The sequence below is a fragment of the Brevibacillus sp. SIMBA_040 genome (assembly GCF_046535075.1).
GTDB lineage: Bacteria > Bacillota > Bacilli > Brevibacillales > Brevibacillaceae > Brevibacillus.
On record NZ_JAWRXI010000011.1, the window covers coordinates 1 to 199,267 of the forward strand.

Annotated in this window: 193 protein-coding genes, 4 pseudogenes and 2 riboswitches; of the genes and pseudogenes, 53 read left to right on the top strand and 144 right to left on the bottom strand. The window is 46.3% G+C overall.

Annotation, left to right across the window (positions count from 1 at the left end; all coding sequences use genetic code 11):
* Positions 1-112 precede the first annotated feature (112 nt).
* From SB752_RS19185 to SB752_RS19205, 5 genes and pseudogenes are all read right to left on the bottom strand, one after another.
* Positions 113-508, bottom strand: coding sequence for a YugN family protein (locus SB752_RS19185; protein WP_410717184.1), 396 nt, complete (start codon positions 506-508; stop codon positions 113-115).
* A 138-nt stretch (positions 509-646) separates the two neighbouring features.
* Complete coding sequence (locus tag SB752_RS19190) at positions 647-1,561, bottom strand: hypothetical protein (RefSeq protein WP_410717185.1); 915 nt, start codon at positions 1,559-1,561, stop codon at positions 647-649.
* Positions 1,562-1,697: 136 nt separating this feature from the next.
* Positions 1,698-2,804, bottom strand: a complete 1,107-nt coding sequence (gene thiO / locus SB752_RS19195; protein WP_410717186.1) for a glycine oxidase ThiO — start codon at positions 2,802-2,804, stop codon at positions 1,698-1,700.
* Between the two features lie 106 nt (positions 2,805-2,910).
* Positions 2,911-3,027, bottom strand: a riboswitch (TPP riboswitch).
* A gap of 85 nt (positions 3,028-3,112) precedes the next feature.
* A complete protein-coding gene (locus tag SB752_RS19200) occupies positions 3,113-3,358 on the bottom strand; it encodes an excisionase family DNA-binding protein (protein ID WP_306418822.1) in 246 nt (81 codons plus the stop codon).
* Positions 3,353-4,702, bottom strand: a pseudogene (locus SB752_RS19205) (glucose-6-phosphate isomerase); the annotation flags it as partial. The gene SB752_RS19200 and the pseudogene SB752_RS19205, both read right to left, overlap by 6 nt.
* Positions 4,703-4,920: 218 nt before the next feature.
* On the opposite strand from SB752_RS19205, the gene SB752_RS19210 reads away from it, so the two are divergent.
* The 3 genes from SB752_RS19210 to SB752_RS19220 are packed head-to-tail and all read left to right on the top strand — an operon-like array spanning position 4,921 to position 8,134.
* Entirely contained in the window at positions 4,921-6,195 is a 1,275-nt protein-coding gene (locus SB752_RS19210; RefSeq protein WP_410717187.1) for an efflux RND transporter periplasmic adaptor subunit, read from the top strand.
* Positions 6,196-6,227: 32 nt separating this feature from the next.
* Positions 6,228-6,947, top strand: coding sequence for an ABC transporter ATP-binding protein (locus tag SB752_RS19215; protein WP_410717188.1), 720 nt, complete (start codon positions 6,228-6,230; stop codon positions 6,945-6,947).
* On the top strand, positions 6,944-8,134 hold the full coding sequence (locus tag SB752_RS19220) for an ABC transporter permease (RefSeq protein WP_410717189.1): 1,191 nt from the start codon (positions 6,944-6,946) through the stop codon (positions 8,132-8,134). The genes SB752_RS19215 and SB752_RS19220 overlap by 4 nt, the downstream gene beginning before the upstream one ends.
* Before the next feature lie 54 nt (positions 8,135-8,188).
* Here the strand turns inward: SB752_RS19220 and SB752_RS19225 are convergent, their stop codons facing one another.
* From SB752_RS19225 to SB752_RS19235, 3 genes are read right to left on the bottom strand one after another with little or no spacing between them, the layout of a single operon-like run.
* Positions 8,189-8,365, bottom strand: a complete 177-nt coding sequence (locus SB752_RS19225; protein ID WP_410717190.1) for a hypothetical protein — start codon at positions 8,363-8,365, stop codon at positions 8,189-8,191.
* Positions 8,366-8,415: 50 nt separating this feature from the next.
* The gene (locus SB752_RS19230) at positions 8,416-8,562 is read right to left on the bottom strand and encodes a hypothetical protein (protein ID WP_410717191.1); all 147 of its coding nucleotides are present in this window, start codon (positions 8,560-8,562) and stop codon (positions 8,416-8,418) included.
* Entirely contained in the window at positions 8,562-8,828 is a 267-nt protein-coding gene (locus SB752_RS19235; protein ID WP_410717192.1) for a DUF3886 domain-containing protein, read from the bottom strand. Before SB752_RS19235 ends, SB752_RS19230 begins: the two co-directional genes overlap by 1 nt.
* Before the next feature lie 97 nt (positions 8,829-8,925).
* Here SB752_RS19235 and sspK point away from each other — a divergent pair, with 97 nt between their 5' ends.
* Positions 8,926-9,057 (top strand): small acid-soluble spore protein K, encoded by a 132-nt coding sequence (sspK, locus tag SB752_RS19240; protein WP_049736785.1) that lies wholly within the window; start codon positions 8,926-8,928, stop codon positions 9,055-9,057.
* Positions 9,058-9,079: 22 nt separating this feature from the next.
* Here sspK and SB752_RS19245 read toward each other — a convergent pair whose 3' ends face one another.
* Positions 9,080-9,940 (bottom strand): glycosyltransferase family A protein, encoded by an 861-nt coding sequence (locus SB752_RS19245; protein WP_410717193.1) that lies wholly within the window; start codon positions 9,938-9,940, stop codon positions 9,080-9,082.
* A 129-nt stretch (positions 9,941-10,069) separates the two neighbouring features.
* Here SB752_RS19245 and SB752_RS19250 point away from each other — a divergent pair, with 129 nt between their 5' ends.
* From SB752_RS19250 to SB752_RS19265, 4 genes are all read left to right on the top strand, one after another.
* Positions 10,070-10,420, top strand: coding sequence for a DUF3905 domain-containing protein (locus SB752_RS19250; protein ID WP_410717194.1), 351 nt, complete (start codon positions 10,070-10,072; stop codon positions 10,418-10,420).
* A 132-nt stretch (positions 10,421-10,552) separates the two neighbouring features.
* The gene (locus SB752_RS19255; RefSeq protein ID WP_410717195.1) at positions 10,553-10,852 is read left to right on the top strand and encodes an iron-sulfur cluster biosynthesis family protein; all 300 of its coding nucleotides are present in this window, start codon (positions 10,553-10,555) and stop codon (positions 10,850-10,852) included.
* An 87-nt stretch (positions 10,853-10,939) separates the two neighbouring features.
* Positions 10,940-12,055, top strand: a complete 1,116-nt coding sequence (locus tag SB752_RS19260) for a site-2 protease family protein (protein ID WP_410717196.1) — start codon at positions 10,940-10,942, stop codon at positions 12,053-12,055.
* Positions 12,056-12,281: 226 nt separating this feature from the next.
* Positions 12,282-13,622 (top strand): hemolysin family protein, encoded by a 1,341-nt coding sequence (locus tag SB752_RS19265; protein WP_410717197.1) that lies wholly within the window; start codon positions 12,282-12,284, stop codon positions 13,620-13,622.
* Positions 13,623-13,647: 25 nt separating this feature from the next.
* Here SB752_RS19265 and SB752_RS19270 read toward each other — a convergent pair whose 3' ends face one another.
* From SB752_RS19270 to SB752_RS19280, 3 genes are all read right to left on the bottom strand, one after another.
* Positions 13,648-14,652: a cation diffusion facilitator family transporter gene (locus tag SB752_RS19270; protein WP_410717198.1), complete on the bottom strand. Its 1,005-nt coding sequence runs from the start codon at positions 14,650-14,652 to the stop codon at positions 13,648-13,650.
* A gap of 162 nt (positions 14,653-14,814) precedes the next feature.
* Positions 14,815-15,129, bottom strand: a complete 315-nt coding sequence (locus SB752_RS19275) for a DMT family transporter (protein WP_289138585.1) — start codon at positions 15,127-15,129, stop codon at positions 14,815-14,817.
* Positions 15,126-15,479 carry a DMT family transporter gene (locus SB752_RS19280; protein ID WP_410717199.1) on the bottom strand — a complete coding sequence of 118 codons (354 nt, stop codon included), beginning with the start codon at positions 15,477-15,479 and terminating at the stop codon, positions 15,126-15,128. The genes SB752_RS19275 and SB752_RS19280 overlap by 4 nt, the downstream gene beginning before the upstream one ends.
* Before the next feature lie 116 nt (positions 15,480-15,595).
* Positions 15,596-15,700: riboswitch (guanidine-I (ykkC/yxkD leader) on the bottom strand.
* Positions 15,701-15,847: 147 nt separating this feature from the next.
* Here SB752_RS19280 and SB752_RS19285 point away from each other — a divergent pair.
* Positions 15,848-16,309, top strand: a complete 462-nt coding sequence (locus tag SB752_RS19285; RefSeq protein ID WP_410717200.1) for a low molecular weight protein-tyrosine-phosphatase — start codon at positions 15,848-15,850, stop codon at positions 16,307-16,309.
* 69 nt (positions 16,310-16,378) lie between these two features.
* Here the strand turns inward: SB752_RS19285 and SB752_RS19290 are convergent, their stop codons facing one another.
* The 3 genes from SB752_RS19290 to SB752_RS19300 form a co-directional block, all read right to left on the bottom strand.
* Positions 16,379-17,197: an alpha/beta hydrolase family protein gene (locus tag SB752_RS19290; protein WP_410717201.1), complete on the bottom strand. Its 819-nt coding sequence runs from the start codon at positions 17,195-17,197 to the stop codon at positions 16,379-16,381.
* Between the two features lie 104 nt (positions 17,198-17,301).
* Positions 17,302-17,727 (bottom strand): PaaI family thioesterase, encoded by a 426-nt coding sequence (locus SB752_RS19295; RefSeq protein ID WP_213024153.1) that lies wholly within the window; start codon positions 17,725-17,727, stop codon positions 17,302-17,304.
* 118 nt (positions 17,728-17,845) lie between these two features.
* Positions 17,846-18,406, bottom strand: a complete 561-nt coding sequence (locus SB752_RS19300) for a DJ-1/PfpI family protein (protein WP_410717202.1) — start codon at positions 18,404-18,406, stop codon at positions 17,846-17,848.
* A 148-nt stretch (positions 18,407-18,554) separates the two neighbouring features.
* Between SB752_RS19300 and SB752_RS19305 the strand changes: the two genes are divergently transcribed.
* Complete coding sequence (locus SB752_RS19305) at positions 18,555-18,941, top strand: winged helix-turn-helix transcriptional regulator (RefSeq protein ID WP_103107844.1); 387 nt, start codon at positions 18,555-18,557, stop codon at positions 18,939-18,941.
* Between the two features lie 272 nt (positions 18,942-19,213).
* A complete protein-coding gene (locus SB752_RS19310; RefSeq protein ID WP_410717203.1) occupies positions 19,214-19,822 on the top strand; it encodes a YqaA family protein in 609 nt (202 codons plus the stop codon).
* A 38-nt stretch (positions 19,823-19,860) separates the two neighbouring features.
* Here the strand turns inward: SB752_RS19310 and motB are convergent, their stop codons facing one another.
* The 5 genes from motB to SB752_RS19335 form a co-directional block, all read right to left on the bottom strand.
* Positions 19,861-20,685 carry a flagellar motor protein MotB gene (motB, locus tag SB752_RS19315; RefSeq protein ID WP_410717204.1) on the bottom strand — a complete coding sequence of 275 codons (825 nt, stop codon included), beginning with the start codon at positions 20,683-20,685 and terminating at the stop codon, positions 19,861-19,863.
* Positions 20,678-21,481, bottom strand: a complete 804-nt coding sequence (motA, locus tag SB752_RS19320) for a flagellar motor stator protein MotA (RefSeq protein ID WP_410717205.1) — start codon at positions 21,479-21,481, stop codon at positions 20,678-20,680. The genes motB and motA overlap by 8 nt, the downstream gene beginning before the upstream one ends.
* A gap of 112 nt (positions 21,482-21,593) precedes the next feature.
* The gene (locus SB752_RS19325; RefSeq protein WP_410717206.1) at positions 21,594-22,325 is read right to left on the bottom strand and encodes a ZIP family metal transporter; all 732 of its coding nucleotides are present in this window, start codon (positions 22,323-22,325) and stop codon (positions 21,594-21,596) included.
* 120 nt (positions 22,326-22,445) lie between these two features.
* The gene (locus tag SB752_RS19330) at positions 22,446-23,048 is read right to left on the bottom strand and encodes a flavin reductase family protein (RefSeq protein ID WP_410717207.1); all 603 of its coding nucleotides are present in this window, start codon (positions 23,046-23,048) and stop codon (positions 22,446-22,448) included.
* A 90-nt stretch (positions 23,049-23,138) separates the two neighbouring features.
* On the bottom strand, positions 23,139-24,866 hold the full coding sequence (locus SB752_RS19335) for a methyl-accepting chemotaxis protein (protein WP_410717208.1): 1,728 nt from the start codon (positions 24,864-24,866) through the stop codon (positions 23,139-23,141).
* 205 nt (positions 24,867-25,071) lie between these two features.
* Here SB752_RS19335 and solA point away from each other — a divergent pair, with 205 nt between their 5' ends.
* Positions 25,072-26,205 carry an N-methyl-L-tryptophan oxidase gene (gene solA, locus SB752_RS19340; protein WP_410717355.1) on the top strand — a complete coding sequence of 378 codons (1,134 nt, stop codon included), beginning with the start codon at positions 25,072-25,074 and terminating at the stop codon, positions 26,203-26,205.
* A gap of 116 nt (positions 26,206-26,321) precedes the next feature.
* On the opposite strand, the gene SB752_RS19345 is transcribed toward solA, so the two are convergent.
* The 9 genes and pseudogenes from SB752_RS19345 to SB752_RS19385 all read right to left on the bottom strand — a co-directional run bounded on the left by SB752_RS19345 (position 26,322) and on the right by SB752_RS19385 (position 34,136).
* Positions 26,322-27,152 carry a protein-glutamine gamma-glutamyltransferase gene (locus SB752_RS19345; RefSeq protein WP_410717209.1) on the bottom strand — a complete coding sequence of 277 codons (831 nt, stop codon included), beginning with the start codon at positions 27,150-27,152 and terminating at the stop codon, positions 26,322-26,324.
* 115 nt (positions 27,153-27,267) lie between these two features.
* Positions 27,268-27,399, bottom strand: a pseudogene (locus tag SB752_RS19350) (EamA family transporter); the annotation flags it as partial.
* 53 nt (positions 27,400-27,452) lie between these two features.
* On the bottom strand, positions 27,453-27,872 hold the full coding sequence (locus tag SB752_RS19355) for a GNAT family acetyltransferase (RefSeq protein ID WP_410717210.1): 420 nt from the start codon (positions 27,870-27,872) through the stop codon (positions 27,453-27,455).
* 129 nt (positions 27,873-28,001) lie between these two features.
* Entirely contained in the window at positions 28,002-28,703 is a 702-nt protein-coding gene (locus tag SB752_RS19360; protein ID WP_410717211.1) for an LrgB family protein, read from the bottom strand.
* Entirely contained in the window at positions 28,681-29,076 is a 396-nt protein-coding gene (locus tag SB752_RS19365) for a CidA/LrgA family protein (protein ID WP_410717212.1), read from the bottom strand. Before SB752_RS19365 ends, SB752_RS19360 begins: the two co-directional genes overlap by 23 nt.
* 98 nt (positions 29,077-29,174) lie before the next feature.
* Entirely contained in the window at positions 29,175-30,059 is an 885-nt protein-coding gene (locus SB752_RS19370; RefSeq protein ID WP_410717213.1) for a LysR family transcriptional regulator, read from the bottom strand.
* 24 nt (positions 30,060-30,083) lie between these two features.
* On the bottom strand, positions 30,084-31,262 hold the full coding sequence (locus SB752_RS19375; RefSeq protein ID WP_410717214.1) for an ROK family transcriptional regulator: 1,179 nt from the start codon (positions 31,260-31,262) through the stop codon (positions 30,084-30,086).
* Between the two features lie 171 nt (positions 31,263-31,433).
* Positions 31,434-32,351 carry a homoserine O-acetyltransferase MetA gene (gene metA, locus SB752_RS19380; protein WP_410717215.1) on the bottom strand — a complete coding sequence of 306 codons (918 nt, stop codon included), beginning with the start codon at positions 32,349-32,351 and terminating at the stop codon, positions 31,434-31,436.
* 336 nt (positions 32,352-32,687) lie between these two features.
* Entirely contained in the window at positions 32,688-34,136 is a 1,449-nt protein-coding gene (locus tag SB752_RS19385; RefSeq protein ID WP_410717216.1) for a nicotinate phosphoribosyltransferase, read from the bottom strand.
* A 142-nt stretch (positions 34,137-34,278) separates the two neighbouring features.
* On the opposite strand from SB752_RS19385, the gene SB752_RS19390 reads away from it, so the two are divergent.
* Positions 34,279-34,926, top strand: coding sequence for an MOSC domain-containing protein (locus SB752_RS19390; RefSeq protein ID WP_410717217.1), 648 nt, complete (start codon positions 34,279-34,281; stop codon positions 34,924-34,926).
* Between the two features lie 12 nt (positions 34,927-34,938).
* A complete protein-coding gene (gene rluF, locus SB752_RS19395; RefSeq protein WP_410717218.1) occupies positions 34,939-35,625 on the top strand; it encodes a 23S rRNA pseudouridine(2604) synthase RluF in 687 nt (228 codons plus the stop codon).
* 69 nt (positions 35,626-35,694) lie between these two features.
* Here rluF and SB752_RS19400 read toward each other — a convergent pair whose 3' ends face one another.
* Complete coding sequence (locus tag SB752_RS19400) at positions 35,695-36,330, bottom strand: GntR family transcriptional regulator (RefSeq protein WP_410717219.1); 636 nt, start codon at positions 36,328-36,330, stop codon at positions 35,695-35,697.
* 317 nt (positions 36,331-36,647) lie between these two features.
* Here SB752_RS19400 and SB752_RS19405 point away from each other — a divergent pair, with 317 nt between their 5' ends.
* The 3 genes from SB752_RS19405 (at position 36,648) to thrC (ending at position 40,589) form a co-directional block, all read left to right on the top strand.
* On the top strand, positions 36,648-38,114 hold the full coding sequence (locus tag SB752_RS19405) for an MFS transporter (protein WP_410717220.1): 1,467 nt from the start codon (positions 36,648-36,650) through the stop codon (positions 38,112-38,114).
* 86 nt (positions 38,115-38,200) lie between these two features.
* Complete coding sequence (locus SB752_RS19410; protein ID WP_410717221.1) at positions 38,201-39,115, top strand: ABC transporter substrate-binding protein; 915 nt, start codon at positions 38,201-38,203, stop codon at positions 39,113-39,115.
* Between the two features lie 208 nt (positions 39,116-39,323).
* Positions 39,324-40,589 carry a threonine synthase gene (thrC, locus tag SB752_RS19415; protein ID WP_410717356.1) on the top strand — a complete coding sequence of 422 codons (1,266 nt, stop codon included), beginning with the start codon at positions 39,324-39,326 and terminating at the stop codon, positions 40,587-40,589.
* Positions 40,590-40,693: 104 nt separating this feature from the next.
* On the opposite strand, the gene SB752_RS19420 is transcribed toward thrC, so the two are convergent.
* The 3 genes from SB752_RS19420 to SB752_RS19430 form a co-directional block, all read right to left on the bottom strand.
* The gene (locus tag SB752_RS19420; protein WP_410717222.1) at positions 40,694-41,680 is read right to left on the bottom strand and encodes a hypothetical protein; all 987 of its coding nucleotides are present in this window, start codon (positions 41,678-41,680) and stop codon (positions 40,694-40,696) included.
* Entirely contained in the window at positions 41,658-42,230 is a 573-nt protein-coding gene (locus SB752_RS19425) for an RNA polymerase sigma factor (protein WP_410717223.1), read from the bottom strand. The genes SB752_RS19420 and SB752_RS19425 overlap by 23 nt, the downstream gene beginning before the upstream one ends.
* 189 nt (positions 42,231-42,419) lie before the next feature.
* The gene (locus SB752_RS19430) at positions 42,420-42,746 is read right to left on the bottom strand and encodes a DUF1904 family protein (protein ID WP_410717224.1); all 327 of its coding nucleotides are present in this window, start codon (positions 42,744-42,746) and stop codon (positions 42,420-42,422) included.
* 215 nt (positions 42,747-42,961) lie between these two features.
* Between SB752_RS19430 and SB752_RS19435 the strand changes: the two genes are divergently transcribed.
* The 3 genes from SB752_RS19435 (at position 42,962) to SB752_RS19445 (ending at position 45,934) form a co-directional block, all read left to right on the top strand.
* Entirely contained in the window at positions 42,962-43,792 is an 831-nt protein-coding gene (locus SB752_RS19435) for an undecaprenyl-diphosphate phosphatase (RefSeq protein WP_213024131.1), read from the top strand.
* A gap of 222 nt (positions 43,793-44,014) precedes the next feature.
* The gene (locus SB752_RS19440) at positions 44,015-44,437 is read left to right on the top strand and encodes a CHRD domain-containing protein (protein ID WP_410717225.1); all 423 of its coding nucleotides are present in this window, start codon (positions 44,015-44,017) and stop codon (positions 44,435-44,437) included.
* A 138-nt stretch (positions 44,438-44,575) separates the two neighbouring features.
* Positions 44,576-45,934, top strand: a complete 1,359-nt coding sequence (locus tag SB752_RS19445) for a TrkH family potassium uptake protein (RefSeq protein ID WP_410717226.1) — start codon at positions 44,576-44,578, stop codon at positions 45,932-45,934.
* A 117-nt stretch (positions 45,935-46,051) separates the two neighbouring features.
* Here SB752_RS19445 and SB752_RS19450 read toward each other — a convergent pair whose 3' ends face one another.
* Both SB752_RS19450 and SB752_RS19455 read right to left on the bottom strand, forming a co-directional pair.
* The gene (locus SB752_RS19450) at positions 46,052-46,555 is read right to left on the bottom strand and encodes a GNAT family N-acetyltransferase (protein ID WP_410717227.1); all 504 of its coding nucleotides are present in this window, start codon (positions 46,553-46,555) and stop codon (positions 46,052-46,054) included.
* A gap of 93 nt (positions 46,556-46,648) precedes the next feature.
* Positions 46,649-47,521: an AraC family transcriptional regulator gene (locus tag SB752_RS19455; protein WP_410717228.1), complete on the bottom strand. Its 873-nt coding sequence runs from the start codon at positions 47,519-47,521 to the stop codon at positions 46,649-46,651.
* Positions 47,522-47,636: 115 nt separating this feature from the next.
* On the opposite strand from SB752_RS19455, the gene SB752_RS19460 reads away from it, so the two are divergent.
* The gene (locus tag SB752_RS19460) at positions 47,637-48,350 is read left to right on the top strand and encodes a hypothetical protein (RefSeq protein WP_410717229.1); all 714 of its coding nucleotides are present in this window, start codon (positions 47,637-47,639) and stop codon (positions 48,348-48,350) included.
* A 108-nt stretch (positions 48,351-48,458) separates the two neighbouring features.
* Here the strand turns inward: SB752_RS19460 and SB752_RS19465 are convergent, their stop codons facing one another.
* The 6 genes from SB752_RS19465 to SB752_RS19490 all read right to left on the bottom strand — a co-directional run bounded on the left by SB752_RS19465 (position 48,459) and on the right by SB752_RS19490 (position 56,012).
* Complete coding sequence (locus SB752_RS19465) at positions 48,459-49,862, bottom strand: M20 family metallopeptidase (protein WP_410717230.1); 1,404 nt, start codon at positions 49,860-49,862, stop codon at positions 48,459-48,461.
* A 64-nt stretch (positions 49,863-49,926) separates the two neighbouring features.
* Positions 49,927-51,186, bottom strand: coding sequence for an amidohydrolase (locus SB752_RS19470; RefSeq protein WP_410717357.1), 1,260 nt, complete (start codon positions 51,184-51,186; stop codon positions 49,927-49,929).
* A gap of 33 nt (positions 51,187-51,219) precedes the next feature.
* On the bottom strand, positions 51,220-52,710 hold the full coding sequence (locus tag SB752_RS19475; protein ID WP_410717358.1) for an AbgT family transporter: 1,491 nt from the start codon (positions 52,708-52,710) through the stop codon (positions 51,220-51,222).
* A gap of 537 nt (positions 52,711-53,247) precedes the next feature.
* Positions 53,248-54,552: an FNR family transcription factor gene (locus tag SB752_RS19480; protein WP_410717231.1), complete on the bottom strand. Its 1,305-nt coding sequence runs from the start codon at positions 54,550-54,552 to the stop codon at positions 53,248-53,250.
* A gap of 118 nt (positions 54,553-54,670) precedes the next feature.
* On the bottom strand, positions 54,671-55,492 hold the full coding sequence (locus SB752_RS19485; protein ID WP_410717232.1) for an NAD(P)H-binding protein: 822 nt from the start codon (positions 55,490-55,492) through the stop codon (positions 54,671-54,673).
* 64 nt (positions 55,493-55,556) lie between these two features.
* Positions 55,557-56,012: a MarR family winged helix-turn-helix transcriptional regulator gene (locus SB752_RS19490; protein ID WP_410717233.1), complete on the bottom strand. Its 456-nt coding sequence runs from the start codon at positions 56,010-56,012 to the stop codon at positions 55,557-55,559.
* Positions 56,013-56,217: 205 nt separating this feature from the next.
* On the opposite strand from SB752_RS19490, the gene SB752_RS19495 reads away from it, so the two are divergent.
* Positions 56,218-57,867 (top strand): peptide ABC transporter substrate-binding protein, encoded by a 1,650-nt coding sequence (locus SB752_RS19495; RefSeq protein WP_410717234.1) that lies wholly within the window; start codon positions 56,218-56,220, stop codon positions 57,865-57,867.
* A 78-nt stretch (positions 57,868-57,945) separates the two neighbouring features.
* On the opposite strand, the gene SB752_RS19500 is transcribed toward SB752_RS19495, so the two are convergent.
* The 3 genes from SB752_RS19500 to SB752_RS19510 all read right to left on the bottom strand — a co-directional run bounded on the left by SB752_RS19500 (position 57,946) and on the right by SB752_RS19510 (position 60,837).
* A complete protein-coding gene (locus SB752_RS19500) occupies positions 57,946-59,334 on the bottom strand; it encodes an L-cystine transporter (protein ID WP_410717235.1) in 1,389 nt (462 codons plus the stop codon).
* Positions 59,335-59,608: 274 nt separating this feature from the next.
* Positions 59,609-59,857: a hypothetical protein gene (locus tag SB752_RS19505; RefSeq protein ID WP_103107881.1), complete on the bottom strand. Its 249-nt coding sequence runs from the start codon at positions 59,855-59,857 to the stop codon at positions 59,609-59,611.
* A gap of 182 nt (positions 59,858-60,039) precedes the next feature.
* On the bottom strand, positions 60,040-60,837 hold the full coding sequence (locus SB752_RS19510) for a carbon-nitrogen hydrolase family protein (protein WP_410717236.1): 798 nt from the start codon (positions 60,835-60,837) through the stop codon (positions 60,040-60,042).
* Between the two features lie 154 nt (positions 60,838-60,991).
* Between SB752_RS19510 and SB752_RS19515 the strand changes: the two genes are divergently transcribed.
* The 5 genes from SB752_RS19515 to SB752_RS19535 all read left to right on the top strand — a co-directional run bounded on the left by SB752_RS19515 (position 60,992) and on the right by SB752_RS19535 (position 66,649).
* Positions 60,992-62,494 (top strand): sensor histidine kinase, encoded by a 1,503-nt coding sequence (locus SB752_RS19515; protein WP_410717237.1) that lies wholly within the window; start codon positions 60,992-60,994, stop codon positions 62,492-62,494.
* Entirely contained in the window at positions 62,469-63,164 is a 696-nt protein-coding gene (locus SB752_RS19520; RefSeq protein WP_410717238.1) for a response regulator transcription factor, read from the top strand. Before SB752_RS19515 ends, SB752_RS19520 begins: the two co-directional genes overlap by 26 nt.
* Before the next feature lie 137 nt (positions 63,165-63,301).
* Complete coding sequence (locus SB752_RS19525) at positions 63,302-64,783, top strand: S-layer homology domain-containing protein (RefSeq protein WP_410717239.1); 1,482 nt, start codon at positions 63,302-63,304, stop codon at positions 64,781-64,783.
* Between the two features lie 51 nt (positions 64,784-64,834).
* Positions 64,835-65,551, top strand: coding sequence for an ankyrin repeat domain-containing protein (locus tag SB752_RS19530; protein ID WP_410717240.1), 717 nt, complete (start codon positions 64,835-64,837; stop codon positions 65,549-65,551).
* Between the two features lie 228 nt (positions 65,552-65,779).
* Complete coding sequence (locus SB752_RS19535; protein ID WP_410717241.1) at positions 65,780-66,649, top strand: hypothetical protein; 870 nt, start codon at positions 65,780-65,782, stop codon at positions 66,647-66,649.
* Between the two features lie 91 nt (positions 66,650-66,740).
* Here SB752_RS19535 and SB752_RS19540 read toward each other — a convergent pair whose 3' ends face one another.
* The 27 genes from SB752_RS19540 to pdxR form a co-directional block, all read right to left on the bottom strand.
* Entirely contained in the window at positions 66,741-67,433 is a 693-nt protein-coding gene (locus SB752_RS19540; protein ID WP_410717242.1) for a hypothetical protein, read from the bottom strand.
* A gap of 140 nt (positions 67,434-67,573) precedes the next feature.
* Entirely contained in the window at positions 67,574-68,386 is an 813-nt protein-coding gene (gene speD / locus SB752_RS19545; protein ID WP_410717243.1) for an adenosylmethionine decarboxylase, read from the bottom strand.
* A 128-nt stretch (positions 68,387-68,514) separates the two neighbouring features.
* Positions 68,515-68,886 (bottom strand): hypothetical protein, encoded by a 372-nt coding sequence (locus tag SB752_RS19550; RefSeq protein ID WP_410717244.1) that lies wholly within the window; start codon positions 68,884-68,886, stop codon positions 68,515-68,517.
* Positions 68,887-68,998: 112 nt separating this feature from the next.
* Positions 68,999-70,204 carry an MFS transporter gene (locus SB752_RS19555; RefSeq protein WP_410717245.1) on the bottom strand — a complete coding sequence of 402 codons (1,206 nt, stop codon included), beginning with the start codon at positions 70,202-70,204 and terminating at the stop codon, positions 68,999-69,001.
* A 107-nt stretch (positions 70,205-70,311) separates the two neighbouring features.
* The gene (locus SB752_RS19560; protein WP_410717246.1) at positions 70,312-71,184 is read right to left on the bottom strand and encodes a sugar phosphate isomerase/epimerase family protein; all 873 of its coding nucleotides are present in this window, start codon (positions 71,182-71,184) and stop codon (positions 70,312-70,314) included.
* Between the two features lie 93 nt (positions 71,185-71,277).
* Complete coding sequence (locus tag SB752_RS19565) at positions 71,278-72,270, bottom strand: Gfo/Idh/MocA family protein (RefSeq protein WP_410717247.1); 993 nt, start codon at positions 72,268-72,270, stop codon at positions 71,278-71,280.
* Positions 72,267-73,211 (bottom strand): Gfo/Idh/MocA family protein, encoded by a 945-nt coding sequence (locus SB752_RS19570; protein ID WP_410717248.1) that lies wholly within the window; start codon positions 73,209-73,211, stop codon positions 72,267-72,269. Before SB752_RS19570 ends, SB752_RS19565 begins: the two co-directional genes overlap by 4 nt.
* A 56-nt stretch (positions 73,212-73,267) precedes the next feature.
* Positions 73,268-74,470: an ROK family transcriptional regulator gene (locus SB752_RS19575; RefSeq protein ID WP_410717249.1), complete on the bottom strand. Its 1,203-nt coding sequence runs from the start codon at positions 74,468-74,470 to the stop codon at positions 73,268-73,270.
* Positions 74,471-74,584: 114 nt separating this feature from the next.
* Positions 74,585-75,547, bottom strand: a complete 963-nt coding sequence (locus SB752_RS19580; protein WP_410717250.1) for an ABC transporter ATP-binding protein — start codon at positions 75,545-75,547, stop codon at positions 74,585-74,587.
* Positions 75,540-76,532 carry an ABC transporter ATP-binding protein gene (locus tag SB752_RS19585; protein WP_410717251.1) on the bottom strand — a complete coding sequence of 331 codons (993 nt, stop codon included), beginning with the start codon at positions 76,530-76,532 and terminating at the stop codon, positions 75,540-75,542. The genes SB752_RS19580 and SB752_RS19585 overlap by 8 nt, the downstream gene beginning before the upstream one ends.
* Positions 76,533-76,550: 18 nt before the next feature.
* Positions 76,551-77,444: an ABC transporter permease subunit gene (locus SB752_RS19590; protein WP_410717252.1), complete on the bottom strand. Its 894-nt coding sequence runs from the start codon at positions 77,442-77,444 to the stop codon at positions 76,551-76,553.
* Positions 77,445-77,462: 18 nt separating this feature from the next.
* Positions 77,463-78,386 (bottom strand): nickel ABC transporter permease, encoded by a 924-nt coding sequence (nikB, locus tag SB752_RS19595; protein ID WP_103107897.1) that lies wholly within the window; start codon positions 78,384-78,386, stop codon positions 77,463-77,465.
* Positions 78,387-78,463: 77 nt separating this feature from the next.
* A complete protein-coding gene (locus tag SB752_RS19600; protein WP_410717253.1) occupies positions 78,464-80,065 on the bottom strand; it encodes a glutathione ABC transporter substrate-binding protein in 1,602 nt (533 codons plus the stop codon).
* 73 nt (positions 80,066-80,138) lie between these two features.
* Positions 80,139-81,200, bottom strand: coding sequence for a Gfo/Idh/MocA family protein (locus SB752_RS19605; RefSeq protein WP_410717254.1), 1,062 nt, complete (start codon positions 81,198-81,200; stop codon positions 80,139-80,141).
* 103 nt (positions 81,201-81,303) lie between these two features.
* Positions 81,304-82,293, bottom strand: coding sequence for an ROK family protein (locus tag SB752_RS19610; RefSeq protein WP_410717255.1), 990 nt, complete (start codon positions 82,291-82,293; stop codon positions 81,304-81,306).
* Between the two features lie 205 nt (positions 82,294-82,498).
* A complete protein-coding gene (locus tag SB752_RS19615; RefSeq protein ID WP_049736718.1) occupies positions 82,499-83,098 on the bottom strand; it encodes a response regulator transcription factor in 600 nt (199 codons plus the stop codon).
* On the bottom strand, positions 83,095-84,234 hold the full coding sequence (locus tag SB752_RS19620) for a histidine kinase (RefSeq protein WP_410717256.1): 1,140 nt from the start codon (positions 84,232-84,234) through the stop codon (positions 83,095-83,097). The genes SB752_RS19615 and SB752_RS19620 overlap by 4 nt, the downstream gene beginning before the upstream one ends.
* A gap of 66 nt (positions 84,235-84,300) precedes the next feature.
* Entirely contained in the window at positions 84,301-85,356 is a 1,056-nt protein-coding gene (gene desA, locus SB752_RS19625) for a Delta(5) desaturase DesA (protein WP_410717257.1), read from the bottom strand.
* Positions 85,357-85,848: 492 nt separating this feature from the next.
* Positions 85,849-86,403, bottom strand: a complete 555-nt coding sequence (locus SB752_RS19630; protein ID WP_410717258.1) for a GNAT family N-acetyltransferase — start codon at positions 86,401-86,403, stop codon at positions 85,849-85,851.
* Positions 86,404-86,459: 56 nt separating this feature from the next.
* On the bottom strand, positions 86,460-86,867 hold the full coding sequence (locus SB752_RS19635) for a cytidine deaminase (protein WP_289138503.1): 408 nt from the start codon (positions 86,865-86,867) through the stop codon (positions 86,460-86,462).
* A 162-nt stretch (positions 86,868-87,029) separates the two neighbouring features.
* Positions 87,030-88,070 carry an ABC transporter substrate-binding protein gene (locus tag SB752_RS19640; protein ID WP_410717259.1) on the bottom strand — a complete coding sequence of 347 codons (1,041 nt, stop codon included), beginning with the start codon at positions 88,068-88,070 and terminating at the stop codon, positions 87,030-87,032.
* 120 nt (positions 88,071-88,190) lie between these two features.
* Positions 88,191-89,735 (bottom strand): helix-turn-helix domain-containing protein, encoded by a 1,545-nt coding sequence (locus SB752_RS19645; protein WP_410717260.1) that lies wholly within the window; start codon positions 89,733-89,735, stop codon positions 88,191-88,193.
* A 189-nt stretch (positions 89,736-89,924) separates the two neighbouring features.
* Complete coding sequence (gene fhuB / locus SB752_RS19650) at positions 89,925-91,991, bottom strand: Fe(3+)-hydroxamate ABC transporter permease FhuB (protein ID WP_410717359.1); 2,067 nt, start codon at positions 91,989-91,991, stop codon at positions 89,925-89,927.
* A gap of 17 nt (positions 91,992-92,008) precedes the next feature.
* The gene (locus SB752_RS19655) at positions 92,009-93,034 is read right to left on the bottom strand and encodes an ABC transporter substrate-binding protein (RefSeq protein ID WP_410717261.1); all 1,026 of its coding nucleotides are present in this window, start codon (positions 93,032-93,034) and stop codon (positions 92,009-92,011) included.
* Positions 93,035-93,204: 170 nt separating this feature from the next.
* Positions 93,205-95,085 (bottom strand): ABC transporter permease, encoded by a 1,881-nt coding sequence (locus tag SB752_RS19660; RefSeq protein ID WP_410717262.1) that lies wholly within the window; start codon positions 95,083-95,085, stop codon positions 93,205-93,207.
* 12 nt (positions 95,086-95,097) lie between these two features.
* Entirely contained in the window at positions 95,098-95,865 is a 768-nt protein-coding gene (locus SB752_RS19665) for an ABC transporter ATP-binding protein (RefSeq protein ID WP_410717263.1), read from the bottom strand.
* 272 nt (positions 95,866-96,137) lie between these two features.
* The gene (pdxR, locus tag SB752_RS19670; protein ID WP_410717264.1) at positions 96,138-97,520 is read right to left on the bottom strand and encodes a MocR-like pyridoxine biosynthesis transcription factor PdxR; all 1,383 of its coding nucleotides are present in this window, start codon (positions 97,518-97,520) and stop codon (positions 96,138-96,140) included.
* 111 nt (positions 97,521-97,631) lie between these two features.
* Here pdxR and SB752_RS19675 point away from each other — a divergent pair, with 111 nt between their 5' ends.
* Genes SB752_RS19675 through SB752_RS19685 form a run of 3 tightly spaced genes read left to right on the top strand, consistent with a single transcriptional unit; the run spans position 97,632 to position 99,676 of the window.
* Complete coding sequence (locus SB752_RS19675) at positions 97,632-98,255, top strand: FMN-binding negative transcriptional regulator (RefSeq protein ID WP_410717265.1); 624 nt, start codon at positions 97,632-97,634, stop codon at positions 98,253-98,255.
* A gap of 48 nt (positions 98,256-98,303) precedes the next feature.
* Positions 98,304-98,942 carry a LysE family translocator gene (locus SB752_RS19680; RefSeq protein WP_410717266.1) on the top strand — a complete coding sequence of 213 codons (639 nt, stop codon included), beginning with the start codon at positions 98,304-98,306 and terminating at the stop codon, positions 98,940-98,942.
* Positions 98,943-98,965: 23 nt separating this feature from the next.
* Positions 98,966-99,676, top strand: a complete 711-nt coding sequence (locus SB752_RS19685) for a B3/B4 domain-containing protein (RefSeq protein ID WP_410717267.1) — start codon at positions 98,966-98,968, stop codon at positions 99,674-99,676.
* A 428-nt stretch (positions 99,677-100,104) separates the two neighbouring features.
* Here SB752_RS19685 and SB752_RS19690 read toward each other — a convergent pair whose 3' ends face one another.
* From SB752_RS19690 to SB752_RS19710, 5 genes are all read right to left on the bottom strand, one after another.
* Complete coding sequence (locus SB752_RS19690; RefSeq protein WP_410717268.1) at positions 100,105-101,607, bottom strand: polysaccharide deacetylase family protein; 1,503 nt, start codon at positions 101,605-101,607, stop codon at positions 100,105-100,107.
* A 77-nt stretch (positions 101,608-101,684) separates the two neighbouring features.
* A complete protein-coding gene (locus SB752_RS19695) occupies positions 101,685-103,133 on the bottom strand; it encodes a polysaccharide deacetylase family protein (protein WP_410717269.1) in 1,449 nt (482 codons plus the stop codon).
* 117 nt (positions 103,134-103,250) lie between these two features.
* Positions 103,251-104,186: a serine hydrolase domain-containing protein gene (locus SB752_RS19700; RefSeq protein ID WP_410717270.1), complete on the bottom strand. Its 936-nt coding sequence runs from the start codon at positions 104,184-104,186 to the stop codon at positions 103,251-103,253.
* A 223-nt stretch (positions 104,187-104,409) separates the two neighbouring features.
* A complete protein-coding gene (locus SB752_RS19705; protein WP_410717271.1) occupies positions 104,410-105,087 on the bottom strand; it encodes an MBL fold metallo-hydrolase in 678 nt (225 codons plus the stop codon).
* Between the two features lie 156 nt (positions 105,088-105,243).
* Entirely contained in the window at positions 105,244-106,995 is a 1,752-nt protein-coding gene (locus SB752_RS19710) for an amidohydrolase (protein WP_410717272.1), read from the bottom strand.
* Positions 106,996-107,219: 224 nt separating this feature from the next.
* Here SB752_RS19710 and SB752_RS19715 point away from each other — a divergent pair, with 224 nt between their 5' ends.
* Together SB752_RS19715 and SB752_RS19720 are read left to right on the top strand one after the other, a co-directional pair.
* Positions 107,220-107,669, top strand: coding sequence for a MarR family winged helix-turn-helix transcriptional regulator (locus SB752_RS19715; protein WP_410717273.1), 450 nt, complete (start codon positions 107,220-107,222; stop codon positions 107,667-107,669).
* Positions 107,666-109,321 (top strand): MDR family MFS transporter, encoded by a 1,656-nt coding sequence (locus tag SB752_RS19720; RefSeq protein ID WP_410717274.1) that lies wholly within the window; start codon positions 107,666-107,668, stop codon positions 109,319-109,321. Before SB752_RS19715 ends, SB752_RS19720 begins: the two co-directional genes overlap by 4 nt.
* An 87-nt stretch (positions 109,322-109,408) precedes the next feature.
* Here the strand turns inward: SB752_RS19720 and SB752_RS19725 are convergent, their stop codons facing one another.
* The 4 genes from SB752_RS19725 to SB752_RS19740 form a co-directional block, all read right to left on the bottom strand.
* Positions 109,409-109,519 carry a hypothetical protein gene (locus tag SB752_RS19725; protein WP_410717360.1) on the bottom strand — a complete coding sequence of 37 codons (111 nt, stop codon included), beginning with the start codon at positions 109,517-109,519 and terminating at the stop codon, positions 109,409-109,411.
* Positions 109,477-110,067 carry a carboxymuconolactone decarboxylase family protein gene (locus SB752_RS19730; protein ID WP_410717275.1) on the bottom strand — a complete coding sequence of 197 codons (591 nt, stop codon included), beginning with the start codon at positions 110,065-110,067 and terminating at the stop codon, positions 109,477-109,479. Before SB752_RS19730 ends, SB752_RS19725 begins: the two co-directional genes overlap by 43 nt.
* Before the next feature lie 157 nt (positions 110,068-110,224).
* Positions 110,225-111,496: an amidohydrolase gene (locus SB752_RS19735; RefSeq protein ID WP_410717276.1), complete on the bottom strand. Its 1,272-nt coding sequence runs from the start codon at positions 111,494-111,496 to the stop codon at positions 110,225-110,227.
* A gap of 16 nt (positions 111,497-111,512) precedes the next feature.
* On the bottom strand, positions 111,513-112,703 hold the full coding sequence (locus SB752_RS19740; RefSeq protein WP_410717277.1) for a MalY/PatB family protein: 1,191 nt from the start codon (positions 112,701-112,703) through the stop codon (positions 111,513-111,515).
* A 255-nt stretch (positions 112,704-112,958) separates the two neighbouring features.
* On the opposite strand from SB752_RS19740, the gene SB752_RS19745 reads away from it, so the two are divergent.
* On the top strand, positions 112,959-113,417 hold the full coding sequence (locus SB752_RS19745) for a MarR family winged helix-turn-helix transcriptional regulator (protein WP_410717278.1): 459 nt from the start codon (positions 112,959-112,961) through the stop codon (positions 113,415-113,417).
* Positions 113,418-113,537: 120 nt separating this feature from the next.
* Here the strand turns inward: SB752_RS19745 and SB752_RS19750 are convergent, their stop codons facing one another.
* From SB752_RS19750 to SB752_RS19765, 4 genes are all read right to left on the bottom strand, one after another.
* Positions 113,538-114,395 (bottom strand): DUF2785 domain-containing protein, encoded by an 858-nt coding sequence (locus SB752_RS19750; protein ID WP_410717279.1) that lies wholly within the window; start codon positions 114,393-114,395, stop codon positions 113,538-113,540.
* Positions 114,392-114,685, bottom strand: coding sequence for a hypothetical protein (locus SB752_RS19755; RefSeq protein ID WP_410717280.1), 294 nt, complete (start codon positions 114,683-114,685; stop codon positions 114,392-114,394). Before SB752_RS19755 ends, SB752_RS19750 begins: the two co-directional genes overlap by 4 nt.
* A complete protein-coding gene (locus SB752_RS19760; protein ID WP_410717281.1) occupies positions 114,663-114,950 on the bottom strand; it encodes an alpha/beta fold hydrolase in 288 nt (95 codons plus the stop codon). The genes SB752_RS19755 and SB752_RS19760 overlap by 23 nt, the downstream gene beginning before the upstream one ends.
* 94 nt (positions 114,951-115,044) lie before the next feature.
* Positions 115,045-115,968, bottom strand: coding sequence for a helix-turn-helix transcriptional regulator (locus SB752_RS19765; RefSeq protein ID WP_410717282.1), 924 nt, complete (start codon positions 115,966-115,968; stop codon positions 115,045-115,047).
* Between the two features lie 170 nt (positions 115,969-116,138).
* On the opposite strand from SB752_RS19765, the gene SB752_RS19770 reads away from it, so the two are divergent.
* A complete protein-coding gene (locus tag SB752_RS19770) occupies positions 116,139-116,453 on the top strand; it encodes a metal-sulfur cluster assembly factor (RefSeq protein WP_410717283.1) in 315 nt (104 codons plus the stop codon).
* On the opposite strand, the gene SB752_RS19775 is transcribed toward SB752_RS19770, so the two are convergent.
* The 6 genes from SB752_RS19775 to SB752_RS19800 form a co-directional block, all read right to left on the bottom strand.
* Complete coding sequence (locus tag SB752_RS19775) at positions 116,454-116,978, bottom strand: DinB family protein (RefSeq protein ID WP_410717284.1); 525 nt, start codon at positions 116,976-116,978, stop codon at positions 116,454-116,456. It lies immediately after the preceding gene.
* Positions 116,979-117,150: 172 nt separating this feature from the next.
* Positions 117,151-117,909: an SDR family NAD(P)-dependent oxidoreductase gene (locus tag SB752_RS19780; RefSeq protein ID WP_410717285.1), complete on the bottom strand. Its 759-nt coding sequence runs from the start codon at positions 117,907-117,909 to the stop codon at positions 117,151-117,153.
* A gap of 390 nt (positions 117,910-118,299) precedes the next feature.
* Positions 118,300-118,449 (bottom strand): hypothetical protein, encoded by a 150-nt coding sequence (locus SB752_RS19785; RefSeq protein ID WP_410717286.1) that lies wholly within the window; start codon positions 118,447-118,449, stop codon positions 118,300-118,302.
* A 72-nt stretch (positions 118,450-118,521) separates the two neighbouring features.
* A complete protein-coding gene (locus tag SB752_RS19790) occupies positions 118,522-118,989 on the bottom strand; it encodes a GNAT family N-acetyltransferase (RefSeq protein ID WP_410717287.1) in 468 nt (155 codons plus the stop codon).
* Between the two features lie 41 nt (positions 118,990-119,030).
* Positions 119,031-119,333, bottom strand: coding sequence for a hypothetical protein (locus SB752_RS19795; RefSeq protein ID WP_410717288.1), 303 nt, complete (start codon positions 119,331-119,333; stop codon positions 119,031-119,033).
* 101 nt (positions 119,334-119,434) lie between these two features.
* Positions 119,435-120,187 carry a metallophosphoesterase family protein gene (locus SB752_RS19800; RefSeq protein ID WP_410717289.1) on the bottom strand — a complete coding sequence of 251 codons (753 nt, stop codon included), beginning with the start codon at positions 120,185-120,187 and terminating at the stop codon, positions 119,435-119,437.
* Between the two features lie 41 nt (positions 120,188-120,228).
* On the opposite strand from SB752_RS19800, the gene SB752_RS19805 reads away from it, so the two are divergent.
* The 3 genes from SB752_RS19805 (at position 120,229) to SB752_RS19815 (ending at position 123,873) form a co-directional block, all read left to right on the top strand.
* Positions 120,229-121,353, top strand: a complete 1,125-nt coding sequence (locus tag SB752_RS19805) for an SMI1/KNR4 family protein (RefSeq protein WP_410717290.1) — start codon at positions 120,229-120,231, stop codon at positions 121,351-121,353.
* Between the two features lie 199 nt (positions 121,354-121,552).
* The gene (locus tag SB752_RS19810; RefSeq protein ID WP_410717291.1) at positions 121,553-122,110 is read left to right on the top strand and encodes an RNA polymerase sigma factor; all 558 of its coding nucleotides are present in this window, start codon (positions 121,553-121,555) and stop codon (positions 122,108-122,110) included.
* A 284-nt stretch (positions 122,111-122,394) separates the two neighbouring features.
* Positions 122,395-123,873, top strand: coding sequence for a DUF4179 domain-containing protein (locus SB752_RS19815; RefSeq protein ID WP_410717292.1), 1,479 nt, complete (start codon positions 122,395-122,397; stop codon positions 123,871-123,873).
* Positions 123,874-124,025: 152 nt separating this feature from the next.
* Here the strand turns inward: SB752_RS19815 and SB752_RS19820 are convergent, their stop codons facing one another.
* The 3 genes from SB752_RS19820 to SB752_RS19830 all read right to left on the bottom strand — a co-directional run bounded on the left by SB752_RS19820 (position 124,026) and on the right by SB752_RS19830 (position 126,219).
* The gene (locus SB752_RS19820) at positions 124,026-124,580 is read right to left on the bottom strand and encodes a GNAT family N-acetyltransferase (RefSeq protein WP_410717293.1); all 555 of its coding nucleotides are present in this window, start codon (positions 124,578-124,580) and stop codon (positions 124,026-124,028) included.
* 28 nt (positions 124,581-124,608) lie between these two features.
* A complete protein-coding gene (locus SB752_RS19825) occupies positions 124,609-125,232 on the bottom strand; it encodes a TetR/AcrR family transcriptional regulator (RefSeq protein ID WP_410717294.1) in 624 nt (207 codons plus the stop codon).
* A gap of 222 nt (positions 125,233-125,454) precedes the next feature.
* The gene (locus SB752_RS19830; protein WP_410717295.1) at positions 125,455-126,219 is read right to left on the bottom strand and encodes an exodeoxyribonuclease III; all 765 of its coding nucleotides are present in this window, start codon (positions 126,217-126,219) and stop codon (positions 125,455-125,457) included.
* Positions 126,220-126,515: 296 nt separating this feature from the next.
* Here SB752_RS19830 and SB752_RS19835 point away from each other — a divergent pair, with 296 nt between their 5' ends.
* A complete protein-coding gene (locus tag SB752_RS19835; protein ID WP_410717296.1) occupies positions 126,516-127,433 on the top strand; it encodes a macrolide 2'-phosphotransferase in 918 nt (305 codons plus the stop codon).
* 77 nt (positions 127,434-127,510) lie between these two features.
* Here the strand turns inward: SB752_RS19835 and SB752_RS19840 are convergent, their stop codons facing one another.
* From SB752_RS19840 to SB752_RS19900, 13 genes and pseudogenes are all read right to left on the bottom strand, one after another.
* The gene (locus tag SB752_RS19840; RefSeq protein WP_103107947.1) at positions 127,511-128,035 is read right to left on the bottom strand and encodes a DUF420 domain-containing protein; all 525 of its coding nucleotides are present in this window, start codon (positions 128,033-128,035) and stop codon (positions 127,511-127,513) included.
* A 153-nt stretch (positions 128,036-128,188) separates the two neighbouring features.
* Positions 128,189-129,577, bottom strand: coding sequence for an amino acid permease (locus tag SB752_RS19845; protein ID WP_410717297.1), 1,389 nt, complete (start codon positions 129,575-129,577; stop codon positions 128,189-128,191).
* 387 nt (positions 129,578-129,964) lie between these two features.
* Complete coding sequence (locus SB752_RS19850) at positions 129,965-131,335, bottom strand: L-cystine transporter (RefSeq protein WP_410717361.1); 1,371 nt, start codon at positions 131,333-131,335, stop codon at positions 129,965-129,967.
* A gap of 55 nt (positions 131,336-131,390) precedes the next feature.
* Entirely contained in the window at positions 131,391-132,569 is a 1,179-nt protein-coding gene (locus tag SB752_RS19855) for a MalY/PatB family protein (RefSeq protein WP_410717298.1), read from the bottom strand.
* A 112-nt stretch (positions 132,570-132,681) separates the two neighbouring features.
* Positions 132,682-134,097 (bottom strand): MBL fold metallo-hydrolase, encoded by a 1,416-nt coding sequence (locus tag SB752_RS19860; RefSeq protein WP_410717299.1) that lies wholly within the window; start codon positions 134,095-134,097, stop codon positions 132,682-132,684.
* Between the two features lie 72 nt (positions 134,098-134,169).
* The gene (locus tag SB752_RS19865; protein ID WP_410717362.1) at positions 134,170-135,378 is read right to left on the bottom strand and encodes an NAD(P)/FAD-dependent oxidoreductase; all 1,209 of its coding nucleotides are present in this window, start codon (positions 135,376-135,378) and stop codon (positions 134,170-134,172) included.
* A gap of 33 nt (positions 135,379-135,411) precedes the next feature.
* Entirely contained in the window at positions 135,412-136,194 is a 783-nt protein-coding gene (locus SB752_RS19870) for a sulfite exporter TauE/SafE family protein (protein ID WP_410717300.1), read from the bottom strand.
* Positions 136,195-136,489: 295 nt separating this feature from the next.
* Positions 136,490-139,651, bottom strand: a pseudogene (locus SB752_RS19875) (hybrid sensor histidine kinase/response regulator).
* Positions 139,652-139,822: 171 nt separating this feature from the next.
* Complete coding sequence (locus tag SB752_RS19880; RefSeq protein ID WP_410717301.1) at positions 139,823-143,026, bottom strand: AAA family ATPase; 3,204 nt, start codon at positions 143,024-143,026, stop codon at positions 139,823-139,825.
* Positions 143,023-143,652: a hypothetical protein gene (locus SB752_RS19885; RefSeq protein ID WP_410717363.1), complete on the bottom strand. Its 630-nt coding sequence runs from the start codon at positions 143,650-143,652 to the stop codon at positions 143,023-143,025. The genes SB752_RS19880 and SB752_RS19885 overlap by 4 nt, the downstream gene beginning before the upstream one ends.
* Positions 143,653-143,677: 25 nt before the next feature.
* On the bottom strand, positions 143,678-145,084 hold the full coding sequence (locus tag SB752_RS19890) for a hypothetical protein (RefSeq protein WP_410717302.1): 1,407 nt from the start codon (positions 145,082-145,084) through the stop codon (positions 143,678-143,680).
* Positions 145,060-146,385: a DUF2399 domain-containing protein gene (locus SB752_RS19895; protein WP_410717303.1), complete on the bottom strand. Its 1,326-nt coding sequence runs from the start codon at positions 146,383-146,385 to the stop codon at positions 145,060-145,062. The genes SB752_RS19890 and SB752_RS19895 overlap by 25 nt, the downstream gene beginning before the upstream one ends.
* Positions 146,386-146,561: 176 nt before the next feature.
* A pseudogene (locus SB752_RS19900) lies at positions 146,562-146,747 on the bottom strand (ABC transporter permease); the annotation flags it as partial.
* A gap of 37 nt (positions 146,748-146,784) precedes the next feature.
* Between SB752_RS19900 and SB752_RS19905 the strand changes: the two are divergent.
* The 3 genes from SB752_RS19905 (at position 146,785) to SB752_RS19915 (ending at position 147,493) form a co-directional block, all read left to right on the top strand.
* Positions 146,785-147,000: a hypothetical protein gene (locus SB752_RS19905; RefSeq protein WP_410717364.1), complete on the top strand. Its 216-nt coding sequence runs from the start codon at positions 146,785-146,787 to the stop codon at positions 146,998-147,000.
* Positions 146,933-147,193: a LysR substrate-binding domain-containing protein gene (locus tag SB752_RS19910; protein ID WP_410717304.1), complete on the top strand. Its 261-nt coding sequence runs from the start codon at positions 146,933-146,935 to the stop codon at positions 147,191-147,193. The genes SB752_RS19905 and SB752_RS19910 overlap by 68 nt, the downstream gene beginning before the upstream one ends.
* A 138-nt stretch (positions 147,194-147,331) precedes the next feature.
* Positions 147,332-147,493: a hypothetical protein gene (locus tag SB752_RS19915; protein WP_410717305.1), complete on the top strand. Its 162-nt coding sequence runs from the start codon at positions 147,332-147,334 to the stop codon at positions 147,491-147,493.
* Positions 147,494-147,873: 380 nt separating this feature from the next.
* On the opposite strand, the gene SB752_RS19920 is transcribed toward SB752_RS19915, so the two are convergent.
* The 7 genes from SB752_RS19920 to SB752_RS19950 form a co-directional block, all read right to left on the bottom strand.
* Positions 147,874-148,758 carry an alpha/beta hydrolase family protein gene (locus tag SB752_RS19920; protein ID WP_410717306.1) on the bottom strand — a complete coding sequence of 295 codons (885 nt, stop codon included), beginning with the start codon at positions 148,756-148,758 and terminating at the stop codon, positions 147,874-147,876.
* Positions 148,759-148,823: 65 nt separating this feature from the next.
* Complete coding sequence (gene amrB, locus SB752_RS19925) at positions 148,824-150,011, bottom strand: AmmeMemoRadiSam system protein B (RefSeq protein WP_410717307.1); 1,188 nt, start codon at positions 150,009-150,011, stop codon at positions 148,824-148,826.
* Complete coding sequence (locus SB752_RS19930) at positions 150,011-150,805, bottom strand: hypothetical protein (RefSeq protein ID WP_410717308.1); 795 nt, start codon at positions 150,803-150,805, stop codon at positions 150,011-150,013. The genes amrB and SB752_RS19930 overlap by 1 nt, the downstream gene beginning before the upstream one ends.
* Before the next feature lie 27 nt (positions 150,806-150,832).
* Positions 150,833-151,636, bottom strand: a complete 804-nt coding sequence (locus tag SB752_RS19935) for an MbnB/TglH/ChrH family RiPP precursor modification enzyme (protein WP_410717309.1) — start codon at positions 151,634-151,636, stop codon at positions 150,833-150,835.
* Positions 151,637-151,640: 4 nt separating this feature from the next.
* Entirely contained in the window at positions 151,641-152,390 is a 750-nt protein-coding gene (locus SB752_RS19940; RefSeq protein ID WP_410717310.1) for an ABC transporter permease, read from the bottom strand.
* Positions 152,347-153,048 (bottom strand): ATP-binding cassette domain-containing protein, encoded by a 702-nt coding sequence (locus tag SB752_RS19945; protein ID WP_410717311.1) that lies wholly within the window; start codon positions 153,046-153,048, stop codon positions 152,347-152,349. Before SB752_RS19945 ends, SB752_RS19940 begins: the two co-directional genes overlap by 44 nt.
* An 88-nt stretch (positions 153,049-153,136) precedes the next feature.
* Positions 153,137-153,268 carry a hypothetical protein gene (locus SB752_RS19950; protein WP_410717312.1) on the bottom strand — a complete coding sequence of 44 codons (132 nt, stop codon included), beginning with the start codon at positions 153,266-153,268 and terminating at the stop codon, positions 153,137-153,139.
* 817 nt (positions 153,269-154,085) lie between these two features.
* Between SB752_RS19950 and SB752_RS19955 the strand changes: the two genes are divergently transcribed.
* From SB752_RS19955 to SB752_RS19980, 6 genes are all read left to right on the top strand, one after another.
* Positions 154,086-154,697, top strand: a complete 612-nt coding sequence (locus tag SB752_RS19955; protein ID WP_410717313.1) for a TetR/AcrR family transcriptional regulator — start codon at positions 154,086-154,088, stop codon at positions 154,695-154,697.
* Between the two features lie 45 nt (positions 154,698-154,742).
* Positions 154,743-156,041, top strand: a complete 1,299-nt coding sequence (locus tag SB752_RS19960; RefSeq protein ID WP_410717314.1) for an MFS transporter — start codon at positions 154,743-154,745, stop codon at positions 156,039-156,041.
* 168 nt (positions 156,042-156,209) lie between these two features.
* Positions 156,210-157,376 (top strand): threonine synthase, encoded by a 1,167-nt coding sequence (locus SB752_RS19965; RefSeq protein ID WP_410717315.1) that lies wholly within the window; start codon positions 156,210-156,212, stop codon positions 157,374-157,376.
* Positions 157,377-157,392: 16 nt separating this feature from the next.
* Positions 157,393-158,022: a GntR family transcriptional regulator gene (locus SB752_RS19970; RefSeq protein WP_410717316.1), complete on the top strand. Its 630-nt coding sequence runs from the start codon at positions 157,393-157,395 to the stop codon at positions 158,020-158,022.
* A gap of 74 nt (positions 158,023-158,096) precedes the next feature.
* Positions 158,097-158,552 carry a hypothetical protein gene (locus SB752_RS19975; protein WP_410717317.1) on the top strand — a complete coding sequence of 152 codons (456 nt, stop codon included), beginning with the start codon at positions 158,097-158,099 and terminating at the stop codon, positions 158,550-158,552.
* Between the two features lie 159 nt (positions 158,553-158,711).
* Complete coding sequence (locus SB752_RS19980) at positions 158,712-160,013, top strand: copper amine oxidase N-terminal domain-containing protein (RefSeq protein WP_410717318.1); 1,302 nt, start codon at positions 158,712-158,714, stop codon at positions 160,011-160,013.
* Between the two features lie 3 nt (positions 160,014-160,016).
* Here SB752_RS19980 and SB752_RS19985 read toward each other — a convergent pair whose 3' ends face one another.
* The 10 genes from SB752_RS19985 to SB752_RS20030 form a co-directional block, all read right to left on the bottom strand.
* Complete coding sequence (locus tag SB752_RS19985) at positions 160,017-161,417, bottom strand: sensor histidine kinase (protein ID WP_410717319.1); 1,401 nt, start codon at positions 161,415-161,417, stop codon at positions 160,017-160,019.
* Between the two features lie 104 nt (positions 161,418-161,521).
* Positions 161,522-162,415 carry a hypothetical protein gene (locus SB752_RS19990; protein WP_410717320.1) on the bottom strand — a complete coding sequence of 298 codons (894 nt, stop codon included), beginning with the start codon at positions 162,413-162,415 and terminating at the stop codon, positions 161,522-161,524.
* Between the two features lie 106 nt (positions 162,416-162,521).
* Positions 162,522-163,169: a response regulator transcription factor gene (locus tag SB752_RS19995; RefSeq protein WP_410717321.1), complete on the bottom strand. Its 648-nt coding sequence runs from the start codon at positions 163,167-163,169 to the stop codon at positions 162,522-162,524.
* A 179-nt stretch (positions 163,170-163,348) separates the two neighbouring features.
* Positions 163,349-163,783, bottom strand: coding sequence for a HEAT repeat domain-containing protein (locus SB752_RS20000; protein ID WP_410717322.1), 435 nt, complete (start codon positions 163,781-163,783; stop codon positions 163,349-163,351).
* Between the two features lie 79 nt (positions 163,784-163,862).
* On the bottom strand, positions 163,863-164,738 hold the full coding sequence (locus SB752_RS20005; RefSeq protein WP_410717323.1) for a radical SAM/SPASM domain-containing protein: 876 nt from the start codon (positions 164,736-164,738) through the stop codon (positions 163,863-163,865).
* A gap of 128 nt (positions 164,739-164,866) precedes the next feature.
* Positions 164,867-166,273, bottom strand: coding sequence for a sensor histidine kinase (locus tag SB752_RS20010; RefSeq protein ID WP_410717324.1), 1,407 nt, complete (start codon positions 166,271-166,273; stop codon positions 164,867-164,869).
* A gap of 3 nt (positions 166,274-166,276) precedes the next feature.
* On the bottom strand, positions 166,277-166,981 hold the full coding sequence (locus SB752_RS20015) for a response regulator transcription factor (protein WP_410717325.1): 705 nt from the start codon (positions 166,979-166,981) through the stop codon (positions 166,277-166,279).
* A gap of 145 nt (positions 166,982-167,126) precedes the next feature.
* Positions 167,127-168,167 carry a DUF418 domain-containing protein gene (locus tag SB752_RS20020; RefSeq protein ID WP_410717326.1) on the bottom strand — a complete coding sequence of 347 codons (1,041 nt, stop codon included), beginning with the start codon at positions 168,165-168,167 and terminating at the stop codon, positions 167,127-167,129.
* Between the two features lie 5 nt (positions 168,168-168,172).
* Positions 168,173-168,544, bottom strand: a complete 372-nt coding sequence (locus SB752_RS20025) for a YxeA family protein (RefSeq protein WP_410717327.1) — start codon at positions 168,542-168,544, stop codon at positions 168,173-168,175.
* Between the two features lie 170 nt (positions 168,545-168,714).
* A complete protein-coding gene (locus SB752_RS20030) occupies positions 168,715-170,100 on the bottom strand; it encodes an MFS transporter (protein ID WP_410717328.1) in 1,386 nt (461 codons plus the stop codon).
* Positions 170,101-170,213: 113 nt separating this feature from the next.
* Between SB752_RS20030 and SB752_RS20035 the strand changes: the two genes are divergently transcribed.
* Positions 170,214-171,119 carry a LysR family transcriptional regulator gene (locus tag SB752_RS20035; protein ID WP_410717329.1) on the top strand — a complete coding sequence of 302 codons (906 nt, stop codon included), beginning with the start codon at positions 170,214-170,216 and terminating at the stop codon, positions 171,117-171,119.
* 70 nt (positions 171,120-171,189) lie between these two features.
* On the opposite strand, the gene SB752_RS20040 is transcribed toward SB752_RS20035, so the two are convergent.
* From SB752_RS20040 to SB752_RS20055, 4 genes are all read right to left on the bottom strand, one after another.
* A complete protein-coding gene (locus SB752_RS20040; protein ID WP_410717330.1) occupies positions 171,190-171,732 on the bottom strand; it encodes a histidine phosphatase family protein in 543 nt (180 codons plus the stop codon).
* A 41-nt stretch (positions 171,733-171,773) separates the two neighbouring features.
* Complete coding sequence (locus SB752_RS20045) at positions 171,774-173,285, bottom strand: MFS transporter (protein ID WP_410717331.1); 1,512 nt, start codon at positions 173,283-173,285, stop codon at positions 171,774-171,776.
* A 222-nt stretch (positions 173,286-173,507) separates the two neighbouring features.
* Positions 173,508-175,832 (bottom strand): ABC transporter permease, encoded by a 2,325-nt coding sequence (locus SB752_RS20050; RefSeq protein WP_410717365.1) that lies wholly within the window; start codon positions 175,830-175,832, stop codon positions 173,508-173,510.
* A 2-nt stretch (positions 175,833-175,834) separates the two neighbouring features.
* A complete protein-coding gene (locus SB752_RS20055) occupies positions 175,835-176,539 on the bottom strand; it encodes an ABC transporter ATP-binding protein (protein WP_410717332.1) in 705 nt (234 codons plus the stop codon).
* A gap of 328 nt (positions 176,540-176,867) precedes the next feature.
* Between SB752_RS20055 and SB752_RS20060 the strand changes: the two genes are divergently transcribed.
* Entirely contained in the window at positions 176,868-177,494 is a 627-nt protein-coding gene (locus tag SB752_RS20060) for a spore coat protein (protein WP_410717333.1), read from the top strand.
* Positions 177,495-177,593: 99 nt separating this feature from the next.
* Here SB752_RS20060 and SB752_RS20065 read toward each other — a convergent pair whose 3' ends face one another.
* The 10 genes from SB752_RS20065 to SB752_RS20110 form a co-directional block, all read right to left on the bottom strand.
* Positions 177,594-178,397: an alpha/beta hydrolase gene (locus SB752_RS20065; RefSeq protein WP_410717334.1), complete on the bottom strand. Its 804-nt coding sequence runs from the start codon at positions 178,395-178,397 to the stop codon at positions 177,594-177,596.
* A complete protein-coding gene (locus tag SB752_RS20070) occupies positions 178,394-179,413 on the bottom strand; it encodes an ABC transporter substrate-binding protein (RefSeq protein WP_410717335.1) in 1,020 nt (339 codons plus the stop codon). The genes SB752_RS20065 and SB752_RS20070 overlap by 4 nt, the downstream gene beginning before the upstream one ends.
* Positions 179,414-179,456: 43 nt before the next feature.
* The gene (locus SB752_RS20075; RefSeq protein WP_410717336.1) at positions 179,457-180,665 is read right to left on the bottom strand and encodes an ABC transporter substrate-binding protein; all 1,209 of its coding nucleotides are present in this window, start codon (positions 180,663-180,665) and stop codon (positions 179,457-179,459) included.
* Positions 180,666-180,895: 230 nt separating this feature from the next.
* Positions 180,896-181,234: a hypothetical protein gene (locus SB752_RS20080; RefSeq protein ID WP_410717337.1), complete on the bottom strand. Its 339-nt coding sequence runs from the start codon at positions 181,232-181,234 to the stop codon at positions 180,896-180,898.
* Between the two features lie 21 nt (positions 181,235-181,255).
* Positions 181,256-182,680, bottom strand: a complete 1,425-nt coding sequence (locus tag SB752_RS20085) for an amidohydrolase family protein (protein WP_410717338.1) — start codon at positions 182,678-182,680, stop codon at positions 181,256-181,258.
* 37 nt (positions 182,681-182,717) lie between these two features.
* Positions 182,718-184,268: a Na+/H+ antiporter NhaC family protein gene (locus SB752_RS20090; RefSeq protein WP_410717339.1), complete on the bottom strand. Its 1,551-nt coding sequence runs from the start codon at positions 184,266-184,268 to the stop codon at positions 182,718-182,720.
* A gap of 351 nt (positions 184,269-184,619) precedes the next feature.
* Complete coding sequence (locus tag SB752_RS20095; RefSeq protein WP_410717340.1) at positions 184,620-185,207, bottom strand: helix-turn-helix domain-containing protein; 588 nt, start codon at positions 185,205-185,207, stop codon at positions 184,620-184,622.
* Positions 185,208-185,596: 389 nt separating this feature from the next.
* The gene (locus SB752_RS20100) at positions 185,597-186,304 is read right to left on the bottom strand and encodes a DNA alkylation repair protein (protein WP_410717341.1); all 708 of its coding nucleotides are present in this window, start codon (positions 186,302-186,304) and stop codon (positions 185,597-185,599) included.
* Positions 186,305-186,452: 148 nt separating this feature from the next.
* Positions 186,453-188,408 (bottom strand): GTP-binding protein, encoded by a 1,956-nt coding sequence (locus SB752_RS20105; protein WP_410717342.1) that lies wholly within the window; start codon positions 188,406-188,408, stop codon positions 186,453-186,455.
* 279 nt (positions 188,409-188,687) lie between these two features.
* A complete protein-coding gene (locus SB752_RS20110; protein ID WP_410717343.1) occupies positions 188,688-189,092 on the bottom strand; it encodes a VOC family protein in 405 nt (134 codons plus the stop codon).
* A gap of 261 nt (positions 189,093-189,353) precedes the next feature.
* Between SB752_RS20110 and SB752_RS20115 the strand changes: the two genes are divergently transcribed.
* Complete coding sequence (locus tag SB752_RS20115; protein ID WP_410717344.1) at positions 189,354-189,950, top strand: TetR/AcrR family transcriptional regulator; 597 nt, start codon at positions 189,354-189,356, stop codon at positions 189,948-189,950.
* Between the two features lie 301 nt (positions 189,951-190,251).
* Here SB752_RS20115 and SB752_RS20120 read toward each other — a convergent pair whose 3' ends face one another.
* From SB752_RS20120 to SB752_RS20140, 5 genes are all read right to left on the bottom strand, one after another.
* Positions 190,252-190,947, bottom strand: a complete 696-nt coding sequence (locus SB752_RS20120; protein WP_410717345.1) for a ferric iron reductase — start codon at positions 190,945-190,947, stop codon at positions 190,252-190,254.
* A gap of 57 nt (positions 190,948-191,004) precedes the next feature.
* Entirely contained in the window at positions 191,005-192,018 is a 1,014-nt protein-coding gene (locus SB752_RS20125; protein WP_410717346.1) for an ABC transporter substrate-binding protein, read from the bottom strand.
* Positions 192,019-192,219: 201 nt separating this feature from the next.
* Positions 192,220-192,798, bottom strand: a complete 579-nt coding sequence (locus tag SB752_RS20130) for a DUF4256 domain-containing protein (protein ID WP_410717347.1) — start codon at positions 192,796-192,798, stop codon at positions 192,220-192,222.
* 71 nt (positions 192,799-192,869) lie between these two features.
* Entirely contained in the window at positions 192,870-193,790 is a 921-nt protein-coding gene (locus tag SB752_RS20135) for a hypothetical protein (protein ID WP_410717348.1), read from the bottom strand.
* A gap of 19 nt (positions 193,791-193,809) precedes the next feature.
* Positions 193,810-194,169 carry a hypothetical protein gene (locus tag SB752_RS20140; protein WP_410717349.1) on the bottom strand — a complete coding sequence of 120 codons (360 nt, stop codon included), beginning with the start codon at positions 194,167-194,169 and terminating at the stop codon, positions 193,810-193,812.
* A gap of 413 nt (positions 194,170-194,582) precedes the next feature.
* On the opposite strand from SB752_RS20140, the gene SB752_RS20145 reads away from it, so the two are divergent.
* Genes SB752_RS20145 through SB752_RS20155 form a run of 3 tightly spaced genes read left to right on the top strand, consistent with a single transcriptional unit; the run spans position 194,583 to position 197,162 of the window.
* A complete protein-coding gene (locus SB752_RS20145; protein ID WP_410717350.1) occupies positions 194,583-194,966 on the top strand; it encodes a BlaI/MecI/CopY family transcriptional regulator in 384 nt (127 codons plus the stop codon).
* Positions 194,967-195,012: 46 nt separating this feature from the next.
* Positions 195,013-195,243 carry a M56 family metallopeptidase gene (locus SB752_RS20150; RefSeq protein WP_410717351.1) on the top strand — a complete coding sequence of 77 codons (231 nt, stop codon included), beginning with the start codon at positions 195,013-195,015 and terminating at the stop codon, positions 195,241-195,243.
* Positions 195,240-197,162 (top strand): M56 family metallopeptidase, encoded by a 1,923-nt coding sequence (locus tag SB752_RS20155; RefSeq protein WP_410717352.1) that lies wholly within the window; start codon positions 195,240-195,242, stop codon positions 197,160-197,162. The genes SB752_RS20150 and SB752_RS20155 overlap by 4 nt, the downstream gene beginning before the upstream one ends.
* 374 nt (positions 197,163-197,536) lie before the next feature.
* Here SB752_RS20155 and SB752_RS20160 read toward each other — a convergent pair whose 3' ends face one another.
* Positions 197,537-198,736 carry a TerB N-terminal domain-containing protein gene (locus SB752_RS20160; protein ID WP_410717353.1) on the bottom strand — a complete coding sequence of 400 codons (1,200 nt, stop codon included), beginning with the start codon at positions 198,734-198,736 and terminating at the stop codon, positions 197,537-197,539.
* Positions 198,737-198,837: 101 nt separating this feature from the next.
* Entirely contained in the window at positions 198,838-199,125 is a 288-nt protein-coding gene (locus SB752_RS20165) for a hypothetical protein (protein WP_410717354.1), read from the bottom strand.
* Positions 199,126-199,267: the final 142 nt, after the last annotated feature.

Sequence of the window (199,267 nt, forward strand, 5' to 3'; positions counted from 1 at the left end):
GTCTTAGGCTAATGGCTACTACTGCCTTCACCATTCGGGACTTTAACCCTAGAGATAACGCCCATGCTGGGCGCACATGACAAAAAACGGGCCTATCACTTAGGCCCGTTTTTCATGCAAGACGATTTTCCAATTCCCTTACGATCGCTTCTGCCTTGCGAATCCATCTCGAGTCAATCTGAGCATCCTTGTCAACTGGCTCCTGAAACTGATTCATCACACCTGAAACCATCGGCTCCATGTACCCGATATCTTCTTCGACACCTGTTTGATAGACGTGGCGCAGAACAAATGGCTCGCCAATTTCCAGCCACGCATCTTCACTGTCCAGCTCTCCGGTCACAACATTCACGGGCAAACGCAGAAAGACCATATTTCGGTCATCTAGTACACGGTCAAAAAAACCATGCTCATAATCCCAGTTAGCCAGAGTGAAGTTTGGTAATGCTTCTCGAAGATAACCGAATGTCCCTTTTGTACCCTGCAAGCTGCTTTTGATCGTTTTCATCGTCTATCCCTGCCTTTGTCTTTGAAACCGTTCTTCTATTAATGTGTGACAAAACAACTGGTTGTACTCCCCCAAAAAGAAAAAGACAACAAGCCTCTACGCCCAAGCTTGGCAAAAGACTTGTTGCTCATTTTCTTATTAAAGCAAGGCGATGGTAAGCAGCGTAAACAATGCAAGCGGGATGATTTTGCGACCGCCACAGCGACGTCGACGTCTTTTCGGAACAATAACAGGTGGTAATGGTTGCGGCGATATACCCATTGGTGGGCAAGGTGGCGGCGGTGGTGGAAACGGTGGTGGGAATGGTGGTGGAAACGCCGATACCGGCGGAAACGGCGGGAATGGATTGAAGCCCATATATGGACTTACTTGTGGATGAAAAGGATTCATTCCACTATATGGGCTCACCTGGCTGTAAGGATTTTCTCCATAAGGGCTGATCGGAACGCAGGGATTGCTGCTACTGCTATATGGGCTTACTTGTGGCGATGGTCTTTTACCACTGCTATACGGACTTACTTGTGGTGATGGCCTTTTGCCTCTACTGTACGGACTTACTTGTGGAAATGGGTTGTTGCTGCTGCTATACGGGCTTACTTGTGGAAATGGGTTGTTACTGCTGCTATACGGGCTTACTTGCGGAAATGGGTTGTTGCTGCTGCCATACGGGCCTACGTTTCCACCAGGATAAGGACTTATATCACCGTACGGATCGTAGCCTCCATAAGGGTAAGGATAATAAACATCATACGGTGAAACATAGGGATTTCCCCAGTCCGCATAGGTTTGATGACTTGCGACTTGCTCCACCTGATAGTAATCGTCCTCATCATCTACTTCTTCTTCCGCATCTGGATCCTCTACTTCGACATATACATTTTGATCGTCATAATCGACAATGACACCTTCAATGACCTGCCCATCAATGGCTTCGATGCGCACTTTTTGCTCCACGTAATCCTTGCAAATGTTGTGCACATTTTCACGCATATCCTTTAGCAGACTGACGGTCTGAATGTCAGCCTGGTATAGGTTTTTTTCATCAGACTGCATGGAAACTCCTCCCCTTCTGGTGTTTCTTTATTACCATATACAGGTGCCTATGGGGAGGTGTACCGTATTATAGGCTGGACTAGCCCAATTTCCACGAAGATGCTCACTCAAAACCAGGATAAGCATGAAACAGGCGCTATTCACCAATAAAACGCGATGGCAAAAATGGCTCCAGATGCTCTGTACTGCCCTGCTCCAGGTAATCTGCCATCCACTTTGCTGTGATTGGTGATAACAAAATACCGTTGCGGAAATGTCCTCCTGCAATAGAGAGCCCACTCCAGTCTGGGATCGGACCGAGTAGCGGCTTACCGTCTGCCGTCGCTGGGCGAAGTCCTCCCCATGCCTCCAGGAACGCAGCTGTGTGCAATGCTGGAACGTACGGCATGACACCATTTAAAATGCTAGCCAAGCCAGCCATTGTTACTTCGCGCTGAAAGCCACTTTCATCCTCTGTGGCGCCAATTACGATTTTTCCATCCTTTTTAGGCGTGATGTAGCCTGACGTCCCAAAAATGACTGTCCGAAGCGGTATACCCACGGAGGAGACAGCCGCAATCTGTCCGCGCACAGGCCGTACAGGCACAGAAACGTTCAGCATCTCCAGCATAATTCCTGCCCATGCACCGGAAGTGATCACGGTTTGCCCCGCGCGAAGCGGTCCCATGGAGCTTTCTACTCCGATGACCCTACCTGCTTTGACGGCAATTCCACTCACTACACATCCTGAGAGCAGCTTCACGCCTTGCAGTCGGCATGCTGTCACCAACGCCCTGAGCAGCAAGCGATTGTTGATGTGCCCTTCTCTTGGCGAATAGATGGCAGCCTGAGCACTGTCGGTCAGCATCGGCTCGACCTCGGTCAGCTCTTTTCCCGTGAGCCAGTGAACAGCGTATCCTTTTTCCTTTTGCCAACGATATTTGGCCAGCAGCTGCTCTTGTTCGTCATCATCCAGTGCGACCGTTAGCAGTCCCTCCAGACTTAACTGAACATCTCCTGCGGTGAATTCCTCCAGTGTTTGCGCCCATTGCGGGTACTGTCGCAGAGAAGCTACCCCCATATCGAGCATCGGTCCCGGAGCCGTAAATTCTTTCAAAGGGGCCAACATCCCTGCCGCTGCAGAAGACGCCTGCCCGCCCCACTCCCCTTGTTCAACTAGCGTAATCGACATGCCTCGGCGCGACAGCTCATACGCCAAACTAAGTCCAATGATACCTCCACCCACTACCAGACAATCACTCATGCTTCTCTCTCCTCACTGTGTTCGTCCGGGTCATACCAAAGGCAAAAAGCCCACCATCTCCTATGCAGGAAAAGGTGGGCTCATACGCATATAACCAATCAAGGCGCAGTTTTGCCGGCAACCATATCCCTGCGCCGGCATGATCCGGATCAGGTGCAATGGGTCGATGGTCTGTCGCTTCCATCCTCTCAGCCCTGCATGAAGGACTCCCCGAGTTGCTACTTCGTCTATGTTGTTTACATTTCCTTTTTCATTGACCAGTATAGTCCTGTTGGCAACCATCTGACAAGTCTAACAAAGGCAATGGCTTAGTCCTCATCTTTTACATCATAGCTTTCGGGAATCGTTTCGTGTCTGGCTGCTTCCTCGTACTCTCGTAGCTTGCGCATTTCCTCTAGATGATGCTTGAACTGATCCTTGTTGATCAAGTATTCATTGCCATCGTGAACCGCGCGAATCCGCCCTTGGCTAATTCTTTCCAAAATAAAGGTTTCCGGGAGCTCCAGATAGGCTGCTGTCTCCGCAACGGTCAAATACGTCTTATTCTCTTGCAATCTAGCCTCCAGTTCTGCTTTCTGCTCTTCGTAGCCAGGTTTGCCCAGAAGTGCAAACATATTGGCTTTATACGCCTCTACTCCTGGCTGATCAAACGGGTTTACGCCTAACAAATAGCCGCTTATCCCGCACGCCTTTTCAAAAAAGTAGATCAGGCCCCCCACATGATAAGCCGTGGCTTCCGGAATCTCTATGAGCAGATTAGGGACTCCGCCAGCTACGTGGGCAAGCACTGTTCCTTCGAAAGCTTTTTTATTGACAAACCCCATGCGCTTGCCTGTCAGGAAATTCAGACCGTCTACATCGTCCGGGTCCTCCTGTACAGTCATATCGATGGCAGGTTTAGATACCGAAACCGTCGTTTCAAACAAATGCCTCATACCGTCCTGTATGTATTGTCCCAAAGAATGCAAATCCGTCGAAAACTCGGCAGAGGCTGGAAAAATACCTTTTCCGTCCTTGCCCTCCGACTCACCGAATAGCTGCTTCCACCATTCAGCAAAAAAGCGAAATTGCGGTTCATAGCTGACCAACAGCTCTACCATCTTGCCTTTTCGATACAGCGCATTGCGTATCGCCGCATATTGGTAGCACGGATTTTCATGCAGATCCATGACCATGTACTGCTCTCTGGCATCTGCTGCTCCCTGCATCAGGGCATCCATATTCGCGCCACTCACCGCGATCGGTAAAAGCCCCACAGCGGTCAGGACTGAATAGCGTCCGCCGATATCATCGGGAATGACGAACGTTTCATAGCCCTCTTCGTCAGCTAGCTTTTTCAAGGCTCCACGTGCCTTGTCAGTCGTGATGTAGATTCGTTTTTTAGCTTTCTCTCGCCCGTACTTTTTCTCTAACCAGTTGCGAAAAAGCCGGAATGCAATCGCAGGCTCTGTCGTTGTCCCTGATTTCGAGATGACGTTGATCGACGCGTCTTTTCCTTCCAGCACGTCCATCAGATGCGAAATGTAGACGGGACTGATATTGTTGCCCACAAAATAAATCTCCGGGGAGCGCCGCTTGGACTTCGGCAGCAAATTGTAGAAGCTATGTCCCAGGATGTCTAGAACAGCCTTTGCCCCTAAATAAGAGCCTCCTATTCCAATGACCAGAAGCACATCGGAGTCAGAGGAAATACGTGCCGCTGCCTGTCGGATTCGTTCGTACTCAGCACGGTCGTACTGCTCGGGCCAATCTACCCACCCGAGATAATCTCTGCCTGGTCCCGTTCTTTTGTGCAGCATTTCATGCGCCTGACCAATCGCCGGAGCAAGCTGCTCCCATTCATGAGGTTTGACAAAAGCACGAGCGTTGGAGTAATCAAAACGAATCGCTTGGTTCATAGCTCCCCTCCAAAGGAACGTCATCTATTCCTTATCTTATCACGGGATTTGCCCGTAAAGTACTTTACGTCAAAACCTATCAAAAAGCGATGAAATCATAAATATTTCGCCACAGCTGTAACCCTTTTCCAATCATTTCGTATAACCTTTCGAGCAACGAAATGTTTTGGCATTACGCTTTATTTCATCACTTTAAGAAAAACAAGGGGAAATCAATCATGAAAAAACGCTGGTGGATCATTGGTTCCGTAGTTGTCCTCCTGGGCGTCGGTTATGTCGGATTAGGCATGACAGGATCACAACAAGCCATGGGTATGCCCGTAAACATCGGAACTACAACGAAGTCGACTCTGGAAAGCAAGATTCTCACTTCCGGGGTCGTTATTGTTGAGGACAAGCAAAAGCAGTACGCGAATGTAACCGGAACCTTGCGAGAGTTTGTCGTAAAGGAAGGAGACAAAGTCAAAAAGGGACAGGTCATTGCGAAAATTGATACATCTGACGTCGATAGCAAAATTCTCGATATCGAGGCTCAAATGGAGCTGGCGAGAGCCAATCTGGCAAAAGCTCAGGTAGGTAATGAGCCGGAGGAAGTTGCGCAGGAGAATGAGCGCGTTTTGCAAGCGCAGCGCGAGTACGATAACGCTAAAAAAGAATACGACCGGATGCATCAGCTTTTTACATCGGGTGCCTCTACACAGCAGGAGCTGGATAAAGCCAAATCTCAGGTAGACTCTACTCTTTCTACCCTGAATGTAGCCAAGCAGCAGCTCTCCCTCAAGAAAAAGGGGCCTCGCAAAGAAGAAATCGCTTCTCAGCAAGCCCAAATCAACAAGCTGCAAGTGGAACGAGGTCAGTTGGAAAAGGATCGCGTCCAAAGCGTTCTCGTTGCTCCAGCAGATGGAACCATCATCGGTGTTGCAGCCGACAACGGACAATACGTGAACAAGGGAACAGAGATTTTAACACTCGCAAATCTCGATAACCTGTTGATTCAGGCAGATATTAATGAATCAGATGTAAACAAAATGAAGGCGGGACAACCTGCAGTTATCGAAGGCACGACACTAGGAAAACAAAAGCTGAATGCAAAAGTCACGCGGATTGCACCAACGGCAACCACCACACAAAGCAGCTCGGGCCAAGGTGAAAAAACCCGTGTCAAAGTGACGTTAACGCCTGAAGGTGATTTGTCTGCCCTCAAGCCTGGCTTCCATGTCGACATCAATATTTCCGTCGAAAAAATTGATAATGCACTGCAAGTACCGATTGAAGCCGTGCAACAGGATGCTGACGGCAGCACGTTTGTCTGGGTCGCAGCCGACGGCGTAGCGAAAAAGCAAAAAATCGAGACGGGGACAGAAAACGAGCTGTTCTCTCATGTGAAATCCGGTTTGAATGGTGATGAACAAATTATTTTGAGCCCTGTTGATTCCTTGTCTGATGGAGCACCAATCATGCCGATGCCGGGCGGAGCAGGAATGGGTATGTAGCTCACTTAAGCAGGAAAGGAGGTCAGCCGACAATGCTTCACGTAGAAGGCTTGACGAAATCATATAAAACGGGCGACTCTACACTTCCTATCTTAAAAGGCGTCTCTCTCCTGGTGGAACAGGGCGAATTCGTAGCCATCATGGGACCATCAGGGTCAGGGAAATCGACATTTATGAACATGTTAGGTTGTCTGGATCGCCCGGATACGGGAATATATATGCTGGATGGAATCGAAGTGAGCAGTCTGAAGGACCAGCAGCTTGCCCATGTTCGCAATCAAAAAATCGGCTTTGTCTTTCAATCCTTTAATCTTTTGGCTCGTTCTACCTCTCTGCACAATGTAGAGCTGCCGATGATGTACGCCAATGTTAGCCGATCAGAACGCAGGAAGCGTGCAACCGAAGCACTCAAACGGGTAGGACTTGGTGAGCGAATGCACCACAAGCCGACACAGCTCTCCGGCGGACAAAAGCAGCGGGTAGCTATCGCCCGTGCACTGGTGAACCGCCCTGCCATTTTGCTGGCTGACGAACCAACAGGAAATCTCGACAGCCGCTCTGGTATCGAAATCATGGCGATGTTTCAGGAGCTGCATGCACAGGGTGTCACGATCATTCTGGTAACACATGAGCTGGACATCGCCCAGCACGCAGAACGAATCGTTACTTTTAAAGACGGTGTGATTATTCGGGATGAGCGGGTCACTGAGCGACTCTTTGCCACTCCGTCGGACGAGGTGATCGTCACATGAATTTTTTGGAGAGCTTCACTACCGCAGTAGAAGGTATTTGGGCAAACAAAATGCGCTCCAGTCTGACGATGCTCGGGATTATTATCGGGATTACCTCTGTCATTACGGTGACGACTCTTGGTGAGGGTGGACAAAATGCCATCAATCAGGAGATGGAGAAGTTTGGGCAAAACACCTTCAACGTCTATATTAACTGGGAAACCAAAGAAACGATGTCTAACGATGATTTGACGGTAGAGGATGCGGAGGTACTCAGCAAGATTAGTCCCGCAATCGAATACATCGTTCCTTACAACTCCGCGACCATCGAAATGAAAGGTCCAAAGAAGGAAGAACGGGTTAACCTCTCAGCTACTACATCTGATTACTTTGCCATGCAAAAGACAATGAAGGTAGCAAAAGGACGTCTTTTCAACAATACAGACGACAAGGAGCAGCGTGCTGTAGTCGTGCTCGAGGAAGCACTCGGGGAAAAACTATTTGGACAAATGAATCCGATCGGACAGCGCGTACGCTGGGGAAACAACTCGCTCGTTGTTATCGGGACATACACTGAGGAGAAATTCAAGTTTGATATGGGTGCGCAAACCTTTGGCGCCTTTGTTCCGATTCGCTTCCATCAAACCTTGCAGGAAGAGCCATCCGTCCAAATGTTTATGGGAAAAGCGATCGATAAAGCATCTGTAACTCCTGCCATGCAACAGGTGCAGCAATATTTGAGCCGCAAGCATCAAAAGAAAGATCATTACATGGCTCGCAGCATGCAGGAATCAGTCGACCAGTTCAATCAACTGACTGGCACACTGACTCTGATCTTTAGCGTCATTGCTGGTATCTCGCTAGTGGTTGGTGGCGTCGGGGTTATGAACATCATGCTCGTATCTGTCACCGAGCGTACGCGAGAGATCGGTATTCGCAAAGCGCTGGGTGCCAGACGCCGCGATATATTGGTCCAGTTCCTGATTGAGTCGGTAATTGTCTGCCTGATCGGTGGTCTGATCGGCGTCTTGTTCGGACTTGGCATCGCTGCTCTGATCTCCCACTTTGCCAATTTGCCGCCGACCCTATCCTGGAACAGCGTATTCATCGCTTTTGGTTTTTCCAGTGCAATCGGTATCTTCTTCGGCCTGTACCCGGCGAACAAAGCTGCCAAGCTGGACCCGATCGAAGCCCTGCGTTACGAATAAAATGAGGTAATAAAAAACATGCACCTGGCGTTGCTTGCGCTTTCGGTGCATGTTTTACGTTGGAAAGGTATCCGTCATGAGTTTCAAAAGAAAAAAAAGCGCAATTCCGACGCTCGCCACGGCCCACCAAATCGTTTTGTTGTCCGCCTTGTCTGCCTTGTAAATCCTGCTCAGCTTCCAGGTGCCTATAGCTACGCAGAGGAGACTGATCAGGAGCAGGATTGTCCCCATGATCTCCCTCCTTTCCCTTCCCTAGCTATATGGGATGGGACGGAAAAAAATCACTTTTTTGGCTCCTTTTTAACCAAACGATTGAGAACCTGGCGGCCTCGTTCCTTGATGGCCTCATCCTTTACATCCAATTGGCGCTTTTTCATCATGCCATTTTTCGAAGTGTCGGGGCGAGCCTTCTGCTGCTCATCACGCATTAGCTAAACTTGCCTCCACCCTTTTTCTCATAATCAGCCAAGAGCTCGCCAAAGCTTTTGTTTCGCTCGCGCTCTTCCTGCTCACGACGCTTTTGTTCCGCTGCTTCCTGTGCTTTTCGTTCGCTGTCTGCCTTCATTTCCTTTTCCAACAGCTTGAGCTTTCCGAGTGCATCAGCATTCAGCATATCCTTCAGACTGTTTAGTCCGTTTTTTGTTTCTTCCGCTTGCATTGCTGGACGCTGCGGCTTGCGCTGCTTCTTCGCCATTTTAACTTCCATCCTTTCTCTATCTCATTTCTGTCCTCATTCTCTGGCTCAAACCTGGTCATACTATGTCCATCTGGCATGAGGAGGAGGACAAGACATGGTGCGCAACAAAGCAAAAGACTTCGGGAAAACCGCAGAAATCAGAGGACCAAAATCCCAATCGGAAGCCGTTCGCTCTGACGGTTCCATTAATAGTGAACCACAAGAGCGGTTAAAAGAAAACCGTTAGCAAGCAAAAACCGCCGGGCTATTCACGCTCGGCGGTTCTTCTTGTTAAGCGGTGGGCGATCCAGCACTTTCCGTCTTACCCATTCCTGCCTCAGCAGTGTCAGCTTTTCGTCCAACTGGAATACAGCTCCTTTTTTCATCAGGCGTTTTGCCAGATCACGCTCCATCTCCACTCGCGGCAGTACTTTGAAAACACCCGCTGCGTCTAGAATGGCGCGGGAGACAGAGACGTGCCGAGTCGAAAATAGTGTCCACGGCCACCGATACCCAGATAAGCTCGCACCATATTTATGCCAGATGGTAAGGCGCTTTTCCGTTTCCGGACAGGGCAAGCTGATCGGGAATGCCTGACCATTCACAATCTGGCTCTCTTCAAGTAATCGGATCGTTTGCGCCTGCGAATGCGGACGCTTGATATACGGGTAATTCTCCAGCCATTCCCTGCACTCAGCATGCTGAATTGGACTGAAGAGTGGATCGTATACCGAATAGATACGCCTTGTATTCAGTCCCAGCAGGACGAGTCTCGGGTTCTTCTCGTGTGCATGCAGGTGCACACTGATGAACTCCCGCGGAACGATCATCGTCGGTGACAAGAAAATGATCAGTTCGCCACGTGCCTGCTTCATTCCCCGATTCAAAAGCTCTGCAAGCGGTAGCGTCCTCCGAAACCGCAGGCATTGCAGGGGATAATGGGCGGCAAACCCCGCTATTTTTTCAGTTACGCCATCTCGTGAGGCGTTATCCAATACGATGACTTCGAATTTTTCGAATCCAATAAACTGCAGATTAAAGCTGAACAAGGTATACAGGAGCTGATCGACTGTGTCTCTGACTGGAATGACGACACTGGTAAGCATCGGATCTCCCCCTTTTTGTAGCATATGCACCAGCATCCTAATTGGGCTGGGCGCATCCTTTTGCAGGGGAAATACAGGCAGCCTCTCGTATAAGAGGCGGGTCGTTGATGCATCTTAGTCAAGAGACATCTTCGTATGAAGGAGGTCCAGTGTATGGACAAGACCAACCAGGAAAACGAAATCAAAGATATCTCCCTTGATGGAACGCTGCCTCACCAAATCAGCGCACCTGATTTCAAAAACTCCTCGCGAGATGTTCAGAAGCCGTTTGTCAATGAATTCGGGGTTATCATCGGGGACAGTCTTTACGATTCGGAACATTCCCCGCTAAACAACTGGTCGACGGAGACAGATCCTGAAATTATGGCTGGCGACAGGTGGGTTCATCCAACCAACGATATCGGCTGGAACTCCAACGAGAACAAAGAGCTATTGGAAGACAAGGAAATAAAAGGGGCACGCTTCATGCACCCGACCTTTGATGTAAGCAAAGGCAAGGACTAGCCTCATCTTTCTACAGTCAGCCCATTCGGCAGAGCCATTCTGCACGGATGGGTATTTTTGTATGGGTACTTGGCTTATATGCTGATTTGATTATGTTACAATGGGCAGTAACAAATAGAGGGGGATTTGCCCATGAGCATCGAGCTTGTGATCGAGCCTGCGTTTTCCCAGGCTTATCAGCGCTACGCCGGCTTTGTGCCGGGAGATACGCTGCGCTTATACGTACGAACGAGCGGTCCAGGAACTGGCGGCTTGTTCTATGCCATTGAAAAGGATGAAGCTATGACTGATGATGCTGTCCTTGAAGTAGAAGGACTTATCTTTGTCATTCGGCCTACCGACTTTTGGTATTTTGATGGAGGCTTGCTTGGATACAATCCTACTTACGGCGAGTACGGCTTTACTTTTACCAATCCTCGCCTGGAAAGCTAGGCTGCGCACAAACTGTAAGCCCAAGAAACTTTCATGGGCTTACATCGTATACAATCATAACTGCCATGATGTTTGGGAGGAACCTTCATGAAAAAAAGCCGTTCGGTCCTCTTAGCCATTGGTGCCTTTTTACTGGCGAATCTAAAATGGTTATTGGGTATATTGAAGTTTTCCAAATTCGGCACAACCTTGGTGTCGATGGTTATCAGCTTATGGGCGTATGCCATGTTTTACGGATGGAAATTCGCTGTCGCTCTCGTCTATCTGATTTTTGTCCATGAGATGGGACACGTCATAGCGGCCAAGCGCAAAGGGATCGCTACCTCACCTGCCGTTTTCATCCCTTTTGCTGGAGCGTTGATATCCTTGAAGGACCTGCCTCGCGATGCCAGTACGGAGGCTTATCTTGCCTACGGTGGTCCGCTTGCAGGGATGATTGCCTTTTTACCCGCTCTCCCCCTTTACTGGTGGACCCAAGATCCGTTTTGGGCGTTGGTCATCTACCTTGGCGCTTTATTGAATCTGTTTAACCTGCTGCCCGTTTCTCCTCTGGACGGGGGACGCATTGTTTCTGTTTTGTCTACGAAAATCTGGTTTGTCGGCTTGGTGGGATTGGGAATCATGCTGTTCGCTTCGCCTGGACCGATCATGGTGATTATTTTCATCGTCGGTCTGATAACGTGGTGGAGTCGGCTGCGAGAAGGCTATCAGCATCAAGTGCTTCATTATGAACGCACAAAGCTGGAGGACTTCCTTCAGTTTTCCGCACAGCTGCCACAATTGGAATCAACGTGGGACAAACGCTTGCAGTTAAATGAAGAAGTGACTGCCCTAAACAGTAAAGAACTGCACAAAGGCTTTTTAATGCCGTTCATCCAGGATGAAAAGCGGCTGGATCGGGATAAATTGAAGCTGGATAAGCTGTTCATGCACCGAAAATGGGAGCTGTTCAAGCAATGGGAGCGTGAACCCGTTCAATTTATTGACTCTGATCCGTTCCGTCCAGCCCCCTCTGAGGTACTTATCGAAGGTGAACGCGTCGCCCGCCAACGTCTGACGGAAGTTGATGAACAGATGCATCGACTGACCACCTACTACGAAGCGCCTGCCAGTACGAAGTGGAAGGTATTGGTCGCTTATCTCGGCCTTGCCGCAGTCCTTTCCGCGTTTTTTGTCTATGGACAACAAGTGCTTCATCGCTAAAACCCAAGGGCGTTTCAAGCCTTTTGAACTGTCAGACCAACAGTTTGACTATCTATGACCTTCTCCGGGCGCAAAAACCTGCGCTACGGATATCTGAGAGTCTCTCTTCATGAGCAACAGGTCAGAAACGCCCTTTTCGGTTGTTTATCGCTTTTGTGAGATGTTACAAAACAAGATAAAATAGAACGTATACTTTCATAACATTCTAGAGAGGATGACTATTTACTTGGATAGCGTTCCGATAGTGCTCAACCTACTGCTTGTCATATTTCTTGTTTTTCTAAACGGCTTTTTCGTTGCCGCCGAGTTTGCTCTCGTCAAGGTACGGCAAACGCGCCTGACGCAGATGGTTAATGAAGGAAACAAACGAGCTATATACGCCCAAAAGGTAACGCAAAAGCTAGACAGTTACTTATCTGCCTGCCAGGTTGGTATTACACTAGCTTCACTGGGTCTTGGGTGGGTCGGGGAACCGGCTATCGCCCACATGATCGTAACGCCATTGCTCGGGTCTTCAGGATTACCTGATTATCTGATCTCCGCCATCTCGTTTGGTGTAGCATTTGCGATCATCACGTTCCTTCACATCGTATTAGGTGAACTGGCACCAAAATCTTTGGCCATTCAGAAAGCAGAAATTACCTCGCTGTGGGTTGCAGCACCATTGATGTTTTTCTATAAATTGCTCTACCCGGCTATTTGGTTCCTGAACGGAACAGCCAACGCCCTCATGAAACGAGTGGGCCTCGACCCCGTGTCGGAGCATGAAGCGGCGCATACAGAAGAGGAAATTCGTATTCTTGTGAATCAAAGTCACCAAAGCGGCCACATCGACCAGACCGAACTTTCGCTGGTGGAACACGTTTTTGACTTTTCCGAAACCTTGGCTCGGGAGACCATGATCCCGCGCATAGACATGGTTTGCTTATATGCAACGAATACGTTTGAGGAAAATCTGGAGATCATCCGTACCCAGCGTCACACGCGATTCCCGGTTGCGGATGAGGACAAAGACAACATCATTGGATTTGTCCATGCGACTGATTTTTACCTCGCAGCACTGCAGGATGGGCATGTGGAGCTGGACCAATTGCTTCGTCCGGTTCTGACTGTTCCAGAAACAATGGAAATTAGTACGGTTCTTCGTTTGATGCAGAAAAAACGCTCGCAGCTTGCCATCGTTATTGACGAGTACGGCGGTACAGCCGGACTGGTTACTATGGAAGACATCCTGGAAGAGATCGTTGGAGATATTCAGGACGAGTTTGACGAAGAAAGACCGGAGATCGAGAAAGTGGAAAATGGCTTATCTGTTTCCGGTATGCTCACCCTGACTGATCTGAACGACCATATCCCGTTTGAATTGGAGTCAGAGGACGTGGATACGATCGGTGGCTGGCTGTACAGTCAGCTGGAAGAAGAGATTGCCGTTGGCGCTACAGTCGAATGGGAAAACTACTTGTTCACCGTCAAGATGATGGATAATCACCGTGTGACACGGGTTTTGATTACACCACTTGCCGAGCAGGAAGCGGAACCAACTGATCAACTTGTATCTGTCTCCTAAACGAAAGCGATGCCCCACACCTCTCTCATGATGGTGTGGGGCGTTTTTCGTTTAAGGTCGCTTCGAGATTCTCGGGGCGTCTCCAGTCACTGATTCCGTTGTCCTCGAGAATTCCCATCGTCACATCGCTGATATCCGGGTCCGTGAGCAGACTATCCCGCACCCGATATTTGATATCATCCGCTACAGCAAGTGTCAGTCCCTCGCGCAGCTCTACATAACATTCCACATGGTAAAAACGGCCTTCCTGAACGATACGCAAGCGGTTAATATCCGTCACATCCGGGTCCTCAAATATGACCCGCGCGACTCGATCCTCTATTTCCTTTGGCGCAGCAACCCCGATTAATCCGACCATGTTATCGTAGCCTACCTTGAAAGCCACGCCGATCATCAAGATGCCAATCAGAATGGTTGCAATTCCGTCCAACAGGGCAAAGGAACTGAACGCAGTCACGATCACTGCAATAAGAGCGAGGAGCGCCCCTGTTGTTGCTACGATATCTTCGTAAAAAACAAGCCTTGTAGGCGGTGCAGCCCGTCCTACGTTGCGGAATGCAGCGGGTATGACTCCCCAGCCTTTTGCCTCGATGCGGGTCTCGTGGACAATCTCATTCATTGCTTTGACCAGCACATAGCCATCCACCACAATCGCCAGGACCAAAATAATAAAGTTGATCCAGAAATGGCTGGATGCAGCTGGCTCTTTTATTAGATGAATGCCTTCCATGATGGTCTCGTACGCCATAATCGTCACCACGATGACGGCGATCATGCAAAACAGGTTGATTACCCGACCGAATCCAGTCGGAAATCGCGGCGTCGGCTTTTTTTCAGCAAGCACACTGCCAAAAAACACAAAGCCTTGATTCACTGCATCCGCAATCGAGTGCATAGCCGAGGCGAACATAGCCCCGCTCCCGCTATAGGCTGCTGCAAGACCTTTGACGATAGCTAAGCCCGTATTGCCCAATGCTGCCGTAGCCGATGACATATTTCCTTTTTTCAATGCTGCCCAAAATGAGCTCATGCAGTTAAATGGCCTCCTCGCATGAAAAATATGTAAATATCCCAAGACCGTTTTATTATACTATGCCCCTGAAAAGTTCGATGTCGTTTTTTGCAGAATGGAAAATGATGTGAAAAAGACAGACATAGGGAATGTCTGTCTTAAAACAAAAGCACAAGCAGGTTAGGCAATTAATTTAAGTCCAGCCACGGAAACGATGACCAGTGCAATGCAAAGAATGCGCAGCTTATCTTTTGGCTCCCCGTAAAACAACATCCCGACAAGCGCGCTTCCGACTGTTCCGATCCCCGTCCACACTGCGTAAGCCGTCCCCATCGCAATCTCAGTCATGGCAAACGAGAGCAGGAAAAAGCTGAGGGCAAATCCGCCAATCAATACGAGAAAAGAACGTACAGAAGGCTTGCGATTGACCTGAGTAATCCCCATGACGCCAACGACCTCAAACAATCCGGCAAATACTAATGATACCCATGTCATGCTACATCACCTTCTTTTCTTTGCGGCTCTGTGCTTTCATGTGTTACCAGCTTCAAACCGAGAATACCTACCAAAAGCAGGGCGATCAGCCCAACCTTGGCCCAGCTGAATGGTTCTCCAAACACAGCCATCTCACTAATCACAGTACCCGCTGTCCCCAAGCCTACAAACACAGCATAGACCGTACTTGTAGGCAATTTTTTCCCTGAATAGACCAATACTCCAAAGCTAATGATGATGGCAATAACGGTTACCGTCCATGTCAAAAAGCTATCTGCGTGTTTCAGTCCGGCTACCCACATCACCTCAAAAACGGCAGCAAAGACAACTAGCAACCAGTTTTTTCCCATGATGACAAGCTCCCTCCCTTAGTTGTATATGGTTCCCCAAAAGATAAGCACAGCTTATGATGGCTGAGACTTTTTCACATGCAAAAAAAGCCTCGGGTGGAATACCATCACAGATATTCTCCCGGGCTTTTATCCCTCCGTGTACACGACCGCAGTCGTGGGTTTTCTCTCGGTCCAGACCGGCATTCAGACTCATCCGCGGAACCCTAGAAAACTCAAGTGTATGCAATTAATCGTTGGGGTAACTGACGCCCATTATAGCAAACTGCGCTTATTTTGGCAATGAAGATGCCACATCCACCACTTCCTCGGTGTGGTATCCTTACATACAGAGCCTGATATAAACGGTAAGAAGAGAGGAGTATCACATGACACACGTACTGTTCGTTTGTCTGGGGAATATTTGCCGCTCACCTATGGCTGAAGCTGTCTTTCGTCACCTCGTGGAAAAGGAAGGATTGGCTGATCAGATCTCGATTGATTCATGTGGGATTGGCGGCTGGCACGCTGGAGAGCGACCGCACAACGGCACCCAAAAAGTATTGACACAAAAGGGAATTTCGCACGACACACTACGCGCTCGTCAAATCAAGCGCCAAGACTTTTCCGAATACGATTACATCATCTGCATGGACGAAGAAAATCTGAGTGAGCTAAACCGCATGGCCCCATCAGGCAAAAAGGTCTACCGCCTACTCGATTTTGCTCCAGATGCTACGGAACAAAATGTAGAAGACCCTTATTACACTGGACGCTTTGAATACGTGTATGAGCTTGTCCATGCAGGCTGCCAAGGGCTGCTTGATGAAATCAAAGCGAAAAAAGGATAGTACCGTCCATCCAACCATCCACAACAAAAAACCGCGGGACGTATTACCCCGCGTTTTTCCCCATCATCCTTACACCGCGAACTTCTCCACTTCCATTTGTCTGCCCAGCCAGCTCACTGTGCTTGCAATCAGTCGATTGTAGCTATCAGCCGAGGAAAATGTATGATCTCCCCCAACCACAACCTCTGTCTCGCAACGTCCTCTCCTGCGCAAATGCAGCTCATGCTCATAGTGGAACATCGAGTCTACCGCTATGACCTCGTCCCGGTTTCCATGCAAAAGCAATGCATTTCCTTCAAATTGCTTGGCTTGGCGCAAAGGATGTGCCCCTTTTAACGAATGGAAAAAACGATCCTGTAACAAATAACCGCAGTGATCCGTATAACCTGTCGAGAGCGCATCCTCATATTCCTGAGTACCCACGATCCGCACGATATCGTCATAAGGGCGCGCGACTGCCGCCCAAGTAACGAGGGAATGAATGCGTCTATCCTGGCTTGCTGTCAATACGGCAACGGCTCCACCCAGACTGTGCCCTAAGAGACTCACACGCTCGTGGTCGATTTGCTCCTGAGCAAAAGCGTAATCAAGAACATCACGTGTTTGTTTCAGCAGCACATCAAACCCGCCTGCTCCATAGTCTCCATCGCTTTCACCGCAGCCGCCGTAATCAAAGCGCAATACAGCAAAGCCTTGGGAGGCGAGCTCTCTGGCGGATTTCACAAACAAACGGTTCACTCCGATACGGCTGCCGATAAAGCCGTGGCAAATGATCACCAAGGGTGACTTCACGTTCTTGTTCCCTATTAAAATATCAGGCTTGTGCCACGTAGCTGCTAACGAAATATCACCGCTTGGAATATGAATGGTCCGTTCCAAAAAGCTCACCTCTTTATTTTTAGTATTCCGAGTAGTTTACTGAGTTATTGCGTTCATTATCTCTTTTTCATGTTGAATTGTCAAGGATATGTACATCACAAACCACCAGCTCGCTATCCATTCATGATCATCACAGATGACACGCTAGAGGCAACCTTCTTACCGTCCTGGGTAAGCTCTGCTACCAGGTACGCAACGGATTTACCCAATCGCTCTACTTTGGCTTCGATCTCCACTACGCCCTCAAAAACAGGCCGGTGGAAAGTCGTTTGCAAATTGATAGATGCAAAGCTTTGTTGATCATTCAATAATGAGGCGATCGCATAAGCCATCATAATATCGGCTGCTGCGGATAAAAAACCGCCCATGGCTACTCCGTTCCCGTTGATAAACAAAGGTGCAACCTCCCACCGCCCTTTGGCTACACCGTCCTCGGCATAGTCAGCATACACCTGGAGCGTGGAATCACATGGCGGGGGAACGTCTCCTTTTCTGGCAACGTCGAGCAAATCGGAAATGGTATACTTTTTGGTTGTCATCAGTAACCTCCACGAATATTTTGAAAATTAATTTCTATTATAGCAAAAAGCAGCAGCCCTGAACTTTTTCAAGCTCTGGACTACTGCCTTCACACATTCGAATCTGTTTGTTTTTAACCTACGCTAGTGCGTTTACCTGCTTTACAAACTCTTTCATCAAAGACGGCAAGTCGTTCCACGCGTGACCAGAAATCAGGTTGCGATCTACATGGAAGCGCGTCTCGATGTACTTTGCACCTGCTGCTTCTACCTCTGGCCGACATGCGAAGTAAGCAGTCATTTCGCGCCCTTTGATCTCGTCTGCAATAACGGTAAGTGCTACACTCGCATGACAAAGGATCATGATAGGCTTATCCTGTTGAAAGAAATGGCTGGCGATCCGCGCAAAATCCTTGTGCAGTCGAATATGCTCAGGAGCACGTCCGCCCGGAATAATCAGAGCATCGTACTGTTCTGGATCGATCTGTTCAAAGGATGCATGGGCTTCTAGCTGATAGCCTCTTTTTTCTGTGAAGGTCTGCCAGTCTTCAAAATCATGGACAACAGTATGCAACACCTTGGTATCTGTTGGAGAAGCAATTACAGCCTCAAATCCTTCCTCCAGACACCGATAATATGGATAGTAGGCTTCCAAAGCTTCTACGGCATCGCCAGTTACGATCAATACTTTTTTCGACATTGCTATGACACTCCCCTGTAATAAAAGAATTCTCTCCACACGATTTATTATAGGAGACAGCAGCGAGCAACATAAGAATGCACTTTTTTGTGCGGAGGTTACAAAAAAGGTACTATTGAAGTAACGGCTGAAATAAGAGGAGAAATGAATGTCAGATTTACGAAAAGAAACACAAGAAAAAATCAGGAACGGAGACTTTACTTGCTCCAAGGAATTGACGTTGTCTATTTTTAGTGGAAAATGGAAAGTCGTAATCCTCTGGCATTTGGGCGTAGAAGGTCCTCACCGATTCAGTGAGCTTCAGCGTCTCTTCCCCAAGATCACACATAAAATGCTGACCAGTCAGCTAAAAGAGCTGATGGAGGACGGGATTGTGCATCGGGAAGTATTCCCTGAGGTGCCGCCACGAGTAGAATACTCTATGACCGAGCTGGGCATGAGCCTTTTGCCCATTATTGAGATGATGTACGAATGGGGCGAAAAGCGTATGGAGGAGTTAAAGCTGGAAATCGGAACGCCTCCGTCTCAGGTCTAATAAAAAATCCGCCGGTGGATCGTTTTGGGAAAGCCATTCCTTTTTCATAATAGAAAAAGTGGTCTTCCCGAAATGGTTCGGATGTGAAAGATGTGTTAAAGAATAAGAAACATGTTTACATTGTTCTTTCAGATACTGGTACAATATTTACGAGATTACTGTATATGAACAAGCAGGTGCCAAACTGGGCATAAATGTGCCGCTCTCACCACGCCAGCCGATTTGGAGCAGTCGGGTGAGCTGGAATTGATAGATAGAAAAAGGAGAAATAGATGGTTCAGAACACTTTGGATTTTTTAATGGAGTATGGCATTTGGGGAGTCGTCATCCATTCATTTGCTGACGCGGTCATCTTCCCCATTCCGGTTTTCTTTCTTCAGGTTTCACTAAGTATGATTGACCCGTCCCATGCTTTGTGGATTGCTACTGCCGGATATATCGCGTGTTTGATTGGTACTCCTGTCGGTTACTTCCTCGGGAAAGGACTCGGCCACTCCGTACTGTACAAGATCCTCAAGAAAGAATGGATTGATTCGGCAACTACGATGTTCCAAAAACGAGGCGAAATGGCGATTTTCATTGGTGCCTTTACCCCTATTCCTTTTAAAGTGTTTACCATCATGTCTGGCTGCCTGAACTTTCCGTTATGGAAGCTGATTGGATATGCCGCCATCGGACGGGCCGTGAAATTTTATCTGGTCGGATTTCTGTTTTACTTTTACGGGCGCATGGCAGAAAGTATGGTAGGAAATGCTTCTCTCTACGTCTTCCTGATTATGATTCCAATCTTACTGGTTGGATTATGGATAAAGAAACGCCGGAGAAAAAGACAAGAGTTGCTTATGATGAACAAACAAACGAGTGATGACTCCTCCAAATAACGAAAAGAGGGATAGCAATAAGCTACCCCTCTTTTTTATTATTGTTGGGACGAAACCTGCGCCATACTGTTTTTCGGAGGCGAAGCCAGGTCACGTAAAATCGCAACCTCTACCCGTCTGTTTTTGGCTCTTCCCTCTGTCGATGTATTAGGAGCTACCGGATGGTATTCTCCCATTCCTGTCGCACTAAACTTGGTTGGGTCCAAGTTACGATTTTCGAGCAGTACCTTCAGGAAATTGACTGAACGCTTGGCACTCAAATCCCAGTTGGAAGGAAACTCAGGTCGATGGATCGGAACATTATCTGTATGTCCGGTCACCGTGACCTTTTTTGGATGCGGAACGAGCATGGCCGCCATCTCTGCTGCCAGCTTTCTCGCTTCCGGCTTGAGAACCGCACTACCTGAGTCAAACAAGGCATTGTCCAAAATCGTGATGAGCAGTCCCTCTTCTGTCAGCTTCGTTTGCAGCTTGTCCTGCAGCTTGTTCTGCTGGATGTATCCTTCTAGCTGGGTCTGCAGTTTTTTCAGATCTTCCGTCTCTTTGCGGACTGCCTCTTCCAGCTTTTTCTCTTCCTCGGACTTCGCACGTTCCGCTTCTTGTCCACCTTTATGTATTGTTTGCTGCGCCAAGAGCGGGTCAAGTGGTACCGGGCTCGGTTGGTTGAGCACACCCACACCACCATTTAAGGCAACGTTAAAGGAGCGAACCATTTGATCGAACTTTTTCGCATCCATCTCACTGGACGCAAACAAAACGATAAATAAAGCGAGCAGGAGAGTGAGTAAGTCAGCGTAGGGAATCAGCCAGGACTCATCCATATGCTCTTCGTGTTGAGCATGTCTTTTTGGTCGCTTAGCCATTTACCGCCGCTCCTTCCTCCTTCTTCTCTTCCTTCAAATCAGCACGCTCTCGGAATGGAATGTAGACGACGAGCTTTTGCTCAATAGCCGCTGGGGATACCCCTGCCTGGATAGACAAAAGTCCCTCTACCATGATTTTCTTGATTTCAATTTCTTGCTTGGACTTGCGCTTCAGCTTGGTGGCAAATGGATGCCACAGTACATAACCCGTAAAAATACCGAGCAGGGTCGCAACGAACGCCGCCGCAATCGATAATCCGAGTGCATCGATATCGCTCAGGTTACCCAGAGCAGCGATCAAACCAACTACCGCACCCAATACCCCGAGTGTCGGTGCATAGCTACCAGCTTGGCTAAAAATGAGTGCTCCTGCCTGATGACGCTCTTCAATTGCATGAATCTCTTCATTCAAAACATCGCGGACGAAATCTGGTTCACCACCATCGATGATCATCTTCATCCCGTTTCTGAGGAATGGATCTTCGATTTCATCAGAGGTGTTTTCCAAAGCCAGCAAGCCTTCACGACGGGCAATCGACGCCCAGTTCATAAACTGACCAATCAGTTCCTTTTTGGCAGGGAGTTTTTCCTCTTTAAAAAGAACCTTGAAAAGGGCAGGAACCTTTTTGAGTTCAGACATAGGAAATGCGTTTAAAATAGCGGCAGCCGTACCTACCATGATAATCATGAACGCTGCTGGATTCAGCAGTGCGCTGGGACTGGCGTGCTTCAAAATCATCCCGACGACTACTGCAACAATACCTAGTACTATACCTATCAAGGTAGACTTTTCCATCGTGACACTCCCTACTTCCATAATCGAAATCTATCTATTTATGGTTTCGGTATTTTTGGCTTGTTTTGTGAGGGGAAGTTACATAAAAACGTGACTCTTTTCGAAAACAGGCTTATCCGAACCACTGAACCATCCCGATCATGACCAAAAGTCCTAGAATGAACGAAAAGGTCGCCGAGCGTGCATGACCGTCACCATGGCTTTCGGGAATCAGCTCTTTATAGACGATAAACAGCATGGCACCTGCCGCAAAGGACAAGCCGTATGGCACCAGCCCTTCTACAACTGCCGTGAGATAATACCCGACGATGGCAGACACGATCTCTACAGAGCCAGTCAGTGTTGCCAGCAGAAAAGCCTTGGGCTTGCTCACCTTTTGATTGATGAGAAAAAGGGCGACCAGAAATCCTTCAGGTGCGTTTTGAAGACCGATTGCAAAAGCGATCAGGCCTCCCAAGCCTGCCTGCTCGCTCGAGTAGCTCACCCCTACAGATAGCCCCTCTGGTATATTGTGCAAGGTGATGGCCGACAAAATCAACAAGGCTTGCGAATCCATCGAAATGTTCATTCTGGTATGCTCCAGATCGATATGCGGGATCATGCTCTCCAGAACGGTCAGTGCCAGCGTCCCAGTTATAACTCCCAGACAAACAATCAGAAAAGGCGCATTATTCATTGCCTGTGGGATCAAGCTGAATGTTGCCGCTGCCACCATGATTCCCGCAGTAAAGGCAAGCAAAATGTCGCGCCACCTATGCGTAACCGTTTTGAAAAAAAGTATGGGCAGAGCACCTGCTCCTGTTGCCATCGCGGACAAAAAGCTCCCCATCAAAAGTTGTTCCATTTGGTACCTCCACATCTAGATTACGCTCTACAAATGATACCACTTAGCTTAATCAGAAGGTAATGAAAATGGGCGATGAGCTGTCATCCGTGAAGAAAAAAACGCCATGTATCTGGCGTTTTATGTTTCGGAGCGGTAGGTCTTGCCCAGCTCGCTTCCCAGTCCGTAATAGTGACGGAAATTATAGATTAAAGGATTCCAGGCTCCCGGATTAATGTGATGCTCACCTTTTACCATCTGTTTGTCTGCGTGAACTCTTGTCACTTCTGTCTCTACAATGGCAAACATCTGCGCATATTCGGGAATACGGATATCGCGGACCATAGCCTCCAATTGAAGGGAGCATTCCCCGATTCGCTGCGGACGAACCGTCTCGGATGACACCCGAGTGAAATTCGCCGCCGTAAACTTGTCAGGTTCATAGCGAAAGCCCAGCTCTTCTTTATAGGCAGGCATGGGATCACGACCTGTTAACGGAGCAAGTGCCTCTACCTGCTGCCAAAGGCTTGCGTCTGCCAGATTGATTACGCATTCGGGTCTATGCCGAAGATTCTCCAAGCCCTGTGATCCGAGTCCCAGGCCTAGAATGATGTAGCTGCCTAATGCCCACGACGAAGAAATGGGACTGATATTGGTCGTGCCGTCCTCGTTTTCTGTAGTCAACAGAACGACGGGGGTACCGTAATACAATATTTTGGGCTGAATAGTTATATGGCTCGTCATAAGTGCAGCCTCCTTTAGCTAGAATAAATCTTTCTTGTTCATTCTAGCCGAAGGTCGTTTCCACCCTGATCGAAGTATGGATGTCTTTTTCTATACTTTAAAGCGTCCAATCATATACTGTAATTCCTCTGCCATATTGGATAGCGCCGTAGCTGAAGACGAGATTTCCTCCATCGCTGCGAGCTGTTCTTCTGTGGCTGCCGAAACATTTTGGGTTCCATCCGCTGTAACCGCCGACACCTCTGACACCTGTCTGATCGCAGCTACTACCTGTTCAGAGTGAGCCGATACCTCCTGGGCCGCCGCCGAAACATCGTGAACCTGATCGGATACCGTGCCGATCGACATCTCAATTTGACCAAATGTTTCTCCGGCGCGATGAACGACCAGAATCCCTTGCTGAACCTCACGCGTGCCCGCTTCCATCGAGCTCACCGCTTGCTTGGTATCTGTTTGAATCGTATGAATCAATTGACTGATTTGCTCTGCGGAGCGGGAAGATTGCTCCGCCAGCTTTCTCACTTCATCTGCAACGACAGCAAAGCCTCTGCCATGCTCTCCTGCTCTGGCTGCTTCAATCGCTGCATTCAGTGCCAACAGATTTGTCTGATCAGCAATTCCCGTTATGACCTCGATAATTTGTCCGATTGCCTGCGAGTGATTTCCCAGTCCCTCCACCACACTGGACAATTCCCGAATGGAGTCATGTATAGCATTCATTTGCAGGACAGCTGCCTGGATCGATTGATTTCCTTCGCCCGCCATAGACGCCACCTGAATAGCCAAGGTTGAGGCCGCTTGAGATTTCGTGGCGATGTGGGATATTCCATGTGAGATATCGTCAATGGATTTGGCTCCTCTCCCCACGCTATCCAGCTGTCGATCCGTCGCGGAAGCAACCTCTTGCACAGACACTGCAATCTGTTCAGTCGCCTGACTCGTCTGCTCTGCACTTGCATTCAGCTCTTCAGCCGATGCAGCAACCTGCTCTGATGTCGTTCCTACCTGACGGATCAGTGTTTGCAAGCTGCTCGTCATCTCGTTGAAGGAATTCGCCAGATCATGAACCTCATCACGGCTTTTTACCACGAGCGGCTCGACACACAAATTCCCTTCGGATACTTCCTTCATATTGAAAACCAATCGCTGAATTGGACCGCGAATGTTGACCGTCAGCCAAAAGGCAAGCAGCAGGCAAGCCACAATCGAGGTGATTCCAAGCGTGATGGTGTATAGCTTGCCCGTTTCATACAAACTCGCGCTTTCTTCCCCGGCTCTTTTCGCTCCTTCGCTGTTGTATGTAATGATTGCATCTACGTATTTCCAGCGCTCCGCAAACAGATCGGAGGATTTTTGCTGAAGCCGCTCTAGCTCCGCCAGCTCTTCTGGTGTCGCTTGGCGGTTGATATCGAGCTTTTTAGCGAATGCCATAAACTCTGGATTAAAGCTTTTGTAGCTCTCCATTTCTTTCACGAGTCCTTCAAAGTTTTTCCGGTCTTCCTCATCCACGATCGTTGCTTCGTATTCGGACAGTCTTTTATCAATATATGCAAAGCGCTCATCAATCTGGCTTGCAAATTTCTCTTTTTGTTCCGCGCGAGTCGAGTTGAGCATCCGTTGACTATATCCAAAGATACTTTCCAATGCCGTATTGATTTGTAGAATTTCTTCAAGACCTGGACGCCAAACTGTCGTTAGCTCTTCTACCTTTTGGTTCATATTATGCATTTTGTACATGCTGGTGGTTCCCATAACTACCATGAAAATCAAAATAAGAGCAAACGCACCACTCAGTTTTTTACCAATTGTCCATTTCATAGAAATCCCCCGTTTTCTACACATAGTAGACAGTGTACTCACCTATTCCCCAGCAATTTTGGGTATAAACATGTTTTTATTTACCATGTCTTCTGATTTGTAAAAAGGGATCCTCGATTTTTGAAAGTACCTGTAAGATAATAGAAGAAAATCATAGATGAACGTGTACGATCGACCAGAACGAACAAACGGGGGAGGATTGTTTATGCAGCATTTTGACGTCATTATTGTCGGAGTAGGTTCGATGGGGATGGCAGCCGGCTACTATGTTGCCAAGCAAGGAGTAAGCACGCTTTTAATTGATTCTCATGACCCTCCGCACACAATGGGAAGCCATCACGGCGACACCCGAATCATCAGGCATGCGTATGGAGAGGGCAAACAATATGTACCGCTCGCCTTGCGTTCACAGGAATTGTGGAGACAGCTGGAGGAAGCTTCTGGAGTCAAGCTTTTTGTACAGACAGGTGTGTTGACAGCAGGGCCACACGATCAACCGTTTTTACAAGAAGTAAAGGAGAGTGCTGAGCGCTACTCCCTGCCTCTCGAAGTGCTAAGTTCCAAAGAAGTACATGAGCGCTGGAGCGGCATCCAGCTACCTGACGATTTTTTTGCTTGTCTGGAGCCGACCTCAGGGGTTCTTTATCCTGAAAAATGCATCGACGCCTATCGCCAGCTGGCAATCTCCTCTGGCGCAACCTTGCTCACCGATACACATGTAATTGCTCTGGAGCCGGATGGTGATGGCGTCATCGTGCAAACAGCGAATGAACACTATCGCGCTGGTAAGGTTCTACTCTCTGCCGGAGCATGGAATCCTGCCCTGCTCACCTCTCTCGGCTTGTCCGTTCCCCTCGCACCTACGCGAAAAACAGTCGCCTGGTTCGGCGCTGATGAGGAATTGTACAGCTCTGATCGCTTCCCTGCCTTTATTTTCAATTTGGGAGATTCCTCGTATTATGGATTCCCAAGCTTTGACCAAACAGGCGTAAAAATAGGTCGACATGACGGTGGGCAGGTGATTGATCCCGATCGCCTGGAGCGCACCTTTGGCACGTATTTATCCGATGAAGGAGATGTCCGCTCCTTTTTGGAAACGTTTATGCCACAAGCAGCTGGCCCGCTTTGCGCTGGCAGAGTTTGCATTTACACGATGACACCTGACGAGCATTTCGTCGTTGACCGTCATCCTGACCATCCGCAAATTGTGATCGCAGCCGGCTTCTCGGGACATGGCTTTAAATTCGCAAGCGCAATTGGAGAGGCTACCAGTCAATGGCTAGTGGAGGGCGCCTCCACAATTGATCTCTCGATGTTTTCCCTCTCTCGGTTTTCGTAATAAAACCTCTATCGAGGACTTTTCAAGGAGGAGCGATCGCGTTTTACTGTCCGTATGCAGACATGATGCAAGCCTCTCGCCAGATGGCCAGAGGCTTTTTAATTGATACCCAATCTTCACCATTCCCATGAACGGGAACCGATTTGTACGGAAATGGGTCCTGCAGAATGCATGGATTGCTGTGAGATACCTACACCCGGCCGACTGTTATTGTAAGGGAATAAATAGGCAAAGCCAGGACGTGTCGCCTGATGTACCAGATAGGCGGAGCGCATGGCCCCCACTCTTCTTTCTTCATTTAAAAAATGGATGAGCGAGTCAGCTGTGCGTATTCCCGCACCATGCCCATAGTACAGCCCCCTGCCGAGATCGACTACATTCTCCCCTTGCCACTGTGGCGTCTCAGGATTGTAATCTGGATTGGCAAAATAAAGAATGTCACCAGGCAAAAACGTATTGGTTCGATTGGTTTGCAAATCCAGATCCTGATCGTATCGCCAGTCATAGAGAAGAATATCTGCAAACATTCGTTCAAAATCAGGTAAGCGGATCGATTGAAGAACAGCATGGTATAAAATAATGACCATCGCAGTGGCACACTCGGTCGCGTATTTTCTGCCCTCTTGAAAAATATTGATGATCCCCTGTGAAGGCGGAACTCCTTGTCTTAATCGAAACCCACCTAGCTCTGTCCGATTCCAATAGAGCTCGTTGCACCTGGAATTCTCAAACGTGGAAAAAGCCAATCCGCTACTGTTCAAAGCAAGTGCTGACCGTACCAAATGGTCCCTCATCTTCAACTCAAATTGCAGCAGCTCGGCAGACGGATATTCAAAAACCTCCTGACTAGCTGCCATGATTCGTACGGTTTCACGCTGCACGGCGTTCAATCCCCACTCTGCCACCAGCGCAGAAGGGTTGACCTGTCTTCCAGCTATCAAAATCATCGGATGGGTAACCTCCTTTACGCACGCCATCCTTGTTATGTGTATGCATAAGCCCATGTCCATGTGTTAAGAAATCTTTATTTACCCTTTGACCTGATTCATCATGGGGCTTTTCTTTTACTGAAACAGATTTGAGACGGGAAAACAAATAGCAGCCTACAATGACAATTACACTGCCCAGCAGCTGGATTAGGGTCATGCGCTCGCCGAGCAAGAGAAAGGCGAGAATGGCTGTAAAGACTGGATTGGCGAACCGTCTTCATCGCCTTTCTGAGCTATCATACACCTTCTTCTGCAGACCTACGCGGGCTTAATCCATTTTTCCATGAAAATAAGCTCGTCCGCTGTAAAGCCCAATCGTCCGTAAAATGCTTGTACACCGCTATTGGACGGTTCGATCAGCAGGTTGATTTTTTCGCAGCCGAGTGCAGCGAGTCTCATCTCCAGCTCTTGCATCAAACGGCTTCCCAAGTCTTGTCCCTGATAGCCTGGATCGACTGCCAAATGGTTTACCCAGCCGCGGCGACCGTCGTAGCTGCCCATGACAGCACCAACTATATTGCCTGCTTCAGCTATTGCGACCAAAAACAGCTCGGGATCACGCTCTAGCTTTTGGCGGAGTCCCTCGACGGTATCGGAACGTGATAATTGCAGACCTGCTCGTAGCCACAGATCGACGACTTCGGCGTATTGGTACAAAGAGAATGGGTGAATGCGCATGAATCTCTCACTCCAGATTCGTTGTATTTTTATTAATTATATTGTATTTTTATTCGTTTGTTTGTAAAGAAAAAAAAGAGGCTTTCTAGAAATTCTAGAAGCCCCTCATTTCTCAAGCCTGGCCGCTTGTTATACAGCAGCGAGCCACGTCGTTATGACTGGCATTAACGCAAACGCCCAAATCACAGTAATGATCGCACCCGCGATGACGGCGAGTGTTGAGCTGCTGCCTTCCAGCTCGCCTCTTTCAAATGACTTGACCATCCCCAAGGCATGAGCGCCCATGCCATACATTAAGCCGATGGAGACAGGCTGGTGCAGCTTGAGCCGTTTGATAATGGTTGGAGCCAAAAAGACACCCGCAAAGCTGGTGAGCATCCCAAATACAGCTGTCATGGTCGGCATCCCTCCAATCGCCTCGGACACGCTGACGGCGACGGGGAGTGTGATGGAGCGCGGAATTACACTAATCGCTGCCGCTTTTCCCAATCCGAGAAGCATGGTTGTGGAGACGCCAGCGACGATTGCAATTAACGAGCCTGTCGCTAGGCTATAAATTATCATTCTTCGGTGGGCCATCAAAACGGACCAATTCCGGTACAACGGCACCGCAAATGCTACAGTAACGACCCCCATCATTTCGCTAAGCGCGGTGGTTCCCTCGCTATAAGTCTGATAAGGAATATCTGTGAGAAGCAGCAGCAGAATCAATCCCGCTGGTGCCACAATCGCCGGGGAAAATAGCATTCCTGGCTTCTTTTTGTTCAGCTTTTTTGCCGCATAGAAAAAGACAATCGTCAGGAGAAAGCTACACGTTTTCAACAGGATCACGCTGCTTCACCTCGCCACGCTTGGAATTGAACACCCGCTCAGCAACAGCGCCTGTCGAAACCATCACAAGCGCAGAACCGCTTACGACGACGATGAGAACCAGCAAGCCTTTGATCCCGAACAACCACGGGTACTGCATGATGCCAACAAGCGATGGTACAAAAAATAAGATCATCTGGGAAAACAGAAGCGTTGCTCCAGCCTCTACCCACTGCAAGCGGACCCAGCCCATATGCAAGCATACAAACAGCAAAAGCAGTCCAAGCAAGCTTCCAGGGATCGGAAGGTGCAAAGCATAGGCTACGCCTTTTCCCAGCCAAGTAAACCCTAGCAGAAGTCCAATCTGCAAAAGAGCAGACAGCCATTTTTTCATCGAGACCACTCCGGTTCCTTCTAGTTGGTACCTTCATTCTAATCGGTCTCGTTTCCATTCGTAAAATACATAATCATCATAAATTCTATTCCATTTGGTTATGAAGAAAGCTGTTTATCGATAAAGGCAATAAAAGCTCGCACGGCATGCGAAAGATATCCCTCTTTGCGATAGATCAAGGCGTACTGCCAGTCGATGACGGGAGACGAAATGTTGACGATTCGCAGATTGCCATTATTCAATCGGCGAACAATCGAGCGCGGTACGAGGGATATCCCCTGCTGGGTCGCCACCATCTCTCCAACAAAATCCCATAGGGAGCTCATATACGCGACACGCGGTTCAAACCCGGAACGCATGCAAGCCTGCTTGACCACATCATGGATCGCGTATTCCTCCGTGAACAAAATGAACGCTTCATCCTTTAGTGCTTCCAGCCTTACCTCTTCTTGGCCTGCGAGCCAGTGCTCCTGATAGACGATAGCAACCAAGTCCTCTGCGACAAGCGGAACAGCAGTAAATTTCGTCGTATCCACAGGAAGAACTGTCAGTCCTACATCAATTTTGCCCTGCTCCACCTGAAGCTCCAGAGGCCTCGCACTGTATTCCTTCATCTCAATATCAATACCCGGATACTGCTTTTTGAACAAAGCAATGGCATTTGGCAGCAAGAAGGAGCCTACGGTAGGCATCATCCCCATCTTGACGCGTCCACGCTGCACATTCCTCATCTCCGCGATTGACGAAGACATGCTGTCCATCAGCTGCAGCACCTTTGTTGCATGCTCAAATACGAGCTCGCCTGCGTCCGTCAGATCCATTTTCCGCTCTGTCCGATCCAACAGAGTCACACCCAGCTCTTCTTCCAGCGCCTTGAGCATTTTGCTAATGGAAGGCTGAGAAACATGCAGAGTATGCGCGGCCTTCGTAAAGCTTTTTTGCTTCGCCACTTCTACAAAATAGTGCAGTTGCCGGATGTCCATTGAGATTTCCCCCGTTGCTTATTCTTACGTCCAGCTCCCTGCCAATGGAGCAAAATGCTGCATGGCCAATGCTCCCGCTCCCATCACAATCGCGTCTCCCCTCAGCTCGGAAGGAATGACCTTGAATTTGCCTTTGAACGGCTCCCAGATGACTTGCTCGCTATGCTGGTCGACCAAATCAACAATCTCCCGGTAATTTTCCACCAAATCGCCACTCAAGATGACCGTATCCGGATTGTACATGCAGACGATATTGTTAATCGTAATGCCGATGTAGAGCGCCGTACGAGAGACGATCTCTTTTGCCCAGCGTTCATCGTTTCTGGCTGCTGCGAATACTTGTCGTACATCCGAGATATCCGTCACCCGGCGTGCTTCCAAAATGAGTGAGTTTTCGTCTATGTATGTTTGCAGACAACCACGCTTGCCACATTCGCACAGATTTCCGTTTGGATCGAGTGTAGTATGTCCCAGCTCTCCCGCACTGTTGGAGCCGCCCCTAAAAACTTCTCCGTTAATGATGAGCGCTGAACCGATTCCTGTTCCGATTCCGATCAGAGCTGTCTTGTTTGAGCCTTTGGCCGAGCCGTACAAATACTCCGAGAGAATTTTCACTTTCAGATCATTGTCAATCACGGTTTTGATCCGCAGCTCCCGTTCGATCAAGTCAGCAAACGCAATACCCTTCCAGCCGAATGTGGTAGAAAGCTGGACGACTCCGTTCTCATAGTCAATGACCCCTGGCACACCAATGCCGACACCAATCACTTTTTCGTACGGAATTCCTTGTCTTTCAATCAGCCCGCGAATCTCCCGACAGATCCGGTCTGCCGTTTCTTCTGGATTCGCCTTTTGCGCCTGATAGTCGATCCTGTGGTACACAATTATGCTTTCACTAAAATCCATAATGCCAAAACTGATCCGCTTTTTCTCAATATCCACACCAATGGTATAGATCGCACCTGGCTCAATATCTAGCATGATCGCTTTTCTGCCTACCCCGGAAGAAGTAAGCTCCGTCTCGCGAATGACCCCTTCCTCGCATAGCTCACTGACGAATCTACCGATGGAAGTCGCACTCATTCCAGTAATTTTCGTAATTTCAGCGCGCGAAATAGGCCGCTGCTTTTTAATAATGTCGAGAATCATCAGCTTGTTGTGCTGCTTGATTACATCCTGATCCTGCTTCACAATTTTTTTCATGCAAATAACCCCTCTTACATTTATCTTTCTACGTACGCTCACTATCTATTTTATCCTCACACTACCTGCCAGCTCTCTTTTCGTCAACGGTAACCATACCAGCTTGGGTTCTTCCAAAGCTTTTTCAAAGAGAAAACCACCCGATCAGCTCGGATGGTTGCCAATTTGATGTTATTTTTTGTAGTTCAAATCGAACGGTGTCTCCTGGTAAACGTAATAGTTCAGCCAGTTGGAAAACATCAGATTGGCATGGGCACGCCATGTGACGATCGGCTGACGGTTCGGATCGTCCTTTGGATAGTAATTCCTTGGAACAGCAATATCCAAGCCCTTGTTCACGTCCCGCTGATATTCATCCTGCAACGTCGTCGGGTCGTATTCCGAATGACCGGTTACAAAAATTTGACGACCATCCCGAGTCGCTACAAGGTAAACCCCTGCCTCCTCAGACTCGGACAAAATCTCCAGCTCCGGCACCTTTTCGATGTCCTCCCGGCGATTTTCCGTATGGCGGGAATGCGGGATACAGAAGTAGTTGTCAAAACCGCGCAGCAGCTTGACGTTTTGCTTGTTCAAGGTGTGTGGGAAGATTCCGAACATCTTTTCTGGCAACGGATGCTTAGGAACGCCATAATGATGATAGAGTGCAGCTTGTGCCCCCCAACAGATGTGCAGCGTCGAGGTCACATTCTCCATTTTCCAATCGAGAATTTCCTGCAGCTCAGGCCAGTAATTGACCTCTGTGAAATCGAGCTGCTCCACAGGTGCCCCTGTGATAATCATGCCGTCGAACCGTTGATCCTTGATCTCATCAAACGTCTTGTAAAACATGGATAAGTGCTCTTCTGACGTATTCTTGGACGTGTGGCTGGACATATGCAACAGCACGATTTCCACCTGCAAAGGCGTATTCCCCAAGAGGCGAAGCAGCTGTGTTTCCGTCGTTTCTTTTACAGGCATGAGGTTGAGTATGACGATGCGCAGCGGCCGGATATCTTGTGTGAAGGCTCTGCTGTCCTTCATGACGAAGATGTTCTCCTGTGCTAATATTTCCGTTGCTGGCAACTCGTCTGGCAGTTTGATTGGCATGTGTATCCCCCTTTCCATCCTTTTGCAAGACAGGCAGAAAAACAATAATCCGACAAATTCGACAAAAATTCTTACCTTCCTGCTAGGGATTTAATTTGAATGATAAAATTATAGTGAATCTATTTCAATATTCTGCCTCTTATTTTCCATCCATTATACTCGTATTCTGTGAAAAACAGCAGGTCTTTTTCTTGATTGGAAATCTTTTTTCATTAGGCATGTTATCACTCCCTCCAACACTCACACCAAGATTACCACTTTTAACATTATTTGTAAGTGAAAAAAATAACAAAGACCCGATGCATCTCACAGACGCACCGGGTCATACTTCGTGCCCTACTTCTTCATATACGCTTTCATCAATTGCGTTTTTGTCTCCCACAGCTCTTCACTGATATACAGGCGATAGTGCTCCGGATTGAGCATACGCAAATATTCCGGCCAGAACAGCTTCAGTTGTTCCTTGTGGTAGTCGCGGATTTGCTCCAGCGTAGGCAGCTCATATACTTGCTCCCCGTCCACAAAGACTGGAATCAACAACGATTCAGCTTTGTATGTTTCCAGCTGCTTATTCAAATACGGATGGCTAGGATTGACCAAATGCACTGGTGCTCCTTCTACCACCTGCTGTTCTTCTGGGTAGCAGAGGTAATCCGCAATGGCTTTACCCGTATTCGGGTCGATCAGCCTGTACATATCCTTGATTCCAGGTGTCGTCACTTTTTCCGGATTGGCCGAAATCTTGATGGTTGGCTTGAACGTGCCATCGTCGCCTTCACGCGCTACCAGCTTGTAAACACCGCCGAGCGTTGGCTGGTCAGCTGCCGTAATCAGCTGTGTACCGACGCCCCAGCTATCGACACGTGCGCCCTGTACCTTGAGGTTCATGATGGTGTGTTCGTCAAGATCATTGGACGCCACTATTTTCACTTCTTGCATGCCAGCCAGGTCCAGCATCTCGCGCGTCTTACTGGACAAATACGCCAGGTCCCCGCTATCCAGTCGCACAGCAGATAGCTTGATTCCGTGTTCCTCAAGTCGTTTTCCTACTGAGATCGCATGCGGAACACCACTTTTCAGCGTATCGTACGTGTCTACCAACAGGGTTACCTGACCTGGCAGCGCTTCGGCAAAGCGTTCGAACGCTTCTTCCTCACTCTCAAAGCTCTGTACCCACGAGTGCGCATGTGTGCCCTTGGTCGGAATTCCAAACATTTTTCCGGCCAGCATGTTGGACGTCGCATCAAATCCAGCCAAATAAGCTGCACGAGTTCCCCACAAGGCCGCATCTGCTTCCTGTGCACGTCTTGTTCCAAACTCCATCAATATATCATTGCCCGCCACATTTTTAATGCGCGAGGCTTTTGTCGCAATCAGTGTCTGATAGTTCATGTAGTTCAACAACGCTGTCTCTACCAGCTGTGCTTCTATGACACGTCCCTCTACGCGAATCAGTGGTTCGTTCGGGAATACCAAAGTACCTTCTTTTACCGAATAGAGCGAGCCTGTAAACCGCAGCGTGCGCAGCTCCTCCAAGAAGGCTGGATCATAGTTCTCTTCCTGCTGCCGCAAATATTCCAGATCGCTTTCTTCAAAACGAAGGTTGTTTATATAAGCAATGATGCGTTCCAAGCCTGCTGAAACAGCGTACCCATTACCAAACGGGAGCTTGCGGAAGTATGCTTCAAAAACGACCTTCCGATTATGTGTCCCGTTTACCCAGTGGGCGTACATCATATTGATTTGATATTTATCCGTGTGTAAAACCACACCCGATGATTGCATGTCACATAAGCCTCCTGTGTCTTCCTTTCCATCATCATACCAGAACCATTCGAATCTGTCCCATCAGCGGTGTCTGAATAAAAGGGATATGCTATAGTATGTAGTAAATTGGAATGAAGCGCACACCGTGGGAGTGGATAAAATGCTGAATAGAAAAATTGCTTATATAAGTAAGGGATTACCGAAAAGCAGCCTTTATAACGGACAGGAATTCGTTTCCGGAATTTGGAAAGAACAAGTGGATACACTCGCTGTTCGCTCCATGAAAATTGATGAGGATGACGTCGCAAACCCAGCATACCATGGTGGCCCTGATCGCGTCGTTTGTGCATATCCTTATGAACACTATGCCCATTGGGAAAAGCAATTTGGACAGCCATTAACTGGGGCGGCTTTTGGAGAAAACCTGACCGTCCTGAACATGAGAGAGGATCAGGTATGCATCGGGGATGTTTATCAAATAGGAGAAACGATTCTCCAAGTGAGTCAGGGACGTTATCCCTGTGCAACCATTAACAAACGAAATAACAACAATCGGTTGCTCAAGGCAGTTGTCGAAATGGGCTATACCGGCTATTTTTTCCGCGTTTTGCAGGAAGGAACTATTTCGAGCGATTCTACCATTACGCAGCTATCAGCGCACCCCTCGCAAGTGACGGTCGCCCAGGTCCATCACCTGTATTTTCATGACAAATCACCTGATCCAAAAATGCTCGAACGGATGCTTGAGATAGAAGAGCTGGCTTTGCCATGGCGAAAAAAACTACTAGAAAAACAGCAGAAATTATGAAAGGAACCATCCATGCGAATCAATAAATTTATTAGTGAAACCGGCATTTGTTCACGCAGAGAAGCAGACAAGCTCATTGACGCAGGGCGTGTCACGATTAACGGAATGAAAGCGGAGCTGGGCAGCACGGTTCAAGACGGTGATGACGTGCGAATCGACGGAAAAGCGCTCGGTACGAAAAAAAAGGATGTTTATATCGCCTTGAACAAGCCGGTAGGTATTACGTGCACAACCGAATTGCATGTTAAAGGGAACATTATCGACTTTGTGAACCACTCGGAGCGTATTTTTCCGATTGGACGATTGGACAAGGATTCCCAAGGTCTTATTCTGCTTACCAACAACGGGGATATCGTGAACAAAATTTTACGTGCGGAGCACAACCACGAAAAAGAGTACATCGTCACTGTAGACAAGCCGATCACGGCAAACTTTTTGCACGGAATGGCAAACGGCGTGAGAATTCTCGGTACAGTCACCAAGCAATGCAAAGTGACCAAAGTCAGCGACCGTGTCTTCACGATCATTTTGACGCAGGGACTCAATCGCCAAATCAGACGCATGTGCCAAGCGTTTGGCTATCAAGTGCGACAGCTTCAGCGTGTGCGGATCATGAATATTACCTTGGGCAATCTGAAAATCGGACAATGGCGCAATCTTACCAGCAAAGAACTAAGCGACCTGGAAAAAAACTTTTAGTCCCCCATACCCATATGGAACACAAAAGGTACTCCACAGACATAAGTAGCTGGAGTACCCTTTTCGTAATCAAACACAGCTGAGCTCGATCTTTTTGCTGTTTTCCAAATGGGTTTCCATCGCCTCGATAGCAGCCTTCACATTATTGGCTTGGATTGCCTCTACAATTTTCCGATGCTCCTGCAGCGATTGGCGCAATAGATCAGGATTTTTCTTATAAACGAGACTGCCGTGATGAAACAATCTTTCCCTGATGTTTTTAAAAGCGGGATCAATAAATTGATTGTCCGCGAGCTGTATGAGGTAAGAATGAAAAGCAGCATCATTTTTCATGAACGCCATCGGATCTTGTTCATCAAGAGCCTTTTGCTGCTTGATCAGGTCCTGCTCCAGCTTCTCCAGCTGCCTCCGAGTAATGACTGGCAAAGCCTTTCGCAATGAAAACGTCTCGATCGCAATGCGCATGTCAAACAAATCATTCACTTGCTTGACCGACAAGTCTTGAAAGAAAACGCCCTGATTCGAATAAATTTTGACCAAGCCATCGTACTGAAGTCGTTGCAGCGCCTCTCTGATCGGAGTCCGGCTCATTTGCAGCTCTTTGACCAGCTCGTTCTCGGACGTGCTCCCTTCCTCATAATACCCCTGAAGGATGCGCTCTTTTATTTTTTCATATGCGATATCTTTTAAAAACTGTTTACTCACGATACATCACCTCAATTGTATACAACTCGTATTTTAATCCCGTTACCCCAGAATATCAACACAAATTAAATTATTCAAAAAATTCAGAATAGTACTTGACGAATGAAAAGCCGGCATACTAACATATCACTTGTATACAACTTGTGTTCAGGAGGTGATTTGCTATGCTCCACCATTTCCATAGCTCCACCCGCTTCCTACCCTACTCGCTATGTGAAAGCGCTATCACCACAGTTCCTCCGTAGCGATAGGCATACCCCGTCACTCGTTGCATGTCTCCTTGCCGAAATCATCGCAAAAAAGGGGGATGTACACAAATGCACGTAACTGAGGAAAGTATGTCGGGGGACAAAAATACAGGTCTAAATCGAAAACTGGCTGACTCACTAGACCGAATCGGGGTCACCCGCGCGCATCATTTGATCATCAGCCTGATTCTTTTGGGCGCCTTTTTCGATGTTCTTGAGCAGCACACGGTTTCACTTGCAGGTCCATCACTCAAGCAGCTTTGGAATTTGACCACTGCCGAGATGGCCATGCTGAACAGCGTCACCTTTGCCGCGATGGCACTCGGCAGGCTGCTCGCAGGAGTTATCGCCGACAAATATGGCCGCAAATTTGCCATCAGCTTTAATTTAGCGTTATTCACTTTTGGAGCCATCATCTGTGCTGTTGCTCCGAGCTATGCTGTACTTGCCATCGGGCGCATCATCGTCGGCTTCGGCCTGGGTGGTGAGCTGTCGAGCGCCATTACGATGCTCGCTGAGGTCAGCCCTACGAAATTTCGCGGTTCCGCAGTTGCTCTGTTGAACGTCGGAGCGGGCGGATTTGGGAATTTACTTGCTCCCGGTTTTGGTGTCCTTGTTTTCGCTCTGTTTGGAACTGATCCGGATGTCGGTTGGCGCTGGCTGTTTGGTCTACTCGTGCTGCCTGCTATATTGATTGTATTTTTCCGCCGCTACCTCCCGGAGTCGCCGCGTTACCTGCTCGCTCAAGGAAAAGTGGACGAAGCCAATCGGGTACTCTCGATTCTTGCCTCTGGTAAGCTAGCAACGAAAAATCTCACTGTAACGCCTTACCTCTCCGCAGATGATCGAGTAGAGCTCAAGCGAAAAAAGGTACCGTTTGGCGACATTTTCCGTGGCAAGCTGCTCCGTCCCACGCTCACAGTCGGTATTGCTGAGTGGATGACCGTCGGTGCTCAAATCTCGATCCTCGTGCTTATGCCAACGATTTTAGTAGAACAAGGCTTTTCCATCGTCAAAAGCTTGATGTTTACCATGGTGATGAACGTAGGCAGCTTGCTCGGTGCTCTCGCAGCATCCTGGTTTGGTTATCACGTTCGGCGCCGCAAGGTTCTCATTGTAGGGTCGATGCTCGCGTGTGGTGCTGGGCTTGCCTTTGGCCTTTTGTCCAAGAGCATTTTCCTCATCCTGTTACTCGGTGCCACATTCCAGTTTTTCGTCTTGCTCCTGAATACAACAATCTGGATTTATGCCCCTGAGCTTTATCCAACTCGCATTCGCGCTTTTGGCACGGCATTTATCACCGCGATCGGTACGGCTGCAGGTGCTGTCATGCCTTTGGTTGCCGGGTTCATGTTCGATCAATCGGGTATTGTAGGAGTCTTCTCCCTCGTCGCGGGGATGTACGCTCTGTTCGCCATCTCGATCTTGTTTGCTCCCGAGACGCATGGGCGCTCACTTGAAGAGCTGCATGAGGATGAAGATGAAAAAGATCAGGCAGCGGAGTCTTCAGGCTCAGGCTCGGTAACTGCCTCGTAGATTTTGCACCGTCGATATAGCTGCTCCCCCTCCATCGCTTGGTCAAGGAGAGATCACTATCCCAAAGGAAAAGGAGTCGATTTTACGTGGACAAATTTCATATTTCCTCGACAGGACATGCGGTCAATTACTTTCCAGAGTACCTGGCCAGAGAACTCGGATACTACGCGGATGTGAAGCTGGAGGTGACAGCTGACGTTCCGCAGATGTGGACACGCGTACTCGATGACGTGAATACAGGTACGGCTCAGGCTGCGCTTGGCGGCATTTGGGTACCGTCGATGTACCGCTCTCGTGTGCGGGATTACTACGCATTCGCGCAAATTTCCGCTCGCTGTCCTCTGGCTCTGATTACGCGTGATCCGGTAGAGTCGTTTGAATGGAGATGCTTGGAGGATAAAATTATTTTGGTACCCGGTGGCAATGGAGCAAGCCCGTTTCTGTTTTTCGATGGCCTGCTGAAGCGAGCCGGATTTGACGTAAGCCGGGTGAAATTCGTTCACGATCTCTCTTCTCCTATGCTGTCGGAGCTTTTTGCTGGAGGAATGGGGGATGCACTCGTCGCCGATCCGGTTACAGCTGCGCTTCTGGTTCGCAAAGGTGTCGGCTATTACGCCGCGAGCTTGGCTGAGATTGGTGGTGCTATCCCATGGAGCGTTTACTACACGCTGCCAGAGGTGATTGAACGAGATGACAATCTGGTAGGCCGATTCACATCAGCGATTCAACGTGCCACGACTTGGATTCGCGAACATAAAGCAGAAGACGCTCGCGAGGTTGTCCGCAAATACTGGCCGAATACAGACACTGATCTGGTCATCACGATCATCGATTTCTTCCGGGCAAACGGAATGTGGGCAGAGTCAGTCCAGATAGAGCCACAGCCGTTCAACGGTTGGCAGGAGATTATCGCGGATGCTGGCTTGGTTGACAGAGCGCTGCAATATGATGAAGTAATTGATACAAGGCCATACGATTTTGCGGCAACCGTTCTTCGTTAATAGCGGACCCCCACTCTTGTTCAAAGGAAGAGAGGGGGTTTTGTACATATGTTTTGTGAATATTTCGCATTTAGAGCAAAGTATGATTTACATCCCCCACTTCTCCCATTACTATAAAGGGCATAGTCGACTGCCAGACGGCAGACAAATATAGAGAAAAGAGGTGGAGAGATTCTCCTATGCTCTTTTTAGGGTGGATCTCATGGCAATGAAACTGGTTTGTGTAGACTGCAACAAAGAAGTATCGGCTGACCTGTTTGACTATCAATGTACGTGCGGGGGCTTGTTTGACATCGTTCACGACACCTCTCACGTTGATGCCGAGTTTTTAAAGCGAATCTTTCATGAACGTCTTTCGGAGCGCATGACCCCTTATGCCAGCGGTGTTTGGCGCTACAAGGAGCTCATTTTTCCTGAGCTTGCAGACGAGTACATCACTACCAAATACGAAGGAAATACTGGGCTCTATGCCTCCGAACAAATCCAAGCGTATACTGGCAGCAATCACAAGGTCTTGCTGAAAGCACAGAGTGAAAACCCTAGCGGCTCATTTAAAGACAACGGGATGACCGTAGCGGTATCACACGGTCGCTCTCTCGGTTATCAGCGCTTCACCTGCACGTCTACGGGGAACACTTCCTCGTCTCTAGCCATGTACGCCTCTTTGGCAAACCATGAATCATACGTATTTGTACCGAATAAAAATATTTCGTTAAATAAAGTGCTGCAAACCCTCGCCTACGGGGCAAACGTCATCAGCTTTGACGGCACCTACGACGACGGTATCCGCTTCTATGAGCAGCACAGCAAGGAGCTTGGTCTGTATATTTGCAATTCGATCAATCCATTCCGAATCGAAGGGCAAAAGAGTATCGTCTATGAAATTGCTCAGTACCTGAACTGGAATTTGCCTGATTGGGTCGTGATTCCTGGAGGCGCCCTTAGCAATGTAACAGCTTTGGGGAAAGGCTTGCAGGATTTGAAAAATCTCGGCTTCATCGACAAGCTGCCTCGCGTTGCGCTTGTACAGGCTGAGGGTGCCAGTCCGTTTCACCGCATGGTGGCAGAAGGACAAACAGAGCTTGTTCCAGAACCAAACCCGTACACCCGCGCCTCTGCTCTGAATATCGGCAATCCGCCAAGCTGGAAAAAAGCGCTTCGTACCTTGGAGGAAACAAACGGCGTCACTTGCTCCGTGAGCGATCAGGAGATTTTAGATGCCAAGGCTTGGGTTGACAAGAGCGGCATTGGTTGTGAACCTGCTTCGGCCGCTACTGTCGCAGGACTGCGCAAGCTGATCTCGCAGCAAGTGATCGACAAGGACGAGACAGCCGTGTGCATTCTAACCGGAAATATGCTGAAGGATACAGATGCGCTGCACGAGTATCATTTAGGCGAATCCACAACAGCCAACTTTAAAAATTCGATTCGACCAACAGAGCTGACGCTAGAAAGCATCCGAAATATTCTTTGATTCCGTCATGTAGACACTCCTCTTTATTTTGCCGATCGAATCGTATGACTGCAAAAGGACCAGACTTTTTTGTTCTGGTCCTTTTCTGATCATCTTTTTCCTGCTTATTTTGTCTCGTTGAGCTGTTTAGCCAGCTTGAGCAGCTCCTCTTTGGAGACGACCTTTTCCGATGCACGCAAAGAGTATTCCAGCTTCGAACCGTTTTTTATCCAGATCACCCAATTGAAAGCATCGCCATTTCCGGACTTATGTGTGGTTAGCACGGCTTCATTGCTTCCAACCATGACCTTTTCCATCAGCTGCGCATTTGTCCCTGTAAGCGCATTGCCCTCTTCGGCCACTCTCACTTCCGCTCTGACGCCACCTTTTTCAGAACGATAAGAAACGGTGGCGTACTCGAACTTGTCACTGGACGGAATTTCCTTTACAACGTATTCCTTTTTATCTCTTTCTGCTTCCGCCTTCATCGCTTCCGCATCATACTTATCGCTATCCTCGTAGTGCACATCTCCTTCATGGAACTTGAAGGTCCCACCCAGCTCAGTTGGGAGTGTAAACATCTTCCCCACAACCGGCTGCATATCTTTCCACGAGGTATACGTAATCGGGTTTGACACGACCGAAATATTCGGAGCATGCTTGGCCCAGACGATATTTTTGTTTTCCTCTTCATTTTTGGGCACCCAGTAGATCGCTGCTGTCGTTCCTGGTTTAAGACTATTCATGATGTTTGTCATGATCTCGCTTTTGCGCTCAAGCTCCTTTTCTTCTGCATCCAGTTTTACCTGCTCTTCCTGCGGCAGCTCCTGGACGACTTTTTGCTGCTCCTCATCCGTGTACTGGGACATCGTTAGTACGACTTCACCTTTTTCATTCTTTAATTCAATCATCTTCATCCCAGCCCAGACCGATGAAGCGCCAACCAGCATGCTTGCAATGAGTAGCAATCCGATTTTCTTTTTCATGATTTTTTTCTCCTCCTTTTTCTTTGCCATGATTGCTGCCATGACTTTTTCTTTCACATCGACTTTGGGGACTGGCTTTGCTATGAGCATCTCTTGTATGGGCTTAAACGGATTTGGGTCCATCATCAGCCATCCCTCCCATCGCTGGCAAATAACGCTTGCACTTTTTTAATGCTCTCTCAAATTGCTTCCGCAGTGCCGCAGGCTTTTTGTCCAGCAAAGCGGCGATTTCGTCGTATTCCTTTTCCTCCAGCACCCGTAAAATCATCAGCGTGCGTTCCTCAGCAGTCAGCCTCTTCCAAATACGGTCAAACGGTTCCCCCAAATAATTGCGGTCGATTTGCTCTTCTACGTAATTGCGCCCATCCTCATCACGATTGAATAAAAAGGGGAGAAAACGGGTTAATTTCCTGCGCTTCAGAACGTTGGCACAATGATTGAAAGCAATCCGGTAAATCCAGGCGGAAAATGACAGCGAGTACGAATATTGGTCGAGACGCTCGTAAGCACGGAACAACACTTCCTGAACAGCGTCCTCGGCATCCTGACGATGACCGAGCATGTGGTAGCAGTATGTAAAGATCGGTTGCTGATAGTGGTCAATAATGACTTCATATTGCTCCAGAGCGCCTGCTTTGATCTCGTCCAACAGCTGCTCGATTTCTATCTTATTCACGATGTTCCCCCTCTCACTATGAATAACAATCCATCCCCTCCCAATGTGACATTTTCAGGAAAAACGTCGAGACGTTTTTCACAGAAAAAAAGGACTTTCCCATTCCATCTCGAAAAAGACGGAGGGAAAGCCCCTTGTCGAATCTCATGTATCTTTTCCCGGGAAATCGACAGCACCTGTCACCTAGTTTTAGAAATGCTCTCCATTGGCATAGTAGCTTTCCTTTTGGTAGGCTATAAACGCCATTTCTACCTCCGGAATATCAAGAGAAAGTACGTGCTTGGTCACGATCTTTGCAAACTGGTCACGAGCCTCTTGACCGCGCTCGAACCAGGCTACCTCAATGAATGGAAAGGACTCCACAATCTTCCCTGCAAATACACCTGTCGTCTGCAAGCATTCGATTGTGAAATTATCTGTGCCGCAATTGCAAAGCGCAGCCAGCTCTGTGGCGAGCGGCTCGCTGATTGTTGCCATTTGTTCTGCTTTGATACCTCGAACGATGAGATGTGGCATGATTTTATCTCCTTTATGTGAAAAATCGGTTATTACCATCATACCGTCCAAGCGGGTATTCTGGGTAGGTCAAAATAGCTGATTACAAACTGGTAACAAAGATGTAAATGTTATATGAAGTGCTTACTATTTCCCGCTTTTTGTATTAAAGTGTATGAGGAACAAACTCTATTCAAACGGCCACTATAGCACGTTATTTGGAAAGGTGAGTACGCATGAACCTTTGGGAAATTTTCGTTGCATTCGTGCTAGGATTAGTAGAAGGACTTACCGAATTCGCTCCTGTCTCTTCTACCGGGCACATGATTATCGTCGACGATATGTGGTTACATTCAAAAGAATTGTTTACGCAGGAATTTGCAAATACCTTCAAGGTGGTTATTCAGCTCGGCTCGATTTTGGCTGCTGTGATCGTTTTTAAAGACCGCTTCCTCAGTTTACTTGGGCTAAAAAAGCTTTCACCTGATGGCAATGGTCCCGGACACAAGCTGCGTCTGACTCAGGTAATTGTAGGGCTTCTACCTGCCGCTGTATTGGGACTGCTGTTTAACGACTACATTGATGAGTATCTCTTTTCCATCAACACAGTGCTGATCGGGCTCGTTGCTGGTGCCCTTCTCATGATCGCTGCAGACTGGTTCAGGCCAGGACGCCCCAAAGTGGCCACTGTTGACCAAATTTCGTACAAGCAAGCACTTATTATCGGATTATTTCAATGTATCGCCCTATGGCCCGGCTTCTCCCGTTCTGGCTCAACCATCTCGGGTGGGGTATTGCTAGGATTGAGCCACAGAGCTGCATCAGACTTTACGTTTATCATGGCTGTTCCTGTCATGGCAGGTGCCAGCCTCCTGTCCTTATTGAAACACTGGCAGTATATCACCATCGAGTCTTTGCCCTTCTTTATCGTCGGGTTTATCAGTGCATTCGTCTTTGCTCTGTTGGCGATTCGCTTTTTCCTGAAGCTGATTAACAAAATCAAGTTGGTTCCGTTTGCCCTGTACCGAATCGCATTGGCTGCTATCATTTACTTCTTCATCATGTAAAAGACCGCCGTCATCCGCTCTATTAACCTAGATTTGCACAAAGCTGCCCTTCCTTTCATCCATGGAGGGCAGTTTTTCATTCTGATCAACCTACTTCCTTTTTCGCATATAGTGAAAATACCTTTTCTTTTCTACTTGGATTGCCCGAGTGGACAATCATACAAGCCACCAATCCCCCTCTCCAATAAAGTATGTAGTAACAATCTCGAGGGAGGTGTTACGATGGCAAGAAGATTCCAAGCTTTATTACGAGGTTCGGAAGAAGTACCTCCAGTCAGAACAAATGCCACCGGGAATATCCTGTTTCGATTAAGCGATGATGGGCAAAGACTTGAATTTCGCCTAGTTCTCAATCAATTACGTAATTTCACCCAAGCCCATATTCACATTGGAGCCAGAGGTGTGAATGGACCTGTAGTCGTATTCCTGTTTGGACCAATAATTCGCGGTATCAGTGTAAATCGCGGAGTGGTGACGGGAACGATCACGCGTAATGACTTGGTCGGCCCGCTTCAAGGAAGATCACTCGCAGAATTAGTTAGACTGATGAATAGCGGTATGACCTATGTAAACGCGCATACGACCCAAAATCCGGATGGAGAAATACGCGGTCAAATCAGACGAACGATTTCTCGCAGACGGTAATGGAAATACCTATAGCCTTGGACGCTGGTCTTTACCGCTGTCCAAGGTTATTTTTCTGGAATCAAGACTCTGCATTTTGCTAGCTAACTTTTTTTGGTATGATAACCCTTATGAAGTTTATTCAGGAGGCCATTTATTTTGTTAACGTCCAACCAGAAACGTCGTTTGACTTCTGTGCAAATCATTGTATTTTTTTACGTGGGACTGATTTTGATCTCATCGTTTCTATTGCTGTTGCCCTTTTTTCATAATCCGGGTGTGCATCTCACGTTCATCGACTCCTTGTTTACCGCTGCGAGTGCGATTAGCGTGACTGGACTGACCGTCATCACAATCCATGAGGTGTTCAACGAGTGGGGTATTCTTTTCTTGACCCTGCTTTTCCAGGTAGGCGGGATCGGTATCATGACGCTTGGAACCTTTTTCTGGCTCCTGATGGGACAAAAAATTGGGTTGGAGCACCGTATGTGGATTGCTACTGATCACAATCGTCCCACGTTGTCGGGACTAGTTGATTTGATGCGCAATATCCTCGTGATCGCCATCATGATTGAGCTGGTAGGAACCATTCTACTGGGAACTCATTTTATGCTTGCAGGGTATTATACAGAGTGGTATTCCGCTTATTATCACGGGTATTTTGCAGCTGTCAGTTCCTTTACGAATGCCGGATTCGACCTTTATGGAAACTCTATGATGGACTTTACCCATGACTACGTGTTTCAGTCAATCGTCATGCTCCTGATCATTTGCGGGGCCATCGGTTTTCCGGTTCTCGTGGAGCTGCGTACGTATTTATCGTATAAACGGGCCAAGATGCGCTTCACCTTTTCCTTGTTTACGAAGATTACGACCCTGACTTTCTTTTCGCTGATTGTCATAGGAGCTGTGCTTTTGTTTTTGTTCGAACACAACAAATCATTTGCAGGCCATTCTTGGATCGATACGTTATTTTTTTCCTTGTTTCACTCGGTATCTTCGCGAAGCGGCGGCTTGGCGACCATGGATATCAGCTTGCTCTCCACACCATCGCTTCTCATGCTCTCTGGCATGATGTTTATCGGAGCATCTCCGAGCAGCGTTGGGGGTGGTATACGGACGACGACATTCTTCGTTCTCGTCGCCACCGTTTTTGCCAACATGCGCGGATTTAAAGATGTAAAGGTATTTGGCCGTGAGCTTGTAGAAGATGACATCATGCGCTCGTTTGTCGTCTTTTTTATCGCCGTATTCATGGTTTTTATCGCCGTTATTCTGCTTGTTTGGCTGGAGGATTTGCCGTTTCAGCACATCTTGTTTGAGGTTTGTTCTGCCTTTGGTACGACAGGCTTATCGACGGGAATTACCGCCAATATGAGTGCGGCAGGAAAAATCATCCTGATCATTACGATGGTTATCGGACGGATTGGAATCATCAATCTGCTGCTCTTCTTGAAACGCAAGGACCGCATGATGCGCTACCGTCATCCAAAAGAACGGGTTATTATTGGACAGTAATGGAAAAAGCCTGTGCGACAGACATCGCGTCTGCACAGGCTTGTTTGTGTTGTTTTGTATACAAAAAGGCCGTTGTCTCCCTGCCTGGTCGGGTAGTTTACTTTTGAGTTCCTTTGTCTACAAAACAGGCTCGACGGGGATGTCAATCTGAGGGCATGCAGTAGTCGCCACACTCAGGATAGGCAATTCCATTACGTTCCGATGCTTTCCTGGTCCATAATAGTCTTGTTCCGCCTGTGCGAGACGGAATCCAAACGCCTCTAATGCACGAATAGACGGCAGGTTCGTTTCGCTCACCGTGACCCGAACCGTGCGAAGGGTCGGAAACTGGCGCAGTGCTTGCAGTCTTGCCTCAATAAATCGCTTGCCAATGCCTTTACCCTGAAACTCTTTACGTACGTTGCTAAACAACAGCCATCCTGTGGACTGGTACATGTCAATCCCGGCGCAGCTGAACCCGATGAGCAGATTGTTACACGTCGCCTTGAATATCAATTCGGGAAACAGCTCCATATACTTTTTCAACTCATGCAGGTTCATTCGATCCGGAAGCGTCATATCCGCAAGCGTTATCATTTCCGCAAAGTCATCTCGCTTGGCACGTTCAATTTGTACGTCCATCCTTTTTTCGCCTCCAAATTCAAATTCCCTACCCCTTTACTCTAACAAACAGGTTTAAAGAGAAGATGGATGGCGTATGAACGGATTGTAAAATTATGATTTCAGCGGGATGTAGATGCTCATTTTCATTTGATCGGGGTATCTGGAATTGCATACATCTGTTACCTCGAAATCTGGTCCTTCTCTGCGCTCGTAATTGGAGCTCGGCAGCCATGTACCATAAATGTATCTGCGTGTATTCTGGACTTGATCAACAGGACCATCCACTTTGAATTCTGCATATTTGCCTGCCGGGATCGTCAACGTCACGAAGCCTTCCGGGACAGCATCTGGAAACGAATTCACAGCCTCCCCTACGACAAAGGAAAAGCTCCCGTCATCTTCAAAATCACACGATATACCGTATGACATGTCTGGGGCAGCTTTATCAGGAATCCGCAGAAAATCTTGATTGCGGCCAAATGCCTGATAAAATCCCGGTATTTCCTCATAGTACTTTTCGTCACGCAGACTCGTCATGTGTGAACGTCCCATAATGAGAATCTCGTCTAGCATTATGATCGTCGGTTTGTTCATCTTCATCTCTCCCTTGTTTTTCAGGCGGAACGTCAAAAAGTCCATTTTCGTCTGGTAGACAAGCGGCAGGTCTGCCTTGCGAAACTTTCCTGGCGTCATTCCAAAATGCTTTTCAAATGCGCGCGTAAAAGCCTCCTGGGATTGATAGTGATACGTAATCGCTATGTCGAGGATGTTCATGCTAGTTTCTTTCAATAAGATTGCTGCTTCTGACAGTCTTCTTTTGCGGACGTATTCCTGCACGCCAATCCCGCAAATTGCTTGAAACAAGCGTTGAAAATGAAAAGCAGAAAAATGTGCCTGTGCTGCAATTTCAGTAATTGGCAATTCTTCTGTCAGATGCTGCTCCACATAGTTAATCGCCGCTTGAATACGCATGTAATGGTCCATGATCGCTTCCTTTTCCTGATATATTTTTCTTCATTATGTAGGAGATCGAGATTGTTTTTTTGATCATTCGTGCTATACAATGGGAAAATGTCCTAGTTTAGGAGGGTGACTGACAGTGAAACCAAGTAAAATCGTACTGCCGATGCTGTTATTGATCGGTATCTTCATATCGCTCTGGGGCTGCTCCGGGGCGCCAGCGCTTGTAAAAACAAGTGGATCTGGCTTTGCCCAAAGTGAATATCATCAGCTTTCTCGCGAAGTAAAAGAAGTGGTTCATTATCGCCCGATGGCTTTTCAGGAAATTAAACCGCTTTTACCGGAAGCATTGGCCAAGCGCTTTCACACGATCGACAAGAGCAAGCTCCCTTTTTCTGTAGACAGGGAAGCAGCAAATCTGGTTGCTTTTGCCTATGGCTCTGATCAAGAGCCACACCATCAATTGCAATTGTTGTACAAACAGGACCAGGATGACAACAACTTTTTCGTGATCCGCATGACGCAGACGGAAGAAAACCCACTACCACCGCTTGCTCCGTCTTCGGAGACGTTAGATACTTTCGGCAATATTGCCAAAGTCGAGCAGCTGCGTGAGGACGTGCCTATGATTCATCATATCATCCAGACAAACAGCTCCTATACGTACAGCTATTACGACTATAACGAAGAAAACCGTGTCGCTCATCTGGTAACGACAGCAGCAAATGAAATCGATTTTTATGAAGACGGCATTCTTTATCACATTGGCTATCATATCAACGGCAACAAGCCTGATGAGAATGTTCAGAAGCAGATGGTTGCTTTGGCGAAAGAGCTGGCGGGGCGTTCATAAAGAATGTATACCGTTCGAATGTTAGCTGAGCTTGGTTGTTAGCTTACGAATTCAAATAAAAGCCGACAATTCCACGATTCGGAACTGTCGGCTTTTTTTATTTCTTTGTTATTTTTTCACAGAAGGCATGACACCCTCAGGAATTGGGTTTACATAGGTGGTTTTACCCAGACGTTGTTTCAACTCAGCTTTCGCTTTTTCGATCAGCTCTGGGTTTTTCAGCATGTCAACTGCTGTGGAAGCCATGACTTTCCCTGCATGGAGCATTCCTTTGTGCGCCATGGAAGTGGCACCAAGTGTAACCCATTGCCAGGAGTGCAAGGTAGATCCATTGATGAAGCAAGCAGTCGTACATTGTGCTGTCGGTGTAATCCAGCTGACATCCCCTACATCAGTAGAACCATTGAGCGGGATTGTAGCACCTGTGTACGGATTGATCCAGGAAACCATGTCAGGATCAGGTGTATCCGCAGACAGTCTTTCTGCTGTTTGTCTCTCTTGTAAGGTCAATGTCTCACGTACGGCTTTGGCGAGTTTCAGCTCTTCCTCGTCATGTACAGGAACGCCCAGCTCCTGGAAGTTTTTATACATCACTTGTTCGATCGTTTCATTTTGCACCACATTGGAGCAAGCTTTGTCGAATACAATCTCTACCTCGGTTTCGGTCATGAGCGCGGCACCTTTGGCAATTTTGCATACGCGCTCGTAGATTTCCTGTACTTGATCGACCTTCGGCGCACGTACCAGGTAGAGTACCTCTGCATACGACTGCACGACGTTTGGAGACAAGCCGCCGGAGTTTGTGATGGCATAGTGCACACGGGCATCGGTAATGATATGCTCACGCAGGTAGTTGACCCCAACATTCATCAGCTCGACTGCATCCAGTGCGCTGCGACCCAAGTGCGGACTTGCTGCGGCATGGGCACTTTTGCCTCTGAACTTGAAGTATACTTGGTAGTTCGCGAGCGATTCGACCGCCATGATGCTGTTGTAGCCCATCGGATGCCAGCAAAGCGCGAAATCTACGTCGTCAAACAGACCTGCTCTCGCCATAAACGTTTTGCCAGAGCCGCCTTCTTCACCCGGGCATCCGTAATAGCGAACAGTACCCGACATGTTATTCTCTTCCATATATTGCTTCACTGCAACTGCTGCCGCCAGAGAAGCGGTACCGAGCAGGTTGTGGCCACATCCGTGTCCATTTGCCCCTGGCACCAATGGTTCTTCTTTTGCTTGTCCTTTTTTCTGGCTCATTCCGGAGAGAGCATCGAACTCACCCAAAATCGCCACTACCGGACTTCCACTACCAAAGCTCCCGATGAAGGCCGTTTGGATACCGCCTACACCTCTCTCAACCTGGAAGCCTTCGCTTTCCAATGTCCCGGCGAGCAATTCAGCCGATTGGTACTCTTCGAAACGCGTCTCCGCGAATTCCCAGATACGGTCGCTCACTTTGATAAACGAATCTCGTTTGTTCTCAATCATTTCTGCAATCTGTTTGGTATGCATGAAGAAACATCCTCTCTATGTCGTTGTTTGGCAGATTGGAGTTTGACCAATAGAAGGGGTTTCCCTAAGTCAGAAGCCGTCTTGCAATGCGATTCAAAAGCTCAACGCTGCGCGGAAGAATTTCCTCTTGAATATCAAATTTCGGATGATGGTGAGGCGCCGGAATATCAGTACCGATAGACATATAGGTTCCTTTTCCGCCGCGATCCTGCACGCGTTTGATCAAAAAGCTCGCGTCTTCGCTTCCCATCGCGTTGTACGCACCGTTCACAAAGGACGTAAAGCCCTCCACTTGCTTCGCTTCTTCGAGAGCAAGCTCAGCCATATCGACATCGTAGTTGATCGGAATAGCTCCGCCGACTACCTCGATCTCATGCTCCAGCTCATGCATTGCGGCACTGTGCGCGATAATCTTGCGTACACGCTGCTCCAGCTCTGCATTGACCACTTCTGATACGGAGCGGGTTTCCACCACCATTTTAGCGTATGCAGGAATGATGTTGGCTGCAGTACCGCCCTCCAGTACCCCTACGTTGATTCGAGTGGAACCAGTGCTAAAACGTGGAATCGCATGAATGTTCAATAAAGCAGTTGCTGCTCCGAGTAATGCGTTTTTCCCTTGCTCAGGCGATGCACCGGCATGGGAGGAAACACCGTGGAAATGCGCCAGCATTTTGGTTGTTGCCAAGAAGCCGTGAGAGCCGCCATGTATTTCACCGAGTGGTACACCGACACCTAGATGGTGGCAGAAAATGTAGTCCACGTCATCGACGATCCCTTTTTGCACGATCGAATACGCCCCGCGTACACCCTCTTCAGCCGGTTGAAAAATCAGCTTTACTGTTCCGGAAAAATCTCCATCTGCCAGTTTTTCTGCCAGTCCCAAACCAATCGTGGTATGACCGTCATGCGCACATGCGTGCATGTTTCCCTCGTAGTGAGAGCAGAAGCCATTCGCTTGTGGAAAATGGTCCCCATCCTTGCTTTCTAGGACTGGCAAGGCATCCATGTCAAAACGGAAAGCAACAGTAGGTCCCGCAGACTTTCCTTTTTTCACACCGATAACGGCTGTGTATCCGCCGCGCATTTTTTCTACAATCGCTGGGTTAGCGCCATCGCGCACCGCACGCTCGTAGGCAGCTTCCAATACCGCCTCGGAAGGCAACCCCCGACGGGAGTCGCCATCCATAGCATCTTGCCCATAAATTACGTCAAATCCGAGTGAAGTCAATATTTCAACTACCTTAGTAGCCGTACGAAACTCCGTAAAACCCACTTCAGGATGCATATGAAAATCTCTTCGCAGCGTAACCAGATCCAACATCATTAAGTCCTCCTGTTATCTCTGGAGCAATCACTATTTCAAAACTGGATATACTCCAGGACCAATTGGTAAGCCCAAGAAATACCATACCACAAGTAACAGTGTCCAAAGCACGAAGATCGCAATCGGATACGGCAAAATCAATGAATAGTACGTACCCAGCTTGGCATCCTTTTTATATTCCTGCAAAAAGTTCAGGAACAACGGGATAAATGGCGAGACAATCGCAAACGGAATCACGGACGAGTCAGCGACGCGGAATGCGACTTGCGCAAATGCCGGGTGGAAGCCAAGTGCCATGAACATCGGAACAAATACAGGTGCCAGGAGCGACCAGATTGCAGAGCCGCTGGCAATAAACATACAGAGAAACGCAGACAGGAACATCAAGCCGATAAAGACGGGTGCGCCAGTCATATTCATTTGTTCCAGCACATCTGTAATGGACAGCGCGAGGAAGCTTCCCATGTTGCTCCAGTTAAACATCGCTACAAATTGAGAAAGCGGGAAGATCATCACGATAAAGCCAGCCATACCTTTGATCGGATCAGTCAACAGCGCTGGAATGTCATTTTGCTTTTTGATCACCCCTACCTTGATCCCGTACGTAATCGCCACGGTAAAGAAGAAGATCAGGATGACAGGCACGATACCAGAAATGAATGGCGACGGTACGATAGTGCCCAGCTTAGGATCACGCAGGATACCGTTCGCAGGTACAACCAAAGCAGCCAGAACTGCGATGAAAACAAGTGCTGCAATACCTGCTGCACGCAGGCCCTTCTTTTGCGTATCGCTTAAATCTTCAAGCTTCTTGCCGTTATCACCTTTGTAGACACCCAGCTTCGGTTCTACGAACTTGTCAGTAATAAAACCGATGACAGCGGACAAAAGCAAAACAGATGCGGACATAAAGAACCAGTTGTCGAGAACGCTTACAGTAACATTCGGGTCAACCGACTTGGAGATTTCCGAGCTGATACCGGAAAGCAGTACATCTGTCGTTACAATCAGGATGTTGGCGGAAAAACCGGAACCAACACCAGCGATCGCAGCCAGCAAACCAGCAACCGGGTGACGTCCGACTGCCAAAAAGATCAAGGCTCCGAGTGGCGGCATGATTACAAAAGCCGCATCAGAGGATACGTGGCTGAAAAACGCGATAAATGCTACCAGGTAGCTGGCGTAACGCGCACTTACACGCAGAGACATTTTGCGAATAACCGCTTCCAAAAGTCCAACCTTTTCAGCCAGCCCTACACCAAGCATCAAAGTCAAGATTGAGCCCAAAGGCAAGAATCCTGAGAAGTTCTTGATGATGTTGGGCAAAAGCCATTGCAGACCTTCCTGACTAAGCAGGTTCTTCACTTGAATCTCTTCGTTTTTAATCGGATCGATTGCCGTTACATGAAAAATAGACAATATAGCAGTGATAATCATTAGAGCCGCGATCAGATAAAGGAAGAGCATGAACGGATTCGGCAGTTTGTTCCCGACCCGCTCGACCCACTTTACCAAGCCCATTCCTTGTGACGCTTGCTCATAATGGTCTGTGTTTGTTTGACGTGTACTCACCTGGCATCCCCCTTAGGCCGTATCTTTTTACGTTATAATCATCATTCCGAATGTTTCAGGATCGAAACAAAGGCGTTCTGAATGAGTGATCAGTCTGGTTGTTGGCATTAAAGTGAAAGCCCTTTCAATTTAACTTCAACGTTCACCAATCATTCAAAACCGAGATGTTGCTTCGTGATGAAATGAATACTCCTTTCGTTATATTCGGTCCAAGCTCTCAATTTAGCGAATACAAAAAGACAATTTCGTTTAAGTGAATTATATAGCTAGATTAACATTTTTTCAATAGAGTTGTTTGACTTCTTGCAAAATAAAAAAGCTTCCATTTTTAGTCCAAGTCGCATGAAACCTTGATACTCCTGCATTTTTATTAAGCTTGTCGCTCATAAAAATTGATTATAGTTTCCCCTTTTTCTGTCATTCCACCATAAAAAACACCCGACATCATCGGGTGCTTCGCTTTACTGCGTTATATTTATACGGTGTTCATTTTTTCAAAGCGTACATTTTCTTCGGTCTGCCGCGTACAGCTTGCTGTTCTTCGCCTTTTAGCTCAGCGAGGCCGTATTCGCAGAGGCTGCCTAAGATGCGCTGGGCATTGCGAACGGTCATGGACAAATACGAGGCAATATCTGTAGTAGTAAATGTACTCCAGCCCATGCGCTGCACGAGTGCCTTGATCTTGTGGTAGGTTTTGACGCTAATATTGGCTTGGTTAAGCAAATCCAGCAGCTCGCGGTCACTGGAGCGATACGAATACGTCAACTGCTCGCTCTCTCCTACCGACTCGATCATGACACCGTCATCTTGCACAATGACAATCCCGAACTCCGGTCTTTCCTTTGCGTGCTGGATCGCTTTTCTCGCATTGTTTTCAGCAGAAAAGGCGGTCTCGCCAAACCCGACCCCTACCGCAACGGGGACGTCAGCTTCCAATGACAGCTGTGCTACATTATGGCGCAGCATATCAATTTCGCGCTGAATCGCTCCGCGCGTACTGAAAATCTGGTAGCGTCCATTCCCGTTTGCCATAAGCGAGCCATCCAGTCTTTCACAGAGCTGCAGCAGAATCTGCCTGATTTTCAGCTCCAGCTGCTGTAGATGATAACGGGTTTGCGAGCGCTCTGGAATTTTGTCGAACTGCTCCAGCTCGATAAATTCAACACCGATCTGTGTGTCCTTGAAATACGTGCTTCTCGCTCTCTCGATGACGATTTTCATCGCTTGCCTGATTTCCATCTTGGTAATCAAGACGCGGTAAACAGGAATTCCTTCCTCCCTCAGCGAGCGCTCGACAGAAGACAGCGTCGTAAATGCTCCCTGAGTCTTGCCTTCCTTCCAAAGAGAAAGATGGTAGTCGGTTATGACCTCGGGATCGTAATTTTCGTCGTACGTATGCAAGTACATTTTTTCATCTGTGAGATCCAGCTCACTCATGGCTTCGCGCAAATTGGGGCCTTCTGTATCAATCATATCAACAGAGACACTTTTCACCACTTGATTATGATCAATCGACATCTGGATGAAGCAGCGGTACAAATTCGAGCCAGTCGGCGGGCAATACACAATATTGGCATCTGGTCCTACAGCATTTTTGGCAATCGTATACGGGATCGGTCCTGAACAAAACCAGCCGTTGCATTCGGCATTATGCTCTTGGACAATCTGACTCACTTCTCTTGCATCCTCATACGTGAATGGGACAAATTCGATTTCATGCTCAAACTCATTGGCAATCGCCAATATCCGCTCAACAGAAGGGGGCGGTCCCACAACACCAATTCTATACATGCGTATATTAACTCCTACCTGTTTTGATAGACACACTTGCTACATTTATATTATACGGAATCAGCGGCCTAATCCAGTTCATTTGCTACTCCCTGCCATTTACGATCATACTTGGCCGCTAGTCTGTTCTGTCAGCCAGGATTTGCTGGACTGCTTCGCGAAGCGGTGTAGCTGGCTTGCCGATGAGGCCCTCCAAATCTCCCGTCGTGCTTGTCGTATCGATCCGGCTCAAAAATCGGTATAGCCAGTTATCCGAGCTGGGGTCCTCACGATGAGTAACCGCTACGCCCGTGATCTCACTCAAAGCCTGAACAAGATCAGCAAAATACCAAGGGCGCGATGCCGTTAGCTCATAGGTTTGATTCTCGTGACCACGATTCGTGACGACACTCACTGCTGCCAAAGCCAGGTCTTGGCGAGTCACGCTATTGAAGCTGTCTACCCCAGGGTACGTGATTAATTCCCCAGTCCGAATAGCCTGCTCCAAACGAAGCTGAGCGATAAAATCAGTATAGAGAGCATTTCGCAGAAACGTATAGGCAATCCCTGTTGTACGAATCGCATGCTCTGTCGCCAAATGTAGATGGGTCAATGAAATGTCGCCTTTTTCGGGAAAGGCAAAGCTAGTATAAATAATTTGCTCTACTTTTGCCTTTTTTGCTGCTTCGATGACGTGACTATGCTGCCTCATCCGAACCGTATCATCCATGTGGGGACTGGAGATGAACAATAGCTTAGAGGTATCAGCAAATGCGTTTTGCAACGATTCGGGGCGATCGTAATCAATCAGGCGCAGCTCAACCCCCTGCTCTTTTTGTGACCATGCCCTTTGCGGATCACGCACACAGAGAGTGACTTTGCTGGCTTCGACCTTTTCCAAAAGCTGTTGGACGATAAGACCTCCTAATTTGCCAGTAGCGCCTGTAACAGTGATGGACATATGCTTGCACCCCTTCTAATTGGCATTTATTTAGTTAAGCACTTAACTATATGCACAAAAAAAATCATCCCTCTCTTCGTTTTATTTTTCCAAGCAAAAATAGCAATTGATGTAGCTCTTGCTCAGTTAAGCCCTCTAGCGCCTCAGCAATTACCTGACGATTATCAGGAAGATGCTTGAATAAAAGCTTTTGTCCCTCTGCTGTAAGCGATATGACGCTCTTTCTGCCGTCTTCCGGATGAGTGGCTCGACTAATCAAGCCGTCCTGCTCCAAAGGAGTTAACAAGAGACTAATATTTGCTTTGGTCACCCCGATGTTTTGAGCTAACAGAGAGGGGAGAATCCGCCCGCCTTCCTTGGCGATTTCCACCAAAATCCGAATGCGCGCACCGTTAATACCTTTCGACTGCCAATATTTTTCTGAGATGCCCACAAGCTCTGCCGTCGCATCCACTAAGGCAAAAAAAGCTTGTGTGGGCAAAGGCTGCTGCTTTACAAATGCTTCTATCCTATCTGCCATGCAATCACCTGCAAAAGTAGTTAAACACTTAATTACTTAGGATATTACATAGCTCTCTTGTTGTTGTCAATTTTATGTTCAGATCAATCGTCATATTTCGCTTATAAAGAAATTTTTTGTCGAGAAATTTAAAAATTCAATTGCGTTTAAAAACGTAAACGAATATTCTGAATATACGTGTTTACTATTTTCTAGGGGGATTTCAATGAAAAAGGGTCTTGCACTGGCGACCTGTTTTACCTTGCTGTTCGGGGTAATTACTGGCTGTTCCAGCTCTCAACCAGCACCTGCACAACCAGCGGGTCAAACATCCCAGCCCGCTACAACACCAGCAGAAGGTACAAAGGCAGAACCAATGGTGTTGCATTGGAGTATCAATAGCGAACCACCTTCCATGGACCCAGGAATCGCAGTCGACGCTGACTCATTCGACATGATTTACGCTGCTTTTGAAGGCTTGACTAACTACGATCTGAATGGACAGCTGACAAATGCGACCGCTGAGAGCTTTACCAACTCTCCAGACTACACCACCTATACGTTTAAAATTCGCAAGGACGCGAAATGGAGCAATGGCGATCCTGTTACCGCCCACGACTTCGTCTATGCGATCAAACGCAATCTCGATCCGAAAACAGCGTCCGAGTACGCCTATCAGCTTTACTACATTAAAGGCGGAGAGGAATACAATACAGGCAAAGGAAAGCCTGAAGACGTAGGCGTGAAAGCCCTTGATGACTATACAGTTGAATTCAACCTGAAGTCTCCTACGCCGTTTTTCCGTGAGCTGACCTTCTTCCCAACCCTTTTCCCGTTGCACCAAAAAACGGTTGAAGGCAACCCGAAATGGGCAAACGAAGCGAAAACCATCGTCGGTAACGGTCCGTTCATCATGGATACGTGGGAGCATAAAAGCAAAATCATCTTCACGAAAAACCCGAATTACTGGGACAAAGACAACGTCAAGCTGGACCGTCTTGAGATCGTCATGATTGAAGACAACAATACAGCGTTCTCCATGTTTGAAAACGGTGATATCGACTGGGGCGGATATCCAGCCTCCACGCTGCCGACCGATGCGATCCAATCTCTCAAGGACGCTGGCAAGCTGATGGTAGCTGACAACCCTGGTACGCAATCTGTCGTGTTCAATACGAACAAGCCGCCGTTTAATAACAAAAAGATCAGACAAGCCTTTGCTTATGCAATCGATCGTCAAGAGCTCATCGACAACATTTTGCAGACAGGTGTTCCTGCCGCATTTGGATGGGTACCGACCTCCATGGGGCTGAACAAAGACGGTTACTTTAAAGAGGATAAAGAAAAAGCGAAGCAATTGCTGCAAGAAGGTATGAAGGAGCTGGGTCTGACTACATTCCCAAGCGTTACGTACACTTTTGATACAACCGACACGAACAAAAAAGTAGCAGAAGCACTCCAAGACCAATGGAAAAAAGCACTGGGTGTTGATGTGAAGCTCTATACAGCAGAGCTAAAGGTATACCGCGACATGAGATCGCAAGCGAACTTTGACATGATCCGATTCCAGTGGGGCGCAGACTTCAACGATCCAATCAACTTCCTGGAAATGTTCCGCGACAAGACAGGTGGAAACAACCATCCTGACTGGGAAAATCCGAAATTCAAAGAGCTGATCGATCAGAGCTATCACGAGCCAGATCTGGACAAGCGCAAGCAAATCCTGCTGGATGCAGAAACCATCCTGATGGATGAAATGCCGCTTGCTCCGATCAACTTCCGTGGAAGCCCTTATGTGAAAAATGACAAAGTGAAGGATTTCATCATCTTCCCACTTGGCGGTGCTTACTTCAAGTTTACGTCTGTAACAAAATAAACGGTATGAAAAACCCGGCTGCACTTGTCATCTCGACAGTGCAGCCGGGTTCTTTATTTAGTCTCTAGTGAAGCTTGATTAAACTGTTACAGACTGCGGCTTTGCATCATTAAACGTATTAGTATCAAGGTCCTTTGTTGCTTTGCTCGTCAGAACGCCAGCCGTCATGCTTCCGCTCACATTGAGCGCTGTACGTCCCATATCAATCAATGGCTCTACAGAAATCAGCAAGCCCACGATTGCAATCGGCAGATTCATCGTAGACAGTACAAGCAGAGCTGCAAAGGTTGCTCCTCCCCCCACACCCGCTACCCCAAACGAGCTGAGCGCGACGACTGCGATCAGTGTCAGAATAAAGGAAGGAGACAGCGGATCGATCCCTGCGAGTGGTGCTACCATTACCGCAAGCATAGCTGGGTAAGTACCTGCGCATCCATTTTGACCAATCGAAAGACCGAATGAGCCAGCAAAGTTGGCAATTCCCTCAGGAACGCCCAAATCTTTTGTTTGTGTTTTGACATTCAGCGGCAATGCACCCGCACTCGTGCGAGAAGTGAACGCAAAGGTAAGTACAGGGAATGCTTTTTTCACGTACGTAATCGGATTCAGTCCTGCAAAAGCCAGGAGCAGCAAGTGAACAATAAACATGATCGCGAGTGCGACATACGAAGCAACCACAAATTTGCCCAGCTGCCAAATCGCATTGTAATCACTGGTTGCGGCAACTCTCGTCATAATTGCGAGTACCCCGTATGGAGTCAGGCGCAAAATAATCGTAACCACACGCATGATAATTGCGTGGAATGCATCTACGATTTTGGCAAACAGCTCAGCATGCTCTGGTGTTTTCTTTTTGACCCCCAGATACGCAATTCCGATAAAGGCTGCAAAAATAACAACGGCGATCGTTGATGTCGCGCGATCCCCTGTCAAATCGAGGAACGGATTCGCTGGCAGAAGCTCCAGCACTTTTTGTGGCAGGGTCATGCTCTGGATATCACCCAGACGCTGCTCCACCTGACCAATACGCGCTGTTTCTGCCTCTCCCTGCTGGAACTGTGCTCCATCCAGATTAAAGGCCAAGGTAGAAGCAATACCAATCGCCGCAGCTACTGCTGTTGTTCCCACCAGCAATCCGATAATCAACGTGCTGATTTTTCCGATGTTATTGGTTAGTTTCATTTTGGTAAACGCAGAGACAATCGAAATGAAAACCAATGGCATTACGATCATTTGTAGCAGCTTCACGTACCCTTTTCCGACGATATTGTACCAGTCGATGGTCGCTTTTAAGACGTCGGATTTGGTTCCGTAAATGTATTGCAGGACTAGACCAAGCAAAATCCCGACTCCTAGACCGACAAACACCCGTTTGGAAAACGAAATGTGTTTCTTCTGCATCGCGTACAATCCAATAATAATAGCAAGTAATACAACAATGTTAACAACCGTCAATAATGTCGACACTTGATTTCCCTCCGTTTCACAAAAGAAGTAACTTCGAATATGAGAATAAGCATACTATATTACCTACAATCCCTACTGGTCAAGTGCGAATTTATTAAAACTGCAACTGGATAAAAATAACCTTTTGTCTCCCAACTGGTTGGGGTGTTTTCCAGCAATCAAAACCAAGTAAATTGGTGCGAATAAAAATAAACTCGTACGAGAAAGAGCCCAATAAAAAACCAGGGTGCGTCAAAAAGGCGCTCCCTGGTGTCCCACTACTATATTCATATGCTTACTTCAATTGCTTGCTCATCAAATTCCACAGCCAGGTCAGCACAATGGCGCCGATTGCCCCGGCAAGAACGTTGAAGCCTGCCCACATCCACAGCCAATTGCCCAGGATGAGATCGCCCAGCCAGCTGCCCAAAAGCGCGACGATGAGCGAGGCCCACCAGCCAGTTCCACCCGCTTTTCCTGTCATCAGCATATTCATGGCCCACCAAACGACTACACCTACGATCGCCCATACAACCCAAAACATAAGGACACACTTCCCTTCGCATGATGGTGACGCTTTCATAAGGACCTTAATGAATTATATTTATCTGCTATCATCATATTGAAATCGGGTGAATGTGTGCCTGTGCCCCTGCCTGTTTCAACCAAAAAAAAGCGCCTGCTCCCCGTTTCTTACGCGAGGTACAGACGCTTCTACTTCCCCGTTTAATTCGTGTACATCTCTGGACGACGATTCGCTACACTTGGCAGCTTGCCGCGTACCCGCAAGATACGCTCCGGGTCCAGCTCGGCTACTACCAATGCCTCTTCCTCTCCAGCGCTTGCCATAACGACACCCATCGGGTCAACGATCATGCTGCGTCCCGTAAAAATGTTGCCCACCTGATCGGCCGCACAAATAAACATCGTATTCTCGATTGCGCGCGCCCGGACCAGTGTCTCCCAATGGTCTTCCTTCATCGCACCCGCTACCCAGCCTGCCGGCACGAACAAAATGTCCGCTCCTTGCAGTGCAAACTGTCTCGCGATTTCCGGGAATCTGACTTCATAGCAAACCATCAGCCCGATTTTGCCAAACTCGGTGTCCACCACTTGATACGGATTATCTCCTTGGGCGATATAGTCCGACTCTTTGTATGAAAAGGCATCATACAGATGTGTCTTGCGGTAGGCATGAATCAGCTCTCCCGCGCGATTGAGGAAAACAGTCGTATTATAGGCGCGGTTTTCGTCGCCCTCGATGCTCTCAAACACACCACATACAACGTAGACGCCATGCACCTTTGCTGCCTTCGCCAAGCCAGAAACAAACGGACCGTCCATTGGTTCTGCTACTTCCGCAGGCGTGACTCCTGACTTCGGTGTCGCCGGCGCACTGTACATTTCCGGTAAAATGACAAAATCAGCTCCTGCTGCTTTTGCTTTGGCAATATATTCTACTGCTTTTTGCAAATTGACTGCTTTATCCATCGTAGCGGTTAGCTGTGCGATTGCTACCTTCATGGCTCCTCCACCCTTCCCTTCTATTCCTGATTCATCTGCTTTCCGTACCACCCAGTATAACTGATTTTCTTTTGTCGATGATGATTTTGCTTGTATATAATGGACATGTCATACTATGGTATCCTTATTCCCCTTTTTGAAGTGAGGTGAGCGTATGTCCATCCGCATTAAACTACTGCTGTCCTACACGGGCATGCTTGTCATTAGCTTACTGGTATTTGTTTTGACCGCCAGCTTGTTCACGATTGCTGCTACCGGAGACATCCACAGCTTTCGCGATTTCTATAAGGTCCACTATCAGCTCAACCCGCTGACTGAACAAGAGGAATCCATCTTTCTTGAATTAAAGTATCTCGCCAAAAACGAACCGGATGAGCTGCAAAACCAGCAGCTATTGCTCGACTATGACTTCAAGCTGAAAACAGAACGGGCAGGTCTTTATGTCCGTCGTGAAAGCAATCAAGTATTTGAATCCCATACGTTTAATCAGCCCGAATTGGAGGCGAATTTGCCCCCTTACGATCTGAATAACAATCAAATACGCAATACGTTTAACATCGGCGAACGATTTTATGCCTACGCCAAATTCGATTTCCGGTTTTCCGATGGGGCAAAAGGCAGTGTCTTTGTCATTCGTGAACGCAGTCCTTTCGGTGAAGTCACCCGCAGACTGCTTCCGATCCTCGTCTTCATTCTCATCGGGGTCATCGTGATCGCGAATGTGCTGTTATACCGCTGGATCACCCGAAGTGTCGTCAAGCCGCTTGATTTGCTGCGCAATTCCGCTGAGCACATCAAGGAAGGCAATCTGCAATTTTCGCTTGATCTGCACTCCAAGGACGAAATCGGTCAATTAAACGAAGCATTCGAGAACATGCGCAAAAGATTGCACGAATCGGTACAGCTCCGCTTGCAGGACGAGGAAAACCGTAAAGAACTCATCTCGAACATCTCTCATGACTTGCGCACACCCATCACGAATATCAAAGGCTACATCGAAGGAATTCGTGACGGGGTCGCTGACACACCAGAAAAAATGGACAAGTACGTCAACATCATTTATTCCAAAGCCGTTGATCTGGATAATCTGGTAGACGAGCTGTTTCTTTATTCCAAGCTCGACTTGAAGCAGGTGCCATTCCAGTTTGAGCATGTAGATATCGTGCGTTTCCTCGATGATTGTATTGATGAGCTCCACTATGTACTGGAGGAAAAAGGCATTACACTAGAGTGGGAGAATCGGGCAAGCCAAAGCATTGAAGTCATTGCCGATCTGGAAAAATTAAAGCGAACCGTGCTGAATATCATAGGAAATGCCCAAAATTTTATGGACAAAGAAGAAAAAAACATCCGTGTCTCCGTGCAAGAATCACCGGAATGGGTTACAGTCGAAATCAGTGACAATGGAATGGGCATCGCTTCGGAAGCCATTCCGCATATTTTCGAGCGCTTTTATCGTGCGGAGCAGTCTCGCAATTCTTCTACGGGCGGCAGCGGACTGGGACTTTCCATCGCAAGTCAAATCATCGAAGGACACGGAGGCTCGATCTGGGTAAAGAGCGAGCAGGGTATCGGAACTAGCCTGTTCTTTACGCTAAAACGGACAACCAACCAAGGAGGGACAGATTCCCATGGCGACGCGCATCCTCATCATTGAGGACGAGACTACCATCGCTCAGCTGGAGCGGGACTATTTTGAGCTGAATGGATTTCTCGTTGATTTATGTCATACAGGCGATGAAGGCTTGCAGCTCGCCCTGCATGGGGACTACAGCCTGATTATTGTCGATTTGCAGCTTCCCGGTATGAACGGGTTTGATTTGTGCAGTCAAATTCGAAAGACCAAGGAGGTTCCGATCCTGATCGTCTCAGCCAAAAAGGAAGAAATTGATAAAATCCGCGCATTTAATCTCGGTGCCGACGATTATATTACCAAGCCATTCAGTCCGAGTGAATTGGTAGCAAGAGCCAAAGCTCACCTGACGAGATACGAACGGCTGCTGGGAAAAAAAGAGCCGGTTCAAAAGTCAGAGATTTCTATTCGCGGGCTGGTCATCGATAAGGTCGCCCACAGAGTTTATGTCCGTAATCAGGAAGTCATTTTCACGACACGCGAGTTTAGTCTGCTTGAATTTTTAGCAAGTCATCCGAATCGCGTCTTTAGCAAAAACGAGCTGTTTGAGCGAATTTGGGGGATGGATTCCAGCGGGGATATCGCAACCGTAACGGTTCATGTTCGCAAGCTGCGGGAAAAGATAGAAATCGATCCTTCTAACCCTCAATATATCGAGACAGTCTGGGGCGCCGGATACCGGTTTACGGTGTAATCCTTGTATTTAATAATTTGTTAATATCTACTTTAGAATCTTTTAAGCCCAGGTTTCTTGGGAGTTTAGCAGTCTCCTATATCATACAGGTAAGGCAAGCAACTACCATACCTGTTGATCACAAGGAGGCTTTTTTGATGAATAAGGTTTCAAATAAACTAGCTACGCTGATGCTCGCGACTGTACTGGGTACAGCATCCCTTCCATTGGCAGCCCAAAACGTATCCGCTGCAGCAGCTCCACTGACTGCACAAGAAATCCAGCAAGCCGTAAGCGAGCTTTCCCAGCTCCGCGTGCTGCAAGGCTATCAAGACCGCTCCATGGGAATTCACAATCAAATTACGCGTGCAGAGCTAGCCAAAATGGTCGTCCTGACATTCGGCTTGCAGGGCAAAGCAGAGAAGCTCCCTAGCTTTTCTGATGTAAACCAGAATGCATGGTACTACAAATATGCAGCTGAGCTGGTCGGACAAGACATCATGCAGGCTGATGGCGGGAACTTTGACCCTCGTGGAACTGTGACAGATGCAGAACTGGTTCAAATCATATCCAAAGCGTTGAAGCGTGATGCAAAATCCGTGAACTACTGGATGGAGCGCTTTTATGCAGCAGATAGCAACGCCACTCGCGGTGAGGTCGCATTCCTGTTGAAAACAGCTCACAAAGCAATCCCTTCCGCAAACGCAAAAATCACAAGCGTTCGTGCAATCAATGACATCACGTTGATCATGACATTCGATGCTCCATTGACAGCTGAAAATGAAGTGTTCGCCAAAGCAAAAGAGGACTTCGTGTTTACTGATGGACTGACATTGACCAACATGCCTCGCCTGAAAACAGGCTCGACCAATACGTACATCGTTCCTACCTCTGTCCAAAAACCGGGAACCACCTACACCCTGACCTATAAAGGTCAAAAAGCTGGTACGTTTGTAGGCAATGCAACCAAGCTAGACATGACAGAAGCTAGACAAGTCTCCTATGACACATTCGAGCTGGAATCGCTTAAAGAAAATGGCGTTGTGGACTATGGCTATATCATCGCGGCATACAGCGGTGGACGTGGAGCCAATGCATTTGTTCTCGACGATAACAACCGTGCGGACGGCAAGACCTATCAAATCATCTCTTCCGGCCAAGCACGTCAAGTAACGATCACACCCGCTGGCGGTCAGCCAATCATTGGTAAATACGTGCCGTTCACACAATCGACTGACGGCAAGCAAGAACCGAAATTCCGCCTGCCTGAGGGTCAAGTCCTGACACCAGGGGTTACGTACACTGTTACTTCCGATTGGGCAGAAATTGCAAATCCGACATTCGTAGCCGAGAAAATCGCTCCATTGGAATTGACCGAAGCAGAAGCGCTTAGTGAAACCTCCATCAGCGTGACTTTGTCTGAGGACCCGGGTGACGAGCTGTTCTCCGGCCGCAGTGTAGAATTGACTAGCGCAGACGGTCAGAAACTGATCGCTACCTATAAATTCTCCAGCCGCAAAGGTGCTGTAGGAGTGTTTGATCTGACTCAAGATGGTAAACTGACAGCAGGTACTACTTATACGGTAACTCCGGTTGGTGATTGGGCTGGCAAGTCCCAAACCGAGCTGACTGTAGAATAACCTCGTAAGTAGATGGGGCTTTTGAATCTACGAGAAAGGTGTTGGTTCGCTTTGCTGCGCGTTAGCCTTTTGGCCATCGCTATCGCTCTGGCTGGATGTGAGCCTAGTATGGATACTTTTCTATCAAACTCGGAGCAGCAAGCAACCCAAGCGGTGAACAAAGAAATGAATGAGATGAACCACGCTTTATTAACAGCTGCAGATCAGGGAGACAAGGAAGCGATCACCAAGCTACTCACAGATGGCGCTGATATTGATGCAACAGATGAAAGAGGCTGTACCTCTGCCATGATCGCTGTACACACGAACCAATTAGCGCTGTTTACGTTTCTGGCCCAGCACGGTGCGAATATCAACATCAGGGACAACCGCTTGGATAATCCACTACTCTACGCCGGAGCAGAAGGCAAGCTCGACTTTGTAAAAGCAGCGATTGCAGCAGGTGCCGATACGACCATTACGAATCGTTTTGGTGGAACCGCCCTCATCCCTGCCGCTGATCGCGGGCACGTGGAGATTGTCAGAGAGCTTCTAACCACCTCTGACGTAAATGTAAATCATGTAAACAACCTTGGCTGGACCGCATTACTTGAAGCCGTCATTTTGGGAGACGGAGGAAAAAATCATCAGGCTATCGTCAAGCTTTTGATCGAGCACGGAGCCGATGTGAATCTCGCTGATAACGACGGAGTCACCCCTCTGCAGCACGCCAAAAAACGCGGCTATCAGGAAATGATTGATGCTTTGACCAGTGCTGGCGGGAAATAATGATTGAAAAAGGATAAAGTCGTCAGATTATCTCTGCGGCTCTATCCTTTTTGTTTGTCAGGTGCTACATATGCAGCTAGAACGCTGGGGATTCTTCCCTCCACGGTCAGAGAACAAATCAGTCCACGGACCGATTTTGAGTTCAATCTTCTGCCTGTTTTTACCTATGTTTCCTCCCTGTAAAGTGAGAGTGGGAATACCAAAACTTTATAGAGAGGGGAAACTTACTTGAAGAATCAATCCTTGGCTGGGCATCCGCCCATCAAATTTTTTCAGGGTGAAAAATGGTTAGTGCTTACTGGACTTCTCGGCTTCTTGCTTGCAGGCGTATGCGCCATATGGGTTATGCTGTATGGAGGATTCGTAGCTCCAAAAGGCGATGTATCGAAAGCGTTTTCGTTCAATGCCGCTCTCGGCGTATTTCTACTGTCTACCGCTGCAATCATACCGTTTTCTTCACTAGGAACGAGAAGCAGGGCTTTCTTTCGCTGGTCTTATATTTTGCTTGCCCTTTACTCCTATGGAGCAGAGACGATGCAAAACTTTCGCGGAGTAGATCCGCGGTTCGTCAGAAATGGCACCCCTTTTGATGTAGCGGTCGGCTCCATTTTTACTTTTGTTGCCCTTCTTCTGGTCCTCTTTTATGGATTTCTCGCCGTTCAGTATTTCCGCAAAAAAGCTTATACACTACAGCCAAAGCTCGTGATGGGCATCCGCTATGCCATGATTGCAATCATGCTTTCATTTGCGGCAGGCGTTTGGATTTCATTCAACGCTGGGCGATTTGTCGGACAGCATGGGAATATCATTTGGCTCCACGGGGTTGGTTTTCACGCTTTGCAAGCAGTTCCTTTTGTCGCTTGGTTATGTGAACGCAAAAAGCGCGTGTATCCTTCTTGCCATCGATTCATTCATTTGACAGGGATCACATACTTGATCGGTTTAGTGGCAATCGGTTGGCAAACGTTCCTCGGACGTGCCGTCTTGGAATGGTCGGTGCTCCCACTTTTCGCCGCCTGCTGTTTCCTCGTCGCCTTCATGCCTGTAATGCTTCTGCTCCGCAAAAAAACAAGCACGCAGATGACTCGAAATCTATAGTTCATTTTACTGGGATTTTCTAAGCGAGTGTGTGCCAGGTTGTTATAGATGGTAGTTGATCCGCCCACATGAGTATATTTGTTCTTGTAATCTATTGCTCAAATAACGTAAAGAGCTCTTCTAGCGACAATTTTCTTACTTCATCAGTTGTTAGCACAGAAAAGATGAAATCTCGGGCATTTTCCTCCTCTTTAGTAGCAGGATCGGGTAATAGTTCCCCCTCAGAAGTGTTGAAACGCTGGTTAAATTTTTCAAAGTTCGTGTCACCCGTCATGGAGACTTTCATATTCTTAATCTGTCCGTTTTGTAGTAATAGTTCATACTGAGCTGTTACAGTTATACTTTCACTACTGTATTTATCAATTGAAATATTTGTTACCGTATATTCCTTTGCCGGCAGCACACCTTCTTTTAATAACTTGATATACTCCTGATATTCTGGATGAAGTGTTGAGAGATTCTTTTGCAAACGGCGTTTAGCTTCGGGAAGTATATGCCAAGTGATAAAAGAATATCTTTGTAATAAATCTTCTTCTGTTTTCACAGTAAAGAGCGCTGGCCATTCAGATTCCAATTTTTGGATTAAAATAGATAGTATTGATTCAGGAGATTTTATTCGTTGTATAATTTCGGACTTTTTCTTGTAGTCAATCATCGAAGTTGTCGTATTAAGTTTCTTTTCCCCGAGTTCGCTGGATGTTTTAACATTCTCAGCAGAGCATGCTAGTAAACCAACAACAAGGGGAATTAACAGAAACAGTTTGCGCACGTTAATATGAATCATCCTCCCCAGAATAGGAATAGCGAACCTAATTGGCTCGCCATCACAATGTTATTAGAATGTTCAATTCTTCTTAGCTTTTTCCTTTGCTGCTTCGAAGATTTTTTCAACTTCATCATCAGAAACCCATGAGAAGAAGACTCTTAGTTTCGATCCATATTTTTTCCGTAATAAATCTCATCCATTTCCATATGTAAACGCTCTGTTATTTCTCGCTGCTCCTCGGGTGTTAGCTTATCTTTTGTATAGCCAAACAAATAATTGTTCAAGTCAAACTGCCTCAGCTTGCACTTTGTATGAAAGATGTTTTCTTGGTACACGTTTACATCGATCATATGAAACAATTCCTTCACTTCATCAGGGATGTAATTTTGGATCGAGCTAATGTCGTGGTCAATAAATAGCTTATGCCCATAAATATCTCGGGTAAAGCCACGCACGCGGTAATCAATCGTCATCATGTCCGTGTCAAAAGAATGAATCAAATAATTAAGCGCTTTGAGCGGCGAAATCTCACCACAGGTTGATACATCGATGTCTGCACGAAATGTACTGATTTCCACATTGGGATGGTACTCCGGATACGTATGAACCGTAATATGACTCTTGTCCAATTGCATGACCACATTGTCTGGCAAAGGACCTGGTGACTCTTCATAAGACTCTGTCGGCACCTCAACCACAGGACCCTCAGACACTAGAAAAGTTACACTTGCCCCCTGTGGCACGTAGTCTTGCTGGGCAACATTGAGGACGTGTGCCCCAATAATATCCGATACATTTTTTAATATATGGGTCAAGCGCTCCGCATTGTACTGTTCATCTATGTATTCGAGATACGCTTCCCGTTCTTCTTTTGTTTTTGTATAACAAATATCGTACATATTAAAGCTCAATGATTTGGTCAGGTTATTAAAGCCATGCAGTGTAATATGTTGATTCGGCGTCGATTCCAAGCGAGTTTCCCCCTGTTTTGATGATGGTCGAAGCGACAGTTCCTTTTTCATCATTTCCCAATCGCTGTAATAAAACTCATGGACAAAAACAAAAAAGCCCCATCCTCTCTCGGATGAGACCTTTTGTACTAGCACATTCGCGTATTGGTTGTAGCCGTCCACGTGCCTGTCTCGCCTGCTCGTATAGAGGGTGGCTTCATCCGCACGTTTCCATGCAGCACATAGTGGCGAAGACTGATTTGCGGATCATCTCGAAAAGCCAGAGTGCCGACGAACGTAGCATACGGTGATTCAAACGACAGCTGTCTCGTTCTCTCATCCCAAAAGCCTTGGATCGGAATAAATTCTCTGCGAAAGCTGACTGCTCCACTTACCCTGTTACCACTGACGCTGTGAATGACGAGTGTTCCAAGAGACGTAGGTCTACCGCCAAATCTAGCCTGTACTTCCCAGGTCGAGGGATATGGCAAGCTCACCCTCGTCATCTGTCCAATTGCCACGGGTAACCTCTCCTTCTTTTTAGCTTGAGGTATTCTCCAGTAGGTACCCTACAGTATATGTACCTATAGATAGGAGTCCCGTAGGCAAGTGTACAAATTTTCGATTTCCAGCCTATCCCTCGATGCTTTTTTTGTGGAAGGCAGTCTCATCCAGTTGTTTCACTTTAATAAAAAGGGTCGTCAGCAAAAGGGCCGCGCCATTGATGATGAAAATGACACGAATCGGGATCATTCCACCGAGAAACCCGCCCAAAACCGGGCCGATCATATTGGCAAACTGCATGGCAGACTGATTTAACCCAAACGCCCTCCCGCGAAAATCGGGCTCAATTACTTTGACGATCAGGGCATTGATCGCCGGATAGACAGCCGCAAAAAACAAGCCGTACAAAAAGCGCAATATGCCAAACCCGTACAGATTTGTAAAGAAGAACTGCAGCACACTGCCTATTCCACCACCCAGTAATCCGAAAAACAAAATCTTTGTGTAGCCGATCTTGCTCCCTACCCGCCCCCAACGCGGAGCAGCGAGTACCGTCGCAATCCCGATTGCCGAAAAAATAATCCCTGAGCTAAGCGAAGCATCCTGCTCTGAAGCACCCAGTTGGAGAACGTACACGGTTAGGAGTGGTTCGAGCAGCATAACGGAAACAGTCACCATCATACTGAGTCCAAGCACGAGCATAAAAGGACGATTCATTCGCGCCACACGCAAGTCGTCCCGTACCGAAGAGCGCTTTTTTAATCGAACGTGTACCTCCCGGACAAAAAAGGTCGCAATCAGAGCAGCTATCAAAACGAGCAACGCGGAAAAAAGAAAAGCCTCGCGATTGCCCCACAAATGGCTGACGACTCCCCCCACCAACGGTCCGACAATTCCTCCTGTCGCTCCGCTTGTCGCCATAATGCCCAAGGCGTAGCCAGCCTGCTCCTCTGGCGTATTGGTGGCAACCAATGCGATGGCAGAAGGAACGAAGCCAGCCAATAACCCCTCCAGCATGCGGACACCTAAAAAGACGTATGGATCGGTAACCAGGTAGTACAGCGTATAAATCAGAACGAGACAAAAGCCTGCCCGAATCATCATCAGCTTGCGCCCATACCGATCTGCAAGCGATCCCCAATACGGTGCGATGAACGCCCCTGTCAAGAACGTGATGCCAAAGGAAATTCCCGACCAGGCTTCCAAATTTTCATGAACACCCAAAGTGTTATACAGGAATAGCGGTAAAAAAGGGATCGACAGAGAATAAGCGGTACTACAGAAAAATACACCGATCCACAGTACAACGAGATTTCTTTTCCAGGAGAACGACATGGCTGTACAATACCTTCTTTCCTGCAAAACCGGCATTTTTTGATGCAAATAAAATAGAAAAGGAAGCATCGCGAACTACTATCGCAATGCTTCTCCCGATCATCTAGCTACACTTCATCCCAAAAACGTCGGAGGTTGTCCATGCCGATTTTAGAGCCTTCCCGGCAGTCTTCCATCCCTTCGAATTCAACAGTGATATAGCCATCGTAGCCAGACTCTTTGACCAGCTTGACGACTTCACGAATATTGATATCGCCCTGGCCCACGATCGCTCCGCGCAAGAAATTGCCGTTAACGGTCTTGAACCATTTTCCGCCACCTGGCTCATTGTAATAAGGACGGAAGTAAAAATCCTTGAAGTGAACAAGCGATGCGTACGGCAGATTTTTCTTCACACCAACCAAAGAATCTTCGTCGACGCACATAAAGTTTCCAATATCTACAGTCGTTTTAAAATTCGGACGGTTAACCGCTTGGAGTACACGCTGCACACGGTCACTCGCCTGGACGAGCCAGCCATGGTTTTCAATCGTCGTCGTAATTCCGAACTGCGCAGCGTAATCGGCAATTTGACGGCTTCCTTCGACCATGACATCCAGATTGTTTTCAAAGTACTCAATGGTGGTTTGCTCCACAGGAACGGTAAACGTGGAAACATCGTGGCGCATATGCTTGATGCCCATACGGTTCAAAAGGTCCACATGCGTCTTCACACGCGCTACCTCAGCCTCGAAAGCTTCCTCGCTTTCCTGAATGAAGTTCGTTGGCATCGAGTAGTTGGACAGCTCAATCCCTACCGTCTTGGCCTTTTCACGAACAGCATCAGCCAATTCGTAGTTATCGACCAGTGTGAAGCCGTACGGCACGATCTCCATATGCTCGCCGCCATTGTCAGCAATCCATTGCACAACATCCAGTACGTTCATCTCACCTGCTCTGATTGCAGTCAATAAGCTATACGTGCTCAGTCCAATTTTCATTTCATCCACCTCATTATTTGTTTTGTTGTGAATCGTTCTGCCATCTTCTGCGCCGTATTCGACTCGATCCCTCCCTTCCCGTGTAGAGAAGCTTTAGGAGAGGGGCAGCCTCATGATCGTTACAGCTTGTTTGGATTGATTGGACTCATAGGCGGCTTTGACAACCTCCAAGGTGCGCAGCCCATCCTCTCCTGTAATCGATGGTGCCCGTCCTACCTGAACACAATGAACAAAGTCTGCGATCAGCCGTTCATCCATATCTACTGCCCATGGCAGATGCTGCCATTTATTGCCGCGATCATTATAGTAGAGGGCATGCTGTTTAAACACATCGACCCACAACGTTCCTTTTGTCCCGATAATATGCATGGTCACATCGCCCCACGTAGGAAATGTCTTTGGCCTCGACCAGCTCGGATCGATCGTCACGATGACTCCGGACTCCAATTCCAGAGAAACCATCCCGCAATCTTCTACATCGATATCATAAAATCGGGTATCCAGCTCAGCGTATACACTCTTCACTTCATCCCGAAGCATCCAGCGAACGAGATCCATCAGATGCACGATATGATCAGTAGCCGCTCCGCCTCCAGACAGTTCCTTCTCTATAAACCATCCACCAGGCATCTGCCCATGATTCGTACCATCGATGGCGATTACCTCTCCAATTGCCTTGTCATCAAGCATTTGCTTCACTTGTTCCATCACTGGTGCGAACCGGACTGGATAAGCTACTTGCAAAATGACCCCTTCTTCCTTGCACGTACGGATCATTTCTTCTGCATCCTTTACTTCGGTCGCAATCGGTTTTTCACATAAAATATGTTTCTTTGCTTTGGCGCTCGCAATCACGTGCTCCTTGTGCTTCGCATTTTCCGAACAGACGATGACTGCTTCGATATCTGTTTCCAAAAAGGCTTGCAAATCCTCATAGTAATCGGCCTGATATGTAGTTGCCGTCTGTTGTCCCCGCTCTATGTCTCCATCCCAAATGGCGGTGAGGCAAGCATCAGGGTGCTTCTGCAAATAAGTGGCGTAGCTGTGCGCATGCATATGTGCAAAGCTGATGATTCCGACCTTCATAGGGAGTCACCTCCGTCCATGAGCTGGACCGGTTGTCCCGATTCAGCAGATTGCCTTGTAGCCTGCGCGATTTTTTGTGCCTGGAGAATATCTTCTGGCGAAATAGCCAGAGGCTCATGCTTGGATAGGCAAGAAACCACATGCTCTCTAAAGCTTCGCTCGCGCTCCATTTGAGCCAGATGAGCAAATGACTCCCGGCAGGGCACTTTTTGTTCCAGACGTTTATTCGTTTGCCATAAGATCGGCTGACTATCATGGCTGTCATGCTGGATCATGCCGGCGTCACCGGTTATTTCAAAAGCCGCTCGCTCAGCATCCTCTGCCCATGAAAGCTCCACATGTGCAATCGTGCCATCTTCCATTCTCAGCATGACCAGCGCGTATTCGAGCTCTTGACCAGAATCGTCCGTATGCTTGACTCGTCTAGCCATAACACGTACCACATCGCCAAACGTCCAACGCAGCCAATCAAACTCCGCTACGCCCAGCTCGTGAAAAATACAACCCTTGGTACTTCCCGCTTCAGGAGCAGGAGCGCTTCTGCGGACACGAATGACACCTGGCTTTCCAATCGCGCCTTGTCGGACCTGATCGCGAGCCTGCACGTATTCCGGTGAAAACCGCAAGCTGCTGCCGATCACCAGCTGTACCTCACGCACCTTGCACAGTTCTTTAGCTTTTCGAAGGGCAACATGCCCAAGCTGCCCGCCCGCACCACAGATGATATGCTTTTTTTCTTTGGCAGCGAGCGCAATCCATTCGGCAGATGCCTCTACAGATGAAAGAATGTCCACGACATCGACTTCTTTTTCCTGCAGAAGTTCCCGAAGCACTGCCAAACTGTCTGCATAGCCTACTATCTCTGCGGCCTTGACCTCGGACCACGCCTCTTGGCACCTGTTACCAGTCTCCCGTGGTCCAGCCACAACTACTTTCACCATGAGCTTCCCACCTTTCGTTGATCACACAAGTTTTGATCGCCTGTTGGTACAACCTTTTATAGCGAAAAGTGAAAGCGATCCTGCAATAAAACTGCGGCCGCTCCGACCACTTCCACATCTTCTCCGAGTGAATTGGGACGAATCGCAAGTCCCTCTGTCAAAATGCCGTGTGCATATTCGTTGACATACTCCGTGACCTTGGAAATCAGCAGTGAATTTTCTAAAGCGATGTCTCCCCCAAGAATGATGACCTCAGGGTTAAACAGATGAACGAGAGTGACCAAGCCTGTTGCCAAATACGAAGCTGTTTCTTCCAAAATGCTTTCGGCAAGCGGATCACGTCGGTCCAGTGCCTGGCGAAACGTTTTGGAGGAAATGCGATTGATGTCCTGCTCGGCCAGCTCCATGATGCAGCTTTCCTTGCCTTTCGCCACCCCTGACAACAGCTTGGAGTAAATCGCCGGCCAGCTCACATAATTTTCAAGACAGCCAATATTCCCGCAATCACAGCGAACACCAGCCCGATCAATCGTGGTATGCCCGAATTCTCCTGCACCTCCGGCATACCCACGATAGATGGAGCCGTTGACCAGTATGCTCGAACCAAGTCCGTCTCCAATCGTGACGTAGAGCATGTTTTGATAATGATTGAAATCACCGATGTTTTTTTCTGCTAGCAAGTAGGCGTTCGTATCGTTGTCGAGCCAGGTTTTGATTTGGAAGCGGCTCTCTACGATCTCTCTCACTGGCGTATCCTTTAATTTCAGCTTTGGATTGTAGCGGATCACCCCGTTGTCTGAATCCACGATCCCTTGTGTGACGATCGAAATGCCAACACAATTGTGCAGACTCTCATAGGGCTGAACGAATTGCTCAATGATTTGTAGCAAATACGCGATGACACTATCACCTTGATATGCCTTGATCGAATAAGCTTCCTTCTTACGGACCTTTGCTTCTAGGTTCAATTCCGCGATGGTAATTTTAGATCCACTAATCGAGATTCCGATCAAAAAATGACTATCGGGGGAAAACTGAAGCAAAATCGGTTTCCGTCCCCCATTCGACGTTCCTGTTCCCACCTCACTGACGAGCGAATCGCGAATCAATTCGCTGACAGCTGACGTCACTGTGGTAGGACTCAGCTTGTGCCGCTTTGCTATTTCACTCCGGGAAATGGGGCCGTAATGACGGATCGTATCTAGTATGATGGATCGATTCAATTCTTGAATTAGCTTTAAATCACCCGTCCTACGCATGGAACCCTTCCTTTTACTTAGTAGAATGATGAAACCGTCTATTGTCGAGGATGCCGCTTAGAGGACCGACGTCCGTCATGCCGTGTGCGATCGCCGATCAACTTGTCACGTTCTTTACAGATGACATGCGACAAAATGATTACTCTCGGCACTTTCCCTTAGCGGTGGTGCCGTTTTCGTACAAATATCCATCTTGTATGGACAACGAGTATGGAACGAGCAGCCCGATGGTGGATTGACCGGACTTGGCACATCCCCCTGCAAAATAATCCGTTCCCTTTTTGCACGTGGATCAGGAATCGGTACGGACGAGAGCAGCGCCTTGGTGTACGGATGCTGAGGATTCGCAAAAATCGACTCCTTCGGTCCTGATTCCACCAGCGAGCCTAAATACATGACGCCGATTTTATCGCTAATATGCTCAACGACACTCAGGTCATGGGAGATAAACAAATACGTTAAGTGAAACTCTTCCTGTAAATCCTTGAGCAGATTCAAAATTTGCGACTGAATCGAAACGTCCAATGCCGACACCGGCTCATCCGCGACGATCAGCCTTGGCTTCAAAATGAGTGCACGTGCAATTCCGATCCGCTGCCGCTGCCCTCCGCTGAATTCATGAGCAAATTTGTCAGCATGGTAGCTGTTTAATCCCACGACCTCCAGCATTTCAGAAACGAGCTTTTCTCGTTCAGCCATAGATAGCTTGGTATGAATGATCAGCGGCTCTCCCACTACATCTCGAATTTTCATCCGGGGATTGAGCGAGGCATACGGGTCCTGAAAAACCATCTGCACCTGCTTGCGCACCTCGCGCAGGCGATTTTCATTCATTTTCGAGATTTCTTCATTGTTGATCCAGATTTTCCCTTCATCGGGGGTCAAAAGACGCGTAACCAACCGACCCGTGGTAGACTTGCCGCAGCCGCTCTCACCGACCAGACTGAATGTTTCGCCTTCCTTGATCTCAAAGGAAACACTGTGAACGGCTTTTACGCTTTTCTTGCTCCCCAGAAAACCACTATCAATCGGAAACGTTTTTTTGATACCGTCAACGACTACCAGTGACTTAGACATGCACATCCCTACTTTCCTCGCGATACAGCCAGCAGCGACAAAAACGTTCTGGACCTGTAGTGGTGATCGCAGGCTCTTCCTCCCAGCAGACAGGCATGACATCTTTGCAGCGCGGAGCAAACTTGCAGCCTTTTGGCATCTGATTCGGATTCGGCACATTACCAGGAACGGAATCGAGTCGGGACCGCTTCTGACCGAGCTTGGGAACAGACCCGATCAAGCCTCTTGTATACGGATGCTTCGGGTCATCAAACAATTCAAAGACGGATGCCTCTTCAACGACTCGCCCTGCGTACATGACAACCACGCGATTACACATCTCGGCTACGACACCCAAATCGTGGGTGATCAACAGCATCGACATATGCTCATCGACTTGGAGCTGCTTCATCACATCGAGAATTTGCGCCTGGATCGTAACGTCCAGTGCGGTGGTAGGCTCATCTGCGATCAGCAGATTCGGCCTACAGGACATCGCCATCGCAATCATGATCCGCTGCCTCATTCCGCCAGACAATTGGTGCGGATATTCATTAATAATCTCTTGAGGTCTAGGAATCCCTACCTTGGTCAGCATACTTACCGCATGATCTCTCGCCTGCTTGTCGGAATAGCCCAGATGCAGCCGAATCGACTCCATGAGCTGCTCGCCGATCTTCATGACCGGATTGAGCGACGTCATCGGCTCCTGAAAAATCATCGCGATTTCTTTGCCGCGAATCCTTCGCATTTCGCTTTCAGAAATGTTTAAGAGGTTGGTCCCGTTGTACGTAATTTCACCGTTCGTAATCTCGCCTGTCGTGTCCTTGAACAGGCGCATGATCGAAAGCGAGGTCACGCTCTTTCCACAGCCCGATTCGCCAACAAGCCCGAGCACTTCTCCTTTTTTTATGTGAAAGCTGACCTTGTCCAAAACGACTGTCTTTTTGTTGTCTCTCGTAAACTCTGTTTGCAGATGCTTTACTTCGATGATGTTTTCACTCATCTGCCCCAACTCCCTCGATTAGTTCTTTGTTTTCGGGTCCAGGATATCTCTGAGGCCATCGCCAACCAGATTGAATGCGAGGACGGACAGGAAGATCGCCAAACCGGGAATCATGACGACGTGAGGCGAGGTAGCCAGGTAATCACGACCCATACTTAGCATTGCTCCCCAGTCGGGACTTTCCGGCTTTGCTCCCAATCCGAGAAAGCTCAGGCTGGATGCTGCCAGAATCGACGTACCAATACGAAGGGAAAAGAAAACAATCATGCTGGACACGGTTTCGGGAAAGATGTGGCGAAAAATGATCCGACTGCTTTTGGCCCCCATCGATCTCGCCGCCTCGACGAATACCGCTTCCTTGGCTGCCAGTGTGTTCCCCCGAATCAAACGGGCAAAGGACGGAATACTGAAAACGGCTACGGCTACAACCACATTCGTTAAGCCTGGTCCCAATATCGCCACGATGGCAATCGCCAAAAGCAGATCCGGGAAAGCAAACATGACGTCGCTTGATCTCATGATGAGCCGATCTATCCAGCCGCCATAATATCCACTGCACAAGCCTAGAATCGTTCCAATCACTGCACCGACCAAAACCGAGGTAAAGCTGACACTGAGCGAAATTCCGGTTCCGACGATAATTCTGCTCATAATGTCTCTGCCGTACTCATCCGTTCCTGCCCAATGCGCTTTGGAAGGGGTTTGCAGGATGGCATCGTAATCCGGCTCATATGGATCATACGGGGCAATCAAAGGTCCAAATATCGCAATGAAAAGTAGAAAGAGGATAAAAAAACCAGCCCAAAACGCCGTTTTTTGTTTCTTCCACTTCGTCCAAAACTCACTCATCCTGGAGCTTTTCTTTTCCATGGAGACCTGTGAGTTATGGGTCACTTCTTTAACTGCTTCCATTCCAGTCTCCTCCTCTACTTAGCTTTCATAGCGAATCTTAGGATTTAGCGCTTTATACAAAATATCAACTAAGAGATTCACCAGAATGAATTCCAGCGAAAATAGCAGAATGACCGCTTGTACAACTGGGTAGTCGCGGAAAGCAATCGAGTCGATCAAAAGGCGGCCCATACCCGGAATACTGAAAACCGTTTCTACCACAACTGACCCACCGAGCAAAAAGCCGAACTGCAAGCCAGCGATCGTAACGACAGGGATCATGGAGTTTTTCAGTGCATGCTTTCGAACAACCACCGATTCTTTCAAGCCTTTTGCCCGACCGGTTCGAATGAAATCCTCCTTTAACGTTTCGAGCAGCGAGGATCTCGTAAAACGGGCGAGCATCGACATAATTCCCGCTCCTAATGTAAGGGATGGGAGAACGTAGCTTTTCCAGCTTTCGGCTCCGCCTGTCGGAAACCATCCGAGCTGCACGGAAAAAATCTGTATAAGAATGAGTCCCAGCCAAAATCCAGGTAAGGAAATGCCTGATATCGCTGTCAGCATCCCAACGTAATCGGGCCATTTATTGCGGAATACAGCGGAAATGGTACCGATCAGCAATCCTAGAACAAGTGCCCAGCCTAAACTCATAAATGTCAAATTCATCGTAATCATGTAGCGATTCGCAAACATATCGCTAATCGGAAGTCCTGTCTTTAGAGAATGACCCAAATTGCCTGTGAACAAGTTTTGCATATACGTGGCGTATTGAACTAACAATGGTTTATCCAGTCCCAATTCCTCGCGAACGCGTGTAATCTCTTCCAGTGTTGCGTCCTTTCCCGCCGCCAGACGGACAGGATCACCCGGGACCAGGTGAATAAAAAAGAAAATGAGCAGCGACACGACGAAAATGATCGGAATGATCTCGATAAGCCTCTTCACGATATAACGGAACATATTTTGTGTTCCTCCTAAATAAGAAAAGTAAAGCAGCGCTGGGCAGCAGGCAACGACCCAACGCTGCTTTTCTGGTATTATTTAAATTCCGCTTCTCTTACGTAGATGCCGCCGCTTGGCGTGATGTAAACACCTTCTACGTTGCTGCGTTTTCCATACAAGATTTCATCGACAGCGAGGAAAATCCACGGTGCTTCTTTAAATACATTTTCCTGTACGATTCCATACAGTTCTTTTTGCTTCGCTTGGTCAGAGGACTGAGTAGCTTCCTTGATGCTCTTGTCTACCAGATCATTTTTGTAGAATGCAGTGTTGGCTCCAGCCGGCGGGAAGTTCTCGCTGCTGAACAGGGAGCGCATCGCGTTATCCGGGTCTGCGGACGACCAGCTTACATACCACATGTTCATTTTTGCTTCTTCAGGAGATTTAATGCCGTAAATCTCATCAGACAACGTCGCTTCTTCCATCGATTTCACTTCAACGGTGATGCCGACCTTTTGCAATTGCTGCTGGATGAATTGCATGCCCTTCATCGTATCGGAGTTGGTATTGCCCCAGATATCGGTCGTGAAGCCATTCTCGTAACCAGCTTCCTTGAGCAATGCTTTCGCTTTTTCAATGTTGTATTCATAGACGCCCTGCTTGGCGTAATGAGCAATCGTAGGGGACATGACGGATTCCAGCTTCGCTCCGTATCCTGCTTTTACAACCTTGATGAAGGCATCCTTGTCTACCGCATAGTTGATGGCTTCTCTCACACGTGGATCGTCAAACGGCTTTTTCAGCATATTGATGGAAACATAACGGGTGATCGTAGAAGGTGTACGCTCTACCTTGACTCCGTCTGCGCCATTCAATGTTTCTACTTGTTGCTCCGGCAGCGGATAGATGACGTCAGCCTCTCCCGTTTTGAGCATCGCTACGCGGGAGCCATTTTCCGGTACTGGCTTGTAGGTGATTTTGGCAACCTTGGCAGCACCTTTATCCCAGTGATCCTGATTCAGCTCGACATTCAAATGATCGCCCTGTACCCATTCCACGAATTTGTACGGCCCAGTACCAACCGGATTTTTCGCGATGTCCTTGCCGTATTTTTCAAGTGCTTGCGGGCTGATGATTCCCGTCGTGAATTTGTTGATCATGGCACTGAACGGTTGGTTCAGCGTCACCTTTACGGTGTAATCGTCTACGACGTCTGTGCTTTTGATGTACTTGTAGTTGCGATAGGCACGCAGATTGTTTTCTTGGTTGCTCATGCGGTCAAAGTTGATTTTGACTGCCTGGGCATTGAACGGCGTACCATCATGGAACTTGACGTTTTGACGCAGCTTGAATGTGTATTCGGTTGCATCATCATTCACCGAATATTCAGTCGAAAGTCCCGGTATCAGCTTCAAGTCTTTGTCGTAAATCAATAGGCCCTCAAACATGGAGGTCTGTACCCCACTTGACAGGGCATCCCCTGTATTTTGCGGGTCCATCGTAATGAAGTTTTCGTTGACTGCCACCACCAGCTGTTCTTTTTGTTTTGCTGGCGTCTCACCTGAGTTGGCAGCTGGCGGAGCAGAAGTACCTCCTGTGTTTCCGCCTGTGCCACTGTTGCCACTGGAACACCCAAATAGTAAAGCTACTGAAAAAAGTAATACAGATGCTGTTCGCAAATAAGACACTTTTTTCACGACCCAATCCCCCTTACAATTTTTATCTGATAGATGCAATCTGGATGTCCCTGGACTCATTTTCCCCGGCTAGTTACGAAAATGTGATTTCTTTGCCGGTTTGCGCTGATTCGTAGATTCCACACAGGATTTTCATCATCTCTACCCCGTGCTGTACCGGACTGAGCGTCTCTCTCTCGCCGAGAACACATGCAACGAAGTGATCGATTTCGTTTTGGAAGCCTTGTTTAAAATCAAAGGAGAGCTTATCCAGCTGTGGGCTGATGTTCAGGATCGTATCGTGTTTTTCAGATATGATCGACAGCTCCGGTTCTACCTCTGCACCGCCCTTGTCGCCATACAGCTTGACCGACAGCTCTTCTTTTTTGGCGTGAAGCGTAAAGCTGACATCTACCATCAGCGATGCTCCATTTTCAAAGCGAATGAGCGCGTTTGCCATATCTTCTACCGTGTTTTGGGTAGGATCGTAATCTGCTGCTTTGTAAAAGGAAAGGTTCTTGACGTTGGCGCGATTCCCCAGCTTGTTGTATGTATTCCCACTGACTGTCTTGACTTTGGGACAGCCCATCAGGTACCAGCAAAGATCGATAACATGCACGCCCAGATCGATCAGTGGCCCTCCGCCGGATCTTTCCTTATCCGCGAACCAACCGCCCGGATTTCCTAACCGGCGCAAGCAGGATGCTTTGGCGTAGTAAATCTCTCCCAGCTCGCCAGCATCGATGAATTGCTTGAGCAATTGGGCATTCGTATCGTAGCGGCGGACAAATCCGACTTGCAGGATCTTGCCGCTTTCTTTTACCGCTTCCTCGATTTGGAGAGCGCTTTCAATTGAGGTGCACAAAGGCTTTTCGACCAGTACGTGCTTGCCCGCCTTCAGCGCTGCAATCGAGATTTCCGCATGTGTGTTGTTCCAGGTGCAAATGCTTACGGCCTCTACCTCTTTGTCTGCAAACACATCTTCTAAATTGCTGTAATACGTTTTGGCGTTAAATTTTTGCGCCTTTTCCTTTGCTCGTTCTTCGTTAAAATCAACAACGGCATGAAGCTCTACTCGTTCGTTATGCTGATACGATTGCAAGTGCATGTCCGAAATAGAGCCCGCGCCGATTACCGCAACCTTCACTTTGCTCATGCTTTGCCTCCTACTTATCTAATTTCTTGGTTAGTTAGTTTTTTCAGTGGAGTTATTAATTGAATGATACAAAATAATCTTAATCTTTGCAATAAGCATTTCGTTATAAAGTTTGAAGTTTTCGCTCGTGCTCCCATTCCGAAAATAAGAGACCTGCCGCCCCAACAACACCCGATTCAGTACCCAGTCTGTTCAGCTCAATGCGCACCTGGTTTGCCATACCCGGGATGCACCGCTCGCGAACACTGTTTTCAATCTCCTGCAAAATGATCGGAGCTGTGTTCATGACTCCACCGCCAAAAACAATCACCTCTGGGTTGAACAAATGGATCAAGCTTGTCGCTCCTATTCCCAAATAAAACCCTGCCCGCTTTAAAATGTCGATCGAAAAATGGTCCCCACGCAATGCTGCTTCCCCTATTTGCTTGGCTGCCAGGTCTTTGCTGTCTTGTAGCAGACTGCCAGCAATTGTGGCATCTCCCTTGGCAAGTGCCATCCGCGCTGCATTTTCGATAGCGTTGCCAGAAGAGTAATTCTCCAGACATCCCCGGTTCCCACAAAGGCAGAGCGGTCCATTCCAATCAATCGAAATATGCCCGAACTCACCAGCGCTCCCGTCAACTCCCGATAGCAGGCGGCCATCGCTAATAATGCCAGCTCCCACACCTGTGCTGACGGTTACATAAATCATGTTTGCCGTGCCTTTGCCTGCTCCCCACATCCATTCTGCAACCGCAGAAGCATTGGCATCATTCATCAAGCGGACAGGGAGATTGAATTTGTCCTCAATCAGCCTGCCAATCGGGACATTGCTCCAGCCCAGATTGCTGGCAAAAATGATTTCATTCTTTTTGCTGTCGATCACTCCTGCAGAGGCGATCCCTACACCACGCACGCGTCTGCGGTTTACGTTTTTGCCTGCCATGACAGACTCAATCGCAGCCAGTACCCGCTCGATTACAGCCTTTTCTCCATCCTCCGAAGCAGTAGGGAGCTGTGCCTGACTGATAATGTGACCTTCGCTATTTACCAATCCCGCAAGGATTTTCGTACCACCTAAGTCTAGCCCAATCGCATACTCGTCCATTTCCATCACCGACCTCTCCTTCCGGTCATTCTTTGTCTTTTGCTGTTTGGTTAGTTACTTTCTCCAATGGTTTTACAAACTCATGTAGCTTTATTTTAAGCACAGTATTCTGATTCCGTCCAGATTATTCTGAAAAAAATTGCTCTTATGCCCAAAAAAAGAACCCCTATTCTGCCGAAAACAGAAGTGGGGTTCGTCGCTTTCTCTTCAGTTACTTAAACCAGCCTTTTTCCTTGAAATGCATGATCGCCTCAATCCGGTTGCTCACACCGAGCTTGTCGAGAATGACGGAAATATAGTTGCGCACAGTACCTGTTGTGATGTACAGCTGACTGGCGATTTCCTTTGTATTTTTGCCATCTGCAATCAACAGGAGGACTTCCTTTTCGCGCTCGGTCAAAGGATTCTCCTGCCCGTATGCCTCATCCACCAGCTCCGGAGCGTAAATACGTCGCCCTGCCATGATGCTGCGAATAGAGGAAGCCAGCTCTTCACTCGGACTGTCCTTGAGCAAGTATCCGTTAGCACCCGCTTTTAGCGCGCGCTCAAAATAGCCTGGGCGAGCAAATGTCGTCAGGATCATCACCTTGCAGCCGCAGCCTTTCAACTCCTCTGCGGCATCCAGCCCGCTTTTGACTGGCATCTCGATATCCATGATACAGATGTCCGGCTTGTGCAAATGCACCAGCTTCACTGCATCTTCCCCATTGCTTGCTTTACCGACGACCTTCATATCCTCTTCCAAATCGAGCAGGGAAGCAAGAGCTCCGAGAAGCATCCTCTGATCCTCTGCAATCACTATGCGAATCATGCTCCCGCCTCCTTTTCCGGTTGTTTGAAGACATTTGGTACGCGAATGACGATGGTAGTTCCGCTTTCCGATGAAACGATCTCCATACTGCCATTCACAAACTCCAGACGCTCCTTCATCCCGCGCAGCCCGTTTCCTTTGGTACAGACGGTATGTTCAATCATTCCGTTTCCGTTGTCTTTCACCTGCACGATCAGATCGGTTCGCGATGGCTCGATTGAAATCGAGCAGCTGGTGGCACTGCTGTGTTTGACGACATTGGTGACCGCTTCCTTCAAGCACATGCTGAGTACGTTCTCTGTCATTAGCGAGGTATTGGTGAGATTCGGATTGCCCTCTAGTACGAAGTCAATTTCAGCTGCCTTTAAGATTTGTGTGATCCGAAACATCTCGTCCTCTAGCCGGGTACCGCGCATCTGTGTGACCATTTCCCGTACTTCTTTTAAGGCGATTCGCGCTGTCTGCCTGATCTCTTGCAGCTCAGTCTGAGCCTGGGTCGGATTTTTCGTAATCAGCTTGCTGGCTAAATCGGTCTTGAGTCCGATCAAAGAAAGCTTTTGCCCCAACGTATCATGTAGGTCACGGGCAATCCGCTGCCTCTCCTCCAGCTTGACCAGCTCTGAAATCCGCTTGTTTGCATGCTCCAGCTCACCTTGCAGCTTCTCCCGTTTGTTCCAGTTATACGTAGTCACTGGCAGCAAAATAACGGCAATCAGGCTAACGAGAACAAACGGCAGCTGGTTGATAAACGACGAATTTTTCGCGATGAAGCCCATATTGATCGTGACGACGGTACTGATCAGATGAATCGTGTATAGCGTAATAAAGCCAATCTTGTTTTGGATGTTCCCGATGAAAAATGCCAGGAAGAGCGAGAAATACACATAGCCAAACAGCACGGTCATGGCAATGGATATGATAATTTGCAAGCTCGTCCAAAAGTAAATCAGCCATCCTTTGGAAAGAAAGGAGAGCACGTAACAAATAAAAAACACAAGGATCATGACGATCCCGATGACGATCTCATATGTCGAGGAAGACCGGAAAATAAAATAGAAGGGTAGTATGTAAAAAACTACCCAGACGTAAGGGCTAAGGCCCGTATTTTTATGGAGAATATGATACCACTTTTGCATGGCTGCCCACCTTTTTTCTACACCCTGTTATTTAAGTGTATCCGAATCGAAGGGTTTATGGCAGAGCTATTTTCCTTCCAAGCTCGGTTTGGGGCTATGAAGTGCATTCATGATAGGCTCTTTGTCAGTAAGCATCTGCTTTAACTCCTTAAAGCTGACAAAGCGTTTGCCCTGCTCATCCCACAGTCGAAAGCGCAATGCAATCAGGCTATTCGCAAACGTAATCGTTGTTGCCATCTGCAAGGGAGGCGTTTCATTATGTGCTTTTTCCAGGTTGTAGTTCGGTACTTTTGGACTCAGATGGTGTACGTGGTGGAAGCCGATATTGCCTGTCAGCCACTGGAGTACTTTCGGTAGCTTGTAATAGGAACTGCCTTCTACAGCTGCTTTCACATAGCTCCATTGCTCTTCATTTTCAAAGTAAGAATCCTCGAACTGATGCTGGACATAAAACAACCAAATGCCCATTACACCAGAAATGTAAAAGATCGGGCCTTGTATCAAAAGAACAGCTTTCCAGCCAATCGCCCAAATCATAAGCCCATATGTGCCTACAATCAGCACATTCATCAAATAGTTGTTCAACCGTTCGCGGCGACGAGCCCCTTTGCGATTAAAACGATATTGAAACACAAAGACAAAAATCGGGCCAATTCCAAACATAACAATTGGGTTGCGATAGATCCGATAAGCAACTTGCTGCCACCAAGGGGCTGCCAAATACTCATCTACTGTCATAATCCAAATATCGCCTACTCCGCGCTTATCGAGATTGCCGCTCGTTGCATGATGGATTGAATGCGCATTTTTCCACTGCTCATAGGGACATAGCGTGAGGACACCTGTGATGATTCCAAGTATATCGTTTGCCAACCGGCTTGCAAAAAACGATTGATGGCAGCAATCATGAAAAATAATGAAGGTACGGATCATGAATCCGGCTGCAAGGATGGTAAGCGGGAGTGTCAGCCAGTAGGACACAGACAAGCTCAAATACGCACCATACCAAAGCAAAAGCAGCGGACCCATTGTGTTGATTAACTGTCTGATACTTGATTTGGTATCTGTTTTTTCAAAGGGGGCAACATTCTTTTTCAAATGAGCGATGTTGGATTGGTGCATTGCATGTATCCTCCTCGATATGAACCGCGCGGGTGGCAGATTTGCCAGACGCAATTTTCTATCTTTATTGTAGAAAATTCAGTCAGGTTACTGTAGTCATAAACGTCAAGTCGAGGGTATGACAAGTGTCATGGTTAAACAAGTATTTAGGGGGATAAAAATGTCGGCGTGGGTTTGGGGGTGGGGAGGAAAATGGAGAAAATGCTCCAGCTTCTTGGAACACTAGCTTGGAGGATTCACTGGACAGCTTCATGAAAAAAGCGAAACCGCGTCCAAAGTGGAGGGTTCAGGAGGTGTCTCAGGGGTGGACGCTTAAAGGCGTGTTTCTCTTTTTTCATTACGCCTTGGCCGGTGTTCCAAAGAGCTTCGCTTTTTCTCCATTTTCCTCTGCCAGCTGTTTCTGTACGCCGACATTTTTAAAGAGTGGGTGACAATAAAAGAAAAAATCCCTGACCTATCTATGATGGTCAGGGATTTCTGAACAGTTGCGTGTTAGTTCTTTTGCATGGCTTCCCACTCGGCTGCCAGGATGCTCATCATGATTCGGTCGTAGCTTTTGCCTTCGCGCAGGACGGCGGAGCGCATTCTGCCTTCTTCGGTGAAGCCTGCCTTGGTGTAGGCGCGGATGGCTGGCTCGTTGTATGAGATGACGTCGAGTCCGACGCGGTTTAGGTTTAATTCATGGAAAGCGTAGCGGAGGAGCATCTTTAATGCGTCGACTCCGTAGCCTTTTCCCCGGTCACTCGGGTTGCCGATTCCCATTGCCATATGAGCAGCGCGGTTGTTCCACTCGATTTTGAATAGAGCGACAAAGCCAATCAGCCGATCGTCCTCTAGTGGACGCAGCATGAACTCGACACTGTTTGAGCTGCGGGTGCTCTGGGGTGCAAAAGCAGACGGCTGCTGAGGAATCGCAAAATCTGAATCCAGCCTGCGCAAATAGTCGAAGTCCTCACTAAAACGCGCCATTTGATCGGCATCACCTGGATATGCCGCTGTAAAGCGAAGGAATTCACCGCGAAATAAGCTTTGGTTGTTAGCTGTCATAGCATTCTCCTTTGGTAGAAAATTACTTTTATTGTACGTGATCCTGTGGCCAATTTCTATTGATTCTGGTTGTACGCACGATACCAATAAAAAGGCTGCAGCTCGGCAAGCGTTTTATACACGAGTCCACCCTCTGGCACATAGACGGCTGCTTTTACTTTTGAGCCCCAGTAAAAGAGTCTCTCCTGACATACTCCACATGGCGTCAATATTTTAAATGCTGCATTCTCGTCATCACGAACGACACAGATCGTATGCGTTACGACCTTTTGCAGCTTATGCGCCTCACAGATCGCCCCTGTCTCCATACATAATTCGGTCGAAGCATTCAATACCTCTGGCGCTACACTTGTCAGAATTGTTCCGTCTTCTGTGTACATTGCTGCTGCGCCACCCCAGCCGGTAGGATATCTCTTTTGGATCAGCTCAACTGCCGCTTCGAATAAAGCTTGTTCAATGTTCATTTCTGTTCTTCCTCCATAATGATTTTCTACTTCTCTATCCTACAGGAACAAAACGGTAGAATCACATAAAAAAACAGAAATCACGAGGACCAATCCCGCCAAATACGAAAAAGACCTCATCCAGCTAACAGATGAAATCCTTTTGGCATACCACTATCCGAGTTACTTTACATCAAGACGCTTCATAAAGTCATCCAGCAGCAGATTTGCCGCTTTGATTCCCCCTGCTGTATTCCAGATCGTTTCGTTTACCTGGAATACTTGATTGTTTTTTGTTACGTTCAGAGACTTGAAGATCGGGCTATCCATCCATTTTTTCGCCATCTGTGTGATCTCCGTAGAGCCTTTTGCCTCGGAAACCCAATAGAACAAGATATCGCCATCCATCGCGGACATGCCTTCCTCTGTCAAAAGCTCCGCAAAATTATTGACATCCTGCGATGCCGGACGCGCTACGCCCAACTGTTCAAACAGTACACCGCTGAACGTATCCTTTTGATAAATCTGGACGCCTTTTTTGGAGAACTTGGCTATGGATACCTTCATTGCAGCCTTCGGACCGAGCTTTTCTTTAGCAGCAGCTACGCGATCATCGAACTCCTTCATGACCTTTTCGCCCTCTACCTTTTTGTTCAAGGTTTCGGCATACAAGGCAAAGTTGGTTTTCCACCTGCCAGACAGCTCTTCGGAAAATACGGTTGGCGCAATTTTGGACAGCTGATCGTATATTTTCTCATGACGTACTTTGTTGCCAATAATCAAATCTGGATTCAGGTTGACGATCGCTTCCAGATTCGGTTGGTCTTCGTAACCGAGCGCTTCTACACCATCCATCTCAGCCTTGATGTGGTCGTGCCAAGGCTCACCTTCCCACGACTGTACGGCTCCGACTGGCTTTACGCCGAGTGCGAGCAGAGCTTCTGTTCCTTCATTCGTCAAAATGACTACGCGCTTGGGCTCCCCTGTGATTGGGGTCGTGCCCATGGCATGCTTGATCTCGCGAGTCCCGCCAGCATCAGCTGGTGCTGGGGTGCTTGCGTCTTTCGGTGCTTCAGTTGCTGCTGGCGTTGTTGCAGCAGGTGCTTGTGTCTGCTGCGCCTGATTGGCAGTGCTCCCGCAGCCTGCCAAAACAGCTAGCATACTTACCAAAAAGATGCTGAGCAGTACGTGGCGAATGTGCTGAACTCCGGTATGTCTTTTCATCTCGCTATTGCCCCCACTTCTATCAATGATCACATCAGTGATAACCATTATCAATTGATAGTATATAGAGACTCGCCCTGCTTTTCCATGGACGTGGTTGCCCCGTTTATATGGAGCGAATTATCCATGACCGGCTGCTTGGAGAAAAAAGGACGTGCTTTTTTGGATCATGTACTCTCTGCCTAGCGGTCCCCACGGGTCCCAATCCCGGCTGTCCGGGTAGTAGACGTGATTTTCCCGTACTGCGCGCAGCTCTCTCCATAGCGGGTTTTGCTCCAGGGCTACCACATGACTTTTTTCACTCCAGATCAAAATGATTCGCTCCGGGTCGAGCGCAAGTAGCTCAGAAAACGCATCTGCCCTGTAGCTGGCATGAGTCACCCTCGGGTCAGGCTGGAAACCAAGCTTGTGATAAAACAGGTCAGTCAAGGCATGCCCGTAAACTCCGTACATGCGTACCTCGTCTCCGAGCACACGCAGAATCGTCCATCGCCCCTTGTGTGTAATGGACTTCAATGCGTCTTTTGCCAACTTTTCCACAGTATCGACATGCCGGATGATCCCCTCGGCAACGCTCTCTTTCTGAAACATGGCCGCTATGTTCATTTGATACTCATACCAGTGCAAATAATCGTTGAACAGCAAGGTTTGCGGCGTCTGCTTCCATTCGTCTGTATCCTCTCTTCCCTGCACGTTCATTCTGACGATTACATCTGGAGACAGGGACATGATCTCCTGCGGGTCGATTGTCTCCTCGGCATTCAGCGCCTTTGTACCTCGCAGCCGGTGGTGAAGATGCTGGGGAAACCCTGATTTCGTCGTGTAATAGCTGGGAAAAGACGGCGCTATGATCGGTTGAATCCCCATCGCTAGCAAATGATCCTGTAAAAACAGCTTGCTCACCACAGCAACACGCTGACCTGCTTGCTTCATGTATATATACGGGGGTAAACCCTCCCGCTTTTTAAACAGGCGACTGAAGTAGAGCTCATCGGAAAAACCAACGCTACGCGCCACATCCTTGACGCTATACTTGGACGAAGCTAACAATTCCTTGGCCTGCTTCATCCGCAGATGAGTCAAATATTCGCTCGGTGTCGTCCCTGTTGCTCGTTTAAAAGCGCGACAGTACGAGCTAGGCGTCATCTGGGCAACACGAGGCAAGATACCCACATCCAGCGGCTCCCGATAGTTTTTTTGCATGTAAGCAAGCGTCGCTTCCACTGATCCCATTCCTTTTTCCGCATGCTGCAATTGCTCTGTATGGAGAAAAGAGAGCAGCTCATAAAACAATAGCTGTCCGTGTAAAACAGAGGCGTAGTCCTGGTTGGAAAGAGCCGCAGCCAGTTCCTCCAGCTTGGACAAAAGGGTAGCTGGCAGACTGATCGGAAACGCGATCGAATCCGTTCGTAAATCGGCAGCAAGCAGCCCGGTTTTGGTCATCTCCACGACCTGATTGGTTGGCTGCAAGGCTGCTTCCACATATGAGAGCACATAAAAGACTAAAGGCGCCTTTTCTGTTGCGAGCGCTTCTATTCTCAGCCCCGGGGGAAGCAGTACCGCAGTCCCCGAGCTGATCTCACCCGTTTTACCATTAATCGTGACCGTACCGCATCCCTCTGCCACATAGCACAGCACATGCGTAGGTACTCGTCGTGACCGCAAACGAAAGCCTGCTCTCCAGCTATGCTTTTTTAACGAGACCAGAAAATGCGATATTCTATTGTGATGGACTGACATAGACACACCCCCTTGCCTTTCATACAGACTTGGTTGCTCAAGCAAAAAGAGTAGACAAGCGGATGTAACATACCTGGCTGGTCTACTCTTTTACGAAAGGAGTTACGTATTTATTTAGGAGCCAGAACGAGTCGACCGGAACATCAAGAGGAATAAGTAAGGTGCCCCCAAGAGTGCTACGACAATTCCTGACGGGATATCTTTTGGAATCAAAATGGTTCTACCAATTAAATCAGCTGCTGCCAAAAGCAAAGCACCGAGCAAGGCTGAAATAACCACTGCCTTGCGATGATGCGAGCCGACGAGAATTCGCGCAGCATGTGGAGCGAGTAAACCGATAAAACCGACTGCCCCTACACTCGCCACTGCCAGAGAAGCAAGTAATACCGCAATCATCGCTACGTAAAGTCTTGTGCGACGTACACGCAAGCCGAGTCCCATCGAGCTCTCGTCATTAAAAGATAGCAAGTCAACGCGACGTCCCAGCCACCATGCCACTGGCAACAGCACGAGGAGCGCTGGCAGCAAGCGGCTTACTTCTACATAGCCGCGACCATACGTGCTTCCCGCCATCCAAGCGAGGGCCGGAGCTGCCAAAAGCTGCGCCTGTACAATCAAAATATTGATGAAGGCTGCGCCTGCTGCGGCTACTGCAATCCCTACAAGCGTCAAAATGATAGGGTTGAGCCCCCGTCTCCACGATACGGCATATACAATCACAGCAGAAGCAATCCCACCGAGCAGCGCGCCAAGCGGCATCCAGTCAGACAAATGTGGAAAGACGAGCAAGAGTAAAATCGCTCCAACACCAGCCCCACTTGTCACGCCGACAATTTGTGGATCGGCAAGCGGATTGCGAACAGCACTTTGCATCATGCTGCCGCTCACTGCCAATGCGACGCCCGCCAATCCAGCCGTCAAGACTCGAGGCATCCGCAGCTCGAACAGCAATTGGCGATAAAGATCATTTCCTTGTCCCATAAAGATAGCCCAAACCTCTGACAACGGAATGTACATGTTTCCGCTCGCCAGGCTTATCATCCAGACGATAACCAAAAGACCGCTGAACCCCATAATCCAGACCGGATAAGGGACTCGAGAACGCCAGCCGCCTACACTCATGGATGCGCCAGCTCCAGTGCTTGCACTCATTTTGCGAGAAACCCGCATCGCAAGCCAGATCAGCCAAGGTCCGCCGATTGCAGCGGTAATCGCACCCGCCGGAAGCTCGCCATACGCATTGACAAACGTCCGTGCGATCGTGTCTGAGGCAACGAGTAGTGCTGCACCCCAAATCGCACTGATCGGCAGCAGCAAGCTATGTCTCGTCATTCCGGATAAGCGAACCAAATGTGGGGCAACAAGGCCAATAAAACCGATAGGGCCAACGACACTGACGCTGACACACGTAACGAGAATAGCAATGAGCATGGCCAGTAAGCGTGTCTTACCTACCTTTTGTCCCAGAGAGCGTGCCGTTTCTTCATTAAATGAAAGCACATCCAATTGCCGTGCCATCAGGCAACCGACAACAATTCCGCCAATGATGAGCGGCCAGCTAAATGCTACACCGGACCAGTCATTTTGTTTGAGGGAGCCTGAGCCCCATAAAAATATCCCTTGTGTCGTTTCTTCGTTAAATAAAATGATAGCACTCGTAAGCGAGGAGAAAACCAGTGTGACGATCATCCCGGACAAGGCTACACGCACAGGACTTCCTTTTCGTCCGCCTGCCATAAAGTAAACAGCAACAGCCGCGAGAATTCCTCCCGCCATGGCAAAAGGAAGCGGATATTGATGCAAAATAGCCGGCCAAAAGACCATTCCAAACACGACAAACAAATACGCTCCGGCATTTACGCCCAGTGTCGTTTCAGAGGCAAGCGGGTTGCGAGTCACCGTTTGCATCAAGGCACCCGATACTGCCAGTGCTGCCCCTGCCAATAGGCCCATGACCGTTCTTGGCAGCCTGACCCCGCGTATCAGCTGATGATCAGCAATGTCTTGTGGGGAGATAATTGCCTGTACAACCGAGCGCAGCGAAATATCAGCCATGCCCTGTGTCAAACTCACAAACGTCAGTAAGAACAGAACCACTAGCCCTCCCACTAACATCCATAACGGCTTCCAGCCTCCTCTTGAAACAGAAGGGGCTGGATGAATGTCGGATCGGGCTATCATTTCACGCTTGGCGAGACTCATTTCGTCAGCAGATCAGCTGCTTTTTTCGCCATAATTTCTGCAGACAATGGACCGCCGTAAGGCCACATGTCACCGCCCAATGCATAGATGCGATTTTCTTTTACAAAGGTGAGACCGTTCCATACTGGATTGTTCTTCAACTGATTTTCAATCACGTTATCATCATCCTGGATGATATGCAGGAAGTTGGCATCCTGCAGGGCTGGGAGTGCTTCTACGTCTGTAGTGGTCATCCCGTTTTGCTCGAATTTCTTCGGTTTATAGGCATTCGTCAAACCGATGTGCTCCAAGATTTTCACAGCAGTGGAGTTATCGGTAGACAGACGGAATTCAACTGCATTCTGGTTGCTGTAGCCCATGGCGAGAATGAATGGAACCTTGTCTTTTCCTGCAGCAACGATTTTTTCTTTGGCTTCGGCATACGTCTTGTCTAGGTTTTGCAAAACCTTGTCTGCCTCTTCCTTTTTCCCCACAATATCCGCAATTTCTTTAAAAGTATCAATCATTCGGGAATACTGGTCACCCTGACCCTCTGGCGGGTTGGAATCATATGCGATCGTAGGTGCAATTTTGCTCAGTTCGTCGTAGTTTGCTTCTACATTCCGTTTCAAACCGATGATCAAATCTGGCTTCAAAAGCATGATTGATTCCAGGTTTGGTGCAGTACGACTGCCTACATCAACAGCATCTGGAGCAATTTCTACTGGTAGCTTCACCCACTTTTTCATGTTGGGAATATCCGCAATTCCTACAGGCTGTACACCAAGTGCCAACAAGTGCTCAGCGCTGCTCCATTCCAATGCTACGACACGCTTTGGAACCCCTTTAATCGTAGTTTCACCCTTCATGTGCTTAACCGTGCGGACCTGCTCTTCTCCAGCCTTACCTGCTTCCGGCTGAGCTTGTGGAGCTGGCTGCGAGGACGAGCCTGTTTGTGTGTTTGTGCCTGTATTTCCGCACGCAGCAAGCAGCAGTAGTGCAAACAAGCATCCTAGAAAAATTGGCAGCTTAACAAAACGCATGTAATGATCCCCCTTACTTTTTATCGTTCTAAGATACAGTGAGCGTGACTGCTCACATGGAAATATATACATGTCTTCCAAGGATTTATGATAATGATTATCATTATCTTTGTCAATGAGCAAAATGCAAAAAATCCCCCGAAATCGGAGGATTCTTGTTTGATGCTTGATTACATTTCTTTTGGCAAAACGATTCCACGATACAGCCTTACCGTGATGAGATAGTACAGTGCGTAGATCACCACGAAAATAACGGTTGGTACCCAAATATTTACGTACGGCTCTAACAAGATAAACGAAAACATTTGCATGCCGACCAACACATGTGTCAGTCCCATTAAAGCCGGGAACAAGAACACGAAGAGCAGCTCTTTATAGATGGAGCCCACCAGCAGTGATCTGCGCACTCCAATCTTTCTCAGCATGCTGTAGCGGTCACGGTCACGGTTAGCACCGGACAAAATTTTAAACATCAGGCAGCTCGCCATCATCGCCAAAAACGCTACACCCAAGAAAAAGCCCATAAACATCGTCCCACTGGTAAAAGCATAGACGGATTCGTAGGTGCCATATTTCGTCGTGAGATACACCTCTTCATCCTCTGAGGCTGGCTTGATCTGCTCTTTTTGACGCTGATTCATTGCTTTGATGTCTTGCTTATATTTCAAAAAGTCATCTACTTTGGCAATTACAACGGTGTGTTCATTCCCTTTTACACTCGCAAAGGTTGCCTGATCCACGACGCGCACCGGCTTGCCGTCATACATTTTGTAGCTGATCGTGAACTCCTGCGAGATCGCTTGATACCATTCATCAGGCAGCCGTTCCAGCTTCTGCCCTGTCTTTTCATCTTTGTCTTCGTTCATCCCATACAGATTTGCAGGGAGTGGTTCAGCAATTCGCTCAGGCTCTTTGTTTGGATCGTACTTTTGTATGTCGTTGGTTGAAATCAACGGTGGATGCGCCAATAAATCATCCTTGACGTAATACACTGCATCCTCATTCACTTTGTAACGATACGTATTTTGCTCCAGTACTGTCATCTTTTTCAGTGCTTCCTGATCCTCGTTGACCGGATCATGTAAAGAGATATCATAGACATGCCCGACATTGGCAATCAAATCAACGTTTTTTTGGAAAGCAAGTCCACCTGCCATCGCCCCTACCCCAAGAGCGATCAGCATAGCCACTGTACCGAGAATTTTGGTCAGGTTATTTACCCGAAAACGCAGCTGGGCAAGTGTAAAGGCATTCAAACTCTGATCGTTAAGCTTTTGGTTTCGTTTCAATGCCTGCACCAGCACAGGTAAAAGCGAGATAAATAGCAGATACGTCCCGACAGTTGTTGCAATCGCCCCTATCAAGAAACCTAGCAACTGAAGAGTCATGATCTCTATCAATCCGTAGTAGCCGACCGCGACGAGAACGACCCCTAGTATAGCGACCAGAACCGTCCCGAAGCCCTTTGCTTTTACATTGTCGGTTTGCTGTTCAGCGCGGATGAGATCCAGTTCCGTTGCGCGTGCCAAGCGAACTGCATTGATCGTGGACGTCAATAGAAACAGCACCATGAAAAAGCCCCATGTCATCCATACCGAAGGCAGATAAAACGGATAGTAGCCGTCTGCCGAAATCTCCAGCAAATTCATGAGCAGCACTCCGATTCCGCTCGACAACGCAATCCCGACGATCGTACCGATCACGAGCGAAACAATCCCCATCATCAATGTCTCTAAAAAGAGGATCTGGCTGATCTTTCCTTTTTTTGCCCCGAGCACCATGTACATTCCCAGCTCTTTGCGACGCAGCGAAAGCAAGAAGGAATTGGCGAAAAAGATATAAAAAATCGTGATCAACGCGAGCAGAAATGCCCCGACGTTAAAGACGATCTGAATAGATTTGATCACCGAGTTTCCTTTGGTGAAGTCTGAATTCAACGCCAGCGTCTGGAACATGTAAAAGATCGAAATCGAGATGACCAAGCCTACTAAGAGCACGAGGTAGTCTTTCATCATCTTTTTCATACTAGACAGTGATAGCTTTAGCAGCATCTTTTGCTCCTCCTAGCGTACATCATGAGATGCACCAAGCTCGGCAAGGACATCCAGAATTTGTTTGAAAAATTGCTGACGATCCCCAGTGCGATGAATTTCCGTGTACAGATTGCCGTCCTGAATGAACAAGATACGTTTGCAATAGCTGGCACTGAATGCATCGTGGGTAACCATCATGATCGAGACCTGGTGATTTTCGTTCAAATCTGTCATCGTTTCGAGCAAGCTTTTTGCATTTTTGGAATCGAGTGCTCCCGTCGGCTCATCCGCCAATAAAATCGCTGGGTCATGTACCAGTGCACGAGCAGCAGCAGCACGTTGTTTTTGCCCGCCCGAAACCTGAACCGGATATTTTGACAAGATTTCTTCGATGCCCAGTGTCTGGGCTACCTTCTTTACTTTTGCACCAATCTCTTTGGAAGAAACGCCTTGGAGCGAAAGCGGCAGGGCAATGTTCTCGTAGATCGATAGGTTTTCAAGCAGATTGAAATCCTGAAAAATGAACCCCAGCTTCTGCGACCGGAAATCAGCCAGCTGGTTTTGTTTCATTTGTGTAATGTTCGTGCCTGCAATCTGGATAAACCCTCCCGTAGGCCGATCCAGTGTGGATATGACATTAAGCAGAGTCGTTTTCCCGGAACCCGACGGACCCATGATTCCGACGAACTCCCCTTTCTCAATCGTCAGTGAGACCCCTTTTAGTGCGTGGGATTGGCTTTCTCCCTTCTTTCCGTATACTTTCTGTACGTCTTTTACTTCTAGTACAGCTGCGCTCATTTTTTATCCTCCATTCGTTAGTAACATCCGACTGCCATCGTTGTTTCTCCTCGCTACTAAATGTACCGAGTTTCGAGTGGAGGTGCTATTGATCTACCTTACAGTTTACTTTCGGTTTTGTAAGATTTGGGTGTGGAGGGAGAAAAGACGGATAAATTGCGGACTGTTGTGGTAGGAGGAAAACGGAGAAAACGCTTTGGGTGGTATATCCGGCGAAGGAATTTGTAGGGGCCAAGCCCTCCTGATGAAAATGGCTAACAGGAGGGCTTGTCTTATGAAATCCATGCCTTTTTTAACAGACCGACACCAAGCTCAATTTCATAACAAGAAAGATGACTAAATCCAAGCTTAATGATTGGGTAGTCGGTTTGATTTTTTATAAAGTAGAGTGAGGTGGGACATACTTTTACACCATAAGAAAAAGCGCGTTGTATTAACCATTCTTCCGTGCAATCCAGATGTAATTTGATTAATAAGTACAAACCAGACTGCTCGCCGATAACAGAAATATTGGGGCCAAATTGGTTTTTTAATTCAGAAACTAAGTGCAGCATTTTCCGCTTATAAACGAGACGCATTCGTTTCACATGCCGATTCCATTCTCCCAATTCCATAAATTTCGCCATTGTGAGCTGGCTGAAAAGCGAAGTAGGGCTCTCGAAATGGGAATAATACTTTTTATATCGATTTAATACTGACTCTGGGAGCACCATATATGTTAAACGGATTCCCGGAAGAAATGATTTTGAGAAATTCCCTAAATAAATAACTCTTGCTGAATCAATGGAGGCAAGAGCAGGAAACGGCTTTTGTGTATAGCGGAATTCACTATCATAATCGTCTTCGATAATATATCCACTCATCTTGTTAACCCATTGAATAAGCATTTGCCGTTGTTGAATAGACATGCTTACGCCAATTGGACTGTGGTGAGAAGGGGTGACATAGATTAATCGCGATTTCATTTGTTCTACCTGTGAAAAATCAGCACCTGTTTCATGAACCGGCAAAGTCTCAAACATAAAACGATGGAATTGAAAAGCTTCTCTAGCACCGTCGTAACCAGGGTCTTCAACGATAATGCTTTGGAACTCTTGCTTCAGAATCTGACCAAGATAGACAAGCATTTGTTGGGTACTGCTTCCGATAATGATTGCATCTGGATTTGTTTTCACTCCGCGTGATTGAAACAAATAGGTGGAGATTTGTTCGCGCAGACATACTTCGCCAAACGGTTCTCCATATTGAAAGCTATCCGGTAGCGTTAATACTTGATTCGCAATCCTCCTCCACATTTTCAGTGGGAAATGTGTTTGATCAACGGCATCTGACCTGAAATTAACTGCCAGATGCTTCTTTGACTCTGTTTGTTTTGGATGAAGAGGAATGAATTCCTCCTGAGTTAAGAGGGGCTCTACTTCATTTACAAAATAACCTTGTCGGCCCTCTCCGCGAATATATCCTTCGGCAACCAGCTGTTCATATGCCATTAACGTAGTATTACGGCTTACGTGTAAGGAATCTGCAAGCTGACGAATAGAGGGCAGCTTCTCATTTGTCAGAAGGTCACCTTGCTCAATAAATGATTTAAATTTCTCGTAGATTTGTTTGTATTTAGGAGAGTGATCTGTGAAGGTAAAAATGGTGTTTTTCATTTGCACCCCTCCTGACATGTATATTTATTTGTTATTGTATCTTTTTTTATGTCAGATTGAATCATATTATTTCTTTACAAAGATTTTTTTCTAATGGAAAGGATGATTACGATGTACATTCCTAAGCAATATCGTATGGATCATGATGAAGCAGTTCAAATGATGAAGTCTAACCCGTTTGTCTTGTTGATTACTGCCCATGAGCATCGCCCGTTGGCTACGCACATACCTGTGGAGATTCGTGAAGAAGAAGGAAAAATTTACGCGACTGGGCACATCGCATACGGAAATATACAGAGGGAAACATTGGAAAATAACAGTGATGTGTTACTTATTTTTCAAGGACCACACGCTTACATTTCGTCAAGCTGGTATGAGCGCGAAGAGGTTCCCACTTGGGATTATCTCGCAGTACATGCGTATGGAACTGCACGTATACTCGCTTGGGATGAGCTGAAATCGGCTTTGGATTCTATGCTTACACACTATGAATCTCACCGAGAAAATGGAAGGCTATGGGATACGTTTAATCCTGAGTCGCTTGAGAAGCAAATGAAAGGAATCGTTGGGTTCGAAATTGAAATTACCTCGATTGAAGCTGCAGCCAAAATGAGTCAGAATCGCAACGACACCGATTATAAATCGATTGTTACAGAGCTGGAAAAATCAGACGAACAAGGGGATATCCAGGTTGCCGAGTGGTTGCGAGAGAAGCGGAAAGAGTTATTTAAATGATCGGCCAGAGGTAAATGTTTGCACAAAAACAACGAGGAGTTGCATTTCATGGATTTTTCAACCATTTGGCTATTTATAGTTGCAGCCGCTACATTGTTAATCATACCTGGGCCAGCTGTGTTCTATATTATGGCAAGAAGTATAGATCAAGGTAAGAAAGCGGGTCTGGTATCCGTTCTTGGTGTATCTCTTGGTGGTGCTGTTCACGTTTTAGCTGGAGCAATTGGAGTTTCGGCGATCCTTATGACATCAGCAACAGCCTTTACGATCGTGAAATACTTGGGTGCTGCTTATCTGATCTATCTGGGGTGCAAGACTTTATTTTCTGCATCGGAAAGTACGACTTCAGAAATTCCAAAAGCCCCTCGTAAAAAATTGCTAAAGATTTTTTACGAATCAGCGCTTGTAGAAGTAATGAATCCTAAGACAGCACTCTTTTTCTTAGCCTTCTTTCCGCAATTCATATCGCCTTCTGCTGGGTCAGTCTCCGTACAATTTTTGCTTTTAGGAGCGATATTTATTATCCTAGCTTTTATTAGCGATGGTCTGTATGCCTTTCTTGCAGCAAGTATTCGAAAACGGGTTGTGGGCAGTAATGCGAATTCAAAGCTACTGAACCGGATAACTGGTTATTTATATATAGCTCTTGGAGTCTTCTCCGCCTTTGCCAGCCCGTCCAAAACATAACGGTAGATAAGGAGAGATAGGTTATGACGAAATTTATCATTGAAGATGATTTTTGGTCGTTATTCCCACATGCAAAAATAGGCACCGTTATTTGTCAGGGGCTTGATAATTCAATACGAGACGTTGAAATCTACGAGAAACTACTGCAGGATGCAGAGAAAGAAGCACATAAATCCTTAAGTCTGGAGGAATTCAGTGCGAATCCAGTCATACTCGTATGGCGAGAAGCTTTTCAGAAATTCAAGACCAAAAAAGGGGCAAGGTGCTCCATTGAAGCTTTATTAAAAAGAGTAAAAAATGGCAATCATATTGGAACCATAAACCCGCTTGTTGACATCTATAATTCCATTTCATTGCGCTATGGATTTCCATGTGGTGGGGAAGATATCGATACTTTTGTAGGCGATATTCGACTAACGCAGGCAAATGGCAACGAACCGTTTATCCCATTGGGCAGTGATGAAAATGCTTCTCCTTATGAAGGTGAAATTGTTTATAAAGATGATGACGGAGCCATATGCAGATGCTGGAATTGGCGCGAAGCTCAGCGAACGATGCTAACAGAAAATACGAAAAATGCATTCCTCTGTATTGAATTAATCGATGAAACAAGAAGCGATGAGTTTCATATGGCGCTAAAAGAATTGTCTGATCTAGTGTCGCATCGTCTTGGTGGTGCTGTGAAGATTGAGGTATTGGATATTCATAATAGAGAAATGGCGCTCTTGGGTTAAAGGGAAACTGCGCCACTAGAAAGCACTCCAGCTCGCTGGAGAAACAGGTTTCCAGGCGGAGCGACTCGCGTAACCCCGCTTAGCGGAGCAGTGATTTACGGGAACCAGAAACGTCACCCTGTATAAGCTACGAAGCGGCTACCACTTTGACGTTTCCCCGGAAATCACTGCGGAGCGGACAGTTTTCACTCCCTCGCAGGGTGAAGACCGGAGCGCAGATCGGAAACCTGTTTCTCCCCCCACTTCAGCTATCTTTGTGCCAATAAAAAGGGATTTTCATTTCGACGCTCGTTTATTTTTTTGCTTTGTTTTCTTCGTGTCTTTTGATAATCATATCTACAAACATGTCGATATGCGCTTTGACTGCAATCGGGTCATAGCAGCAAAAGAAAAAATCCCTTTGCAAGAAAGGGATTCGCTCTCCAGCGCTATTCTGACTGCTCTACAAGTTCTGTCATTTTGACAAGGGTATACCCCTGCTGTTGCAGCCCTTCGATAATGCGCGGCAATGCTTCAACGGTACTAATGTCATCGAGCATATGCAACAAAATGATGCTTCCGCTTTTCGTTTGTTCCAGTACGGTGTTCACAATATCGTCTGCTGTTTTACGCTTGTCATGATCAGAAGGAATGACATCAAACAAGGCCACGGTTTCATAGCCTGTTGCCGCAATCGCCTTGAGCACTTGCTCGTTGACCGCTCCTGCAGGTGGTCTGTAATACATTGTAGGCTTTTGTTGAATCGCTTCTGTAATAATCTGATGGGCTTTTACAATTTCCTGCTGCAGCTGCTCTGTCGTAATCTGGGTGTTTATTGGATGGGAATACGAGTGATTCGCTACATCATGTCCAGCCTCCAGAATCGCACGTGCCAAATTCGGGTTTTTGACTGTCCCGTCAGCTCGCAGGAAGAAGGTAGACTTCACATGATACTTGTCCAGGATATTGAGAATCTTTGTAACCGTTTCGTCGCTGCCCCAATCGTCAATCGTAATGGCTACCTTCTTCTCATCGGTTTCAAACCGTTTGACTGCTTTATACGTCGCACCGCTGAAATCAGGATTGATTTTCGCTGCGTCATGTCCCTCGATAGCTGTCAGCGTCTTCTTCTCCGCCCCATGTGCAATCAGCGTCTCTAGTGGAACGAACTGGTATCCAGTATCGGCAGCGGCCTTTGCAATCAACGGGATCGAGATGGGGAGATGAATATTCTCATCGATATCAAGTGTGATGATGCCTCCACGGTTTATATATCGACGTACATATTTGCTCTTTTGCTCATCTGTCTCATCATGCCAGTTATGCAGGAAAAAGCTGTACCCGATCACCGCTTCCTGTCCGTTGTGAGCTGCTGCCAGACGAATGTCGTCCGTGTAGGTGCCTATCCAGGTACGGACATATTTCGGAGTGATGTCCGTATGCTTCACAATCTGTTCCTTGCTGCTCTTAATCTGTTGATAAATCTGTTCGTAGCTAAGCGTGGTCAAATCTTTTCCGGTCACAGCGTTGTTTTCAATTTCATGCCCTTTGGCGACAATCAGCTTGGCAAGCTGCGGTTTCTTAGCTACTTGGTCCCCCGGGAGGAAAAATGTTGCCTTGATTTTATACGTATCCAGATCAGCTAAAAGCTGAGTTAACTTCTTCTCGTCTCCCAAACCATTAAAAGTCAGCGCCAGCTCAGGCTTTGCTGTATATGCCATCGATACGGCTTTGCTTTTCTCCCCTGTATAGCGAACGACCTTTAGAGCTGGCGTAGCTGGAGCAGGTGTAGTTTTTTCCGGTTTACTTTCGGCTGCATAAACCATGCTCTCCATCGCTGTTCCGCTCAAAAGCATTACGACTGCCGTCGCCACTCCAAGCGCTTTTACCAGCAAGCGCTTCTTGAATCTGATTTTTTCCACTATCATTGCTTCTACTCCTTTTCCCCTCATTTTTGTACACTCCCTCACTCTTACTCGCAAAAAATCCAGTCCAAACACATGTGGAAGTGTCAGACTGGCTTTTGGGATTACTCTTTGATCAGATCTGCCATTTTCACAAACGTATAGCCTTTTTTCTTCAAGCCTTCGAGTGCGATTGGCAGCGCCTCAATGGTGTGGATGTCATCAAGCATATGCAGCAGTATGACGCTTCCGTTTTCAGTTTTGGTCATGATGCCGTTGACGATGTCGCTCGCTTTATTTTTGTTGTCCCAGTCAAGGGTCGTGACGTCATACATCGCAATATCGTGATACCCTACCGCCGCAATGACCTTTCCTGTCTGATCATCCACAACTCCCGTTGGTGGTCTGAACAGCATCACGGGTTGTTGTTGAATAGCTTCGGTAATTACCTGGTGTGCTTTGACCAAATCCTTTTGTAATTCTTTGGGGGTCAAAGTCGTTACGACCGGGTGGCTGTAGGAGTGGTTGGCTACGTCGTGCCCGCCCTCCACCATCGCTCTCGCCAAATTAGGGTTGTTTTCTACACCGGCAGCACGCAAGAAAAACGTCGCTTTCACATCATGCTCCGCTAAAATATCGAGGATTTTGGTTACCGTTTTGTCGCTGCCCCAGTCATCAAAAGTAAGCGCAACCTGCTTTTTATTCGTCTCCGCCTTATAGATCAGCTTGTACTTCGCATTTTGGTAATTCGGATTAACCTTGACCGCATCATAGCCAGGAATTTGTTCCAATGGCTTTCTCTCTCCGCCGTTTTTTACCAGCTCACTGAGCGGAACAAATTTGTAGCCAATATCCTCGGCAGCTTTGGCAATCAGCTTGATGGACGGAATTACTTCGGGGTTAATATCGGTATTTAACGATACGATACCTCCCCGCGAGATATATCTTGTCACGTAATCGCCAATCGTCTTGGCATCCTTCCTATCGCGATCCTTTGGATTGATGTTGTACGTAACGACTCCAGCCATGCCGAGATGAGCCGCTGCCAAACGAACATCATCCGTGTAGTCTCCTGACTTGGTGCGGACAAAGCGCGGCTCGACGCCCGTTTCCTTTTTGATGACCTCATTACTCAGTTGAATTTCTTTGTAAATTTGATCGTAGCTGAGCTTTTTCATGTCTAACTGATTTAATGTATTGTTTTGAATATCATGGCCTCTCGCTAAAATATCTCTGGCGATATTCGGCTCCTCTGCTACCCTCATCCCTGGTAGGAAAAACGTTGCCTTGATATGACTAGCGTCCAGTTCATTCAAAATCTGTGTCATCATTTTTTGGTCACCCATGCCATTGAAGGTCAGGCTCAGTTCTTTTCTAGCTGTATAGACGTACGGGATCACCTTGCTCTTTTCACCTGTATATCGGGTGATCTTTTCAACTGGCGGCTCCACCGTCTGCGATGCCTCTTCCTTCCCGCCAAACATCGAGCAGCCAGATAATAGCCCTACGACCATCATGACAGCGGCGCTTTTGAAGATGAGGTTCCTTTTTACTGCACCAATACTTGCGATCATCCATTTGCTCCTTTTTTCCAAAACATCACTCTATGCTAGTTGTGCCGTTCTATCCGTCTTGAAACGATTATCTTTTCTGATAGTATAAAAAAAACTTCTCAACAAGTTCTGAACAAGCTACGAATCACGAAGAAACGGCAGCAGCAAGCTTTTGACCATCCGGAGTGGGAGAAATGTATTTCCAAATAGCTCACTTGTCATGACGATGGCGAGTTGCCGCTCGGGAGCAACGAGAATGTACTGCCCCCCGTAGCCCATGGCGAAAAAAGCAGCGGGTTCGTATGCTTTCTTGTTTTCATCCGTCAAAATCCACCAATGGTAGCCATAGGAACCGACGTGATCATATGTATGGTAGTAGGCACGCGTGGAAGCGGAGAGCCATTCCTCTGAAAGCAAGCGCTGCTTCCCCCAAATCCCCTTGTTCAAGACGAGTAATCCCAATTTAAGCATATCCGCAGCACGCAGACAAAGCCCGAATCCTCCGATGGTTATCCCTTTGGCATCCTCAGGCCAACGATATTCTTTGATGCCTAGTGGGGCAAACAGCTCTCTCCTCGCATAGGCGGATGCCTTTTCCCCAGTAGCCTTTTGCAAGACGGCACTTAATAGATGAGACGCCCCTGAATCATAGTTCATGGCTTCTCCAGGTGTGCGCTCCATGCCCTTTTCCAAAATAAACTTGACCCAGTCCTTGCTATATATCATTGGAAACGGAGTACCACCCCAGCTCGTCAACTCAGGCCACTCATAGCCAGGTGTCATGGTGAGTAAATGCTCGATCGTGATTGTGTGCTTTTCCAAAGGTACGTTCGGCAGGTAGGTGAAGATCGGGGTATGTATGCTTGTAATCTGACCACGCTCGATTGCGATTCCTATGAGAAGGGACAGTACGCTTTTCGTAACGGAGTGTATTTGAAACAGCTTGCTGCTCATTTTGGGATTGCGGAAATAGGAAAGAATGACTTCTTCTCCCCGCTGCACCAGACAGGCATTGATTTTCTCTTTGCTTATGGCTTTTTGAAACTGATTCAAGCTTGTGGCGGTATCGTTCATATAAACCTCCTCGCATGCAAGAAAGGTTTTCTGGAATAGTTCTTCTCTATTGCCTTTTTTATCTATTCCCAACTATAGCATGAATAGCAATTTTGGGTTAGCGCGCAAATATTTCCTGAGCGTTCAAGATAAACTCCTCCTACGTTTGCTTCAATCTATAAAGGAAACACAAACCAGCCAAGCACGCTCGGGAGGTGTGTTTGACTGGTTAGCGTAGTGCCCCTTATTTCTTTAGACTTTGGACGATTTCACTGAGGCGCTCTTTGATATTTCCAGTACAAACTCCCCCATGGTAAGCGATCACGGTCTCGATATCGAAATCAAGCAGCTTGGCGATTGATTGCGTAGCCAGCTCTTTGTCAGGAGTAAAGTCGGGATTAAACGGCAGGAGCACTCCGTCTTGCGCAGTGAGAGCATCACCAGAAATCAACGTCTTGCTCGGAATGTGATACAACGAAATATGATCAGGTGAATGTCCAGGTGTATAAATAACCTGGATACCGCCGGCATACGGCAATACATCGCCATCCTGAAGAGCGCGGTCTACCTTTACGGGTGGTGCCAAAGCTCCACTTTTGACCAAGGGCGTCTGACCTGCAAGATACGGGATCGCTACCTCATGAGCAAGTACCTCTATACGACCATCCGCAGCAGAAACCAGATCAGGCAAGCTGCCGATATGGTCCCTGTCTTGATGTGTAATGATGATTTTTGTCAGCTTTTCAAAAGGGATGGACTCCTCAGCAAGCACGGATTGGATCAGCTCCAGCTGCCCCGGGATACCGGTATCCACCAGAATCGCCTCATTCTCATCCCAGAACAATGCGGTATGAACGACAAACGGATTGCCGCCAGCATTCATCTCCAGCTTGATCACTTTGATTCCTTCCGATTGGGCCAAATCAGACACCTCCTACATCTAATCAAATTATTTTTTCCATCCACCTAATTCCGCAAAAAAGAGAAGAATCCTTTTCGTCTTTGCTTCCTAGTGGCAGTTTGCCCATTTTTACGCTGAAAAAAGGCCGCCCCAATAAGCGGGCGACCTTGATCGTATTTACTTTGCTTCCTTCAGGCGATATACTTCTTTTCCTTCTACCAGAGTCAGGACTACAGCAGCGTCCTTGATTTGGGTAGCCGGGATGTCGAACAGGTTTTTGTCCAGTACGATAATATCTGCCTTCTTACCTACCTCGATCGAGCCAGTAATATCGTCTACATGGTTGGCGTAAGCACCATCGATTGTAAAGCTGGCTATCATGTCAGCCAGAGTCGCACGCTCTTCTGGGTTGGCGATTTTAGCTGCATCCGTTTGACCTTCTTCGATCCGGGTGATACCTTGTTGAATGCCATGCAACGGATTGAATTCCGGTGTCACGATGTAGTCAGAAGAAGACGCGATGTGTACTCCCTGATTCAAAAAGCTCTTCATTGGATATTCTGTCTCTGCGCGTTCTTGGCCGAGGTATGGTACTTCGATCTCGTCGTAGTACCCTTCTTCCTGCATAAACCAGAATGGCTGTACGATTCCGACAGCACCGAGCTTTTTGAAGCGTTCGATATCTGTCTTGTTTACGAGCTGCAAATGAACGAGCGAGTGACGAGCATCATGCTTGCCATTTTGCTGCTCTGCGTACTCCATTCCATCCAAAACGATGCGGGTAGAAGCATCTCCGATGGAGTGTACATGCAGCTGGAAGCCTGCTTTGTCAGCAGCGGCTGCGGTCTTTTTATATACGTCCGGCTTCCAGATCAATTCGCCATTGGTGTTCTTGTGCTCATACGGTTTTTCCAAATAAGCAGTTGCACCTTCAACGACACCGTCCATAAAGATTTTCACAGCGTTCACTTGGAATAAAGGATTTTGATTGCGCTCTCTGATTTTCACGAACTCTGCGATTTGCTCAGGTCCTTTGTCTGGATTGGCAGTGATCGCGTTTCGGAAACGGATGGTCAGCTTGTTTTCTTTCGCCAATCCCTCATATGCTTCCAGTACATTTGCGTATCGCAACATATCCGGGTCACGCACGGTTGTTACTCCGCGTTCAACTGCCTTGTGCTGATACTCTTCGATGCCGGCTTTGTATTGATCGACGGTATAGCCGCCAATTTTGGACAGCACCAGATCCATGGCCTTTTCACGGAGCGTACCGGACGGCTCTCCTGTCTTATCGTGCTCGATGATTCCGCCCTCTGGATTTTTCGTATCTTTGGTAATGCCCGCCAGCTTCAATGCTGCCGAGTTTACCCACAAGGAATGGCCGTCATCGGATGTGAGTGCAATAGGCTTGTCAGCTGAAATCTTGTCCAGCACTTCCTTCAACGGACCGATGCCTGGTGCTACTGGATTGCTCCAGCCGCGACCTTGGAAATTTTTCTCCGCTGAATGCTCCTTAACAAATGCCTGAATGACCTCTACGTACTCATCCATCGATTTGGCATCAAACAAATCGATCGAGAAGATCAAGCCTGTCGTTTTGCTTGCGTGCGTGTGGCTATCGATAAAGCCTGGCAGCACCATTTCTCCTTTTAAATCAGTAACCTTGGTATTTGCACCAATGTACTTCTTAGCACCTTCATCACAGCCGACGTAGACAATCTCTCCGCCACGAATTGCTACAGCTTGAGCCCAGTTTCGATTTCTATCCACGGTGTACACGGCACCATTGGACAATACGACATCTGCTGACTGTGTTACTGCTTTGCCAGATGCTTGTCCTGCAGCTGGCGTGGTCCCTTGTGCAAATGCAGACAACGGACTCATCAATGCAGCGACAAGCAAAAGACTGGTTAACTTCTTCCCTACCAACAAAATCCCCACCTATCTATGCTCTAAGATGAAAAAATATACAACAGATTAGATTGTAGCATTGCAACTCTGAAAATTCCACGAAATGTCTTGATTACCAATCATACAACTATAAAATAGTTTGACTGTAAAACTAATTAGCTGTATACTCAATATTGTTTCACGTGGTGAATTATTCACTACATATATTATTCACCCACAAAAGAAAAGGAGGGTACGACACGATGCCCAATAAACAAGGCCTTACCGAGCTTGAAGAGTTGTACATTCAAGTACAGAGAAAAGTTTCAACGCAGTGGCACAAACACTTGGACTCACTCGTTTCAGGGTCCCAAGCCTTGATCTTGCGTATCCTCGATCGAAACGGACCACAAAAGGTATCGACCATAGCGGAGCGATTGGATATTACACCAGGAGCAGTTACCAGTCTCTCCGATAAATTGATTGCTTGTGGCTACGCAAACCGAAATCGTGATACGGCTGATCGCAGAGTCGTGCATGTGGAAATCACGGATCAAGGAAGAGAAATTTTAGAGAAATATCGAGAGGTGCTCAAAAGCACCGTGGAAAGTATTTTCGTCGGCTTGTCTGACGACGATATCGCGCATTTGACTCGCATTTATCAGCAGGTGCTTGCGAATATCGAACAACCAAGAGAGGAGAACATATCATGACGAACCTAACAGAAAAGCGGAAAATTACAATCATGATCGCGATTATTACTGCGATGTTCTTCTCCGCGATCAACCAGACCATCATCGGGGTCGCAATGCCTCGCATTATCGCAAAATTAGGAGGCATGGATTATTATTCATGGGCGATTACGATTTACTTGCTGACCTCCACCGTCGCCTCGGTGCTCGTCGGTAAGCTCTCCGATATATATGGAAGAAAGCCTTTTATCCTTGCAGGTATCGGACTGTTTAGTATTGGCGCCTTGCTATCAGGCTTCTCGGGCGATATTTTTCAGTTGATTACATTTCGCGCCATCCAAGGTGCCGGTGCTGGTATCATCATGTCCACAGCCTTTACCGCCATGGGCGATTTGTATGAGCCTCGCGAACGCGCCAAATGGACTGGTGTCATGAGTGCCGTCTTTGGCGTATCCAGTGTGGCAGGACCTCTCCTTGGTGGATACATCGTCGATCATCTGGATTGGCACTGGGTGTTCTGGATCTTCTTGCCGATCGGCGTAGTGGCGTTCCTGTTGATTTTGTTCAATTTCCCACAGGTTGAAAAACGAAAAGGAGAAAGCGTCGACTACTGGGGTTCTATCTTTTTGACAACAACGATTGTACCGATGCTGCTCGCTTTCTCGTGGGCAGGAGAAGGTGCAAACAAATACGCATGGGGCTCTTGGCAAATTCTCAGTCTGCTTGCCATCACCGCTATTTCCCTGTTCATCTTTATCTGGGTAGAGACCAAAGTAAAAACGCCAATGCTTCCGCTTGGCTTGTTTAAAAACAGTATCTTTACCGTATCCAATCTGATCGGTTTCTTCCTCAATGCAGGAATGATGGGCGCGATCATCTACGTCCCGTTCTTTGTTCAGGGGGTAAAAGGAATTTCTCCTACGATGGCTGGCTATGTTACGATGCCGATGTCGATTGCGATGCTGGTCACATCAGCTCTGTCCGGGCAAATCATTACCAAAACGGGTAAGTATAAAAAAATGGCGATCAGTGGTCTTTTGGTGATGACACTCGGAATGGTTCTGATGTATTTCATGGTTCCAACTACACCCATTTACTTGCTCGTGCTGTACATGATTATTCTCGGTCTCGGAATGGGTATCGCGATGCCGGTCTTCTCCTTGACCGTGCAAAATGCGGTTGCCCCTCAGCAATTAGGTGTGGCTACGGCAACCTCCCAGCTTTTCCGTAATCTCGGGGGAACAATCGGGATTGCGGTCATGGGCAGTGTCATGAGCGCAGGAATCGCTTCGAAAATGTCCAATCTGTCGGGTGCCATGGGGCAAGGTGCTTCGTCAGCACAAACCGATCCAGCCCTGGCTGAAAAGCTGGCTCTGTTCGCCAATCCGCAAAACCTGCTGGATCAGCCAAAAATCGAGGCGGTACTGAATAGCTTGCCACCAGAATCACAAGCCTTGTTTACGCATATGCTTGATCTGATTCGTGAAGCGATGAGCTATGCCATCACGACTACGTTTTTGACAGGTGCCATCGTCGCAGGCTTTGCTGTTGTGCTTGCTTTGTTCCTCAAAGAAATTCCGCTTCGTTCGGGAAGTGGAAAAGCGGGGAAGAATAACGAGGCAAAAGTAGAACCACATAAGGATGCGTCAGGTACTGAAGGAGCAAGAGCATAACGAATAGAAACAGGAGAAAGAGGGCTACTTTTACGCAGCCCTCTTTTTCTTGCATGCAGCTCTAAAAATGATCTCGTGTGTCTTTTCCTATGAATCATACGCATTCAGTGCATTTACACTATGGGCCAGAGCAGAGCCTGCCTTTAACGCAGTCGCTACAAAAATCGCTTCTGCCAGCTCCTCCAGGCTCGTGCCCAGTTGCTTCGCCTTCTTGGTGTGCACACCTCAATACAATAGGCGCAGCCTGTGACGTGAGCGACAGCTACCGCAATCAGCTCCTTGTCTTTTCTGTTGATGAAGCCTGCTTTCAACGCCTCCCGGTCAAATGCGTTGAAGGCTTGGAAGGTGTCTGGACTCACTTCCTGAAATTCCTTGAATCGAGCCAGATTCGAGCGTTTATACAGCTCCTCATCATCCGTTTTGTCATACGCATTGAGTCCATTCAGCCCATGCGCCAGAGCAGACCCAGCTTTTAGAGCAGTAGCTACCATGACCGCTTCCATAACTTCTTCCTTTGTGGCTTCCAATCTTTTTGCATTCGACACGTGGGCCTCGATGCAATAAGGACAACCAGTGACATGAGCAACGGCGACCGCGATCAGCTCTTTCGTTTTCTTTGGGATAACTCCCTCTGCGAGAGCCAGCTTATCAAATGCCAGAAAGGCTTTGAAGGTATCAGGAGCTAGCTTCCCCAGCTCCGGTAATCTGCGAATAAACGACTTTTGGTACAAACTATCATTTGCCATACGATGTTTCCTCCTATCTTGATTACGATACTTTTTCTACAGGATTGATTATAACCGTGGATGTAGCAGATTCGTTTGCGTGTCATATAATCTCTCCTCTTTCTTTTCGGATCATGATTATACACAGAACATTCTGTCTATTATTGTTGCATAGGGCTTAATAGCCCATTGCTTGAAATAAATCCTTCACACTCCTTTGCTCTGGTGTAAATGCTACCTCCAGCTCGCTACCAAGAAAATCAAGGGTATATTGAACAGTTGCAGCTACACCCAGCTTCAGCACATCTTCATCGATATCAAAATGGGCGTTATGATGCTCGGCTCCTGTCCCCTTCTCCTCGTTTTCAATCCCTACGAAGGCAAACACGCCCGGGAAATATTTTTGGTAAAAGGCAAACGATTCTGACGCCATCCAGGCTGGATACGTATACAGAGCATGCGACCCGATTGCTTTGGTAACAGCATGTTGGGCGATCGCCGCACAATCTGCCGGGTTGTAGACAAGTAAATCAACTGCCTTTGGATCATGCAGGAATTGGTAGGAGCAGCGGTGCAGCTCACACGTTTTTTCTAATAGGCGTCTCAGCTCCTGCTCAGCAAGCACACCTTGGTCATAATGCAAATAACGAACGGTTCCACTGAACTGTAGGGTATCGGGGATCACGTTCCAAGCTGACCCTGAGCTAATACTGCCAATGGAGTATGTAGTCGTCTTGAACGGGTCGAGAGACGTTAACCGCATCGCTTTTAGATGGGTGTAAAAGTCGGTAAAGCAATCCAGCGGCGAAACAGCCAAATCCGGTCTGGAGCCATGTCCGCTTTTTCCTGTGATTTGCGCCTTAAATCCAAAAGCGCTCGACATCCTCGGCCCTGCATCTACCGATATCTTTCCGGCTGGAACATCTGATTTGAGATGGATGCCCCAGACGCCGTCCGCGCCGATTTCAACCAGTCTATTGACCAAGGCAAAGATTCCTTTTCCAATCTCTTCGCCTTGCTCAAAAACGAGGATGACTTTTCCTTTTATTTTGTCTTTGTTTTCGGACAATATTTTTGCTGCCCCGAGCAGCATGGCTGTGTGACCGTCATGACCGCATGTATGAGCTGCGTCATCATTTAGGGAGACTACCGTTTTCTTTCCTTTCAGGTTCGTTTCTGCTTCTTGCATGGGCAGCGCATCGAGGTCCGCTCGCAGGATTAACGATTTGCCCTCCTGCTCACCGCAGATCGTCCCGATGATGCCTCCGTTTGGAACGATTTCATACGTGATTCCCAGCTTCTCCAATTCATCTGTAACGACTTTCATGGTGCGCACTTCCTGCATACCGATTTCAGGGTGCAAATGAAGATCTCGCCGGATCTCTATGACGTATTCCTCTACTTCCTTCGCAGCCCCAAATGCATTTAGCGCAGATCCTGTTGTGGTCATTCGCTACACTCCTTTGTTACGGGATTTGAAACTCTCTCGCTATTCTTTCTAGCGCTTCTTTAATGAGCGGTCTTGGAGAGGGAACACAAATCCGCTGAAATGGCAGCCCTTCTTGCCCAAACATGCTTCCGTCTTCCAGTATGACGTTTGCTTTGTGGTAAATCCGCTCATGAACCTCTCCGGGTGATAACCCATATCCGCTAAAGTCCATCCACATCACATACGTTCCTTCTGGAATTCTCACTTTTACTTGTGGCATGTTCTCAGCCAAAAATGCTTGGACATAGTCCATCGTTTCGTCGATATATGCTTTTACCTGCTCCAGCCACTCCTCCCCCTCATTATACACGGCGATCAAAGCTGCGATGGTAAATGGTGATGGCAAGCTCATACCCTGCTCCTGCTTGAATCGGCTTCTGAGCTCGGTATTGGGTATGATAACATTCGTACAGTGCAGCCCTGCGGTATTAAAGGTTTTGTTGATTGCCGTGCAGGTGATGATTTGCTCTGAGTGATTTGGAGCGGCTTTGGCAATGGGAATAAAGAGCTGGTCCCGCCTGATCAAGTCGCCATGAATTTCATCAGCAATCATCAACACGTCGTTTCTTGTACAAATGTCGGCTAGCGTTTGCAGCTCTTCTCTCGTGAAAATTCGTCCGGTAGGATTGTGTGGATGACAGAGAATAAACATTTTGGTGCTGCCTTCTTTTGCTTTCGCCTCGAAATCCTCGAAGTCGATAGAATAATGCCCTTCTTCATCACAGATAAGTGGATTGTTGACGACTCGTCTGCCGTTCCCTTCAATTGCAGAAGTAAAAGGTGGATATACGGGCCGCTGAATGATGATTCCATCACCTGGCTCTGTAAAAGCTTTTACCGCGACATGCAAGGCATGGACGGTGCCCGGGCTGTAAACGATTTCTTCCTTTTTGATCTCCCAGCCATGTCTTTTTTTGAACCAATGGCAAATAGCTGCATAGTACTCATCCGGTATGACTGAATAGCCGTAGATGCGATGATCGACCGTTTTGTGCAAGGCGTCTATCAATGGCTGCGGTACCGGTAAATCCATATCTGCCGTAAAAAGGGGAATCGTCTCTTCATCGTACCTATTGGTGAAGCCCAGCTCCTTTATGAGTGACTCGCCATCCCATTTTAACGAATACGTGTTTCTCCGATTTACTACCTCGTCGAAGTTGTACTTCACGAAAAGTCTCTTCCTTTCTGACGGTTGTAGTTGGAAAACCGTTTTGTTAACGCTTACAAAGTAAGAATTTGAAATCAGTTTAGCACCTAAACTATTGGTAGTCAAATGATTTTTGAATTTTTTAAAAACTTGTTTCTGATCCTAAAAATGAGCCAAAGAATGGCACTGACAGGTTATGGTATACTATTTGTAGCTACTATTCGGAATGATATTGGTGCCACATATACGCGAGGAAAATGGCTAAAAGGAGAAAAAATGACAAGAGAAGAAGTTTTTTTTGAGTTGATGGAAACGATTTATGAGCTGTCGCGGAAAACGAGCTCGTATGAGAGCGTACCGAGAAAATACGGTACGGAGGACGAGCTATATATGGTGGAGGCACATACGATTAATCTAATCGGCAATCTGGTGCAAACCAACACGTCAGAACTTTCCAAACTTACCAACAAGACAAAGGGTGCCATCTCGCAAATGGTAGACAAGCTCATCAAGAAGGAGCTGGTCGTGAAATACAAGAACCCTGACGATAACCGTGAAGTCATTATTGAGCTGACTGAAAAAGGAAGGACCGTCTATGAGTTTCACAAGGAACTGGATAAAGTAGAATACGCGAGGTTTTTAAACCAGCTGGATGAGTTTACGACAGAGGATTTTCAGAGATACATTGAAATATCTTCGATCATTATTCGGGGGATACGCGCGGGAAATGTATGAGGGCGGATTGAGGTAGAAGAAGCAAAGAACCGGAGAAAATGCCCCAAGCCTCCTCCATCTGGAGGTTTGAGCTTTCCATTTTTTCCGGTTTCCTCTCACCATTCTTTTATGAGACTACGATCAAGACTGGTCTCTCACAAAGCGGTTTACTTTTCGTTCGGCTGCAAGTATCACTTCGGCAAGACCGCTCTCGTTCTCGTGGAAATCCTCTCTCTGTCTAAAATAGAGGCTGCGTAAAAAGCTTTTGGTGTTCACTACTGCGATTACTTTACTGCGGCTTCTCGGCCAGTCGTTGCACCCGGCAAGACCACTTATCCAATTAGCTATTTCCGCTTTTGGGAGCAGATTGTTTGTCATCATGGTAGATACGATGGTTGCGATCCTCTCATCCTCTTCGTCACTAAAAATATGCTTCCCGTTATGCAGCATGCCACTAATCGCAGAAAGAACCTCTAGCTGCAGTGCTTCGTCACTCTCCGGACACTGCACCAGCTCATCCAATGCATCTGCTCCGTGAGCGGCACTATGCGCCCACCCGCCTTCGGTCAAATAGCCTCGCAAGTCTTTTTCTTCCTTGTAGTAACGAAGCAGGGACTCTTTCACATGCAGGAAATCAGCCTGCTCCAAAAAAGGCCGCTCACAATGTCTCCCCAAAATCAATGCGACAGGTAAAACGGAAAACGTCCGAGTAAATACAGATGGCTCACCGTCACTGCCAATATTATAGAACAAATGCTGCTCATCGATTAAAGTCGCTAAAAGACTGAGCAGCTCTTCATCTGTAAACTTGTTTTCTATTGTGATCCAATGGTGAAATGTCGGATAGATCAGATTATCCCTAAGCTCTGGCTGTGGATCACCGATGTATTCCAGCATGAGTGCGACAAAATCTTGTAGCTGCTCTCCTGCACGAAGCTGGTAATTCTCCGCTTCAATTCGTTCCAGGTCCTGCATGAATTTTGTTCGAATATCGTTCATTTTGCTATCCCCTTTATCATCATTTCGATCTCCTCTATCACAATTTCCGGCTCATCATGGTGAATATAATGCCTGCTGTGCCGGGCAATTTTAAAACTGCTTGCAGTTGAGAGCCGTTGCATTTTGGCTTGCAGGTCTTGCTCAATTTGGAGTATTTCTTGCTGAGGCCAGCCATCCAGCTCGTGATCTGGTAGCCCTCTTATAAGGATCGATAGTGGAATATTTGCTAGCTGTGAATGCTCTGCGATTTGCTTATAGCTTTGGAGCTTATCGATTTTCTCGCGGTTCAACAGGAATCATCCGCAGCAGCTCGGCAAGCTCCTGCACGAGATCATGACATGTCCGAGGACTAGAGACGGCATCACTTCTTCCCACACCTGCCCTATCGTAAGAAAAGGTAGTGGTTATATCCGCGACCCGATTCTGCACCTCATTCCACGTCTCGCAGTGAACTCCCATTCCCGCAAGCAAGAGAACACTTGGAGTTCCTTTACGCGAGTATTTCGTAAACAATTTGCAGCCATCACAGGTGTAAAAGACCTCTTCAAAGCCCATCCTGCCCTCTTTTCTTGCCCTTTCGAAAGCATCACTTTTTGGGTACCTCATACATATACCCCCACTATAAAGCAAAATGACTGACATCAGTATGTCAGCCATTGTAGGAATCCATGAGTTCTTTCACATATTTTCTTAGTTCCTCTCGCAAAAAAAGAGGCTCAATCACTTCGCACTCCTTGCCAAAGCTTAAAATATATTTGAGCAAGCCTTCCTCATATGGAAACTGGGCCACCACGATATAGTGGTTGTCTTCTGTTTTTCTGATGGCTTCTTTGGAAAAATACTCCGTGAGCTGCGCACCGATTCGATTGGAGAACCTTAATGTGACCTCGATGCCTCGCTTACTGTAGCTTTCCTCGATAATCTTTTCGATTTCTTCCCAAGACGTCTTTCTGTCGTGGAAGCTTGTGCCCACCCTTAGATTCCTGATTCGAACGAGCTTGAATCTTCGGTAGTCATTTCTTTTTCGGCAAAAGCCCACCAAATACCACTGACCGGAAACAAAAGCGATTTGCACCGGCTCCACTTCTCTTTCGGAATACTCCATATCCCTGTTTATATAATCAAAGACGAGCAGCTTGCTCTCTTCAATGGCCTGATTCATCAGAAACAAGTATTCCTTCAATTCTTTTTCCATGCTGAAATGGGACATCTGGATGCTCCACTTATCACTGTCCCTTTTCTCTTTCTTATACGTATTCTCGAGCTTTAATACGATATCATTGAACTTCTCGTTTTTTCCGAAAAGCAAGTCGAGATTATTCAATACCGCCATGAACGTATGGGCTTCCGTCCTATTTAAAAAAAGATTGTCTACTTGATAATTTTCCATCAGGTAGTATCCCCCGCCTTTGCCACCTATCGAGGCTATCGGAATACCTGCTTCCCCGATTTTTTCGATATCTCTATAAATGGTTCGCAAGGATACTTCAAAATGCTCCGCCAGCTCTTTGCCCGTAACCATCTCTCTTTTGGACAGGATCAGCAGCAGGGAGAGTAATCGATCTACTCGCATCTTTTTGTATGACGTTGGTTTTTCGCAACGTCTCCTCCTCAACATTGCTAACAGCTTTCTTCGATTAAAACACAAAAAACGATACGAGCATAGGCACCTGATTCTACATAAACGCCCGCAAAATGGGTTATCGTAACCGATAGTGATTATTGGGAAAGAGGTGTTCGTGCTTGAATACAACAGATGCGATCTGGTCCGCTTTGGAGGAAGTTCTCGATCCGGAGGTAGGCGTGAATATTGTGGATCTGGGGCTTGTGTATGAAGTGAAAGTGGATGAACAGGGGCATGCAAACATTGAGATGACGCTGACGATTCCTCAGTGTCCATTGGCAGATGAAATTGTTAGCAATGTAAAAGAAGCAGCAGCGGCCATTTCCGGGGTCAAGGATGTAAACGTCTCGCTCGTTTGGGAGCCAAAATGGAGTCCCGCCCGAATGAATGACCGCGCCAGAGAAGAGATCCGAGCACGTCAACGCATGCTCTGATTACTTTTTCAGTATTCCTAAATATTCTTCCCACGGTCCCACATCTGTTTGATAGCGCTTAGCCATGACACGTACGATTTGCGCGATATGCGTCAAGTCATGTACAGCCCACGTGGAGATCAATTCTCTTACTTTCACGGAGCCAAAGGCAGGGTGGGTCCCGGTCAATTCGAGGTGCTGACAAGGATCAATCAGCTTCTTCAGCTTGGCGATATTTTCTGTTCGAACCATTTTAAATTCGAGCAGCTTTTGTTCGAGGGTTTTATCTGTTTTTTCATTCAGATGCGAGAAGCGGTCAAATGGAGGAAATGGTTTGCTTTCTCCATCCTGCAAAATCATCTCCAGTCTCGGTATCCAGTTGGTTCTCTCGCTCTCAATCAGGTGCTCAATCACTTCTGTGGCATTCCATGTTCCTACGCCCTCGTTGCATTGCACCCACCCTGCTGAAAGGCCGGATAAAAAAAGCTCCAATGACTGAGGGGTACGCTCAAGTATCTCGATGACTTCCTGTAAGCTAAAATTCATACAGCTGCTCCTTTCTGTACTGATTACAGATAGCTGGATTAAAAAGTCAGTAGTGTATTCCATGCAGGCTTGTTCATTTCCTTCCCTTCTCCTGCATCGAAGTGTGCTTATCTTTGGCTGATTACAAAAGAGGCTGACCAATCAATATGATTGAATCAGCCTCTTTGTGATGTTAGACGGTCAAGCTTCCATCTACACTGACCACTGCCCCAGCCATAAAGCTCGCTTTATCAGAAGCCAAAAACAGGACAACTTCAGCGATTTCATCCGGTTGACCGTGACGGCCCATCCGCATTGGCGAAATTTCTTCTGGAACATAGCCACCGCTTGCGAACGCATCCGCTACTGTTTTAAAGATGGCGGTCTCGATACCACCTGGGCATACCGCATTGATCCGAATTCCCTTTTTCGCGTATTCAATCGCTGCCCCTTTTGTCAAACCAATGACGGCATGCTTGCTTGCAGAATATACAGCGATGCTGTGCTCAGGCCGGATTCCAGCAGATGATGCTGTATTGATGATTGCCCCTTTTCCTTGCTTTTCCATGATCGGCAGAGCGTATTTCATTCCGAGAAAAACACTTTTCACATTCACTGACATAATCCGCTCGTACTCGTCGATATTGACACTCGTGAACGGAGCGAACATTTGGATGACTCCGGCATTGTTAAACAGAACATCAATGCGTCCATACGCTTCGACTGCCATTTTCACGTAATTTTCTACTTCCTCTTCTTTGGAAACGTCGGCTTTTACAAAGATTCCCTCACCGCCATTGTTTTGCACGAGCGCCAGTGTCTCTTCTCCTAAAGCCTGATTGAAATCGACCAGGACAACCTGATACCCGTTTGCAGCCATCTTCATGCTTGTCGCTCTCCCAATTCCGCTTGCTGCTCCCGTAATGATCGCTACTTGTTTTGTATTAGACATCATCATTTCTCTCCTTTTTCATCCAAATTTTTGTAGCTGCTCTCGTTTTCTGGCCTCCATGTAGTCTTCGTAATTGCCTTCATAGACCATGGCGCAGTCCGAATGAAGCTCTACGATAACGTGCTTTCTCGTCTCCACTGAGCGAAGCGATCTTTTTGAATACGTCTTCTTTGGAGAACAGAAAATTTCCGAGCACTCTCCGAATTTTCGACTCTTCTACCTGAGGAATTTGACTCCACACCTCGTTCAGGATTGTTGCATGGGGCTGAGAGAAGCTTGCTCTTGGTCGTTGAGAACGCAAAAAAGACGCCTAATAATACCGGCGTCTGTTGTGTTTCCATTCGTTTTCACTACAAGGCAATCATGGTAGTGTCATAGTTGCATCTTTTACTAAAAGTAGGCTAAAAGTACCGGCACCTGTTTTCGATATGAAGTTTGCTTGCCTAAAAAAGGGCAGACTGGTCCCGTTGCAAGCAAATCTCCGAGCATAATGGGTGCTTTTACCAATTTCGGCGCATCCGCGAAAACAGTGTACATCATCACTTTAGCCTCCTTTCCCAAAATGAAAGTAATACTTAATCCCCTTAACAATAGGGGATCGTCCAGCAAAAATCAAGCTGTTTTGCATGGAAGTCGGAGTACTACTTCCTCCCCATGCCATTCCCCTGTCTCTTCAAAGCCGAGATTTCGGTACAGCTTGTAAGCAGAATGGTTGTCTGGATAAACCGTTAGACGTATTTCCTGGCACCTAGAGAAACGGTTGGTGATGTAGGCGATCATCTGTTGCAATGCCGCCTTCCCATAGCCTTTCCCTTGGTACCTGGTATCGATCAAGAATCCGTTTATCCAGTACATATCGGTTGTTACTTCTACAAAGGCATGCATCATGAAGCCGACCATCGCTTCTTCGTGGTAGATGGCAAAGGGCAGGTATTCTACGCTGTCGCCATCGGGCTTGATGTGCACTTTTGCCAGGGAAATGGCCACGGTTGGCACAAATCCGGCTTGCTCCTGGTTTACTTTTAGTTCAAGAGCTTCTAGCCAGTTGTCTCGTGTGACGGGAGATAATGAGATCGTCATTTGTCTGGATTCCTCTCTTCTCAAGCGAGTTAACCGGGGGACTATTCCCGATCCGGTATCACGAACGATACGGTCGTCCCTTCCCCCAGCTGAGCAGACCGTGCTTGACTGCATTTTCGACGAGCGGCTGAATCGTCAGCGGTGGAATACGCAAATTGATTTTCGGGATCAACGTCCCACTCGACGGCTAAGCGGTCCGGGAAACGTTCGGTATCCCATCCTCGCAAGTCAATAACCCCTTGTGACACAAATGGATGCTCCGGTGTCGCATGAACCGAATACCACATCCATCTAATCGCCAGGAGAAACGCAAGAAACAGGATGACCATTCCTATGTGCTTCAAAATAGATCTAAATGCTGATGTATTCCATGTCGATGTCATAATAAGGAAGGTTTCGACACTGCCCTCATGAATCCTTTTACAAGAGTGCCAGTCGATTTACCTCACAGCTCTGCTCTTCCATAACGAATGGCATAAGCGTAGTCACTTCTATTGTTTTCCTCTGCTCTTCTGGCTGCCTGCTCGAAATCATAGGGGAGGTTCACATGCTCCACCCTCCAGCTATCACTGACCGGCGCTGCAATCACGTATTTGGCATGAGGGCTCTTTGATTCCATCGTATGAGGATGAGGTGTTTCCTCAAAATAAGCAGGAAGACCGACACTCCCTGGATTCACGATCAGCTTGCCATCCGGCAGCCAAACTGATTTTGGCACATGGGTATGCCCGCAGAAGATGATATTTTGCTCAATCGAGGACAGCTCGATCATCAATGTCCCCACGCTTTTGTCTGCACTGCCGAACGGAGCCACTTCTTCTAGCATGTAGACGTCATCGGCAAAGGGCGTTCCATGGCAAAAAAGAACATCATCCTGTGCCCACTGTTTGTGAAAGGATAGAGTCCAGTCCAGTATCTCTTGCGTGAGCAATGGCTTCACATACTGAAAGGTGATCGAGTTCATTTGCTCTTGCAGTAAATATCTGTCACAATTGCCCATAATATGAATCATTTCGGATCGTCCCATTAGTTTTTCTGCCGTTGCAATCGGATCAATCGGACCAAACAGTGTATCCCCTAAATTGACGATTGTTTGAATTCCGCGCGAATCAATATCCCGCAGTACCGCTTCCAGCGCATAAATATTGCTGTGTATGTCTGAAATGACGGCGAATGGCTGCTGCAATTTTATTTTCATGAGTTCGTTCACTCCTAACGAATTTGATAGAGGTGTATTCTATGAAAAAAATCGTAAAAGCAATCGAAGGATTATTCAAACAAGGGACAGACGCTGCTCCCAAAAGTGCGTTTATTGTGCAGGTAGAACAAATGCTGGATCAGTACAATCGTTTGTTTGAGGATGGAGGCCCATACGTTCTGAATAACAAGCTAACCCGTGTGCAGGTTGAACAGTTTGAAGCGATGGCAAACATTTCTCTGCCTGCCGATTATAAAGAATTCCTGTTACATATTGGTGATGGCGCTGTACGTGACAGGCAATTCCCTCTCTCCCTCTCGCACGCCAGGGATTGCTTGGAAACTAGTATACGGAATTCTGCCGGCTTTGAATATATGAGCCTTCCTTTTTCCGTAGAGAGCTGCAATCGTTATTACGGGGAAGAGTTTGACGAGATAGATGACGACATTTCCGACGAAGAACTGGACAAAATTCGGATCGAGGCATCACAAGGCATCTTGACCGTCCATGATGATGGCTGCGGCTACTATATCGTTCTCGTTGTCGCAGGCGAGCTGAAAGGAAAGCTCTATTATATCGATACATGCCATGGGCAGGGAGCTCATCTGGTCAGCGATTCCTTTCGCGAGTACTACCTCAAATGGCTGAATCGAAAAATCACAGAACGTCTCGCTTTTTTAGAACAGCATGATAAATTTGAATGCGTCATTACCCGTGTAAAGCTCGGGGGAAATGTCAGAGATCTGCACGTTCGAAAAAAGCAAAACGATTTTTCCTTTCAGTTTGAATTCTTTTGTCCGGGTGATTTTGTGCGGGAGGGTGGCCATACGGAATATACAAAAGTGGATGATCAGCTCGTTGTTTCCCTATCCATGGAGCATAAATCGTACAGCCCATTGGTGGTGGAACAGCTGGACGGAAGCTTTGAGCCGGAAGGGGCGGCGCAGTCCCTTACGCTCATGGGGAATCGCTCTGAACATACGGTTATCGGACGTGTGAATCGTTTGTTTGAGCATTCGACAGGCGAGAATCGTTTCCCGCTTTATGTGGAAGGTCTCGAGCAGGAAATCTTGATTAAAGCGCCAAATGATCTCACGATTTCTGTTGGGGATGTGTACAAGGTGACGGGACAATTGAATGGAGAGGTATACAGGATTATACGGTAAACCCTGTTAGAGCCTTACCTGATGCTTACTGCCAATATGCCATTTTACAGAGGATGCCCTTCTGTTACAAACAGAAGAGCATCTTTTTTTATCATTTTTGTAAAAAGTTTGAGAGGGGTAGCTTTCCCCCATCGTCTATAGTAGGGAACGAACAAAAAGGAACGGCTGCGCAGCACCCTTTTTGCAAGGAGGTAACAGCATGCAAGACGATCGGGAGATCATTGCGAAGGTTCTTCAAGGAAATAAAGAGGCTTATGCTCTGATCGTCAACAAATACAAAGGCAAAATCGCTTCGATTCTTCAAAAAAGCTTCCAGCATTCTCATGACGTGGAGGACATCGTGCAGGAAGTGTTTATTAAAGCATACTACAGCCTGCCAGACTACAATCCAAACCACTCCTTTCCTGCCTGGCTGTATCGGATTGCCATTAATCGCGGGATTGATGAGTGGCGCAAGCGAAAACGGGCTCCTTTTGTGACAGAGATGGATGCAGAGTTAAAAGACGATGGTCCTGCTCCCGAGGATGCCTATCTGGTGAAGGAACAGCGTAATGGTCTCAGGCGACAGATGATGGTGCTCGATAAGGAGCATCGAACTGTTCTGGCTCTTCACTATCTTCAGCAGTTGAGCTACAGGGAGATCAGCAACAAGCTGTCTTTGTCTGTAGATACTGTACGAATGCGTTTGTCTCACGCCAGAAAAAAACTACGTGAGCAGCTTGTCAAAACGGAGAAAAAAGGAGGGCATCCGCTTTGAAGTGCCTTACGCAAGATCAACTGATCGCTTACATGGAAGATCGTTTATCAGCAGTGAACAAACAGAAGCTAGAAAGTCACCTCGACCACTGTTCCTTTTGCCAAAAGCAGCTGGAGCAACGGGTTGATCATATGGAAGAAACAGCTGGAGCCTCTTGGGAAAATTCCCTCTCAGAGGATCTGGACCGAAAAATTATTGGCGCACTCTCCTCACATCCTGTGAGAGTTTTGAATCGTGTTACGACTATACCCACATCCCTATGGAAGAAAAGGAGTATCACTATCATGAAAAGAATGACATTTGCAGCAGCCGCCTTAACAGTCGTAGTTTCGTCGGGAATGCTCATTTCTCCGACCTTTGCCAGCTATGTAAATGCGGCTTTTACAAGCAGCCCAATCGATAAGAAGGCTGATTCCGCAATATCCGTGAACAATTATATTCTGCAAAAGTCTATAGACCCCGGTATTAAGAAAGCTGCCCAGAATGGATTTGCTAAAAAAGTTCAAGCAAGCGCAACCGATCAGGGAATCACTTTAACAGTCAAAGAAGTAATGGCTGACCCTCTGCGAATCAGCATGGTTGCTTCCCTGACCGATCAAAACGGAAAGCCGCTCGATATCTTTTGGCAGAACATGTTTGATAGCAAAGATCAGGATCCGATTTTTACGATCAAGGACAAACAAGGCAACATTCTCCAGCCTGCTCGTCCTATTGACTCTGGAAAGGAAGAAACAGCACATAATCCTAATGAAGACTGGGACAGTATAAGAAACTCAGACGGCTTCCTGTTCTTGAATCGTGAGCTCCGCAGCTATTTTGATGATCTAACCAAGATTCCAGACGAGCTGGTTGTAGAATTCGATGTCAAAAAAATGGGGGAAACAAAAGGAAGCTGGAAGCTGTCCGTACCTGTCGATATGAAAAAGGCAAAGAACGCGACGAAAACCTATGACATCAACAAATCTTTTACCACTCCGCAAGGGCTTAAGCTGGATGTCAAGCAAATAACGTTTGCACCTAGCGGAGTGGAAATGATCATTGATCGAAGCAACACGGAAGGCAACGCGAAAAAAGATTACAGCTACGAGCTTCTAGACGATAAAGGTGCGATTCTTGGGGCATGGGATTCCAAAAATATGCTGGGAAGAGCCAGCAAACAAAACAATGTGATCAATCGCTTGAAGTGGCGCAATACATTGCAGATGGAAAATGGAGCCAGAGACTATCATTACTTCCAGCCTATTGACCAGAGTAACCCGATTACTTTTAAGCTCGGTTCTGTTTATACAGAAGAGGCTGCTGCTTTTCGCGCAGTGCTAGACCTTGCCCGATTGGAGAAAGACGCAATTACAGAAGAAGACCAGGGGGACCTGTTTACCTTCAAAAAATTCGTAAAGGACCCTAACAGAGTAGTCGATGTCCCAGGCTTTGATGATGGTGTCTACAGCTTCAAACCCGATGGAACTCCGATTAAGCTGAAAGGATATCAGCTTGCCTTTAAAGGAGAGCTTGGTGAAAACACCGCTCCTATGGCCATGGTTTCCTACTACTGGTCTGTCACCGACGAAAATGGCAAGAAATACGATGATATTCAGTACTTTATTGATCGGACCGATTATCAAAATGGACGGGCCACGTTCGAAGGATCGTTATTCGTACAAAATATCGAACCGCTTCCAAAGCAATTGATCATCACCGCTTCGAAAAGAATGGTTGAGCACCGCAATGTAGACTGGGAGGTTCCGCTTCTCCCGGGAAAATAAGAAAAGATAGATTAATTTGTGTCACGGTATGCAGGTAGTTGATTGTTGGCGGTACCCTTATGCAACATGTTGGGGCTTGTTCCTACCCAGTAACAAGCCCTCGCACCGTCAACCTACTCCCTGCGTAATCATAAGCGCGATTGTGATGTAAATTAGCTGCCCACTTCGCTCAAACCGGACGAATACTCCTCCTGAAGAATGCCCATATGCACGAGATCATGCCATTTTCCCGCCCGAAACAAAAACTGTCGTGAGATACCCTCATGCTGAAATCCGATTCTTTCATACAGCTTTATTGCTTTTTCATTAAAGGAAAAAACACGAAGTGAGACACGGTGCAAATTCATTTCCAGGAAAGCATAATCGAGCAATAGCTTTAATGCCTCGCTTCCATATCCCTTTCCCCAGTAGTCCTTTGCCCCGATATCAATAATGCACTCGGCATTGCGGTTTTTCGAATCAATCTGGATGAGTGAGGTGATCCCGATAGGTGTCTGTGTTTGCTTGTCTACGATGATGTAACTCTTCGAGGTGCCAGAACCTAAAATCACCTGACTGACAAACTCCTGCGTACTCTTCCATGTATAGTTATCGATGAACGGACTGGTCGTCTGCATGACCTCCACATCATTTCGCCATGCGTGATAGACGTCTACATCCTCCTCTGTCATTTTTCTAAGAGCGACTCTCGCCGATTGAAAAAGCATCTTAGCTCCTCCTTTGCCATTCTTTTGCTTATTTCTCTGGTACGGGTCTTAGCATTTCTCGCAGTGAAAACAAAAGTGCCTCTATCTGCTCAGCTACCCTCGTTTTTTCAGCACCCAAATGTGCGGTATCCAGCATCAAACCATCAATAAACGAGACCAGATAACGGGAAATCATCTCCGCGGGAAGTCTCGGTTGAAGCTCTCCTTTTTTTGCTCCACTCTGGAAAAGAACCGTCAGAGCATCCACGATCCGGTCGTAACGAGTCGTACTATATGTATCGCCCTCTTGCTTTTTTGAATCACGGATCGACAAAAAGTATTCAGAGTTCGCTTGCGTCAGCGTCTGTTCAATTTGCTCAATTTCTTTTTGCTGCTTGTGGACCCAATTCGTTATTTGCTGCCAGCTCGTTTCGTCATCGTTTGGGCTGAAAAACAGTACATCCTGCTGATCCTCAAACTGAAGCAGCTCCATGTACAGATGCTCCACGTTATCGAAATAGGCGTACAACGCGCCTCTTGAGATGCCCGCCTCATCCATGACGTCTTGCATCGTCGCTTTTGTATACCCTTTTGCTAGAAAGACACGCTTTGCAGCTTGCAGCAGTAATGTTTTCTTTTGATTTTTGTATTCGTCGCTTACTTTTGGGGACACGGGGTTTCGATCCTCCTCTCGATTAAAATATACATGAATGTCGTTTTAAATATTATAAACGACATCATTGTCGTTTTTCAATAGTTTAGAGCAACACCATAAGAAAACCTCTATCGAGGCTTCCTAAGGAGGAGCGAACGCGTTTTAGCGGAAGGTTTCCATGCGCCGAATTTATAAGCTCCATGCTTATAAATTCTTATTCGTTAAAAAAAAGCCCCGGAATTACTTCCGAAGCTCACCAACCTCCAACACCACCGGACAATGATCACTCCCCATCACATGCGCGTCAATTCCCGCACTCACCAGCGATGGAACAAGTCTTTCTGAAACGAGAAAATAATCAATTCGCCACCCGATATTCCGCTCTCTCACTTTAGGCATAAAAGACCACCATGTATATGCATCCGTCTGATCTGGGTAAAAGTGCCGATACGTATCCACAAACCCTGCTGCCAACAACCGCGTCATTTTTTCACGCTCTTCTGGAGTAAAGCCGGAGTTGTTGCGGTTAGACTTGGCATTTTTGAGATCAATCTCTTGATGCGCGACGTTCATATCGCCACACACGATCACAGGCTTTTGAGCATCCAGCTCCATCAGATACTTGCGAAACCGCTCTTCCCATTCGAGACGATAATCGAGTCGCGATAGATCACGCTTTGCATTTGGTGTGTACACTGTTACGAAATAAAAATCTTCAAACTCCAGCGTAATGACTCGTCCCTCTGGCTCATGGTCTTCTTCCAGCCCGTAACGTACGGTTAGTGGTTTCATCCTGGTAAAAATAGCCGTTCCCGAATAACCCTTTTTCTCTGCATAATTCCAATATTGATGGTACTCCTCGCCGATCTCTACCTCAATCTGACCTTCTTGCAGCTTGGTTTCTTGCATACAAAAAATATCTGCGTTTACTTCCCGAAAATAATCGTAAAAGCCCTTATTCACACAAGCACGGAGTCCATTTACATTCCATGAAATCATCTTCATTATCGCAAGTCTCCTCATCACCATTCGTTCCTACGTAAAATCATATCATATTTGGCGATGAGCCACGCCTTTCGTCACCCGATACCGCACATTCCCTACTGAAAGCCGCCGGAAAACATGGTATACTGACCTTGTTTCTGAAAATGAGGAGGTATCACGATGGGCACCGCATCCATGAGACTTCGTTAAGATCGACAATACCCCATTTGAGCTCAACCATTTTGAAAAATGCAAATGGTATGGGTTTATTTGTGTTTGTCTGATCATTAACTATTCATGAATGAGGTGTATTTGTTATGTCTACAATCCTTTCTGAAAAAGTGGAGCGTATAATTGCGATTGCGAAAAAGAGTGGTATCGAAGTGGACACGGGCACAGTGAAGGCCAATGAATCCGGTTTGGATTTCCTCGCTGTTTTTGCGAGTACGATGGCTGGCGACTTCTGGGTATTACGCTCCCCTCGCCGAGATGATGTAGTAGCGTCTGCTCGCTATGAGAAAAAGGTGTTAGACCTTGTCGCCAAGCATCTGCATATAGAAGTGCCTCACTGGCAGGTACACACATCTGAGTTCATCGCTTATCCAAGATTAAGCGGCACTCCCATGGCTACCGTCAATCCAGAAACAAATAGCTATGACTGGTACCTCAATCCCGAAGCACTGCCTGATCTCACTTTGCAATCTTGGGCTGACGCATTGGCAGAGCTGCACGCTATTCCTCATGATGCGGCCCTAGCATCCGGTGTACGGGTCAAGCAGCCAGCAGAGATACGAGAAGACCTCTCCGAAAAAATGAATGAAATCAAACGCGTCTTCGGCGTATCCCAAGAGCTGTGGGAACGTTGGCAAAAGTGGCTTGCCGATGATTCGTTCTGGCCAAGTCATACCGCTCTCGTACATGGCGATCTTCATCCGGGTCATATTCTGGTTGATGAAAAGGGAAAGGTAACGGGGCTACTGGATTGGACGGAAGCAGAGGTAGCTGATCCTGCGATCGATTTTACAGCCTACTGCCTGTTGTTTGGAGAAGCTGCCTTGATTGATTTTATAAAACGATACGAACAAGCCGGAGGCCGTATCTGGCCGCGTATGCATGAGCATATCATCGAACTGACGGCTGCGTTCCCTATCAATCTTGCCCTCTTTGCCTTGAAATCAGGGCTGGAGGAGTATATGACCATGGCACGACAAGTGCTGGGTACCCATGAGACCTAAACGATAAAAAACCACCGTCTCCATCTTTTGCTACATGATTGGGGACGGCGGTTTCCTTTTTTGTTCCTGCAAGCCTATCAATAATAGGGCGATATCATGATGTACACAATCACGCCGGTCGCACTGACATACAGCCACATCGGCATTGTCCAGCGGGCAATCTTTTTGTGTCTGTCTACCTGCATGTTTAATCCGCGAGCTGTCGTAATCAGGGCAAATGGAACGATAATCGCGGACAACAGAATATGCGAAAGCAAAATGAAGTAATAGATTGGGCGCAAAATGCCCTCTCCACCGTAGGAGGTACTCGGTGCCATCCCATGATAGACCAGATAGGATATCAAGAAGACAGCCGTCGTGCTAAAAGCTGCAAAAATGTATCTGCGGTGAAGCTGAATATTTTTATACTTGATGATCGAGACAAGCGCGGCAACCAGAAACACAAAAGTAAAGCTGTTCATTACAGCGTTCAAAAACGGCAAGAACGTCAAGTCGATATGACCGAAATCGTTATTCTTCGGCATAAAGTACATGATAGCAATGATCGTGTTGATCGCTATGCTTAGAATGACGATTGCTGGCGTGTAGTTTCGTTGTTTCATGCGTATACTCCTTTTTTCTCTGATCATTAATGAGTATACCCGTGGTTCCCACAAACCAGCAACCCCAGCAGCAGATTGGTCACACAATGATTATATCTTTACGTTCATAGACTTTTCACAAGTGCTTTGGTTCCTGTTTCTGACGCTCCAACCTTACTTGCTTTCTTCATCTGTTTGAGCAAGATCTGGTGGAACCGCTTTACTCACACCAAAAACGTAAAAGCTGACCACTACGATCCCAAGAAAAACAATCCCTGCAATCAGTGATATGCGCGTCTCATCATTGATCCACATACCGACTAATACCATCAGCAAAAAGGCAATCGTTACGTAGTTGGTCACTGGCGCAAAAGGCATCTTGAATGGATGCTTGTCCAATTCAGCCCCTTTCGCTTTTCTAAAATTGATTTGGCTAATCAAAATGACAAACCACGGAACCATACCAGGAAGCACACTGGCACTGTACACGTACACAAACAGATTTTCTGGAGCGATGTAGCTTAAAATAACCCCAACGCCCAAGCCTATCAGAACACCAATCGTTCCAAGCAGAGGCACACCATTATGGGACAGCTTCGTAAATACTTTCGGTGCCTGTCCATTTACTCCCAATGTGTAGAGCATGCGACCCGCACTGTAAATCCCGCTATTACAGCCGGACATCGCTGCCGTAATGATGACAAAATTAATGATCCCCGCCGCTGCTGTAATACCAATTTTCGCAAAAGTGGCAACGAACGGACTGCCGATCGATTGCAATTGATCCCATGGATAAACCGTAACAATGATGAAAATCGCGCCAATGTAGAAAATCAAAATACGCCAAATGATGCTTTGAATTGCACTCGTAAGCGTTTTCTTTGGATCCTTTGCTTCACCAGCTGTAATCCCGATAAGCTCAACACCTTGATAGGCTCCGATGACTAATGATAGCGCAAAGAAAAATCCAGTCCAGCCACCCGTAAAGAAACCACCATTCGCCCAAAGATTAGATAATCCGATTGCATTTCCTCCGTTACCTAAACCAAAGAAAATCAGGCCCAAGCCAGCAATAATCATTAATACGATGGTGACGATTTTAATCATCGCAAACCAAAACTCAAACTCACCAAAGGATTTCACAGAGAACAAGTTCGCTGCGCCGAGAATCACCATAGCAATGATCCCTGGGATCCAAGCAGGCAAATCCGGAAACCAGTATTTCATATACGTCCCAACAGCAATAATTTCCGACATCCCGACGACAACCCACTGAAACCAGTTGCTCCAAGCCGTCATGTACCCGGCCAAAGGATGAATGTACTTATGACCAAAGGTCGCAAATGATCCGGTACTCGGTTCGACGTACAGCATTTCTCCCATTGCTCGCATGATAAAAAATATAAAAATTCCTACAATTGCATAAGCGAGCATGACGGACGGACCAGTCCATTTAATCGTACTTGCAGAGCCCATAAACAACCCAACACCAATGGTTCCGCCCAAAGCAATCATTTGAATATGACGTGCTTCCAGGCCTCTCTTCAATTCTTTGTTTGCCACTGTTGCCCTCTCTTCCTCTCTGCTGCCTCTAGCGGTATTTTAGGAAAGCTGTCAAAGCGAGCTTCATCACTTTAACACATTGAAGCAAAACCCTATTTTGTTTACCAAAAAACGTTCAACTACCATCTTTTTGCACTTCTTAGTAAGTATTCCTAATCGTTCGTAAGACTATTCTTTCCTTCCGGCGATCCGATTTACTCCTGAAGCACTCGTTTATTGTAGTATGTTTTTTTGATAATAACAATTATATTAATTAGAATAATAGTTGGAAAATCTATATTTTCTGTTTATATAAAATATATTACAGATAAAATATTTTCTTCTTACTTGGCAATCGAAAGCTACGCAAAAAAGAGCGTTAACGTTTGAACGCTAACGCTCCTTGCTTTACAGGTTTTGCAACGGTGTTACCGCCTCTTGGGTAGGGACAGTATTCCTGTATACACTGGTATCCAACTGCTTGGTAACCTTGCTCGTAATTAATCCTGCTGTCATGCTTCCACTTACGTTCACGGCTGTGCGTGCCATATCAATCAGTGGCTCAATGGATATTAACAGCCCGACCAGAGCAACAGGCAGGTTCATCGTGGACAGCACAATCAGTGCCGCGAAGGTTGCGCCCCCACCCACGCCTGCAACCCCAAAAGAACTGATGGCTACGACAGCAATAAGCGTCAAAATGAAGGACAAGCTCGTGGGATCGATCCCTGCTGCAGGTGCGACCATGACTGCAAGCATCGCCGGATAGATTCCAGCACATCCATTTTGTCCGATAGAAATTCCGAATGAGCCTGCAAAATTAGCGATTCCTTCTGGAACTCCCAATTCTTTATTCTGGGTTTGGACATTAAGCGGCAAGGTACCTGCACTGGAACGCGATGTAAAAGCAAAGGTCAGAACAGGAATGACTTTTTTTACGTAGGTAACCGGATTTAAACCTGATAGCGTGATAAGCAGCAGATGAACACCAAACATGATGAGCAGTGCGACATACGAGGCCAGTACAAATTTGCCAAGCCGCCAAATGGCGATCAGGTCACTTGATGCCGCTATTTTTGTCATGAGCGCAAGTACCCCATATGGAGTAAGCCTTAGGATCAGGGTCACTACTCTCATAATAATGGTATATAGGGAGTCGGTTATTTTCGCAAATAGTTCTGCTTGGTCCGGCTTTTTCCTTTTAACCCCGATATATGCCATGCCTAAAAAGGCAGAAAAGATAACCACAGCAATAGTCGAGGTCGGACGTGCCCCCGTTAAATCGAGAAAGGGATTGCCAGGCAACAGCTCCACCAGCTTTTGTGGAGCAGACATATTTTCGAGATTTCCCAGTGTATTGCCGATTTTCTCAATCTGGGCAGACTCTTTTGCTCCTTGCTCAAGCTGTAGGGACTGCAAGTCGGACGCAATCGACGCGCCGATGCCAATGGCTGCTGCGATCGCCGTAGTGCCAACCAATAACCCAATGATCATGCCACCGATTTTCCCGATGTTGTGCGAAAGAGTTGCTTTCGTGAATGCGGACAGGATGGATATGAATACGAGTGGCATGACGACCATTTGCAATAGCTTGATATAGCCATTCCCCACGATATTAAACCAATCAACAGACAATTTGACTACCTCAGACCCTGACCCATACATAAATTGCAACAAGAGGCCAAAAACAATCCCTAAACCAAGTCCAGTAAACACCCGCTTGGAAAAGGAAACGAACTTCCTTTGCATGTATAGCAAAATCAAGATAATGACTGCCATGCCTAAAAGATTAAGAAGCACTTGATAGATCACGAGTGTTCCCCCTTTTCACGACTTATTTATATCTTTGACGGATAGCTCTAGCCATTCGATTAAGCCCCTCTTCCAAGACAGACCTTGGGCAAGCGATATTCACCCTCGTAAAGCCTTCGCCTCCTGGCCCGAATTTATAGCCCTCGTCAAACGCAACCTTGGCCTCTTGTCGAAAGAACTGTTCAAGCGACTTTGCATCCATCCCCAGTTCGCGGCAATCCAGCCAGACCAGATACGTCCCCTCCGGTTGAATCACTTTTATTTCCTTTATATGAGTTTGAATAAAGCCTGTCAGGAAGACGAGATTGTCACCCAGATACGACATGCATTGATCCAGCCATTCATCACCGTACCTGTAAGCGCTTTCTGTTGCTGCAATTCCAAATGTGTTTGATAGACTCAGGTGAAGCTGATCCAGCATTTTTGTAAACATCCTTCTTTTCTCTTGGTCCGTAATAATTATGTTGGACATTTGCAGCCCTGCCAGGTTAAATGTTTTGCTCGGTGCAGTACATGTGATGGACCCTAACGCAAATTCCTCAGAAATGCTGGCGAAAGGGGTATGACGGTATCCGCTGTGAATCAGATCGAAGTGAGCCTCGTCTGATACGACCAGTATGTTATGCTCGGCACATATCTTGCCCAATCGCTCAAGCTCTTCTCTTGTCCAAACCCTGCCGACCGGGTTATGCGGATTGCAAAGGATGATCATTTTTACAGCAGGATCGATTTTGCTGAGCAAATCATCGTAATCCATCTCATACCGACCATTTTTGAAAACAAGCGGATTGTGCACCAGCTCGCGGTTATTCTTCTGCACCACATCCGGAAAAGGATGATACACCGGCGGTTGGATTACTACTTTGTCTCCCGGCTCCGTAAAGGTTTGAACGATCATGCTTAAAGCAGTCAAAATACCTGGGCTGCAGCGTATCCATTCTTTTTTGATCTGCCATTGATGCCTGCGTTCTACCCAATCTACAAAGGACTGGAAATAGTCGGAAGACCTCGCTGTATAGCCAAAAATCCCATGCTCCGCCCTGCTGACCAGCTGCTCAATGACAGGCGTCGGGCAGCGAAAATCCATGTCTGCTATCCACATGGGCAAAATATCTTTATCACCAAACAGCCGCTCCGTTTTGTCCCACTTTAATGAATCCGTGTTCAACCGGGTATGGACTTGTCCAAAATCGTACTTCATGCTCTCTCCTCCTCCAAATCCTATCTACTTTTTTTGTATATGTCCCTCTTGCCCACTGATAGATTTCCCGCTGCCTCCAGGCTATGATGCTCCTCTGGAGGCAGCAGCTTCCTTACTTTGTGATCGGCAAGCCTTGCTTCACCCACTCATCATAACCACCAGTCAGGTTGTGCACATTCTTGAAGCCGTTTGCTTGCAGAAAGCTCACGCCAATCGCAGACCTTTTCCCTGATTTGCATTGAACCAGAATCGGCTTGTCATGTGGCAATTCGTCTAATCTCATCGGAAGTAATCCAAGCATGACGTGCTTAGCTTCGGGTATTTGCCCTTCGACAAGCTCTTTTTCATAGCGTACGTCAAGAACATACAGGTTCCCTGTCTGTACGTGATCAAGGACCTCCTCAGGCGCTACCTCTTCATAGCTCACCAGCTTCGAATCGTCAGCATGCTCGAAGACACTCAGATCCATTGCGCCAGCCACCTGATCCATTCCAATCGACTGCAGATCCTTCACAACAGCAGGAATGGACTCTTTTCCTGCCAACAGGTAGATAGGCCGAGCATAGTCCAGTAGCCATCCAGCCCATGTTGGGAATGATTGGTCATAGGGGATGTTGACAGTGCCCGAAACATGCTTTTTGGCGAACATTTTGGCTGGGCGTGTATCCACGACAACCCCTTGCCCCATCCATGCTTCAACTACGTCGATAGAAGCCTCTGCATAATCTGGAGCTGCTATCTCCTGTACGAGCTGCGGACCTTCTTTATTCAGCTGCTTCATCATCGCAAAATAGGTTGGCGGCTCAGGCTGGCCCACCAGCAATCTCTGGATAAACTCACTCTCATCATCATGCTGCAGTGCCCAATTCGTGCGTTTTTCATAGCCTACTGTCGATGACTGGACAGCCCCTATCGCCTTGCCACACGCACTTCCCGCGCCATGTCCAGGCCAGACCTGCAAATAGTCAGGAAGCTTTTTAAAGCGTTTTAATGAGTGAAACATATTGCGTGCCATCTCTTCGGATGAACCACTTACCTTTGCCGCTTTTTCCAAAAGGTCCGGGCGCCCTACATCACCAACAAATACAAAGTCTCCTGTAAAAATGCCGATCGGTCCATTTGCGGATGAGCCCCCATCCGTCAAGAGCAAAGCGATATGCTCAGGCGTGTGTCCCGGTGTATGCAGCACTTCAAATGCGAGATTGCCAATGTGGAAGGTGCTCCCGTCTTTTAAGAAATGATGCTTATATTCATGTGCGTATTGGTAGCGCCAGTCCGGTCCACCTTCATCCGACAAATACAAGATGGCCCCGAGCCTCGAAGCAATTTCCCTCGCGCCGGAGAGAAAATCCGCATGGATATGCGTTTCCGTCACACCAACGATTTTTACACCGTTAGCTTTCGCTGCTCGCACATACTGCTCGACATCGCGCGCCGGATCAATCACGATTGCCTCACCGGTAGCCTGGCATCCCACCAAATACGATGCCTGCGCCAATTTCTCGTCATAGAAATACTTGAGTAGCATAAGTCAGCCTCCCTTTTTCTTCGCTTAGCCCCGTGAACTCCGATCAGCAGCATTATTTTTGGGAGCGGAGCCTTACATCGTTCCTTTGAGCATGCCCTTCCAATACATCAAAGGAAGCATCTCCTTTTTCAACCAATACATGCTTCGTCTTTCACGGGATTGATCAAATGGAAACGTCTCTTTTGGATTCATTTCATAATCAAATTCAGCCAGAATCAGCTTTCCGTAACCCGTCACGAGCGGGCATGAGGTATAACCGTCATATTTGCTGCCAACCTGCTTTCCGCCTATCAAAGATAGCAGGTTTTGTACGACGACTGGCCCCTGCTTGCGTATCGCAGCACCCGTTTTGGAGGTTGGTAAATTCGTGCAATCTCCCACTCCAAACACGTTAGCAAATCGCTTATGCTGCAGCGTATATTTATCTACATCGAGCCAGCCATCGCTAGCCGCAAGCGGACTATGCTTGATAAAATCGGGAGCGCTCATCGGCGGTACTACATGAATCATGTCGTAGGGCATAACCACCCGCTCATTCGTATTCAAATTCTCAAAAACCGCCTGCTTTTTATCGCCTACAATTTCAATGAGGTTATGCTTAAAGTGTGTCTCAATTTGTTTACGTTCGATGACCTTCTGCAGGGCGTCGGCATACTTTTTCACCCCGAAAATGCTCGCCCCACCAGAAACAAAATGAATGGAGGACTGAGAGCGAACACCGGATTTGCGAAAATAATCATCAGCCAGGTACATGATTTTTTGAGGAGCTCCGCCGCATTTTACCGGGGTATTGGGATTGGTAAAAATCGCGGTTCCTCCTTTGAAATGGCGGATATTGTCCCAGGTGCTGTCAACATAATCGTAGGAGTAATTGCTGCATACCCCCTGCGTTCCAATACTCTCCTTTAGCCCTTTTACCTTATTCCAATCGATTTGAATCCCGGCTGCTACAACCAGATAGTCATAGTGAAGTTTCGTCCTAGATGCTGTGATGACGGCATTTTCATCCGGCAAAAAATCAGCGACAGCACCCTGCACCCAGATCGCACCGCTCGGAATTACTGCTGCTTCTTCCCGTTCTGTAATGTCCTTCTTGACTGCTCCTGCACCCGCAAGTGTCCATAAAGGCTGATAGTAGTGCTTTGTTGCGAAATCTACGATCGCAATCTTTCCAAACAAATCGCGTGATTTACGAAGGAGACGTGCTGCCACTGAGATGCCTGCGCTTCCTCCACCTACAATCACAATTTCGTAATGCGTCCTCTGATTCTGCTCTGGCATTTCCATTCACCTCATCCTCCATACATATAGCCTTCACAAGCTCAAGGCTTGCGCATTAATGAACAGCATGTAAATAGCAACTACCATTACTACGCCAGAGAATAAATATTGCAGGGTCCTTTGCTGTTTGCTTAATCGCTTGGCAACGAATACACCCGCTATCCCACCAATGATTCCACCCCCAACAAACTCCAGTGCGATCAACCAGTCGACCAGTCCAGACAAACTGTAATTCACTGCCGTTGTCAGCCCGAAGGTTCCAACAGACAACAGAGATGAACCGATTGCCGCAAGCATCGGCATCTTTGTAGCCAGGATGAGGCCAGGGACAATCAGAAAGCCTCCCCCAATACCAAAGAAGCCGGATAACACTCCCACCAAAAGAGCTATGACGACAACTCGCAAATAATGAACCTGATTGTTAGCGTCATCTTCCTTATCCTTCTTTTTCTTAGGAATCGCCATTCGGACAGCCATGACAATCATCAAGATCGCAAATAAGAATAGTAGTTGTTTTCCAGGTACCAGCTTGCCGACAAATGATCCGATAAACGCTCCAATCGCGCCAGGAATAGCAAAAGCTACAGCCATTTTCCAGCGGACGTGACCTGCTCTGGCGTGTGGAATGAAATTCGCGTAAGCATTTACTGCTACAGCGAAAGCCGATGTCCCAATGACGACATGCGGATCCTGCACTCCAACAACATAAAGCAAAAGAGGTGTTGCAAGAATGGACCCGCCACCACCAAGCAAACCTAGAACAAATCCGACAAGCCCACCCGAAACGATCGCGAGAATCACTTGAATCGCTGTCATACCTGCGCATAGTCCTCCCTTCTGAGCTGCTCGCGCTCTTATAAAGCAAGCATCATGCCAATTCGATTTTTCCCGTTACATAGCCATTTCTCCAACTTCACTCTATACAAAATTGTCACTGTTGAAAACGATAATTCATGGAATATTCAGTCATCACTTGGGTTTGTGCCGCTTTCAACCTTGATAAGCTTTTTTGCACACTTGGAAAAAGGCTGGAAACAAGCACACAAAAAAGCCGAGGAAGTCCGGAGCAGTGTCCTGATTTTCCTCGGCTTGTCTTATTACTGATAGGTTGTTAGCTCCACCACATGCGATCCGGTATCTCAAACGACACCGTCGTCCCTTCTTCAGGCTTACTCACAATGGACAAGCCCTTCCCGTACGTTTGCGTCAGCCTGCGATTAGTGTTAGATACCCCGATCCCTCCTTTATCCTTCATGGACAGGTCAAGGTTTTGCCTTACAATCACTTCAGCCATGCCATTTCCGTCATCTTTGACCTCAAACAGGGTGACGTCCTTTTGCCGTACGATACGGACGTGGACGGTTCCTCCCTCTTTTTTTGTCATGAGGCCATGCCTGATTGCATTTTCAACCAACGGCTGAATCGTGAGTGGAGGAATGAGAAGCTCGATGTTCGTCTCCACGTCCCACACGACCGTTAACCGGTCCCCAAATCGCTCCTTTTCGATGTAGAGATAGGCTTGGACAAGCTCCAGCTCATGGGAAAGCGGTACCTGCTCACCTGTATTCAAAAAGTCAAAGCTGATATGCAAAAAGGATGTAAACGCGTCTCCAAGCCTGCGCATCTTCTCTGTATCAATTTCACTTAAAGCCATAATGGAGCTGAGTGTGTTGAACAAAAAGTGCGGATGGATTTGTGCCTGTAAATAAGCTGCCTCCATGCGCAGTCGCTCATCTACTGTTTGCTTCAGCGTGGTTAGTGACCAGACACGGTATTTCAGCTCCAGTCCATCTACCGGCTTGCACACATAATCATTAGCCCCGGACAAATAACCGGTATAGATGTCTTCCGCTTGGCTGCGAGCCGTCAAAAGCAAAATTGGCAGCTCAGAGATGGAGAAATGCTCCCTCACCTTTCTCGTCAGCTCGTAGCCGGACATATGCGGCATCATGACATCTACAATAAGCAAATCCCATTGCTGGGTAAAAAGCAAATCCAACGCTTCCTTGGCTGACGTGCATGTCCTGATATTGTAGTGTGCTGACGAGAGTATGCGGTCCAGTACCTTTAGGTTGACCGGATCATCATCAATGGCCAGTATGTTTGCTTTCTTTTCCACAACTGAATAGGAATGCGCTGCTGCTTGCAAAACGGGCCATTCATTTAATGTATCCCCACTTACACTCTTGGGTATCGTTACCCCTAGCTCACGCTTATCACTCTGCTGGCCAGAGGATAATTCTGCTTCTGACAAAGCATCTGTTGTCGCCAGAGGAAGCCGGAAACTAAATACAGACCCCTTGCCCGGTTCAGACTGGACACTCAGCTTGCTGCCATGCAATTCTACCAGCTGCGTACTGATGGCTAGTCCAAGTCCGATTCCTCCACCATCGTTCATCCCTTGTACTCCCTGCTCATACGGCAAAAAGATACGCGCTTTGGTTTCCTCGTCCATCCCGATACCGGTATCCGACACATAGATAGCCACTTGTCCGTCCACCATCTCAGCGGAAACCGTTATCGACCCCTCCTCCGTGAATTTCAGGGCATTGTGTATCAGATTAAACAAAATCTGTACCAAACGCTTTTCGTCTGCCAGAATGCGCGGGATTGTTTCTGGAATGTCCAGCTGAAACTGGACTGGCTTGCCAATGGCCATATGCCTTAGCATGCTGATAATCCCCGAAGCAACAGATTGAATATGCAAGGACTTTTTATGCAGCACAATGTGCTTGTCCTGCAGGCGAACGACATCTAGCAGATCATCTAGCAAATGCGACATTCTGCGGCTGATCGTGATAAGCAGCTGCATGTCCTCCTTGCTCCGATTCGCCATGACATGCTTTTCATTGTTGACGATCGTCTGGGCGATGTTCATGATGCCGTGCAAGGGGGTTCGCAGTTCATGAGACGTGTGGGCGAGGAACTGATCCTTGAGCTTGTCTGATTTTTTCAGTTGTTTGGTGAGCTTTGCCTTTTCCTCTGAATTGCGGAAATAACGCTTGAACCAATACGCAGAAAAGCTGACAAGTGCTGCCAGAAGGTCAAGTGGATAATAGACGTACTTAATATTCACGTGCTGATAATCCATTAATACGCCCCAGACCACATTGGAAAAAATACTCGTCGCCGCAATAAGCAAAAATACAGCATCATTCTGGTTTTGGATCACCATTCTGCTAATCAAAAAAATAAACCAGAGCAATGGACCAAAATAGATCAGATTAAAATAGGGAGCAGCCGTTAAATAGTACACCCACTCGGATGTTGACAGGATAAGAATGAATGAATAAAGTCCGAGCAAGAAAAAATACGCTCGGAACAGCCTTCGGGATTGTTTCCCTTCCGGCTCGGAAAGATTTCTTACCATCAAAACTAAGAACAAGGGCTGCCATATGTACGCAAGCATCTCCACCTTGAGGGCCCATGAATAATTGATCGGCAACCAAAGCAGCAGTAAATTGTCATAACTGCTCACAGTCTTTATGCCCACGCAAGAGAGCAACAGGAAAAATACCAAAAACTCTCTTCGTCGGGTGTTAAATAAAAACAGAATAGCCGCATACAGGCCATGAAGCAGGAGAATCAGAAATGTAGCGAGCTGAAAACCGATAGATTACCACCTGGTATTATCGATGGCTGCCTGTGACCCGAAATAAATCGACCTGACGATTCCCCCATTTCGTGGACTATCAAAGTTAGCACTGCGGATGATCACTTCAATTTCGGTGGCGTCGCCCGCATTGTAGCCAGGAGTATACGATTGGTCTACCGGTTTATACTCTTCTGCTGAGGCCCCGAGAACCCCTGAGCCGCCTATCACCTCTCCGTTCACTTCTATAGAGGAAACTGCCTGTATTTTCGGAATCCAGAACATGTACGGCTGATTAATCGGATGGTCTAACAAGATTCGTAGCCGATACGTACCGTACCCATATGATGAGGTAGAGTCTTCCGAAAAACCGCTTCTCCAGTCACCAGGCACTTGAACAAAGCTGCTTGCAGGACGTGATGGCTTCTGTAAGTCTTCATGCCCAACAAAAGCTTCGGGGAAAAACTCCCATTTTCCATCCAATGCGATAGCCGGCGATTTTTCAAAGTCCCATCCTCGCAGGTCGAGAATGCCTTGACTTGCCCCCTGATGCTCAGGATTCATATTTGCCGTATACCAAAGCCAGCGCAAGCCAAGCAGAAAAGCGAGGAACAAAAGAATTATGATCGCTTGCTTAGCTATGGATGAAGTCACATATCGCGTGATTTGGTTTCGTAACATTCTCATAGTAAGCCTCATTTCGACACGCTTCTGATTATCCCTTGTTTATCTGCATATGCGACTGTTAAATTTGTTTGAAACAGAAAAAGACGTGTACGAAAAGCCATAAGAGGCTACGTACACGTCTTTGATCAAAATCCAGATGACTTACCCAACTAAATTGATTTCCGATTACCCTACTTTTACTATCCCAATTACTCTACTTTTCGGTACAACTGGATCGTGTTGAACGATAAATGCTTTCGAAAAACGATTCAAATACGTTTCTTCGTGCGATTTGGGCGTTAATATAATCAGTTTCCTTTTTAATTCTTGAACGTACAAATCAAACACTTTCGATTTTCGATTTTCGTCAAGAGCGCTATCAAATTCGTCAAGAACAATAAATCCCGGAGTCGTTTGTAAATTTTGCAGAAGTGCCAAGGCAAAAAGAAGAGAACTGAGCGATTCTTCACCACCTGAGACACCTTTCCCAACTTTACCGCCACGTGCTTTAATACTTACATCTTCCAGTGATCCACGATGGCCTTCTTTTCGCGCTTTAATATACAGCTTGAAGTGGATTCGCTTGCGCTGGTCTTCATACGATTCCCAACTAATGTCCCCTTCAAATTGAAAATGGCTCATATAAATCTTAAACCGCTGCTGCAATTCAAGGACCCGCATGTTGATTGTCGTCTCCATGTTATCTCTTAATTGGTCAGCGCGTTCTTTATCTTGTTCAAGCAAAATGTTTGTCCTTTTAAATTCATCGTCCAATCGTTCATATTCAAATTTGGCGGTCTCATAATTTTCCGGTGCAGCCGGATCAATTCCATCTTCCATCCTGGCCTGATTAAACTTCACCTGACCACTTTCACGATCACTTTTCAATTGCGGAATGGAAGTCGGTTTTTCCGGCGCGGCATTGGCAAAGACTTCGGAATAAAGCTCAGGAATCAAATGCTGCAACTCATTTAATTCTTGTATGGTCTGAACCAGCTCTTGTTTTGTGATATCGATTTGATTCAACTTACTTTCCTTTTGGTTCCTTTTCATGCGAAGATCATCTTCCATATGATCCAGCTCATCGGCCAACCTTCTTATCTCCCGTTCAGTCTGGTTGATCTTTCGATCGAGTTGATCCCGTTCTTTCTCCAACCGAGCAAATGTATTCTTTTGTTCTCTTATCAAGTCCTTCTGTATCAACACTTGCTTTTGCAGTTCGTTCAATTCCTCATATTTGTCTTTCATCTTACCGAGTTCTTCGTAAAAAGCGTCCTCATCACGCAATACTTTTTCCAGTGCAGCTTGCTCCAGCTGAAGACGAACGAAACGAGTCCTGTCTGATTCGAGCCGTCCCATGTCCAGCTTGATTCTTTCTTCGTTTTCGAGTTCTTCATTCAGCTTCTTTTTCCGTATGACTCGCTCATGTTCATTCGTCATGAATGCTTCCGCTTCCCGAACCTGATGAATAATGCTATTTAACTCTTGAACGGTCTTGGTGTCTCCCTGTATTTGCTTCTCATACAGGGAAATCTTCTGGGAGAACTCATCGATCTGCTCCAGCACTTCCTGCTTGCGAGCTCGCAGCGCCTTTACGCTCAAAATATACTTGTCCTTTTCTTGCGGACCTCGAATCCCGATCAGATCGATTAACACACCATTTTGGATGGAGAATATGTCTTCCTGGAAAAATTGCTCCACCCACCAAAGCGCTTTGATTGCATGGGGAATTTCGTCTTCACTCAGTCCTTCCTTCACCTTGATATGAAGATTTGGCAAATGAGTAATGGATCGATCCGGAACGATTTTCATCAGAGGCACATGATACAAATCATTTGGTGGATTCGTATGTGTTCCGTTGAAAAACATCGTGTATTTAATTGCTTGAAACAACTGCTCATCTCTTAACCGAGCAGTCTCGTCCATTTCAATGAGCTCACGGAGAGGATACGCTTTGATTTGTTGCGAACGAAACCATTTCATTGACTCGATTTGACGAGCTGACAAGTCCCGTTCCTCTTCAAGTAGCACAAGTTCTTCTCTTAACCCTTGCAAATTCCTTATATCGTTCCTTCTTCTGTCTTTATATTCTTCAATTCTTTCTTCCAAAGTCACAATCTTTTCTTGCACAGCGTGACTGCTTTTATATTGTCGAAGTCTTTCGAGATGAACCGCTTCCAACTCGTCATCACGCGCTATTTTCTCTTTGATTCCAGCTATTTGCCCCACTTTTTCCTGCCAGGCCTTATTTTGCTCCGCCAGTAAAGATTGCGTGTGATAATACTGCTCGTCTGTTTGCTGTTGTTCTTCCGACAGCGCATGCAGCCTACCTTTAACCTCGTCTTCCGTTCTAGTTATTTGAGCTTTTCGTGATGTAATCGATTCTAATTCTTTCTCAAGTTGTTCGATCTTTGTGTTGATTTCCTGAAGTTGCACAGTCGTTTCATCCATATTGTTCCCCGTGGATTCAATCAGTGCATTCAGTATTTCAAACTCACTCTTTTCTGTTTCCAGGCCTTCCGTTGCTTTTTCCTTTTGCTCTTTTTTTAATGCTTTCGTGTCATGTACTTCGTCAAGTTCCTCTTCCAACTGCTGAATAATAGCCTGGATGCTCTCTTTCTCCTTGTGTAAATACTTCTCTAACCTGAGCAAAGATTCAATATATACCTCTGCCCCTTCTCGGAGTCTTTTTTGATTATCCAGAAAACGGTCGAGCGCCGTCTTTTTTATAGATAACTCGGCTTTCATTAATTTTACATTCACTGCCGAAGACCGGAGTGTTTCTTCGGTCTCTTTCATTTTTTCCATGCTTTCTTCCCAATCTCGCTGGACTTTGTCTATCCCGTGTATTTCACTAAAAATGCGGAAGCGCTCCTCTGGATGCATAACCGCAAATTGATTGACTTCTTGCTGGTACCAAATGAGATAGAAAAGATCGGGGTCTATTTTGTATTTATACTGTAAATCTTTCTTGTAAACAGAAAAATTGTAATAGCGATCACCTGATGTGTACGTAATTGTCTCTTCCCATGAATCAATTTGTTCCCCCTTTGAAATCGAAAATACTTTTTTCAGAGGTTGTCCGGGGTCTTGAGACATACTTAGCGTAAATTCAATAAAAGTAGGTGCATCAATTTTCATGATTCCATCATTCTTAAATAAAAATGAGATTCTTGCTCTCCATGTTTGATCCGTCAGTAAGTTACGGGATTTGAGTCCCTCAATGTCTACCTTTGAGGAATACAACACAGCCCCCATGCAAAACGTAATGGTCGATTTTCCCGCTCCATTTGGACCAGTAATCAGCACATGTTGATCAGCACCAGATAAATCCACTAAAGTTGGAGAATAGTCGCGAATTCCTGAAAAGGTTAGTCTCCACGGAATCATTCGTTTTCTCCTTTCTGATAAAGGTTATAGCGTCTGAAAAATTTCAAGACCTCTTCTTTGTTCAGTTGATGAGATTGACTGAATTCAACTGTTCGGCGTAAAAAAGAATCGGAGAACATGTGAACACCAATAGCCGTAAGTTGATAAGCTTTTTCTTGTGAGCTTGTCTCATATTCTTCAATCGCACCGATTTTTTTCAGCGGATCAATGTTCAATAAAATGCGCTGGTTTGCTTTTGTTGTTTCGTGTCCAAAAGCGTTCAGCAGTTGATCAAAAAGAGTAAACTCATGCTGTAGCACTTCCTGCTGATAAAACATATATAAGAGGATCGCCAGGCTTTCCTTTGTCAATGTATTACGGGCTGTACGGGCCGGCACCCTCATCAATGCAACTACTTGATCACGCCGTTCATCATAGATCACTCGGAAATAGCGGCTTACAGCTTGATTGACACGTCTAATAAAGGATGTTAACTTTTCGTCGTCCCCCTGGATTTGAAGCTGCTTCTCCACTTCTTTTCTTGAAAGACCAAAGTTCCCTGATCGTATGGAAGCAGAGGAAGAAAAAAGGATGCTCATAAATGTGATCTCTTCATTCTCCGTCAAGATTCCCTTTACTGATTGCATCACATTTAATGGATTGGCATTGTTCTCATCGCTTATTTCGTTTTCGGATGATATTGGCTCGATCCTCACGATTCATCCACTCCCATTTTCGTTCATATTCAGGTAATTCTATTTGTCCAGATTTGTGTATCGTTATTTTTTTATTCCCCACCAACGCGGAAATCGCTGTAAGTGCATTAACTGCGTCACTCCACTCTTCAGTTGTTGCTTCAATGACGACTTGTTCAATCGATGCTTCTTCGTGTTTGTCTAAAAATGATTCAATCTCTTGCGTTTCTATCATCGATTTCGTCAATAGCCAGTTTGAATGCCCCATTAATTCTTCCATTTGATCCATAGAAATCTCTTCTGATGCAAAAACAAGTTCTTCGTCCATTTCGTCCATGGGTTCAGCTAATGGTTCGTATGTTTCCAAATAGTTTATGGCCTCTTCTATAGCCACAGCAGAAAGCGGAGAAGCAAATTTAAATGGGATCCATAGCCCGTCCACTGCCTCACCCTCGTATTGGTCCTGTTCCATAAAGCTTAATAATTGATACGCGTTTGGAATATCTGAATCAAGAGGCGGATCAAACATCTGACTGATGAACTCTCTTACTTTTTCCGGTTGAATGGTTGAGGTTAAAGGTGTTTTTTGCATGTGAGTAAACTTCAAATACTTATTGATCATCCCTAGACTTAAATTGGTTCCCTCTGCCAGAACTGCCGTTCCTTTTTGCATTAAATTAGAAAGAATTAAACTATCCTCCAATGTTTGGAATTGACGGAGCCGTTCTTGCAATTTCACTTCAAGCTCTCCCATTAAATGATGAATGAGCTCGAGCTGCGGCAGAGCGTTACGATCTGCCAGCATTTCCAATTCGCGTTCTTTCATTAATTGAATCGCATTCTCAACATTGCGGATCATACTGGCTATTTTATTCCCACCGGAGATCCCGTGGTCGTCGTATGCTTCGCTTAACTCGGCATCACGCCTTGCTTGAAAAAGGGAGCGTCCTATATCATCATGCATATAATAGGCTAAAGAATCGTTCGCTAGCCGTATCAATGCGTCCATCATTCGCTTTCCAACATCTCGGAGCTTTAACTGACGTGATTGCTTTGAAAGCCAGTTGTATTTGACGAGAATATTGATGGTTTGTTCAACAGTTTTTTTCGAAGGAGGTTCCGGATCTTTGTAACGATTTCGATAACGATAATAAACCGTTTCGGCATTTTCAATCGCCTCATCAAGGCCAAGCGCTTCTTCATTAAACAGTTGAATTAGACGTAAAAAACGCAGGATTTGGGTAGGCGCTTCAAAAGCATATTGTGAGCCCAAATCACTCAATACACCGGATAAAGAGGCGATATCTTTCATCGACTGCATAATCTCGGGAGCAGATTCATCAACTTGAAAAATGGATATTAATGGGCGATCAACTTTTTCCATTCGTTCACCCCTCCTAACACTTGCTCCTGTTCCACCTTGCGATGCTTCAAGAGTGCCACCATGTATTCCTCATATTGTTGCCACTTTGTGATGGCTTCCAGATGGTGGGTAATCCATTTAATAAGAGGACTTTTATATTGAGAGACAGCAGCCAAATACAATTCCCTCGCAATTTGCAGACCGTCTGGATCATAATCACTCCAAATGATAACTTGATCTAAAGTACTATTATTTAGGAATTGCTGGATGCACAGTCGATGTGATGTTCTCAGATGCCCATCGACACATAAAATAAGAGAATTTGTCTCCTTCAAAAACCCTTTTTCAGCAGCTATTCTTGTCAATATCGCTCGATTTTCAACCAACCACAGCGTCGTTGCAGTCGTGGAGTACTCGTCTTCCGCAATCGCTAAATCTGTCAAAGCATGAACAGGTCCAAATTGATAGGTTGAAAACCGCCCCGCAATCTGTCCTGAAAAATAGAGCGGTGTAATTTTTCCTAAACTAGTGAGACCAAGAGCGTCCACTGGGCATTGAGCCCAGTCTTCTAACTGTGCAATAAATTCCTCTTTGTACAGATCGAATTCCTTGGATCCTCCAATCTCTTGATAATAACGTGCTCCGATTTCTTTCCAGTCAAAATTCGTTTTATTACCAGCTAATTGTACAAAAGCTACAACAAAATGGAGAAATTTCAGTCGTTTTTCTATAGACCAATTTAATGGAAAAAGGGGTGAGTTGACTATCTCCTCATACCCTTGGATAAATCCCTCATTTATCATGCTTATTAAAGTTTGCACACCTTTTTTATTATTGTTTGAAAAGTGCTGATCAAGTTTATATTCAAGCGAAGCTGCACTCTCATTCCAATTCTGAATCTCCTGATCAATGACGTGCTTCTTTTTCTGGATCTGATCTTCCTCATATTTGTGCAACCGGTATCCTTGTCGATAATGCATGGAGTCGACTGTCTTTTCGTCTTTTTTAAATCGTATTTCTTTGATGACCCAGCCTTTCTCCAGCCAACCCATTGTAATTGGATTGTGGTCATCTAGGTACACTTTCTTTTTAGGAGTGAAGTTTATTTTTATTAATTCATTATCGGGGCTTTCTTCTGTACTATTAAGATCATACGTTGCTAATGTGAGCATCCCTATAACCCGATACGTTCTTTCTGTTTTCTTAATAATATTTACATCTATAAATGGAGAATCGAGAGTTGAACTCATTTTTAGATCAAGATACTCTAATTTCTTTAACATATTTTTATTAATATAGGCTATAAGTAAGGGATCGATCATATCCAATGTCTTCCTCTTTTTCATCTTTTTATATCTATTATACTAGCAGAAAGATTAACCGGTCATAGTAAGTAATTATTAGAAATTCCAAGCACGAATAACACAAATGGATGAAATCCTTGGGTAAGCAAGGACTTCATCCATTTTTCAACAACCAACAAACACCTGCTCACCAACACAAACTGCCTGCTATCATTATTTCGCCCAAACCGATAGATCGCAATCAGCGCAAATACGACAGCAAATCCAACCAATATCGTCATGTTCATGGTTAAACTGCTGAGTGTTTGCCCTTGCTGGAGCTTGTTGATCATATCAAGCAGCCAGTGCTGCGGCAGGAAGTTCGATATTTTTCTGACCGTGTCCGCCCATCCCTCGGTCAGTTACGCCATCAAGCAAATGGTAGAAGCATTGGGGGTCAAATTGTTTCATCGGCTTTCCAAAGGGGTCAAGCTAACGACGGAGGGCGAGGCGCTGTATCACTACATACAGCAGTCATTCTCACTGCTTCACGCTGGAAAGAAAACGCCAGAATCTAAAATCTCTGATGGTGGGCGAGCTGCGGATCAGTGCAAGCGACTCATTGATCAAAAGCTTGCTGCTCCCCTCCCTTGATTCGTTCCATTTTCAGTATCCCGACATTCGGATTCGCCTCTCGCATGGGAAAACTGCCGATACTGTCCATCGGCTGACGGAAGGGCAGATCGATTTTGGCATCGTGAACCTGCCAGTCGATGATCCTGCCATCTATGTCCAGACATTATCCTTAGGTTCAGGATGTCTTTATTGTGGGAGAAGCTTTCCGTAAGTTTGTGCATCTCCCGCTTTCGCCCCGGGAGATCGAAGCACTTCGCCTGCTGCCTGCTGTCGCCTGGAAGCAGTTCGCGCAGTTTTGTTGCGCAATGGTTCTTAAGGCGTCCGCATCGAGGCAGTTATCGAGCTGCTCATGGAATTCGCCCGATTCGGTTTAGGTACGGCATGTATCAATTGTTCGTTTGTAACAAAAGAGCTGGAAGACTGCTTGCTGTTTGAGCTCCATCCCCAATCGACCATTCCATTGCGCGAGATCGGCATCGAGACCCGCCGCGATATTAATATCCAGGAATAAATAAAATGGATGAAGTTTGGAACTACGGAAGTATGTTATCGTATAAAGATAGAAATACATTTTCTGGGAGGGTACATTGAAAAATATATTCGCTTATTCCATAGGTGGATTACTAGTTGCTGTAATCCTCTCGTTTTACTTTGGCTTCATTGCTCTTGGATGCTTTTTACTTTTTGTAGCTCTTACTCTTATGAACGCAATTAGCAAAATATCCAAATCCGACCATCAGATTCATACGCATCGTGTCCAGTCACAAGATGATTTTGACCGTTTTTCGAGATAGTGTTTCTTACTCAAGAGAAATACCTAAGACACAGACAAAAAAGCAGAACCTCGTAATATCTTAGAACGGGATTCTGCTTTTTTGTCTGTGTTTCTAATCATTTTTTAACATCTTGTACTTCAAGATGAGTATCAAACCAGGAGAATATTTCCAGATGCGCTTCCTCATAGTAGTTCCCAAGAGAATGACTCCCAAAAGGGTACACGATTAGTTTATGCGGCATACCGAATTCGTTTAATCTTTCATCCAATTTCTTTGAATGTTCGACATTGACATCAAGGTCGTTGTCTCCATGAAGTATTAATAATGGTACATGTAGCTTTTCTGGCCAATAAACAGCAGATCTTTCTTCATATTCAATCTTCTTTGTTTCAGGATCGCCAATTAATTCGTCGAGAAGGCTCTTTATCTCTTTACGCTCTGAAGAAAACTTCATTAGATCAGACGGTGCACCTATTACCGCCGCTGCTTTTACATCTATGCCTTCTTTAATCGCTAGGTAACTCATCATTCCCCCTCTTGAATAACCTAACAACACTTTTCTACTGGGATCTGCATACGAAAGATGATTCGCCAATTTTGAAAGGTTTAATATGTCGCTTACATCTTTTCCTCCATATTCATCCTGCCCCTCTCCTCCGTCAGCTCCACGGTACTGCGAGGCAACAACTATGTACTGATGACTTGCTAAGTAAGCGAGATACTTTATTGAATTCTCATCAAGCTTTCTGTATTCTTGATTTCCCCCCCGGTTGAAAATTAAAACGGGAAGTTTTTCTGTTTGCATTCTTGTTGGTTTTAATATAAATCCGACAACATTTGTATCGTCGCTATTATATCTTATTTTATTCACTTCAATTTCTACGCCGTCTTTTCCTTTTATGGTACTTTGCTCGATTGTTTCAAAATCCGAGTTAGTTGTACAGGAAGTCAGTAGAAATAACACTACTAGTAATGGGAGTAGGAGATTTACCTTTTTCAAATCTGATCACCTCCACTCATTTGGTTTCCTCTGTTACTTGACTCATTTACTGGTGGACTATCCAGTTAGACCAATAAGAAAGTCGCTACGCTAGTCCCTATATTTCCAGCTTCCAGTGTTTTCGTTTGATAGTAATCAATCATGTATCCCCTGTTTAATTTAGCGATATTCCAACCGGCATAGAGTGAGTCAAAAATGCAATAATTCACTTTGCCTGAATACGCATAAAATCCATCCATATCTCCCTGACTGATATGATTTAATATGCGCATATCTATATTCTTAATTTCCTCTGAGAGATTATTCCTTACTCTCGAAGATAATTTCTTATAAGGGTCTCCCAAGTAGTGACTAAGGTCACCTGAAACGATCAATGCCATATCATCCTCTATTACTTCTTTTATATCATTTGCTAATTGCCTCATCGTTTCTGGATTTTTTTGCTTTTGGTCTAAAAAATGTCGGTTAGAAACGGCTATCGGCAAGATTTCTAATTCGCTGCCGACTAAAAATTGCAAATAAGGAAAACACACTTGTAAACTGTGCTCATGTTTGTGTAGCAGGTGATTTACTTCAAATAAATCGCTGTTCTTACTCATTAATTTGTTTACTTTATCCTTCATAACTCTTACATTACCAAGAGGTGTCTGAAAGTCTCGTTCCGTGAGGTAGGCTCTTGACTGATGGAATAAATGATTAGGACCAAGTATCAGGAATTTTTTGAATCCACAGCTTACTAACTTATGTAACGCTCGGACGATCAATGAACCTGATGTGACGGCATTAAGATGCGGAATAATAACACCTTTTATTTTTCCAGTAAACTCGATTCCTGAAATATTATGAACTTGTTCCTCAATAAGATTGAGTAATCTCTCTTTTTCAGAGGGAAATAATACGTTCTCGCCATCGATAAAAATTGGATTACCAATAGCAGATACTATGTTTGCATGATGTTCGAAATATCTGTCATTTTGTAAAAGGAAAAAACGATCAACCTTTTCGATGACGCTATTTATTTCCCTGGTAGTCAACAATTCGTTGTATTTGTGACGCATAAGCTGAGAAATTTCGTTTATGCTAGTTTTTCCGTCAAAAAGCTGTAATAACTCGATTGTTTCTTTGTTTACGGCGTACCCAGGATGCTTAATTCCCATTAGCAAAGGATCTTTAATTATTGGCCTTATTTTGTCCTCTCGCAAAATGAAATCCTGGAGTCTTATGTTTTCTCTTAATTTTGGTTTTGTGTTCACTACGTTTCTTTCCTTTCAACGAAAATACCCTTGTTGAGTAGACTTATTACTATTTGATTTAGTTTCTCAGAATAGCTAGGGATGCCAATCTTTGTTACATATTGCTTGATGTGTTCATGAATTGATAAAGCGTCATTAATACTAGTAATAAAATCAAAAGTGAAAGGATCAATCCTGTAAAATTTGATTGAATCACGACTTGTTCTGTTGATGATCGAAATGGTTCTCTCAGGTCTTATCTCCGTAAAATGGGGGTTCTTAGCATATTGAAGAAGCTGATTTAAAGGATAAGCTGTGTCTAACAAATAGACGCCTTCAGCTAGAACAATATGCTTATTATCTATATCCCAATGAGTATTTCCATTCATTTGCAATATGTAATCTTTCATGGATGTATAGTACAATGCAATCTCATATTTCAATACATCAACCATAATTGGGTTACTTTTTTTAGCTTCAAGAAGAGTTAACAAATTAACCAAATCACTATATATACTTGAGACGTTATAGGGAATCGACGGAAAGACAGAATGTAACTCCCTTAGTAAATCCATAAATGCATCTTCACTGTATATTTTTCGAAAATATGGAACTTGTGAACGAATTTTTTTAGCTCTGCCATAGAATATTTGTGCAGAAAAATCATTAATTTGAAACATATTAATTTCTTTGAGTTCGGCCCATTTGCTAGGATCAATCTTATATTTTTCAAGCACTTTGTCCGGGCTATTTTGGAACTCTTCTCTCAGACTCGGATCGGTACACAGCTTAGCAATTAACAATTGTGCACTCATTTAGCAAACCTCTTCTTTCTGTTGTTATTAGCTGACTAGTAACTTTCTTGCTCTACCTAGCTCTTCAATTACCTCGCTAAAATTTTCGGGAAACTTGGAATCCAGTTCTAACAATATTCCTTTCACCTCGCAGCGTTTTAGTGTGTATTGTAATAAGTCCCAAATTTCTTCGTTTATTCTTTCTGAATGAGTATCAATCCAGATGCCGTTATGATTAACCCCTCCTGCCAAATGTATTTCCACAACTCTCTCTAATGGTATAGAGTCAAGAAAGTTATACGGGTCAAACTTAAAATTCTTGGAATTAATAAATACATTTGCTAAATCAAGTAATAATCCGCAATCTGATTCAACTAAAACCCTCTTTAAAAATTCGCCTTCACTAATTTTATTTGTTGGAAATTCAAATCCATTCGTAATGTTCTCTATTAAAAATGGAATATTAATATTGGTTTTCACTTTTTTTATATTTTCAATAACAAGCGATAAATTTTCCTCGGTTCTCTCAATAGGAGTTAGATGTCCGAGGTCTACCCCATCAATGTTGGTGTAACATAGATGGTCGCTAATCCACGGCGAGTTGAGCTTCAAAGCCATCGAATGAATTGAGTTTAAATATTCCATATCAACACCAGTTTCAGATCCAACCGAGAGGCTCAACGAGTGTGGCGCCAACGGAAAATGTTGGGATAACTCCTCCAGTTCATAAAACAAATTATTATTTTCTATATAATGATCAGGATAAAATTCAAGCCAATCTATATGGCTTTTATATTCAAGTATTTGTTCTTTTATTTCTCTTCGATATCCAATGCCTACACCAATTCTCATTTTATTACCCCCTAAGAATATATAATTTGCTTGTATTCATTGCAGTAGAAACAAAAAGAATAACTAACACAATGAAAAGTGCAAACATGTTCAAAATGATAGGTACATGGTAGATAGAGATGCAGATTCCTCTTAATAAATCAACCAAATAATACAGTGGATTCAGCAAAGCAAAAGTCTTTAACCAGAGAGGAAGTCCAGAGATGTTGAAAATAGTGCCACTTAAAAAAAAGAGAGGAAGTAGTAAAAAGTTTATAAGTGAATGGTAGTATTGGTGATCCTTACTGTGTAGAAGTAGCTGTAATAAGGTAAGACTAAGCGTAACTGAAATCAAGAATATGATGGGTAACGCTAAGAACACATGAAAGGGTGTCTCTCCAATTAACAGCATCGCTAATAAAATTAAGAGTACCGCCCCTAAACTAGAAATGATTCCGTAGAGCATTACTTTGAGAGTAATTAACTTCATTAGAGAAAAGTTACTTAGGTAATATAATCGAAACAATCCCTGCCTTTTCTCAATAGAGACTTGATTTATAAGAATTAATGAGGTGCTCAACGCATTATATACCATAATCCCTGGTAGCATAAACAATATATGGTTGATATTCCCGGTTGAATTATTACTCTGAATCCCTATTCCCAAAAAAAATAACCAAAATAGATTCTTTACAAAGGATGAAAAAAGCATTTTGTAAATCGACCTAATTTTAACCAGTTCTAGTTTTGTCATTTTCACAAGAAGATGGGCCATTCTCTCGATCCCCCCTCCTTGCTATACATCCGGTTTTCAAATCTAATATTTTTTCACAGTACGCTTGATCGTCAAGATTGTTGGTAGTAAATAACACGGTGAGTCTTTTACTGTCTACCAAATCTTTAATATGTCTCCAAAAAGTGTTTCTGCTATTATTATCCAAGTTTACTGTTGGTTCATCCATAACGAGCAGTTCAGGTTCATGAAGCAAAGCTCTCCCCAGATCCACTTTTCGTCTCAGTCCCGGAGATAACCTAAATGCCTCCTCATGTAAGTAAGAACTTAGATTAAATAAATGAGCAACGGCGTCAATTCTCTCAGAATCGATTGAAGATTTATGTAAGAGCGAAAAATACTCCAGGTTACGAAGAACTGATAATTTGAAATCTAAAGTGGGTTGTTGAAAAACTACCCCAACATTAAGTGATTTACCAATTTGTTCTGATACATTTTCCCCCCAAATTTTGATTCGCCCATTTTTTCCTGAGTGCAACCCTAATATTGTCCTTAGCAAGGTAGATTTTCCTGAGCCGTTCCCACCTACGACCCCGAAAATTTCGTTTTTTTCTAACCTAAAACTTACTTCCTCGTTTACTTGCAATTTATTACGAATTCTTACATGCTCGACCTCTAAGATAAAGATACCTTCTTCCAAAATAATTATTTACTTTGAACAGCTACTCCGATGGTATCCGAATGTAGCTGTTCAAAGCATAAAAGTTTATGCGATAGTGTTTTTTTTACTACCAATCATGGTAAAAGCATCCACCGCAAGTAGAGCCTCCACCCTCTGGTGAATCAACATCTGCTTCTACCAAATCAGGGTCGAAACTTAGTTCTTCAATTTCAAATACATTTTGCGTTTTTTGATCCATGTTAGCACCTCCTAATATCGTGAATTTTTGCGAAATTAGATTCGGATAATAATCGTGTAAAACAAAAAAATCCAAATCATGTTGTATATTTTACCAAAAAATATAAACCTTTCAATATTTATAGAAAATATGTAATCATTTTATATTATAGTAATAAACTCAATTTTTTCTGATCTTTGGTGATAAACATCTCAATGAATAGTCGAATGATTTTTTGTGCCGAGCACAGTCTGCAAAAATCTGTTCAACGTTTCTCTCTTCTGATAGCAATATTCACCATTATTGGGGCGTTGCCTGGGATCGCCACATATTCTTCGTACATCGATTCGATCGAGGCTGGTCTCACTCTCGCATTCGCCACCTCGAACAGCGTGCCGGGAGCTGCCTACTCTTGTAGCAATCTCCTTCTGTGCTTGATTTCCTCATCCGACTTTGTCGCTCATCCGATATTGACAATCTTTACCTGCGTTTCTTTCATCTGGCTAACCCTGCCCATGATTACGAGTGGGTGACCAACAGCTCACTTACCGACTTGACTTTTCCACTGGCGAGCTTCGGCAGCAAAGTGAACGCTTTTCTCGAGTGAACCAGTCCAGTCATTGCCAGCGCCTCCTTCATTTTTAAGGTAATCTTCGCCGGATAGAAAAGGGAATGAAAATCCTCTGATTGCCATCAATAAAGCCACAAAATTCTCGGCTTCAACGATTATGCGTTCCGCGAGCATTTGAAGGATTTGGGAATCGTTTATAGACTGACGGTCAGTCATATGGTAATGTTTAACTAATCGCTAATTGTTTGTCAGTTGAAGGAGGTCCTCATGAAACGAATTGTCAAAGACCCGCATACAAGACGTGCGGAGATACTCGCAGCTGCCGGAGAGCTTTTTCGCAATCAAGGATACCTCAATACCTCAGTAGAGTCGATTATCCAAAAGGTCGGCGTCGCCAAAGGAACCTTTTATTACTACTTCAAATCAAAGGAAGAGATACTGGACGCTTTTGTCCACTCGATTGTGGATCAGCTCAGCGAAGAATATCAAAAGATTGCCGATGACCCTGCGCTTGGGGTAATGGACAAAGTACGAAACATGCTGCGCGGACAAAGCCGTATTGCAGAACAGGAAAGTGAATGGATGGACAGCTTGCACCGCCCTGAAAACAGAGAACTGCATGAGCGTGTAAACATCGCCATCGTCATAAAAATTGCTCCTGTACTCGCACAGGTCATTGAGCAGGGGAATAGAGAGTCCATGTTTCAGGTGGAAAATGCGTTGGAGACAGTCCGGTTTCTTCTGGCAGGTTCCCAATTTCTTTTGGAATCAGGTCTCTTCCACTGGGATCGGGATGAACAGCAAAAACAGATGCAAACGATGCAGATCATCATTGAAAGATCGCTTGGAGCGAAGCCTGGATCATTTTCGTTTCTGTAACCTTCCGGGCCATTGCCATTTTCATTACAGATGGGAGAGAGTAAAATGAGCGGTCAGGATAAAACCTTTCGCAGCTTTCTGCTTATTTGGTCAGGGCAACTGCTTTCGGCAATCGGCAGTGGACTGACAGCATTCGCCTTGGGGGTCTATGTTTTTCAAAAAACACAATCGACCACGAGCTTTTCCCTGGTCATCCTCTGCTCCTTTTTACCTTCGTTTTTGCTGCTGCCGTTTAGCGGCGTGCTTGCAGACCGATTTGATCGCAAAAAGATGATGATCATTGGGGATGCCGGTTCGATTGCGGGCCTGTTGTTTATTTTGTTTTTCATGCTAAAAGGGAATATAGAATTGTGGCATATCTACGTAGGTGTAGCCATGAGTGCGGTATCCGCCGCAATCCTCTCCCCTGCGTACAAGGCAGCCGTCTCCGATCTTGTTTCCGAAGAAAAGTATGCGCAGGCAAGCGGGCTCATTCAACTAGCTGGCTCTGCCCAATATTTAATCTCCCCGATCATTGCCGGATTTCTTCTCAGCTTCTTTGATATCAGAACGGTTTTACTCATCGACATTCTGTCCTTCCTGCTGGCTGCTGTCGCTGTTTTTATCATCATGAAGCAGGTTCACACCCCACAAAAGCATGAGCAGAAAAGCTTTTTCCGTGAAATGGTCGAAGCCTTTCACTACCTTCTTTCCCAGCGTGGCGTTCTCTGGCTTGTTCTGTTAATGTCCGTGGTTTGCTTTTATATCGGGCTCATGCAATCACTGTTTGGCCCGATGATGCTGACATTGACTGATTCCAAGGTTCTCGGCATCGCTCTTTCTATCGCTGCATCCGGTATGCTCATAAGCAGTATTTTTATCGGGATTTTCGGGACGGGGAAAAATAGGGTTTTCATCCTCTCCCTGTTTCTGACACTGGCTGGCCTCTTTTATGCCTTGATGGGTGTATTCACGACTGTCACCCTGATTGTCGTCTTTGGTTTCCTCTTTTTCCTCACCCTCCCGTTTGTGAACACAAGCCTGGAGGTACTGATTCGAACGAATATCGATAATGAACGGCAAGGCAGGGTATGGTCTCTCGTTTCGGCTATTTCCCAGATTGGTATGGTTCTGGCTTATGGTTCAGCAGGTTTTTTGGCTGATCATCTTTTTTCGCCTCTGTTAGCGCCGGATCGGTTGTTGGGGCATACGGTTGGAAGCATCATCGGGACTGGACCGGGTAGGGGAATTGGGTTTTTATTTGTTGTTTCTGGAGTGATGGTGGCGATTTTGGCGATTGTCATTGGACGTGTTCGGACGATAAAAGAATTGGAAGGTAAAATGGCAATGGAGAGCAACGCGTAGCACGTCCAAACGAGATCAGGGGAGCATTTCTTGCATAGCCTCCTGATCTTTTTGATGACGGATATTAGATGAAACCGCACGTTCCCAAAACAAAATAAATTGACTGAATTATAAGTATTGTATACAATAATTACCGATATAGATAATTTCAACAGTGAGGTGATATGTATGTTCGTGATTAATCTCACATGCCTGAAGTGCGGTACTACCCACCCGATGACTCCTACCTCATACATTTGTCCCGCTTGCGAGAAAGGCTCGACTGCTATGGATACGGATATTGGCATTCTCGATGTACAGTATGATTATCTGGCGGCACAAGAGGCTCTTTTGCGAGGGAAGGAGATCAACAGCTCTCGGTCCGATGTCTTTCGTTATATCCCGCTATTGCCAGTGAAGCAGCCTGCCGATGTTCCTCATGCAGGCGGTACTCCTTTGCTGAATGCACCGCGACTGGCTTCCCGCCTCGGCCTCAAGTCTCTCTATATCAAGGACGAAACCCGCAATCCAACTCGCTGTCTAAAAGATCGCGCTACAGTGATTGCGATGACGATGACACGAGAGCTCGGTGTCACTGATTTTTATTGTGCTTCCGCTGGCAACGCTGCGATCTCGCTTGCCAGTTATTGCGGGCATCAGGGATTGAACTGCCACGTGTTTGTCCCACAGGAGGCATCCCAAACCAGGCTCAACTGGCTTCGTCGTTTTGGCGCACGTATACAGATTTCTGCAGGAAACTATGATCAAGCCTTTGACGAAGCAGAATCGGCTGGAGCCAAGTACGGTTGGTACAGCCGCAACTGCGCCTACAATCCTTTTCTGGTTGAAGGAAAGAAAACGGTCGCACTTGAAATCGGCGAGCAGCTTGGTTGGCAGGCACCAGATTTGGTCGTATCCCCTGTCGGTGATGGCTGTACACTTGGTGCCATCGGTAAAGGGTTTCGTGAGCTATCCTTCCTGGGTTTGACCGATCGACTGCCCAGACTCCTCGGAATTCAGTCGGAAGTCATACAGCCTTTGGTGCATCGTTACCACGAACAGAGCATCACGCCAGACGAGGGAACGACAGCTGCGGCTTCCATGGCAGTCCGTCGCCCGCGCAATGCCCTGCGATTGCTGAAGGAGCTTCGTGCAAGCGAGGGGACGATGCTTGCCGTCTCTGACAGTCAGATTGCGGTAGCGCTAAAGCTGTTGGCAGAAGAAGCTGGTGTAATAGCCGAGTTCACCAGCTCAGCTACACTTGCCGGGTTGATCAAACAGGCGGAAGCAGAGTCTTTAGCAGGCAAAACCGCAGTCCTAGTTATCACAGGTGGAAGACTTGATTCTGATTTTTGAAGGAGGTGTTATAGCCGTGAGCCCAAAACAACCTCTGCGTGAACAATTGAGAAAAATCGTGTTGGAGCGTGTAATGAAGGGTGTTTTTCCAGCAGGCAGCCGAATTGTCGAGTCAGCTTTGTCAGCAGAACTTGGTGTAAGCCGGACACCTCTACGAGAGGCTCTGCTGGATTTGACAAAAGAGGGTCTTTTGCGCTCTGACTTAGCCAGGGGGTTCACCGTGAGACCATTGACAGCTCGCGAGGTACAGGAAATGTACCCGATCCTCTGGACCCTAGAATGCTTGGCTCTGCGAATGGCACAAGACACCCCCGATTTCAGTGAACTGGATGATTTGAACGATCAGCTTCTTCAAGCAAAAGGAGAGCCTGTGTCAGCATTGGAGATCGATTTCCATTGGCATGACCTCTTGATTGCAGGTTGTTTAAACCAGCGTTTGCATGAAATGATTGCTGACCTAAAGAAAACGATTCGCCGTTACGAATATTCATTTATGTGGGACGCTGAGCTCATCCACAGATCGCATGTACAGCATCAAGAAATCATTGCTGCTTTGAAACAAAAGGACATCGAGCTAGCCAGCCAGCTCCTCGAAACACACTGGCGTACAGGTATGTCGTCTTTGATGGAACAAATCACTATTTAGATGGCCATGGTTACTTTTCATCCGCTTATCCTGTCTACTAAGATTGAAAATACATATTTTGCGAGGGATTAATCTTGAAAAAATTAATTTGGCTTGGCTGCTTTCTCTTTACCTTTTCATCACTACTAAGCGGTTGTAATACTGCTGCTTCTTCAACTGCTCAACAAACAAATCAAGTACAGGTGGATAAAAATTATTTACTAGCACTACATACAGCTAACACTTTCCTGATTGCGTGGTTGAACAGAGATGCTGCGAAAGGTAGTGAATTGCTTACTGATAACGTTAAAAACTCAGTTAGCCCAGAAGATGTAACCATGTTTTTTACAGGGTTATCAAATCCTCACCATCAAGGATTCGAGATCATTGGACATGAAAATGCAGGTGAAAATACGGTGACGTTTCATGTTTGGTTATACGAGTATTATTCTGGTGATACACCGGAACCAGAGAAACGTCCTGAGCCTTACACCATTGAAGTTAGTAAAGTAGATGAGAATACATGGCTGGTTAATAATCTGCCCAAATAGAGGTACACAAACTCTACGTTATGATTATCCAGGAGTTTCTTCATCTGCTTCCCTGCAACCTTTTGATCAGGTAAATAAGCATATGATTATAGTAAAATGTAGTAACTACTCCAAATTAAGACGATAGGCAAGTACATTGAAGATTCGAGGAAATGACATATGAAGAAAATACAACGAGCGGGTATGTTGATCATGTTGGTGATACTGCTAAGCACAGCTAACTTCTCACCGGCACTATCCGCATCGCAGGTCCATGTAGCTGTGGATGGGCAATATGTGTCCTTTCCTGATGGGGCACCGTATGTAGATATAAAGTCCAAGCGCACGATGGTTCCAGTAAGATTTGTAGCAGAAAAGCTAGGTCTTCATGTGCAGTGGAATGGGGAAACAAATCAGGTGACGCTGAAGAAAAAAGACAAAACCATTCATTTAACCATTGGGCAAAACCACGCGCAGGTGAATGGGAAAAATGTAACCTTTGATGCGCCAGCGGTGATCAAAAACAACCGTACAATGGTTCCGCTTCGCTTCATCAGTGAAGCCTTTGACGCGAAAATCGATTGGATGGCCGAGCGTAATCTAGCTGTCGTGACAACTCCAGGACATGCGAAAGTGGTGCCTCCGCCTTTACCACCGTCCACCATTGATCGTACTTCGCAGATTGAGCGAGGTACATGGATTTGGAATGCCAGCATCATCAAAACGGACCACGAAAATATCCTCAAGTTTGCTAGTGATAACAAATTAACTACGATATACCTTCAGATTGATAAAGACATACCTGCAGCGGTTTATCAAAAATTTGTTCGCGGAGCAAGGGAAAAACAAATCAAAGTAGAAGCACTTGAAGGCCGCCCCACTTGGGCTTTTACTCATAATCAAAACCAAATCAAGGAGTTTATTTCATGGGTAAAATCATACAATACAGCAGTTGGAGCAGAAGAACGGTTTGAAGGACTGCACTTTGATATTGAGCCTTATATTTTAGCTGAATGGAAAACAAATAATCAGCTGGTTGTTGAAAATTGGATGGACAATATGCGGTTTATTGAGAGGGAAGCCAAAGGAAGTGGTTTGAAAATTACGTTGGATATTCCTTTTTGGCTTCATCTCGTCAAGGTCCCGGGCTCCAACTATAGCTTCAGTGCATGGCTATTAGAAAAGGTAGATTCTGTTGTCATCATGGATTATCGAAATGTTGCTTTAGGCAATGATGGGATCGTTGCCAACGCAAAGACAATCATAAAGGAAGCAAGCACGCTTAAAAAGAACGTAATCGTTGCGGTGGAAACTGCCCCTAGTTCGGAAGGTGCCTTCACGACGTTTTATTCGTTAAGTACAGGGGCTATGAAAACCGAATTAAAAAAAGTAGAGGAACAGCTGTCTCCGTATCCAAGCTACGCAGGGTACGCGATCCATAATTATGAGAGCTGGACGGCATTAGATGCAAAATCGAAGTGACCGTTATTCGTCACTTGTAAATGTTAATTTAGCTGTTGTACCCTTTCCCAACTCTGATGAAAAGCTCAGCTCTGCACCGTGACTAACAGCAATCTGCTGGCAAAGCGTCAAGCCCAATCCCGCTCCGCCACCAGCGCGACTGCGGGATTGGTCCACACGATAAAACGCCTCTGTTATATGAACGAGATGATCCTCTGCTATACCTCTACCGTTATCCTGGACGAAGATCACCTTATGTTTGTCCTCCAGATTAGCTACTAGCCTGATCACACCACCGCGCCCACATGCCTTCATCGCGTTGTCAAGCAAATTAACGAGCAGGATATGCATCAAATCAGCATCACAAAATAATGTATCATAGCGATACTCATAGGTAATCTGGATGTTTTCTTCAGCTGCCTTCATAGACAGAGCTTGCTCGACTCCTCGAACTAACTCACTCATGTGAACCTCGTTACGCTCAATCTTATTTCCACGAAGAGTTGCCATATCAAGCAAACGATAAGCGATATTCTGAAGTCTGCGACTTTCAGACATAATGTAATTGGTCGCAAACAGCTTGTCCTCTTCTGTGCGAACGACCTTTTGAATATACTCCGCATAGCCGTAAATGGCGGTCAGAGGAGTTCTGAGCTCATGAGCCAAATTATCTACGAATTGCTGCTTCTGCCTCGCAGATGACTCCAGTTGATGCATCTGCTCCTGAATTTCTTCTGCCATATGATTGAAGTTCTGCGCCATTTCCGCCAGCTCGTCATTTCCCGATACCGGAAGCCTGGTTTCATATGCCCCGGCCGCGATATTACGGGAGGTTTGAGAAATCTGGGTGAGCGGCCTGAATATTCGATTAAGCAGCAACAATAAACCTGCCGCGAACAAGCTGGAGAGCACCAGCCCCGCGAGAAACAGCATGTTTTTCATTTGCTTCCATGCGTTGATGGCATCAGTCGTATCGTATAAATAAACCATTGTATAAAAATCATAGGGCGCAGGAAGCTTCCCCGAGACGATGACATGAGTACGATCATCTGTTTCTTGGATCGACACTATGCGATCTCCATCTGCTGGCGGCTCCAAAAAATGGCCCGGCAATTCCACTTCCTGACGATTGGAATAGAGAAGCTGATTGCCTTTATACAGGGCCAGCTTCACTTTTTTATCGCTGGACAAATAACTGTACGGCTGCAGAAGCGAACCTAAGGAATCCTCGATTTTAACCCCTCTGCTTTCTACAGCATGAAAATCCTTTACGAGTGCAGACGTTATAAAATAATGCTCGTCCAAGCTTTTTTCCTCTGCCCGATGCACCGTATCTTTGAATGTTGTAATCGAGATAATGACGATCCCCAAGTTGAAAGAAAGCAGAAAAAGCACCAACGTGGTTAAAAAGGTCCGATTTTTCATCGAAAAAATCACCTCTATCTATCATCAAATGGCTGCATGCATGCGATTATACGAGAGGAAGCCGCCAACTTTGTGGCGGCCTAGAAACTGCTCCCCTAACAAACCTAATCCAAGTCCAAAGCCTTTAGAAAAGGTTGCCCGTTATCGCTGGCAGCGGGCGCTGACTTTTCCAGCTCCTTCACTCTTTCCTGTACACGCTTGATAAGCTTTTCATGCGATTCCAATACTTGCATGTATTCCCCATTGTAAACAATGCCGAGCAGCGCCTTGTCGTGACGAGAGAAGGTCATCAATGCAATTTCTCCATTTTCACCCGTGATATCTAGTGAAATTGTTGGATCATTGTTGCTGTACCCTTGGCCGTTGTAGGCAACCGACTTGATCTTGCTATGAACGACATTGTATTTCTCCGCTTGTAGCTTTGCGAGCGCAACATACTCCTGCGGGTTTTTATCCAGAGCTGCATCAAAAGCGACGGAAACTGTCTCATTCAGCGTTCTTTCACGCCCGATGTTAAATACCTCACCTGTTACCGAGTCCACAGAAAAGCAGTAGCTGCGCTTACCGTTTACCACTACATCTGCGTACCAGCTCGAACGAGGGAGATTTTCAGTTGGCTGCTGATATCCCATTTCAATTACTTGTCCCTCCAATCCAAGCCCAAAAACGTTCCAAAGCGTCTGGGCACCGATTTCTGCCGCAGCTTCTTTCGGCATGTCTTTGCTCGTTGGTGTTTGATTTCGGAAATATTCGAGGTTGATGTCTCGAATCGTATAGTTTGCTTTTTGGTAGCCATCTGGAACGCTATTTTGCGCCACTTGAGAAGAAGCGGCTGCGAAGCTTGCATAGCTAGTAGAAACCGTATTGGTTTTGTTGTACTCTGACGCTGTCGCAGCCAAGATGCATCCCTGGAACAGCAATGTGCTGGCTCCCGTAATCAATGCTGCCGCCACTACCGTTTGCTTCCATCCCTTTTTTACCATTCGATCTACTTTCACTCTAAATCTCTCCTTCATTGTTTTGTTTGTGATCACAAAAGCAGTATAGAAGGACAAAATCATAGAACCATCATCAAGTTATTAGGAAGTTATAAAAATTTCTCCGTTACACCTCCAGACGGTATCCCAGCTTGTAAACCGTTTTAATGCTGGAATCCATCTGCAGCTTCTTTCGCAGCTTTTGAATATGAACATCCACTGTTCGGGTATCCCCTACATAGTCGAAGCCCCAGGCAAGCTCGATCAATTTTTCCCGAGACAGGGCAATATTGCGATTGATCACCAGCACCTCTAGCAAATCGAATTCTTTTGGGGTACATTCAACCGGTTTATCGTTCAAAAAAGCCTGTCTGCTCTCAAAATCGATTTTCACCGCATCCAGTTCAAAGCTTTTGACCTCCTTTTTCGTGCGTCGCAGCACCGCATCTACTCGAGCTAGCAACTCCAGCATCTCAAAAGGCTTGACCAAATAATCGTCTGCTCCAAGCGTCAAGCCCTTCACCTTATCAGATAAACTGCTGCGAGCAGTCAAAAAAATAGTTGGCGTGCCTCGAAGCTGCTGAAAAACCTCATACCCATCCAGCTCGGGAAGCATGACGTCCAGCAAGATGAGATCGACTTCTTTTTGTGCCTGTATTTGAATGGCCTCTTTTCCATCGAATGCGGAAAGGCATGTATGTCCCACAGCATGCAGATTTCTTCTGATCAATTCGTGGATCGGGATTTCATCCTCGACAATTAAAATGGTTGCCACTCGGATCACCTCTCTATTAGCATAGCACGCTGTTGTTATCGAGTTGTAAAAGCAACCCTTCGTTCCTATTGATTTGATTACTCTCGATAACAGAAGGAATGAAAAAAGCCCAAGTGATTTTCTTCACTTGAGCTCTGCAGATCATTCACTTGGGTACATGTACTATTCCTTCAATCTTACTATAACGAGGCCCAGGTGTTTTCAAGCCACTGATCAAAATCAGCCCCTTTTTCACCCTCGTACGCATCATATATGTCGGTTCTCATCTTTTGTAGCTTCTCTTTGAACGCTTCGAACGTATGATCTTTTGGTAAACTCTTCTTAATTCTTACCAAGGCTTTCGTTGTACCTTTAATCAAGTCGCCTTTTTTCTGTGACGGTAACTGGACATCCTCGCCAAATTCCTTGAGCTTCGTGTAAGCAGCCTTTTGAACCTTGTACACAGCATCACTAGTCATGATTCGCTTTAATATATCGATCGTTTGGCTGTGTTTCCACTGACCTAACTCTTCAACAGCATCAAAACGTTCTCTCCAATTCGACGTTCGATTGGCAGATTTTTTTAGCTCCTCGTAATTTGAGGGTAACTCATTATTTGCTCCATTATGATTCAAAAAGATCAATCTCCTTCTATTCTTGTCTACTCTATTATTGCACTATTTTGGTTCAGTTAATATAAACCTTTCACAATAACTACGCTCCAAACCGCTGACGATACCCGCATCTCCTGCAAAGCTCCTCGACAGCCTCTCTGCGCGAAAAGCCTTCGATAAGTTTATTCGCGCGCTCACCATCGACGATGTCCGAAAACGAAGTCTGGTTAATATTCCCCAAATTAATGACGCCTTCCCCGTCCAGACAGCATGGCACGACCGTACCATCCACCAATATAGCAGCCTGACTGCGCAGTCCGTGGCAAAAGCCTTTTCCGTCATCCTCTGGCGCTGTCATGCTCGGCCACTGGAATTCATGATCCTGGTTCAAATAAACGCGATCCGCGATTTTCACGCCGCTGCCCGGTTCTACTTTTTCTTCGATCCTGTAATCAAGGCCAAATTCCTTTTCTACAATTTCGAGTGTCTGGCGGTTTCTACTCTTTTGAATGTTCGTCGCATTGTCCTGCGTCAAATTCCAGAGACGGAATGAAAAGATGATCTTATGCTCCTCCGCTTCCCGGACGAAGGAAAGAATTTCTCGTAAATAGCCCTCACGATTGGTAGAGCCCTCATGCCCGTCAAAGCTGTGGAGCGAAAAATTCATCTGTCTCAGTGCTGGCTTGCCTAGCAGCTTGTGCCGATTTTTGGCAATCAAGGTGCCGTTTGTCGTGATATTGACCTTAAAGCCTTTTTCGTGGCTGATATCGAGCAGCTCATCAATTTTGGGATGAAGCAGCGGCTCTCCTTTTACGTGCAAATAAATGTACTTGGTGTGCGACTTGATCTCGTCCAGCCTTTTGGCAAAGTCCTCGACCTTAATAAAATTGGCTTTGCGTTCGGTTGGCGGGCAAAAGGAACAGGCGAGATTGCAGATGCTGGTGATTTCTATATAAACTTTCTTAAACGTTTTCAAGATGTTTTCCCCATTCTGAAAATCTATGATAGGATGATGTTTTCTTAATCATACCCCACATAGTAACATAGGAGTGCTTTTATAGGTAACGGTGTATTCTGGTGGTTCAACCATCCAGACTTCACTAATTACAACTGAATCTCAACCCTAGTCCCTTGCCCTTCCTCACTATGAATCGTAATCTCACCATTATGCGCCTGGATAATATCATTTGCTATGGCCATCCCGAGTCCAGAGCCTTTATGCGCCTCTCCCGTATTGGTCCCTCGGTAATAACGGTCAAAAATTCTGTTCAGTTCTTCTTTCTTGATCCCTTTTCCATTATCCTGGATGATCATGTACGCTCGTTCTCTCATTTCGATTTTCACAACGATTTTTACATCGGGGTCATTGTGAACGATCGCATTGTATATTAAATTGATGATCGCCCTCCTCAGCAAAATTTCATCAGCCTCTACGGATATGCGCTCTTCCGTTGGCTGAAATTCTATTTGTCGATGGGCGTATTTTGGATCATTCACTATGTCGATCACAATGCTTCTCAGCAGCGTCACCATGTTAATCGTTTTCTTCTGAATGGATCGTTCTTTATTTTTCAAGCGTGTCGTCAAATGTAGGTCTTCCATGACCTCTTTTATATATAGTGACTTTTGTTCAATGATCCCTGCATATTCCCGTATTTCATCCATGGAAAAATGGTAATCCGGGTCTTTAATCATTTCCGAGTAACCCTGGATGGAGGCAAGCGGTGTTTTTATATCATGGGAAATGTTTGCGATCCATTCCTCTTTTAGCTGATCCAATTTCTTGCGTTCATTCTCGTTCATTTGCAGCTGATCGGATAACTGATTGACATGCTCGAATACCTGCCGATAAATTCCTTGAGGCTCATAATAGACATGATATTGGTTGTTCGCCAGGTTTTTGATCCCATCAATGAGGGAATGGAGCGGCTGTGTAAGACGCTTGCTAAACATATACCCAATCCACAACGCAATGAGAATATCGATTACAAAAATATATGCCCCAACCTTGGAGATTTGGAAAAAAACCTGGTTATCATAGGAAATCACATAGCGATTTAAGTCAGGGTCCTCAATCCCGATGAAATAGCTGTATCGGCGGTCTTTTCCTTCCTTTTCCCCGATAAAAACGGTCGTATCTCCATTCACCTCTTGATACTTGTACATTTGAATCATATCGGCTGGCGTATATTTTTTCATTACCCCTTCAGGCACGAGATAGCCCATGATCTCCTTGCCATTTTCGTCTAAAATTTGAATCCACGCCTTCTTTTTCAGAAGCTCGCTCTTTCCTTCCTCCGTAACCGTTACTTCGCCATTTTCAATTTTGATCTGATTCTGGAACTCCCGGGTGAACTGCTCTGGTGATGTTTCCTTTTTGAGGAATATCGGAATGTCGAATCCGGACTGGGCGATTAACAACGCGAGAGTGAATATAAGATTGATGAAAATAACGAGTACGACGACCAAAACAACCGATACCAAATATCTTCCGGTTACTTTCCATTTCATGGGTTACTGATCCTCTACAGTTAGTTTGTACCCTAAGCCTTTTATCGTGATCAAATACGTTGGCTGGGAAGGCTGTTCTTCAATTTTTTCCCGCAATCTCCGAATATGCACCATGACGGTATTATCAATGCCCGTAAAATCCTCTCCCCAGACCGTATCGTACAGCTTTTCCTTACTGATCACTTTGTTGACGTTCTGGAGGAAAAACTTCATTAACCCAAGCTCCTTCGGTTTTACATCGATGGGCTTGCCATCCTTTAACAGCTCTGCTTTTTGCGGGTTCAACTCAAAAGGACCCGCTTTTAAAATCGGATCTTCCATCGTTTCTGCTATGGCATAATCGGCTCTTCGCAATTGTGCCTTCACGCGATAAGCAAGCTCCTTGGGGCTGAACGGCTTGGTTATAAAATCGTCTCCCCCGATGGCAAAGCCCAAAATTTTATCGATCTCTTCCGTTTTGGCAGATACGAACAAGATCGGTACCTTGGAGACGTTCCTCATTTGCTTGCAAACCTCATAGCCTTCTCCGTCCGGCAGCATGATGTCTAATAAAACCAGGTCTGGCTTGCCCGTTTGAAATTGCTGCCATCCTTCTTTTGCCGTCGTTGCCGTTATGACATGCTCGATCCCTTCCTTGATGAGGACCGTTTTTATGAGCTTCAAAATATCTTCTTCATCGTCGATAATTAAAACCTTTTTGCTAGACATTCCATGCTGCCTCCTCTACTGCCCAAACCTTTTACTGTGAGAGTATGCCTGAGCCTCGGGCATATATCAAGCTGGTTTCATGGCCCTTGTATAGAAGAATGCGCAAAAAAGCCATTTTCCAAGCCTTTCTGCGCATTCCGTTCAACTACTTCACTTTTTGTTTGCCATAGGTCATAAAGCGCCACATCTTTTCCAATGGCCCCATGCTAAAAAATTTGAACCACAGACTGCTGAAGATGATTTGTACGATAAAAATCAGGCAGGCAATGATGACCACGTTTACCGGAGAAACAATTTCCAGCCCCATGATCGAAATGATCAGCGTTCCGATAAAGCTTTGCGCGACATAATTCGTAAGAGCCATCTGCCCTACTCGCGAAACAGGAGTAAGAAAAGAGCGAATCTGCTCATGCTCCAACAGCAAAAACAGGGAGCTTAAATAAAATACGACTGCAGGAATGGTGCCGAGAGAAACGATCAGCTTCAGCTCATCTACTCCATTCACCGCTGCAAACCAGGTCCAGATTGAAAAACCAGCAACGACCGGCAAAGCTCCAATCGCGACTTGCCTGATCTGATTTTTCCATTCACCGACTCGTCTGATCAAATCCGATTTTGCTGCAAGAAATCCTGCCAAAAACATAAGAAAGATCAACGTGGAATCGGCAACTATTACGTCAAGTACACTGGACAATAAGCTAGCTGCCCCTGTAAGCTTCAGAATCAACGCAAGCAAATAAACGCCAGTGATCCCCGCAAGCCATTTACTACCTGTCGCGACTTTTGCTCGGTAAAAGGGCAGCAGGAGAAACCCAATTAGCGCATAAAAAGGCAGGATCGTTCCCCAAAAGATAAATACTTGTACAACTCCGATGACAAAGAGTGTCAAAAGGCGTCGGGAGAATCGTCTCAACGGCTTATCTCCCCGCTTTTCCGCCCGTGAAGCGAAAATATAAAATCCAACGCCAAACAGGAACGAGAAAATAGAGAAAAACTTCTTTTCCACGAAAATGTTGATCAGAGTATCGATCACTGCATTGATCCCATTATAAACAGGGATTTCTACGCCTTCTGTCAGAAGGATATAGCCTTTCACATTAATAAACAGGATTCCGAACAATGCGAGACCGCGAATGATATCTAATGCAACGATCCGCTCTTTTTGCGGGATGGATGATGTGCTCATTGCTTCTACTCCTTTCTTTCTTGCAGCTTTTCCATGACTTTCTCTGGCAGCTTTTCTTTTGTCACTTCCTGATAAGAGGTCACACCCTTGCCCTCTTTCACGTACAAGCTCAAATACGCTTTTTCCCGAAGCTGCTTGTCCGCAGTAAACTTCAATGTGGTTTGCGTTCCGTTTTTATCAAAAGCCGGCAATTCATATTCATATCTGACCAACGTCTCTCCATTGCCGACTCTGTCTGTCAGTTCCTTTCCTGGCCCTTGGATCAGCGTATAAAATACATCTGCGCCAATCCGGTTCAGGTTTACGTTTTGGATAATGAGCAGACCGCCAAGGAAGATGGCTACGATCCATACACAAGTGATGATGTTATTTTTCATGTCTCTCTCCCGGTATTTTTGTCTCTTTGGTAACTACACAGCTAATTATAGCCCCCTGCACCTTACACCGTTTTAATCCGAACCTTAACTAAACCTTAAAAAACAAAAACAGCAAACCTCGGCAATGAGATTTGCTGTTCGTAACGAATTTTTAATTCCAATTATCGATTCTAAGACTGTTCTACTTGCTCTGGTTCTCTCCGTTGCCAACTCGTGAACACCAAGATTAATGCAGTGATGGCGAGGATCACCCCAAGCAAGCGAAAACCCTCAGCACTAAGCCTATCTCCCATTACAATGCCGAGCAGCAGTGAAGCGAGAATGGTGCCCAAGTATCTCGATGTCATAAATAAACCGGAGGCCATACCAATCATTTCTTTCGGAGAGCTCTTGAACAAGGCTGCTTGCATGCCGACATTGTTCAACCCGTTGCTAATGCCGAATGCAGCTAACGCCAAACAAACACTGATGACTGGTGAACTCTCATCCAATGTCACGATCCACACTGATCCTAGTGTCATCAATATTGCGGATACGAGCAATGCTGGCTTTGGACCTGATTTATCGATCCATCGCCCCGCCAGTGGAGACACAACGAGCGAGCACAAGCCCAAGCTCAACATGAGCATCCCTGTATCTACCTCGCTGACATGACGCACCATTTGCAGATAGGATGGGAAGCCGAAAAAGAGCGAGTAATAAAGCAGGTTCACGAGTATGAATTCGATATTAACCAAAGTCATTGCGGGATATTTCGCAAATGCACGTACAGGAATAAAGGGTGCTGTCGCCTTTAACTCATGTCGTACGAAAAATCCTAATGTAACGAGGCCGAGCAGCCCGACAATGACAACCCCAAATGAGACATGCCCAGATGATGTTGCTGACAACAATCCAATGAGGACGCTAACTAGCCCCACCGTAAAAAGCAGAACCCCTGACGCATCGATAAACTCTCCCCATTTTCGTAGGGACATGCCCTGTGTAGTAGATTTTGGCGGTTCATCATTGGGAATATTCCTCCACGCTAATAGAAAGCTCGCCACCACAAACGGAATATTGACGAAAAAGATGGCTTGCCAATCCCAACAATGTAGCAAGACACCGCCGATAAAAGGCCCAATCGCTGCCGCTCCTGATAGGAACATGGACAAAACGGACAATGCAGTCGCCTGTCTTTCCGTGATATGAACGCGCACAATCGCCATCCCTACCGCAACCATCATGCTTGTTCCAATGGCTTGCAAAATGCGGAACACGATGAGCCACCCGAAGCTGGGTGAGAAAGGAGCTATTAAGGATGCCACAGAGACCACAGCAAGCCCCGTAAGGAAAATCTTTTTGCGGCCAAATAAATCGCTGGCTTTGCCCATCACAGGTTGAGCGATGCTGCTTGCAATGTAGAAGGTAAAAATAATCCAGGAAACCTGCGTAAAATCAAGGCTGTACACATGCTGCAGCTTCGCAATCGCCACTGCAATCATCGAAGAATTTAAAGGGTTTAGTAGTACCCCCAATCCAACAGAAATTAACAACCACCTGCTGCGAGTATTCATTTCTGATCCCCCTAAAGCTTGTTGAGGATAGCGTATATGATATCTCACATTTACTCCAACGCATTTTATGCTATGATTTCATTGACTGAAAGGAATGAGCGGAGGGGAACTCAATGGAGCTTCTTCAATTAAAATATTTTCTTGCTGTAGCTCGATCAGAGCATGTGACCGAGGCCGCAAGAAGTTTGCACGTGACACAATCGTCGTTAAGCAAAACGATTCAACGCCTGGAAGAAGATCTCGGAGCGCCTCTGTTCGATCGGATCGGAAGGAAGCTGCGGTTGAATGAGTACGGAAGTAGATTCCTTCGCCGTGCGGAAAGGGCTTTGTTTGAATTGGAACAAGGGAAACAAGAGATTCGTGATTTATCCAGCCCGGAACACGGCACGCTCGAATTGGCGGTCACTACGGCAAGCACGTTACCACACATCCTTCGAGAATTTCGGAAAAAACGGCCCCATATCCAATTTCATGTGCAAATGCTGAGCACACACGAAATGGTTACGCTGCTTCAAAGAGGCGAGGTCGATTTTTGCTTGTCCTCACCTCCCGTTTACGAGGATGACATCGAGTGTCAAATCGTGTTTCTTGACCCTATTCATGTAGCGGTTCCCAAGTCGCATCGGCTCGCAAACCGAAGCAGCGTATCCTTGGCAGAGCTGGCGGATGAATCGTTTGTCGGTGTAAAGAAAGGCTATGGTACGCGAGATTTGGTCGAGTCGATTTGCAAATCGGCTGGGTTTGTACCGAATTATGTGTATGAAGGAGATGAACCTGCCAGGCTGATCAGTCTTGTAGAAGCCGAGATTGGAATAGCCTTCATCCCAAGCACAGCAGCCTCTGCACACGAAAAAATCAGCTATCTTCAGGTAGAAGATCAGGAGTTGGTACGAGAGATCGCTTTGCTTTGGCAAAAAAGTCGGTACATTTCGCGGGCTGCTCTGGAATTTCGGGAGGTAGTTGTCAGCTATTTTGAGTCGATATCCAAGGAAATAATGGCACCTCCAACTGTTAATTGACAACTAACAATTGGAGGTGCCGCTATATACCCGCTTTTGGTCGAAACCATTCTCTACTCATGTCTCTAATTTACTTTTCAAAAATATAAAGCTTTCCATTTTCCGCATGCTTAAACGTCGGGCCCTTAAATCCCCTTTTAATCAGCTCTTTTCGCATAAACATCATAAGAGCTGCATGACTGACGATTAACACATTCTCTTTTTCATGGGAAATAGCATGATCGAGAACTTCATTAATTTTTGATTTGGCTTGTCTAATCTCTTCGCGAGTTTGGCTGTTAAAAAACATGGAAGATCGAATAAGAATAGCCCATGCAAAGAAAGGGAGCTTTACTCTCATCGTAAATCTAGGTGGCGGAATTTCTTGTAGCTTCGCCATTTTGCGAATGGGCCCCTTGTAAATGATCTCAGCTGTTTTTACAGCTCTTGGCAAATCACTTGTGAAGCACTCATTCCATTCAATTCCTTGTAGGTCCGTATATCCCTCTTCAATCTCTGCTTCATCATAGGTTCGAAACCATTCATTTAGTTCATCTGCATTTATCGGTGTGCCCGTTGGATACTCTTGCTTTACCTTGTAATGCCTTACTAAACCTATTTTCACTCCAGTCATCCTTTCAAGCGTAAATTCTTCCTGTTATAAGTCGAGCACGCCTATGAATCTTCGTCCTTTTTAGGGTTTTTCGCTTGGCCTGGCCCCGCGTTTAATACAGAAAGAAACCCGATTATGGCAAAAGCGATACCCACGAAATATCCATGATTGATAGCAGCTCCTAATGAATCTCGGAGGAACAAATGAATAGCTGGATCGACCTGGGTAGTTGCTTGCATCAGTATTTCCGGGTTTAGTAGACTCTCTAATTTTTCTGACGGAATCCCTTGTAATGGCTCTCCAGCTGTGATGATCGTTTTATAATTTTGGTTAACAACAGCAGCCATAACAGACGCCCCCAATACTCCCCCCATATTCCTGCAGAAACCAACGATTGAAGAAGAAATACCCATATACTTCTTGTCAACGGAATAGGCAATCGCGTTCTGTGCAATGCTCATGAGCGGTCCGATCCCTGCAAAACCGAGCAGAATCATGAGTAATGTCAGATGCAAGGTCGAGATGGCAGGCGATAGGTTCGTTAAGAAAATGCTAATGCCCAAGCAAGCCAGCATGGAGAATGTCATGAGGGCACGAAATGAAAATTTGGTTTGCAGCATCGCAAATACTACGGCACCTGCCATCAAGGAGAGCATCATTGGTGTCAAAACACTATTAGCGTTCGCGTGACCGAGTACAGCCACCGCAAAGATCGGTAAATAGGTAATCGCAGCAAACATAATAGCCCCTTGTGATAGACAGGCGATGCAGGTCGCAACCACCATGCGATTCCTAAATAAGATCAGAGGGAGAATGGGTTCCTGTGCCTGACGTTCAATGAAAACAAAGGATACTCCGACGACAATAGAAACAACAAATAATCCGATAACCTGCCACGAAGACCAAGCATACACCTTGCCACCCCATTCGAGTGCCAGCATGATCGCTATTGATGAGATGATCAATGAAATAGTTCCCAAATAATCAATCTTTGGTTTCGCTTGTGAGCGAGATTCTTTGAGTGAGACGAGGAGCGTCACTAGAGACAATAGACCGATGGGAATATTGACATAAAAGCACCAGCGCCATCCCAGTAGCTCAGAAAGTAACGTTCCGATTTGAGGTCCAGCAACTGAAGAAAGCCCGAAGATGCCAGCGAAAACCCCGGAAATACGTGCAGTATATTTGGGATCGGAGGAAAGCGTAAACAGAATCGTGAAGGTGATAGGAAAAAGCGCCCCGCCACCAATTCCTTGAATCGCACGAAATAGAATGAGCTGTTCGATATTTTGAGCGACGCCACACAGCGCAGAGCCGATTAAAAAAACGGTAATACCGATTAAATAAAACAGCTTTCGTCCAAAAAGATCTGACATTTTTCCGAAGATGAGCATTGTGCTGGTTGCCGCTAATACGTAGGCTGTAAAGACCCAGCTCATGCTTTCAAAACCACCGATCTCCTGAATGATATGAGTAATGGCTGCTGAGGTGATCGTATTGTCCAGGGACGACATCAGCAGTCCCAAAGCCATGGCGAGGATAATAAAACCATTTTTACTATTGGATACTGACATAAAAATACACTCCTATTCTTGCGTGTTCATGAACACCTTATATTCCAAGGCAGATTGTCAGGGGCCCACAAAAACAATTATTAGAGAACGACACATCAATGAATAGGTAAAGAATCGTTATAAATCAAAGTGTGCATGGATCTCTTCCTCTCGCTTAGCACAATCAAAAAAGGCAGCCACCTAAGTGACTACCCCTACATCGGAAGTGTAAGCATAAAATTTCTATTCTACGCTCTTCAACGACTCAATCATATTGATATTGGTTACTTTTCTCCTAAGCAGCAAGTTAGAAAGAATCGTAAGTACGTAGGCAAGAATAACAGATACCAGCAGGACAAGCATATTTAATTGATCGGGTATTTGTTGATGGCTGCTAGACAGTGCTCTTACTACAATCAAATACACATAGCCACTTATGGGCAGAGCTACAATGACCGCAAATGTCGTCAGGATGATATTTTCAAAAAAGATCAGCCTGTTTATTTTACTTTTTTGATAGCCTAGCACCTTAAGTGTTGCAAGCTCGCGATTCCTTTCATAAATATTTATGGAGGATATCGTATAGATGGCGCCAAAGGAGAGGATGACGGCACTAATGATAAACATGATAAATACAAAACTATTTTGCTTCAAAATGTATTCAGCAGATTTCTTTAAATCATTCTTGTCTGTAATGGTACCAACATGCGGATCTTGTTCAAAGAAGCTTAGCACGTTAATCAGATCTACAAAGCTGTCTGCTTCAACTAAAAGCGAGGTTGGACTGTAGTCGATGTTGAAGCTCTTTAAATAGGCTGGTGTGCCATAAAACGAAGGATTCGAATATTGGGTTGATATATGTATAACCTTCATGTCTACCGATTTATTTTTTAGCTCTGGCGCAACGAATTTTAATTTGATGCTATCGCCTACTGCAATCTGATATTTGTCAGCATAGGATTTGGGTACCAGCACGCCATTATCTTCTAAAAATAACCGATTGTCATTGTCGTCAAAGAAATGGATGAGATTGTTTTCTTTTTCCGTAACAACGAAGGTGGCTTTTTCTTTTTCATCATTTTTGATGAATTCAACAGGATAGGTCGCTAAAGAAAAGCTACTTTTTATGCCAAAGGGTGGTTTAACCGCATTAGAAGCCGTTCCCACCGTATAATCTACTCGTAAATCATAGGTATAAACATCTTCAATTTGGTTCGCTACCTTTAGCAACGCCGTTTGTGTGCCAAAAGCCGTTATCAATAAAACAGTGCTTACGATAACACCAATTGAGCTCGCTAAAGCCTTTTGCTTATTTAAAAATATATTTCTCAAAATGAGCTTGTAGCTGTAGGAAATATGACTCCAAATGCCCGGAATTCTTTCAATCCAAAGCTTTTTCATCTTCTTTGGCGGTTTCGGACGCATAGCCTGAGCTGCACGTTCTTTTAAGATGCTTCTACCACTGAAGTAACACGCCAGAATCCCGAAAGCACTGGAGAGGATCATTGGAGGAATGAAAGAATAAATAGAAAGGGAGTATGTAATGCCAGGCAATGAGTAGGCTCTGGCGCTCGACGCCGTTACGAGTGGAATAAATACAATAGCAGCAGCGACACAGCCGATCACAGTGCCTACTATGCCGGCAAGCACTGGGTATCCCATGTAATGAAGCATGATGCTTCTGTTTTTAACGCCCAAAGCCTTCATAATACCGACTTGATTTCTTTGAGAATCGATCATCCTAGACATCGTAAGAAAGAGAATAATGGCTACAATCAAAAAGAGAATGAAAGGGATAACCTTGCTCATCAATTTATTATTATGTATCGTTTCATTTATTTTAGAATAACTAAAAGACCGTTCTTTGCTTACTTGGCTTACATAAGGAAGCCCTTTGGATTGTGCTTCAATCGATTTGCCTACTAAGTCAATATCGTAGCCTTCCTTTGCATTAATCATGATTTCATTGTAGGTAAACCCATTTGCGATTTCAGGTATTATTTCTTCCGCAATATAAGCGATTCCGTACGTTTTATGGTCTTGTATTTCGTTCTTTTTGGCATGTTCAACATTCTCACCCAAGCCGCTAATGGTAAACGTAAAGTCTCTTTCATTCGCTCTTAGACTGATTTGATCACCTACATGATAATCATGTTCTTTTGCATAGTGGGAATCGAGTAAGATCTCCTCTTTTTTGGACGGAATCCTGCCCTCGATCATTGTAGGCGTAGTAATTTCATTTTCATAAGGGATGGAATGAATTTTAATAGAAGCTTTATAGCCATCAAAGGCTTGCGTGGCGTCAAAAGTGTACCGTCCCTCTATTTTTTGGATGCCCTCCACTTTGCTCAAAGCAGCCACATCATTTTGGGAGATTTGACTGTAATACACATTCAGATCACTTACATGATGCTCTTTAAAGTAAGCTTCCGTATAAGCACTAAGATTATCGCTATAAGTGACCAGCCCCGCATAGAAAAAAGCTCCTACTGCGATAACCAAAACAAAGGCGATAAATTGCCCGATCGATTGTTTGATATCTCTGCCTAATTTTAAAAATAATTTCATTCTCACCACTCGATCCCTTCGACACTTTGTTTTTCCGTATTTATCGTAATGCTATCGATCCTTCCACTTTTCACCTTAATTACTTTATCAGCCATAGGAGCAATCGCAGAATTATGTGTGACCAAAACGACGCATTTTTTTGTTTCCTGGTTCAAATCTTGCAGAAGCTGTAAGACGGACTTACCCGTCACATAATCCAAAGCTCCGGTTGGTTCATCGCAGAGTAAAAGCAAAGGATTTTTGGCTACAGCTCTGGCGATCGCAACTCTTTGCTGTTCTCCTCCTGAGAGCTGGGAAGGGAAGTTCTTGATACGATCCGAGAGTCCTACTTTATGTAAAATATCCTTCGCATCCAGATGGTTTTTGCATACTTCAGTGGCAAATTCCACATTTTCCAGAGCGTTTAAATTCGGAATTAAGTTATAGAATTGAAAGACAAAGCCAATCTTCTCACCGCGATATTGGGTTAATTTTTTTTCGCTCAATCTGGTTACTTCTTGATCACCCACAAAAACTTGACCTGTAGTAGCCGTATCCATCCCGCCAAGTATGTTCAAAATCGTACTTTTACCGGCACCACTTGCCCCCAAAATAACAACGAATTCTCCCTCCGAGATGGAAAAATCAACACCGTTCAGAGCTTTGATTGGCACTTCTCCTATTTTGTATTCCTTCGTTACATTTTTGAATTCGATTAACTTTTTCAATGATTACGTCTCCTCGAATCGTATTTTATGGTTCCGCTGGGCACCCGAGTCTGAAAAAATGCGAGTTATTGTCGCACTTGTCCTTAAATTCCATTATATGCCAAACGGGCACGGTTGAATCGTGCAGACGATGTATTTTGGCATCCTTCTCCAGACGGAGTCTGATCAACAACACCTAAAGGATCGGTGTCTGAAGAAATTGACGACCGATCCTTTTGGTCAGAAACTTACGGAGAGAATCGCGCAATAATTACTGTTACTGGATAAAAAGTAACGGTATTAAGCAAAATAGGGAGGTAAAATTTCCAAATTAAAGGAGAATGCCGAAATGCAACTAGCTGATCATGAACTGCATGACTTAAATGAATTGACTATGAGTTGTGTTAATTCAATAACAAACATGGCTTATATGATAGATCACATTCAAGATCCCGAATTGAAAAGTATAGTCGAAAGGCATTTTCCCTTGCATGTCCGTGATTACAATATGAAAGTTGAGTTTTTAAATCAAGTGGTGGGAGCTAGAAAGGAACTCCCTCTTCTAAAAGAGGATGGAAAACTAAGCGATTTCACAAGTTCAAATGTAAACCAGTATCCCCCCGTTCAACCAAGAATCTCTGTGCAGGATTTTAACGATCGGGAAATGGCAACCGCCTATTTATTAACCCTCAAACGTGCTGGTCGTGAATACGCTTGGTCGGCTATGGAAATGGCTAATCCGGAAATTCGTTCTTTTTGTCAGACAGCTTTTATGATGAGTTGCTCACATGCCTACGATGTATGGCAATACATGGTGCAAAAAGGATATTACCCGCTTGAATCAGCTAATCCAGCTATGGTACAAAAGGTTGGTGCGATGTATCAGGTAGTCCCTGAGGAGCAGGATAGAATTCAACAATTTTTAAGTCAATATCAGAATCCAGTTGCAGGAAAGAGCGACCAGTTGTATCAATAAAAAGCGATGAGAAAGGAGAGTACCAACTTGGTACTCTCCTTGGTTCATGTAAGAACTGCGTGCTTGAACATGAAGCAGAAGTAGATTGACAGTAGTGCCTTAATTTGACCTTAAAAATCGGGGTAGACGACTGAGCATAGCGGGAAGAACGCTCACATGATCTTCTCCCGTAAATTTTATCCACTCCAGATGCAGCCCTTTTTCTACGAGTGGGCTCAGACCCTGGGCGACCTCTTCCGCACCTTTCACCATATCCTCTAGCTCCTCTGCGCCAATGGTCAGCAAGAGATGGCGCTGATCCTCGCCTTGCCAGCACGCTTTAAACTGTTCCAGCTCCTTTAGCACCTCGTTATTGCCCCACCAGACGGAAGGACTGCCAGAAGCATAATGCGTGAACAGATGCGATCTTGTGAACAAGGCATGCAGCGAAAACAATCCTCCAAGAGAATGTCCAACTATCAATTGCCGGGCTGGATCAATCGACCATTCCTTGGCGATAGCGGGCATCAATTCAAACTCGAGAAAATCGAGAAACTGGTCTGCTTCCCCGTTTGGAGGCCACGACCTGCCATCCGGTCGCTCAGGAAGCGCTGCTCGGTCGATCTGCATCGTAAAGTCGCGGCAACGACGCTCCATATCGAATGGCTCCTCTGATGGATAACCAATCCCAACCACCAGAATGGGGTCATAGCCCTTCGGCTTGCGTGTCTGCAGCTTGACTGCCTCGGCAAGAGTCTGAAATAGTGCATCACCATCCAATGCATAGATGACCGCGTATCCTTTTGACGGCGGTTCTTCTGTTGGCGTGGCAATCAAAATCCGATAATCAAGATTCCTGCTCGAAGTCATCCGATATTCAAACCAATGCTGTGGGATATGAGGTCTTTCTGTCATTCTGCTCATGGCTGAAGGAATCCCACCACATCGTCAATCACTTTGCCGTGGGCAATAAACCCGCCGCTCAGCCAATAGTCCTTTGACGTTTCGAATACATGACCGTTTTTCACTGCGGGAACGTTCTTCCACACTTCACTTTTACGCAGCTCATTGAAATAACGATCTCCCTGATTGCCATCGTTGATGAGAAAAATATAATCAGCATCCAGCTCAGGCAAAATTTCCAGGGAAACTTCAAGAGCCCCGTCTTTCACCAGGTCGCTTTCCTCGAAGCCCAAATCAGCTTTCAGCACATAGCCACTGAAATAATTGCTATTCATGAAAAACATGCCTTTTGCATTAAAGCGAATGATCACTGCTTTTTTCCCTTTTATTTTCCCTTCCAGCATTGTCCTTGCACTTGCGGCCTTGTCGGCATAGCTTTTTATCGCCTGCTCTGCCTTGTCCGACTCATCCAGCAATTTTCCCAGAGTGCGAAGTGAGCTGTTCAAATCGGTTGTTGCGCTCTTGAACACATACGTGGGAGCGATCTTCGCATATTTTTCATACGCACCACTCTCGGATGCATACGAATTGTGCAAAATAATGAGCTCCGGCTGCGAATCCAGAACCGCCTCAAAGGAAGGCAGCCCGCCAGCAAAGCTGATCTGCGGTACACTGCCGAGCTGATCCTGTAAATACTCCTGCGGGCTAACGCCGTTGGACCATTGCATCGTCGGCTTGATCCCTAGGGTAACCAGGGAATCCTCCATGATCGGGGCAAAGATTTTAGTTGGCTTGGATGGAAGCGTCACCTCATGACCAAGCTCGTCCTTTATCGTCAGTGGGTAGACGCTCTCTTTTTCTTCCGTATTTTTGGCCGCTTCTGTTGAATTGCTCGTTGCTGCTGCCTCCTGTTTGGCCCCTTGGTTGGCTGTATTCGTGCCGCATGCGGCAAGCAGTCCTGATACCAGCACCAGGACCGAAGACATGACGAGCAACTTGCGAGCATGTCGACTCCGCTGGTTAACCATGTTGATCATAAAAAAGCTCCCTCCAAGTGATAATCATTCTCGCACAAAGGAATTATAAAGGCATCCCCCGCGTGACTCCATGGACAGGAACAGGGGAAGGGGCTGGATTTTTCCCTGTTAGCATCAGCGACGTCTCTTCCAGCATCCGATTGACCGCGATCGCGGAATATTCAAACCACGGATTAGAGGGGATGACATACATCTGCCCGTTCTTGACCGCATTCAGCCCTCTCCACTGTGTGTGATACTGCAAGGAAAGCCAGAACTTTCGTGTATCCGCATCCGGGCAAATCAACAGCAGCATCCGGTCAGGATTGATGCACAGCAACCGTTCGAGCGTGATTGGTTCATTGCATCGTTCCTTGAGCTCGGGAATCGTCTGCAGTGCCAGATCCCGATACAACACGTCGCGTATTCCTCTGTTGCTGTAGAGAAAGATTTGCTCGCCTAAGATACGCAGCGTGACAAATACATCATCTCCGGCAGCGTGGCTTATACTTTCCCTGGCTTGAACAGCTCTGGACCCATAGACGTCAATCCAATGCTCACAAAGCTCTTGCTTGTCCAATATCTCCGCTATTTGTCGCAATTGCTCTTGCCACTTCGTCGATTCCATAATGACGCATTCGATCCCCGAGGACATAAGCCGCTCGCGAACTTGGTCATCGTGATCATGCTGTACAATCAGGACGTCAGGTCTTGCCGCAAGCAGTTTCCTGAAGCTTTCTTCCTCCATGTCCATGTCAGGTCCGGAAGAGCCTATTCGCACCTCGATCATGTCCTCGTAGTAGTAGTGATAATAGGGGGTCCATTTGGGATCAAGTGGAGCTGCGACCGGGATAACGCCAAGTGTGAGCAGATTTCCGAAGGCGGCAGAGGATGTGACCGCTACCCGCTTGCGAGCTTCCCTGCTGTATGCAGAAGGAGAGGTGCCCACTACCTTCTTGAACTTTCTACTGAAATAGAACTCATCGGTGAAGCCGACCTTGCGCGCGACCTCGTGCATATACAAATCCGAATTGCGAAGCAGCTTTTTGGCTTTACCGATGCGTAGCTCCGTCAAATATTCCATGACACTGTGTCCATATGCTTTCTTGAACGCTTCTCCAAAATAGTTTGGACTGTGTCCGGTTAATTTCGCCAGATCATGGATTGACATGGCTTCAGCGAAATGGCCAACCATATACGCACGAACCTCATCCAGTGACATGCGAGTAGTGGTGCTGTGCGCTTCGTTTTGGCTCTGCTCTTTTTTGGTCATACATCCCCACCTCCTGTACGTTTGATCGTTGTTACCAAGCGACCTCACTATGATATTGATAATCATTATTATAAACACTACATTAGTCTATTGCTCTGATTATGACAACCTTGGACAGTAATGCGCGGCGGACAAGCAAAAAGGGCAGTCAGCTTAGTGACCGCCCCTCTCCTTACAGTTGATCCATATTTTTCTCGGCTAACTCCGCAAGCCGTGTGTCTCCTTCTTTTCTACATTTTCACCAGCGTCAGACCTACCACTACAAATCCTAATCCCAACAAAGCCTTCAGGGAAGGGACTTCTGCAAAAAACAAATAGGAAACGACGAGCAAGGTCGCAATTTCTATTCCTTTGCCGACTGCCAAAACAACAGTCATATTATTTAAATATTTGTATCCGATTTTAAATCCCACACCGAGTAAAAGGTTGACGATAAAAAAGACAGGCAATACATACAGTTGGTACTTTACAATATCCGAAAAGCCATCCCCCATGTACTTCACCTGAAAAGCAAATACAGAATTCGCCAGCAAAAAGGCTGCAATCAAAATTACACCGGATAGTAGCATGGCATCCTCTTTATCCGTTCCTTATAAATATCCGTTCTTCATCATGTTGGCGATCGGCGTGTCCATTTTATGAAACGAATCTTTCGCTCTTTCCGCCAGCTCTGCTGCCGCTTCATGCGCTTTTCTCACCGCTTGCTTTTCATTAACCGTTAAAACCACGCGATTCTCCATGACGAACTTTCCGTCAATAATCACTGTCTCTACTTCGCTTCCTTTTGCAGAATAGATAAGATTCGGAATGATATTGCGAATCGGTTCCTGGATGATCGGAACGAGGTTAGGGCTGTCGAAATCAACAATGATGATGTCCGCCTTTTTGCCTGTACGCAAAGAACCGATCTCATGCTCCAGACCGATCGCTTTTGCGGAATCAATCGTAGCCATGCGCAAGACCTTCCACGATGGGAAAACGCGCGGGTCCTTCGATTTGCATTTATTTAATATTGCTGTAAATTTCATTTCATTAAACATATTGTTGCAATTGTTGCCTGGCGCCTGATCTGATCCGAGTGCCAATCGATTGCTTACCTCCAAAAACTCGGCTGCAGGTGGAACGATCCCGTCGATAATCCCGATGCTGCCTGAACACAGGATCATTGCAGCACCGGAGCGCCCAAGTACATGAGTTTCCTCGCGTGTGGCCTCTGTGAGGTGCACAGCCATGAGACGCTCATCCAGATACTGAAGCTCTTCCAGGAAAGGAATGCTCCTCTTTCCATACCGTTTTACCATTTGATTGATTTCCCGATCTCCCTGAGCCACATGCATATGAATGCTTGTATCATATTTGTTAGCCAGCTCTTTTATTTCGAGCAGGAGCTCTTTTGACATCATATCTGGCCCCTGGGGACCCAATAAGCAAGTGATGCGCCCATTCTCCCTTCCGTGCCATTCCTCGATGAGTGCAATATTTTCCTTCAGCTTTCGTTGGCCGATCGCCGGGTCGAATGTGTACAGCTCGCCTACCTTCACATCGCTCAAGTCATCCGGAAGCTCGTTCACCATATCGCAGACTCTGGCTCTTGTTCCAATCATGGCATGATTTTTTACAATCTCGCGCATCGGTTCGTCATAGTCGCAAAAGGTGGTCGTTCCGGCTTTCAGCCCTTCGATGATGTTGACCAAGGAACCTGCTACCCGATCTTCTGGTGTCAGCACTTTGTGGAAGGGCCATAACCCTTTTTCCATCCAGTTGTCCGTATCTTGTGACAAACCTCTCAGTAAGGCGATTCCAGAATGGGTATGGGCATCGATGAGTCCCGGCATGACGACTTTGTGATACGCATCTACATAGCGGTGGGCTTTGTAGTTTTTTATTACCTCTGACGTTTCTCCCACGACTTCAATGAGGTTGCCTCTGATCCCGACAGCACCATTTTGAATGGCGCCTACGCCTTCCCCTTCCATCGTAATCACGGTACCGTTGTAAATGATAATATCCAGCATGTAAAAAAACCTCCTTTTAATTTCGTTCCATTCCGTCTTACACTATCGTTCCAACGCTTTGCTTTACTCTTGCCTTCTTTCTCACTTTTTTGTTCAAGATCCAGAATACAATGACGATCAAAACAGCCTGTCCGAACAGACTCGGAATGGCTTGGCCTGTCATTCCTCCGATCAAAAATCCGCAGACGGTTGTCGCTGCAATAATGAGCGCATAAGGCAATTGTGTACGGACGTGCTCGATGTTGTCGCATGCGGCTGCTGTTGCGGTCATGACGGTAGTATCCGCAATTGGCGAGCAGTGGTTTCCAAACAGGCCGCTGCTGATCACCGCGCCGATAACTAACGGAAGCGACAAATCAAGGCTGTGTGCCATAGGAATGGCAATCGGCATGAGAATGGCCCAAACTCCCCACGAGCTTCCGGTCGCAAACGAAATGAGAGCTCCAATCACAAAAATGCAGGCAGGAACAATACTGACAGGTAAAAATCCATCAATAAGCTGGGTAATGTATACACCCACACCCATTTTGCTAGTGACAGAGCCGATCGACCATACCATGACCAGGATCAGTGGGACATTCATCATCTGTTTGACCCCTTTTACCCAATCATCTACAGATTGCTGAAAGGTTCGCAAACGAGTCACTATCGCCATCGTGGACGCCCCAACAGCTCCTGCCAAAAAACCGACGGAAATAGCAGTAACAATGTCTCCATTCAAGAAAGCGCCTACAAAACCGTTCTTACCAACCTCGCCCGTCCAAAAAATAACAAAGAATATTCCGACAAAAAGAAGACACATAGGAACGAGGAAATTCCACAAGCTAGGACGATAGTCGGGAGGCAGCGGATTTTCCTCTTTTTCTGAGACCATCGGGATATCATTTTCCCCAATCAATTCCCCAGTCTCATCAGCCCTTTTTTGGGCTTTGTACATTCCGCCAATATCAAAACCGGTGAGCACAACAAAGGTAACCGTAAGCATCGCAAACAATCCGTACAAATTAAAGGCGAACATATCAAGGTAAACCGACCATGGATTGTCGCTTAACTGGAGAGCGACAAGCTGAGGAGCAATCAACCCTATGATAAAGGGTCCATAGCTACTGATGGGAGAAAAGGAAGCAAGCGGTCCGCCCATCGAATGGAGAATGTATGCCAGCTTTACCCGTGCGACTTTTACCTTGTCTGTGATGGGCCGCATCACCGTTCCTAAAATCAGAATGGGTTCTGTATAGGAAAACAAAAACGCGCATGCCCACGTCATCAGTTGAGCTTTTTTCTTGGTGTTAATTTTTTTGGTAATAATCCTGGCAAACGATTCGGCTGCTCCCGAAACTTTCAAGCTGTAGATAAATCCCCCGGCAAGGCAAACGAGAATGAGCAGCGATGCGTTTCCCTTATCACTGACAGATGGGACCACGAAGTCGGAAATAACTCGGATGAGCCCTTCAATCGGATTCCACGCATGGAGGATCGTAGCGCCCACCCAAACACCTGCAAATAAGGACAATAAGGTCTGCTTCGTTTTCAGAGCAAAGACAATGGCTACTAGCGGTGGTATGAGCGACAGAATACCGTACTCCATTTAGTTAACCTCCCTTATGATCGTTTGATCTTCCTACAAAAAGTTGTTCTCTCTTTCGGAGATGCGGCTCCTTTCATTGTCAAAAAATTAATTACATTTAATATAATAACAATTCCATTGTGTAAATCAAGATAAAAATTAATATGATTAATTTTTTATAACGTATATTTATATTCTCTTTATTCAGCTAATTATATCGTTACTTTTCCCAATTTGAGCGAGTCACTGTCTGCTTCACGGCAACAAAAAACCCTCGTGGCCGACAACGGTAAGCCTATCCTTTCAGACAGACTTCCTCATCACCACGAGGGGTACATACCCATTTTTGTTCATGCTCGGCCATATCACACATCAGCTTTCATCTACCGGTCCCCACGGCGTTCCCGTCCAGATGGCAACTGCGGGATCTTTTCCCGGATTCCGAAATGCATGGGGCTTGGTGCTATCGAAATAAATACTGTCGCCTTGCTTCAATACGTATTTTTCATCGCCGATTGTGACCTCTATTTCTCCTTGCAAAACGATACCGCCTTCCTCCCCTTGGTGGGGCAGCAGCGGGACTTCTTCCCCGCGATCAGGGCTGACGGTAATTTCAAAAAACTCAAGCTTTGTACCCGTTAATGGAGCCAGCACTCTATATTTAACATTCGGATGCCTCATTGTTAGAATCTCTTGCTCTTCCCGTCTGGAGAAGAAAACAGAGTTTTTCTTGATTCCCTCAAAAAAATAGGAAAGGGATACATCGAAAATGATGCTTAATTTCCACAACGTATCCAGGGAAGGCTTGGCTTTTCCTCTTTCCAGTTGGGAAACCATACTCTGGCTTAACCCAATTTTCTCTGCAACCTCGTCCACGGTCAAATTCGACTCTTTTCTTTTTGAGCGAATTCTCTCTCCGATGACACCGATCGGGAGTGCAAACTGATGTATGTCATTCATTACATTTATTTCCTCCTAATTAGGTTAGCAAATTTATGCCCATCCGCCTGTTCAGCAGCCTAATCCGTGTATAACCTCTTCGCATATGTATTTAGGTTTATATCTCAGTATACCATTTGTTAAGTGACGATAGCATTACGGTAAAAATAGTGCATAACCGCCTGATCTGCGAATGCTGTAATACCCCTTTCCCATTCGATGTTGTGGCTGTCCAGAAAAGCATCTTGATTATCCCTCCTGCCCCGCGACCGAATGCTGTTCGTATGGGTTTCATCCATGCAAATCCATCTGCTCCGTAAAAAAAGAGCGCTGACCCAGACGGGTTCGAGCACTCCATTTTCTTAGCAGCCTATGATGGCGCTTAGGTATTCATATCTATCAATCGTCGTTTAACACCTTACATATTTGCGTTTGAAGCCAAGCTGGTTTTTATCTACTGCCTTTTGAATATTTTCAGAAGCGAGCAGGAACTTGCTTTTTCCATTATTTTGCTTGACCTCTACCGGACCTACTTCCTTTGCGGTCTCGACCGCCTTATCATGGAGCGGCATATAGGATACAGCCACGGTGTAAATGAAATTATTCATCGCATATTTCGCTCGCTCAGGAGCTTCGTGAATCGTATTTTTTACCGTCTCAAGCATACCAGCAATTTTGCTTTCCGAAAATTCACTGTCCTTACGATTGCCCAAAAGCCAGCAGTAACAGCTCCAACCAGCTGACATTCTCAGCTCTTCGCCACTGGCGATCCATTTATCAGCAACCTCTTGAGCAATATCTGCTTCTGCCAAGGTTACGGCAACCACATAATCGGACAGCATGTAAAAATAAGCTGCATCTATCCAACGCTCAAAATCCGCCTCTGTCATCGCTTTTGGGTCTGCAATAATGCCGGCAAAGTACATGGCGTCGTAGTTCCCTGTAGCGTAAAGCTGCTCAGCCAACGGTTGATTGATTTTTATTTTCTTCGCGATCGGTTTCATCTGGCCAGTCGCCACCCCAAAAAGTGGTTCGTGCGCACCATTGGATACGTATATTTTCTTTGTTCGTTCCTTGCCCAGAGCTTCAAGCTCCTGCATAACCGTTTCTACATTCATGGTTTCATACTCCCCTCTTTTTTGGAGGTTTTACTCGAATCGGTAGGGAGATACTCTTGGACTATCGTATCATAGCTGGAGAAATCCACAAAGCGAGAGAGCAGCCTACACTACTAGGCTGCTCTAAAAAGCTTAACTCCAGTTCCGCTTATAACAGATGCATCTTGGCTTCCGCCTCGTCCCACGGCACCGAGTAGCCGGCCCCTTTGGCACAGAAGATCGAAGAGGAAGTATAGAGCGGATCTGCATCCTTGTTGTAGCCTTTCCTCTCCATCACTTCCTCCGCATTATGGCAAAGATCGTAGCCGCCAAACACGCAGCGGATGCTGCCTCGTCCATGCGTGAAGGAAGCGAACTCGGTGCTGTAGTTCATGAATGTGGACACAGGCACCCTTCCCGTAATGACCGCATGGGTATCCGATGTCTGCGGTGGCTCAAACGTGCCTGCGAAGCGCTGAATATCAGACAGCACCCTTCCGATCTGCTCGATCCCCACCTTGATTTTGAAGTCATAGTACGGTTCCAACAGCATGTTATCCGCTTTTTCCAGCCCCTGTCGTAGCGCGCGGAAGGCGGCCTCACGGAAGTCGCCCCCATGAGTATGTTCTTTATGCGCAGCACCTTTTAGCAGCGTGATCTTCATATCGGTGACCGGCATGCCTGTTAGCAGCCCGTGATGCTCGCGCTCATAGAGATGAGAGCCGACCAGATTTTGATAGTTATAGCTTAGGTCATCCGGATGACATACGCTAGCGAAGTGAATCCCGCTACCTCGATCCCCCGGTTCAAGCAAAAGGTGCACCTCCGCATAATGCCTGAGCGGTTCGAAGTGTCCATATCCCGTCACAGCAGATCGTATCGTCTCTTTATACAAGATTTCCGGTTGGCCGAAAGAAACAGCGAAACCAAAGCGCTCCTGCACGATCTGCTCCAGCACTTCTAACTGGATCAGACCCATGACGCGAATGTGAATTTCCTGCAGATTCTCATCCCACACCAGATTCAGAGACGGATCCTCCGCATTCAGAATGCGAAATGCACCGAGCACCTGCTGTACATGAAGGGAGCTATCGAATTGAACCCTCGACTGTAGCGTTGGCTCAGTCTCGTAAGCAAACTTGTCTGCGTAATGCCCCACGCCTTGTCCAGCCTCGGCCTCAGACAAACCGACGACTGCAAACAGATCGCCAGCTGCCACTTGTTCAACCGACTGCGTTTTGCTGCCGTTAATCGATAAGATTTGTGTAATTTTCTCTTCGTATTGATTTCCTCCACTTTCATAGCTGAGCTGATCTCGGACCTTTAGCATGCCGCTCAACGCTTTGATGAACGTTTGCCTCAAACCGTTTGCGGCATACCGAATTTTATAAATGCGTCCACCAAACGGAGCCTTCTCATCATAAGACACCATCGTCAACAAGTGCAGCTGATCCAGGAATTCAGCAACGCCCTCATCCTGCAGTGCCGAGCCAGAGGCGCAAGGGAAGAGACGACCCTCTCGTATATTTTCCTGCAAGGCACCCAGCCAAAAAGTGGGGTCATCCATCCCCTCCAGAAAGGCTTCCAGCAAAGACTCGTCTCGCTCCGCCAGCATCTCCCGTAGCCCCTCACCGACGATACCGCCCGCAAAGCCTTCCGTGATGGAACAGACATCCCCGGTCAACTGACGACGAATCTCCTCCTCTGTCCTGTTTGCATCCGCGCCTGTTCGATCCGTTTTGTTGATGAAAAAGAACGTCGGAATCCGATGCTTGCGCAGCAGCTGCCAGACGGTTTCGGTATGACCTTGGACACCTTCTACTGCACTGACAATCACGATCGCGTAGTCCATTACCCCCATCGCCCGCTCCATCTCGGAGGAAAAATCGACGTGACCTGGGGTGTCGATTAAATAATAAACGTCGCCCTTATAGTGCATAACCGCCTGATCGGCGAATACGGTAATACCCCTTGCCCGTTCGATGTCGTGGCTGTCCAGAAATGCATCCTGATGATCCACCCTGCCCCGCGACCGGATGCTGTTCGTATGGTATAAGAGCTGTTCTGCGAAAGTCGTCTTGCCCGCATCCACATGAGCAAACAAGCCAATCGTTAGACGCTTCATGTTATCCCTCTTCCGTCATGCTCGAACTAAAATTTCTTCTTTTATTAAAACATAAGAGGTGGGAATGGGAATAGGGCGGGCAAGCGCGTAAAGACCCGAATGATTGAACTGGCAATCACTCGGGTCCTTGTTTTAGGAATAAAGCAAATAGTGAGCTACCTCGTCTAAAATACGATTAATGCCTGTAGGACCATAAGAACCAATCCAAACGGACGAATCCGCGGCGGACCAAGACTAGAAAACTCCCCTCCATTACTCTAAGCGCAGGAACGCTGTCCGTTAAGACCTGCCGCTGAACCGCTCGATCGCTTCCTCGGTAACCGGAGCGAAGAGGTTGACGAGGTTGCCGTCGGGGTCGCGAAACAGTACAGAGCGGTTCCCCCATGGCATCGTGGTCGGTTCCTGTACCCACTCGTCGACAAGCGGCTTCAAGCGCGTATACTCGGCATCGACGTCGTGGACGCGAAACTCGATGATGACGGTGTGGTTGTCGGCCGCGCGCGCGGAACCGGCGCCGAACAGTTGCACCGTCTGGGAGTGGCCGATCGCCAGGGTACACGATGGCAGAACGAACTCAGCGAAGACAGGCACGGGGCGCTTCGCCAAAACACCCGTGACTTTCTCATAGAACACGACGAGTCGATCCAAGTCGTCAGTAATTATGCGTACAGAAGCGAAATTCATGAGACATCATCCTTTCAATAATAAAACGATACGATACCGTATCGTATCGTATCATATTGACTTGGAGAATACAAGTGACCGTACGACTAACAAAAATGGTGCTCGAAAATGCTTCGTTGCCTCACTGAAGCACAAACAAGGAGTGCTGTAAATGGCAAACCGAAATCCCCGGCGCCAAGGATGCTCTCATGGTATAATGTGAAGGACTTTTTATTTTAAGGCAACGAATCCAAGTCTAAGTACCTTTATATTGGAGGGAAGATGGTGACTTCGTCTAAGAAATCTGAACGTGTGCCGTCGGCCAATTTGAATAGACGCGTCGAGCGTTCACGACATGCCATCCTGACCACTGCGTTTGAACTGCTTAGCGAAGGGGGTGTGGCTAGCTTCTCCGTCGACGAGGTGGCGCGTCGTTCCGGGGTCGCGAAGACGACCATCTACCGCCACTGGCCGACGCGTGAAGCACTGGTGATCGACGCCTGTTCACAGATGATCGCCGAGCAGGAAACGCCCGACACCGGCTCACTCGAAGGTGACATCACGGCTATCCTGGTGGAAATCGCGCACCTGCTACCGACGGCGAATTGGTCCTTCGTCCTGCCGTCAATCGTCGACACAGCCGAGCGCAATCCGGAGTTCGCGGAAATCCACAGTCGGATTCAGCGCGGACATGCCGCCCCCTTGCGAGAGGTCCTACAGCGCGCGGTAGGCAGAGGCGAGCTGTCGGCACACGCCGACGTGTCAACTATCGTCGCAGCCCTGCTGGGGCCACTCTTCTACCGCCGCTGGTTCTCACGCGAACCGATCGACGACCAGTTCGTAAAGGCGATCATCAAACGCGTACTCGCTTCACTTTAGTACGAGACGCCTACCACTGCTTGGCCGAACATCGATGGCGGACCAGCAAATATCTGTTTTGCGCGCCCAAAGGCTTCGGCATCCTGACGCAACGCGATCGAACCCTCGATCTGGAGAGCGGGGGTTCGAAAACAGATTAGATACATGAACGGTGTTTCTTCGTATTTCAAGGCGTTCTTAGAGTCCAAATTCCTGCGCTAATTAACGTATGTTTCGATGTTGGCAGTCCCTTACCCGATCTAGTTGTAGTGTCGCTATTGCAACCTGGATTGTCATGACCTTTTATCTGTGAAATCAGCATTTACTGCTTTGGACATTTCAAACAATATTCTGGTGCCATTTGATAGTAGAGGCAGCAAGTCAGACGCCTGCTACGTCCGGTGAAACAGCCGTCTTGTCCTTTCTCTGCAAACGAGGCAAGCGGATTTTTGCTCATGCCAAACAGCTCTCCCGGAGCGTTCATTGCAAGAAAAGAGAAATCGTCCCGCATCCGCTGGCATGTTGCTTCATCCTGCTCTTCGTCGTAGCTATATACAGGCGCGATGCGCACCATAACATTCTCCCACAGTGTCTCCTTTGATACCGAGCCCACTGCAGCTACGGTTTTTAGGAATGGCGTCAGGCAATCTGCGAACAATTCTTTTACGATTCCTGCTCGCCACGATTCTCTACTACTCTCTTCAGGCACTGTAACCCGCGCATCAGACAATACCATATACGGAAAAGCGGAATCAGCAGACGGAGCAGCCAAATGAAATAGATGACAATGCTCAGGACGAATCCCGATTCCGTTATTGTAATAGGTCGCGGCGCTGAGCACTGGAGCGACTAGCAGATTGGCTACCCTTTTTACTAGCATGGAGGATGCTACCCTAACGCTTCCAGACCCGATATGCTCCATTAGCCATTCTACATACGCCCTGCATTTCTCCTCATTCATTAGCTCGCTTAAGGTCTGCACCTCTATGCTTTGCTGCGAAACCTCTCCCATAGTCAAATGGTAATCCTCCATAAGCTTTTTCCAGTCATCTGACAATAGAAATGAATGCATACCCTATCGCTGTCCCAACAAGGCTTCTGCAACTTGGCTGGCAATCATGTCGATGGCAATTGGTCCATAATAGGCAATCCATAACGTCGAGTCCACCTTGTAAACCCGATTGTTCTTTACCGCCTCTAGGGATTTCCACGTTTTCGTACTTTCCAGATTTTCTACATCCGCTGCAAACATATCATCTGATAACAAGAAATAATGATCGGCACCAACCTCTCCAATGGCTTCCAGCGAGATTTCGTACGCTGTGTCATCAACCTTTGCAACAGATGGAGGAGTATTCAAGCCCAAGTCGTTATAAAGAATGGCCCCCGTACGATGCTTGGGGGTATGTATACGTATCCCTTCTTTTCTAGGGCGAATTAGAGCTACTGTATCACTACCCAGCTTGGCAGCAATTTGCTCCTTGAGCTTGGAAACTTTATTTTCATAGGCTTGCTGGACATCCTGTGCCTCTTTTTGCTTGCCCATGATTTTGCCCATGGTGTTCAACGTCACACGCCAATCTTCATTAAAATCAAGCACAAGCGTCGGTGCGATTTTGCTTACATTGTCATAAACCTTTTCTTGAAAGTCCGTCATGAGTATCAAATCCGGATTCAATTGCACCAGCGCTTCCAGGTTCGGTTCATCTCTCGTTCCCAGTACCTTCACGTCGCCTAGCCGATCACTCAAATACGCTGGAAAATCCTTATCTGAGCCAGCGGCAGTCACACTTCCAGCCGGCTGCTCCTTTAGCGCAACCAATTGATCGACGAATTTGGTATCTAGCACTGCAATGACCTCAGGCTTTTTCTCTAGTGTATATTCACCCTTCTTATGCGCAATGGTCACTGGAAAAGCACTATCTCCTTCAAGATTTGGAGTGGCCTGGACCTCAGTCGTCGGAGGAGGTGGCGGAGCAGTGCTGCTTGACGTATTGACGCTATTTCCTCCCGAGCTGCATGCCGCCAGCAGGAGCATGAAACAAATGAGTCCTGTTGTTAATTGAGCTGTTATGTAGTTTCTCTTCACTTACATATCCCCCTCTTATTTGTTTGATGATAATGACTTTCATTCTCTATTTTATATAGATTCGTCTTCTTTTCAATGAAAGTTTGCGACATATAGCTTATCATTTTGCGACGAGTCCAAACAAAAAAGCCTCTCTTGTATAAAGAGAGGACTGTGAGCATCTGTTCACATATGTGGGTTACGAAAAATAGACGACTTCATTTAGACCCTTAGCGAGCCGCGGAACCCTCTTGCGGCATAGTAGGATTCAGCTCCATTGTGGTACATGAAGACAGTGTCATAGCGACGATCGCAAAAGATGGCTCCGCCAAGTTTTCGAATACTAGCGGGCGTTTTCACCCAGCTCGACGTTTTCAAATCGAAATTGCCAAGTTTCTGTAGTTCACGGTATTGTTCTTCTGTTAAAAGCTCAATGCCCATGGCCGCTGCCATTTCAATCGCATTATTTTGTGGCTTATGCTCTTTCCTTGACTCCAGCGCTTCACGGTCGTAACAAACACTTCTGCGCCCTTTCGGACTTTCCGCTGAACAATCGTAAAAAATGTATTCATCCGTCTTATTGTCATGATCAACAACATCCGGCTCACCGCCAGTTTTCTCCATTTCATGGAGCGACCACAGCTTTTCGGTATGAGCTTCGAGTTTTGCTTGTATGCTTGCCCATTCAAGTTCTTGATGGCGATTCATGTTTTTCTCGAAACGGGCCTTCAATGTCTTGAGTAGTCCTTCACGTTGTTCCTGCAATAATTCCTTTACATGGTTGCTATCACTATGTGTCATGTTATTTTCTCCCTTCGAGCATGTTATTTCCTAGTGAGTAAGACATGGTACTCCGCATGCCCCGTCCCCTATCACCACCAGGATGGAACTTGAGACACATCCCGCCGTTCCTCTGTTCTCAACTCCACCGGTATATGGACGCGTTTCGCTATCGCAAACAAATGCTGCAGAAACGAGTCCCATTGGTCTGCAACGACGCGACAGGGCAAGGATGCGATTGCCTTTTCTTTATCGTTCGACTGCATAAATGAAATATACATATTGGAAGACCCTTGCCCGCTAACTGTTGGATCAACAACAATACGGCTGACTGCCGATAAATCGAGCTGCCTTTTTCCCAGCGTGATCGCGGGCGGCTGCTGCTCAAAAACAATACGCTCCAGCTTCGTACCGAAAGCCACCCGATCCGAGGCAAGAAACGCTTGCTTCGCTGCCTCCCACTCGCGAACCTTTTCCGCATTGCGCATCCCATTACAGTGCACCAGCCAATTTCCTGCCCCGTTGTCTCTCTCATAGCATGTCAAATCAATTCGGTAGACTCCCTCAGAAGTTCGAACATCGTATACTGCTAACCACCTAAGGATATTCCCGTGGCGGTTTCGAAAATAGTGCTGGTTCACTCCCAAAATACTGCTTTTCGTCAGCTCTACGTCTTTTCCCCCGAGACGAAATCTCAGTAACCCACCCTCAAAACGCATTTGTTCTGGTTCAAGGGCACCCTTTTTACAACGCCGAAAACCGAGAATAACACTCAAACTAAAAACACCAAAGCAAATCAATAATGTAGCAAACTGAATCTCCAAAAAAGCGTTGAAATTCCACGACCCTATAAAACCCAGCAGTTCAATCACCAGCAACACAACATAAAGGAAAATCGCAAACACCATGCTTGCTTTGCTGGCCTCTAGCAAGCGTTTAGAGAACGGATCACGCTGAAATACTTGATCCACCATCCATGCCTCCGGCTGCCCGTTTCTCCTTTTCTTCTTCATCCGGCTCCTCCTGCCCCAGTCAATCCTTCTTCAGAATCCACCGCTGCAGCTGCTGCTCGATGCGATCCAGCGCTTGCTCTTCTTCTGATGATAGACTGTCGCATAATATACGACGGTAAGCTAATCGTCCCTGAGCATACCTCTTCTCCACATACTGGATTACGTCATCGGATGCCTCCTCAAGTGAGAGCATTGTTGTTCCGTCAATAAACCTGGCAAAGACAAGTACATCTTCTCCATCAAGCGTAATCGTAAGAAAAGGAACATAAACCTCTTCGAAGCCTGGCGATAAGTCCTCTTCAGATACGGTATAGATGTTCGACGAGAGATCGGGTACAGGCTCAACTTCCTGTTCCTTTTTGTTTCGTTTCCAAAACATACACTTCACTCCTCGCTTCAGTGTACAAAATATACCCTGTTCTATTTCGGTGCTTTTTCACCCTTTTGTGTTACTACGATACGATAGTACCTGCCGTTTCGTCTCTAAATGGGACGGCAAAGTTATTCTTTGTTCGTTTTGCCCTCTCGTATTTCGGAAGAAGGTCCCGAAACTTCCAGAGCTTTCGGCTGATCGGGGCGATCATTCTTGGCATCGCCGTTATTCAGGCCGAAGATTCCCGTCCTTTGTCGGTATCCTGCTCATTCTGTTTGGAGTGTTCCATTTCAGTATGATCTGCGAAAATAACGGACGCTGAACTCCTTGACAAATTAATATTACACTTGTAAAATCCAACTTGCATATTTAATTTACATTTGTAAATTCAAATTTTATAGCAACAGGAGGTGAAGAATATGTCCACTATTCCGAGAATATCCGAATCCGAGTGGGAAATAATGAAGGTCATTTGGAAGCAATATCCGAAAACCGCTGAGGAAATCGCAGCTCAGCTACCGGCTGAAATCGAGTGGAGCGATCAGACAGTGCGCACCTTTCTGAACAGGCTTGTGAAAAAGAAGGCAATCAGATTCGAGAGGGCGGGGAGAAGCTATCTGTACTTCCCGGCCGTTTCCGAAGAAGATTGCGTCAAAGCGGAAAGCAAATCCTTTGTAAACAGAGTATTTGGCGGCGCGGCAAAGCTAATGGTAACCAACTTCTTGGAAGATGGAGATTGGTCCGAAAAGGAGATTGAGCAGCTACAGAAGGTACTGGAAGAAAAAAAGGGAGAAAAACGATAACGACAGAGGCTGCAAATTGCCAGAGTCATCGGTGAGGGAAAAAAACATGGAGATCCTGTGCAACGTTTTTTTATGGTTTTTCTATTCCACGCTAGCGGCGAGCGCAGTTGCCCTACTTGTGATGGTTATTCAAAGATTGTTTCACCGTCATCTGAGTGCCCGCCTTCAGCATGCGCTGTGGCTGATTGTGTTAGTCAGGCTGCTTTTGCCTGATTTCCCAAGCAGCCCCGCAAGCATATTTAATGTTGCCACACATATAAAAATGCTGTTTCGATGATTCATGTTGAAGGATACAGCCCCTCACATGATATCTCTCGAAACAGCGAAGAGAATAAAATACCACAAAATGATCATAGCATGACGCCCGAAAAAAATCATGCGCAACCTGAAATAACCGCGCTGCGGGACGAAAAACAAACACTCCATTCCTCGCAAGTTCGATATGCGTTCGGTGTACAAATCGTATCGGCGATCTGGTTGGCCGGAGTGGTAGCGTTCATTACCTACTTGTTTTCCTACCTATTTAGGCTGAGAAAGCGACGCAGAACGCTCACTCCGGTAACAGACCCTCGGATTTTGTCTGTCATGGATGAGTGTCAAAGGAAATTCGGTATAAAAAAACCAATCTCGCTTTACACAGGCGACTATGCAAAGAGCCCGTTTATTTCTGGATTGATTCATCCGTGGATCTTTATACCCGAAGCGGTCGCGAAAGAATTGCCCGCTTCTCAACTGCTGCATATTTTGTCACATGAACTGGCCCATTATAAAAGAAAAGATATGTGGTGGAATACGCTCAGCAGTTTTGTCTTGATGATACACTGGATGAACCCGATCGTGTGGATATGTATGAAAAGAATGAAAGCGTCCAGGGAGATCGCATGTGATGCCTACGTCCTGGAGACTCTCGGAGAGCATGAAGCGACGCCTTATGGCTTGACCATGATTGATTTCCTGAAGCGGTTTGCGACCAAATCGGATCAGCCCCAGCTGCTGTATTTTTGGGGAACGACGAACAAAAATGAAATGACGAGGAGAATTACTATGATTAAAGCATTTAGAAAGGGATCATACAAATTTTCGGTACTAGCGGTTGTCTGTGTGGCCAGTCTAGGGGTCGCGACGTTAACCAATGCTGCCACACCGGTTCCGACAAGCAGCTCCGCAAACGTTGTCCAGGCAGGAGACGAACACATTCTCTTCGATTCCTCCTATCGTACCTATGGAGACTTGGAAAAAGCGGTAAAGGTATCGCCTATTCCGTTTAAAGTACCTAACTTTTCAGAGTTACGTTTTGATTCTGTTACTCTATATCTAGAAGATAAAAAGTTATCCAAGGTGGATATCAAATTCAATAGATATATAGGAAATAGCCACAGCTTGTATAATCTACTGATTACTCCTGTTGAAGCTGATTTTGGCGACGCATTGTGGGATAATCAACAGTCTTCAGGAATCCAGAAAGAAACCCTGAATCTAATGGGAAGGAACATCTTAAAGCTAACCCGGGTATCAGACTCGCTGACTAACTATTACTGGGAGGAACAAGGTCTTCGTTATAAGCTCGGGGATTGGGATAATTCTCAAGAAGCGATAGACGTGATTTCCACTATGAAATTCCCCGACAAGGACATGTTGAAACGATACAAAAACGATGTTGCCAAAGCACATGGCAAATCATCCGTCTATGACACAGAAGACTTGCGCGCCGTTCAAGATAAGCTCGGATTTGCTCCAAAGCTTCCCATGGAACTGCTTGGGACATTTAAATCGGCAAAAGCCGAGTTTTACTACAGGGATACGGAACGTATATCTAAATCGTTCTTACTAACATATGAAAGAACCAATAAGCCAGGAAAATGGAAAGAAAGCTTCTATTTTGATCAAATGAAAGACACCAGCATCTATCAAGAGCTCAAAAAGACGGGTACATATAGTTACGAGGTCCTCAAACCCGAATATAACAACGTGAAAACGACTCCTTTGCAAATAGCGGGGAAAGAAGTATTCAAAACAGAAAAATATAAACAAGATGGACGATACAGCTCGGCAGATGAGGCTGACCAGATCAGTTATTTTTGGGTAGAGAACGATATGTGCTATGAGGTAACGTTTTTAGAAGAGATTCCGCAGCAACAAGAGATTGTCGCTGAATTGATGAAAGCAAAGCAGGTAGATATCAACCAATTGAAATAAGGCAAAAGGGAATTGTATGGATCTTCTGTACAATTCCCTTTTGTTCTAGTGTAATGAATGGGGCCAGCAAAAAATCGCAAAGAAGCTTAAAAACCCGAGTTATTGATATGACAATTACTCGGGTTCTTTGCATAAATCCTTATTTATAAAGCGCTTAGATACCTGTCTCACATCTCATCAGCAACGCCACACTCTCCACATGCCCCGTATGCGGGTCAATGTAGCCTTACGATTCAATCTGTTATAATCCGCTGAAACCTTGATATAAATAGGTTTCCCTCGTCCGCACGTCATTGTAATAAGGTGATTTCGGTTGATTGGTGCTATACTTTATCACCAGTTTAACACCAACTCATCACCATGCTGTCCTTATTTTAATGAAGAATTTTTTCACTATTAAATTGCCTCTCAACTGTTTCAATCTTTTTTTCTCTTCCTTCAATATTTCTTCCTATAACCGCACTTCTATAGAGATAAAGTCTCTGTGTTCCTTTTATTTGCTCAAACCATTTGTTACTTACAGATACCCCATCATTTTGTAGTAGCCTCTGAAGTAATGGAACACTCTCCTTAAAGACCTTATAAATTTTGTTTTTGTTTGGTCTAAAGAATTCTGTTTCTCGATAGCCCGTAATAAAAGGTTTCCATAGAGTAATGGAGATTGACTCAAGGTTATCTTCTTTTTCCTTAATCTTATCGAATAAGGTGTGGCTTCTCATAGTTGATTGAAAGCCCCATTCACTTGCTAGCCCTACTTCGTCCAATTCGAGTAGAAAATCATGAATCCAATCGCTCAGATAGGTTTTGCAACCAGGCATTCTGTCTTTGTACTCTTCGTATAGGCGTACCATCATGGAAACGTTAAATGCTGCATTTTGATTGAAGGAGTAATTGATAAGTTCATAAGTAAATAGGATTAAATAGCTTAAATCTGTTTCTAAATAATTCCCGTTTAGAGCTTGACTTCTCCAATAAAAGTACCAACCTTTCTGCTTAGCATCTAATTTATCAAATGTAGTCCAATACATTTGCAAAGGCTGAAACGGGGACTGCTTACCACCTTCTTGGGCAAAGCGAATGGAATCCTTTAGAAAATCGTCTGAATCCCTTGAATATGAAACAGTAATTGTAATCCCATAATCAGATTCATATTGCTTTTTGTTAGGATGTAAGACACTTTCGATTCCGGCTAAAACATGCCCAGGGGTCTTCAGGTGAGCATACTTTTCTAATATGACTGAGGTTTCTTTATAATAAAGTGCTGTTTTTTTCTCTGGCGTTATTTGAGGAGATTCATATCTTCGCGATTGTTCGCCCTGACTTACTACAAGCTTCTTTGTTTCCCGTTTTGTAAAAGCCTGATAAGGTGTTGGCTGTTTTACTTCCCATTGACGCATCCATTTGGGAATAAAGAACAGATCTATCCATCCAAGAAAAACAGGGATATAAGTCCAGAAAAAAACCAGATAAAGAACAGCTCTTTTGTATTTTCCAACATAAAATAAATGGGCTCCAAATCCCCCAAGAAAAATGGCAAGTAAACAAGCAACTGTTGTTGATTTTTGTCCGTTCATTGGTTCACCTCAGAAATGTAGTGATTTGCATATATAGGTCTAATTATCCATCTATTCCCTAAATACTATAACTATGTTTAGAATAAAGAAAAAACTTGGCTCTAGGGAGTCCAAGTCAATTGAGATGAAAAGAGTGCTAAGAAATTTGGAGTAGAAAGGGTAACATTTTCAAAAAAGACATCTGCAAAATTGAACCTCGACACCTCATTTTTCCTTGCAACATAGTTGAAAAAATGGCTAATATCAATATTTACAACTTCTGAAACCTCTCTCAGAATGCCCATGTTCGATGTAAAATACCTTCTGATATCAACTGCAGGGAAATCAAGAATTTCTGCTAACGAAAAAAGAAGATTGGCATCATCTGTCGGATCTAAAAGTCTTGTCATATAAAAACCACATTAAATCTAAAGTTCATTTGACGTCACATCGTTAGTCTTAATTAGAACTTGTGTGTGTTTGGCAAAATAAAAGTACACTCTTTGGCAACCGAAAAGTGCAGACCATTTCCGAAAATGAAAAAAGCCTTGC

Bases quoted from the DNA above. Each gene is read 5' to 3' on its own strand.
- SB752_RS19185 (WP_410717184.1), bottom strand. From the start codon at position 508: ATGAAAACGATCAAAAGCAGCTTGCAGGGTACAAAAGGGACATTCGGT.
- SB752_RS19190 (WP_410717185.1), bottom strand. From the start codon at position 1,561: ATGCAGTCTGATGAAAAAAACCTATACCAGGCTGACATTCAGACCGTC.
- thiO (WP_410717186.1), bottom strand. From the start codon at position 2,804: ATGAGTGATTGTCTGGTAGTGGGTGGAGGTATCATTGGACTTAGTTTG.
- SB752_RS19210 (WP_410717187.1), top strand. From the start codon at position 4,921: ATGAAAAAACGCTGGTGGATCATTGGTTCCGTAGTTGTCCTCCTGGGC.
- SB752_RS19215 (WP_410717188.1), top strand. From the start codon at position 6,228: ATGCTTCACGTAGAAGGCTTGACGAAATCATATAAAACGGGCGACTCT.
- SB752_RS19220 (WP_410717189.1), top strand. From the start codon at position 6,944: ATGAATTTTTTGGAGAGCTTCACTACCGCAGTAGAAGGTATTTGGGCA.
- SB752_RS19225 (WP_410717190.1), bottom strand. From the start codon at position 8,365: ATGGGGACAATCCTGCTCCTGATCAGTCTCCTCTGCGTAGCTATAGGC.
- SB752_RS19230 (WP_410717191.1), bottom strand. From the start codon at position 8,562: ATGCGTGATGAGCAGCAGAAGGCTCGCCCCGACACTTCGAAAAATGGC.
- SB752_RS19235 (WP_410717192.1), bottom strand. From the start codon at position 8,828: ATGGCGAAGAAGCAGCGCAAGCCGCAGCGTCCAGCAATGCAAGCGGAA.
- sspK (WP_049736785.1), top strand. From the start codon at position 8,926: ATGGTGCGCAACAAAGCAAAAGACTTCGGGAAAACCGCAGAAATCAGA.
- SB752_RS19245 (WP_410717193.1), bottom strand. From the start codon at position 9,940: ATGCTACAAAAAGGGGGAGATCCGATGCTTACCAGTGTCGTCATTCCA.
- SB752_RS19250 (WP_410717194.1), top strand. From the start codon at position 10,070: ATGGACAAGACCAACCAGGAAAACGAAATCAAAGATATCTCCCTTGAT.
- SB752_RS19255 (WP_410717195.1), top strand. From the start codon at position 10,553: ATGAGCATCGAGCTTGTGATCGAGCCTGCGTTTTCCCAGGCTTATCAG.
- SB752_RS19260 (WP_410717196.1), top strand. From the start codon at position 10,940: ATGAAAAAAAGCCGTTCGGTCCTCTTAGCCATTGGTGCCTTTTTACTG.
- SB752_RS19270 (WP_410717198.1), bottom strand. From the start codon at position 14,652: ATGAGCTCATTTTGGGCAGCATTGAAAAAAGGAAATATGTCATCGGCT.
- SB752_RS19275 (WP_289138585.1), bottom strand. From the start codon at position 15,129: ATGACATGGGTATCATTAGTATTTGCCGGATTGTTTGAGGTCGTTGGC.
- SB752_RS19280 (WP_410717199.1), bottom strand. From the start codon at position 15,479: ATGGGAAAAAACTGGTTGCTAGTTGTCTTTGCTGCCGTTTTTGAGGTG.
- SB752_RS19285 (WP_410717200.1), top strand. From the start codon at position 15,848: ATGACACACGTACTGTTCGTTTGTCTGGGGAATATTTGCCGCTCACCT.
- SB752_RS19295 (WP_213024153.1), bottom strand. From the start codon at position 17,727: ATGACAACCAAAAAGTATACCATTTCCGATTTGCTCGACGTTGCCAGA.
- SB752_RS19300 (WP_410717202.1), bottom strand. From the start codon at position 18,406: ATGTCGAAAAAAGTATTGATCGTAACTGGCGATGCCGTAGAAGCTTTG.
- SB752_RS19305 (WP_103107844.1), top strand. From the start codon at position 18,555: ATGTCAGATTTACGAAAAGAAACACAAGAAAAAATCAGGAACGGAGAC.
- SB752_RS19310 (WP_410717203.1), top strand. From the start codon at position 19,214: ATGGTTCAGAACACTTTGGATTTTTTAATGGAGTATGGCATTTGGGGA.
- motB (WP_410717204.1), bottom strand. From the start codon at position 20,685: ATGGCTAAGCGACCAAAAAGACATGCTCAACACGAAGAGCATATGGAT.
- motA (WP_410717205.1), bottom strand. From the start codon at position 21,481: ATGGAAAAGTCTACCTTGATAGGTATAGTACTAGGTATTGTTGCAGTA.
- SB752_RS19325 (WP_410717206.1), bottom strand. From the start codon at position 22,325: ATGGAACAACTTTTGATGGGGAGCTTTTTGTCCGCGATGGCAACAGGA.
- SB752_RS19330 (WP_410717207.1), bottom strand. From the start codon at position 23,048: ATGACGAGCCATATAACTATTCAGCCCAAAATATTGTATTACGGTACC.
- SB752_RS19335 (WP_410717208.1), bottom strand. From the start codon at position 24,866: ATGAAATGGACAATTGGTAAAAAACTGAGTGGTGCGTTTGCTCTTATT.
- solA (WP_410717355.1), top strand. From the start codon at position 25,072: ATGCAGCATTTTGACGTCATTATTGTCGGAGTAGGTTCGATGGGGATG.
- SB752_RS19345 (WP_410717209.1), bottom strand. From the start codon at position 27,152: ATGATTTTGATAGCTGGAAGACAGGTCAACCCTTCTGCGCTGGTGGCA.
- SB752_RS19355 (WP_410717210.1), bottom strand. From the start codon at position 27,872: ATGCGCATTCACCCATTCTCTTTGTACCAATACGCCGAAGTCGTCGAT.
- SB752_RS19365 (WP_410717212.1), bottom strand. From the start codon at position 29,076: ATGAAAAAATGGCTGTCTGCTCTTTTGCAGATTGGACTTCTGCTAGGG.
- SB752_RS19370 (WP_410717213.1), bottom strand. From the start codon at position 30,059: ATGGACATCCGGCAACTGCACTATTTTGTAGAAGTGGCGAAGCAAAAA.
- SB752_RS19375 (WP_410717214.1), bottom strand. From the start codon at position 31,262: ATGAAAAAAATTGTGAAGCAGGATCAGGATGTAATCAAGCAGCACAAC.
- metA (WP_410717215.1), bottom strand. From the start codon at position 32,351: ATGCCAATCAAACTGCCAGACGAGTTGCCAGCAACGGAAATATTAGCA.
- SB752_RS19385 (WP_410717216.1), bottom strand. From the start codon at position 34,136: ATGCAATCATCGGGTGTGGTTTTACACACGGATAAATATCAAATCAAT.
- SB752_RS19390 (WP_410717217.1), top strand. From the start codon at position 34,279: ATGCTGAATAGAAAAATTGCTTATATAAGTAAGGGATTACCGAAAAGC.
- rluF (WP_410717218.1), top strand. From the start codon at position 34,939: ATGCGAATCAATAAATTTATTAGTGAAACCGGCATTTGTTCACGCAGA.
- SB752_RS19405 (WP_410717220.1), top strand. From the start codon at position 36,648: ATGCACGTAACTGAGGAAAGTATGTCGGGGGACAAAAATACAGGTCTA.
- thrC (WP_410717356.1), top strand. From the start codon at position 39,324: ATGAAACTGGTTTGTGTAGACTGCAACAAAGAAGTATCGGCTGACCTG.
- SB752_RS19420 (WP_410717222.1), bottom strand. From the start codon at position 41,680: ATGATGGACCCAAATCCGTTTAAGCCCATACAAGAGATGCTCATAGCA.
- SB752_RS19430 (WP_410717224.1), bottom strand. From the start codon at position 42,746: ATGCCACATCTCATCGTTCGAGGTATCAAAGCAGAACAAATGGCAACA.
- SB752_RS19435 (WP_213024131.1), top strand. From the start codon at position 42,962: ATGAACCTTTGGGAAATTTTCGTTGCATTCGTGCTAGGATTAGTAGAA.
- SB752_RS19440 (WP_410717225.1), top strand. From the start codon at position 44,015: ATGGCAAGAAGATTCCAAGCTTTATTACGAGGTTCGGAAGAAGTACCT.
- SB752_RS19450 (WP_410717227.1), bottom strand. From the start codon at position 46,555: ATGGACGTACAAATTGAACGTGCCAAGCGAGATGACTTTGCGGAAATG.
- SB752_RS19455 (WP_410717228.1), bottom strand. From the start codon at position 47,521: ATGGACCATTACATGCGTATTCAAGCGGCGATTAACTATGTGGAGCAG.
- SB752_RS19465 (WP_410717230.1), bottom strand. From the start codon at position 49,862: ATGCATACCAAACAGATTGCAGAAATGATTGAGAACAAACGAGATTCG.
- SB752_RS19470 (WP_410717357.1), bottom strand. From the start codon at position 51,186: ATGTTGGATCTGGTTACGCTGCGAAGAGATTTTCATATGCATCCTGAA.
- SB752_RS19475 (WP_410717358.1), bottom strand. From the start codon at position 52,710: ATGGGCTTGGTAAAGTGGGTCGAGCGGGTCGGGAACAAACTGCCGAAT.
- SB752_RS19480 (WP_410717231.1), bottom strand. From the start codon at position 54,552: ATGTATAGAATTGGTGTTGTGGGACCGCCCCCTTCTGTTGAGCGGATA.
- SB752_RS19485 (WP_410717232.1), bottom strand. From the start codon at position 55,492: ATGTCCATCACTGTTACAGGCGCTACTGGCAAATTAGGAGGTCTTATC.
- SB752_RS19490 (WP_410717233.1), bottom strand. From the start codon at position 56,012: ATGGCAGATAGGATAGAAGCATTTGTAAAGCAGCAGCCTTTGCCCACA.
- SB752_RS19495 (WP_410717234.1), top strand. From the start codon at position 56,218: ATGAAAAAGGGTCTTGCACTGGCGACCTGTTTTACCTTGCTGTTCGGG.
- SB752_RS19505 (WP_103107881.1), bottom strand. From the start codon at position 59,857: ATGTTTTGGGTTGTATGGGCGATCGTAGGTGTAGTCGTTTGGTGGGCC.
- SB752_RS19510 (WP_410717236.1), bottom strand. From the start codon at position 60,837: ATGAAGGTAGCAATCGCACAGCTAACCGCTACGATGGATAAAGCAGTC.
- SB752_RS19515 (WP_410717237.1), top strand. From the start codon at position 60,992: ATGTCCATCCGCATTAAACTACTGCTGTCCTACACGGGCATGCTTGTC.
- SB752_RS19520 (WP_410717238.1), top strand. From the start codon at position 62,469: ATGGCGACGCGCATCCTCATCATTGAGGACGAGACTACCATCGCTCAG.
- SB752_RS19525 (WP_410717239.1), top strand. From the start codon at position 63,302: ATGAATAAGGTTTCAAATAAACTAGCTACGCTGATGCTCGCGACTGTA.
- SB752_RS19540 (WP_410717242.1), bottom strand. From the start codon at position 67,433: ATGATTCATATTAACGTGCGCAAACTGTTTCTGTTAATTCCCCTTGTT.
- SB752_RS19555 (WP_410717245.1), bottom strand. From the start codon at position 70,204: ATGTCGTTCTCCTGGAAAAGAAATCTCGTTGTACTGTGGATCGGTGTA.
- SB752_RS19560 (WP_410717246.1), bottom strand. From the start codon at position 71,184: ATGAAAATTGGACTGAGCACGTATAGCTTATTGACTGCAATCAGAGCA.
- SB752_RS19565 (WP_410717247.1), bottom strand. From the start codon at position 72,270: ATGAAGGTCGGAATCATCAGCTTTGCACATATGCATGCGCACAGCTAC.
- SB752_RS19570 (WP_410717248.1), bottom strand. From the start codon at position 73,211: ATGGTGAAAGTAGTTGTGGCTGGACCACGGGAGACTGGTAACAGGTGC.
- SB752_RS19575 (WP_410717249.1), bottom strand. From the start codon at position 74,470: ATGCGTAGGACGGGTGATTTAAAGCTAATTCAAGAATTGAATCGATCC.
- SB752_RS19580 (WP_410717250.1), bottom strand. From the start codon at position 75,547: ATGTCTAAGTCACTGGTAGTCGTTGACGGTATCAAAAAAACGTTTCCG.
- SB752_RS19585 (WP_410717251.1), bottom strand. From the start codon at position 76,532: ATGAGTGAAAACATCATCGAAGTAAAGCATCTGCAAACAGAGTTTACG.
- SB752_RS19590 (WP_410717252.1), bottom strand. From the start codon at position 77,444: ATGGAAGCAGTTAAAGAAGTGACCCATAACTCACAGGTCTCCATGGAA.
- nikB (WP_103107897.1), bottom strand. From the start codon at position 78,386: ATGTTCCGTTATATCGTGAAGAGGCTTATCGAGATCATTCCGATCATT.
- SB752_RS19605 (WP_410717254.1), bottom strand. From the start codon at position 81,200: ATGAGCAAAGTGAAGGTTGCGGTAATCGGCGCGGGCTCTATTTCGGAC.
- SB752_RS19610 (WP_410717255.1), bottom strand. From the start codon at position 82,293: ATGGAAATGGACGAGTATGCGATTGGGCTAGACTTAGGTGGTACGAAA.
- SB752_RS19615 (WP_049736718.1), bottom strand. From the start codon at position 83,098: ATGATTCGCATAGTGATTGCAGAGGATCAGAGGATGCTTCTCGGAGCT.
- SB752_RS19620 (WP_410717256.1), bottom strand. From the start codon at position 84,234: ATGCAAAAGTGGTATCATATTCTCCATAAAAATACGGGCCTTAGCCCT.
- desA (WP_410717257.1), bottom strand. From the start codon at position 85,356: ATGCACCAATCCAACATCGCTCATTTGAAAAAGAATGTTGCCCCCTTT.
- SB752_RS19630 (WP_410717258.1), bottom strand. From the start codon at position 86,403: ATGACAGCTAACAACCAAAGCTTATTTCGCGGTGAATTCCTTCGCTTT.
- SB752_RS19635 (WP_289138503.1), bottom strand. From the start codon at position 86,867: ATGAACATTGAACAAGCTTTATTCGAAGCGGCAGTTGAGCTGATCCAA.
- SB752_RS19640 (WP_410717259.1), bottom strand. From the start codon at position 88,070: ATGAAAAGACATACCGGAGTTCAGCACATTCGCCACGTACTGCTCAGC.
- fhuB (WP_410717359.1), bottom strand. From the start codon at position 91,991: ATGATAGCCCGATCCGACATTCATCCAGCCCCTTCTGTTTCAAGAGGA.
- SB752_RS19655 (WP_410717261.1), bottom strand. From the start codon at position 93,034: ATGCGTTTTGTTAAGCTGCCAATTTTTCTAGGATGCTTGTTTGCACTA.
- SB752_RS19660 (WP_410717262.1), bottom strand. From the start codon at position 95,085: ATGCTGCTAAAGCTATCACTGTCTAGTATGAAAAAGATGATGAAAGAC.
- SB752_RS19665 (WP_410717263.1), bottom strand. From the start codon at position 95,865: ATGAGCGCAGCTGTACTAGAAGTAAAAGACGTACAGAAAGTATACGGA.
- pdxR (WP_410717264.1), bottom strand. From the start codon at position 97,520: ATGAAAAACACCATTTTTACCTTCACAGATCACTCTCCTAAATACAAA.
- SB752_RS19675 (WP_410717265.1), top strand. From the start codon at position 97,632: ATGTACATTCCTAAGCAATATCGTATGGATCATGATGAAGCAGTTCAA.
- SB752_RS19680 (WP_410717266.1), top strand. From the start codon at position 98,304: ATGGATTTTTCAACCATTTGGCTATTTATAGTTGCAGCCGCTACATTG.
- SB752_RS19685 (WP_410717267.1), top strand. From the start codon at position 98,966: ATGACGAAATTTATCATTGAAGATGATTTTTGGTCGTTATTCCCACAT.
- SB752_RS19690 (WP_410717268.1), bottom strand. From the start codon at position 101,607: ATGAGGGGAAAAGGAGTAGAAGCAATGATAGTGGAAAAAATCAGATTC.
- SB752_RS19695 (WP_410717269.1), bottom strand. From the start codon at position 103,133: ATGATCGCAAGTATTGGTGCAGTAAAAAGGAACCTCATCTTCAAAAGC.
- SB752_RS19700 (WP_410717270.1), bottom strand. From the start codon at position 104,186: ATGAACGATACCGCCACAAGCTTGAATCAGTTTCAAAAAGCCATAAGC.
- SB752_RS19715 (WP_410717273.1), top strand. From the start codon at position 107,220: ATGCCCAATAAACAAGGCCTTACCGAGCTTGAAGAGTTGTACATTCAA.
- SB752_RS19720 (WP_410717274.1), top strand. From the start codon at position 107,666: ATGACGAACCTAACAGAAAAGCGGAAAATTACAATCATGATCGCGATT.
- SB752_RS19730 (WP_410717275.1), bottom strand. From the start codon at position 110,067: ATGGCAAATGATAGTTTGTACCAAAAGTCGTTTATTCGCAGATTACCG.
- SB752_RS19735 (WP_410717276.1), bottom strand. From the start codon at position 111,496: ATGACCACAACAGGATCTGCGCTAAATGCATTTGGGGCTGCGAAGGAA.
- SB752_RS19745 (WP_410717278.1), top strand. From the start codon at position 112,959: ATGACAAGAGAAGAAGTTTTTTTTGAGTTGATGGAAACGATTTATGAG.
- SB752_RS19750 (WP_410717279.1), bottom strand. From the start codon at position 114,395: ATGAACGATATTCGAACAAAATTCATGCAGGACCTGGAACGAATTGAA.
- SB752_RS19760 (WP_410717281.1), bottom strand. From the start codon at position 114,950: ATGGGCTTTGAAGAGGTCTTTTACACCTGTGATGGCTGCAAATTGTTT.
- SB752_RS19765 (WP_410717282.1), bottom strand. From the start codon at position 115,968: ATGCGAGTAGATCGATTACTCTCCCTGCTGCTGATCCTGTCCAAAAGA.
- SB752_RS19775 (WP_410717284.1), bottom strand. From the start codon at position 116,978: ATGAATTTTAGCTTACAGGAAGTCATCGAGATACTTGAGCGTACCCCT.
- SB752_RS19780 (WP_410717285.1), bottom strand. From the start codon at position 117,909: ATGTCTAATACAAAACAAGTAGCGATCATTACGGGAGCAGCAAGCGGA.
- SB752_RS19785 (WP_410717286.1), bottom strand. From the start codon at position 118,449: ATGATGTACACTGTTTTCGCGGATGCGCCGAAATTGGTAAAAGCACCC.
- SB752_RS19790 (WP_410717287.1), bottom strand. From the start codon at position 118,989: ATGACGATCTCATTATCTCCCGTCACACGAGACAACTGGCTAGAAGCT.
- SB752_RS19800 (WP_410717289.1), bottom strand. From the start codon at position 120,187: ATGAAAATAAAATTGCAGCAGCCATTCGCCGTCATTTCAGACATACAC.
- SB752_RS19805 (WP_410717290.1), top strand. From the start codon at position 120,229: ATGAAAAAAATCGTAAAAGCAATCGAAGGATTATTCAAACAAGGGACA.
- SB752_RS19810 (WP_410717291.1), top strand. From the start codon at position 121,553: ATGCAAGACGATCGGGAGATCATTGCGAAGGTTCTTCAAGGAAATAAA.
- SB752_RS19815 (WP_410717292.1), top strand. From the start codon at position 122,395: ATGAAAAGAATGACATTTGCAGCAGCCGCCTTAACAGTCGTAGTTTCG.
- SB752_RS19820 (WP_410717293.1), bottom strand. From the start codon at position 124,580: ATGCTTTTTCAATCGGCGAGAGTCGCTCTTAGAAAAATGACAGAGGAG.
- SB752_RS19830 (WP_410717295.1), bottom strand. From the start codon at position 126,219: ATGAAGATGATTTCATGGAATGTAAATGGACTCCGTGCTTGTGTGAAT.
- SB752_RS19835 (WP_410717296.1), top strand. From the start codon at position 126,516: ATGTCTACAATCCTTTCTGAAAAAGTGGAGCGTATAATTGCGATTGCG.
- SB752_RS19840 (WP_103107947.1), bottom strand. From the start codon at position 128,035: ATGAAACAACGAAACTACACGCCAGCAATCGTCATTCTAAGCATAGCG.
- SB752_RS19850 (WP_410717361.1), bottom strand. From the start codon at position 131,335: ATGGCAGTCATTATCTTGATTTTGCTATACATGCAAAGGAAGTTCGTT.
- SB752_RS19855 (WP_410717298.1), bottom strand. From the start codon at position 132,569: ATGAAGTACGATTTTGGACAAGTCCATACCCGGTTGAACACGGATTCA.
- SB752_RS19860 (WP_410717299.1), bottom strand. From the start codon at position 134,097: ATGCTACTCAAGTATTTCTATGACGAGAAATTGGCGCAGGCATCGTAT.
- SB752_RS19865 (WP_410717362.1), bottom strand. From the start codon at position 135,378: ATGCCAGAGCAGAATCAGAGGACGCATTACGAAATTGTGATTGTAGGT.
- SB752_RS19870 (WP_410717300.1), bottom strand. From the start codon at position 136,194: ATGACAGCGATTCAAGTGATTCTCGCGATCGTTTCGGGTGGGCTTGTC.
- SB752_RS19880 (WP_410717301.1), bottom strand. From the start codon at position 143,026: ATGATTCCGTGGAGACTAACCTTTTCAGGAATTCGCGACTATTCTCCA.
- SB752_RS19885 (WP_410717363.1), bottom strand. From the start codon at position 143,652: ATGCAATCAGTAAAGGGAATCTTGACGGAGAATGAAGAGATCACATTT.
- SB752_RS19890 (WP_410717302.1), bottom strand. From the start codon at position 145,084: ATGGAAAAAGTTGATCGCCCATTAATATCCATTTTTCAAGTTGATGAA.
- SB752_RS19895 (WP_410717303.1), bottom strand. From the start codon at position 146,385: ATGATCGATCCCTTACTTATAGCCTATATTAATAAAAATATGTTAAAG.
- SB752_RS19905 (WP_410717364.1), top strand. From the start codon at position 146,785: ATGGTAGAAGCATTGGGGGTCAAATTGTTTCATCGGCTTTCCAAAGGG.
- SB752_RS19910 (WP_410717304.1), top strand. From the start codon at position 146,933: ATGGTGGGCGAGCTGCGGATCAGTGCAAGCGACTCATTGATCAAAAGC.
- SB752_RS19915 (WP_410717305.1), top strand. From the start codon at position 147,332: ATGGAATTCGCCCGATTCGGTTTAGGTACGGCATGTATCAATTGTTCG.
- SB752_RS19930 (WP_410717308.1), bottom strand. From the start codon at position 150,805: ATGAGTGCACAATTGTTAATTGCTAAGCTGTGTACCGATCCGAGTCTG.
- SB752_RS19935 (WP_410717309.1), bottom strand. From the start codon at position 151,636: ATGAGAATTGGTGTAGGCATTGGATATCGAAGAGAAATAAAAGAACAA.
- SB752_RS19940 (WP_410717310.1), bottom strand. From the start codon at position 152,390: ATGGCCCATCTTCTTGTGAAAATGACAAAACTAGAACTGGTTAAAATT.
- SB752_RS19950 (WP_410717312.1), bottom strand. From the start codon at position 153,268: ATGGATCAAAAAACGCAAAATGTATTTGAAATTGAAGAACTAAGTTTC.
- SB752_RS19955 (WP_410717313.1), top strand. From the start codon at position 154,086: ATGAAACGAATTGTCAAAGACCCGCATACAAGACGTGCGGAGATACTC.
- SB752_RS19960 (WP_410717314.1), top strand. From the start codon at position 154,743: ATGAGCGGTCAGGATAAAACCTTTCGCAGCTTTCTGCTTATTTGGTCA.
- SB752_RS19965 (WP_410717315.1), top strand. From the start codon at position 156,210: ATGTTCGTGATTAATCTCACATGCCTGAAGTGCGGTACTACCCACCCG.
- SB752_RS19980 (WP_410717318.1), top strand. From the start codon at position 158,712: ATGAAGAAAATACAACGAGCGGGTATGTTGATCATGTTGGTGATACTG.
- SB752_RS19985 (WP_410717319.1), bottom strand. From the start codon at position 161,417: ATGAAAAATCGGACCTTTTTAACCACGTTGGTGCTTTTTCTGCTTTCT.
- SB752_RS20010 (WP_410717324.1), bottom strand. From the start codon at position 166,273: ATGAAATGGAAAGTAACCGGAAGATATTTGGTATCGGTTGTTTTGGTC.
- SB752_RS20015 (WP_410717325.1), bottom strand. From the start codon at position 166,981: ATGTCTAGCAAAAAGGTTTTAATTATCGACGATGAAGAAGATATTTTG.
- SB752_RS20020 (WP_410717326.1), bottom strand. From the start codon at position 168,167: ATGAGCACATCATCCATCCCGCAAAAAGAGCGGATCGTTGCATTAGAT.
- SB752_RS20025 (WP_410717327.1), bottom strand. From the start codon at position 168,544: ATGAAAAATAACATCATCACTTGTGTATGGATCGTAGCCATCTTCCTT.
- SB752_RS20030 (WP_410717328.1), bottom strand. From the start codon at position 170,100: ATGAATACTCGCAGCAGGTGGTTGTTAATTTCTGTTGGATTGGGGGTA.
- SB752_RS20035 (WP_410717329.1), top strand. From the start codon at position 170,214: ATGGAGCTTCTTCAATTAAAATATTTTCTTGCTGTAGCTCGATCAGAG.
- SB752_RS20040 (WP_410717330.1), bottom strand. From the start codon at position 171,732: ATGACTGGAGTGAAAATAGGTTTAGTAAGGCATTACAAGGTAAAGCAA.
- SB752_RS20045 (WP_410717331.1), bottom strand. From the start codon at position 173,285: ATGTCAGTATCCAATAGTAAAAATGGTTTTATTATCCTCGCCATGGCT.
- SB752_RS20050 (WP_410717365.1), bottom strand. From the start codon at position 175,832: ATGAAATTATTTTTAAAATTAGGCAGAGATATCAAACAATCGATCGGG.
- SB752_RS20060 (WP_410717333.1), top strand. From the start codon at position 176,868: ATGCAACTAGCTGATCATGAACTGCATGACTTAAATGAATTGACTATG.
- SB752_RS20065 (WP_410717334.1), bottom strand. From the start codon at position 178,397: ATGAGCAGAATGACAGAAAGACCTCATATCCCACAGCATTGGTTTGAA.
- SB752_RS20070 (WP_410717335.1), bottom strand. From the start codon at position 179,413: ATGATCAACATGGTTAACCAGCGGAGTCGACATGCTCGCAAGTTGCTC.
- SB752_RS20075 (WP_410717336.1), bottom strand. From the start codon at position 180,665: ATGACCAAAAAAGAGCAGAGCCAAAACGAAGCGCACAGCACCACTACT.
- SB752_RS20080 (WP_410717337.1), bottom strand. From the start codon at position 181,234: ATGCTACTATCCGGTGTAATTTTGATTGCAGCCTTTTTGCTGGCGAAT.
- SB752_RS20085 (WP_410717338.1), bottom strand. From the start codon at position 182,680: ATGCTGGATATTATCATTTACAACGGTACCGTGATTACGATGGAAGGG.
- SB752_RS20090 (WP_410717339.1), bottom strand. From the start codon at position 184,268: ATGGAGTACGGTATTCTGTCGCTCATACCACCGCTAGTAGCCATTGTC.
- SB752_RS20095 (WP_410717340.1), bottom strand. From the start codon at position 185,207: ATGAATGACATACATCAGTTTGCACTCCCGATCGGTGTCATCGGAGAG.
- SB752_RS20100 (WP_410717341.1), bottom strand. From the start codon at position 186,304: ATGAATGTAGAAACGGTTATGCAGGAGCTTGAAGCTCTGGGCAAGGAA.
- SB752_RS20105 (WP_410717342.1), bottom strand. From the start codon at position 188,408: ATGAAGCGTCTAACGATTGGCTTGTTTGCTCATGTGGATGCGGGCAAG.
- SB752_RS20110 (WP_410717343.1), bottom strand. From the start codon at position 189,092: ATGAATTTCGCTTCTGTACGCATAATTACTGACGACTTGGATCGACTC.
- SB752_RS20115 (WP_410717344.1), top strand. From the start codon at position 189,354: ATGGTGACTTCGTCTAAGAAATCTGAACGTGTGCCGTCGGCCAATTTG.
- SB752_RS20130 (WP_410717347.1), bottom strand. From the start codon at position 192,798: ATGACACATAGTGATAGCAACCATGTAAAGGAATTATTGCAGGAACAA.
- SB752_RS20135 (WP_410717348.1), bottom strand. From the start codon at position 193,790: ATGAAGAAGAAAAGGAGAAACGGGCAGCCGGAGGCATGGATGGTGGAT.
- SB752_RS20140 (WP_410717349.1), bottom strand. From the start codon at position 194,169: ATGTTTTGGAAACGAAACAAAAAGGAACAGGAAGTTGAGCCTGTACCC.
- SB752_RS20145 (WP_410717350.1), top strand. From the start codon at position 194,583: ATGTCCACTATTCCGAGAATATCCGAATCCGAGTGGGAAATAATGAAG.
- SB752_RS20150 (WP_410717351.1), top strand. From the start codon at position 195,013: ATGGAGATCCTGTGCAACGTTTTTTTATGGTTTTTCTATTCCACGCTA.
- SB752_RS20155 (WP_410717352.1), top strand. From the start codon at position 195,240: ATGATTCATGTTGAAGGATACAGCCCCTCACATGATATCTCTCGAAAC.
- SB752_RS20160 (WP_410717353.1), bottom strand. From the start codon at position 198,736: ATGAACGGACAAAAATCAACAACAGTTGCTTGTTTACTTGCCATTTTT.
- SB752_RS20165 (WP_410717354.1), bottom strand. From the start codon at position 199,125: ATGACAAGACTTTTAGATCCGACAGATGATGCCAATCTTCTTTTTTCG.